The 230,686-nt window shown below is 46.8% G+C and carries 211 protein-coding genes and 2 tRNA genes (2 of these 213 running past the window's edge); 149 read left to right on the top strand and 64 right to left on the bottom strand.

The annotated features are described in order from the left end of the window. The 7 genes from EK374_RS11560 to EK374_RS11530 all read right to left on the bottom strand — a co-directional run. On the bottom strand, window positions 1-574 hold the 5' portion of the coding sequence (locus EK374_RS11560) for a CoA transferase subunit A (protein ID WP_127023547.1). It extends 128 nt beyond the left edge of the window; the window shows 574 of its 702 coding nt (coding positions 1-574); the start codon lies at window positions 572-574; the stop codon falls past the left edge of the window. Window positions 575-604: 30 nt separating this feature from the next. Continuing rightward, complete coding sequence (locus tag EK374_RS11555) at window positions 605-1,543, bottom strand: hydroxymethylglutaryl-CoA lyase (RefSeq protein ID WP_127023544.1); 939 nt, start codon at window positions 1,541-1,543, stop codon at window positions 605-607. 21 nt (window positions 1,544-1,564) lie between these two features. Next, complete coding sequence (locus EK374_RS11550) at window positions 1,565-3,541, bottom strand: acetyl/propionyl/methylcrotonyl-CoA carboxylase subunit alpha (RefSeq protein WP_127023541.1); 1,977 nt, start codon at window positions 3,539-3,541, stop codon at window positions 1,565-1,567. A 14-nt stretch (window positions 3,542-3,555) separates the two neighbouring features. Next, entirely contained in the window at window positions 3,556-4,353 is a 798-nt protein-coding gene (locus EK374_RS11545; protein ID WP_127023538.1) for an enoyl-CoA hydratase/isomerase family protein, read from the bottom strand. Window positions 4,354-4,371: 18 nt separating this feature from the next. Beyond that, window positions 4,372-5,979 (bottom strand): carboxyl transferase domain-containing protein, encoded by a 1,608-nt coding sequence (locus EK374_RS11540; RefSeq protein WP_127023535.1) that lies wholly within the window; start codon window positions 5,977-5,979, stop codon window positions 4,372-4,374. 86 nt (window positions 5,980-6,065) lie between these two features. Continuing rightward, a complete protein-coding gene (locus tag EK374_RS11535) occupies window positions 6,066-7,235 on the bottom strand; it encodes an isovaleryl-CoA dehydrogenase (RefSeq protein WP_127023532.1) in 1,170 nt (389 codons plus the stop codon). A gap of 100 nt (window positions 7,236-7,335) precedes the next feature. After that, window positions 7,336-7,767 (bottom strand): MerR family transcriptional regulator, encoded by a 432-nt coding sequence (locus EK374_RS11530; RefSeq protein WP_325049649.1) that lies wholly within the window; start codon window positions 7,765-7,767, stop codon window positions 7,336-7,338. Window positions 7,768-8,036: 269 nt separating this feature from the next. On the opposite strand from EK374_RS11530, the gene EK374_RS11525 reads away from it, so the two are divergent. From EK374_RS11525 to EK374_RS11475, 11 genes are all read left to right on the top strand, one after another. Next, window positions 8,037-9,221 (top strand): thiolase family protein, encoded by a 1,185-nt coding sequence (locus tag EK374_RS11525; protein WP_127023529.1) that lies wholly within the window; start codon window positions 8,037-8,039, stop codon window positions 9,219-9,221. Window positions 9,222-9,472: 251 nt separating this feature from the next. After that, window positions 9,473-10,969, top strand: a complete 1,497-nt coding sequence (locus tag EK374_RS11520; RefSeq protein ID WP_127023526.1) for a CoA-acylating methylmalonate-semialdehyde dehydrogenase — start codon at window positions 9,473-9,475, stop codon at window positions 10,967-10,969. Window positions 10,970-11,146: 177 nt separating this feature from the next. Further along, complete coding sequence (locus tag EK374_RS11515; RefSeq protein ID WP_127023523.1) at window positions 11,147-12,304, top strand: acyl-CoA dehydrogenase family protein; 1,158 nt, start codon at window positions 11,147-11,149, stop codon at window positions 12,302-12,304. A 124-nt stretch (window positions 12,305-12,428) separates the two neighbouring features. Continuing rightward, window positions 12,429-13,202 carry an enoyl-CoA hydratase gene (locus EK374_RS11510; protein ID WP_127023520.1) on the top strand — a complete coding sequence of 258 codons (774 nt, stop codon included), beginning with the start codon at window positions 12,429-12,431 and terminating at the stop codon, window positions 13,200-13,202. A gap of 10 nt (window positions 13,203-13,212) precedes the next feature. Then, complete coding sequence (locus EK374_RS11505; protein WP_127023517.1) at window positions 13,213-14,364, top strand: enoyl-CoA hydratase/isomerase family protein; 1,152 nt, start codon at window positions 13,213-13,215, stop codon at window positions 14,362-14,364. A gap of 1 nt (window position 14,365) precedes the next feature. Next, on the top strand, window positions 14,366-15,271 hold the full coding sequence (mmsB, locus tag EK374_RS11500) for a 3-hydroxyisobutyrate dehydrogenase (RefSeq protein ID WP_127023514.1): 906 nt from the start codon (window positions 14,366-14,368) through the stop codon (window positions 15,269-15,271). Between the two features lie 38 nt (window positions 15,272-15,309). Beyond that, on the top strand, window positions 15,310-16,071 hold the full coding sequence (locus EK374_RS11495) for an SDR family oxidoreductase (protein ID WP_127023511.1): 762 nt from the start codon (window positions 15,310-15,312) through the stop codon (window positions 16,069-16,071). 61 nt (window positions 16,072-16,132) lie between these two features. Further along, a complete protein-coding gene (locus EK374_RS11490) occupies window positions 16,133-16,534 on the top strand; it encodes a hypothetical protein (RefSeq protein WP_127023509.1) in 402 nt (133 codons plus the stop codon). Continuing rightward, complete coding sequence (locus EK374_RS11485) at window positions 16,531-17,058, top strand: GNAT family N-acetyltransferase (RefSeq protein WP_127023506.1); 528 nt, start codon at window positions 16,531-16,533, stop codon at window positions 17,056-17,058. The genes EK374_RS11490 and EK374_RS11485 overlap by 4 nt, the downstream gene beginning before the upstream one ends. A gap of 24 nt (window positions 17,059-17,082) precedes the next feature. Next, on the top strand, window positions 17,083-17,958 hold the full coding sequence (locus EK374_RS11480) for a sterol desaturase family protein (protein WP_127023503.1): 876 nt from the start codon (window positions 17,083-17,085) through the stop codon (window positions 17,956-17,958). Beyond that, entirely contained in the window at window positions 17,951-18,655 is a 705-nt protein-coding gene (locus EK374_RS11475) for a polysaccharide deacetylase family protein (RefSeq protein WP_127023500.1), read from the top strand. Before EK374_RS11480 ends, EK374_RS11475 begins: the two co-directional genes overlap by 8 nt. A 28-nt stretch (window positions 18,656-18,683) precedes the next feature. Here EK374_RS11475 and EK374_RS11470 read toward each other — a convergent pair whose 3' ends face one another. Further along, window positions 18,684-20,426: a DUF4153 domain-containing protein gene (locus EK374_RS11470; RefSeq protein ID WP_127023498.1), complete on the bottom strand. Its 1,743-nt coding sequence runs from the start codon at window positions 20,424-20,426 to the stop codon at window positions 18,684-18,686. Between the two features lie 136 nt (window positions 20,427-20,562). Here EK374_RS11470 and EK374_RS11465 point away from each other — a divergent pair, with 136 nt between their 5' ends. Continuing rightward, window positions 20,563-20,910 carry a GFA family protein gene (locus tag EK374_RS11465; RefSeq protein ID WP_127023495.1) on the top strand — a complete coding sequence of 116 codons (348 nt, stop codon included), beginning with the start codon at window positions 20,563-20,565 and terminating at the stop codon, window positions 20,908-20,910. Between the two features lie 69 nt (window positions 20,911-20,979). On the opposite strand, the gene EK374_RS11460 is transcribed toward EK374_RS11465, so the two are convergent. Both EK374_RS11460 and EK374_RS11455 read right to left on the bottom strand, forming a co-directional pair. After that, on the bottom strand, window positions 20,980-21,321 hold the full coding sequence (locus tag EK374_RS11460) for a zinc ribbon domain-containing protein YjdM (protein ID WP_127023493.1): 342 nt from the start codon (window positions 21,319-21,321) through the stop codon (window positions 20,980-20,982). Window positions 21,322-21,396: 75 nt separating this feature from the next. Continuing rightward, a complete protein-coding gene (locus EK374_RS11455; protein WP_127023490.1) occupies window positions 21,397-21,870 on the bottom strand; it encodes a LabA-like NYN domain-containing protein in 474 nt (157 codons plus the stop codon). Window positions 21,871-22,006: 136 nt separating this feature from the next. Here EK374_RS11455 and EK374_RS11450 point away from each other — a divergent pair, with 136 nt between their 5' ends. The 4 genes from EK374_RS11450 to EK374_RS11435 all read left to right on the top strand — a co-directional run bounded on the left by EK374_RS11450 (window position 22,007) and on the right by EK374_RS11435 (window position 25,107). Then, entirely contained in the window at window positions 22,007-22,477 is a 471-nt protein-coding gene (locus EK374_RS11450; RefSeq protein ID WP_127023487.1) for a YehS family protein, read from the top strand. A gap of 40 nt (window positions 22,478-22,517) precedes the next feature. Continuing rightward, window positions 22,518-23,312 carry a PhzF family phenazine biosynthesis protein gene (locus EK374_RS11445; protein ID WP_127023484.1) on the top strand — a complete coding sequence of 265 codons (795 nt, stop codon included), beginning with the start codon at window positions 22,518-22,520 and terminating at the stop codon, window positions 23,310-23,312. A gap of 58 nt (window positions 23,313-23,370) precedes the next feature. Further along, window positions 23,371-23,811 carry a GFA family protein gene (locus tag EK374_RS11440; RefSeq protein WP_127023481.1) on the top strand — a complete coding sequence of 147 codons (441 nt, stop codon included), beginning with the start codon at window positions 23,371-23,373 and terminating at the stop codon, window positions 23,809-23,811. A gap of 219 nt (window positions 23,812-24,030) precedes the next feature. Then, window positions 24,031-25,107 carry a phospholipase A gene (locus tag EK374_RS11435; protein WP_127023478.1) on the top strand — a complete coding sequence of 359 codons (1,077 nt, stop codon included), beginning with the start codon at window positions 24,031-24,033 and terminating at the stop codon, window positions 25,105-25,107. Between the two features lie 36 nt (window positions 25,108-25,143). Here the strand turns inward: EK374_RS11435 and EK374_RS11430 are convergent, their stop codons facing one another. The 3 genes from EK374_RS11430 to EK374_RS11420 all read right to left on the bottom strand — a co-directional run bounded on the left by EK374_RS11430 (window position 25,144) and on the right by EK374_RS11420 (window position 27,212). Then, a complete protein-coding gene (locus tag EK374_RS11430; RefSeq protein ID WP_127023475.1) occupies window positions 25,144-26,655 on the bottom strand; it encodes an amidase in 1,512 nt (503 codons plus the stop codon). Window positions 26,656-26,840: 185 nt separating this feature from the next. After that, complete coding sequence (locus EK374_RS21135; protein ID WP_127026519.1) at window positions 26,841-26,936, bottom strand: BON domain-containing protein; 96 nt, start codon at window positions 26,934-26,936, stop codon at window positions 26,841-26,843. A 9-nt stretch (window positions 26,937-26,945) separates the two neighbouring features. Next, complete coding sequence (locus tag EK374_RS11420; RefSeq protein WP_127023473.1) at window positions 26,946-27,212, bottom strand: BON domain-containing protein; 267 nt, start codon at window positions 27,210-27,212, stop codon at window positions 26,946-26,948. Between the two features lie 190 nt (window positions 27,213-27,402). Between EK374_RS11420 and EK374_RS11415 the strand changes: the two genes are divergently transcribed. The 6 genes from EK374_RS11415 to EK374_RS11395 all read left to right on the top strand — a co-directional run bounded on the left by EK374_RS11415 (window position 27,403) and on the right by EK374_RS11395 (window position 30,312). Next, window positions 27,403-27,798 carry a nuclear transport factor 2 family protein gene (locus tag EK374_RS11415; protein ID WP_127023470.1) on the top strand — a complete coding sequence of 132 codons (396 nt, stop codon included), beginning with the start codon at window positions 27,403-27,405 and terminating at the stop codon, window positions 27,796-27,798. Then, window positions 27,799-27,957, top strand: coding sequence for a hypothetical protein (locus EK374_RS20680; protein ID WP_164731863.1), 159 nt, complete (start codon window positions 27,799-27,801; stop codon window positions 27,955-27,957). After that, a complete protein-coding gene (locus EK374_RS11410; protein ID WP_127023467.1) occupies window positions 27,947-28,267 on the top strand; it encodes a GNAT family N-acetyltransferase in 321 nt (106 codons plus the stop codon). The genes EK374_RS20680 and EK374_RS11410 overlap by 11 nt, the downstream gene beginning before the upstream one ends. A 110-nt stretch (window positions 28,268-28,377) precedes the next feature. Then, window positions 28,378-29,271: an EamA family transporter gene (locus EK374_RS11405; RefSeq protein WP_127023464.1), complete on the top strand. Its 894-nt coding sequence runs from the start codon at window positions 28,378-28,380 to the stop codon at window positions 29,269-29,271. Continuing rightward, the gene (locus tag EK374_RS11400) at window positions 29,268-29,864 is read left to right on the top strand and encodes a flavodoxin family protein (RefSeq protein ID WP_127023461.1); all 597 of its coding nucleotides are present in this window, start codon (window positions 29,268-29,270) and stop codon (window positions 29,862-29,864) included. The genes EK374_RS11405 and EK374_RS11400 overlap by 4 nt, the downstream gene beginning before the upstream one ends. Before the next feature lie 73 nt (window positions 29,865-29,937). After that, window positions 29,938-30,312, top strand: coding sequence for a nuclear transport factor 2 family protein (locus tag EK374_RS11395; protein ID WP_127023458.1), 375 nt, complete (start codon window positions 29,938-29,940; stop codon window positions 30,310-30,312). Window positions 30,313-30,343: 31 nt separating this feature from the next. Here EK374_RS11395 and EK374_RS11390 read toward each other — a convergent pair whose 3' ends face one another. Beyond that, the gene (locus tag EK374_RS11390) at window positions 30,344-32,461 is read right to left on the bottom strand and encodes a winged helix-turn-helix domain-containing protein (protein WP_127023455.1); all 2,118 of its coding nucleotides are present in this window, start codon (window positions 32,459-32,461) and stop codon (window positions 30,344-30,346) included. 127 nt (window positions 32,462-32,588) lie between these two features. On the opposite strand from EK374_RS11390, the gene EK374_RS11385 reads away from it, so the two are divergent. The 3 genes from EK374_RS11385 to EK374_RS11375 all read left to right on the top strand — a co-directional run bounded on the left by EK374_RS11385 (window position 32,589) and on the right by EK374_RS11375 (window position 35,766). Continuing rightward, window positions 32,589-33,605 (top strand): alpha/beta fold hydrolase, encoded by a 1,017-nt coding sequence (locus tag EK374_RS11385; protein WP_164731862.1) that lies wholly within the window; start codon window positions 32,589-32,591, stop codon window positions 33,603-33,605. An 82-nt stretch (window positions 33,606-33,687) separates the two neighbouring features. Beyond that, window positions 33,688-34,698 (top strand): serine hydrolase domain-containing protein, encoded by a 1,011-nt coding sequence (locus tag EK374_RS11380; protein ID WP_127023449.1) that lies wholly within the window; start codon window positions 33,688-33,690, stop codon window positions 34,696-34,698. Between the two features lie 9 nt (window positions 34,699-34,707). Next, window positions 34,708-35,766 carry an alpha/beta fold hydrolase gene (locus tag EK374_RS11375; protein WP_127023446.1) on the top strand — a complete coding sequence of 353 codons (1,059 nt, stop codon included), beginning with the start codon at window positions 34,708-34,710 and terminating at the stop codon, window positions 35,764-35,766. Between the two features lie 86 nt (window positions 35,767-35,852). On the opposite strand, the gene rne is transcribed toward EK374_RS11375, so the two are convergent. Further along, a complete protein-coding gene (rne, locus tag EK374_RS11370) occupies window positions 35,853-39,059 on the bottom strand; it encodes a ribonuclease E (RefSeq protein ID WP_127023443.1) in 3,207 nt (1,068 codons plus the stop codon). Window positions 39,060-39,667: 608 nt separating this feature from the next. On the opposite strand from rne, the gene rluC reads away from it, so the two are divergent. Then, the gene (rluC, locus tag EK374_RS11365; protein WP_127023440.1) at window positions 39,668-40,627 is read left to right on the top strand and encodes a 23S rRNA pseudouridine(955/2504/2580) synthase RluC; all 960 of its coding nucleotides are present in this window, start codon (window positions 39,668-39,670) and stop codon (window positions 40,625-40,627) included. 2 nt (window positions 40,628-40,629) lie between these two features. Continuing rightward, on the top strand, window positions 40,630-41,277 hold the full coding sequence (locus tag EK374_RS11360; protein WP_127023437.1) for an HAD family hydrolase: 648 nt from the start codon (window positions 40,630-40,632) through the stop codon (window positions 41,275-41,277). Window positions 41,278-41,395: 118 nt separating this feature from the next. Here the strand turns inward: EK374_RS11360 and EK374_RS11355 are convergent, their stop codons facing one another. After that, entirely contained in the window at window positions 41,396-41,989 is a 594-nt protein-coding gene (locus EK374_RS11355; protein WP_127023434.1) for a Maf family protein, read from the bottom strand. A 265-nt stretch (window positions 41,990-42,254) separates the two neighbouring features. On the opposite strand from EK374_RS11355, the gene yceD reads away from it, so the two are divergent. The 22 genes from yceD (at window position 42,255) to EK374_RS11245 (ending at window position 62,680) form a co-directional block, all read left to right on the top strand. Then, window positions 42,255-42,782, top strand: a complete 528-nt coding sequence (gene yceD, locus EK374_RS11350; RefSeq protein ID WP_127023431.1) for a 23S rRNA accumulation protein YceD — start codon at window positions 42,255-42,257, stop codon at window positions 42,780-42,782. Between the two features lie 19 nt (window positions 42,783-42,801). Beyond that, window positions 42,802-42,969 (top strand): 50S ribosomal protein L32, encoded by a 168-nt coding sequence (rpmF, locus tag EK374_RS11345; RefSeq protein WP_008898943.1) that lies wholly within the window; start codon window positions 42,802-42,804, stop codon window positions 42,967-42,969. A 6-nt stretch (window positions 42,970-42,975) separates the two neighbouring features. Then, window positions 42,976-44,016, top strand: a complete 1,041-nt coding sequence (gene plsX, locus EK374_RS11340) for a phosphate acyltransferase PlsX (protein ID WP_206099187.1) — start codon at window positions 42,976-42,978, stop codon at window positions 44,014-44,016. A gap of 6 nt (window positions 44,017-44,022) precedes the next feature. Further along, window positions 44,023-44,982 (top strand): beta-ketoacyl-ACP synthase III, encoded by a 960-nt coding sequence (locus EK374_RS11335; RefSeq protein ID WP_127023428.1) that lies wholly within the window; start codon window positions 44,023-44,025, stop codon window positions 44,980-44,982. 31 nt (window positions 44,983-45,013) lie between these two features. Then, a complete protein-coding gene (gene fabD, locus EK374_RS11330) occupies window positions 45,014-45,949 on the top strand; it encodes an ACP S-malonyltransferase (RefSeq protein ID WP_127023425.1) in 936 nt (311 codons plus the stop codon). Window positions 45,950-45,963: 14 nt separating this feature from the next. Then, window positions 45,964-46,713, top strand: coding sequence for a 3-oxoacyl-ACP reductase FabG (gene fabG / locus EK374_RS11325; RefSeq protein WP_233280234.1), 750 nt, complete (start codon window positions 45,964-45,966; stop codon window positions 46,711-46,713). Between the two features lie 306 nt (window positions 46,714-47,019). Further along, window positions 47,020-47,256: an acyl carrier protein gene (gene acpP, locus EK374_RS11320; protein ID WP_008898948.1), complete on the top strand. Its 237-nt coding sequence runs from the start codon at window positions 47,020-47,022 to the stop codon at window positions 47,254-47,256. 120 nt (window positions 47,257-47,376) lie between these two features. Next, window positions 47,377-48,615 carry a beta-ketoacyl-ACP synthase II gene (fabF, locus tag EK374_RS11315; RefSeq protein ID WP_127023422.1) on the top strand — a complete coding sequence of 413 codons (1,239 nt, stop codon included), beginning with the start codon at window positions 47,377-47,379 and terminating at the stop codon, window positions 48,613-48,615. A 171-nt stretch (window positions 48,616-48,786) separates the two neighbouring features. Beyond that, on the top strand, window positions 48,787-49,551 hold the full coding sequence (gene pabC, locus EK374_RS11310) for an aminodeoxychorismate lyase (protein WP_127023419.1): 765 nt from the start codon (window positions 48,787-48,789) through the stop codon (window positions 49,549-49,551). Next, entirely contained in the window at window positions 49,548-50,573 is a 1,026-nt protein-coding gene (gene mltG / locus EK374_RS11305; protein WP_127023416.1) for an endolytic transglycosylase MltG, read from the top strand. The genes pabC and mltG overlap by 4 nt, the downstream gene beginning before the upstream one ends. Further along, window positions 50,570-51,229 (top strand): dTMP kinase, encoded by a 660-nt coding sequence (tmk, locus tag EK374_RS11300; RefSeq protein ID WP_127023413.1) that lies wholly within the window; start codon window positions 50,570-50,572, stop codon window positions 51,227-51,229. Before mltG ends, tmk begins: the two co-directional genes overlap by 4 nt. Further along, a complete protein-coding gene (gene holB, locus EK374_RS11295; protein ID WP_127023410.1) occupies window positions 51,222-52,127 on the top strand; it encodes a DNA polymerase III subunit delta' in 906 nt (301 codons plus the stop codon). Before tmk ends, holB begins: the two co-directional genes overlap by 8 nt. Before the next feature lie 12 nt (window positions 52,128-52,139). Then, window positions 52,140-52,466, top strand: a complete 327-nt coding sequence (locus EK374_RS11290) for a PilZ domain-containing protein (protein WP_127023407.1) — start codon at window positions 52,140-52,142, stop codon at window positions 52,464-52,466. A gap of 40 nt (window positions 52,467-52,506) precedes the next feature. After that, entirely contained in the window at window positions 52,507-53,286 is a 780-nt protein-coding gene (locus EK374_RS11285) for a TatD family hydrolase (protein WP_127023404.1), read from the top strand. A 537-nt stretch (window positions 53,287-53,823) separates the two neighbouring features. After that, on the top strand, window positions 53,824-54,549 hold the full coding sequence (locus EK374_RS11280; protein ID WP_127023401.1) for a DUF4386 domain-containing protein: 726 nt from the start codon (window positions 53,824-53,826) through the stop codon (window positions 54,547-54,549). A gap of 208 nt (window positions 54,550-54,757) precedes the next feature. Continuing rightward, window positions 54,758-55,444 carry a GntR family transcriptional regulator gene (locus EK374_RS11275; RefSeq protein ID WP_127023398.1) on the top strand — a complete coding sequence of 229 codons (687 nt, stop codon included), beginning with the start codon at window positions 54,758-54,760 and terminating at the stop codon, window positions 55,442-55,444. Next, complete coding sequence (gene prpB / locus EK374_RS11270; protein ID WP_127023395.1) at window positions 55,437-56,330, top strand: methylisocitrate lyase; 894 nt, start codon at window positions 55,437-55,439, stop codon at window positions 56,328-56,330. Before EK374_RS11275 ends, prpB begins: the two co-directional genes overlap by 8 nt. 81 nt (window positions 56,331-56,411) lie before the next feature. After that, window positions 56,412-57,539 (top strand): bifunctional 2-methylcitrate synthase/citrate synthase, encoded by a 1,128-nt coding sequence (gene prpC, locus EK374_RS11265; RefSeq protein ID WP_127023392.1) that lies wholly within the window; start codon window positions 56,412-56,414, stop codon window positions 57,537-57,539. A 190-nt stretch (window positions 57,540-57,729) separates the two neighbouring features. After that, window positions 57,730-60,318, top strand: a complete 2,589-nt coding sequence (gene acnD, locus EK374_RS11260; protein ID WP_127023389.1) for a Fe/S-dependent 2-methylisocitrate dehydratase AcnD — start codon at window positions 57,730-57,732, stop codon at window positions 60,316-60,318. An 11-nt stretch (window positions 60,319-60,329) separates the two neighbouring features. Then, window positions 60,330-61,523 carry a 2-methylaconitate cis-trans isomerase PrpF gene (gene prpF / locus EK374_RS11255; RefSeq protein ID WP_127023386.1) on the top strand — a complete coding sequence of 398 codons (1,194 nt, stop codon included), beginning with the start codon at window positions 60,330-60,332 and terminating at the stop codon, window positions 61,521-61,523. 137 nt (window positions 61,524-61,660) lie between these two features. Next, complete coding sequence (locus tag EK374_RS11250; protein ID WP_127023383.1) at window positions 61,661-62,065, top strand: hypothetical protein; 405 nt, start codon at window positions 61,661-61,663, stop codon at window positions 62,063-62,065. A 117-nt stretch (window positions 62,066-62,182) separates the two neighbouring features. Continuing rightward, window positions 62,183-62,680 (top strand): GNAT family N-acetyltransferase, encoded by a 498-nt coding sequence (locus EK374_RS11245; RefSeq protein ID WP_127023380.1) that lies wholly within the window; start codon window positions 62,183-62,185, stop codon window positions 62,678-62,680. Here EK374_RS11245 and EK374_RS11240 read toward each other — a convergent pair. The 4 genes from EK374_RS11240 to EK374_RS11225 form a co-directional block, all read right to left on the bottom strand. Further along, on the bottom strand, window positions 62,675-63,238 hold the full coding sequence (locus EK374_RS11240; RefSeq protein ID WP_127023377.1) for a DUF1349 domain-containing protein: 564 nt from the start codon (window positions 63,236-63,238) through the stop codon (window positions 62,675-62,677). The two genes, EK374_RS11245 and EK374_RS11240, sit on opposite strands and share 6 nt — an antisense overlap. 11 nt (window positions 63,239-63,249) lie before the next feature. Next, the gene (locus tag EK374_RS11235) at window positions 63,250-63,528 is read right to left on the bottom strand and encodes a hypothetical protein (RefSeq protein WP_127023374.1); all 279 of its coding nucleotides are present in this window, start codon (window positions 63,526-63,528) and stop codon (window positions 63,250-63,252) included. A 175-nt stretch (window positions 63,529-63,703) separates the two neighbouring features. Continuing rightward, window positions 63,704-64,735, bottom strand: coding sequence for a patatin-like phospholipase family protein (locus EK374_RS11230; RefSeq protein WP_206099186.1), 1,032 nt, complete (start codon window positions 64,733-64,735; stop codon window positions 63,704-63,706). Window positions 64,736-64,893: 158 nt separating this feature from the next. Next, window positions 64,894-66,165 (bottom strand): anti-phage deoxyguanosine triphosphatase, encoded by a 1,272-nt coding sequence (locus EK374_RS11225; protein WP_127023368.1) that lies wholly within the window; start codon window positions 66,163-66,165, stop codon window positions 64,894-64,896. 135 nt (window positions 66,166-66,300) lie between these two features. Between EK374_RS11225 and EK374_RS21055 the strand changes: the two genes are divergently transcribed. The 4 genes from EK374_RS21055 to katG all read left to right on the top strand — a co-directional run bounded on the left by EK374_RS21055 (window position 66,301) and on the right by katG (window position 70,177). Next, a complete protein-coding gene (locus EK374_RS21055) occupies window positions 66,301-66,648 on the top strand; it encodes a YebG family protein (protein WP_127023365.1) in 348 nt (115 codons plus the stop codon). Between the two features lie 358 nt (window positions 66,649-67,006). Continuing rightward, window positions 67,007-67,156, top strand: coding sequence for a hypothetical protein (locus EK374_RS20675; protein ID WP_164731861.1), 150 nt, complete (start codon window positions 67,007-67,009; stop codon window positions 67,154-67,156). A 179-nt stretch (window positions 67,157-67,335) separates the two neighbouring features. Further along, window positions 67,336-67,713, top strand: coding sequence for a hypothetical protein (locus EK374_RS11215; RefSeq protein ID WP_127023362.1), 378 nt, complete (start codon window positions 67,336-67,338; stop codon window positions 67,711-67,713). Window positions 67,714-67,972: 259 nt separating this feature from the next. Next, window positions 67,973-70,177, top strand: a complete 2,205-nt coding sequence (gene katG / locus EK374_RS11210; protein WP_206099185.1) for a catalase/peroxidase HPI — start codon at window positions 67,973-67,975, stop codon at window positions 70,175-70,177. A 533-nt stretch (window positions 70,178-70,710) separates the two neighbouring features. Here the strand turns inward: katG and EK374_RS11205 are convergent. Beyond that, a protein-coding gene (locus EK374_RS11205) for an IS3 family transposase (RefSeq protein ID WP_407691844.1) occupies window positions 70,711-71,822 on the bottom strand; the annotation gives its coding sequence in 2 pieces (ribosomal slippage) (window positions 70,711-71,561 and window positions 71,561-71,822; 1,113 coding nt in all). Window positions 71,823-71,951: 129 nt separating this feature from the next. Here EK374_RS11205 and EK374_RS11200 point away from each other — a divergent pair. Next, window positions 71,952-72,275 carry a hypothetical protein gene (locus EK374_RS11200; protein ID WP_127023359.1) on the top strand — a complete coding sequence of 108 codons (324 nt, stop codon included), beginning with the start codon at window positions 71,952-71,954 and terminating at the stop codon, window positions 72,273-72,275. A gap of 149 nt (window positions 72,276-72,424) precedes the next feature. Here EK374_RS11200 and EK374_RS11195 read toward each other — a convergent pair whose 3' ends face one another. From EK374_RS11195 to EK374_RS11185, 3 genes are read right to left on the bottom strand one after another with little or no spacing between them, the layout of a single operon-like run. Then, entirely contained in the window at window positions 72,425-73,222 is a 798-nt protein-coding gene (locus EK374_RS11195; protein WP_127023356.1) for a gluconate 2-dehydrogenase subunit 3 family protein, read from the bottom strand. Then, window positions 73,222-74,901, bottom strand: coding sequence for a GMC family oxidoreductase (locus EK374_RS11190; RefSeq protein WP_127023353.1), 1,680 nt, complete (start codon window positions 74,899-74,901; stop codon window positions 73,222-73,224). Before EK374_RS11190 ends, EK374_RS11195 begins: the two co-directional genes overlap by 1 nt. Continuing rightward, the gene (locus EK374_RS11185) at window positions 74,901-75,608 is read right to left on the bottom strand and encodes a 3-keto-disaccharide hydrolase (protein WP_206099184.1); all 708 of its coding nucleotides are present in this window, start codon (window positions 75,606-75,608) and stop codon (window positions 74,901-74,903) included. The genes EK374_RS11190 and EK374_RS11185 overlap by 1 nt, the downstream gene beginning before the upstream one ends. A 260-nt stretch (window positions 75,609-75,868) precedes the next feature. Here EK374_RS11185 and EK374_RS11180 point away from each other — a divergent pair, with 260 nt between their 5' ends. Beyond that, window positions 75,869-76,783, top strand: coding sequence for a redoxin family protein (locus EK374_RS11180; RefSeq protein ID WP_127023350.1), 915 nt, complete (start codon window positions 75,869-75,871; stop codon window positions 76,781-76,783). Window positions 76,784-76,838: 55 nt separating this feature from the next. Here EK374_RS11180 and EK374_RS11175 read toward each other — a convergent pair whose 3' ends face one another. Both EK374_RS11175 and EK374_RS11170 read right to left on the bottom strand, forming a co-directional pair. Further along, on the bottom strand, window positions 76,839-77,861 hold the full coding sequence (locus tag EK374_RS11175; RefSeq protein ID WP_127023347.1) for an alpha/beta hydrolase: 1,023 nt from the start codon (window positions 77,859-77,861) through the stop codon (window positions 76,839-76,841). A gap of 180 nt (window positions 77,862-78,041) precedes the next feature. Continuing rightward, a protein-coding gene (locus EK374_RS11170; protein ID WP_127019341.1) for an IS3 family transposase occupies window positions 78,042-79,189 on the bottom strand; the annotation gives its coding sequence in 2 pieces (ribosomal slippage) (window positions 78,042-78,952 and window positions 78,952-79,189; 1,149 coding nt in all). A gap of 52 nt (window positions 79,190-79,241) precedes the next feature. Between EK374_RS11170 and EK374_RS11165 the strand changes: the two genes are divergently transcribed. Further along, window positions 79,242-80,429, top strand: coding sequence for an alpha/beta hydrolase-fold protein (locus EK374_RS11165; protein WP_127023344.1), 1,188 nt, complete (start codon window positions 79,242-79,244; stop codon window positions 80,427-80,429). A 74-nt stretch (window positions 80,430-80,503) separates the two neighbouring features. Here EK374_RS11165 and EK374_RS11160 read toward each other — a convergent pair whose 3' ends face one another. The 4 genes from EK374_RS11160 to sbcB all read right to left on the bottom strand — a co-directional run bounded on the left by EK374_RS11160 (window position 80,504) and on the right by sbcB (window position 83,854). Then, window positions 80,504-80,821, bottom strand: coding sequence for a CcdB family protein (locus EK374_RS11160; RefSeq protein ID WP_127023341.1), 318 nt, complete (start codon window positions 80,819-80,821; stop codon window positions 80,504-80,506). Beyond that, window positions 80,821-81,066: a type II toxin-antitoxin system CcdA family antitoxin gene (locus EK374_RS11155; protein WP_127023337.1), complete on the bottom strand. Its 246-nt coding sequence runs from the start codon at window positions 81,064-81,066 to the stop codon at window positions 80,821-80,823. Before EK374_RS11155 ends, EK374_RS11160 begins: the two co-directional genes overlap by 1 nt. Before the next feature lie 114 nt (window positions 81,067-81,180). Further along, window positions 81,181-82,206, bottom strand: coding sequence for a hypothetical protein (locus EK374_RS11150; RefSeq protein WP_127023334.1), 1,026 nt, complete (start codon window positions 82,204-82,206; stop codon window positions 81,181-81,183). Between the two features lie 211 nt (window positions 82,207-82,417). Further along, window positions 82,418-83,854: an exodeoxyribonuclease I gene (gene sbcB, locus EK374_RS11145; RefSeq protein WP_127023332.1), complete on the bottom strand. Its 1,437-nt coding sequence runs from the start codon at window positions 83,852-83,854 to the stop codon at window positions 82,418-82,420. 500 nt (window positions 83,855-84,354) lie between these two features. Between sbcB and EK374_RS11140 the strand changes: the two genes are divergently transcribed. The 3 genes from EK374_RS11140 to EK374_RS11130 are packed head-to-tail and all read left to right on the top strand — an operon-like array spanning window position 84,355 to window position 86,854. After that, window positions 84,355-84,951 (top strand): nucleoside deaminase, encoded by a 597-nt coding sequence (locus EK374_RS11140; RefSeq protein ID WP_127023329.1) that lies wholly within the window; start codon window positions 84,355-84,357, stop codon window positions 84,949-84,951. A 27-nt stretch (window positions 84,952-84,978) separates the two neighbouring features. Continuing rightward, entirely contained in the window at window positions 84,979-86,349 is a 1,371-nt protein-coding gene (locus tag EK374_RS11135) for an MATE family efflux transporter (RefSeq protein WP_127023326.1), read from the top strand. Window positions 86,350-86,359: 10 nt separating this feature from the next. Further along, window positions 86,360-86,854, top strand: coding sequence for a DUF1543 domain-containing protein (locus EK374_RS11130; RefSeq protein ID WP_127023323.1), 495 nt, complete (start codon window positions 86,360-86,362; stop codon window positions 86,852-86,854). Window positions 86,855-86,884: 30 nt separating this feature from the next. Here the strand turns inward: EK374_RS11130 and EK374_RS11125 are convergent, their stop codons facing one another. Next, window positions 86,885-88,516, bottom strand: coding sequence for a response regulator (locus tag EK374_RS11125; protein WP_127023320.1), 1,632 nt, complete (start codon window positions 88,514-88,516; stop codon window positions 86,885-86,887). Window positions 88,517-88,844: 328 nt separating this feature from the next. On the opposite strand from EK374_RS11125, the gene EK374_RS11120 reads away from it, so the two are divergent. From EK374_RS11120 to EK374_RS11095, 6 genes are all read left to right on the top strand, one after another. Continuing rightward, window positions 88,845-89,783, top strand: a complete 939-nt coding sequence (locus EK374_RS11120; protein WP_127023317.1) for an endonuclease — start codon at window positions 88,845-88,847, stop codon at window positions 89,781-89,783. 98 nt (window positions 89,784-89,881) lie between these two features. Beyond that, the gene (locus tag EK374_RS11115; RefSeq protein ID WP_127023314.1) at window positions 89,882-90,907 is read left to right on the top strand and encodes an isoaspartyl peptidase/L-asparaginase family protein; all 1,026 of its coding nucleotides are present in this window, start codon (window positions 89,882-89,884) and stop codon (window positions 90,905-90,907) included. A gap of 55 nt (window positions 90,908-90,962) precedes the next feature. Then, window positions 90,963-91,382 carry a CBS domain-containing protein gene (locus EK374_RS11110; RefSeq protein ID WP_127023311.1) on the top strand — a complete coding sequence of 140 codons (420 nt, stop codon included), beginning with the start codon at window positions 90,963-90,965 and terminating at the stop codon, window positions 91,380-91,382. A 150-nt stretch (window positions 91,383-91,532) separates the two neighbouring features. Further along, complete coding sequence (gene hrpA / locus EK374_RS11105; protein ID WP_206099183.1) at window positions 91,533-95,465, top strand: ATP-dependent RNA helicase HrpA; 3,933 nt, start codon at window positions 91,533-91,535, stop codon at window positions 95,463-95,465. Window positions 95,466-95,566: 101 nt separating this feature from the next. Beyond that, window positions 95,567-95,953, top strand: coding sequence for a response regulator (locus tag EK374_RS11100; RefSeq protein ID WP_233280232.1), 387 nt, complete (start codon window positions 95,567-95,569; stop codon window positions 95,951-95,953). 67 nt (window positions 95,954-96,020) lie between these two features. After that, entirely contained in the window at window positions 96,021-96,320 is a 300-nt protein-coding gene (locus EK374_RS11095) for a PilZ domain-containing protein (protein WP_127023307.1), read from the top strand. A gap of 21 nt (window positions 96,321-96,341) precedes the next feature. Here EK374_RS11095 and EK374_RS11090 read toward each other — a convergent pair whose 3' ends face one another. The 3 genes from EK374_RS11090 to EK374_RS11080 all read right to left on the bottom strand — a co-directional run bounded on the left by EK374_RS11090 (window position 96,342) and on the right by EK374_RS11080 (window position 99,283). Further along, window positions 96,342-96,920: a lysozyme inhibitor LprI family protein gene (locus EK374_RS11090; RefSeq protein ID WP_127023304.1), complete on the bottom strand. Its 579-nt coding sequence runs from the start codon at window positions 96,918-96,920 to the stop codon at window positions 96,342-96,344. Window positions 96,921-97,474: 554 nt separating this feature from the next. Next, window positions 97,475-98,050 carry a YceI family protein gene (locus EK374_RS11085; protein WP_127023301.1) on the bottom strand — a complete coding sequence of 192 codons (576 nt, stop codon included), beginning with the start codon at window positions 98,048-98,050 and terminating at the stop codon, window positions 97,475-97,477. 42 nt (window positions 98,051-98,092) lie between these two features. Further along, a complete protein-coding gene (locus EK374_RS11080) occupies window positions 98,093-99,283 on the bottom strand; it encodes a class I SAM-dependent rRNA methyltransferase (RefSeq protein ID WP_127023298.1) in 1,191 nt (396 codons plus the stop codon). Between the two features lie 90 nt (window positions 99,284-99,373). Here EK374_RS11080 and EK374_RS11075 point away from each other — a divergent pair, with 90 nt between their 5' ends. Continuing rightward, window positions 99,374-100,381 carry an NAD(P)H-quinone oxidoreductase gene (locus EK374_RS11075; RefSeq protein ID WP_127023295.1) on the top strand — a complete coding sequence of 336 codons (1,008 nt, stop codon included), beginning with the start codon at window positions 99,374-99,376 and terminating at the stop codon, window positions 100,379-100,381. 31 nt (window positions 100,382-100,412) lie between these two features. Here EK374_RS11075 and EK374_RS11070 read toward each other — a convergent pair whose 3' ends face one another. Together EK374_RS11070 and metG are read right to left on the bottom strand one after the other, a co-directional pair. Beyond that, complete coding sequence (locus EK374_RS11070; protein ID WP_127023292.1) at window positions 100,413-101,819, bottom strand: MFS transporter; 1,407 nt, start codon at window positions 101,817-101,819, stop codon at window positions 100,413-100,415. 163 nt (window positions 101,820-101,982) lie between these two features. After that, window positions 101,983-104,046 (bottom strand): methionine--tRNA ligase, encoded by a 2,064-nt coding sequence (gene metG / locus EK374_RS11065; protein WP_127023289.1) that lies wholly within the window; start codon window positions 104,044-104,046, stop codon window positions 101,983-101,985. Window positions 104,047-104,212: 166 nt separating this feature from the next. Between metG and apbC the strand changes: the two genes are divergently transcribed. The 6 genes from apbC (at window position 104,213) to EK374_RS11035 (ending at window position 110,388) form a co-directional block, all read left to right on the top strand. Further along, entirely contained in the window at window positions 104,213-105,301 is a 1,089-nt protein-coding gene (gene apbC / locus EK374_RS11060) for an iron-sulfur cluster carrier protein ApbC (RefSeq protein ID WP_127023286.1), read from the top strand. Window positions 105,302-105,303: 2 nt separating this feature from the next. Next, entirely contained in the window at window positions 105,304-105,894 is a 591-nt protein-coding gene (dcd, locus tag EK374_RS11055; protein ID WP_127023283.1) for a dCTP deaminase, read from the top strand. A 242-nt stretch (window positions 105,895-106,136) separates the two neighbouring features. Next, the gene (locus EK374_RS11050) at window positions 106,137-107,021 is read left to right on the top strand and encodes a DMT family transporter (RefSeq protein ID WP_127023280.1); all 885 of its coding nucleotides are present in this window, start codon (window positions 106,137-106,139) and stop codon (window positions 107,019-107,021) included. Window positions 107,022-107,217: 196 nt separating this feature from the next. Continuing rightward, window positions 107,218-108,735, top strand: coding sequence for a DUF3300 domain-containing protein (locus EK374_RS11045; RefSeq protein WP_127023278.1), 1,518 nt, complete (start codon window positions 107,218-107,220; stop codon window positions 108,733-108,735). Window positions 108,736-108,812: 77 nt separating this feature from the next. After that, window positions 108,813-109,739: a PER family extended-spectrum class A beta-lactamase gene (gene blaPER / locus EK374_RS11040; protein WP_127023275.1), complete on the top strand. Its 927-nt coding sequence runs from the start codon at window positions 108,813-108,815 to the stop codon at window positions 109,737-109,739. 73 nt (window positions 109,740-109,812) lie between these two features. After that, window positions 109,813-110,388: a glutathione S-transferase family protein gene (locus EK374_RS11035; RefSeq protein ID WP_127023272.1), complete on the top strand. Its 576-nt coding sequence runs from the start codon at window positions 109,813-109,815 to the stop codon at window positions 110,386-110,388. 35 nt (window positions 110,389-110,423) lie between these two features. Here the strand turns inward: EK374_RS11035 and EK374_RS11030 are convergent, their stop codons facing one another. After that, window positions 110,424-112,265 (bottom strand): ABC transporter ATP-binding protein, encoded by a 1,842-nt coding sequence (locus EK374_RS11030; RefSeq protein WP_127023269.1) that lies wholly within the window; start codon window positions 112,263-112,265, stop codon window positions 110,424-110,426. Window positions 112,266-112,636: 371 nt separating this feature from the next. Here EK374_RS11030 and EK374_RS11025 point away from each other — a divergent pair, with 371 nt between their 5' ends. Further along, window positions 112,637-113,272: a hypothetical protein gene (locus EK374_RS11025; protein WP_127023266.1), complete on the top strand. Its 636-nt coding sequence runs from the start codon at window positions 112,637-112,639 to the stop codon at window positions 113,270-113,272. A 23-nt stretch (window positions 113,273-113,295) separates the two neighbouring features. On the opposite strand, the gene EK374_RS11020 is transcribed toward EK374_RS11025, so the two are convergent. From EK374_RS11020 to EK374_RS11010, 3 genes are read right to left on the bottom strand one after another with little or no spacing between them, the layout of a single operon-like run. Next, complete coding sequence (locus EK374_RS11020; protein ID WP_127023263.1) at window positions 113,296-113,622, bottom strand: hypothetical protein; 327 nt, start codon at window positions 113,620-113,622, stop codon at window positions 113,296-113,298. Next, a complete protein-coding gene (locus EK374_RS11015; protein ID WP_127023260.1) occupies window positions 113,619-114,110 on the bottom strand; it encodes a hypothetical protein in 492 nt (163 codons plus the stop codon). The genes EK374_RS11020 and EK374_RS11015 overlap by 4 nt, the downstream gene beginning before the upstream one ends. A gap of 5 nt (window positions 114,111-114,115) precedes the next feature. Further along, window positions 114,116-114,442, bottom strand: coding sequence for a hypothetical protein (locus EK374_RS11010; RefSeq protein WP_127023257.1), 327 nt, complete (start codon window positions 114,440-114,442; stop codon window positions 114,116-114,118). A gap of 404 nt (window positions 114,443-114,846) precedes the next feature. Here EK374_RS11010 and EK374_RS11005 point away from each other — a divergent pair, with 404 nt between their 5' ends. The 19 genes from EK374_RS11005 (at window position 114,847) to EK374_RS10920 (ending at window position 140,766) form a co-directional block, all read left to right on the top strand. Further along, on the top strand, window positions 114,847-115,413 hold the full coding sequence (locus EK374_RS11005) for a DUF4255 domain-containing protein (protein ID WP_127023254.1): 567 nt from the start codon (window positions 114,847-114,849) through the stop codon (window positions 115,411-115,413). Continuing rightward, the gene (locus EK374_RS11000) at window positions 115,410-116,243 is read left to right on the top strand and encodes a hypothetical protein (protein WP_127023251.1); all 834 of its coding nucleotides are present in this window, start codon (window positions 115,410-115,412) and stop codon (window positions 116,241-116,243) included. The genes EK374_RS11005 and EK374_RS11000 overlap by 4 nt, the downstream gene beginning before the upstream one ends. A gap of 60 nt (window positions 116,244-116,303) precedes the next feature. Next, on the top strand, window positions 116,304-117,884 hold the full coding sequence (locus tag EK374_RS10995; RefSeq protein ID WP_127023248.1) for a phage tail sheath family protein: 1,581 nt from the start codon (window positions 116,304-116,306) through the stop codon (window positions 117,882-117,884). Between the two features lie 72 nt (window positions 117,885-117,956). After that, on the top strand, window positions 117,957-118,427 hold the full coding sequence (locus EK374_RS10990) for a phage tail protein (RefSeq protein ID WP_127023245.1): 471 nt from the start codon (window positions 117,957-117,959) through the stop codon (window positions 118,425-118,427). Then, a complete protein-coding gene (locus tag EK374_RS10985) occupies window positions 118,420-118,878 on the top strand; it encodes a phage tail protein (protein WP_127023242.1) in 459 nt (152 codons plus the stop codon). The genes EK374_RS10990 and EK374_RS10985 overlap by 8 nt, the downstream gene beginning before the upstream one ends. 46 nt (window positions 118,879-118,924) lie before the next feature. After that, a complete protein-coding gene (locus tag EK374_RS20670) occupies window positions 118,925-119,092 on the top strand; it encodes a DUF5908 family protein (RefSeq protein WP_164731860.1) in 168 nt (55 codons plus the stop codon). An 18-nt stretch (window positions 119,093-119,110) separates the two neighbouring features. Next, the gene (locus EK374_RS10980; RefSeq protein WP_206099182.1) at window positions 119,111-119,788 is read left to right on the top strand and encodes a CIS tube protein; all 678 of its coding nucleotides are present in this window, start codon (window positions 119,111-119,113) and stop codon (window positions 119,786-119,788) included. Further along, window positions 119,781-121,568, top strand: a complete 1,788-nt coding sequence (gene vgrG / locus EK374_RS10975; RefSeq protein WP_127023240.1) for a type VI secretion system tip protein VgrG — start codon at window positions 119,781-119,783, stop codon at window positions 121,566-121,568. Before EK374_RS10980 ends, vgrG begins: the two co-directional genes overlap by 8 nt. Before the next feature lie 18 nt (window positions 121,569-121,586). Continuing rightward, window positions 121,587-121,886, top strand: coding sequence for a PAAR domain-containing protein (locus EK374_RS10970; protein WP_127023237.1), 300 nt, complete (start codon window positions 121,587-121,589; stop codon window positions 121,884-121,886). A gap of 10 nt (window positions 121,887-121,896) precedes the next feature. Then, window positions 121,897-122,316, top strand: a complete 420-nt coding sequence (locus tag EK374_RS10965) for a GPW/gp25 family protein (protein ID WP_127023234.1) — start codon at window positions 121,897-121,899, stop codon at window positions 122,314-122,316. Next, the gene (locus tag EK374_RS10960; RefSeq protein WP_127023231.1) at window positions 122,313-126,548 is read left to right on the top strand and encodes a hypothetical protein; all 4,236 of its coding nucleotides are present in this window, start codon (window positions 122,313-122,315) and stop codon (window positions 126,546-126,548) included. The genes EK374_RS10965 and EK374_RS10960 overlap by 4 nt, the downstream gene beginning before the upstream one ends. Further along, window positions 126,545-129,244 (top strand): hypothetical protein, encoded by a 2,700-nt coding sequence (locus EK374_RS10955; protein ID WP_127023228.1) that lies wholly within the window; start codon window positions 126,545-126,547, stop codon window positions 129,242-129,244. Before EK374_RS10960 ends, EK374_RS10955 begins: the two co-directional genes overlap by 4 nt. Further along, entirely contained in the window at window positions 129,241-133,302 is a 4,062-nt protein-coding gene (locus EK374_RS10950) for a contractile injection system tape measure protein (protein ID WP_127023225.1), read from the top strand. The genes EK374_RS10955 and EK374_RS10950 overlap by 4 nt, the downstream gene beginning before the upstream one ends. Before the next feature lie 72 nt (window positions 133,303-133,374). Beyond that, window positions 133,375-135,189, top strand: coding sequence for a hypothetical protein (locus EK374_RS10945; protein ID WP_127023222.1), 1,815 nt, complete (start codon window positions 133,375-133,377; stop codon window positions 135,187-135,189). Between the two features lie 33 nt (window positions 135,190-135,222). Beyond that, the gene (locus EK374_RS10940) at window positions 135,223-136,089 is read left to right on the top strand and encodes a hypothetical protein (RefSeq protein WP_127023219.1); all 867 of its coding nucleotides are present in this window, start codon (window positions 135,223-135,225) and stop codon (window positions 136,087-136,089) included. A gap of 56 nt (window positions 136,090-136,145) precedes the next feature. After that, a complete protein-coding gene (locus EK374_RS10935; RefSeq protein ID WP_127023216.1) occupies window positions 136,146-136,988 on the top strand; it encodes a hypothetical protein in 843 nt (280 codons plus the stop codon). Between the two features lie 4 nt (window positions 136,989-136,992). Further along, window positions 136,993-138,348, top strand: coding sequence for an ATP-binding protein (locus EK374_RS10930; protein WP_127023213.1), 1,356 nt, complete (start codon window positions 136,993-136,995; stop codon window positions 138,346-138,348). A 9-nt stretch (window positions 138,349-138,357) separates the two neighbouring features. After that, complete coding sequence (locus tag EK374_RS10925) at window positions 138,358-139,149, top strand: hypothetical protein (protein ID WP_127023210.1); 792 nt, start codon at window positions 138,358-138,360, stop codon at window positions 139,147-139,149. Between the two features lie 180 nt (window positions 139,150-139,329). Beyond that, window positions 139,330-140,766, top strand: a complete 1,437-nt coding sequence (locus tag EK374_RS10920) for an eCIS core domain-containing protein (protein ID WP_127023207.1) — start codon at window positions 139,330-139,332, stop codon at window positions 140,764-140,766. Window positions 140,767-141,246: 480 nt separating this feature from the next. Here the strand turns inward: EK374_RS10920 and EK374_RS10915 are convergent, their stop codons facing one another. From EK374_RS10915 to EK374_RS10905, 3 genes are all read right to left on the bottom strand, one after another. After that, window positions 141,247-142,107: a hypothetical protein gene (locus EK374_RS10915; protein ID WP_127023204.1), complete on the bottom strand. Its 861-nt coding sequence runs from the start codon at window positions 142,105-142,107 to the stop codon at window positions 141,247-141,249. Between the two features lie 444 nt (window positions 142,108-142,551). Continuing rightward, window positions 142,552-142,628: transfer RNA gene (locus EK374_RS10910), tRNA-Pro, on the bottom strand. Window positions 142,629-142,719: 91 nt separating this feature from the next. Further along, window positions 142,720-143,655, bottom strand: a complete 936-nt coding sequence (locus tag EK374_RS10905) for a sodium-dependent bicarbonate transport family permease (protein WP_127023201.1) — start codon at window positions 143,653-143,655, stop codon at window positions 142,720-142,722. 96 nt (window positions 143,656-143,751) lie between these two features. Between EK374_RS10905 and EK374_RS10900 the strand changes: the two genes are divergently transcribed. From EK374_RS10900 to EK374_RS10760, 29 genes are all read left to right on the top strand, one after another. Beyond that, on the top strand, window positions 143,752-144,726 hold the full coding sequence (locus tag EK374_RS10900) for a LysR family transcriptional regulator (RefSeq protein WP_127023198.1): 975 nt from the start codon (window positions 143,752-143,754) through the stop codon (window positions 144,724-144,726). Window positions 144,727-144,909: 183 nt separating this feature from the next. After that, window positions 144,910-145,788, top strand: coding sequence for an EamA family transporter (locus tag EK374_RS10895; RefSeq protein ID WP_127023196.1), 879 nt, complete (start codon window positions 144,910-144,912; stop codon window positions 145,786-145,788). Window positions 145,789-145,955: 167 nt separating this feature from the next. Then, window positions 145,956-147,236, top strand: a complete 1,281-nt coding sequence (locus tag EK374_RS10890; RefSeq protein WP_127023193.1) for an endonuclease — start codon at window positions 145,956-145,958, stop codon at window positions 147,234-147,236. Window positions 147,237-147,352: 116 nt separating this feature from the next. Continuing rightward, window positions 147,353-148,405 (top strand): succinylglutamate desuccinylase, encoded by a 1,053-nt coding sequence (gene astE, locus EK374_RS10885; protein ID WP_127023190.1) that lies wholly within the window; start codon window positions 147,353-147,355, stop codon window positions 148,403-148,405. A 413-nt stretch (window positions 148,406-148,818) separates the two neighbouring features. Continuing rightward, window positions 148,819-150,003: a thiamine pyrophosphate-dependent dehydrogenase E1 component subunit alpha gene (locus EK374_RS10880; RefSeq protein ID WP_127023187.1), complete on the top strand. Its 1,185-nt coding sequence runs from the start codon at window positions 148,819-148,821 to the stop codon at window positions 150,001-150,003. Next, a complete protein-coding gene (locus EK374_RS10875; RefSeq protein WP_127023184.1) occupies window positions 150,003-150,980 on the top strand; it encodes an alpha-ketoacid dehydrogenase subunit beta in 978 nt (325 codons plus the stop codon). Before EK374_RS10880 ends, EK374_RS10875 begins: the two co-directional genes overlap by 1 nt. A gap of 10 nt (window positions 150,981-150,990) precedes the next feature. Beyond that, window positions 150,991-152,571: a dihydrolipoyllysine-residue acetyltransferase gene (locus EK374_RS10870; protein WP_127023181.1), complete on the top strand. Its 1,581-nt coding sequence runs from the start codon at window positions 150,991-150,993 to the stop codon at window positions 152,569-152,571. A gap of 234 nt (window positions 152,572-152,805) precedes the next feature. Next, on the top strand, window positions 152,806-154,632 hold the full coding sequence (locus tag EK374_RS10865; protein WP_127023178.1) for a protein kinase domain-containing protein: 1,827 nt from the start codon (window positions 152,806-152,808) through the stop codon (window positions 154,630-154,632). Window positions 154,633-154,646: 14 nt separating this feature from the next. Continuing rightward, entirely contained in the window at window positions 154,647-156,473 is a 1,827-nt protein-coding gene (locus EK374_RS10860; protein WP_127023175.1) for a M1 family metallopeptidase, read from the top strand. Window positions 156,474-156,542: 69 nt separating this feature from the next. Next, window positions 156,543-157,223: an SIMPL domain-containing protein gene (locus EK374_RS10855; protein ID WP_127023172.1), complete on the top strand. Its 681-nt coding sequence runs from the start codon at window positions 156,543-156,545 to the stop codon at window positions 157,221-157,223. Window positions 157,224-157,330: 107 nt separating this feature from the next. Further along, window positions 157,331-157,804 (top strand): GAF domain-containing protein, encoded by a 474-nt coding sequence (locus EK374_RS10850; protein ID WP_127023169.1) that lies wholly within the window; start codon window positions 157,331-157,333, stop codon window positions 157,802-157,804. Continuing rightward, the gene (locus tag EK374_RS10845; RefSeq protein ID WP_127023165.1) at window positions 157,801-158,109 is read left to right on the top strand and encodes a hypothetical protein; all 309 of its coding nucleotides are present in this window, start codon (window positions 157,801-157,803) and stop codon (window positions 158,107-158,109) included. The genes EK374_RS10850 and EK374_RS10845 overlap by 4 nt, the downstream gene beginning before the upstream one ends. A gap of 6 nt (window positions 158,110-158,115) precedes the next feature. Next, window positions 158,116-158,838 carry an RNA chaperone ProQ gene (gene proQ / locus EK374_RS10840; RefSeq protein WP_127023162.1) on the top strand — a complete coding sequence of 241 codons (723 nt, stop codon included), beginning with the start codon at window positions 158,116-158,118 and terminating at the stop codon, window positions 158,836-158,838. Between the two features lie 16 nt (window positions 158,839-158,854). Beyond that, a complete protein-coding gene (prc, locus tag EK374_RS10835) occupies window positions 158,855-160,873 on the top strand; it encodes a carboxy terminal-processing peptidase (protein WP_127023159.1) in 2,019 nt (672 codons plus the stop codon). Between the two features lie 108 nt (window positions 160,874-160,981). Continuing rightward, on the top strand, window positions 160,982-162,475 hold the full coding sequence (nhaC, locus tag EK374_RS10830; protein ID WP_127023156.1) for a Na+/H+ antiporter NhaC: 1,494 nt from the start codon (window positions 160,982-160,984) through the stop codon (window positions 162,473-162,475). A gap of 71 nt (window positions 162,476-162,546) precedes the next feature. Beyond that, window positions 162,547-165,129, top strand: coding sequence for an aminopeptidase N (gene pepN, locus EK374_RS10825; protein ID WP_127023153.1), 2,583 nt, complete (start codon window positions 162,547-162,549; stop codon window positions 165,127-165,129). Further along, window positions 165,129-165,350 (top strand): DUF2835 family protein, encoded by a 222-nt coding sequence (locus EK374_RS10820; protein WP_127023150.1) that lies wholly within the window; start codon window positions 165,129-165,131, stop codon window positions 165,348-165,350. Before pepN ends, EK374_RS10820 begins: the two co-directional genes overlap by 1 nt. Before the next feature lie 303 nt (window positions 165,351-165,653). Continuing rightward, on the top strand, window positions 165,654-167,816 hold the full coding sequence (locus tag EK374_RS10815; protein WP_127023147.1) for a DUF1302 domain-containing protein: 2,163 nt from the start codon (window positions 165,654-165,656) through the stop codon (window positions 167,814-167,816). Between the two features lie 20 nt (window positions 167,817-167,836). After that, window positions 167,837-169,198, top strand: coding sequence for a DUF1329 domain-containing protein (locus EK374_RS10810; protein WP_127023144.1), 1,362 nt, complete (start codon window positions 167,837-167,839; stop codon window positions 169,196-169,198). Window positions 169,199-169,274: 76 nt separating this feature from the next. Further along, window positions 169,275-170,300, top strand: a complete 1,026-nt coding sequence (locus EK374_RS10805) for a WD40/YVTN/BNR-like repeat-containing protein (protein WP_127023141.1) — start codon at window positions 169,275-169,277, stop codon at window positions 170,298-170,300. 1 nt (window position 170,301) lies between these two features. Then, entirely contained in the window at window positions 170,302-172,620 is a 2,319-nt protein-coding gene (locus EK374_RS10800) for an efflux RND transporter permease subunit (protein WP_127023138.1), read from the top strand. A gap of 238 nt (window positions 172,621-172,858) precedes the next feature. Then, window positions 172,859-177,694, top strand: a complete 4,836-nt coding sequence (locus tag EK374_RS10795; protein ID WP_127023136.1) for an NAD-glutamate dehydrogenase — start codon at window positions 172,859-172,861, stop codon at window positions 177,692-177,694. A gap of 101 nt (window positions 177,695-177,795) precedes the next feature. Then, window positions 177,796-178,809, top strand: coding sequence for a quinone-dependent dihydroorotate dehydrogenase (pyrD, locus tag EK374_RS10790; protein ID WP_127023133.1), 1,014 nt, complete (start codon window positions 177,796-177,798; stop codon window positions 178,807-178,809). Between the two features lie 109 nt (window positions 178,810-178,918). After that, complete coding sequence (locus EK374_RS10785; protein WP_127023130.1) at window positions 178,919-179,437, top strand: cell division protein ZapC domain-containing protein; 519 nt, start codon at window positions 178,919-178,921, stop codon at window positions 179,435-179,437. A 117-nt stretch (window positions 179,438-179,554) separates the two neighbouring features. Then, complete coding sequence (locus tag EK374_RS10780) at window positions 179,555-180,733, top strand: 1-acyl-sn-glycerol-3-phosphate acyltransferase (RefSeq protein ID WP_127023127.1); 1,179 nt, start codon at window positions 179,555-179,557, stop codon at window positions 180,731-180,733. Then, window positions 180,711-180,971: a DUF2960 domain-containing protein gene (locus EK374_RS10775; RefSeq protein ID WP_127023124.1), complete on the top strand. Its 261-nt coding sequence runs from the start codon at window positions 180,711-180,713 to the stop codon at window positions 180,969-180,971. Before EK374_RS10780 ends, EK374_RS10775 begins: the two co-directional genes overlap by 23 nt. Window positions 180,972-181,017: 46 nt before the next feature. Next, window positions 181,018-182,181: an acyltransferase family protein gene (locus EK374_RS10770; protein ID WP_127023121.1), complete on the top strand. Its 1,164-nt coding sequence runs from the start codon at window positions 181,018-181,020 to the stop codon at window positions 182,179-182,181. Between the two features lie 211 nt (window positions 182,182-182,392). Continuing rightward, the gene (locus EK374_RS10765) at window positions 182,393-182,638 is read left to right on the top strand and encodes a type II toxin-antitoxin system CcdA family antitoxin (protein WP_127023118.1); all 246 of its coding nucleotides are present in this window, start codon (window positions 182,393-182,395) and stop codon (window positions 182,636-182,638) included. Continuing rightward, window positions 182,638-182,955 (top strand): CcdB family protein, encoded by a 318-nt coding sequence (locus EK374_RS10760; protein WP_127023115.1) that lies wholly within the window; start codon window positions 182,638-182,640, stop codon window positions 182,953-182,955. The genes EK374_RS10765 and EK374_RS10760 overlap by 1 nt, the downstream gene beginning before the upstream one ends. Window positions 182,956-183,000: 45 nt before the next feature. Here the strand turns inward: EK374_RS10760 and EK374_RS10755 are convergent, their stop codons facing one another. Next, a complete protein-coding gene (locus EK374_RS10755; RefSeq protein WP_127023112.1) occupies window positions 183,001-183,429 on the bottom strand; it encodes a DUF192 domain-containing protein in 429 nt (142 codons plus the stop codon). 98 nt (window positions 183,430-183,527) lie between these two features. After that, window positions 183,528-184,649 carry an alanine dehydrogenase gene (gene ald / locus EK374_RS10750; RefSeq protein WP_127023109.1) on the bottom strand — a complete coding sequence of 374 codons (1,122 nt, stop codon included), beginning with the start codon at window positions 184,647-184,649 and terminating at the stop codon, window positions 183,528-183,530. Between the two features lie 135 nt (window positions 184,650-184,784). Between ald and lrp the strand changes: the two genes are divergently transcribed. From lrp to EK374_RS10715, 7 genes are all read left to right on the top strand, one after another. Beyond that, window positions 184,785-185,270: a leucine-responsive transcriptional regulator Lrp gene (lrp, locus tag EK374_RS10745; protein ID WP_046521198.1), complete on the top strand. Its 486-nt coding sequence runs from the start codon at window positions 184,785-184,787 to the stop codon at window positions 185,268-185,270. 251 nt (window positions 185,271-185,521) lie between these two features. Further along, entirely contained in the window at window positions 185,522-188,128 is a 2,607-nt protein-coding gene (locus EK374_RS10740; protein ID WP_233280231.1) for a DNA translocase FtsK, read from the top strand. An 11-nt stretch (window positions 188,129-188,139) separates the two neighbouring features. Further along, window positions 188,140-188,766, top strand: a complete 627-nt coding sequence (lolA, locus tag EK374_RS10735) for an outer membrane lipoprotein chaperone LolA (RefSeq protein ID WP_127023102.1) — start codon at window positions 188,140-188,142, stop codon at window positions 188,764-188,766. After that, window positions 188,763-190,088: a replication-associated recombination protein A gene (locus EK374_RS10730; protein ID WP_127023099.1), complete on the top strand. Its 1,326-nt coding sequence runs from the start codon at window positions 188,763-188,765 to the stop codon at window positions 190,086-190,088. Before lolA ends, EK374_RS10730 begins: the two co-directional genes overlap by 4 nt. Beyond that, a complete protein-coding gene (gene crcB, locus EK374_RS10725; protein WP_127023096.1) occupies window positions 190,088-190,462 on the top strand; it encodes a fluoride efflux transporter CrcB in 375 nt (124 codons plus the stop codon). The genes EK374_RS10730 and crcB overlap by 1 nt, the downstream gene beginning before the upstream one ends. A gap of 5 nt (window positions 190,463-190,467) precedes the next feature. Continuing rightward, window positions 190,468-191,760 (top strand): serine--tRNA ligase, encoded by a 1,293-nt coding sequence (serS, locus tag EK374_RS10720; protein WP_127023093.1) that lies wholly within the window; start codon window positions 190,468-190,470, stop codon window positions 191,758-191,760. A gap of 64 nt (window positions 191,761-191,824) precedes the next feature. Continuing rightward, entirely contained in the window at window positions 191,825-192,022 is a 198-nt protein-coding gene (locus EK374_RS10715) for a hypothetical protein (RefSeq protein WP_127023090.1), read from the top strand. A gap of 31 nt (window positions 192,023-192,053) precedes the next feature. Here the strand turns inward: EK374_RS10715 and EK374_RS10710 are convergent, their stop codons facing one another. From EK374_RS10710 to EK374_RS10690, 5 genes are all read right to left on the bottom strand, one after another. Beyond that, a complete protein-coding gene (locus EK374_RS10710; RefSeq protein WP_127023087.1) occupies window positions 192,054-192,389 on the bottom strand; it encodes a TusE/DsrC/DsvC family sulfur relay protein in 336 nt (111 codons plus the stop codon). Then, entirely contained in the window at window positions 192,389-192,640 is a 252-nt protein-coding gene (locus EK374_RS10705) for a DsrH/TusB family sulfur metabolism protein (RefSeq protein ID WP_127023084.1), read from the bottom strand. Before EK374_RS10705 ends, EK374_RS10710 begins: the two co-directional genes overlap by 1 nt. A gap of 2 nt (window positions 192,641-192,642) precedes the next feature. Then, entirely contained in the window at window positions 192,643-192,996 is a 354-nt protein-coding gene (gene tusC / locus EK374_RS10700) for a sulfurtransferase complex subunit TusC (protein ID WP_127023081.1), read from the bottom strand. Continuing rightward, window positions 192,993-193,358, bottom strand: a complete 366-nt coding sequence (gene tusD, locus EK374_RS10695; protein ID WP_127023078.1) for a sulfurtransferase complex subunit TusD — start codon at window positions 193,356-193,358, stop codon at window positions 192,993-192,995. The genes tusC and tusD overlap by 4 nt, the downstream gene beginning before the upstream one ends. A 119-nt stretch (window positions 193,359-193,477) precedes the next feature. After that, window positions 193,478-194,146, bottom strand: coding sequence for a Bax inhibitor-1/YccA family protein (locus EK374_RS10690; RefSeq protein WP_127023074.1), 669 nt, complete (start codon window positions 194,144-194,146; stop codon window positions 193,478-193,480). Window positions 194,147-194,314: 168 nt separating this feature from the next. Here EK374_RS10690 and EK374_RS10685 point away from each other — a divergent pair. Continuing rightward, a tRNA-Ser gene (locus EK374_RS10685) sits at window positions 194,315-194,405 on the top strand. A gap of 121 nt (window positions 194,406-194,526) precedes the next feature. Here the strand turns inward: EK374_RS10685 and sppA are convergent. Then, on the bottom strand, window positions 194,527-196,410 hold the full coding sequence (gene sppA, locus EK374_RS10680; RefSeq protein WP_127023071.1) for a signal peptide peptidase SppA: 1,884 nt from the start codon (window positions 196,408-196,410) through the stop codon (window positions 194,527-194,529). A 204-nt stretch (window positions 196,411-196,614) separates the two neighbouring features. On the opposite strand from sppA, the gene EK374_RS10675 reads away from it, so the two are divergent. The 5 genes from EK374_RS10675 to EK374_RS10655 all read left to right on the top strand — a co-directional run bounded on the left by EK374_RS10675 (window position 196,615) and on the right by EK374_RS10655 (window position 202,734). Continuing rightward, complete coding sequence (locus EK374_RS10675) at window positions 196,615-198,633, top strand: NADPH-dependent 2,4-dienoyl-CoA reductase (RefSeq protein ID WP_127023068.1); 2,019 nt, start codon at window positions 196,615-196,617, stop codon at window positions 198,631-198,633. A gap of 392 nt (window positions 198,634-199,025) precedes the next feature. Next, a complete protein-coding gene (gene glgC / locus EK374_RS10670) occupies window positions 199,026-200,258 on the top strand; it encodes a glucose-1-phosphate adenylyltransferase (RefSeq protein ID WP_127023065.1) in 1,233 nt (410 codons plus the stop codon). Window positions 200,259-200,313: 55 nt separating this feature from the next. Further along, a complete protein-coding gene (locus tag EK374_RS10665) occupies window positions 200,314-201,717 on the top strand; it encodes a glycogen synthase (protein ID WP_127023062.1) in 1,404 nt (467 codons plus the stop codon). Between the two features lie 122 nt (window positions 201,718-201,839). Further along, entirely contained in the window at window positions 201,840-202,400 is a 561-nt protein-coding gene (locus tag EK374_RS10660; protein WP_127023059.1) for an NAD(P)H nitroreductase, read from the top strand. 28 nt (window positions 202,401-202,428) lie between these two features. Then, window positions 202,429-202,734, top strand: a complete 306-nt coding sequence (locus EK374_RS10655) for a hypothetical protein (RefSeq protein ID WP_127023056.1) — start codon at window positions 202,429-202,431, stop codon at window positions 202,732-202,734. 81 nt (window positions 202,735-202,815) lie between these two features. On the opposite strand, the gene EK374_RS10650 is transcribed toward EK374_RS10655, so the two are convergent. Beyond that, window positions 202,816-203,856 carry an MBL fold metallo-hydrolase gene (locus EK374_RS10650; RefSeq protein WP_127023053.1) on the bottom strand — a complete coding sequence of 347 codons (1,041 nt, stop codon included), beginning with the start codon at window positions 203,854-203,856 and terminating at the stop codon, window positions 202,816-202,818. A 163-nt stretch (window positions 203,857-204,019) separates the two neighbouring features. On the opposite strand from EK374_RS10650, the gene EK374_RS10645 reads away from it, so the two are divergent. Next, entirely contained in the window at window positions 204,020-204,637 is a 618-nt protein-coding gene (locus EK374_RS10645) for a TetR/AcrR family transcriptional regulator (protein ID WP_206099181.1), read from the top strand. A gap of 54 nt (window positions 204,638-204,691) precedes the next feature. On the opposite strand, the gene asnS is transcribed toward EK374_RS10645, so the two are convergent. Beyond that, window positions 204,692-206,092 (bottom strand): asparagine--tRNA ligase, encoded by a 1,401-nt coding sequence (asnS, locus tag EK374_RS10640; RefSeq protein ID WP_127023047.1) that lies wholly within the window; start codon window positions 206,090-206,092, stop codon window positions 204,692-204,694. 101 nt (window positions 206,093-206,193) lie between these two features. On the opposite strand from asnS, the gene EK374_RS10635 reads away from it, so the two are divergent. Beyond that, window positions 206,194-206,568 (top strand): hypothetical protein, encoded by a 375-nt coding sequence (locus EK374_RS10635; protein WP_127023044.1) that lies wholly within the window; start codon window positions 206,194-206,196, stop codon window positions 206,566-206,568. Between the two features lie 4 nt (window positions 206,569-206,572). On the opposite strand, the gene bioA is transcribed toward EK374_RS10635, so the two are convergent. Beyond that, the gene (gene bioA, locus EK374_RS10630) at window positions 206,573-207,880 is read right to left on the bottom strand and encodes an adenosylmethionine--8-amino-7-oxononanoate transaminase (RefSeq protein ID WP_127023042.1); all 1,308 of its coding nucleotides are present in this window, start codon (window positions 207,878-207,880) and stop codon (window positions 206,573-206,575) included. 119 nt (window positions 207,881-207,999) lie between these two features. On the opposite strand from bioA, the gene bioB reads away from it, so the two are divergent. From bioB to htpX, 5 genes are all read left to right on the top strand, one after another. Then, window positions 208,000-209,046, top strand: coding sequence for a biotin synthase BioB (bioB, locus tag EK374_RS10625; protein ID WP_127023040.1), 1,047 nt, complete (start codon window positions 208,000-208,002; stop codon window positions 209,044-209,046). A gap of 8 nt (window positions 209,047-209,054) precedes the next feature. Next, complete coding sequence (locus EK374_RS10620; RefSeq protein ID WP_127023038.1) at window positions 209,055-210,206, top strand: aminotransferase class I/II-fold pyridoxal phosphate-dependent enzyme; 1,152 nt, start codon at window positions 209,055-209,057, stop codon at window positions 210,204-210,206. Beyond that, the gene (locus EK374_RS10615; protein WP_127023035.1) at window positions 210,203-210,985 is read left to right on the top strand and encodes a methyltransferase domain-containing protein; all 783 of its coding nucleotides are present in this window, start codon (window positions 210,203-210,205) and stop codon (window positions 210,983-210,985) included. The genes EK374_RS10620 and EK374_RS10615 overlap by 4 nt, the downstream gene beginning before the upstream one ends. Window positions 210,986-211,000: 15 nt before the next feature. Continuing rightward, entirely contained in the window at window positions 211,001-211,666 is a 666-nt protein-coding gene (gene bioD, locus EK374_RS10610; RefSeq protein WP_127023032.1) for a dethiobiotin synthase, read from the top strand. Window positions 211,667-212,046: 380 nt separating this feature from the next. After that, on the top strand, window positions 212,047-212,913 hold the full coding sequence (htpX, locus tag EK374_RS10605; protein ID WP_127023029.1) for a protease HtpX: 867 nt from the start codon (window positions 212,047-212,049) through the stop codon (window positions 212,911-212,913). A 92-nt stretch (window positions 212,914-213,005) separates the two neighbouring features. Here the strand turns inward: htpX and EK374_RS10600 are convergent, their stop codons facing one another. Next, complete coding sequence (locus EK374_RS10600; RefSeq protein WP_127023026.1) at window positions 213,006-213,944, bottom strand: GGDEF domain-containing protein; 939 nt, start codon at window positions 213,942-213,944, stop codon at window positions 213,006-213,008. Window positions 213,945-214,132: 188 nt separating this feature from the next. Here EK374_RS10600 and EK374_RS10595 point away from each other — a divergent pair, with 188 nt between their 5' ends. Continuing rightward, window positions 214,133-214,366: a TIGR02647 family protein gene (locus tag EK374_RS10595; RefSeq protein WP_127023023.1), complete on the top strand. Its 234-nt coding sequence runs from the start codon at window positions 214,133-214,135 to the stop codon at window positions 214,364-214,366. Window positions 214,367-214,381: 15 nt separating this feature from the next. Here EK374_RS10595 and EK374_RS10590 read toward each other — a convergent pair whose 3' ends face one another. The 3 genes from EK374_RS10590 to EK374_RS10580 are packed head-to-tail and all read right to left on the bottom strand — an operon-like array spanning window position 214,382 to window position 218,105. Beyond that, window positions 214,382-216,271, bottom strand: a complete 1,890-nt coding sequence (locus EK374_RS10590) for a transglutaminase family protein (RefSeq protein ID WP_127023020.1) — start codon at window positions 216,269-216,271, stop codon at window positions 214,382-214,384. After that, a complete protein-coding gene (locus EK374_RS10585; RefSeq protein ID WP_127023017.1) occupies window positions 216,265-217,194 on the bottom strand; it encodes a DUF58 domain-containing protein in 930 nt (309 codons plus the stop codon). The genes EK374_RS10590 and EK374_RS10585 overlap by 7 nt, the downstream gene beginning before the upstream one ends. After that, window positions 217,191-218,105, bottom strand: coding sequence for an AAA family ATPase (locus EK374_RS10580; RefSeq protein WP_127023014.1), 915 nt, complete (start codon window positions 218,103-218,105; stop codon window positions 217,191-217,193). The genes EK374_RS10585 and EK374_RS10580 overlap by 4 nt, the downstream gene beginning before the upstream one ends. Window positions 218,106-218,339: 234 nt before the next feature. On the opposite strand from EK374_RS10580, the gene EK374_RS10575 reads away from it, so the two are divergent. Beyond that, window positions 218,340-219,689, top strand: coding sequence for a class II 3-deoxy-7-phosphoheptulonate synthase (locus EK374_RS10575; protein WP_127023011.1), 1,350 nt, complete (start codon window positions 218,340-218,342; stop codon window positions 219,687-219,689). After that, complete coding sequence (locus EK374_RS10570) at window positions 219,673-220,764, top strand: 2-dehydropantoate 2-reductase (protein ID WP_267898315.1); 1,092 nt, start codon at window positions 219,673-219,675, stop codon at window positions 220,762-220,764. Before EK374_RS10575 ends, EK374_RS10570 begins: the two co-directional genes overlap by 17 nt. Here the strand turns inward: EK374_RS10570 and ppsR are convergent. After that, entirely contained in the window at window positions 220,761-221,570 is an 810-nt protein-coding gene (gene ppsR / locus EK374_RS10565) for a posphoenolpyruvate synthetase regulatory kinase/phosphorylase PpsR (RefSeq protein WP_127023005.1), read from the bottom strand. The two genes, EK374_RS10570 and ppsR, sit on opposite strands and share 4 nt — an antisense overlap. Before the next feature lie 137 nt (window positions 221,571-221,707). Between ppsR and ppsA the strand changes: the two genes are divergently transcribed. Both ppsA and EK374_RS10555 read left to right on the top strand, forming a co-directional pair. Beyond that, window positions 221,708-224,083: a phosphoenolpyruvate synthase gene (gene ppsA, locus EK374_RS10560; RefSeq protein WP_127023003.1), complete on the top strand. Its 2,376-nt coding sequence runs from the start codon at window positions 221,708-221,710 to the stop codon at window positions 224,081-224,083. 170 nt (window positions 224,084-224,253) lie between these two features. Further along, window positions 224,254-225,210 (top strand): ADP-ribosylglycohydrolase family protein, encoded by a 957-nt coding sequence (locus tag EK374_RS10555; protein ID WP_127023000.1) that lies wholly within the window; start codon window positions 224,254-224,256, stop codon window positions 225,208-225,210. Between the two features lie 136 nt (window positions 225,211-225,346). Here EK374_RS10555 and fur read toward each other — a convergent pair whose 3' ends face one another. Then, window positions 225,347-225,787 carry a ferric iron uptake transcriptional regulator gene (fur, locus tag EK374_RS10550; protein WP_127022998.1) on the bottom strand — a complete coding sequence of 147 codons (441 nt, stop codon included), beginning with the start codon at window positions 225,785-225,787 and terminating at the stop codon, window positions 225,347-225,349. Window positions 225,788-225,940: 153 nt separating this feature from the next. Here fur and EK374_RS10545 point away from each other — a divergent pair, with 153 nt between their 5' ends. Next, entirely contained in the window at window positions 225,941-226,417 is a 477-nt protein-coding gene (locus tag EK374_RS10545; RefSeq protein ID WP_127022996.1) for a DUF4442 domain-containing protein, read from the top strand. Window positions 226,418-226,455: 38 nt separating this feature from the next. Here the strand turns inward: EK374_RS10545 and fldA are convergent, their stop codons facing one another. From fldA to EK374_RS10525, 4 genes are all read right to left on the bottom strand, one after another. Continuing rightward, window positions 226,456-226,986, bottom strand: a complete 531-nt coding sequence (fldA, locus tag EK374_RS10540) for a flavodoxin FldA (protein ID WP_127022993.1) — start codon at window positions 226,984-226,986, stop codon at window positions 226,456-226,458. Between the two features lie 12 nt (window positions 226,987-226,998). Continuing rightward, window positions 226,999-227,271, bottom strand: a complete 273-nt coding sequence (gene ybfE, locus EK374_RS10535) for a LexA regulated protein (RefSeq protein ID WP_127022990.1) — start codon at window positions 227,269-227,271, stop codon at window positions 226,999-227,001. 14 nt (window positions 227,272-227,285) lie between these two features. Next, window positions 227,286-227,483, bottom strand: a complete 198-nt coding sequence (locus EK374_RS10530; protein WP_053426051.1) for a DUF2788 domain-containing protein — start codon at window positions 227,481-227,483, stop codon at window positions 227,286-227,288. A gap of 64 nt (window positions 227,484-227,547) precedes the next feature. After that, the gene (locus EK374_RS10525) at window positions 227,548-228,309 is read right to left on the bottom strand and encodes an alpha/beta fold hydrolase (protein WP_127022987.1); all 762 of its coding nucleotides are present in this window, start codon (window positions 228,307-228,309) and stop codon (window positions 227,548-227,550) included. A 245-nt stretch (window positions 228,310-228,554) separates the two neighbouring features. Here EK374_RS10525 and seqA point away from each other — a divergent pair, with 245 nt between their 5' ends. Then, window positions 228,555-229,145 carry a replication initiation negative regulator SeqA gene (gene seqA / locus EK374_RS10520; RefSeq protein WP_127022983.1) on the top strand — a complete coding sequence of 197 codons (591 nt, stop codon included), beginning with the start codon at window positions 228,555-228,557 and terminating at the stop codon, window positions 229,143-229,145. A gap of 9 nt (window positions 229,146-229,154) precedes the next feature. Continuing rightward, window positions 229,155-230,686, top strand: partial view of a phosphoglucomutase (alpha-D-glucose-1,6-bisphosphate-dependent) gene (pgm, locus tag EK374_RS10515; RefSeq protein ID WP_127022980.1) — the 5' portion only. Its footprint extends 115 nt past the window's final position; 1,532 of the gene's 1,647 nt are visible here — the first part of the coding sequence; the start codon lies at window positions 229,155-229,157; its stop codon lies off the right edge, out of view.

The raw sequence follows: 230,686 nt of genomic DNA, 5'->3' as shown, positions 1-230,686 counted from the left end.
CTTCAGCCACAGTAATTTTGCCCGCAGTGGCTGCCATAGGGTTGAAGTTCATTGAGGTATGACGGAACACCAGATTGCCGTAACGGTCGGCCTTCCAGGCACGCACAATGGCAAAATCACCGGTAATGGATTCTTCCAGCACATAGTTGCGGCCATTGATTTCACGGGTTTCTTTGCCATCAGCGACCGGAGTACCATAGCCAGTGGCGGTGAAAAAGGCTGGAATACCAGCACCACCAGCGCGGATTTTTTCCGCCAGGGTACCTTGAGGGGTTAACACCACTTCAAGTTCGCCGGATAACAGCTGCTTTTCAAACAAGGCGTTTTCACCGACATAAGAGGCGACCATTTTCTTGATTTGGCGATCTTCTAACAAAACGCCTAAACCAAAACCGTCGACGCCACAGTTGTTGGATACCACTGTTAAATCCCGGGTGCCCATCTTTTTGATCTGTGCAATCAGACCTTCCGGAATACCACATAAACCAAAACCACCGGCTATCACTGTCATGCCATCGGTCAGGCCTGCCAGCGCTTCTTCGTAGCTGGTCACAACTTTATTAAACCCTGCCATTTCTTATCCTTTATCGATGCTGTGTATAAATTAATTTTGCTGGCATTTGGCTCTGATCGCCAATCCTACTTTAGAACTAGGAGCTTTCCCCAGCTGTTCGCTGATAAACCAGCCAATAGGGGCCAGCCGTTGTAAATCAACGCCTGTGTCTATGCCAAGGCCGTTCAGTAAATACACCACTTCTTCCGTAGCGACATTGCCTGAGGCTCCTGCGGCGTAAGGACAGCCGCCTAAACCTGCGACTGAACTGTCCACTACGGCAATACCACGTTGCAGCGCAGCATAAATGTTCGCTAGGGCCTGACCATAGGTATCGTGAAAATGCACAGCCAGTCGTTCTGCGGGAACCACGGCTAAAACGGCATCCAGCATGGCATTGACTTTGGCTGGCGTACCGACGCCTATGGTGTCACCTAACGAAATTTCGTAGCAGCCCATCTCCAGCAAAGCCTTGGCAACACGGGCCACTTCAGCGGGTTCAACCTCACCCTGATAAGGGCAGCCGACCACACAAGAGACATAACCCCGTACTTTCATGCCATCCAGTTTGGCCTGAGCCATTACTGGAGCAAAACGCTGCAGACTTTCGGCTATGCTGCAGTTGATATTTTTCTGGGTAAAAGCCTCTGATGCAGCACCAAATACCGCCACTTCAGTCGCACCTGCTGCTTTGGCGGCTTCATAGCCTTGCAGATTTGGAGTCAAGGCGGTGTACTCAATACCGACTTTACGGCTGATGTGTGCAAATACAGCCGCGGAATCAGCCATTTGCGGCACCCATTTCGGGGAAACAAAAGCGCCGGTTTCAATAGTAACAAGACCAGTATCGGCCAAACGGTTGACCAGCTCGACTTTGGCCTGCAGCGACACGGCTTTTTCATTTTGCAGTCCATCGCGTGGGCCTACTTCGACGATACGCACTGCTTTAGGTAAACCTGCTGTGTGCTTTGGGTTTAATGTCAGTGACATCTTTCTCTCCACATCGGTCTGTTAGTCAGCTGGGGTAAAGTCCAGTAGCTGAGCGCCATCTTTCACCAGATCACCAGCAGCGTAAAACAGCTGATTGACCATACCATCTTTAGGCGCCTTGATGCTGTATTCCATTTTCATCGCCTCCATCACCAGCAGCGTCTGGCCAGCGCGGACTGACTCACCTTTTTCTACCATCACGGCGACAATAGTACCGTTCATTGGGGCTGTCAGGCTGCCCTCTGCTGCGCTGTCGTCGACTTGCGTCTGGACTTGTGTCTGGTACACAAAATCATAACGCTGATGTTTGATAAAGACAGATACAGTGTCCTGATACTGGCTGACCCGCACTTTGAGCTGATGACCATGTAAATTGGCCAGCAGTTCATCACCTTGCAAGCTGGCGGTGGCAGGAGTGGTCACACCTTGTTGGGTTAAGCTCAGTGTTTTGCCTTCAGAGCTGATGCTGACCAGGCGGGTTTCATCCTGATAAAGCAACGGGAAAGACACAGTTGGCACTTCGTTTAAACGCCAGCCTGAACACAAAGCCCATGGGCTTTGATCGTCTTGTTTTTCTGAACGTTCTTTCAGTAACAGATACAGAGCCGCCAATAAACTGGCTTGTTCGGATTCAGATTGACCTGGAGCAAATAAAGACTCTTTGTGCCGTTCAATAAAATGCGTATCCAGTTCGGCTTTGGCAAAAGCTGGTTGCTCCACTAAACGGGTTAAGAAATTCAGGTTATTTTTCACGCCGGCAATACAGTAGTCGTCCAAAGCTCGCAGCATACGGGCTATGGCGCGGTCACGGTTTTCATCCCAAACAATAAGTTTAGCGATCATAGGATCGTAAAATGGCGAGACTTCGTCGTTTTCTACTACGCCTGTATCCACCCGCACATAACGGCTGCTTTCAGGCTGGCGTAAATAGGTCAGTTTGCCGGTAGCTGGCAGGAAATCATGATCCGGATCTTCAGCATAAACCCGCACCTCAATGGCATGGCCATCAATAGTGATTTGATCCTGAGTTAAAGGCAAAGGCTGGCCACTGGCGACCAACAACTGCCATTTCACCAAGTCCTGGCCTGTGATCATTTCGGTGACAGGGTGTTCTACCTGCAGACGGGTATTCATTTCCATAAAGTAGAAAGAGCCGTCTTCATCAAATAAGAATTCAACAGTACCAGCACCCTGATAGGCGATAGCTTTTGCCGCTTTGACCGCAGCTTCGCCCATGGCTTTACGTTGCTCCGTACTGAAGTTCGGTGCAGGTGCTTCTTCAATGACTTTCTGGTGACGGCGCTGTATCGAGCAATCGCGTTCTGCTAAATACACCGCATTGCCAAAACTGTCGGCAAACACCTGAATTTCGACATGGCGGGGTTTAGTCAGGTAGCGTTCCATCAGCACTTTATCGTTGCCAAAACCATTTAAGGCTTCGCGTTTAGCGCCAGCCAAAGCTTCAGCAAATTCGCCACTGTTCCAGACCACCCGCATACCTTTACCACCACCGCCATAAGCGGCTTTGAGTAGCAGCGGATAGCCCACCAGATCAGCTTGTTGTTGTAAAAAGGTTGGGTCCTGATTGTCGCCATGGTAACCAGGCACTAAAGGCACACCGGCTTGGGTCATAATCTCTTTGGCGGCACTTTTACTGCCCATAGCGGCTATGGCAGGCACTGGTGGGCCAATAAAAACCACTCCAGCTTTGGCACAGGCTTCGGCAAAACCTTCGTTTTCAGATAAAAAACCATAACCAGGGTGCACGGCTTCAGCACCACTTAATTTGGCGATTTCCAGAATTTTATCAGCACGTAGATAGGATTCTTTGCTTGGCGCCGGGCCTAATAAAAAAGCTTCATCAGCCATATGCACATGACGAGCGTTGGCGTCTGCTTCTGAATAGACAGCGACACAACGAATACCCAGTTTATGCGCGGTTTCTATCACGCGGCAGGCGATTTCGCCCCGGTTGGCGATCAAAATTTTGCGAAACATCAGTCTGTTTATCCTTATTCTGACCGGATCCAGGCCGGAGTACGTTTTTGTAAAAAGGCGTTTAAACCTTCCTGCCCTTCATTTGATACCCGAATAGCAGCAATGCGCTCAGAGGTGCTGTTTATCAGTTGCTGATCTATAGGTTGATTGTGAACGGCCGCCATCAGCTCTTTGGCAGAGCGCAAAGCGGCAGGGCTGTTATTCAGTAAGATGCCAACAAAATATTCTGCTGCAGCATCAAGGCCACCAGCGTCCACTAATTGATGCACTAAACCCAAGTTCAGCGCTGTTGCTGCATCAAAACGCTCAGCCGTTAAGAAATAACGGCGGCTGGCACGCTCACCAATAGCACGCATCACATAGGGGCTGATCACAGCCGGTATTAAACCAATTTTTACTTCACTTAAACAAAAGCTGGCACCTTGTTCGGCAAGGGCTATATCGCAGCAGGAGACTAAACCCAAAGCACCACCAAAAGCAGCACCTTGTACCAGTGCAATAGTGGGGGCAGGGAAGCAATCTAATTGGCGCATCAGCTCTGCGAGCTGACCTGCATCTGCTAAGTTTTGCTGGTAGTTTTTCTCAGCCATAGAGCGCATCCAGTTCAGATCGGCACCTGCGCTGAAGTTTTTACCCTTGGATTTAAGCAGCAGCACCCGCACTGCCGGGTTAGCGGCCAGACTTTTCAGCGCGTCAATTAATTCGCCTATCATGCTGTCGTCAAAGGCGTTATGTACTTCAGCACGGTTCAGCACCAGTTCTGCGACACCGGACGAGTTCACACTAGTGGTAATAGTTGTATAGTTTTGCATTGTATTTACTCCAGCCCCTTACATGCGAAACACGCCGAATTTAGATTCAGCGACAGGTGCATTCAGCGCTGCGGTCAGAGCCAGGCCAACCACCATACGGGTTTGTGCCGGGTCTATAATGCCGTCATCCCATAAACGCGCACTGGCGTAGTAGGGGTGACCTTGTTGCTCATACTGGGCGACAATAGGCTGACGAATCGCTTGTTCAGCTTCGGCTGTTAAGCTTTCGCCTTTGCGGGCTAAGGCATCTTTTGTCACAGTGGCCATCACACCAGCGGCCTGTTCGCCACCCATCACTGAAATGCGGGCATTAGGCCACATCCACATCATGGTTGGATCATAAGCGCGGCCACACATGCCGTAGTTACCAGCGCCATATGAGCCGCCGATTAATACGGTAAATTTCGGCACATTGGCACAAGACACCGCCATCACCATTTTGGCGCCGTGTTTAGCAATGCCTTCGGCTTCGTATTTTTTGCCGACCATAAAGCCGGTGATATTTTGCAGGAACAACAGCGGAATTTTACGCTGGGCACAGAGCTCAATAAAGTGAGCGCCTTTTTGCGCCGACTCAGAAAACAGGATGCCGTTATTAGCCACTATGCCGATGGGCTGGCCAAAAATGCGGGCAAAACCGCAGACTAAAGTAGCGCCATAAAATTGTTTAAATTCGTCAAAGTCTGAACCGTCGACAATACGGGCTATCACTTCACGCACATCAAAAGGCTTTTTCAGATCTGTGCCGACTATGCCGTACAGCTCGCTGGCGTCATAAAGCGGGGCTTCGACAGGGCGCACATCACCTTGCACTGGTTTTTGATGATTCAGGCGACTGACGGCATTACGCGCCAGTTGCAGCGCATGTTCATCATTGAGCGCATAGTGATCGGCCACACCGGAGATTTTGCAGTGCACATCAGCACCACCTAACTCTTCTGCAGTGACTTCTTCGCCTGTGGCGGCTTTGACCAATGGTGGACCAGCTAAAAAGATAGTGCCCTGATCTTTGACGATTATGCTTTCATCTGCCATAGCCGGCACATAAGCACCACCTGCGGTACAAAGGCCCATTACTACAGCGATTTGTGGGATCCCCTTGGCAGACATACGGGCCTGGTTAAAAAAGATGCGGCCAAAGTGCAACTTATCGGGGAAGACTTCGTCCTGACGGGGCAGGTTAGCGCCGCCTGAGTCGACCAGATAGATACAGGGCAGGTGACAGTTTTCGGCGATTTCCTGCGCTCGTACGTGTTTTTTCACCGTCAGCGGGTAATAAGTACCGCCTTTGACTGTGGCGTCGTTGGCGACAATCATACACTCAACGCCATTGACCCGGCCTATACCTGCAACCACACCAGCAGCTGGTACATAATCGTCATAACATTCCCAGCCAGCGAATTGACCTACTTCTAAAAAAGGAGAACCCGGGTCCAGTAGTTTTTGAATACGGTCGCGGACAAACAGCTTGCCACGCGAGGTATGACGGGCAATCAGCGCTTCGCCGCCACCTAATTTGATTTGTTGTACTTTTTGCTCTAAATCATCCACCAAGAGCTGCATCGCCTGAGCGTTCTGGATAAATTCATCACTGCGTGGATTAATTTTGCTATTCAGTCTGGCCACATTCACCACCTTTGGCTACAGGGTCTAGGAAAAGCCGGACAGGAGTCCGGCTTACTTTATTGGTTATAAGTCTGCACAGATCGCGATTAGTTCGATTCGTTAAATAACTCGCGGCCAATTAACATTCGGCGAATTTCTGAGGTACCAGCACCGATTTCATACAGCTTGGCATCGCGTAATAAACGCCCTGTCGGGTATTCATTGATATAACCATTGCCGCCTAACAGCTGGATGGCATCCAGCGCCATTTGGGTGGCCAGCTCAGCGCTGTATAAAATCGCGCCTGCTGCATCCTTACGAGTAGTTTCACCACGGTCACAGGCTTTAGCTACTGTGTAGACATAAGCGCGGGCTGCATTCATTTTGGTGTACATATCAGCCACTTTACCCTGCACCAGCTGGAATTCACCGATAGACTGACCAAACTGTTTGCGGTCGTGGATATAAGGCACCACTACGTCCATACAGGCTTGCATAATGCCAAGCGGACCACCGGATAACACTACACGTTCATAGTCCAGACCTGACATCAGCACGCGGGCGCCTGAGCCTACAGTGCCTAATACGTTTTCTTCCGGTACTTCACAGTCTTCAAACACCAGCTCACAAGTATTTGAGCCGCGCATGCCCAGTTTGTCGAGTTTTTGCGCCTGACTAAAACCTTTAAAACCACGTTCGACAATAAAAGCTGTCATGCCTTTGGAGCCGCCATTGATGTCGGTTTTGGCGTAAATCACATAAGTGTGGGCATCCGGACCATTGGTGATCCACATTTTGTTGCCGTTTAAAATGTAACGGTCACCTTGTTTGTCGGCGCGTAACTTCATCGATACTACATCAGAACCAGCATTAGGTTCAGACATAGCCAGAGCGCCAATATGCTCACCAGAACATAACTTCGGCAGGTATTTTAGTTTTTGTGCTTCATTGCCGTTACGGGCTATTTGATTAACACATAAATTGGAATGCGCGCCGTAAGATAAAGCCACAGAGGCAGAAGCGCGGCTGATTTCTTCCATAGCAACAATGTGTTCCAGGTAACCTAAACCTGAACCACCGTATTTCTCATCGACAGTGATGCCTAATAAACCCAGGTCGCCAAATTTGCGCCATAAGTCACTAGGGAACTCGTTGTCATGGTCAATTTGAGCAGCACGAGGCGCAATTTCATCACGGGCAAAGCTGTTGACCTGTTCGCGGATCATGTCGACGGTTTCGCCCAGATCGTAATTTAAAGTTTTGTATGTGCTAATCATGACTCTTGATCCCCGTTGTTCCCTGCGTATTGGTTTGCCTGACCGCAATGCCACTACTATCGGAATTGATTGATTTGATTTCGTTTAAATTTATTTTTATTTAATTCGGTTCTTTAACTTGCTTAGCCTGATCCAGTGTTTCGCGGCAGCGTTTTTCTACTGTCACTAATTCCATCAGTACTACTTTGATGTCATCCATCTGCTGATGCAGTTCAGCTTTTTTCTGTTCTATCAGTTTCAGCATGGTGCTCAGTTGAGTCACGCTGCTTTTATCTGCATCGTACAGCTCGAATAACTGACCTGTTTCCGACAAACTAAAGCCCAGCCTTTTGCCACGCAAAATCAGTTTGAGTCGCACTCTGTCTCTGCGGCTGTAAATACGGGTTTGGCCCTGACGCAGAGGGGTTAATAAGCCCTGATCTTCGTAAAAACGAATGCTGCGGGTGGTGATATCAAACTCTTTTGCCAGCTCGCTGATGCTGTAGGTTTTGTCGTCTTTTTCTGTCATTTGGGCTGTCGCTTGAACGGTCATAAGGGCCTTCCGGTAAAGTGGCGATAACTATAAGTGAAGTTTACGTAAAGGTAAAGCTATGTTCGCGTCAATTAAGGGCTGGCGGCGAATTGCTTCGGTAGGATGTAAAGTTAAAGTGCCAAAGCGGCAGGGCAAAGCGTGCATTTTTCTGAACCTTTTCCACCTTATACAACCATAGTGTTAGTGGGTTGACGTTGGCGTAAACGTAAATTTGGTGTAGTGTGAGGCCCAACTTTTTCATCATGCTTCTGAACGACGGAGAAATGAACATGGCGCAGCACGAAAAAATTGCCATAGTGGCAGCCAAAAGAACGGCGATGGGTGGATTTTTAGGTGGCTTGTCTGACGTGAGCAGCACTGATTTAGGTGCACAAGCTATCAAAGCTGCATTAGAACAAGCCGCTGTGGATGGCTCAGCTGTAAGTGAAGTCATCATGGGCTGCGTATTACCAGCTGGTTTAGGTCAGGCTCCTGCTCGCCAAGCCACCTTAAAAGCAGGTTTACCTTTATCAGCAGGTGCAACCACCATCAATAAAGTTTGTGGTTCAGGTTTAAAATCTGTGATGTTAGCCACTGATTTGTTGCGTGCTGGTTCTGCTGATGTCGTCGTTGCAGGTGGCATGGAGTCTATGTCAAATGCTCCTTATATTCTGCCAAAAGCCCGTGCCGGTATGCGAATGGGCCATGCTGAAGTCAAAGATCATATGATGCTGGATGGTCTGGAAAATGCCTACGATGGTAAAGCCATGGGGTGTTTCGCGCAGAAAACGGCCGACGAGCATGATTTCAGCCGCACTCAGATGGATGAGTACGCCGTGTTGTCGTTAACCCGAGCACAACAGGCTATCAGTTCTGGCGCTTTTGTTGAAGAAATCGCCCCTGTGACCTTCCAGACCCGTAAAGGCGAAGTGACTTTTGCCACAGACGAGCAACCTGGTAATGCCAAAGTCGACAAAATCCCAAGCTTAAAACCAGCTTTTGCTAAAGATGGCACTATCACAGCAGCTAACTCCAGCTCTATTTCTGACGGTGCAGCTGCATTAGTACTGATGCGTGCTGAAGATGCCCAAGCACAGAATAAAACTGTATTGGCTCATGTGGTGGGTCATGCCACGCATTCACAGCAACCAGAGCTTTTCACTGTAGCTCCAGTGGGTGCAGTGACTAAGCTGTTAGCCAAACTGGGCTGGACAACTGCCGATGTTGATTTGTGGGAAATCAACGAAGCTTTTGCCATGGTGACCATGCTGGCGATTAAAGAGCTGAAGTTGGATGTCAACAAAGTCAACGTCAACGGCGGTGCTTGTGCTTTAGGTCATCCTATTGGCGCTTCAGGTGCCCGAATTCTGGTGACTTTAATTCATGCGTTAAAAGCCCGTGGTTTAAAACGTGGTATCGCTACTTTATGTATAGGTGGTGGCGAAGCTGTGGCTTTAGCGGTAGAGCTGCCGTAATAAATAAAAAGAGGCGCGGTAAAAACTGCGCCTTTTGCTTTAAAGAATTTAATAAAAAATATATTCAAATCAACAGGTTTAATTTAACAAAAAATAGCCAAAGTAATTGGTGTTGCAGCAAGGCGGCAAGCGAGCGAGACCCCAGGAGCATAGTTGTCCCTTTTCAATAAGGAATGGGTGACTGGGGCGAGAAGCGCAGTCAACGCCGCTGTGGCGTCAAATACGAAGGCTATAAAGGGGAGAGAAGTATTATGGCCCACCAGGTTCAGTTATTTATCAACGGTGAATTTGTCCCGTCCAAGTCAGAGCGTTTTATTCCGGTGACCGATCCTGCCACTCAGGACGTGATAGCTCAGGTGCCTTGCACTACCGCAGATGAAATGGCTTATGCTATTGCCTCCGCCAAAGAAGCTTTTAAAAGCTGGAAAGAAGTGCCGGTGTCAGAACGTGCCCGTTTAATGATGCGTTTTGCTCACTTATTAAAAGAACACCAGGCTGAAATTGCTGAGATTATTTGCCGTGAATTAGGCAAGACAGTGGAAGATGCCAAAGGTGACGTCTGGCGTGGTATTGAAGTGGTGGAACAAGCGGCGAATATTCCGTCGTTGATGATGGGCGAGACGGTGGAAAACGTAGCACGCAGCATCGACACCTACAGCTATATTCAGCCTTTAGGTGTGTGTGCTGGTATTACGCCTTTTAACTTCCCGGCTATGATCCCGCTGTGGATGTTCCCTATGGCTATTGCCTGCGGTAACACTTTTATTCTGAAGCCGTCTGAACAAGATCCGATGACAGTGAATAAAATCGCTGAGCTTTTTGCTTTAGCTGGTGCACCTGCAGGCGTATTGCAGGTGGTGCATGGCAACAAAGAGCAGGTGGATGTGTTATTACGTCACCCGGACATCAAAGCTATTTCTTTTGTTGGCTCTGTTAATGTCGGCCAGTACATTTACAAAACAGGCACTGACCATTTAAAACGTGTGCAGGCTTTTGCTGGTGCCAAAAACCATATGGTCATCATGCCGGATGCCAATAAACAACAAGTGATCAATGCCTTGGTTGGCGCTTCAGTCGGTGCTGCAGGGCAGCGTTGTATGGCGATTTCTGTGGCTGTTTTTGTCGGTGATTCGCAGCAGTGGATCCCGGAAGTTGCCGCTGCCATCGCTAAAGTGCGCCCAGGTGTGTACACAGACCCTGAAGCTGCCTACGGCCCACAAATCAGCCCTCAGGCGAAGGCCCGTATTTTGTCTTTAATTGAACAAGGCAAAGTCGAAGGCGCCACTTGTTTAGTGGATGGCTCAGATATCAAAGTGGCGGGTTATCCAAATGGCAACTGGGTGGGGCCAACTGTATTTAGTGATGTCACTCCTGATATGACCATCTACAAAGAAGAGATCTTTGGCCCAGTACTGGCTACAGTGAATGCCGCTTCGTTGGATGAAGCCATTGAGCTGGTGAACAACAGCCCATATGGCAACGGTACTTCTATTTTCACCGCCAGTGGCGCTGCAGCGCGTAAATACCAGCATGAAATTGAAGTAGGTCAGGTCGGTATCAACATTCCTATTCCTGTACCTCTGCCATTTTTCTCTTTCACAGGCTGGAAAGGCTCGTTCTATGGCGATCAACATGCTTACGGTAAACAAGCTGTGCGTTTTTACACAGAAACCAAAACCATTACCGCCCGTTGGTTTGACGACTCCATTCCGGTGTCAGGCCCTAATATGTCGATTAACCTGCGTTAATTAAGCAGCAGAAAAACGTTCTGTTTGCTCTGCGTGAGAAGCAGAACGCTTTATGAATAAAAAGCCTTTAGGCAAACAACCAAGCCAGATTAAATGCGTATAAACGCATGAAGACCAAAGTGGCAGAAAGATCACAGTGCACCAGACACTGCTCTGCTAAAACCTCAGGGTGATGTGATGAATTTTAATTTAACAGATGATCAAAAGGCCTTTGTGGAGGTCGCTAAACAATTCGCTGAACAAGAACTGGCGCCTCATGCAGCACAGTGGGACCGCGAACATCATTTTCCAAAAGACGTTATTCAAAAAGCCGGAGAATTAGGTTTTTGTTCGTTATATACGCCTGAAGATCAAGGCGGTATGGGCTTATCCCGTTTAGATTCCAGCATTATTTTTGAACAGCTGTCGATGGGCTGTACGGCCACAACGGCCATGTTAACCATCCATAATATGGCGACCTGGATGATTGCCAGCTGGGGCACAGCAGATGCCAAAGCTCAGTGGTGTCCTGCGTTAGTCACAGGCGAAAAGCTGGCGTCTTATTGTTTAACTGAACCAGGTTCAGGCTCGGACGCTGCCTCGTTGCGCACCAGTGCAAAAAAAGACGGCGATCACTATGTATTAAACGGCTCCAAGATGTTTATCTCTGGTGCTGGCGAAACTGAAGTTTTAGTGGTGATGGCCCGCACTGGCGAAGCTGGTCCCAAAGGCATTTCTGCTTTTATAGTGCCAGCAGACGCACAAGGCGTTATTTACGGCAAAGCCGAAGAGAAAATGGGTTGGAATGCCCAGCCAACCCGTTTAATTACTTTTGATAATGTGCGTATTCCGACTCATTACCTGCTTGGTAACGAAGGGGAAGGTTTTGGCTTTGCCATGAAAGGCTTAGACGGCGGTCGTATTAATATCGCCACTTGCTCTATCGGCACAGCACAACAAGCCTTAAATACAGCCCGTAACTACATGCTGGAGCGTCAGCAGTTTGGCAAGCCTTTAGCTGCGTTTCAGGCGCTGCAGTTTAAACTGGCAGATATGGCCACCGAATTAGTCGCTGCCCGGCAATTAGTGCGTTTAGCAGCGTTTAAACTGGATTCAAACGACCCGGAAAAAACAGCTTACTGTGCTATGGCGAAACGTTTTGCCACAGATGTGGGTTTCCAGGTCTGTGATCAGGCGCTGCAATTACACGGTGGTTATGGTTATATCAAAGAATATCCGCTGGAGCGGCATTTCCGCGATGTTCGGGTGCATCAGATTTTGGAAGGCACCAATGAAATTATGCGACTGATTATTGGTCGTCGTTTACTGGACGAAGCAGCCAACGACATTTTGTAAGTTTATGCCCGTCGTACATGTCGCCGCGCTGCAACTCCAATGATTTAGGGTTGCAGTGCGCTGGACTTTAGGTAAAAAGCTAACCGGATTATCTGATAAAAAAACCGGTAAAAAAGGAGATTTTATGGCACAACTCAAACTCGAAAAACGCGGCCATACCGCTTTAATTACCATGGCAAATCCTCCTGCCAATACCTGGACCAAAGAGACCTTAACTCAACTGCGTGATGCGGTGAAATCTTTGGATCAGGATAAAAATATTTATGCGCTAGTGGTCACGGGAGAAGGCGAAAAATTCTTCTCTGCTGGTGCAGATTTAAATTTGTTTGCCTCGGGTGACAAAGCAGTAGCAGCTGATATGTCGGCCATTTTTGGTGAGGCCTTTGAAACTTTAACCGCCTTTCGTGGCGTTTCTATCGCCGCTATCAATGGCTATGCCATGGGAGGTGGTCTGGAAGTGGCGTTAGCCTGTGACATTCGTATTGCTGAAACTCAGGCGCAAATGGCGTTACCTGAAGCCAAAGTAGGATTATTGCCTTGCGCTGGCGGTACCCAGAATCTGGCGATTCTGGTGGGTGAAGGTTGGGCTAAACGTATGATCCTCTGTGGTGAACGTGTAACGGCAGAGAAAGCCTTACAGATAGGTTTAGTCGAAGAAGTGGTGGGGACTGGTATGGCGCTGGAAGCTGCTTTATTGCTGGCGGATAAAGTTGCAGAGCAAAGCCCGCCAGCCGTAGCCGCCTGTAAACAGCTGATCCAAAAAGGTCGTAGTGCTCCAGTACAAACTGCCTTGCCTTTAGAGCGTGAGCTTTTTGTGAAGTTGTTTGATACCCAGGATCAGGTCGAAGGGGTACAGGCCTTTTTACAAAAACGTAAAGCCAGCTGGGTGAATGGATAAGGTGCAAAACATGACTGAAAACATAAGCCAGCAAGATGTGGTGCTGTTTGAAGAAATCGCCTGTGTTGGCGGCAAAATTATTGGTATAGCGACCTTAAACTCAGAAAAGTCACTGAATGCCCTGAGTTTAGCTATGGTGGAGCTGTTGCTGCCGCAAATGCAGCAATGGAAAAACGACACCAATATAGCCTTGGTGGTGCTGCAGGGCACTGGCGATAAAGCCTTTTGTGCCGGTGGTGATATCCGCGATTTATATCAGGCGATGAAAGCAGCTCCTGATAGCTACCAGCCTTATGTCGAAGAATTTTTTACCAAAGAATACAACCTGGATTATTTGATCCATACCTTCGACAAGCCTGTGCTGGTCTGGGGCAATGGCATAGTGATGGGCGGCGGTTTAGGCCTGATGGCGGGCGCATCACATCGTATAGTCACAGCCAGCAGCCGCATTGCTATGCCTGAGATGGCCATAGGTTTATACCCTGATGTTGGCGGCAGTTGGTTTTTAAACCGGATGCCGGAAGGGTGTGGCTTGTTTTTGGGCCTGACAGGTGCCTCCATTAATTCAGCCGATGCCAAACTCATCGATTTAGCCGATCATTTTTTAACTCATGATAAAAAAGCCGCTGTGCTGGATAAATTAACCCAGGTGAAATGGGGCAATACCATAGCGCTGAATCATCAGAAGCTGACCGACTTATTACTCGGTATGGAAGACATGTGTCGTAGTCAGATGCCACCGAGTCAAATTCGTTTACATCAGGCCTCTATCAGCGCTGTAGGTCGCGCTACCTCGTTGCAACAGGCCGTTGAGCTTATTCTGGCCATGCCAAACGAAGACGCCTGGCTCATCAAAGCTAAAGCCTCGTTGAACTACGGCAGTCCTATTACTGCTCATATTGTCTATCGCTTATTACAACTGGGCCAAAGCAAAATTCTGGCCGACTCCTTCCGGCTGGAGCTGGGTTTAAGCGTGCAGTGCGGCAAATTAGGCGAATTTACCGAAGGAGTGCGGGCGCTGCTGATTGATAAAGACCAAAAGCCAAACTGGCGCTATAAATCTGTGTCTGACGTGCCCGCTGATGTGATTAATCAGCTGTTTCATTCGCCATGGGCTGCTGACTTACATCCATTACAACATTTAGGTTCGCTGGAGCATTAATATGAGCGCTACTATTCAAGCAACGGTTGCATTTATTGGTTTAGGCAATATGGGCGGCCCAATGGCCAGCAATGTATTAAAAGCAGGTTTTAAGGTTCAGGCTTTTGATTTATCCGAAACAGCTTTAGCTCAACTGGCAGCTGAAGGTGCGAAAGCCTGCACTTCTGCAGCTGAAGCTGCGACAGGGGCTGATTTTGTGATTTCCATGCTGCCCGCTGGTAAGCATGTCGCTATGGTGTACACAGGCGAGACAGGCATAGCTTCAGTGCTTGGCAAAGATACGCTGGTGATTGATTGCTCTACTATTGACGCCGCCACAGCCCGCAAAGTAGGTGCTGAACTGGCAGAGCAGGGAATAGCCTTTATCGATGCACCCGTATCAGGTGGCGTAGGCGGTGCGAAAGCTGGCACTCTGACCTTTATCGTCGGTGGTTCAGAGCAAAACTTTAAACGCGCCGAACCTGTATTATCTGTGATGGGTAAAAACCTGTTTCATGCCGGTGATGTTGGTGCAGGTCAGGTTGCGAAAATTTGCAACAATATGCTGTTGTCCATTTTGATGGTGGGGACCAGTGAAGCCCTGCAACTAGGCATAGACAATGGCCTGGATCCGAAAGTATTGTCCGATATTATGCTGAAAAGTTCTGGCCGTAACTGGACTCTAGAACTGTATAATCCATGTCCTGATGTGATGCCAAATGTGCCGTCGAGCAATGGTTATCAGGGCGGTTTTATGGTGGATTTAATGGCCAAAGATTTATCCTTAGCCACTGAAACCGCATTGTCCAGTCAATCCAGTACCCCTATGGGGACCTTAGCCCGTAGCCTCTATGTGGCGCATCAGCGTCAGGGCCACGGCAAAGAAGATTTCTCCGGTATTTTTAAGATGTTTGCCAAAAAGAACTAAGAGTTCTGCGGCAAGCCCTTTTTGCAGGTAATAAGATAATGAATTTAAAAGACAAAATTATAGTAGTGACAGGTGGTGCTCAGGGCCTGGGTTTAGAAATGGCCCGGATGTTGTCTGCTGAAGGTGCTCATTTAGCATTGCTGGATATGAATGCAGAGCAACTGGCATCAGCCAAAGATGAGTTGTCGTCCACTGGTGTGACAGTACGTACTTATGCCTGTAACGTTGCCAATGAAGAAAGTGTCGAAACCACCTTTGCTGCCATAGCCGCAGATTTTGGCGCTATTGATGGTCTGATTAACAACGCTGGTATTTTACGTGACGGTTTATTGCTGAAATTTAAAGACGGTGAGCTGGTCAGCAAAATGTCGCATCAACAGTTTCAGTCTGTGATTGATGTGAATTTAACCGGCGTGTTTTTGTGTGGCCGTGAAGCGGCGGCTCTGATGGTGAAGTCAGGCCGCAAAGGTGTGATTATCAATATGTCGAGCGTGGCCCGTGCAGGCAATATGGGCCAAACCAACTATGCTGCTTCCAAAGCTGGTGTAGTGGCTATGACTGTAACCTGGGCTCGTGAGTTAGGCCGTTATGGTATTCGTGTCGGCGCTATAGCACCAGGTGTGATCCGCACTGCGATGACGGACGCGATGAAACCTGAAGCCCGCGACCGTTTAGTGGCGATGAAGCCGGTTGGGCGTTTAGGCGAAGCCACAGAAATTGCGCACACTGCGAAATACATCTTTGAAAACGACTTTTTTACCGGTCGAGTTGTAGAAATAGACGGCGGTATTAGTATGTAACTTTACAGAGGCGGAGTGATAAACTCTGCCTCTATAACATCTGGTTACAGGATCATCACCGATGAAACTTATTCTCCTGCCTTTGCTGCTTTTGGCCTCTGCTTTTAGCTTTGCACAGCAACTGGATACCCCGAATTATACCGTTGAAATTCAGCAGCTGTGTCCTGAAGGTGAAGTGCAATGCCAACAGGTGCTGTACACAGGCACCTCTAAAGTATCGGGCGCCAATATCGAGTTAAAAGGCACAACTTTGCACAGCCTGTGCGCTGATGGTGTTACACCCTGCCGCTTTTTAGGTTATCAGTTCAAGAATGGCCGTATTCGTTATCTGGTGCATGAATCGGGGTTGTTACAGGTCATCGGCAGCTCTGGCAACATACTACTGGAAGAGCAGGGCGTCTGGGACTATCAGCAACAGGACCCAGAACACAATACTAAAATAGAACCACAGGTTCAGCCATGACTTCCTTGGAAGCCGGTGGCTTGACGCTGCGTTTACTAACGGAGACTGACTGGCCTTTATTTCTGCAATTACACCGTCATGAACAGGTGTTGCAGTACGTCGCAGACCCGTTATCTGATGCACAAATCCGCCAGCGTTTTGATGAGCGGTTAAAACTCTGGCAAGCCGGCGACCAGCACTGGTTGAGTTTGGTGGTCGTGGAGAACTACAGTAATGCAGTCACAGGGGTTTGTGGCTTTCATTGTTTAGAATTGGATGCGGACTCACCTTTAACCGCAGAAGTCGGCTATCTGTTTTTGCCAGAATTTTTTGGCAAAGGTTATGCGACTTTGGCGTTAAAAGCCTGCCTGGATTATGGAACTACACTGGGTATAAAGCAGTGGCAGGCCGTGGTCACCGAAGGCAATGTGGGTTCAGGCCGCGTGCTGGAAAAATGTGGGTTTAGCCTGATTGAACGTCAGCATAATGGGTATCAGATAGGTGATAAGTTTTTTGCAGATTTAATTTACAAAAAAACAGCTTAAAAATGACGGCACAGGAGTAACAGCGTGATCCCAGTTGAATTTATTTTGTTGCTACTGAGCCCGGTTTTTTTCATCTTTATTGCCTTTGAATGGCTCCATAGCGAAAAACGTGGCAAGGCGTTGTACCAATGGCGTGATACAGCAGCTAATTTTGGTTTGGCGGCATTGCATCAGGCTGGCGATTTTATTGCTCTGCTGGTGCTATTGCCACTGATGCTGTGGTTATCGCAGTTCGCCTTGTTTTCAATCGAGTTTTCAGCACTGAATTTGTTTTTACTTTTTATCGCTCAAGACTTTTTGTATTACTGGTTTCACCGCTGCTCTCACAGAGTGCGCTGGTTATGGGCTTCGCATGTGGCGCATCACAGCTCACGTTTAATGAATTTCAGTACGGCTTTTCGCCAGTCCTTAACTTACCCTATTTCTGGCATGTGGTTGTTTTGGTTACCGCTGGTGCTGCTGGGCTTTGAGGTTCAGCTGGTGCTGGCTGTCGTGGCCATCAATTTGGCTTTTCAGTTTTTTGTTCATACTCAATCCGGTAAACATTGGGGTATTTTCGGTTGGGTCCTAAACACACCGTCCTGGCATCGGGTGCATCACGCCTGTAATCCTCAATATATAGACCGAAACTATGCCGGTGTTTTAGTGATCTGGGATAGGCTCTTTGGCACTTTTGTGCCTGAAGAAGAAGCCTGTCGTTATGGTATTACCGACGATTTTCAGTCAAACAACCCTATCACTATTACGTTTTATGAATGGCGCAAAATAGCTTTGTTATGGCCGCAGCTCAAAGGCTGGCGTAATAAACATAAACTGCTGTTTGGTCCACCAGAGGCTTTTGCTGATTTGTGCGTATCGGACAATAAAACACAAGGAAAGGAGCTGGAAGGCTGTGAATAAACTGGTGCTGAGACTATTGTTGGTGGTGGTCGTTGTCTTCTTTGGTTTATGGAAACTGTCTTCCAGTGTCAGCTTTCAGCTGTTTGGTGAGCTGATACACAAAGTGGATACAGAACAAAAGCTGGTTGCTTTAACTTTTGATGATGGCCCAACCCCACATTACACAGCTGATATTTTGCAGCTGTTGGATTTGTATCAGGTCAAAGCTACTTTTTTTGTCACAGGTACAGAAACCCAGCGTTATATAACGCAGGCTAAGCAAATTGTTGCGGCAGGTCATCAGCTTGGCAATCACAGCTGGTCGCATCAGCGCATGATCTTTATGTCGCTGGACGAGATCCAGCGTGAAATTGAAGGTACAGATCAACAAATCCGCGAGGCTGGTTATCAAGGCGAGATTTTGTTCCGGCCGCCTTATGGTAAAAAGCTGGTGCTGTTGCCCTGGTATTTGGCAAACAGCAACAGAACCAACATCATGTGGGATATAGCGCCGGAGACCTTTGGCGAGGACTCCGAAGATCCACAGACTATGGCTGCAGAAGTACTGGAGCAGGTAGAACCCGGCTCCATTGTATTACTGCACTTAATGTACAAAAACCGCGAAGCATCACGCGCGGCTTTACCTCTTATTCTCAAAGGCTTAAAAGACAAAGGGTATCGCATGGTCACCCTGTCAGAACTGTTGGCAGCGCAATAACCTATACTGATTCTGCGCTGGCTTTGTACTATTGGTGCTCAGTCTGAACCTGAAATTTCTGCTCGCCAATTTGCAGTAAAGGCCATTGCGGAGGAACAGCTTTTAACTCCAATGTCTCCAGTTGTGGCTCTGCCTGTGGGTCAGATTTAACGTCGGAAAACAGCGGGTTCACTACAGAACGCTGCCACTTTTCGCCTTTTAAACTAAACAACACCGCATCAATAGAGTTATGGGCATAGGTCAAAAGCACATAGTCCTGTACCCCATCCGTATTTAAGTCAATAGGGCGTAAATGGTACTGGCTGATATAACTTAACTGCCAGCGCTGGTCTTTTTGCCAATCTGACAAGGCTTGTTTTAATGCCGGAGGCAGAATGACATGATCCGGTAACTTCAAAGCCACCAGCAATTGCTGCAGTTGGTCCTTGCTGTTTTGCTCCGTGGTTTCGTTATGCATATCTTTGCGATACAGAGCATCAATACGCAGGGCCAACGCCGGGTTTGTTTCACCATGTTGAGCCTTTAATTGCTGCAAGGCGTCGTAACCTGGTTTGGCGAGATCGTGACGGAAATAGTGAAGATCAAAATCTGCCAAAAGCGTTTTGCCGTCTTCAAGCCGGGCCAGCTGGCTTTGTACTGTAATTTTGCGAAAATCTATTAAAGGGGAGTTCACCAGCAGCATCACGGCCAGCAACACCAATCCCATTCGAACATTGATCCAACTTAAATGCGGTAGCCACAAATCACGTTTCTTCAGAATCCCCCAGAGGTAACCTACAGAAAATAACGCCAGTATTGCCCATAACACCAAGCCCCAGCAGCGACTGACACTCCAGCCATATTGTTCTACCCGCAGCATCAGGCCATAACAGGCGATCAGGCTATACACAGGCAACAAGGCCACAGCTGCATAAATGGCTCTGTGTAACCAGAGTGGGTAAGGGCGGCTATCGGCGTCGGCCTGATACACGGCATTAAGGAAAAACAGCATCAATGCCTGCAGGCATAAAATCAGTAAACTACCATGCCCGGTTTTCCAGAGCGGTTCCAAGCCGGTAAAAGGCAAAGCCAGCATAAAGAGCACAGACACCAGAGCCAGAATGACCAGCAAAAACTTCATCAACGCCTGCTGAATACGGGTAATAGTGTCAATGACCCCAGCCTGATTGCGGAAAATAATAATGCCAAAAGCAAAAGCCAGGCTGAGCGTAGGGTAGTAAAACCATTGTTTTGCAAATAGATCGTCAAAAAAGTCGATTTGGATCACTTTAAACAAGGCCGCCCAAAGCATTAATACTGCCCACACAGCCAGTGTGAAAAGTACCGACAATCCCAGAGTCAGAAAGTTACGCCATGAATGCAGAAACAATACGCTGTAGCTCAGAGCAGAGCCTGTAACCAGTTGCTGGATATACAGCAAAGCTTTAAAGCTGGCGAGTAACATGGAGAAAATAAAAACAAAGAGCACAGGCTGGTAGCTGATTTGTTCCAGTGGAATTGCTTGTAAACCGGCATAAAAGCCCAATGCTGCAGCGACCAGTGCAAAAGCACCTAAGCGCAGGGCAAACTTCAGCTCAAGGCCTTTTTCCAGGGATAACAATAAAGTCACTGGTGCGACTACAACCAGAGTGTAAAAACAAAATAACCACTGAGGCTGGTTGGATGGCCAAAAATCAAAGCTGATTGATTGATGCAAAAGATAAAGTGACAAGCCCTGTACTAAAGCAAGCAGTAGCATAATGGGAGTTGGTAACTGCTGTTGGTTTGACATAGATCTTCCCTGAAATTAAACCAAAGGGCTCGGCAAGCCTGTTGTTATTGAATTAAATTGTGGGTCTGCAAAAAGTTGAAAAATAGATGGAATGGACCATAGTGTACAGAGATTAAAACAAATACAAGGAGTCTTTATGATTTACAACGGCAGTTGTCATTGTGGGGCTGTAGCCTATCAGGTGGAAGCGGAGATCAGTTCCGCCTTAAGCTGTAACTGTTCGATTTGCAACAGAAAAGGCTATTTGTTGAGCTTTGTGCCAGGCAGCAATCTGACTATGCTTAAAACCGATCAGCCACTCACCACTTATACCTTTCATACTCATACCATTAAGCACCAGACTTGTCCTGTCTGCGGTTGTTCACCTTTTGCTTTAGGCACAGATCCGCAAGGCAATGAAGTGGCTGCTATTAATCTGCGTTGTTTGGAGGATATAGATTTAGATGCGCTGGAGATCCACAAGCATGATGGAAAACATAGCTAAACAATGGTAAGGCTTCAAAACTAAAAGTCAGGGGCCGGCTTCGGCCCTTGAGGTGTGAGAGTGTTTAAATCACTGCTTTTTGACAAATTCAGACTTTAACTTCATCGCGCCAAACCCATCAATTTTACAGTCAATATCATGATCGCCTTCGACCAGACGTATGCCTTTGACCTTAGTGCCAATTTTTACTACCAAAGATGAGCCTTTAACTTTTAAGTCTTTAATGACGGTCACTGTGTCGCCGTCCTGCAATACATTGCCGGCTGAATCACGGATCACTTTGTCGCCTTCTGCCGTATCAGTGCCGGCGTTTGCTGACCATTCATGACCACATTCAGGGCATATCAGCAGGTTATTATCTTCGTAAGCATATGCAGAGCTGCATTGTGGACAGGCGGGTAATTGGCTCATGATGTTCCTGATTTATTGCTGTAGGGCTTGAAAAGGCCGGCATTGTAGCCGAAAGGCCTTACTTTTTACAGGGTTTTAGAGCAATAAGTCGGTTTCAATAGGCCGCCACACCGCACAGCTTTGTTGCAAGGATTGAGCTGTTAGACCTGGCACGCTATAAACCACAGTATCGACACCATGTTGCTTGTAAACGGCCTGCAATAGTAAATCAAAATCGCCGTCGCCAGAGAGCAATACCACTGTGTCGACTTCGGCAGCTAAGGTCAATACATCAATAGTAATACCGACATCCCAGTCGCCTTTGGCTGAGCCGTCAGCGCGCTGAATAAAAGGTTTGAGTTTCACTTTAAAGCCTATGTGGCGCAAAGCATCCTGAAACTTAATCTGTTGATCGTCTTTTTTATCAATGGCGTAGGCATAGGCATAGCTAATATCGCCGCGAAGTTGTAGTTGCTGCCAGAACTTACGGTAGTTAAAAGAGCGGCCATAAGCCTGCTTGGTGGTGTAGTAGATGTTTTGTACATCGACAAAAACAGCGATTTTAGTCATAACAAGCAAAGCCAGAAACAAGATTGGCTGGACTATAACATGACATCTGCTTGAAACCTCGAAAGAAAATCAGCCAGCATTGCCTGGTGTCTGTTAAAATGTTCGCAACTTGATAGGAGCGCTTTGCGAATTTTTTATGAACAACAATGATGTATTACGCCGTTTACGTTACGCCTTTGATTTTGGCGATCAACAAATGATGAATTTATTTGCCCATGCTGGTTTGACCGTCAGTCGGGCCCAGGTGAGTGACTGGCTGAAAAAAGATGAAGACGCAGCCTTCCAGGCCTGTGATGACGTCACTTTAGCCAACTTTTTAAATGGCCTGATCATTGAAAAACGTGGTCGTAAAGATGGCGAGCAGCCAGTACCGGAAAGTCGTTTAAACAACAATATTATTTTCCGTAAGTTAAAAATTGCACTGGATTTAAAAGACGATGACATAGTGCAAATGATGACGAATATTGGCTTTCGCATCAGTAAACCTGAATTAAGTGCATTTTTCCGCCGTGCCGACCACCACCATTTCCGCCAGTGTCAGGACCAAATTCTGCGTAACTTTATCAAAGCTGTGCAGATTAAATACCGCGAAAGCTCTGAAGACTAAAAGCAGCTTCACAGCAAAAGCGACGAATAGGATTGAAAGCATGGAAGCAAAGCTGTATTTCTTTAAAGTTTTCACCGAACAAGCAAAAAGCGGTAATCCAGCAGCTTGCGCCCTACTCAGTCAATGGCCTGACACAGCTCTGTTACAGCAGATCGCTTTCGAAGCTGATCAGGTGGTGACGGCTTTTGTTGTGCCTGCTGCAGATAGCCCTTATCAGTACCACATTCGCTGGTTTTCCCGTGCACAAGAAATCAACTTATGTGGTCATGGCACTTTAGCTGCGGCGGCTTTATTGCGTCAGTTAAAAGGTGAGGGCAGTTATAGCTTTTTAAGTCAGTATGGTGAGTTAACAATACAAGCCCAGGCTCAATCGTTACAAATGAGTTTGCCGCAGTGGCATTCTGATGTTGAAACTGCCGTTGAATTACCCGCAGCCTTATTGGCCTGTCAGCCTGTTGATTATTTCCAAACCCGGGATTTAGTTTTGGTGCTTGCTGATGAGCAGGCTGTAACACAGTTTCAGCCTGATGTTGAGCTGATACGCCTATTGCCCCAGCATGCGCTCATTGTGACCGCTTTCAGTGCTCCAGCTACTTATGTATTGCGTTATTTTGCTCCCGCTATTGGTATAGATGAAGACATAGCCACAGGTTCAGCCCAATGTTCACTAGCTCCTTATTGGTTTGAAAAAAGTGGTCTGGCTGAGTTGCATGTGCGGCAATGTTCAGCAATACCAGCCAGCTTTTCGATGCTTATAGATCCTGATCTACTACAACTAAAGACTCAGGCTGTGAATTTGCCGCATCTGACCAGACTCATTGCAACAATTGCTTAACAGCCAATACAAAATCCAGTAGGCTGAGGGTCTGTCTCTAACCATCAGGCCTTGGTGTATGTCAGTTTCATCCAGTCAGTCTTCGCAACAAAATATTCATGGCCAGTGTTTATGTGGCAAAGTAAAAATCAAAGCTGCAGAAGTAACATTGCATGCAGGGGCTTGCCATTGCCACTATTGTCGTAAATGGTCTGGTGGTCCGCTTTTTACTCTGGATGCGGGGACCGTGGTCAAACTCGATGGTAGCTGTTTTGTTTCCAGTTTTAATTCGTCTGATTGGGCTGAGCGGGGCTTTTGCAATAACTGCGGTACACATTTGTTTTACCGGCTGAAACAAACTGGCCAGTATTTTGTGCCTGTAGGTTTATTTGATCAGCTAAAAGATGTGGTGCTCGATCATCAAATTTTTATTGAACAAAAACCAGACTGGTACAGCTTAGCTAACCAGACCACTGAACTGACAGGGAGCGAAGTTTTTGCGCTGTTTGCCGCTGAGTAACAGAAGCGGCAAGGTGGCGAGTGTTTTTAAGTGATTCAACATGATGTTCAGCAGAAGGTCCGGCCTGATCCAGAGCATAAACAGCTAGGTTTAAACAGATAGAACATAAGTAGGTTGTTAAGTCCTTGTTTATATTTAAGTCTTATACTACTGGATTTTAAGGTTTAGCGCATAACATGCCTGAGCGTCCAGGATAACTTTTAGGCTACAGGAGTTGGCGTGAATAGAGGACACAAAAAATCAAAACTGACTGTATTGTTGCTTGGTTCAATGAGCATTGCAGTGTCAGCTCAGGATGTCAGTGTTTGTCAGGGCACTCTGGATAATAAAGCACGTCTGGCTTGTTATGATCGGATCTTCGGTACTACAGCTACAGTGTTGACTGAGACTGCAGCTGCAGGCGAAGCCGATGTTGAAGTAAAACCTCAGACCGCAGCAGAAACTGAAGTGGTGGCGGAGCCTGTGGCTGTAGCGACCGTGATGCAAAAATACTGGGAGTTAACTCCAGAAGAAAAACGTGATCGTTTTGTATTTCGAACTTATCAACCAAACTTCTTTTTACCTGCTCACATCACCTCGAATATTAATAAAGCGCCACAAAGCCCAACCCGGGGCCAGGCAGAAGCCAGCGAAAACTATAAACAGATGGAAAGTAAGCTGCAAATTTCGTTAAGGGCTAAGTTGATAACAGAGTTTCTGTTGCCTGGAGCCGATTTATGGTTTGCTTTTAGCCAGCGATCAATGTGGCAATTATGGAACAAACAGGATTCGGCACCTTTTCGTAATACTGATTATCAGCCAGAGTTGATGTACATAGTGCCAGTGTCTGATGCATGGGGCGATTTACCTGGGGACTGGCAGGTCCGAATGCTGCAGTTTGGTATAGCTCACCAGTCTAATGGTCAGGCGAAGCCCTTGTCGCGCAGCTGGAATAAAGTGTACACGGGTTTAGCTGTCGACAAAGGTGAGTTTGGTCTGAACTGGCGTTACAACCAGCGCATTTCCGAAAACGGTGATGAAGACGATAACCCGGATTTAATCGACTATATTGGCAGTCATGAAATCAGCGCTAACTGGTTACCTGGTGATGCAACAGCGCAGCTCACCTGGCGAAATGATTTTTCGTATTTAAGCCGTGGCTCCTGGCAGTTGGATCTGACCTATCCGGTCGATAGCAGTAAGATGGACGGTTTACGCTGGCACTTGCAGATGTTTTCTGGTTATGGTGAAACCTTACTGGATTACAATTTCAGGCAAAACAGTATAGGCCTGGGTGTGATGCTGTTTAACTTCTGACAGACAACGGACCTCAGCCAGCAAAATAAGCCCGCGTTAGCGGGCTTTGCTTAGAAATTCAGGTGTTTTGCGGGCCTGAAGTTTTTGCTCCAGAAAAGTTGCTGCGCTGATCAGTTTTTGTTCTGACCAGGGTAAGCCAATCAGACTTAACCCAAGAGGTAAGTCAGAGTCAAAGCCGCCAGGTAAACTCAGGTTTGGGTAGCCCGCTACTGCAGCTGCAGTCGAAGTACCAAAGTTAAAGCTATCACCTTTGACATGATCAATGGGCCAGGAAGGACCATAGGTAGGGAGCAGGATCAGATCGGCCTTTGCTTGCTTTAAATACTGATCCAACTGCCGTTCAGCCAAAGCTCTGCTGTGATTTAAGGCTTGCTGATAGGCGTCCTGCTCTTTGACTAAATCCATTGCTGCTGCTTGCTGTAAATAGTCCTGCCCATAAAAAGCCAGCGCTGCTTTGCCTTTGGTTAAATTAAAATCAACCAGCTTTTGTACTGAATTAACCGGCTCTGGCGCTTGATAGTCTTTCAGCCATCGGGCTAAATCTCTGCCAAATTCGTACACCAGTACTTTAAGTTCATCCCGGTACAACTCATTGGGCAGCTGCCAGTTATGAACTGTCTGTACCTGCACCCCTGCAACTAATAAAGCGGCTTCAGTGTTATCCAGCATTCGCTTTATAGCTGGGTAGTCTTTATCAAAAGCCCGAACCAGCACTACTTTTTTCGGCATCCAGGCCTTTGCCTCTAGTGGGCCGGTTTTTTGTTGTGCTTCAGGTGTTTGCAGTATTTCAAGCAATGTGGCGGCATCAGCTACTGTTCTGGCCATAGGACCTGCAATATCCTGTGCATCGGCGATAGGAATAATGCCTTGACCTGGTACTGAGCCTCGTGTTGGTTTTATACCGACCACTGCATTCATAGAGGCAGGGCAGACAATAGAACCGTCGGTTTCAGTACCTACGGCTAACAAGGTTAAATCAGCAGCAACTGCCACGCCTGAACCTGAACTGGAACCGCAAGGGCTGTGGGTTAATACATAAGGATTTTTGGTTTGTCCGCCTAACGCAGACCAGCCACTGGCTGAACCTTCACCGCGGAAATTGGCCCACTCCGATAAGTTCGCTTTGGCCAGAATCACCGCACCTGCTGCCCTTAATTTCGTCACTAATGCTGCATCTTTGCTGGTTTTAAAGTCTTTTAATGCCAGAGCCCCTGCTGTAGTTGGCAGCTTATCTGCAGTGGCGATATTTGCTTTTAATACCACGGGAATACCATGCAATGCCGAGCGAACCTTTCCAGCTTTGCGTTCGGCATCCATCGCAGCAGCTTGCTGCAAGGCATCAGGGTTGATATCCACTATGGCATTTAAATGTGGCCCGGCATCGTCTACCGTGTTGATTTGCTGCAGGTAATACTGAGTTAATTCAACCGAACTCAAGCCTTGTTGTTGCATAAGTTTGTTCGCTTTTGCCACAGTAATTTCTTGTAATGGCATAGCCGCATGGCTCACTGAGCAGAGCATCAGCAGGCTGAGTAAAGAGAAGCGCATCGCTGTTCCTTTGCATGATTATTTTATGAACTAACAATCAGTTAAAGGATATGCAGTTGCAATAGGTCTGAGTTAAAACGACAAATTAGCAGGTTTGAATTTACTTGGTGCAAATAAATCCAGAGCAGGGATCAGAGAATAAAACAGAATATTCCGTCACTCTGTAAAAGTGACGGAGTTGTGGATTATTGTTGCAAGGTTAATTCGTCATGCACAGCCTTCACGCCAACCACTCCTTCAGCAATAAGGATGGCCTGATTAATTTGGCTTTGGCTGTTGATTACCCCTGTTCATCGGACGTCCCCTTTGGTTGAGACAACGTTGATCTGAAAGTCCTTTAATTCTTCATTACGCAATAAAGCGGTTTTTACATCATTGCTGATGTTCGCGTCTGACATGGCGACCGGAACTGCGCTGTCTGCTGCATTTGCAACTGCACTTTTGTCATCTTCCGCCGTCGTAGAGGTAGGGTAGGTTGGAGTTGATTTATCACAGGCGGTCAGTGTAAAAACCGCAAGCAGCATCAAAGATGATGTAAAACCAGTAGATAAGCGCATAACAAAGTCTCCGTTGGGCCGAACTGTGTGGAGGTCGGATAACTTGATACTGACCCTTGGCTGCTGCGGAGTCTGTGCGCTAACGAACCTGAAGTGTCATGCTTTTAGAAAAACTTGCGACTGTGACTTGCGTCTATTCGACGAACTAAGGTAAAACGGCGAATCAGCAAAAAGCATAGAGTCTAGCGTCGTGACATCAGAACAATATAAAGAGCTAACAAAGCAACTGATTGCACTGGAATTGCAGTTACAGCAACCAGAAACCAGGCGAAATAAAGCGCGGTTGAACCTGTTGCTGGCTAATGGTTTTGAAGAGATCGCAGCCTCCGGTGTGCGTTTTGGTAAAGCCCATGTGTTGCAACGATTGCCGGAAGAACAAGCGCCTTGGGTGGAAGCTTTTGATTTTGAAGTGCGTTTATTATCTAAAGATGTGGCTCAGGTGCTCTACAAAGCCAAATTACGTAAAGCGGGAGAGATGCAAACTAAACTGTCGCTGCGCAGCTCTTTATGGCAACTCAATAGCCTCGGCTGGCAAATGGTGTTTCATCAGGGTACACCAGTGCTGCCAGCGAGTGGGCCTGTTTAAATGCCGGGCTACTCTATCCGTGCTTTACAGGCAGATGATGTCGAGGTTGTGCTTCAGTTTGAGTTGGTCCACAAAAGCTTCTTTGAGCAAAGTATTGAAGCGCGACCGGACGAATTTTATCAGCCAGCCGCTGTACAGCAGCATATAGCTGATTTTTAATGCAGAAAAGGAACTGATCGGCAGAGCTAATTTAAAAGACATCGATCAGGTGACAAAAACTGCGTATGTCGGCTATCGCATTGCGGAACACTGGTCTGGTAAAGGTGTTGCCAGTTTCGCTTTATATGAGTTAATGCAACAAGCAAAACAGATGGGATTGATGGTTTTATTGGCCTGTGTGGCGACAGAAAATCTGGCCTCTATGCAGGTGCTGAAAAAAGCTGGTTTTCAAAAAATGGAAACTATACCGCAAGTGACCATAGTTCAGGGCAAAGCTGTTGCTGGTTATCTGATGTGGCTGAAACTCTAATCCATTAAAAAATCATTTAAATTCTTCTTGACCTCAAGTTAGCTTGAGCTTTTACAGTGGCGGCAGATTTTAAGTCTGTGCACTAAGTACTGTAAAAGGAGTGTTTTGTAATGAGTTCAGTTGTATCCCGTTGGTATGATCCCTGGTTAACCGCTTTAGCCCCGCTGATTTGGGGCAGCACCTACTTAGTGACCACAGAATTTTTACCCCCTGATGTACCTTTGTTATCTGCCGCTTTACGTACCTTGCCGGTTGGGCTGTTGATGTTGTTATGGTTACGTCAGTTACCAACAGCGGGCTGGTGGGGAAAGATCTTTTTGTTAGGTTTTTTAAATATTGGCGTGTTTCAGGCGCTGCTCTTTGTTGCCGCTTATCGTTTACCTGGCGGCGTGGCTGCGACAGTAGGGGCAATTCAGCCTTTAGTTGTGGTGATCTTGAGCTGGGCAGTGTTGGGTGGTCGCACTTCGTGGCTCAGCTGGATTGCAGCTTTATCAGGTTTATTGGGGGTCGCTATGTTAGTGCTTGGACCCGCGGCCCAATTGGATAGCATAGGAATAATGGCTGCAGCAGCCGGCGCCTTAGCTATGGCTTGTGGCACTTTATTAACGAAAAAGTGGCAACCTCCTGTCAGTGCGCTGGTGCTCACCAGCTGGCAGCTTAGCGTGGGCGGCTTATTTTTATTACCGCTGGCTTTTAGCGTGGAAACGCTGCCACAAAGTCTTAGTCTGACTCATATTCTGGGTTATCTGTGGCTGGGTTTGATTGGGACCGGCCTGACTTACGTGTTCTGGCTGCGGGGCGTGATGCGAATGTCTGCCAGTGCAGTCACAGGTTTTAGTTTGCTAAGCCCGTTAAGTGCCACAGTGCTTGGTTTAGTGGTGTTGGATCAGCATCTGACCTTGGTGCAAAGTCTGGGCATGGTATTAGTGCTGACAGGAGTCTGGCTTGGCCAACATAAAGCCGCAGTAGCTGTAATGCCAGTAAAAGCGGAGGCCAGCCAATGAAGATTGTCATTGTGTATCACTCAGTTACAGGCACCACAGCACAGTTGGCTGAAGCTATAGCTGCAGGTTGCAGTTCAGGGATGGCTGTTGATGTGCAGCTACTTCGAATTGAAGGGGAAGACATAATACAAGGGCGTTACAGAAATAGTTCCTTGCTTGACGCCATCGATCAGGCTGATGGGGTGATTTTTGGCTCTCCAACCTTTATGGGCTCTGTATCCTCACAATTTAAAGCTTTTGCTGATGCTACGGCGGGCGACCGTTGGGGCAAGCAGCTTTGGGCCGATAAAGTGGCAGCGGGTTTTACTGTAGGCACAGGTTACTGTGGAGATACATTGCATAGCTTGCATTACTTGCAAATTCTGGCAGCGCAGCAGGGTATGCTCTGGACTGGCCTGGATTTGGCTGGTGCTGGTGATGTGAAATCGCCCAACCGGCTTGGAGCTCAGGCAGGTTTAATTGTCAGAGCCGTAGATGGAGCTATAGAACAACCTGACTTGCAGACTGCTTTTTATCTGGGGCAGCGTGTTGTTCGTGTCGTAAGCCGATGCATGTGGCAAGAGCAAAAACCAGAGTCAGGGCAGCAACTCTGAGTTTCCAAAGCAGAGCTGGTATTTTTAGCTGCTTTTGCCGATCATCAGAGTTTTATCACAAGGTAAAACTCTGATGACAAACACAATACAACAGCTGGATCCAGTACAACTGATCCAGCAGCAACTGGATGCTTACAACAGTAAAAATATCGGAGCCTGGCTCTCTTGTTATCATCCGGATGCGGTGCAACTGGATTTTCACGGTACAGTATTAGCCAGAGGCCATGATGAAATGCAGCAGCGTATCAGTTTGCGTTTTTCCGAACCGGACCTGCATGCAAAACTATTAAATCGCATGGTGATGGGGGATTGGGTGATAGACCATGAACTTATACAGCGTAACTTCCCTGAAGGCCGAGGTCATGTGGAGATGTTATGTAGTTATCAGGTGAAACAAGGCCTTATTGTAAAGGCCTTGTTTCAGTTGGGAGAAAAAGTACTGCTTTAAGCAATACTCACTTTTACAACCAGTACTGGTGTTATTTTGTTTTGTCGAGCGCAGGCGCCAGCTTATAAATATCGCCTTTAGGCACACCTGCTTTTACATAAAACAGCTGCTGGTTCTGAATGTCGTAATGATGAACAAAACGCTCCGGCGTGGCCAACAGCAGGCTGTTTTCTTTGTTTTGTAGCTGATACTGACGGATACCCTGATCAGGTTGATAGTAATAAATCTGGCCGTCGGACAAGCTCCAGTTCAGCCAGTTAATTTTGTTGAAATCAGCGATCAGCTGCTGTTCCTCGCCAGAGATTAGATCCAGTACAAATAAGCCATCCTGATGAAACTTGCTGAAATACAGCTGATCCTTCACCAGATAACCGCTGTAGCCACCTTGTTGTGTCAGTTGTTTGCTTGTTGCTGTGGTCAAATCCAGCTGCCACAGTTGCCAGTCGCCGCTTTGTTTACTGCAGTAAATAATGCCGCTGCCATCTGCCATCCAGTTGGCCACTTCCACTTGTTTATCTGGCGCAACTAACACTCTGCTTTGACCTGAAGCGACCATCAGTTGCCATAAAGCGCCGTCTTTGCTAAAAATCAGTGACTCGCCATCCGGTGACCATTGCAGCCGCACAAAAGCAGGAGAACCAGGTAAATCAGCCAGTTGGTACTCGTTTTGACCTGCAGGTTGTAGCCAAATCTGATCTTTGCCACTGCGCTGGCTTAAAAAGGCTAAATCGCCCTTATGATTAACGCGTGGCATGCGGTCGACCTTGCTGCTACCTATACGGATCCTGGCTTTATCGGCTTTTAGGTCATGCTGCCAGATATCAGCGTCCAGTTCATAGTCAGCGTAATAAATCTGTTGATCCACCACTGCAAGCGACTGCACAGTGCGGCCGGTATAAAACAAGAACTCCAGCTGATCTGTGTCAGCGTTATATTGCAGCAGTTCAGCGTCTTTACTTAGCAGTAACTGATCGGCTAACCAGTCGATGTTCGTTGCTTGCAGCGGCAAGGTTTTTTGCGTTAATACGGCAAAGCTGCTGCTATCGAGTATAAATAACTGAGTCTGTTGGTTTTCCAGATAACGCAGTACAGCCAGTTTTTTACCGTCATCAGATTCGGCAAACGCCAGCTCTCCTGTAGGGCTTTCTGCACTGAGCGGGTTGGTGATCTGCTCTTTGGCCATGGTATCCAAACGATACCGGCTTAAGGCATAAGGCTGGATTTTGTTTGCTCTGTCACGCAGGTAAAAGCCTTTGCTGTCGTTTTGCCAGGCGATTTTCACCACTGAATCCGTGTTGCACGACGCTACAGTTTTCTTTTGATCAGGTGCTTCAATTAAAAACCACTCAACAACACAGCCTTGTTGATGCTGTTTGACCCACAACACTTGTAAGCCATCCGGGCTTAAAGCTGCGGTTAACAGGTCTTTGTCTTCGGCTAACAGCTGAGTTTTTCCTGGATCCTGCTGTAATATCAGCTGTTTTTTTCCTGCTTCTGCAGAAAGATACAATAACGTTGAGCCGTCTTTACTCAGACTTAAATCATAGTCAACGCCCTGCGCATGACTGACCGGCACTGGTTCGTTGATATAAGGTGTTGGCAATTTTTCTGGTTCAGGGGCCAGCGTAATAAAAAACCACAGTACAAAAAACAGCAGCGGGGCAGTCCAAAGTACACCCAGTATCAGTTTGGTTTTGAGGCCAGAGCTTTTTACTACAGCTGGGTGTGCTGCAGTGGTGCTTTCAACCTCTATGGCAGGTTTTGCTGTTGAATTCACTGCGTGTTGCACGTTCTCTGCCTTCTCAGACATTTCTGTCATTTGTGGTGTTACAGTCTGGCAAAGCCGATAACCCACTTTAGGCAGGGTTTCAATATAAGTGGTTGCCGGGTCTAACTGAGCAAAAGCTTTGCGTAATAAAGACACAGATTTATTAATGGCACTTTCGCTGACTACCCGACCAGCCCACAGCAGCTCAATCATTTGGTCGCGGCTCAGCTGGCCTTGTTCAGCTGTAATAAAAAGCGATAACAGCTGGTAAGCCTGAGGTTCCAGATACAAGCGCTCTGTCGCAGAGCACAGCTCACGGCTGCCGGAGTCAAAGGTCAGTTGGCCAATCAAAAATTGCTGATGAGTGTGCTGTGCAGGCATAGATCAAAAAGTCCGGAAAGATGCTTTGGCTAAGGGTAAGCTTTTTATCATAAAAATGTCCTTAACACTTGTGTTCTTACTGTCTTTTTCTGATGCAACATCAGAGTTTTATAGATGGAGCACCCTAATGACCCTGTTGAAATGGCTGGTATTTTACCTTGTGATTGGATGGATAAGTACGACAGAAGTAAAAGCTGCAGAAGCCTTACCTGAAGGCGTGAGACTAATAAAAGCTGGCGGCGCAGAGTTTCAGCTGCGCTCAGCAGGGCTGGCGCACAAAGGGCCAGCTGTAGTATTGCTGTCTGGTCCCAATGAGCACTGGCACAGTGACAGTGGCTGGTTTGCGTTACTACAAGCTGTACTGGCCGCAAAATACCGAACTTATGCCATAGACAGATTGGGCCAGGGCCTGAGTTCAGAGGTAAATAATCCGTCCTACAGGCGTTTTGCTGAGGATTTAGCCTTAGTGTTGACTGAGTTGAATGAACCGGAAATCCTGCTGCTCAGTTTTGCCAGTAGTTCTGTGTCTGCTTTGTTATTCGCTCATCAAAATTCCACACAAAAGATCAGGGGGCTGCTGCTGATTGACCCGGATATTCCTCTGCCTGGCTCCATTGCTTTGTACAAAGGTTATCCTGCGGATTGGTATAAGGCGAATCTGGCACAACTGTTGCCAGCGTTAGAAACTGGCGTCTGGACAGAACGCACTGATAAAAAGCTGCAGCAAGAGCGACAACTGGTGCAAAAGCTAGTGCCGGCAGATTATGCCAATCAAATGGACTGGGCTTATTTTGATTTTATGGCACAGCAACGACTTCGCATTGAACGCCAGCAAAACAGGGCGAAAGAAATTGCCGCCTACGCTGACGATTTGGATGCCTATCAGGCTCTGCCTTTTTACACTAAGCGGCCCGTGTCAGTGATCAATTCAGATTTTGAGCAACAACAAATCAACCAGAACCCTGAGCAAAAATCGCAGTTGCTGGCCTGGCAACAGGAGGGGGATGGTTGGAGTAAACAGCAAGCAGATCGTTCTGGTGGTCAGTATGTAGAGCTTAAAGATTCTGACCATCTGGTGCTATTCCAGCAGCCTGCTGCGATCACAAAGGCTGTGGATTGGCTCATGGCGTTCCCTGTAAAATAAATAGTTTCTGACTCTGCTTACAGCGATGAAGGCTCAAGGTAGACTTGGCCTTTTTTATGATCAGTTGTGAGTTCAATTGCTTATGTTCAGGATCTTAGTTATCCCTTTTTTATTTTTCTCCGGTTATACACTAGGTTCAGATGTACCACTTTCTACCTCTGATGCAGAACTTTTAACTACACAGATCCAAGAAAAAATAGAAGGTCGCCCTGCGTTTCAGGGCACAGCCTTGCTTATGCAAGGGACAGAAGTTCTATGGCACTATCAACAAGGCAGTACTTTACAGGGTAAGTCTTTTGATCAACACAGCGCATTTTTTGTTGGCTCCATCAGTAAAACTCTGGCTGCTGTGTTAGTGATGCAGCAGGTGCAGAAGGGGACTCTGGATTTACAGGCACAGGTAAAACGCTATTTACCTGAACTTAAGCAGCCTTGGACCGCGTCAGTACAAGTTGCTGATTTGTTGAACCACAGCTCTGGTCTGGTGGATGTCAATACTCAGCAGAACTATGGTCAGTTCCGTTATAACAATTTAAATTTCCAGTTGCTTGGTCAAATTCTGACTGCTGTCACAAAGCGGCCTTATGCTGAGTTAGCAGCACAAGTGTTGAGTCAATGCCAGATGCACAGCACTGGTTTTGCTGACAAGGCAGAGAGAGCAATTCAAGGCTGGTATGAAGAGCAGGGGCAACTAAAAGCCATGAAAGGTTTTATGCCGGTTGAAGCAGAGCCCAGTGGTGGTTTAATTTCATCAGCCGCTGATGTCGCACTCTTGCCTTTATGTATGCAGCAACATCTGACTAAAACCAGCCTGCGACAAATGACGACAGCGGGGATTTTGCGTCCGCATCGATGGGGTGAAGTCTATTACGGTTATGGGGTGCAAATTTCGCAAACTGCAGCAGGAATAGAATGGAGCCATAGTGGTTATATCCCAGGTTATGTTTCGGCGTTTAATTATTTTCCGCAGCACAAACTGACATTAGTGGTGCTGGAAAATCAGTCGTTGGACCCACAGGATTTAGCCAGAGCAATGTATTACCATGACAAAATAAGATATTCAGTGATCGGCTTGCTGAGCAGGAACAAATAAGGACCATTTATGAAATTGAGGTATTCGTTGCTGACTGCAGCACTCTTCTGCTGCGTCTATACAGCTCAGGTAAAGGCCACAGATAACTTCGCCGTGTCGTATCAACAGCAGATTGCTCCGTTCTGGCAAGGCGTGGTAGCGCAAAAACTAGAGCTAAAGGACGGCTCCAGCCTGCACTATGTAGTGGTTAAGCCTGAACAAGCTGTGCCGGAGCAAATAAAGGCCACTGTCGTAGTGGTGAATGGCCGCACTGAATCTTATTTAAAGTATCAGGAACTCGCTTATGAGCTGACACAGCAGGGTTATCAGGTGCTGATGTTTGATCACAGAGGGCAGGGAGTATCGCCTCGTTTAACAGATAATCCACATAAAGGGCATATCGAAAATTTCCAGCAGTATATTGACGATATGCATCAGTTGATCAGCCAGGTTGTGCAGGCTGAAAAAGTGCAGGCTGATCAGAAGCGGCCTTTGTATCTGCTAGGCCATTCTATGGGCGGCGCTATCAGTACCTTGTATTTACAGCAGCACCCGGATGTATTTCAAAAAGCCGCGTTGTCTGCACCTATGCACGGTATTAATGGCAAGCTGGCCTATGACGAGTGGGATGCCTGTCGTCTTGCATCAACAGTGACACTATTTTCCACAGAAGGTTACGCCGGTTTTGCGGACAAGCCTTATGCCGCAGGTTCATTTGAAGGTAATGAGCTGACCGGTTCGAGAGAGCGTTATCAGTGGATGCAAACTTTATATCAGGACAATCCGCAGCTGCAATTAGGTGGCGCCACCTGGGGCTGGTTGGATCAGGCCTGCGCTGTATTGCCAGACATGCAACAGCAGTCTGGCCAGATCAAAATTCCTGTGCTGGTAATGCAGGCAGAGCTAGACACTATAGTGTCAGCAACTGCACAACAAGAGTTTTGTGCTGCATTAGCACAGAACCCAAATTCAGGCTGTGTGGGTGGTTTACAGGTGATTCAGGGCGCAAAACATGAACTCTTATTTGAGCAGGATGAAATTCGTCAGCAAGTGCTTGAGAAAGTACTGACGCATTTTGCATCAGAGTAACAACACTTAGACAGTGATCGCGTACTTTGACACAGCAAACAAAAAGGCCACCTTGCGGTGGCCTCTCTTTTGGGTTTTAAACCAGCTTATTCAACTGAACCTGGTTTTGTCATAGGAGCAACACTCATCTGACGGGCAGAGGCTGAGCCACCAGGACGTTCTGAGCTGATGACCAGTGGTCGTTCGCTGTTATCCATGCTAGTTGCCTGAGGTGCTGCTTCAACAGTAGCCAGAGCTTCAGCTTTGGCTACTGGCTTAGTCATATCCGCAGTCACCATTTTTGCGTATCTGTTAGCAGCAGCAACCGGAGCTTTCACTTCAGCTACTACTTTTTTCGCAGGCGCTTTACGTGTTTTGGCTTTTGGAGCTTCTTCAGCATCAGGTGCAGTTTCAACCACTGTAGCTGGTTCAGCAGCTACAGGTGCAGCTTCAATCACTGGCGCTGGTTCAGCAGCTACAGGTGCAGCTTCAATCACTGACGCTGGTTCAGCAGCTACAGGTGCAGTTTCAACCACTGGCGCTGGTTCAGCAGCTACAGGTGCAGTTTCAACCACTGACGCTGGCTCAGCAGCTACAGGTGCAGTTTCAACCACTGGCGCTGGCTCAGCAGCTACAGGTGCAGTTTCAACCACTGGCGCTGGTTCAGCAGCAACAGGTGCAGCTTCAACGACCGGAGCTGGTTCAGCAGCAACAGATGCAGTTTCAACGACAGGAGCTGGTTTAGCTTCAACAACAGCCACTTCTTTCGCTTCTTCAGCGATAGGCAGATCCAGTTGCTGTTCAGTGCTTACCGCAGCCTCCTGATCTTCAGGGTAACGGGCAGCTAAAGCTTCTTCAGCTTCCTGGTCCTGTTGTTCTTTTTTACGTTTCTGGCCAGCAGCACGTAAATGACGAGGAGAACGACGGCTGCGGCTACGACCTTCAGCGGCTTCTTTTTCCGCATCAGAGCTTTCTGCACCAGTTGTTTCACCCGCATCTGTAGCCACAGTGTCAGCTTCAACAGCATCGGCCTGAACAGGTGCTTCAGCCGCTGTGACTGGTTCTGCCGCGGCAATTTCCGCTACAACAGTGTCGATGGCTACAGGTGCAACTACAGCGGTCTCAACAACAGGTGTAGCTACCACAGCTGCTTCAACAGCTGTTGTTACTACAACTGCTTCAACGCCTTCTTTTTCGTGACGAACAGACTTGCGCATCTGACGACGTTGACGGCGCTCAACAATCTTAGTGCTGTGCTCTTCGTCGTGATCTACGGCTTTGACCGGAGCTGGACGTTCTGATACAGGTTTCTTCTGTTCCTGACGTTCGTTACGCTCGCCTCGTTCAGCTCGCTCTGAACGTTCTCCACGTTCCTGGCGCTCACCACGTTCCTGACGAGCCTTATCCTGTCTTGGCGCTCGTTGTTCTGCAGTACGCTCAGTAGTGCGTTCAGTTTTCGCTGGACTAGCGTTGTCGTCTTTTGCAACTTTTTCATCCCCTTCCTGACGGCGGCGATTTTTGTTGTTACGACGTCTGTTGTTATCACGGTTATTGTTGCGACGCGGGGCTTCTTCTACCTTTTTCTCTGGTGCAGGTGCAGCAGCGAATAAAGATTTAAACCAACCCACTACAGATTCAACCAGGCCAGGGCCTGCATCTTTTACTTCAGCCACTTCAACTTTACGGGTTGCAGCTGCAGCTGGCGCGGCAGAGGAAGAAGCTTCAGCCATATTAATGGCGGATACTGCTGGTTTTTCTTTTACTGTTTCGCCAATAGGGTGATACACAGCACTGCCGACCGCAGGTGCTTTCACCATGTTGTAGCTGGATTCTTCAATCTCTTCGTCGATACGAATACGCGTCACTTCATAGTTTGGCGTTTCCATATGTTCGTTAGGGATGATGTAAATCCGGATACCGTGACGGCTCTCTATACGACGCACTGAATCACGTTTTTCGTTCATCAGGTAGGTCGCAACTGAGACAGGCACCTGAGCATGAATTTGACTGGTGTTGTCTTTAATAGCTTCTTCTTCGATTAAACGTAAAATCGACAGAGCGGAAGACTCAGTGCTGCGAATAGTGCCGCGGCCATGACAACGTGGACACACATGAGTCGCAGACTCGCCCAGTGAAGGACGTAAACGTTGACGTGACATTTCCAGTAAACCAAAACGTGAAATGCGGCCAATCTGTACGCGGGCACGGTCTTGTTTTACGGCGTCTTTTAAGCGGTTTTCTACTTCACGTTGATGACGCACTGGCGTCATATCGATGAAGTCGATCACAATCAAACCACCTAAGTCACGTAAACGTAACTGACGGGCAATTTCATCGGCTGCTTCTAAGTTGGTATTAAAGGCTGTTTCTTCGATGTCACCGCCTTTAGTTGCTTTTGACGAGTTGATGTCAATGGCTGTTAAGGCTTCAGTGCTGTCGATCACGATAGAGCCACCAGAAGGTAAACGCACTTCACGGCGGAAGGCTGACTCGATTTGAGTTTCAATCTGGAAATGCATAAACAGCGGCACTTCGCCCTGATACATTTTGACGCGGTGGGCAAAATCAGGACGGAATTGCTGAATATAAACTTTGGCTTCTTCGAAAATACGTGGGTTGTCGATCAGTATTTCACCGACATCACGGCGCAGATAATCACGAATAGCGCGGAATACCACGTTGCTTTCCTGATGGATCAGGAATGGAGCAGGGCGGTTTTGTGCTTCATGCGTAATAGCAGACCAGTGCTTTAATAAGGCTTTTAAGTCGTAATCCAGCTCTTCGTGAGACTTACCCACACCAGCGGTACGCACTATTAAACCCATGCCGTCTGGCAGTTGTAATTGATCCAAAGAGTCTTTTAAGTCCTGACGCTCGTCACCTTCGATACGACGGGAAATACCGCCGGCACGTGGATTGTTAGGCATCAGTACTAAATAAGAACCAGCTAAAGAGATAAAAGTGGTTAAGGCTGCACCTTTTTGGCCACGTTCTTCTTTATCAATCTGGATAATAACTTCCTGACCTTCTTTGACTACTTCTTTAATATTTGGGCGACCGTCAAAGGTATAACCGGCAGGGAAATATTCGCGGGAGATTTCTTTCAGAGGTAAAAAGCCATGTCGTTCAGAGCCATAATCAACAAAAGCTGCTTCCAGACTGGGCTCAACCCGGGTGATTCGTCCTTTGTAGATATTTGCTTTTTTCTGTTCGTGTCCTGGGCTTTCGATATCCAGGTCGTATAATTTTTGTCCATCGACAAGTGCTACGCGGATTTCTTCTTCCTGCGTGGCGTTAATTAACATTCTTTTCATTGTTTTGTGACTCTATTGCATAGGCCACAACGCAACGACATCCTGCGTCCGCGTTTCAGATGGTCAAACATATCAATGCTGCAGTCTCTCGACTGGGGATGCTTGAGCTAACTCATTTTATACCTTCACCTTTGCGTTACTTCAGGTTGACTTCTGTGGCTTCATCTGAGGGATCTTAGTCCGTCATAGCGAGCCTGCGTGTCACCTTACTCTAACCTTCAGCAGTTCGGGTATATTTTGCGCCGCCTTGTCAGGGCCGCACTTAAATGTTTTTTGCTGTGATCTGACACAGAGATCGCGCGATACCGCGCTGCGTTGTCGCAATTTTTTTTTGCCTAAGTGACCGGAATCTGTGTTTTGTCTCTGTCAGTAATAAATTACGCAGCATTACTTCAGACAAATAGCGTTATTCTCGCCCGCAGAGTATAAATACGTTGGTTTTCCCAACGAATTCGGTATGATCTGCCTCCCGAACGGTGCCTCACATTTTCTCTTACGTCACTATGAGCGCCCTAATTGCCGTTTTTGGCATAATTAGCCCGATAATTATCCCACTAATTAGCGACCAATAGCAACTTAATTTAAGCTTAGCAGAGTAACTGAAACGCATGACTGAAAATATCAAAACTCCAGTGCAATACATTGATGTAGAAGAAGATTATTCCGGTCAACGTATAGATAACTTCTTAATGGCACGGTTGAAGAGCATACCAAAGAGTGTGATTTATCGGGTTTTGCGTAAAGGTGAAGTACGGGTTAATAAAAAAAGAATAAAACCTGAGTACAAACTGCAAACCGGTGATCAGGTGAGGGTGCCACCTTTGGTGGTGCATGACGAACCTGAAAAAGAGCCAGTGTCTATTGGTCTTGCCATGGTGAAAAACCTCGAAAGCCACATTCTTTTTGAAGACAACGATTTAATAGTGTTAAACAAACCTACAGGCATGGCAGTGCATGGTGGTAGCGGTTTATCTTTTGGTGTGATTGAAGCCTTACGTGCTCTGCGCCCAACAGCCCGTCATCTTGAATTGGTGCATCGTTTAGACCGGGATACTTCAGGTTGTTTATTGATTGCGAAAAAACGCTCAGTGTTGACCAACCTGCACGAACAGTTGCGCTTAAAAACAGTAGAGAAAAAATACTGGGCTTTAGTGGCGGGGCAGTGGGACAGCAAAATCAAAAAAGTCACAGATCCGCTGCGTAAAAATACCTTACAAAGTGGCGAGCGTGTGGTGAAAGTGGATGAAGCACAAGGTAAACCTTCAGAAACCCGCTTTAAAATTTTACAGCGTTATGAAGAAGGCACTTTAGTAGAAGCCTTTCCTGTCACAGGTCGAACTCACCAAATTCGGGTGCATACCGCCTGTAAAGGCCATGCCATTGCCTGTGATGATAAATACGGCGATAACGAATTTACCTCACAAATGCAAAAGCTTGGCTTAAACCGTTTGTATTTGCATGCTAAAACCCTGACTTTTACTCATCCAGGAACTGGCAAACTATTAACCTGCGAAGCGCCTTTAGATAACGCATTAAGCAGTGTGCTTGAAAAACTGAAGAGAAAATAGGCATGAGTTCAGATATTGCATTAGTGGTATTTGACTGGGACGGCACAGTGATGGATTCAGTGGGTCGCATTGTCTCGTCGATGCGCTCGGCTGCAGAGCTGTCTGGTTTAGTGGTGCCCACTGAACATCAGGTGAAACAAATTATCGGTTTGAGCCTGGACCCTGTGTTTGATATTTTATTTCCTGGTATCAATGCCACACAGCGCCAGACGGTGTTTGAACATTATCGCGACCAGTATTTATCGCACGATCATCCGCCAACCCCTTTATTCGCAGGGGCAGAGCAGGTTATGCGAGAACTGAAACAACAAGGTATTTTGTTAGCTGTTGCGACAGGCAAAGCACGTAAAGGCTTAAAGCGGATGTTTGAAGAAACCGGATTAGAGCCGTACTTCACCACCAGTCGCTGCGCCGATGAAGCAGAATCGAAGCCCAGCCCTGATATGCTGAAGCAAATTCTGGCTGAACTAAACTTACCCGCTCAGCGCGCTATTATGGTCGGCGACACTATTCACGATATGGCAATGGCGAAAGCTATAGAGATGCCGCGTATTGGGGTTACTCATGGTGTGCATGGCAGGGAAGAGCTGAGTCGTTATCAGCCTAAGGCGATCATTGATTCGCTGCCGGAGTTGTTAACAGCGCTTTGATTTCTGTTTATATCAAATTGTTGGGGCGGGTCTTGTACCCGCCCCGCGGAGCCAATGGTCGGGCCGGGACAAGCCACGGCCCCTACATCCGGCTATCTATTGATACTACGTGGACTAATCAAGGCTGGGTGAGCAAATCCCTACCTTCGTTTCTTAGCATCTCTAATAAACGAATCAACGGCAGGCCTATTAAGCTGTTTGGGTCATCGCCTTCTAGTTTTTCAAATAAACTGATACCCAAACCTTCGCTTTTAAAACTACCGGCGCAGTTCAGTGGTTGCTCTCTCTTTATATAAGCAAGAATGTCCACGTCCGTCAGTTGACGAAAATGCACTTTAAAAGGCTCAATACAAAGCTGATGTTGTTTGGTTTGGGCGTTGACCAGAGCTAAGCCGGTTAAAAAGGTCACACAATGGCCGCTAAAGCTTTTTAATTGTTTGTAGGCATTTTCAGCGGTATGAGGCTTACCGAGGATTTGGCCGTTAAACACAGCCACCTGGTCTGAACCTATAACTAAACCTTCAGTCAGCTGATTGGCCACAGCTTGTGCTTTTAATACAGCTAAGCGGCTAACCAGTTGTTCCGGTGTTTCATCAGGCAAAGCGGTTTCGTCTACTTCGGGTTTTGCGGTAGAAAAGTTCGGTGTAAGTTTTTCCAATAAAGCCTTACGATACACAGAAGTAGAGGCTAAATACAAAGCTTGAGTTGACATAAATGCACCTCGTTGGGACAATGCGCCGCACTATACCCTTCCTACCTGAAGTTGCAACTTTGTTGACTGCACTTTTTCGCCCTAATCACATAGTTTTTCTATGCTCATAGGGTTTCAAAAGCTTGTCGTCGCGCTGCAACATCAGTCACTTTGGGTAGATTAAGCCATAACGGCCGTCAGAACAGCGGTTTAGGCGGGAAAATTAACAAAAAAGAGGCAGGAATCCTTTGACAGCTTTAGCCTCGATCTATATGATGCGCGCCTTATGCAAAAGGTAAAAATTCCAATTACCCTTGATCCAACCCGAGCTGCGCAGAAACGTGCAACCTTTGATGGTATAGTTCCTCTGGTTAATTTAACCAGATTAACTGACTCGTTAGTAAGTTCTGAGGGTGATGTAGACGTAGTAGTAAATTGCGGAACTGATGAACAGGGTTTGATCTTCATTGAAGCTCAGGCTCGTTGTCAGGTACAAGTGAAATGTGAACGTTGTAACGAACACATGAACCTGGAACTGAACACTAGTTTTGCATACACTCCAATTCGGAGTGACAAAGATTCGGCTCATGACGATATTCCAGAGCGCTACGAAGTGGTCGAAAAAAACGAACACGGCGAAGTTAACTTGAGGCAATTGGTTGAGGACGAATTAATTCTGGCTTTACCCTTGTTTCCGATGCACGACGAAGGATCTTGTGATCCAACCAAAGTGCAGATGAGCTGGGGAGAAATAGAACCAGAACCAGAAAAACCGAACCCATTTGCAATATTGCAAGAATTGAAGAAAAAATAGTTTTTTTAGGAGAAAGGCAATGGCTGTACAGCAAAACAAAAAATCTCGTGCAAGACGTGACATGCGTCGTTCTCATGATGCGTTGACTGGGCCAACGCTGTCTGTAGACGCAACTTCAGGTGAGACGCACCGTCGTCACCACATCACTGAAGATGGTTACTACAAAGGTCGTAAAGTAATTAAGTAAGGTTGGATGCACTCGTTGCAACCACTACGACTTAAGATAGCTTTAGACATGATGGGGGGCGACCATGGCCCCCAATCAACTATTCCTGCAGCTATAGAAGCGCTGTGTGAATTTCCCCATGTAGATCTTGTCCTCTGCGGCGATTCTGAAATCCTTACCAATGAATTAGAACAGGCGGGTTATTTAAACCATCCTCAGCTTTCTATCCAGCATGCTTCCCAATTAGTTCTGATGACCGACAAACCTTCTGTGGCTTTGCGCAACAAGCGCCAGTCGTCGATGCGTATTGCGTTGGATTTAGTCGATCAAAATAAAGTGGCCGCTTGTGTCAGTGCCGGTAATACCGGGGCTTTGATTGCTATGGCGCATTTTGTCTTGAAGATGCTGAACGGTGTTGAACGTCCTGCTTTAATCAGCAGCTTGCCTTCTACGGTCGGCAGTCCGGTCTTTATGCTGGATTTGGGGGCAACGGTCAATTGTGATTCAGACACCTTATTCCAGTTTGCTGTGATGGGCGCTGTGATGGCCGAAGAAGTGGAAGGCATAGCCAAACCCAAAGTGGCTTTGCTCAATATGGGCGAAGAAGAAATCAAAGGTTCGGATCAAATCAAAAGAACCTCCTTACTCTTATCCGAATGTGCGGATATCAATTACATTGGCTATATCGAAGGCAATGACATTTTTTCCGGCAAAGCTGACGTCATAGTATGTGATGGCTTTGTTGGCAATGTGGCGCTGAAAACCTGTGAAGGTGTGGCGAAACTCATCTTAAAACGCTTAGAAACTGCACTGAAAAACTCCATGTCTGCTCAACTTTTCGGCTGGTTAATCAAACCTTTCCTGAAAAGTATGTCTTTAGGTGTGAACCCCGACCAGTATAACGGGGCAAGTCTGATAGGATTGCGCGGAATTGTAGTGAAAAGTCATGGAAATGCGACAAAAGAAGCATTTCTTAGTGCCATCCGTCAGGCCGTGCGCGAGGTTGAACGCCAGGTGCCGGTGAAGATCAAAGACAGGCTGGAACACGTATTAATTGACAAAGCGTAGGGCCCAATGTATTCACGCATTATTGGAACCGGAAGTTACTTTCCGTCTCAGGTCAGAACCAATGCTGATCTCGAAACCATGGTTGAAACCACAGACGAGTGGATCATCGAACGTACTGGTATCAAAGAACGCCGCATTATAGGGGACAACGAAACTGTTGCTACTATGGGGGCTCAGGCTGCATTAAAAGCCATAGAAGCAGCTGGCATAGACAAAAACTCCATCGACATGATTGTCATGGCCACTACCAGCGCTGCCCGGGCTCTGCCAAGCGCAGCCTGCGAAGTGCAGCGTGAATTGGATATTCCTGGCATTCCGGCTTTTGACGTTGCAGCAGCCTGTGCAGGCTTTTGTTATGCCTTAAGTATTGCTGACCAGTATGTAAAAGGTGGTATGGCAAAACGAGTGCTGGTGATAGGGGCTGACTGTTTATCGCGTTTAATGAGCCCTGAAGATCGTAGCATGGTAATTTTATTTGGTGACGCTGCAGGCGCTGTTATTTTAGAAGCCTCTGCCGAGCCAGGTATTTTATCCACCCATATTCATGCCGATGGCAAATACTCCGAATTATTATATGTCGACAACCCTATACGTGGTGATGAAGCTTCAGTGCATAACTCCTGGGGCGCGATGAAAGGCAACGAAGTCTTTAAAGTTGCGGTCACCCGTTTATCTGAAGTGGTCGAGCAAACCCTTGCTGCCAACCAGATGGATAAATCACAAATCGACTGGTTAGTGCCACATCAGGCCAACCTGCGCATTATCTCAGCTGTGGCCCGTAAACTGGATATGTCGATGGATCAGGTTGTCATTAACCTTGATCGTTACGGCAATACCTCAGCAGCGACAGTGCCCACAGCCTTAGACGAAGCGGTGCGTGATGGTCGTATCCAGCGTGGACAAACTATTTTGCTCGAAGCCTTTGGCAGTGGTTTTGCCTGGGCCTCAGCTTTAATTCGTTACTAATTACATTACGACAAGATTTGCAGGAACAATGATGAACAATAAACTTGCATTGGTATTTCCAGGACAGGGTTCACAAAGCGTTGGCATGTTAGCTGAACTGCATGCTGAATTCGCAACAGTGCGTGATACCTTCGCCGAAGCTTCTGCTGCTTTAGGCTATGACTTATGGGCCTTAGTGGCCAATGGTCCTGATACCGCATTAAACGAAACGCACCGCACTCAACCTGCCTTATTAACAGCCTCTGTTGCTGTGTATCGTGTATGGCTGGAGCAGGGCGGCGCGACTCCTGCTTATTTAGCAGGTCATTCTTTAGGTGAATACTCGGCTTTAGTTTGTGCTGGTGTATTGTCCTTGTCTGATGCAGTCAAGCTGGTGGAAAAACGTGGTCAGTATATGCAACTGGCTGTGCCAGCTGGTACTGGTGCTATGTCTGCCATTATTGGCCTGGACGATGCGCTGATTGCCAAAGCTTGCGCTGAAGCTGCACAGGGCGAAGTGGTTTCTCCTGTTAACTTCAACTCGCCTGGTCAGGTGGTGATTGCCGGTAACAAAGCAGCAGTTGAACGTGCCAATGAACTTTGTAAAGCCGCAGGTGCCAAACGTGCGTTGCCTTTACCTGTATCTGTACCTTCGCACTGCGCTTTAATGAAGCCAGCAGCAGACAAACTGGCAGCTGATTTAAACAGTATTTCGTTTCATACAGCTGTCATACCTGTAGTGAACAATGTCGACGTTGTTGCAGCTGCAGATGTTGCCGCAATCAAAGATGCGTTGGTTCGTCAGCTGTATAGTCCGGTGCGTTGGACAGAAAGTATCGAGTTTTTAGCTGCACAAGGCGTGGACACAGTGATTGAGCTGGGTGCAGGCAAGGTATTAAGTGGCTTAATTAAACGTATTAATAAAGAACTGAACACGGCTTCAGTCACAGATGTAGCGTCATTAAAAGACGCTTTAGCTGCAGAATAAAAGGCTTACATAGAATGACAACTCCATTTATTTCTTTAGAAGGTCAAGTGGCTTTGGTCACGGGCGCTAGCCGCGGTATTGGTCGTGCTATTGCTGAACAATTAGCCGCTTTAGGCGCTAAAGTGGTTGGAACTGCAACAACTGAATCAGGTGCTGCAGCTATTTCCGCTTATTTAGGTGACAAAGGTTTAGGCCTGGTGTTAAATGTCGGCGATGCAGAGTCAATTGAGCAGTGTTTAGAGACGATAAAAGCACAGTTTGGTGACATTGACATTTTGGTGAATAACGCTGGTATTACCCGCGATAACCTGTTGATGCGCATGAAAGAAGAAGAATGGTTCGACATCATGCAAACCAATTTGACATCTGTGTACCGTTTAAGTAAAGCTGTGCTGCGTAGCATGATGAAAAAGCGTCACGGCCGGATCATCAGCATAGGTTCAGTGGTAGGTTCTATGGGTAATGCGGGTCAAACTAACTATGCTGCGGCGAAAGCCGGTGTATTAGGTTTTACCAAGTCATTGGCTAAAGAAGTCGCTTCCCGTGGTATCACGGTGAACGCTGTTGCACCAGGTTTTATCGACACCGATATGACCAAAGAATTGTCAGAAGAGCAAAAAGAAGCAATTTTCAGCCAGGTCCCGGCAAATCGCTTGGGCAAGCCGGAAGAAATAGCAGCCGCTGTAGCCTTTTTGGCCTCAGGTCCGGCAGCATATATTACGGGTGAAACCATTCATATCAACGGTGGTATGTATATGGTGTAAGCTTTTGCCAGTGTGGCTGAAGTTGCAGTCAATAAAACTGCTGTTTCAGGAACTAAGGCAAAATGCCAAAGTCATTGGTGGTGCAGCGCGACGACAAGCGATGAGTCCCCATGAACATAGTATTCTATGTGATTGGGGCGACAGAGCGAAGTCAACAAAGCTGCGGCTGCAAAGACGAAGGCAAATGGTTTGACCAGCATGAAAAGCGAAGTGCTTTGCTTGCAACAAACCGGGCTTACGCATAAACTAGCCGCCAAACAAAATTGCACCAATTGTTGCGATTTACATGAGAAAAAGGAAGAAAAGATGAGCAACATCGAAGAACGCGTTAAAAAAATTATCATCGAGCAGTTAGGCGTTAAAGAAGAAGAAGTGAAGCACGAATCTTCTTTCGTTGACGATTTAGGCGCTGACTCTCTGGACACAGTAGAATTAGTTATGGCTCTGGAAGAAGAATTCGACACAGAGATCCCAGACGAAGAAGCTGAAAAAATTACAACGGTACAGTCTGCTATCGACTATATCAAAGCCCACGCTGAGTAAGCGATGAGCTGACAAAACGGGTAGCCTCTGCTACCCGTTTTTGTTTCTGAAGCTGCCTGCTACGTATGAAATGCAGAAGCGGATCAGCAATAAAGAATAAATCAGACTGCGGAGGATTCTGTGGCAAAACGTCGAGTGGTTGTGACGGGCTTAGGTATGCTAACGCCCCTGGGGAACGATGTAACGTCGACCTGGCAGGCTTTATTACAAGGTCAAAGTGGAATAGCGCTGTTTGATCATATTGATCCAGAGGCTTACACCACCAAATTTGCTGGTTTAGTCAAAAATTTTGACGTCGAACAGTTTTTCCCGGCCAAAGAAGCCAAAAAAATGGATTTGTTTATCCAGTACGGTGTGGCTGCCGGTGTGCAGGCCTTTAAAGATTCCGGATTGGAAATTAATGAAGAAAACGCCGAACGTATTGGTGTTGCTGTAGGTTCAGGTATTGGTGGTTTAGGTTTAATCGAAGAAAACCACACCAAATTACTGAACAGCGGCCCACGTCGTTTATCGCCGTTTTTTGTGCCTTCTACCATTATCAACATGATTTCTGGTCATTTATCTATCATGTTAGGTCTGCAAGGTCCAAATATCAGTATCGTTACTGCTTGTACTACAGGTGTGCATAACATTGGTCAGGCCGCCCGTATGATTGCTTACGGTGATGCAGACGCCATGATTGCCGGTGGTGCAGAAAAAGCATCGACGACTTTAGGTATGGGGGGCTTTGGTGCTGCCCGTGCATTATCGACCCGTAACGATGCGCCACAACAGGCCAGTCGTCCCTGGGACAAAGACCGTGACGGTTTTGTATTAGGTGATGGCGCTGGTGTTGTGGTACTGGAAGAGTACGAACATGCTAAAGCCCGTGGCGCAAAAATTTACGCCGAACTGGTAGGTTTTGGTATGAGTGGCGATGCCTATCATATGACGTCACCACCAGAAAATGGTCGTGGTGCTGCGCTTGCGATGAAAAACGCTCTGCGTGATGCCGGTGTCAATGCCGATCAGGTGCAGTACATCAATGCACATGGTACCTCGACGCCTGCAGGTGATATAGCTGAAACTATGGCGATTAAATCTATTTTTGGTGCTAAACCAGAAGGCTTAATGGTCAGTTCCAGCAAGTCGATGATGGGGCACTTATTGGGTGCTGCAGGCTCTGTTGAATCTATCATCACGATTTTGTCGCTGATTGATCAGAAAGTCTCTCCAACCATTAACCTGGATAATCCGGACGAAGGTTGTGATTTAGACTATGTTCCGCACACGGCCCGAGACGCCAAAATGGAATACGCTTTATGTAATTCCTTTGGTTTCGGTGGCACTAACGGTTCTATTCTGTTTAAGAAAATCTAAAACGAGAGGGTCAGAGCTTCAGCTCTGGCCCTTCTATCAATTGTTTAATTCAAATTCCTGCTGTTCTAGCCATTTTTGAGTCTGAGACAAGACTCGGCACCTGCATTTCCAAAATCATTGATTTCAGGCATACTTCGGCCAGATTTTTACAGAAGCTTTGGATGGGCATTGATGCTTTATCTGCAGAGACCCGGCAGCACAGATCGCAGCTTTCAGTATGGTGATGGGCTTTTTACCACAATCAGGGTAAAAGGCGGCAAAGCTATGCTGTGGGATTTGCATCTGCAGCGTTTGGTATCAGGCGCTAAAGCTTTGCAGATCCATTCTTTTGATACGGATGAGCTCACAGCTCAAGTCCAGCAGGCAATTTCAGCACCTGAGCAAGTGATTAAAGTACTCATCAGCCGTGGCCAGGCCGGCCGGGGTTATAGCCCCCAAGGTATTGAATCACCTTGTTGTTATATCAGCACCGCTGCTTTACCTGATTACCGCAACTGGCAGCAGCAGGGCATTTGCCTTGGTGTAGCTGATTTTAAATTGGCGCAGCAGCCTGCTTTGGCTGGTCTCAAGCACAACAACAGGCTGGAGCAAGTGCTGATTAAAGCCGAATTAGCAGAGCGTGATGTAGATGAACTAGTGGTGCTGGACCAAAGTGATGCAGTGATTGAAGTCTCTGCTGCTAATCTGATGTTTTGTAGAAATGGCCAGTGGTATACGCCTGCATTGGATCAAGCTGGTGTGAAGGGTGTGATGCGTCAACATCTGATGGCTAATCTCCTGGTCACCGAAGGCAATTTTGGTCTTGCGGATCTGCAGCAAGCTGATGCGCTACTGATTTGTAATGCCCTGATGGGCGTAGTGCCGGTAAAGCAATTTGCCGGGCAAACTAAAAATATCGAACTGGTGCGTCAGTTTGTTAGCGGAGTTGAGCTTTGATCCGAACTTTATTTGTAGTGCTGTTAGTTTCGCTAGTCAGTTTTTTTGGTTTAACCAATATCTGGCAACAATACAGCCAAAGCCGTTTGCCGCTGACAGAGGCTTATATAGAAATTAAAGCCGGCGACAGCGCGATGAAACTTTGTCGTAACTGGCAGCAACAAAATCTGCTGAGCAACGCCCAGTGCCGTTGGTTATCCGTTTATTTGCGAATACATCCTGAGCTTTCAAAGTTACATCAAGGCGTGTACAGAGTACCTACTGATCAAAAACCAACCCGTTTATTACAAATGCTGCATTTGTTCGCCAGTGGCAAAGTGGCGCAGTTTGCCTTTAGCATCAAAGAAGGTGAAACCTTAAGCCAAAGCTTAAAGCGGTTAGCTGAAGCTGAATATTTACAGCATGATCTGACGGATAAAGCTGCATTAGTCGAACTGGCAAAGTGGCCTGAAGCCTGGGGCAATAAACCAGCCAATGCCGAAGCTTTGTTTTTTGCTGAAACCTATAATTACACAGCCAACAGTACCAGTACTGAATTATTAAAGCGCGCCAACGAGCTTCTGATCCAACGTTTGCAAAATGCCTGGGATAGCCGTCAGGAAAAATTACCCTATAAAACGCCCTATGAATTACTGATCATGGCGTCTATCGTAGAAAAAGAAAGTGGCCACGAGCCGGAAAAACCATTGGTCAGTTCAGTTTTTGTCAATCGCCTAGCGCTTGGTATGAAACTACAAACAGACCCAACTGTGATCTATGGTTTAGGTGATAGTTTTAATGGCGATATCACCAGAGCGGATTTAAAGAATCCGCACCTTTACAATACCTATCAGCATTTTGGTTTACCGCCAGGCCCAATTGCGGCGCCAAGTGGCAGTTCTATCATAGCTGCGGCTCAGCCGGCACACAGCGACTGGCTGTATTTTGTCTCAAAAGGCGACGGCACCCATCAGTTTTCCCGTACTTTGGCAGAGCACAATGCCGCAGTGCAGCAGTATATTTTTGGAAAGAAAAAACAATGACAACTTTAGGTCGTTTTATTGTGGTGGAAGGGCTGGAAGGCGCAGGTAAAACCAGCGCTATCCGTACTATCCAGCAATGGCTGAACGAACATCACATCAAGTTTATCAGCACCCGTGAACCAGGCGGCACTCCTTTAGCCGAACAAATCCGCACCCTCGTCAAGCAGGTGCAGGATGAATTAGTTGCGCCAGAAACCGAGTTATTACTAATGTATGCATCCCGTGTGCAGCTGGTAAAAACTGTGATCCAGCCTGCATTACAGCAAGGCTGCTGGGTGCTGGGTGATCGTCACGATTTATCGTCCCGCGCTTATCAGGGGGGCGGTCGTCAACTGGATGAAAGTCTGATTAACAGCATTCGGCAGGTGGTATTGGGTGATTTAAAGCCGGATTTAACACTGTATTTAGATATAGACCCAGCTATAGGCTTACAACGTGCTCAGGCTCGCGGTGAATTGGATCGCATTGAGCAGGAGCAACTGGCGTTTTTCCAACGCACCCGGGCTAAGTATCTGCAAATCGCGGCCACTGAGGCCAATATAGTCACCATAGATGCCAGTCAGTCTATGGAGCAGGTGCAGCAACAAATACTGAATGCTCTGCAACAGGCTTATCAAAGCGGCTCCTTAAACCCAGGTCTACTCTCTGATGTCTGATTTCCCCTGGCTGGACTCATACCAATACAAACTGACTGAATTGGCAGAAGCAGGGCAGTTGCACCACGCTTTGTTGCTGACTGGCCCTGTTGGTATTGGCAAACTGGCGCTTGCCAAACGCCTGGCCGCATATTTGTTATGTAAAAGCCCACAACAGCTGTTGCCTTGTGGTTTATGTAAAAGTTGTCAGCTGATGGCTTCTGGTCATCACCCGGACTTGTGGCAACTGCCGACAGAAGGCAGCAGCAGTATAGGGGTGGATCCGATACGTGCTTTGGGTCAGTTTATGCAAGGTGCATCGCAGCAAGGTGGCGTTAAGCTGGCGCTTATTCCACAGGCCGAACTGATGACAGAAGCTGCGGCCAATGCGCTATTAAAAACTCTGGAAGAGCCACCACAAAACAGTTTTCTGATTTTACAAAGTGCTCATCCAGCGCAGCTATTGCCTACTATTTTAAGCCGTTGTCAGAGCTGGGCTTTAGCTCCTGTGTACGGTGAACAAATAGAACACTGGTTGCAGGAGCACAGCAGCAGGCCTGTACCTGACTTTTTACTGCAGTACGTCGGCGGTGCACCTTTATTAGCATTGAAATTATTAGAAAACGATGAAGCGGCAGCAATTTCTGTACAATTGGTTATGCTGAAGAAGTTCGTGTCCGCTCAGTTAGATATGTATGAGCTGTTGGCCCATTTACCGGACACTGACCAACTGCCTTCAACCTTATTCTGGTTTGTACGACAGGAGTTGTGGCAGAAAGGCGCTGATATGCAGCTGAAACATCACCAGTTATTGTTGTCTTTGCAGCAATGGGGTCGTGACCGTCAGCTGATTTCAGGGCAAAATGCCGCGCTGAATTTATCAGCCTTATTAGTGCAACTTCGATCGGCCTTGCTGTAACAGGAGCTACCTGTGGAAGAAATCCAACTGGATTTTACTGAACTAAAAGAGCTGTACCGCTGCTATATGCCATTTCTGAAAAATGGCGGTTTGTTTGTGCGTACAGCACGGCCTTACCGTATGGGGCACTCTTTATCTTTGTTGGTCACTTTACCTGACGCATTGGAAGCTGTGCGTGTAACTGGCAAAGTTGCCTGGCTGACCCCCCAAGGCGCACAAAGCTCTACTCCGGCTGGCATTGGCGTGGCTTTTATCGACGATAAATTTCAGCTGCAGGATAAAATTGAAAAACTATTAGGTGGTATGCTCGATTCTACTGAGCCTACCTACAGCCTTTAAAACGAAAAGGCTGTTTTAAATACTATTTTGGAGAACACTTTTGTTTGTTGATTCACATTGCCACCTCGACCGTCTGGAATGGGATAAATTAGCCCTGACCCTGCCTGAAGTTATACAACAAGCTGTGACAGCCAAAGTAGAGCATATGTTGTGTGTATCGGTCAGCCTGAAAGAATTTCCCGCAATGAAACAACTGGTGGCGGCTTATCCACAAGTGTCAGTCTCTTGTGGTGAGCATCCGTTGCATCAGGAAGACCAGATTGATATCGAGTTACTGCGTCGTTATTGCGCGGATCCTGCTGTTGTCGCAGTAGGCGAAACAGGTCTGGATTATTTTTACAGTCCGGACAGCAAAGCTATTCAGCAAGAGGCGTTTGTCGCTCATATAGCGGTCGGCCGTGAGCTGAAAAAACCTTTGATAGTGCATACCCGTGATGCCAGAGCGGACACCTTGAATTTATTGCGCTCTGGTGGCGCTGCTGATTGTGGTGGTGTATTGCACTGCTTTACCGAAGACTGGGATACAGCAAAAGCGGCGTTGGATTTAGGTTTTTATATTTCGTTATCCGGCATTGTGACCTTTCGTAATGCTGATGAGTTGCGAGCTGTAGCGCGGCAAATCCCTGCGGACCGCTTATTAATTGAAACCGACTCGCCCTATTTAGCTCCTGTGCCTTATCGTGGCAAAACCAATCAGCCTGCTTATGTCAGCGCAGTGGCTGCATGTATTGCAGAACAGCGTAATGTCAGCATTGAATTGTTGGCGGAACAAACCTCAGCAAATTTTTACCAGCTATTTCAATCAGTTAAAAGAGATTAGTTGAAGGGAAAAGTAGCCCAGAATCAAGGGAACCATTCTGGGCTTAGGGGAATGGCTCATCTAAATGAGCCGTGCGCTATACGGAACCAAAGAGGACAAACAGGTTAACTTACTGGTTTTGAGTGTAGACAAAGCTGCAGAAATTTCCTGCATCAGTCTTTGCTTTTTAAGTGCTTCAATTGGAAACTGAAGTCAAAACTTATTCTAACCTTATACCGCAGTTATCCCCAAGTTATCCACTCCACCTCAGGCTGTATAAGCTTTTGCTGAAGAATTAAAATCAGAGTCATAAAATCTCCATAGAAGCCAAAGTTTTTACAGGTTATGAATGTTAGAAAAAATTAATCTAATAAAAACTGCAAATCCGCCAGCAGGAACCTATCTGACCAGCTGATTTTATTTGTTTCGTTGCGGAAATAAAGAATCAGAGACTCCCTATGTTTCATTGTGTGGTAGCTATCTTTTTTGACTGAGATCTGCCAGTGTAATTACTTGATTCAATTCACTTAATAACCACTGCCACTAAAAGGTCCAACTATGAATTCAGCGTTTGAACGTGCACCGCAGTTTTATGTGCGTCTGGGGGGAGTGTTTTATCTGGCCATCATTGTGTTGGGCCTTTTTGGTGAATTGATGGTCAGAGGCTCTCTGGTGGTTCCTCTAGATGCAGCAGCCACAGCGCAGAATATTATGGCGTCATCCTCATTGTGGAGGCTGGGCATAGTAGGGGACTTGTCGATGCAACTGCTCGATATCCCTATTATCGTGTTGTTTTATTTATTGTTTAAACGCGTCAACGCGGGGCTGAATCTGGCCGCCACTTTTTTTAACCTGATCCAAACCGCTATGTTGGTGGCCAATAAACTGTTGTTAGTCATTCCATTGTTGTTATTAGGTGGTGGGGCTGCTGCATCTGCGTTTTCTTCGGAGCAATTGGCTGCCTGGTCTTATCTTGCTATTGGGCTGCACAGCTATGGTTTTGGCATAGGGCTGATCTTTTTTGCGCTGGCCTGTTTGCTGCGTGGTTATCTGATTATTAAATCGGGCTTTTTTCCGGCTTTTATCGGAGCAATGTTGGCGCTAGCGGGTCTATGTTATCTGATCAATAGCCTGGCCTTGTTGCTGGCGCCAGCCCTGGCTTCGCTGCTATTCCCCTGGGTTCTGATGCCGGTGTTAGCTGCTGAATTAAGCTTAAGTCTGTGGATGATTATTAAAGGCGTGAATATGCAACAGTGGCAGCAAAGCTCGCAAACCGCGTCTTAAATTAAAATGCCGTGGTTACTGTAAAGCTGAATACAGTAACCAGTGTTTCAAAAGTTAAAACAAAAGCATCTTCAAAACCCGTCCATAAATCCATACAACTTCCTCTAGTACTTTAGTCTTTATGTCGACATAACATCTCATTTTAGCTTGACCAAAGTCTGTATCAGGCGTAAAACGTAATAACATTCTAATTATTGTCGACAATCTAATGCTGGCTACCGAATTTAAAGAAGCTATTACTGCGGCCGACCGGGTGTTGGTGCAAATTCGTACCGCTATAGTGGAAGGCGAAATTCCCGCTGGCACCAAGATCAGTGAGCCTGAACTGGCCCGCCGTTATGATTTAAGCCGTGCACCGCTGCGTGAAGCCTTAGCGCGTTTAGAGCGCTGTCATCTGATAGAGCGCACACCCAATGCTGGTGCCCGTGTGGTCAAGCTGTCGATTGAAGGCTTACGTTCTTTGTATCAGCTGCGCGAAGAGCTGGAAGGCCTGGCTTGTCGTTTAGCGGCTGAGCATATGACAGAGCAGGAAATTGCTGAAGTGCGGGCGCTACTTGATCAGCATTTGTCGACACAACGGGTGCGCGAAGGTGAAAGTTATTACCAGGAGGCTGGTGATGTCGACTTTCATTATCGGGTGATTTTGGGCAGTAAAAATCCTTATCTGATTAATATCTTAAGTGACGAGCTGTATTTTCTGGTGCGGATGTACAGAGTGCAGCTTGGCATGAATGGCCCACGGGTATCACGGGCTTTTGACGAACACAAAGCTATTATCAACGCCATTGCCAATCGTGATGGCGAATTGGCCGACTTATTAATGCGCCGTCATATCGCCGCATCCAAACGTAATATTGAACAACAGTTACTTCAACAGGGGACTTCACATGGCTAATGTAAAAAGCGCTGGCGCTCTGCTCCGTCAGGCAATTAAAGACAATCATCCGTTACAGCTGGTGGGCACTATTAACGCCTACACCGCCATGATGGCTGAACGTGTGGGTCATAAAGCTTTGTATTTATCAGGTGCTGGTGTGGCTAATGCCTCTTTTGGTTTACCGGATTTAGGCATGACTTCGCTCAACGATGTTTGTGAAGATATCCGCCGTATTACTGGTGCGACTGAACTGCCATTGCTGGTGGATGCCGATACAGGCTGGGGTGGTGCTTTTAATATTGCCCGCACTGTGAAAGAAATGACCAAAGCCGGTGCTGCAGGTTTTCATATTGAAGATCAGGTGGCGCAAAAACGTTGTGGCCACAGACCGAACAAAGAAATCGTTTCTTTGGACGAAATGGTCGACCGCGTTAAGGCGTCCGTGGATGCCAGAACAGACGAGAACTTTTTTATTATGGCGCGTACCGATGCGTTGCAACAGCAAGGTTTAGAAGCCGCTATTGAACGCGCTTTAGCCTGCGAAGCAGCCGGTGCCGATGCCATTTTTGCTGAAGCTGTTTATACGCTGGAGCAATATCAGGCCTTTACTAAGGTGCTGAAAGTCCCTGTGCTGGCCAATATCACTGAGTTCGGCCAAACGCCTTTATTTAACAAAGCTGAATTGGCTGGGGTAGGTGTGGGTATGGTGCTCTATCCGTTGAGTGCCTTCCGTGCTATGAACAAAGCTGCACTGAATGTGTATGAGTCTATTCTGGCCAATGGCGATCAGAAAGCTGTAGTCGACAACATGCAAACCCGGGCTGAACTTTACGATTTCCTGAACTATCACAGTTATGAGCAGAAATTGGATGCGTTATTTGCCGTAGGCAAAAGCTCAAAATAAAAAGTTGGGCCAACAAAAAATAATCATAAGCCAAACAGCATTCAATAAATCAACAGAACAAATTAAAAACGGAGAGACAAGATGGCGAACGCAAAAGAATTATCAGGCGCTGGCTTACGTGGCCAAATCGCAGGTAAAACCGCTTTATCCACAGTAGGCAAAACAGGTTCTGGCCTGACCTATCGTGGTTACGACGTCAAAGACTTAGCCGCTCACTGTGAATTTGAAGAAGTAGCGCACCTGATTTTAAAAGGCGAGTTACCTAACGAAGCAGAACTGGCTGCGTACAAACAACGCTTAAAAGCTATGCGTAACCTGCCACAGGCATTAAAAGAAGTGCTGGAACGTATTCCTGCTTCTGCTCATCCTATGGATGTGATGCGCACGGGTTGCTCTATGTTAGGCAACTTAGAAACTGAACAGAGTTTTGCCCAGCAACAGGATGCAACCGACAGGTTACTGGCGATTTTCCCTGGCTTAATTAACTACTGGTATAACTTCAGCCATAAAGGTCAGCGCATTGAAGTGGAAACAGCGGCCGATTCTATTGCCGAGCAGTTCCTCTGGACTTTACATGGTGAAAAACCAACTCAGCTGCACACGGATGTAATGAACTCTTCGCTAATTTTATATGCAGAGCACGAGTTTAATGCTTCTACCTTTACGGCCCGTGTTTGTGCTTCCACATTAAGTGACATGCATTCTTGCATCACAGGCGCTATAGGTTCATTACGTGGCCCTCTGCACGGTGGCGCGAACGAAGCTGCGATGGAACTGATTGAAAAGATGGACAATCCGGATGATGCCGAAACCAAGTTAATGGGCATGCTGGAACGTAAAGAAAAAATCATGGGCTTTGGCCATGCCATTTATGCAGAGTCCGACCCACGTAACGCAGTGATCAAAGAATGGTCAGAAAAGCTGGGTAAAGCCAACGGCAATACTTCCTTGTACGACATTTCTGTACGCTGTGAAAGCGTCATGTGGCGCGAGAAAAAACTGTTCTGTAACGCAGACTTTTTCCATGCCTCGGCTTACAACTACATGGGTATTCCAACCAAGCTGTTTACGCCGATTTTTGTCTGTTCACGTTTAACAGGCTGGGCTGCCCATGTGATGGAGCAACGTGCCGACAACCGTATCATCCGCCCAAGTGCTGAATATACGGGCGTGGAACCACGTACTGTAACGCCATTGGCGCAGCGTTAATCCCCGTCGTAATTGAAGCTGCAGCTTCGTTGACCGCGTGCCTCGCCCCAGTCACATAGAACACTATGCTCCTGGGGTCTCGAGCACTTGTCGCCTCCCTGCAACATCAATTACTTAGGGGATCCGAACAGAAGCCCGCGAAGGGCTTTTGTAGGATCTAAAGTAAACAATTTAACTGAGTGGCCACGCCATGAATTCTAATTACCGTAAAAACTTACCAGGCACTAACCTGGATTATTTTGATGCAGCTGCAGCCTGTAACGACATTGAAGCGGGCTCTTATGCCAAACTGCCTTATACCTCCCGTGTTCATGCTGAAAACTTAGTACGCCGCTGCGATCCGGCGACTTTAACAGACTCATTAAAACAGCTGATTTACCGCAAGCAGGATCTGGATTTTCCATGGTTTCCGGCCCGTGTGGTCTGCCACGATATTTTAGGTCAAACCGCTTTAGTGGATTTAGCAGGTCTGCGTGATGCTATTGCGCTGCAAGGTGGCGATCCGGCCAAAGTAAACCCTGTAGTGCCCACTCAGCTGATTGTTGATCACTCGTTGGCTGTAGAGCATGGTGGTTTTGAAAAAGATGCCTTTGAGAAAAACCGTGCTATCGAAGACAGACGTAACGACGATAGATTCCACTTTATCAACTGGACGAAAAAAGCCTTTAAAAATGTCGATGTGATACCGCCAGGTAACGGCATCATGCACCAGATCAATTTAGAGCGGATGTCACCTGTTATTCACGCTATAGATGGTGTGGCTTTCCCTGATACTTTAGTCGGTACCGACAGCCATACCCCTCATGTGGATGCGCTGGGTGTGATTGCCATTGGGGTAGGTGGTTTAGAAGCAGAAAGCGTGATGTTAGGCCGTGCCTCCTGGATGCGTCTGCCGGATATTATTGGTGTGGAGCTAACGGGTAAAGCACAGCCGGGCATTATGGCCACCGACATAGTGCTGGCCTTGACTGAATTTTTACGCAAAGAAAAAGTGGTCTCTGCTTATCTGGAGTTTTTTGGTGAAGGCGCAAGCAGTCTGAGTTTAGGCGACCGCGCTACTATCTCTAACATGACGCCTGAATATGGCGCTACTGCCGCTATGTTCTCTATCGATCAGCAAACGCTGGATTATTTAACCCTGACAGGCCGCGAGCCAGCGCAAGTCAAGCTGGTGGAAACCTACGCCAAAACTGCAGGCCTGTGGTCTGACAGTTTAAAAACGGCCGAATATGAGCGGGTATTACGATTTGATTTATCCAGTGTAGGCCGCACTATTGCAGGTCCTTCCAATCCTCATGCGCGGGTATCAACCAGCGATTTAGCCGCCAAAGGTATAGCAGGCGTGGTCGAAAATGAACCAGGTTTGATGCCGGATGGCGCTGTGATTATTGCTGCTATCACCAGCTGCACCAACACCAGTAACCCACGTAACGTAATAGCTGCCGGTTTACTGGCGCGTAACGCCAGAGCCAAAGGCTTAAGCCGTAAGCCTTGGGTGAAAACCTCATTAGCCCCTGGCTCTAAAACCGTAGCGCTGTATCTGGAAGAAGCCAATTTAATGGCCGATTTGGAAAGTCTGGGTTTTGGCATTGTGGCTTTTGCCTGTACCACCTGTAATGGCATGAGTGGTGCTTTGGATCCTGTGATCCAACAAGAAGTGATAGAGCGTGATTTATACGCCACAGCTGTGTTGTCAGGTAACCGCAACTTTGATGGCCGTATTCACCCTTATGCCAAGCAGGCGTTTTTAGCCTCTCCGGCCTTAGTGGTGGCTTATGCCATTGCCGGTACTGTGCGTTTTGATATTGAAAAAGACGTGCTGGGGCTGGATCAAAACGGCAACGAAATTCGTTTAAAAGACATTTGGCCAACAGATGCAGAAATTGATGCGGTGGTGGCCAGCAGTGTTAAACCAGAGCAGTTCCGCAAAGTCTATGAGCCTATGTTTGCGCTGTCTGTCGATTACGGCGAAAAAATTAGCCCGCTGTATGACTGGCGCGCGCAAAGTACCTATATCCGTCGTCCGCCGTACTGGGAAGGTGCTTTAGCAGGTGAGCGTACCATGAAGGGCATGCGTGCTCTGGCTGTATTAGGTGACAACATCACCACAGACCACTTATCGCCCTCCAATGCCATTATGATGGACAGTGCTGCAGGCGAATACCTGCACAAAATGGGCTTGCCGGAAGAAGACTTTAACTCCTACGCCACCCACCGTGGTGATCACTTAACAGCGCAGCGTGCCACTTTTGCTAATCCAAAACTCATCAACGAAATGGCTGTAGTGGATGGCAAAATCAAGCAGGGTTCTTTAACCCGGATTGAGCCTGAAGGTCAGGTCACCCGGATGTGGGAAGCCATTGAAACTTATATGGAGCGCAAACAGCCGCTGATTATTGTGGCAGGTGCTGATTATGGTCAGGGTTCATCACGTGACTGGGCGGCCAAAGGCGTGCGTTTAGCGGGCGTTGAAGCCATAGTGGCTGAAGGTTTTGAGCGTATTCACCGTACCAACTTAGTGGGGATGGGGGTATTACCGCTTGAGTTTAAAGCCGGAGTGAACCGCAAAACCCTGCAACTGGACGGGACTGAACTTTACGATGTGCAGGGCGATCGCACACCAAGAGCGACACTGACACTAGTAGTGACCCGTCGTAATGGCGAAGTGCTACAGGTGCCTGTGACCTGTCGTCTGGATACAGCCGAAGAAGTGTCTATTTACGAAGCTGGCGGTGTATTGCAGCGTTTTGCCAAAGACTTCCTTGAAGCCAAAGTCTGAGGAGCTGCAACATGACCTATTTACCTCAGCTAAAAATTCCGGCCACTTATATCCGTGGCGGTACCAGTAAAGGCGTGTTTTTCCGTCTGCAGGATTTGCCAGAAGCGGCTCAAACTCCGGGAGCAGCGCGTGATGCGCTGTTGCTGCGAGTGATTGGCAGCCCGGATCCCTATGGCAAACAAATTGATGGTATGGGGGGGGCTACTTCCAGTACCAGCAAAATCGTGATTTTGTCGAAAAGCCAGCAGCCGGATCATGATGTGGATTACCTGTTTGGTCAGGTATCTATTGATAAAGCTTTTGTCGACTGGAGTGGTAACTGCGGCAATTTATCAGCCGCTGTTGGCTCTTTTGCCATTAGCGCAGGTTTAGTCGATGCCAGCCGTATTCCAGCAAACGGCAAAGCTACAGTGCGGATTTGGCAGGCCAATATTGGCAAAACCATTATTGCTCATGTGCCGATGATCAACGGCGAAGTGCAGGAAAGCGGTGATTTTGAACTGGATGGTGTGACTTTCCCTGCCGCTGAAGTGCAGCTGGAATTTATCGACCCGGCCGCAGACGAAGACGGCGAGGGCGGCGGTTCTATGTTCCCAACCGGCAACTTAGTCGATGAGTTGGACGTGCCAGGTGTCGGTACTTTCAAGGCGACACTGATCAACGCTGGTATTCCGACCATTTTTGTGAACGCCAAAGACATAGGTTATACAGGCACAGAGCTGCAGGATGCCATTAATGGCGATGCCAAAGCATTGGCGATGTTTGAGACTATCCGGGCATATGGTGCTGTGAAAATGGGTTTAATTGCGCATATTGACGATGCCAAAACCCGCCAGCATACGCCTAAGGTAGCTTTTGTCGCGCCTTCGACTGATTACGTCTCCTCAAGCGGTAAGGCCGTGACTAGAGGCGATATCGATCTGGTGGTACGTGCTTTATCTATGGGCAAATTGCATCACGCCATGATGGGTACTGCTGCTGTTGCTATTGGCACTGCAGCTGCGATACCCGGCACTTTAGTCAATTTGGCGGCTGGTGGTGTAAAACGCAAAGCTGTGCGTTTTGGTCATCCGTCCGGCACTTTAAGGGTAGGGGCCGAAGCGGCTTTAGTGGATGGCGAGTGGAAGGTAACCAAAGCTATCATGAGTCGAAGTGCGCGGGTATTAATGGAAGGTTGGGTCAGAATACCTGCCGGCATATTTTAATTGGCTTAAATGAAAAAAATGATAGGCCAGTGCTTGGATGTTAAATTTACAGCTTATAAATAACCTGTCGTGTTGAAATGGAAGGTTATTCTCTGTAGATTGAGTATCGAATTTACGATTTTTTTGGGGAGTCTTTGATGAAGAAATTAGGTTACAGCCTGTTCGCTGCTTTATGTTTAAGTTCTGCGACATTGTCTTCTGCGGTGAAAGCTGACACAGTGGACTACCAGTATCTGACCGTTGCCGGTTATCTGAATTTTTACTTGTTAAATTTAAATGCGTGCGAAGATTACCATCCAGAAATTCGACAGCAGGCCTATGACGCTGAAAAGCAGCTTTATCCATGGCTAGCCAAATTAGAGCAGAAATTAAAAGGCGCAGACGCTGACAATAAAACCTTGTCTGATGTGGTACAAAAACGTCGTGAAGCATTAAACCTGCAAATCAGCGAAGGTGATTTTACTTTGGATCACTGCACAGCTATCGTGAAGCTACTCACTGCAGACGGTTTGGACCAGACGTTGTTAAAAAGTCTGAACTAAAAAACTAAACAAATAACTTTTAGGCTCAGTGTTTTAAAAAAGCCACTTGTCTTAGCCAAAGCAGGTGGTTTTTGTTTTCAATTCAAGCGTTACCGCTGATGTGTGTCGGTGTCTGTTATGTCTGTTTTTACTTTATCCGCTTGTGATGTACCACAATTGATGCAGGTACAACAAAATTGCTACAGCGAAGAACTGGTTGAATCGGCAGCTGTGATGTCAGAACGAGTGTCTGCTTTTACTCAGACCTGCTGGGGTTATTTTGTTGATCAGCAAATGGCAGGTTACTTATTGGCCTATCCCTCTGTGTTAGGCAGTATCACGCCTTTAGCTGCTCCTTTTCCTCAGTATCAAAATACCAACTGCTTGTATCTGCATGATATGGCGATTTCCAGTGATTTTCGCGGACAGGCGTTAGCGCCTGCGTTATTGGCTAATGCCAGCACTGAAGCGAAGAAACTAGGCTTAGAGGCATTGGCTCTGGTGGCAGTGCAGGGGGCTGAAGGCTATTGGGCAAAACAAGGTTTTGTAAAAGTGAGGGAGATCAGTGCAGAGCAACAGGCTATTCTGGATACTTATTTACCGGAAATAGCCTGTTATATGACCTGCTCTTTATAAAGCTGATTCGTTAAATTCGATACGCTGAACAATAATTTCGCAGCCTGGCCCATCCGGGCTGCAGCCATAAATACCGAGACAAATCAGATCTTTATCCCTAATATGGCTGATATCAAGTACTCGCAGTTGCTGCCAGCTTTGTCCTGATAGGGCTGAGACAATAGCGTCCTGCTGAGAAATTTCTATTTTTAATATCCAGCTTTTTGCAGGCTTGATGCTTTGGCTAGCCCAGTCTGATTTTCCAGCCAACGTATTCACTGAGCCCAGTGCAGCTTCTTCAGGTGACAACCACTCAGCAGAAATTTTCAACCAATTATGCGCGTCTTTTCTCAGCATAATACCTGCTTGATCGAACTTGCTATTAGCGTTCACCTGCACTTCAACAAGTAGGGATAATCTGGCGGCTTTGCTTTTCCAGTAGTAAAAATGGCCATTATCCCGATAGAAGTGATAATGGGTATGTTGCCAGAAATCTGTGTTGGCGTCGGTTGTAAATTGCAATGGTGGCTCGTCTGAGTAATGCAGAGGAGGGTTAAACCATTGATAGGTTGTTGTCATTTTATTTCCTTTTAACAACAGACCCGGAGCACCAGTCCGGATCCTAAGGCTTTACTGCTACTTTTCACCTGAGTTAATAATTCCGGTTTTTCGCCATTAAAGTTAATCCACCCATTGTTACCCAGTGTTTCTGCTCTTTGTACAGCGGGTTCCTCATTATGCATCACAGCATGTTCTGGTCCCTGAGCATAAGTGACAACCAAGCCATAAAGCGCGTCGAAGAAACCACCATGTGGCATCAGAACCTGATCGCTTACCCCATCAGCAGGCACATAACCTAAGGTCAGCATGGCGTTGGTGTTGTCAGGTAAAACAAAAAATCAGGTCAAGGCGCCACCTGAAGCCCCAGTCACATAGGCACACTGATCTTTCATGAGGCCCTGAGCGGATCTGATGGCTGCCCAGCTCAATTACTCTTCGGTATACAGTCAAAGCTCAGAGTTTATTCATGGGGGCCTGCCTGAACTAAATTTTTTCCAGCAGATAATTACCGGATTTTAAATCCTCTGCCAGCTCTTTTGATCGTTCCAGCACCAGGGCCCAATACTCCAGACGCTGGGCATCAGTTAGTTTGTCGAAATCCTTGCGGTCCGGAATTTTGCCGTAAGGCAAAGATTTTACCCAGGATTCTGATGGGCACAGCAGGATCATTTTGTCCATTTGAGCTGCTTTAGCGCGGCGCCAGGGTAAAGATTTGTCAAACCAGCCAGGGATCAGGTACGGATAAAAGTGTGGATATAAAATCAAACCTTCCTGCTGGTAAGGCAAGGAAAGATGGTAATCCAACAAACCACCGTCCATATATAAACCCGCTGGTAATCCGGCAGGATCTTTCACCGGATGCATCACCATAGGAATAGAACCTGAAGCCAACAAACTGGCTTTAAAGTTATCTATGGTCAGTGGGTAAGCTTCATGTGGCACATGCTGCAATAAGCCCGGATTACTGTGGTTTTGCATCACCACTCTTTTGTAGAACTTTTGCAGCAAAGCAGGTTTAAGCAAATTCGCGCCGGCAGCCAGCAGCAAACGCCGCAGTTGAGCGCCTTTGCGCTCCGACTTTCTGACTTTCACTTCGCGGGCAGCAATAAAATTCAGTTGCAGTACGGGGTTATTTAACACCTGCAAGATGCAGTCTTCGTCAGGAAATACCTGATCCAAGACGGCGGCTGAGGTTGAGGTAATTTGATCTATGCTGGCCTTGGGTGGAAAACACAATCTGCTGTAAGCTTTGGCAAATCGTTCAGTCGCAGCAGCAGGGTTTTGCTGCGTGACACAGGCAAAACGCCAGGCACCAGCCGAACTACCAACTAAAGATAAAGGCGTGCTTCTGTCTTTAAAAAATTCACCAAACAAATACTGATCTAAACCAAATAAACAAAACCATTTAGGGCCACCACTGGCGCCTAAGACTAAATGGATATCCTGCTGACGTAAGCCGTGTTGTTGCAGATGTTCAAAGGCCGTGGCTCCCGCCAGTACTCTTAGTGTCGACATTATCCCTCACATATCCCCTTCGTACTTGAAGCCGCAGCGTTGTTGACTGCGAGCTCAAGCCCCAGTCACATAGGTTAACTATGCTCCTGGGGTCTCGCGCTCTTGTCGCCTCCCTGCAACTCCAATTACTTTGGGTATAGAACTATATAAAATAAAATTTACAAAGATGCTGCGAATAATTGCTGGTGCATACGCAGCGCATATTCATCCGTCATACCTGACACATAATCACAAATAATGCGCATCTTACTCTGTTCGTTGTCCGCCATAAGCCAGCGGTTTTTGGTGTTGGCGGGCAACAAACGTTCCGCTTCTGAACTAAAAGCCTCAAACAATGAGCGGACAATTTGCTGGCCTTTGTATTCACCCCGTTGCACGTCCGGCGATAAAATGACAGCTTCATAGACAAAGCTTTTTAGCAGTTGCAACAACTGCTGCTGCGGCTCTGGAAGCCTGGCATTGTAACGGATCAATGGATCTTGAGTGTCCGGCAGTGACTGATACAACTCAATACTGGTGATCAGCAAGTTCACTAGAGCACCTATGGCATCTTTGCGAATATGATGTTCGGGTATAAATAATTTCTGGCTGATATGTTTCAAAGCACTGGCAATATCAAGGGGTAACTTTGCCATTTCAGGTTCTGCTAAACGGCGCCAGTGTTCAATGGTCACAGTACCAGTCACTATCGCATCTTCTAAGTCATGCACGCCGTATGCTATGTCATCGGCCAGCTCCATAATCGAAGCGTCCAGTGATTTATGCAGAGATTTTAGAAAGGGCGCTTTATCAAGTTTTTCAGTGCGCTGAAAAGCACTGCGGTCTGCCACTGATAATGGGCTTAAGATCCAGTCGAGTAAATCACGGTCGGCAGCATAAATAGCTTTGCAAGGTTTGACTGTGAGTCCTTGTTCAAACTGGTCCAGCGCAGGTTGTACTATCGGATACTTGAGTAAACCCAATAAAGTCCGGCGGCTTAAGTTCATACCGCCACTGGCTGTGTAGGGTTCCAGTTTGCCAACAATACGCAAGGTTTGGCCGTTACCTTCAAAACCACCGAACTGCTGCATACAGGCGTTCAGGGCTTTTTCGCCACCGTGGCCAAAAGGAGGATGGCCTAAATCATGGGCCAGACACAAAGCTTCCATCAGGCTGTCCTGCGCTAATAATGCCCGCAGCGCCGGGTCTTCTTGTTGGTAGCTTAATTGTGCTACTAAAGCAGTGCCTATTTGTGCAGCTTCTAAAGAGTGTGTAAGGCGGGTGCGGTAGAAGTCATTCTGGCCTATACCCATAATCTGAGTCTTTGCCTGCAAGCGGCGAAAAGCGGCGGAATGCAGAATTCTGGCCCTGTCCCGTTGCCATGGTGTACGGTGATCGTTTGGTCTCTGACTATGTTCGGCAAGACGGCGTTCGGCCCACAGATGCTGCATACAAAATCCTTCTGGTTACTCACTTTATGCTACGGCAAAAGCAGAAAAGAGGCGATGCGTATTTTTTATAAAAACAACTGGACAAATAAACAGTGTGTACTGTATAAATATTCAGTGCCGAAAGCAGGAGGAATTATGGCCGTTATTATTAAATACATTGTTGAGCGCGCTGGAGTAGAAAAAATGACTTTTAGTTCAAAGCCTGAAGCAGACGCCTATGACCGGATGCTGGATATTGCTGATGAACTGTTTTTAATGCTGGGTCAAAGCGAACTGATCCCGGATGAGCAACAACGTGAAGATCTGGCGTTGTATTTAGCTCAGCAAAAAGAGCTGGTGATCCAGACGCTGAATCAGAAAACTAAAAGCAACAAAGCCACGGTAGCTGATAAAGAACAGGCAAAAGACAAGAGGGCAGATACCACTAAAGCGGCTATTGTACTGACAGAAGTGACGGAAGCCTCGGACGATCTGGCTGCTTAATTTACCAGCAGAGATTCAGTGGTGCGGCTAGCTTGTACCTTTGTTTTTTATTAGAACAGCTAATTTAAAAATGAATCCTGAAAGGGCATAACTATAACTAGATTATGCCTTTTTTATTGGGTTCAACCTTGGTTTTTTGCATAATTAGCTGTTTTAACGGCATTTCTATTAAAGAATGATTATTGCAGTGAATAGTGAATATGAAAACAAGCTGAATAAGTCATGACGGAAAACGACATTTTTCATTAGAAAAACTAATGCCCAGGCTATAAATTATCTCGTTAGTGATCTGGTTAAATTTTCAGCATAATAACCACGTTTTCGGATGAACACTTTCTCAGACTTAACGAGGTTGGACATGAACAGTATCAATACCACAGTAGAAAAATCTAACGTGAGCACGACAGAGCGCAGCGTATCTTCTCTGCTGCTGGTGCGTCGAATCAATCAGTTTTTAGCTCAGATTGGCCGCGCTTTAAGTCTGAGTGGAGCTGTTTACACCAAATAATGGTGGCTGTACCCGCGCTAAGCTGTGCTGAGCTTAATGTGGCAAAAAACGTAACCCCTTGAGCGCGCTTAGATTGCTGCTAAGCGCGTTTTTTTTATTCGCTCCAATGTTCACAAAACGGCAGGATAGCCGTTTTGCACAGCTCAAGCTGCCGAAGGCGAACATCATGGACGATGTGAGTGAAAAACATTCCTGATGTTGTTGTATTCGCTGCCATCCATGGCGCTCACCCTGCGGGCCAACGCTTTGCGTTGTTCAACAACATTCCTGATGTTGTTGTATTCGCTGCCATCCATGGCGCTCACCCTGAGGGCCAACGCTTTGCGTTGTTCAACAACATTCCCGATGTTTTTTGTATTCGCTGCCATCCATGGCGCTCACCCTGCGGGCCAACGCTTTGCGTTGTTCAACAACATTCCCGATGTTTTTTGTATTCGCTGCCATCTGTTGCGCTCACCGATCTTTTTTCCCTTTCTGCCGTAATTAGTCTGTCATCTGTCACTCATAAGCTACTTTTATTAAGTCACTGTGCAGTGCTTTCGCATTTCAGCATCTGAAATAGCGATTTAAGGCATTGAATTTTTTCATGAAGTTTTTTTGTTTGGATACTGTAGACTGCTGTTGAGCATCAAAGTCGATGATGACAAAGTGCATGCGACTTCGCTGCTGCCGCTTTATGGCTCAGTATGAGATGTGAATGAAAACAACCTGGTGATGTTTATTGATAACACGCGTGGACGTGCAGGTTCCAATTGCAGAGTTATCGCCTTTTAATGGATTTAATCCATTTATGACAGTAACAATTGGAGAAAAAAGATGGGTAGTAACGCAACAATGACCGGCAAATGCCCGGTAATGCACGGCGCTTTGACTAAGTCAGCCGCTGGTGGTACTTCAAACCGCGATTGGTGGCCTAACCAACTGAATTTAAACATTTTACATCAACATTCTTCTTTATCTGATCCTATGGATCAACCCTTTAATTACGCTGAAGCTTTCCAGAAACTGGATCTGGCCGCGGTGAAGCAGGACTTATATGCGCTAATGACTGATTCACAGGACTGGTGGCCAGCGGATTATGGCCACTATGGCCCATTATTTATTCGTATGGCATGGCACAGTGCTGGTACTTACCGCACCTCTGACGGCCGTGGTGGTGCATCCTCTGGCTCACAACGTTTTGCTCCACTGAACAGCTGGCCCGATAACGGCAATCTGGATAAAGCCCGCCGTTTATTGTGGCCAGTGAAACAGAAATATGGCAACCAGTTGTCCTGGGCCGATTTAATGATATTGGCCGGTAACTGTGCGCTTGAATCTATGGGCTTTAAAACCTTTGGTTTTGCGGGTGGCCGTGAAGATATATGGGCTCCGGAAGAAGATATCTACTGGGGTGTGGAAACAGAGTGGCTGGGCGATAAACGTTACGCTGGCGACCGTCAATTAGAAAACCCATTAGCTGCAGTGCAAATGGGCCTGATTTATGTTAACCCTGAAGGCCCGAATGGTAACCCAGACCCAGTCGCTTCAGCCCGTGATATTCGTGAAACCTTCGCCCGTATGGCAATGGATGATGAAGAAACAGTCGCTTTAGTTGCGGGTGGTCATACTTTTGGTAAATGCCATGGCGCAGGAGATCCAACTTTAGTTGGCGCTGAACCAGAAGCCGCTCCACTGGAAGAAATGGGCTTAGGTTGGAAAAATGCCTTTGGCACTGGGAAAGGTGTTCATACCACCACCAGCGGTATTGAAGGCGCCTGGACTCCAACGCCAACCCAGTGGGATAACAGCTATTTCGACACCTTATTTGGTTATGATTGGAAACTGGTGAAAAGCCCTGCTGGTGCTCATCAGTGGATCCCAACAGACGAATCTGCCGCAACTGCAGTACCTGATGCTCACGACCCGGCTATTCGCCATGCGCCAATGATGACAACTGCTGATTTAGCGCTGAAAATGGACCCGGCTTACGAGGCCATTTCACGACGTTTCCATCAGAACCCAGAAGTGTTCGCTGATGTGTTTGCCCGTGCCTGGTATAAATTAACTCACCGTGACATGGGGCCTTTGGCTCGTTATTTAGGCCCTGAAGTCCCGTCAGAAGAGTTAATTTGGCAAGATCCTGTGCCTGCAGTGAGCCATGAGTTGGTGAACTCTGCAGATATAGCCGTACTGAAAAGCAAGATTCTCTCTTCAGGCTTGTCCATTTCAGAACTGGTGTCAGTCGCCTGGGCTAGCGCTTCAACCTTCCGTGGTTCAGATAAACGGGGTGGTGCTAATGGTGCCCGTATTCGCCTGGCTCCACAAAAAGACTGGGCTGTGAATCAACCGGCGCAGCTGAGTAAAGTGCTGGCTGTATTAGAACAAATTCAGGCCTCTTTTAATAACCAGTCAGAAAGCCGTAAGGTGTCACTGGCGGATATTATTGTGCTGGCAGGAGCTGCAGCTATAGAGCAAGCGGCTAAAAATGCCGGTGTCACCATTGATGTACCTTTTAGCCCGGGCCGCACTGATGCAACACAAGAGCAAACAGATGTTGAGTCTTTTACGGTGATGGAGCCTATAGCTGATGGCTTCCGTAATTATGTGAAAGGCCGTTATTCAGTCAAAGCTGAGGAGTTGTTGCTGGATAAAGCTCAGTTGCTGACGTTAACAGCGCCGCAAATGACAGCTTTGATCGGTGGTCTGCGAGTATTAAATATCAACGCGGATAAAACTTCGCACGGTGTTTTCACTAAACAAGCCGACACATTAAGCACCGACTTTTTTGTCAATCTGTTGGATATGAACACAGCCTGGACTCCGGTGTCAGCAGAGGCAGAACTGTTTGAAGGCAAAGACCGCAAAACTGGTGCTGTGAAATGGACTGCCAGCCGTGTTGATTTAGTTTTTGGCTCCAACTCTCAGCTGCGTGCTTTGGCTGAAGTTTATGCGCAGCATGACAACAAACAAAAATTTGTCCGAGACTTTGTAGCCGCATGGAACAAAGTAATGAACGCTGATCGCTTTGACTTAAAGTAAAAGCAGTATTTTTGAACTGAGTGATACAAAGGCGGCTTTTTTTTATCAGCTGCCTTTTTACTTTTGGATCAGTTGTTTTGAGAAAAAATGATTGAAGCAGAGGGGCTTTGGCGTTAGCGTAAAGCTATTAGTTCAATCACATTCCCAAGAATTTAAGCATGTAAATCATCACCATAAGAAAGGGTGATTTGCCTGAATTCATGGGTCCAGCTTAACCAATCGCTTCGCCTTATCTGCGCCAGTTTTCGTTCTATCATTTGTAGGGCAAGTAGGCATAACTCAGCACAGTCCTGTGTCGAGTTGTGTTTGCCTAGATGTGTCGGTGAAGCTTGCACTCGCTCCTGATAATCCTATAAATATCAGTAAGGTATCAGCTAGGAGTGCCTGTCAGAACTAACACAGCTAAACCATTGGGACAGTTGCAGCTTTGCGGCTCAAGGCTTAATCCATAAAAAGCTGATTTGTTGTCACAGAAGTTATCTTCTATTTGCATGCGTGACCGATAAGCGGATATAACGGTAATCATCCCATTTTTAATGGACGCTTGAAGTAGAAGCCTGTGTTACTAAGTTGTCCTTGTACTTCGGTGGTATGCCACCCAAAGCTTTGTTTGGCCGTTCATTGTTATAAAACCACAGCCATTCTGTCGCATAGTCCTGAACTTCGGCAATACTGCTGAATAAATATTGGTTTAGCCAGTCGTAGCGAACTGTACGGTTATATCGCTCCACATAGGCATTTTGCTGCGGATTGCCTGGCTGAATATACTTCAGGGCCACTCCGTTTGATTCTGCCCAGTTTTTGAGGACAGAACCAATGTATTCAGGGCCGTTGTCGCTACGGATTTCCTTGGGTTTGCCTCGCCACTCAATGACTTGATTGAGCACTCTGACTACCCGTTCTGCCGGTAGCGAGAAGTCGACCTCAATGGCTAAGCCTTCCCGGTTAAAATCATCAATGATATTCAGCAGCCGGAAACTGCGGCCATCCTCGAGCTGGTCATGCATAAAATCCATCGACCAGCATTGGTTCTTCATCTCTGGCACCGCCAGCGGTTCAGGCTTTTCACGGGTGAGCCGTTTCTTGGGTTTTATCCTTAAGTTCAGCTCCAGCTCGCGGTAAATCCGCAGCACACGTTTATGGTTCCAGCCAAAGCGTTTCACATTACGCAGGTAATAGAAACACATGCCAAAGCCCCAACTCCGGTAAGTGGAGGTTAAGCGCAGCAGCCAGTCCGCAATTTCCGCGTTCTCATCCCTCAGACGGGCCTGATAGCGGTAGCAGGTTTCACTGATGCTAAACACCGCACAGGCCAATGTGACAGAAATGGATTTCTCGCGCACCGCCTTTTGCGCCAATTCCCGTCGGCGCGACGGCTTTACCACTTTTTTTCGATGGCCTCTTTGAGGATTTCGGCTTTGAGCCGTTCTTCGGCGTACATCTTTTTCAGCCGGGCATTTTCCGCCTCCAGCTCTTTAAGCCGGGCCATCATGGATGCATCCATGCCGCCAAATTTGGCGCGCCATTTGTAAAAGGTGGCCGAACTCATACCGTGCTCACGGCAGAGTTCGGGAACCGGAGCTCCAGCTTCCGCTTGTTTTAAAATTGCCAGGATTTGGCTGTCACTAAATTTTGATGTTTTCATGCAGAATCTCCTGCGTTTATATTACGAGAAAATTCTACTTTTAGCGTCAGTTAATTTAAGGGATGATTACCACAGGACTTAAAACATTCTGAATTTAATCCGCAGCAAACAGATAAACAATTTTGGGAAATGTATCATCGTTTCTTTGAAATTTACCGCCAGTTGAGTGACAAGAAAAGCAAGGTTGATTTTACACTTGGTTTTATCGCAGAAGTCTCAAAGATACATCAAGTTGGAATTACGAAGAGTATTTATGGAAGATATGCCCTTCGCTTTGGTTTTAAATTTAATAAAAAGACTGTGACCGGATTGATGTTTATAACAAGCACTGAGAAAAATGGCTATGGTTTGACAGAAGCAGATTATGAAAACTTTGGTGACACTATAATAGTATCTGATGCACTAGAAAGTAGCATTCATTATGTTATTCATGGAAAAAAACTTTCCCCCTAATTTAAGACCGTAACATTGATGAGCGCTTTCCAAGCTTTAAGCCGGTAATTACCAAGGCAGCCATCTAAATCAGACCATTCCAATCTAATACCTTTGTGGACGACCCTAAAGGTCGCCCATAAAGGTAATTTGGGTACCAAGTTGCTACATCATGTCTGAATAGGGTAGGCGTATTCAGTCAAACCCAAATCCGCCAATACTTTATCTAAATGAGCATAAGCCTCTTTAGTCGGGCCAGGATAATCACCGCCTATAGGCACATTACCCACATAACCTATGTCTTTTGTGCCTTCAGGCGTACAGAAAAAGGCGGCCAGAACCAGACTGCGGAAACGGCCAAAGGCTGAGGCTATGCGTTTAAACTGAGCCGGAGTTTCGGCTGTGTCAAAGGCGATGTCATCCATTATGGCTTTTTGCTGCACTTTAGTGAGCGCGACAAAAGTTTTACTAAAACGCATCTGCGCTTCGTCGTCTATCCAGGCCAGAGCCGACAAAATAGTAACTCTGTCTTGTTGCTGACGCTCGTAAGGCGCACTGACCCATTCATCGACCACCGCAGGCACATGCACTTCAGAAGCACTGGGCACAGCGCCTTCACGGGGTACCAGAATATCTGCAAGCACGGCCACTAAAGTCAGTTGCGCCTGAGTTAAGGTCAAAGGCCATGGTGATGCGGGTGGCAGAATTAAGTTTGGATCTTTGCCATAACCAGTTGCTGTGATAGGGGATAACTTCAGTTCAGGCCAATGTTCAGAGGTCGTTTTGGCCGCTTCTGCGCCGGTATCCGTCTTGCTGACCGGCGCGCTGTCACAGCCAGTTAATACTGCAGGTAACAGAGTACTGGCGGCTAAGGCCATCATTAGTTTTAACGAATCCCGTCTGGTCATGCCTGATTTGTACTGTATCTGCTGTTGATCCACGGCGTTGTTGATTTGATCCTTAGCCATCAAATCGCTCCTTGTTTTAGCTGGGCTGAAAGCCAGGACGAGTTGCGCATCGCCAGCGTCATAATAGTCAGGGTGCAGTTTTTATGGGGGTTAGAGGCAAAGACGCCGCCGTCCATCACAAAAAGGTTAGGGCAGTCCCAGCTCTGTCCCCACTGATTGGTGACTGAGTCTTTGGGCGATGCGCCCATACGGGTGGTGCCCACTTCATGAATAATTTCGCCGCCTTTTAAGATGGCTTGCTCTGGTGTTGGCAACTCGCCAACATCGGCTCCCATTTCAGCAAAAATAGCTTTGGCGGTTTTTAAGCCATGCGCCACTTGGTTTAATTCATGCTCGGACCATTTCCAGTGAAAACGCGCCACAGGAATACCCCATTTGTCTTTGACTTCCGGATCTATATCCATATAACAATGCTCGTTAGGCACCATTTCACCACGTAAAGCAAAACCTATATAAGCACCGTAGTTTTGTTTCACCTGACGTTTTAAATCGGGGCCATAGCCCTGAACATAGCCAGCTATACCTGAATTTGGCTCACTAAAACGGCCACCAATTTCAAAGTGATAACCACGAGGGAAGTCCAGTTCTTTACGTTCCTGCGCTTTATGGCCCCACCATGGGATAAACAAGTGATTGGCCGTATGGCCATCTTCGTTATAAATAGGCCGGCCTTGTAAAGCAGGAACCAGAGCGCCAATGTTAGCGCCTGTGGAGTCCATCAGGTTTTTACCCACCTGACCACTGGAATTGGCCAGACCCTGCGGAAAACGGGCTGATTTTGAATTGAGCAACAAACGCGCCGATTCACAGGCACTGGCGGCCAGAATCACTACTTTGGCTTTGAGTTGATGCACAGTGGAAGTTTTTTTATCGACATAACTGACACCTGTCACTTTGCCGTTTTCGTCTGTGTCTACAGATTTCACCATTGCGTCTGTGATCACCTGCAAATTACCAGTGGCTTTGGCCATTGGAATAAGCGATGTGGTGGTCTGGAAAGCTGCACCTATAGAACAACCATGGCCACAAGGGGTCGCATAAAAACAGGCGGCTCTGTTATCCAAAGGACGTGTTAATACAGCCCGGTGCATAGGAGCCAGCGGAATACCTAACTTTTTCGCTGCGGCTGCTATTAACAGCTCTGTAATACGTGGCTTTGGCGGAGGCTGCAAAATTCCATCCGAAGAAGGCGGCATATCATCCAGCCCTGTATTGGTGCCACATACGCCCACCAATGCTTCAGTTTTGTCGTACCATGGCGCTATATCTTCATAGTCAAAAGGCCAGTCGGCGCCTAAACCATCCCGGCTTTTGCCTTTAAAATCATGCTCGCTGAAGCGCAATGAATAACGGCCCCAGTGATTGGTGCGGCCACCCAACATCCGCGCGCGCCACCAGAGAAATTCAGAGCCATCTGCCGCTGTATAAGGTTCGTTTGGCACGTTCCAGCCACCGTCTACTGTGGCGTCATAATAACCAAAGTCTTTATCTATAGTGCCTGCACCCATTAAAGGTGCTTCGCCGTTGCGTTTAAACATGGGGGTTTCTGTTTTTGGGTCGTAATCCCGCCCGGCTTCGAGCATCAACACTTTATGCCCGGCTTTGGTCAGCTCATAGGCCGCCATGGAACCACCAGCGCCGGACCCAACCACCAGCACTTCAAAGTCAAAATCTTTCATTAGTTCAGCTCTTTAATTTTGATGTTTTTGAACCAGACCTTATCGCCATGATCCTGTAAACCTATGTGGCCTTCTGTGGCTTCAGCAAAACCAGGCCAACTGGCAAATTTACTTTTAGCAATCAGGTTTTTCCATTCGTCGCTGCCAATAGTCACTTTTGCCGTTTGCACTTCATTTTGCCAAATGGTCAAAGTGGAGTTGTCCAAACGAACTTTAGTGCTGTTCCACTCTCCGGCTTTTTTATGGGAAGCAGCAGGTGAGGCGATCATGTCGTACAAGGAACCAGAGAGGTGAGTGTCGAGCTTGTTGTCCGGGTGGCGCTCGTTATCCAGAATTTGAATTTCCGGCGCGTGGGAGTAAATGTATTTCCCTTTTTCATCAGCAAGAATCAAAATGCCGCTATTGCCTACTTCGGCAATTTTCCAGTCGAGCGTCAGCTCAAAGTTTTTGTAACTTTCTTTGCTGATTAAATCGCCGCCACCGCCTGCAGTCAGAGCTATAGCGTTATCTTCAATTTGCCATTTCTCGTTCACTGTTGGCTGTTTAAAAGTACGCCACTGCGACATGTCTTTGCCGTTAAACAATAACTGCCAGCCGTCTGCTTTTTCCTGTGCTGTCAGTTGATTGTCATTTGCGAAAACTGGTTGGCTGAGCACCGAAAGCAGCGTCATGGCTGCTAAGGCTTTATGTTTTATTGATAAAGTCAATTCGTCCCCCTGTCTGTTGTTCAATGCTCTGACGGCATTATTTGTTGATTTTAAGTAGTGTAATCGGTTTCATTACTGCTCTATAAAAACAACTAAAGCCAGTAGAAAGCAAGATCTGTTTTTAATTTTTGAGTTGCAACAGCCTTAGTCCGCGCTGAATTGAGGTTGGTCTTTACCGCCGTCACAAGATGTCGCAAATCTACAAGGCAAAAGCCACAGCTCCTGTCACACTAAGGTTGGTCTTTTTAAGGAGCTTTGTTATGCCTCAATTGATTCGTTTTCTACTGCCTTTAGTGGCTTGTCTGGTGTTTTCTGTTTGGGCCCAGCCCGACTATAGAACAGTGCAACTACAGCAGTTTAATACCCTGCAGCCTTTTACTTTAGCCAGTCTAGGGCAGAATAAACCCACTTACCTAAAGTTTTGGGCCAGCTGGTGCAAGCCTTGTATGGAACAAATGCCACACTTTGAAAAGCTGTATCAGGACTATGGGGATAAAGTGAATTTTGTCGCTGTGAATATCAATATCAACGAAAAACGGCAGGAGATCAGCAAGGTGCAGCAAGGCTTTCAACTGACTATGCCTATTTATCTGGATCAGCAAGGGCAATTGGCTTTAGCTTTGGGTTTAGCCGGCACCCCTTATTCTGTGCTGTTAAATGCCAAAGGTGAAAAGCTGTACAGTACGCATGAATCAGACTCTGTTTTGGATGGATTTATCAGCCGGTTGGCACAAGGGCAGCAGTTACCTACAGAAACGGCCGGCTCCGATCTGAGTGCCGCAGAGCAACAACAACTTTTAGCTAAGGTTCAAAGCGGCGAACAACTGCTGTTTTTTACTGCCACCTGGTGTGACTGGTATCTGGCTGAATCCCGACCAGAGATGGCGAAACAATGTAAGGATGCGCAAGCAGGTTTAAACCAACTAGCGGCTTTACTGCCGGAGAAAAACTGGGGCGGGGTGGTGAACCATTTATGGACAGACGATAAAGCGCTGGCTGAATTCAATACTTTGTATCAGATGAAAGTTCCATTTCAGATAGACAACTACGGCCTGTTGTTTCAACACTTTAATGTGCGGACTATTCCTGTGTTATTGAAAATAAAAGAGGGCAAAAAAGTGGCTGAGATCAGCGATTTTTCAAACCCGCAGCAGATAGTAAAACAACTGCAGTAAACTTAGTGTTGGCAGAGGGCGGCACAGTATTGCAGTGCCACCTTCTATCCTGTGTTTAGTTGAAAACTGTAGCAAGAAACTTAATCATGTCATCCAAAGTGGGGGTGGCTAAGTCTTTAAAGCAGCCCTTGGTGTAGTCGTTACAACCGCTGTCGAGAAAACCATGGCCTTTGCCTTCATAAATTTTGAATTCCACTTGCTGTCCGGCCGCTTTGAGCGAACTGACATAACTACTTGCCACTTCAGGTGTGGTCAGGCCATCTTCACTGCCCACCAACACAAACTGAGGCGGTAGTTTGTATCCATCTTGCGGCAATAAATACAGAGGCGATACCGCTTTGTAATACTGCTCATGGCTATCAACACTAATGCCTTCACCAAACAAACTTCGAGGACTGGCGTTACCCCATTTCCAGAACGGGTTCTGTGCTGTCTCAAAGCCTCCTTTTGCGCTTTGCACTAAATCAAATGCGGTGTAACTCAGGATCACCGCCTGTACTTTGACGCCATCTGCAGCTGCCACTTGCTCAGCTGTTTTGCCTTTAGGCAGGTAAGAGGGAGTAAATTTCTGGCTTTGCGGGGTAAAACCTTTCGAATCCAAAGAGCGGCCTGCCAGCATCACCATCGAAGCTAAATGACCACCGGCACTGTCGCCCGTGATGGCTATTTTAGCCGGGTCGCCGCCATAGCTTTGAATATGATCTTTCACCCAAAGCACTGCACCCAAAGCATCTTCGACTATCTCGTTCACTGTGGTGCTGTTGTTGTTATCACCAAGCAGGCGGTAGTTCATATTCACCACCACCAAATCGGCGTTCGTCGCCATATACAAGGCCATATCATTCATTATGGATTTGTTATTTACCAGCCAGCCGCCGCCATGAAAAATCACCAGTACAGGCAAAGGCTTAGTCGCCTTTTGCGGACTGTAGATGTCAGTGGTCAGCGAAAAGCCCTTCATTTTTGCCCATTCAATATCCTGATGTAACTTCACTGCATGGACTGCCAGTACCTGCTGGCTAAAGAGTGAAGCGATAACAAAGAGGATATAAAAAACAGCAACTTGCCCCTTGCGCATAAAAACTCCTGATTAGTCTTGCTGGCAATTAGAACTGCCAGTCTTTATTGAGTGAGTTGAGGATTTATAAAAACACGATTTTTATGCTGGCACCATGGCAATTTATTGCTGGATGCTGTTGTACGAAAAAACGTTAAGCGGATAAATAAATTATGAAAGGGTTGAATCGCCACCAATAAACTAGACACTTCCCAGCCGTTCTTGGTAACGGTTTTCATACTCTACCGGTGACAGCAGATTATTGGAACCATGTTTCCGTTTACTGTTGTAAAACATTTCAATGTAATCAAACACATCACTTCTGGCCTCATCACGCGTCGTGTAGACTTTCCGCTTGATCCGCTCTCGCTTTAACAACTGGAAGAAGCTTTCTGCCACTGCATTGTCATGACAGTTTCCGCGTCTGCTCATGCTGCCTTGTAAGCCATGAGTTTTCAGGAATGCCTGCCAGTCATGGCTGGTGTATTGGCTCCCTTGGTCGGAGTGAACCATCACCTGTTTTTTAGGCTGACGTCGCCACACGGCCATCAGCAATGCGTTCAGCACAATATCTTTGCTGATTTGGGAATGCATCGACCAGCCAACAACCTTGCGCGAGAACAAATCCACAACCACAGCCAAATACAGCCACCCCTCATGCGTGCGGATGTACGTGATATCAGTTACCCATACCTCGTCAGGCACTAACGGATTAAACTGCCGCTGCAAGCGGTTCGGCGTAATGATATGGCTGTCCCCCTTACGTGATCTGGGTTTGCGATATCCAACCTGTGCTTTAAGCCCTTCGGATTGCATCAACCGGTATACCCGGTTAATGCCGCAAGACTCGCCGAAATCACGTAAATCAGAATGAATTTTACGGTAGCCATACACACAACCAGACTCCAGCCAAAACTGTTTTATTAATCCTGTCAGCCGCCGGTTTGCTTTATCGCGTTTCGACAGCGATGCCTTACTCCACGCATAGTATCCACTGGGATGCACATCCAACATGTTACAAAGCCAGCGCACCGGCCAGCTGTCGCAGTGTTCTTTAATGAAGGCGTATCTTAGTCGGACAGCTTTGCGAAGTACGCCGCGGCTTTTTTTAGAATGTCGCGCTCTTCGGTGGCTCGCTTCAGCTCTTTTTGCAGTCGCTTAATCTCGGCCTGAGCGTCAGCCAAATCATTATGCTGTTGTTTGTCAGGACCGTACTTTTTAATCCAGGCGTACAGGCTGTGCGTGGTGATATCGAGCCGTTTGGCAACATCCGCAACTGAATGGCCGCGATCAACGACCTGCTTAACTGCTTCGATTCTGAATTCTTCGGGGTAACGTTTACTGCTCATAGGCACCTCTCTTTGAGTTAGTTTATCTAACTGAAAGGTGTCTAGGAAATTAGTGGCGATTCATTTTGTATTTTTTCTGTTTGCGATCTTTGCTGCTTTTCCTGTAACAGCGAGCGAGATCAGTATGGGTAAAAAAGTGGTTTTGCACTCGGATCTTATTGGTGAAGACAGACCCATTTGGATCTATACGCCTGAGCATGAAAATGATGAACAACTTCATGTGATCTACCTGCTGGACGGTGCAGAACATTTTCATACAGTCACAGGTGTGGTGAAATCACTGACCGATTATGCTTTGATGCCAAAAACTATGGTGGTTGGTATTGAAACCATTAATAGACCCAGGGATTACCTGCCAAAAATTGTTGGGGAACCGCAAAATGAGCTTCAAGCCTTTATATCCACTAAGTGGCCAAACTCAGGACAAACCGATAACTTTTTGAAGTTTATTCGCACTGAGCTTATTCCATACATTGATAAACATTATCCAACTTATCCGCATCGCACCCTGATCGGACATTCTAATGCTGGTACTTTGGCGCTTTATAGCCTGTTCAATCAGCCTGGTCTTTTTACTAACTATTTGGCCATGAGTCCAAATGGCTGGTGGAGTCATGCCGAAATTGAATCGAATGTAGCAAAACTAGCGGGCGCAAAGCGGCCTTATGAGCATTTGTTTATCAGTGTTGGCGGTGAGGGCGGGCGTTTTTATACCGGAACTTTGGATCTACTGGCGGAAATGGAACGGAACAAACCGTCGCAGCTAGTGTGGAAATTTCAGCAGTATCCAAACCGTGGCCACATGAGTGGGATCTTGCCAGCTTTGGCAGATGGACTTGAGTATTTGTTTAGCAGTCTAAATTTCACTATCACACCAGAGATAGCGAAGTATGCAGAAGTTACAGCCCTCACTCAGCATTACGCGGATCTTTCCAAAAAAGTTGGATTTATCATGGCTCCGCCGGTGCACAGTTATGTGGAGTTCGCAGAAGCTCAAGCGGCGCAGCAACGCTATGCAGCTGCAGTGACAACCAGTCAAACCTTGGTTCAGGCATACCCAAATCTGCCTTACGCTCATATGGTGTTGGGCCAGCGTCTGTTGGATGCTGGTCAATCTAAAGAGGCTGTAGCGAGTTTTGACAAAGCGCTAATGCTTGGCAAAGCGCAGAAACTGGACGAACAGGTGTTGGATGCTCTGACGGATATGCGTAAAAAGGCCGCTGAGCAACCAAATCAGTAAAATTACATGGAAGAAAAAACTTTGGGGGCGACTTCAGGAGCAGATAAAGATTAACGAGGTTCGAAGACCGTTGTTCATATCCCAGTGATCAGGAAATCAATAGCAGCAATAATATCGTTTCTGAAAGCTTGTAAGTTGGTCACAGGGTTTATCAAAAGTTTGGTTGGGACGCTGGTCATTTGGTGAGTCAGAATTACAAAATCACCAGCGTCTAAATGAATTTTTGGGCATAGATGCGCAGGTGCCTTTTTATCCATAAGATCCAATGGTGTGAGTGGTACAACAAGACGAGTATTCAGCGACTCAAGTAAATCACTTTGAACATCAATAAAGTACGGGTATGTTTCGGCTGTACTTTTGTCTGTGTTTCGGTAGACGGTGAATTGCGACATCAGAACACACGGAACGAATCAGAGAATAGCCCATGCTTTTCTGTCAGTTCGTTACAGGCAGCGATAGCATCAGCATTTTGTTCAAGCCACTCTGCTTTCAATCGTTGACTGACTTCGAGTTCCAGAGCTTTTTCCATAGTCGCTGACAGGTTTATATCCAGCCTTTTCGCTTCAGCTAATAACTCGCTGTTTAAGCTAAGGTTGGTCGCTTTTTTTGGGGCTTGTGCGCTGTATGTTGTTTTCATACGATTACCGATGCGTATTGTTGATGCGCATTGAGTATAGGCCTAACTAAACCACTGAACAAGTAATCGAAGTGCTGAGTTTTGTTGCCTCTCTTAGTTCAGAAGATAAAGGCTCTAAAAAACCTCCTCCACACCATCCTTTTTCTTCTCTGGCACAGGCGGGGTGGTCTTTTGTTTGATTTCTTCAGTTAACTCATTCAGTAACTCGTCGGCCGGGGCGCGGCTGTCTTCGACTTTTTTATTGGCTTTGTTTTTAGCCCATTCTTTGGCTTCTTTTTCTAAGGTGGCTTTGTCTTTCACTGTCGACACTGGTTTTTTCTGATTGGCATCAGCTCTGGCCTTCGCATCTTCGACGTATTTTTTTGCCGCTTTTAATTCGTCTGCCGATTTGCCGGTAAATTGTTTCACCACATCATCCTCCGTCGGCACAGCTTCCTGGGTCATTTCGGTAAAACGTTGTTTAGGTGCGCTTAACAGCTCTGCTTTGCCAGCTTCTACTTTTTGTTTAATTTCTTCCACCGGGTCCATGGCTTTTTGTTTTAAGTTTTCTTCCAGCGCGTTTTGCACTGAACCACCGGATAAACCTGTTTCCATCAGCGCTTGCTGCTCTTCCGATAACCCCAGGCCTTCACTGAGCTTACCTGCGGCTGCAGCCACGGCTTTTTGTTTTAACTTCTCAGGGCTGGTGTACTCCACCAGTTCTTTGGGCCAACTTGGCGCTATTTTTCCTGCAGCACCTTCCACCACCTGATTAAATATTTCAGTTTTTCCGCCGGACACCAACAGAATAGCCATTTGGTTATGCTCTGAGTTCCAGACAAAACCGGCTTTTTCGGCCAGATGAGGCAAAGGGGAGTGTTCGGATACTACAAAAAACAGCGGGCCTTGTTGCTGAATAGCAGTGGCAGTATTTAATAAGGTGACGGCGGTGCGGTAGTTTTCTTCGCCCATTAAGGCCACCATAGGATCGCGGATCAGCGGGTTTTCAAACAGCTTGACTTCAAGCGGGTTAAAACCAACCAGAGGACGAAACAACTCACCCAAAAGTTGTGCCTGTGATGTCATTAATATAGCCGGCGCGAAACAGCCGGTTAATAACAAACTACACAACATCACTTTGATTTTTGACCACAACTTCATCACAGACTCCGCACCCAAAAACAACACTGGTTAATTACTGTGCGCAGGCTAGCAGAAGTCTGATCTGAAACATAGAGAGGGAACTGGCGGCTGAACAAAAATAGTTTATAGAGGTGCTGCTTGTAGGGGCCGCGGCTTGTCCCGGCCCGTCAATGGGAGTGGCGGTATAATTAGACGGGCGGGTGCAAGACCCGCCCCTACGGCTCAGAGCTCATAAGCTCTGAGCGTACTGAAATAACGCCTTGAGGATATTCATTTTCTTTACGTCATCACCTGCTTCATGTGCCAGGTTTTCCAGCGCCAAACCAAATTCATCAAAGGTTAAATTGGGTTTATCCAGGCCATGGGTCAGTTTGTCGCTGCGATATCGTTGCCAGCGTTGTTGCTCCTGATCAGTCAGGCTTTGTGGGTAGTTGCGGGCACGGTATAAAAACAGCAGCTGATTTAGCCTGTCTTCGCTAAACAGCACAGGGTTGGACGCCAGTTGGTCAGCACTCATCAAATGCAGCTGCTCCATCCGCTGTTTGTCTTCGTTGGAGACAAAACCGTTATAGAGCTGATAATCCGGATTAGTCTCTACTGTGTAGTCTGTCGGCAACTGATACAGCTCCATCACCTTAGGTTGAATAGCAGAGCGGTTTTGCCGCAGCCAGTCCAGATGCTTCAGGCAAGCGGCTCTGTCGATGCCCAAATCAGCGGCTCGTTGCTCTGACAAGGTTTTAGCCGGAGACAATACAGGGCACTTATTAATATGAATAAGCTTTAAACCAAGCCGCTGCTGGTCTTCGTCTAAATCAGCGGTTTTGGTATACAAAAGTTGCTGCAATGAAGCTAAATCCAGCTCCAGCAAAGGTTTGGGGTCGGCTTGCAGGTTGTAGCAAATCACGGCGTTTTTATTGGTTGGATGCGGTGCTAAAGGCACTATCCAGCTAACACAACCCTGAATAGCGGGGAAGCGCCCCGACACATGCACCAGCGGTGTTAAATTGACCAAGTCAAACAACTTACTGACTTCAGTTTTTTTGCGTAAATCCAGCAGGTACTGAAACAGCTTAGGTTGTTTTTCTTTCACCAGTTTGGCAATGGCGATAGTGGCATACACATCAGATAAGGCATCGTGTGCGCGTTGGTGTGATAAACCATTGGCTTTGGTTAAATCTTCTAATTTAAAGCTTGGGCTGCCATCGGCTTTTTCCGGCCAGATTATGCCTTCAGGGCGCAGCGCATAACAGGCGCGTACTATGTCGATTAAATCCCATCTGCTGTTGCCTTGTTGCCATTCACGGCCATAAGGCTCGTAGAAGTTACGATACAGGCTGTAACGCGTGACTTCATCATCAAAACGTAAGCTGTTGTACCCAAGCACACAAGTATTGGGCTGGCTGAATCTCTCCAGAATACGACGGCAAAATTCGGTTTCAGCCAAACCTTTTTGGTTACACAGCTGTGGCGTCAGGCCAGTAATTAGAGCAGCCACCGGATGAGGTAAATAATCGTTCGCCAACTGGCAATACCACATATCAGGTTCGCCAATAGGGTTTAAATCTAAATCTGTGCGAATACCACCAAACTGGGCCGGACGGTCTTTTTTTGGATCCGCACCCCAGGTTTCAAAGTCGTAGAAATAGAATGTAGGTGTTTGGTTCAAGTTTTTATTCCTGCGCAATTCATGATTAGGTGCTTTCTGGCGCTTGTATTCTCAGCGTCTGTCACTTTTTACTGCGTATTCTGCATTTGCATTTGCCATCCAATGGCAAAAGAAGAAGCTGTGCGTCTTGCTGTAGTGTACCAGCAAGGCGGCTCTGTCGTCGATGCAGCGAAGACCAACTATAAATGCCGCGACCATTACTCACAGAAGCCAATGTGCCGACAGCTACCATAAAAACTATGGCCCCACACCAGAGCATGGCAGATGGATCGGTAGCAACAGGCGCAGTGTTGGCAGGTAGTGGCCAGCACCAAACTACGTTTGCCAAGTGCGTAACTGTATGAAGTTACTGGTCCTATTGTGGATCGGATTTGTCTGATTCTTATTTTCAGCATGCTATTTCACAAAAATTTAGCATTCTGTGATTTTTTACTTGTAGCCCAACTGATATAAAGGTAAAAAGTCGGCCCAATTTTTTGCTACAAGCGGCAGGAACAATGATGAAAGAGCGTATTGGTTTTATTCACCAGCCAGGCAGTGCAGTCACTGTGGAATTACCTGATTGGGTGGCAGATTTTGTCAATTGGCAAAGAACCTACAGTTCAGATGATGAGAAAATGGCGTTAGCTATTGAACTCTCAAAACAAAACGTTGAACGAGGTACTGGTGGTCCTTTTGGTACTGCTATTTTTGACCGGGCGTCTGGCCAGCTGTTAGGTGTTGGCGTGAACCGTGTAGTGCCTTTAACCAATTCCACCTTACACGGCGAAACCGTTGCTATTATGATGGCCGAAAAAGCCTTAGGCTCTTTTACATTGGCCACCGACAGTGGCCGTGAGCTTTTCACTTCTTGTGAGCCTTGCGCCATGTGCATGGGTGCTGTGTTGTGGAGTGGCGTTAATCGTATGGTTTGTGCAGGTACTGCAGAAGATGCTCGTGCTATAGGTTTTGATGAAGGCCCAGTGTTTGAACAGTCTTATCAATATTTAGCAAAGGCCGGTATGGAAGTGGTGCGCCAGTTCAAACGCAGCGATGCCAAAGCTGTGCTGGAACACTACAAAAATTGTGGTGGCCGGATATACAACGGTCGGGAATAAATTTATAACGCAGGAACAAAACTTCAGGTGAAGGACTTAACTCAAGGCTCTGTATACAGGCAGATCATCAGTCAGGCTGTACCTATGACCATAGGCATGTTGGTACAAACTCTTTATATTCTGGTGGATCTTTATTTTGTTGCAGGCCTTGGGACTGATGCGTTGGCTGCAGTGGTCAGCAGCGCCAATTTAATGTTTTTGGTGATAGCGCTGACCCAGGTGTTGAGTGTGGGTTTAGTTGCATTAATGGCTCCGGCTGTTGGTGCAAAAAATCCTGCAGAAGCCAACCGGCTTTTCCATCAGGGCGTCTGGTTAGGTTTAGCCGGTACAGCAGGGCTGTTTTTATTAGGGCCTTTTCTGGTTGAGCCATATCTGCATTCCGTGTCGTCCTCAGAAGCTGTGATCTTATTAAGTCAGCAGTATCTGAACTGGTTTCTGCCTGGCCTTGCATTGCAGTTTGTCTCTGTTGCTTTGGTGGCTGCCTTACGAGCTACAGGTAATGTACAGTCCACGATGAAAATCCAATTGCTGACAGTGGTTCTTAATATTGTGCTGGCTCCGGTTCTTATCAACGGCTGGCTTACCGGGTACGCCATGGGAGTGGCAGGCGCAGGCTTAGCTAGTACTTTGTCAGTGATCGCCGGTTTAGTTTTGTTGCTTTTTTATGTGATCAAACAAGAGCTGTATCTGCATCTGCGGCAGATGCAAAAGCCTGATTTTAAAGTGTGGCGTCGAGTACTGGCTATCGGCTGTCCAGCTGGTGCTGAGTTTTTAATGATGTTTGCGTTCAGTGCTTTGGTGTATATCCTGATCAAAGACTTTGGCTCAGCAGCTCAGGCTGGTTTTGGTGCCGGTATGCGACTGGTTCAGGCTATTTCTTTACCCGGAGTGGCCATTGCTTTTTCACTGCCGGCAGTTTTTGGCCAGAACCTTGGGGCTGGCCGGTTGGACCGTATAACCGCAAGTTTTAGTGCCGCGTTAAAAATGCAACTTGTGGTGATGGGGTTGTTGTTTTTAGTCTGTCAGCTTAATCCTGCCTGGTTGATTGGTTTTTTCAGTGCAGATGCGGATGTTCGCTCTGCAGGAAGCGATTTTATTCAGATCATTTCATGGAATTTTTTCGCTTCCGGAGTGGTGTTAACCTGCTCAGGCTTGTTTCAGGGGCTGGGTAATACCTTGCCCGGTTTGGCGAGCTCAGTCACAAGGTTACTGCTTTTTGCCTTACCTGCTGTATGGTTGAGCCAAACCACAGCCTTTTCATTGCATAACTTATGGCTGATATCAGTCCTTTCTGTGGTGGTGCAGGCCGTATTCAGCTTTGTGCTGGCCAAACGTCAACTGATTAAAACCGGGCGCTTAGCTGGCTCCCCAGAGCTTAACGAAAGTTTACCTTCTTAAGGAGTTTTTAGTGCTATTTGTCGTTATGCTGGGTGGCAAACATCCTAAAGCAAAAATTGAAGTACATGATGTAGTGTTTGTCACGGGCCACAGTATTGAAGACTGCTACCCAGAGTTACGTCAGCAGTGGTTTGGTACTATGGCAGGCATGCATATCGATTCCTGGATGCAGGTGGATGGGGTAGAGGGCTATCAGGTACGGTTTTCTGAGCAAGCACCTGCAGCAGATGAATTGCGATTATTTTTCATCAACTTAGGTGGTTATACTGCAGGCGCTTTTGGTGAAGATCACCACTACCTGTTGGTGACAGCCCCAGACAAAACACAAGCCAAGCAAAAGGGTAAAACCTACTTGCCTGAACGTTGGGATAAACCACATACCGATGCGGTGCTGGATGTGGATGATTGTATTGCTATTGATCAGATCGGTGGTCGTTATGTCCGCCTGATCCAGGGGCAACATAAAGAAACAGTGCATCAGTCGGATTATATTGTGTTGGCTTAAATGGTGTTCAGAGCGGATTGCTCTGAACCTTTACAGTTGGATCTGAGCTAATTCCGGTTGGGTTTTTCTTAAGGTGAGCACGTATTTTTCAAAACGTTCCTGCTCGTTTTTCCCCAGCTGGTTTTGCCGCAGTACCCGTGCAGCGTTACGGGCGTAATGAATGGTTTCGCCTGTTACACCTGCGCTTTTACTCATGGCTTGCAATAAATTCAGCGCTATCACCGGATTGGTGGGCATATAGTCAAAAGTTTCACAAAACAGCATCACCGCACGGCCAAACTGACCCATGCGATAGGCGTCTGTGGCTTCAGTATTAATTTGTTTGATTTGCTGTTTTAGGCTTTGGTGTTTGTCCTGCTCCAGCTGAAGCATAATACGTTGGGTTTCTGTCAGAAAATCGTCGTCGTACAACTTGGTTTTCAGATGGTCGATACACAGCTGGCTGGAGTACAAATCGCCTAGTTCAAAATAAGCTTTGGCGGCGTCCATACAGCTGTCGATACTCAAGTCATCCAGAGGTAAATCCTGAATTTGTTGTATTACTTCACGGCCTTCTTTGATAGCGCCACGGCAACTGCTGATACGGCTGCGTAAAATCACAGTCTCCCGTTTCAGCACATCGATATTAAAACGTTTATGCAGCGCATCCAGCAGTTTGCCGGCGTTTTGCAGGATCACAGCTTTATCCAGCAAATTAGCGCCTTTGGCTTGATCAATCAAAGCACGGGCATGGTTCAGATAATTGTCGGCTGTATCGTCTATTGAATGACGGGCGGCCTGAACTATTTTTCCGGCAATACGGGCCGCTATGTCGGTATGGCCTAACATGGTGCATAAATTACTTAAGGTTTTTTGTCTGCTGATGTTTTTCGGCGATAAAGTGACTGCTTTATTTAAGGTCTCGAAGGCCAGCTGATAACGGCCGTGACGCACATACAAACGGGATAACCAGTCCAGCGCTTCCACTTTGGTATCGGCAAACTGAGTCAGATCAGCCAGTTCCAGTTCGGTATCTTCCCAAAGCTCCAGGTAAAAACAACTTAATGCATGGCCCAGGCGTGCCCAGCTATAAGTTTTTTGCTGCAGCACTTTTTGGTAAAACACCTCAGCTTTGTCGTACTGGCCTAATTTCAGCAGCAATTCGCCTTTTAAGCGCATGGCTTGCAGTGCGTAATCAGGTTTGGTGCGGATCACCAAATCGCATTCACGCGAGGCGTCTGCATAGTCATGTTCAAATAAGCGGAAAAATACTTTGCGCAGTTCTATGCGGTGCCGGATGGCTCTACAGATACGTTCTTCTAATGCGGGAGCTGTAAAAGGTTTTAGCAGGTAGTCGTCAGGCTGTAACTCAATAACACCATGTACGATTTGGCTTTGTGCTTCGGCACTTATCACTATAAAACAGCAGAGTGGGGCCAACAGCTGTTGCTTTTTCAGTGCTTCAAACAACTGATAACCGTCTTTACAGTCACCGAGATTGAAGTCACATAAGATAAAATCAAAGGGCATTTCTATGCATTTGTGCATAGCTTCGCCTGCGTCTTTGGCCAGGTGAATAGCCTCAAACCCCATTTGCTGTAACATTCCTTTTACGGTGGCCCGGACGGGCGCACAGTCATCAATGACCAAGACTTTTTTGCAACGAAAAAATGACTGGTCCATAGCGGATTAACTCTTATTCTGCGCTTAACTGCTGCTTTATAGCGATGAAACTACATTTTGCGTGCTAAATAGTCAAATTAACTTTGATAAAAAAGCTTTCTATTGTTAACCATTGGTAATGTTATTTTCAGTGTAAGGTTGAAGTAAAAGGCTGATAACTGAGGTTAATTCTGCTTAAACCATTATTTTTTATACATTATGAACTGCGTTTATCTGGTGTTGTGCAAGCATTATTCGCATATTTATCCTTGAATAAATGCCTGATTTGTCGTGCTCAGACTTATGGCATAATAAAACTGATCCGCAGGTAGTTTAAGGTTGTACCGCTTTGTTTAAATTCGTATTTTATGTTGTTTTGTTTGTTTTATCTGCAGTTGCCAATGCTGCACCAGCAAATTTTGACTCTGCAAAAACTATCGCAAGTCGTATTTACGCCCCCGAAAAACAAGAATTTTATTGTGGCTGTGCTATTCGCTGGCAAGCAGGCAAAGGTATTCCTGATTTAAAGGGTTGTGGTTACCAAATTCGCAAAAACGGTCCACGTGCCAACAGAATTGAATGGGAGCATGTGATGCCTGCCCAGCAATTTGGCTCGCCTTTAGCGTGCTGGAAAAAGGGTGGCCGTGAGCAATGCGGTAAAACAGACGTTTTGTTTAAGCAAATGGAGGCCGATTTATTTAACCTCAAACCCGCTATAGGTGAAGTGAATGGCGACAGAGCGCATTACCGGTTTGGTATGTTGCCAGCGCAGGCTCCGCAATATGGCTCTTGTGAAGTGAAAGTTGATTTTAAAAGCCGGTTGGTGGAACCTCGCGCTGAAATTCGCGGTGATATAGCCCGTATTCATTTTTATATGGCAGATAAATATCAACTGCCATTGGCCAAAGCGCAGCAGCAGCTTTTTATGGCCTGGCATCAGCAAGACCCAGTGGATGAGACAGAACGTAAATTGCAACAGCGTATTGCACAGCAAATGGGCCATGCCAATGACTTTGTTACAGGTAAAAAGGTTTGGCAGCTCAACTACAAGGTATCGGGTTTTGGTCTAACTACAGCAAAAGAAAGTAGACAAACTGTAGCTGTATCTTCAGGTCAGGTGCTAGGTAATAAACGCAGTAAGCTCTATCACTTAAGTCATTGTAGTGGTTATCGCCAGGTGTCAGAGCGCAATCAGCAATGGTTTGACACAGAGCTGCAGGCGCTGAATGCTGGTTTTAAGCGGGCAGGAAATTGCAGTGCTGAAGCTTCGATAGGCGCTGAAGATTAAACCCTTATTCTTAACGAATTAGCGCAGCGCAACTTGCGTCTTTGATGGAGTTCGCGGTACAACTTGAAGTAACTAATAAAATAATCAGGGTACTTTGTATGCGCCGCACCATGTCTTTTTTAGCCTTAAGCTGCTTTTCTGCTCTGGCTTTTGCCAAACAACCTATAGCTATCGTCATACACGGTGGTGCCGGTACCATCAATAAAAGCCAGATGACAGAGGCTCAGGAGCAGGCCTATCACGCCACATTAAAACATGCGGTGGATACAGGTTATGCGGTGCTGGAGAAAGGCGGCAGCAGTGTGGATGCGGTCACGGCCGCCGTACTGATTATGGAAGATTCTCCGCTTTTTAACGCTGGTAAAGGCGCTGTCTATACCTACGACGAAGGTCACGAGCTGGATGCGTCCATCATGCGGGGGGATAACCTGATGGCGGGCGCAGCTTCAGGTTTAACTCACGTGAAAAACCCTGTGTTATTAGCCCGTGCTGTGATGGAAAAGTCTGAGCATGTGATGCTCTCGGGTGCTGGTGCTGAGCAATTTGCCAAAGAGCAGGGGCTGGCGCTGGTAGAAAACTCTTATTTTGATACAGAGTTTCGATATGAGGCGTTGAAAAAAGCTAAACAAAGTATGCAAAAAGTGCCTCATCAGGCACAAAACTATCGCTTAATTGCGCCATGGCAACCCGAGTGGAATATGGGCACTGTGGGCGCTGTGGCTATGGATCGCAGTGGTTTATTAACAGCGGCAACCTCGACTGGCGGCATGACGGCAAAACGTTATGGACGTATTGGTGATGCACCTATTATTGGCGCTGGTAACTTTGCTGACAATGCCAGCTGTGCGGTTTCTGCCACTGGTCACGGCGAGTTTTTTATCCGTTACCGTGTTGCTTCTGATATTTGTGCCAGAGTGAAATATAAGGGCATCAGCGCCGACAAAGCGGCTGATCAGGTCATTCAGCAGGAGCTGGCGAAAGTAGGTGGCACTGGTGGGGTGATCCTGATTGATCACAAAGGAAAAGTAAGCTGGAGCTTTAATACCGAAGGCATGTATAGAGCAAAACGATCCGAAGGTGAAGCTGCAGTGACTGAAATTTTTAAAGAGAGTTCAGCCAAGTAGTCAGCTCTGGTCTAAGCTTAAGGTGTTGTGAAAATACGACACTTTTGAGGGGCTTATGGACTTATTAAAAATATCCGATCATATGAATCGTCACCCTGTGACCTTTACCGAAGAGATGTCTGTCGAAGAAGCGGTGAATAAACTGATCCTTGCCGAACAACTTGGCGGACCTGTGATCAACAAAGAGAAAAAGGTGATAGGTTTTGTGTCTGAACAGGATTGTCTGTCCAGAATGTTGTCATGCACTTACCATTTACAGCAATCAGCTTCTGTCAAAGACGTGATGCGCACCGAAGTGTTAACGGTTAAGTCCTACCACGGCATAGTAGACTTAGCCCAAACCATGCTGCAGGCCAAGCCTAAAGTGTATCCTGTGGTGGATGATGATGGTTATTTGCTGGGGGTGATTAGCAGAACAGATGTACTAAGAGCGATAGACTTAGAACTACACTCCCATTACAAAGCGGTAAGCTAATCGATTTTACGCTGAGCGGGCGGGTGCGAGACCCGCCCCTACGGGTATTAATATTAAATGTGCAGTAAAAGCACCGTTTTAAGCGGTGCTTTTACTGGATCTAAAGCCCCTGAACTTGGTAGCATGTCGCCCCTATTTATTGAGGGCCTTGTGTTGACCGACTCTACTGCTAAACCCGCTGTTGCTAGCAATCACCTTAATACGGACGCTGAAATTTCTGTTGCCGCGCTTACCAAAGCCATAGCCAATTCTTTATCCAAAGATCAGCACAGGTTCCGTCAGTCTTTACAGAATATAAAAAGGCAACAGGATGAGAGCAAACAGCATCAGTTGATGCAGCAATTGTCGGCAAAAATTACCGCCTCTATGCAGCTACGGGCTCAACGTTTGGCTGCTGTGCCCACTATTGAATACCCGGCTGAACTACCTGTTGTAGGTAAAAAAGACGACATTAAAGCCGCCATCGCCAAACATCAGGTGGTGATTATTGCCGGTGAAACAGGCTCGGGTAAAACCACTCAAATTCCAAAAATTTGTTTAGAGTTAGGCCGTGGTGTGGCTGGCATGATAGGTCATACCCAACCACGTCGTTTAGCGGCGCGCAGTGTATCTGCCCGTTTAGCTGAAGAACTGAAATGTCCTGTGGGTCAGCAGGTCGGTTATAAAATCCGCTTTGGTGATCACACAGCGCCTACGACCTTAGTCAAACTAATGACAGACGGTGTGCTGCTGGCTGAAATTCAGCAAGACAGGTTTTTAAATCAATACGACACACTGATCATCGACGAAGCGCACGAGCGCAGTTTAAATATCGATTTTCTGCTGGGTTATTTAAAGCAGCTGTTACCACGCCGCCCTGATTTAAAAGTCATTATTACCTCGGCCACTATAGATCCAGAACGTTTTTCCAAACACTTTTTTGATGCGCCTATTATCGAAGTCTCAGGCCGCACTTATCCGGTGGAAACCCGTTACCGGCCTGTGGCGGAAATCGACGATAAAGATGCCGATCAGCTGCAATCTATCTTTGATGCAGTCGAAGAGTTATACCGCGAGCCGCCAGGCGATATTCTGATTTTCTTAAACGGTGAGCGCGAAATTCGTGACACAGCAGATGCGCTGGAAAAGCTGAAACTCCCTCATACCGAGATATTGCCTTTGTATGCCCGTTTAAGTGCGGCCGAGCAAAATCGCATATTCCAGACCGGCGTAGGGCGGCGCATCGTCTTATCGACCAACGTGGCAGAAACCTCCTTAACAGTGCCAGGTATCCGTTATGTGATAGACCCTGGCACAGTGCGTATTTCGCGTTACAGCTATCGCTCCAAAGTGCAACAGCTGCCGATTGAAGCCGTCAGTCAGGCCAGCGCCAATCAGCGTAAAGGCCGTTGTGGTCGTGTCGCCGCTGGTATTTGTATTCGCTTATACAGCGAAGAGGATTTTAATGGCAGACCAGAATTTACCGATCCGGAAATTCTGCGCACCAACTTGGCCTCTGTTATTTTACAAATGCTGGCCTTGGGTTTAGGGGATATTCAGGCGTTTCCGTTTTTAGAAAGGCCAGACAGCCGTTTTATTAACGACGGTATTAAGCTGTTGGAAGAACTCGGGGCAGTGAAGCCTCAGTCCAACAGCCATAGTCTGCAAATGACCGACTTAGGTCGTCAAATCAGCCGCTTACCTGTAGATCCCCGTTTAGCCCGTATGGTGTTTGCGGCCACTAAGCACAGTTGTCTGCAGGATGTGCTGGTGATAGTGTCGGCTTTGTCTATTCAAGACCCACGAGAGCGGCCTTTGGATAAACAGCAAAAAGCCGATGAATTGCATGGCCGTTTTGCCGATCCGGATTCAGATTTCAGTGCCTGGCTTAAACTTTGGGCATATCTACAAGAAAAGCAGGACGAGCTGACCAACAACCAGTTCCGCCGTTTATGTAAACAAGAGCTGTTGAACTACCTGCGGGTGCGTGAATGGCAGGATTTGTATGGTCAACTGAGCCAGATTTGCACTGAACAGCAATGGAGCCTGAATTCGCAGGTCGCCTCATACGAGCAAATCCATAGTGCCTTACTGACAGGATTATTAGGCCAAATTGGTAGCCGCGACAGCGACGCCGACTACATGGGCCCACGCCAAAGTCGCTTTTTTGTCTTCCCGGGCAGCAGTTTATTTAAACGAAAACCTAAATGGGTGATGGCGGCTGAACTGGTGGAAACCTCCAAGCTGTATGCCCGCGCTGTCGCCAAGATAGAGCCTGAATGGATAGAACCAGCGGCGGCGCATTTAGTCAGCCGTAGTTATAGCGAGCCACACTGGGAAAAGAAAAAAGGTGCAGTGGTGGCTTATGAGCAGGTGTCTTTGTATGGCCTAATCATTGTGGGCAAACGCCCTGTGCTGTACAGCAAAATTGATCCGGCCACCTGCCATAAAATTTTTATTCGTAGTGCGTTAGTGGAGCAGGAGCTGGGTTTAAACGAAAGTTTTTTGCAGCACAACCAAAAGCTGATCGAGCAGGTCACAGAGCTGGAAGAAAAAGCCAGAAGGCGCGATATTCTGGTGGACGAAGAAACACTAGCCGATTTTTATGCCGAAAAAATTCCACTCTGGGCCAATAACAGAGTGGATTTTGCCAAGTGGTGGAAAGAGGCCAAAGCCAAAGATGCCAAATTGCTGCATCTGGATCTAGACCAGCTGTACAAGAGGGATGCCTCTGAAGTCACAGCCGATAAATTTCCGGAGTTCTGGCGTCAGGGCAATTTAACTTTACCTTTGGATTATCATTTCTCACCTGGGGCGCCGGACGACGGTGTCAGTCTGGTGGTGCCTTTGTCGTTATTAAATCAGCTGGAAGAGCAGGGTTTCGACTGGTTGATCCCGGGCCTGCGGCATGATTTATTGGTCGCATTGATTAAATGCCTGCCCAAACAATACAGACGCAACTTTGTGCCAGCACCTAATTATGCCGATGCCTTATTGCAAAGTATTAAACCCGAAGACGGCCCATTGCTGGATGTGGTCAGTAACAGATTAAAACGTATGTCAGGCGTGACTATTCCGGATGACGCCTGGGAGCTTTCCGGTATTGACACCCATCTGAAGTTTAACTTTAAGGTGGTGGATGACAAAGGTAACACCTTAAAACAAGGTCGTTCTTTAGCACTATTAAAACAAGAGCTGCAAGGCAAAGTGCAACAGAACCTGAGTCAGGTGGCAGAGCGGGGCATTGAGCAGGACAAGCTGACCCAGTGGTCTTTTGGCCAGTTGCCGCGTGAATACATCAAAATGCAGGCCGGTTATCAAATCAAAGCCTATCCAGCTTTGGTGGATAACAAAGATTCGGTGTCTATTAAGCTGTTGGATAACGCCGAACAAGCGGCACAACAAAGCAAACTGGGTTTGCGTCGGTTGGTGCTGTTAAACGTGCCATCACCAGTCAAATACTTGCAGGAGTCCTTGCCTAATAAGGCCAAGCTTGGTTTGTACTTTAATCCATTTGGTAAAGTGCTTGAGCTGATAGACGACTGTATCGCCGCTGGTGTGGATCAACTGATCTGTGAGCAGCCCTGGCCTGAAACCGAAGCTGACTTTACCGCTGTCAAAGAAAAAATCCGTGCAGAGCTGGGTGAAACCGTGCTTCGTATTGCATTAAAAGTGGAGCAAATTTTAACCCTGGGTCATGAAATTCAGAAAAAGCTCAAAGGTAAAGTTGAGTTTAAACATGTGCAAGGTCAGGGGGAAATCAAGCAACATCTCGACTCTTTGTTGTTTAAAGGTTTTGTCAGCACTCATGGTGCGGCACGTTTGGATGCTATTTTGCGTTATTTACAGGCACTACAAAAACGTCAGGAAAAACTACCTGTCGATCCGAATCGTGATCGTTTGATGTCACACGAATATCAAAAAGCAGAAGATGCTTATCAAAGCTTGTTGGGTAAATTTGCCGGGCGTACTATTCCGGAACCTGTACTGGCCATCCGCTGGATGCTGGAAGAACTTAAGGTGTCCTTGCATGCTCAAACTTTAGGAACACCTTATCCAGTGTCGGTAAAACGCATTTTGCTGGCGGTTAGTGAGTTAAAATAACCTGAGTTTTTCAACGGATTTTTTGGCAAATTATTAAATAGGCCATACACTTAAGTGAAACGCATCGATGCGTTTGAATGGAGATCACAAGGATGCAGACAATGGAACTGAAGCAAAAAAAGGTCATGATAGTGGACGACGAGGATTTTATGTTTCGTTTGCTGGAGTTGGCATTATCACCTTTTTATCAGGTCAGTTATGCCAAAAGCGGGGTTGAGGCCTTGCAATTGGTGCTGCAGCAACAGCCTGATCTGGTAATGATGGATATTTGCATGCCAGGTCTGGATGGTCTGGACACTTGCCGCTTGTTAAAAAACGCCCCTGAAACCGGTCATATCCCCATTCTTATAATGTCCGGACTCGATACTCCACGTGACGAAGTGACAGCGCTGGATGCTGGTGCAGACGCTTTTGTCAGTAAACCTATCAGTGCTCGGCATATTCAGATGCTGGTTGACGATTTACTCTGCAGTCATTCCCACAAATAAGGCTTTACAGCTGCTTGTTGCGGATCTATAAAAGAAGTCAATCCCAATAACTGCAGTAATACAGCTTATGTTAGGCCATAGTGATAAACGTAACTACTACCGTATGATGGTGAATGCTCAGGTGGAGTTGATGATCAACGATCCACAATCCGGAAGGGTCATTAATGCGATATGCCGTGACTTAAGCTCTACTGGCATGTCACTGGAAATTGATGAACCATTGGAGATGGGGGTCATGCTGTACATAAAAATGCAAAGCTCCAACCCCAGTATTCCGCCTTTGTCCGCCCACGCTAGGGTGATGCGCTGCGCCCAGGAACAGGAAGATTGTTACCAGTTGGGTGTGCAAATTGTTGAGCTGAATTAAATAGTCTTAGTGGTACTTTGGCTATTTAGTTTTGCAGCTCATCAGTGGTGCTTCGTACCCCCATTGCACAGTAAAAACGCCAGCTTGCTCGGATAACTTTTCATTTCTGCCGGCGTAACTCAGATCGGCTTGTTGGTACATTAGTGATACCCGATCGCCATAATCAGCTATTAAGGTGGCTGGTGTTGTAGGGTAATAACACAATGAAATTTCATGGGCTGGATTGTTTTCACAGCCAAGCACTAATTTTTTACTGCTAGCCACCAGTTCGTAACGCGCCTGTAACTCAGCAATGCGCTGGGTATAATGCACTGAAGCACATGCTTTTTTGTCATCTTCTTTCCAGCACTCAGCTTTACCTTTCACCCAACCCCGCTGTTCAGCTTTTAACACTGGGGGTCTTTCATTGGCCGCTTTTGCTAAAGCTTGCTGATAGACCTCTGCCAGTTGTTGATCTTGTTTGAGGAGCTCCTGGTCTGAACAAATCAGTTGGTCAACGGTTCCTAATTCTTTGGCCTGGCAATTGATTTGGTTGTCTGCTGCTGCCGCCTGAAGCTGGGTTGTGGCGAGTAGGGTGGTTAGTAGCAGTAGTGATTTCATCTTCCTATCCTTTTGAAATTGCTGTGGTAACAGTGTCAGGGAAAGTGGGGCAAATCAAGTTTGGTTACTAAATAATTCATAAATCTAGATCAGCTTTTGAGTTGGTTTATTTCAACGCTTTCGCCGTAGGCGAGATACTTTCTTTTGCTTCGCCTAAAGAAAGTAGCGCAAAGCAGAAAAGTGCAGGAGCACTTTTCAACAGACGAAGTCTGGCCCAGAGGGTGAATTACATGGATGTAATTCATAAAAGGCGACCCTGGCCGCTGCGACAACGCTTGCGTTGAGCAGCTTTAGCTTGCCCCGAAGGGGACGAACGAAGTGAGTATAAAGCCCGCTCAAAAAAGTGCGTCCAAGGCGATTGTGCAACTCGTTCGTCGCTACCGCTCCTCGCTCAAACACTCCTCGTCTTAAAAGCTTGCCCACCCATTTTTGAACGGCTTGCGGCTAAGGGGGGCAGTTTGTAGTTGGTATGGTTGAATACTTCAGAGAGGCTAAATCACAACAAAAAAGCCACCAAGCGGTGGCTGTTTCACAAATCAAACTAAACCAAAAGCTTACTTCGTTAACACCAGACTAAAAGTCGTTGGTACCATTGGGCTGATGGCTTTCAGGCCTGCCAGTTCACGTAGTTTTTCTACGCCAGCATTTAATTCAAACTTGTTTACGTCCAGCATAATTGGCGCCACAGTGGTCACTACCAATTGGCTGTCTGAGGCTTTGGTCACTTTTACTTTAGCCATCAGGCTTTGGGTTTTAGTGAGTAAGGTCAGATCCAGCGCTTGATCCACAACTACGCTGTCACCTGTGTTTAAGCCTGCTAACACTTTACTGTCGACTTTGCCTTTGGCCGTAATAGTGGCGTATTGTTTGGCCGCTAACACATGTTCCAGAATACGTTCGTTACGAATTGGAATAGCCGTGTCCACTGTCAGGGCTGGGATAGTCACCGCAAACTCGCCTGCTTCAGTTAAGCTGCCTGTTAAGTCTTTAAAGCTGTGAGTTTCAGCAACAACGTCATTTTTTACAGACACAAAGTTCAGGCTGGATTGCTGGCTGTTCACTGACCAGTCAGCGGCTGCGGCAAAACTTAATGTGGCTGCCACTACTAAAGCTAATTTTTTCATCGTCATCGAACACTCCTTTTGTGATGGTCTCAGAACAAAATTCTGAGATTAGAATACCTTACAAACTAAACCTTTCAGATAATGACCTTCAGGGTAGAAGCTGGCAATAGGGTGGTCGCTGGATTGACTGAGTTTTTCGATAAACAAACAATCTTTGTTCGCATCCAGCGCAGCATCCGCGACAATTTTTTGGAACAACATTTCGTCCATTAAGCCTGAACAGCTGAAGGTTAGTAATAAACCACCTGGTTTCACCAGCTGCATAGCCACACGGTTGATGTCTTTGTAACCACGGGCGGCTTGCATCAATTGGGCTTTGCTATCGGCAAATTTTGGCGGATCTAAAATCACCATATCAAACAACTTGCCTTGCTCTTTGTATTCGCGCAGCAGTTTAAACACGTCCTGTTTGACGTTGTTGGCTTTATCCAGTTCCATGTTGTTCAGCACTAAATTGCGTTCAGCGGTTTTTAAGGCTAAATCCGACATATCCACGTTAGTGACATGAGCCGCTCCACCTTTTAAACACGACAATGCAAAAGTGCCGGTGTAGCTAAAGCAGTTCAGCACAGTTTTGCCTTTCGCCAGACGGCCTGCTGCAGCGCGTGAATCGCGTTGGTCCAGATAAAAACCTGTTTTGTGGCCGTTGATCACATCGACCAGAATTTTCATGCCGTTTTCTAAAATCACCACTTCGCCGCTCTCGCGCGGCAAATGTAACCATCCGGTCACTGGTTTTAAGCCTTCTTTTTTACGCACATCCACATCTGAACGCTCGTAAATACTGACGTCAGGGAAGGTTTGCTTTAATGCTTCAACAATCAACTCGCGGTTTGCATCGGCACCAGCGGATAACAGCTGACAAACCAGTACATCGGCGTATAAGTCGATAGTCACGCCAGGTAAACCATCAGATTCAGCTGCTACTACACGTAAACCATTGGTTTGGTTTAGATCGTACATATCCTGACGCACAGACCAAGCGCGCTGAATACGGCGCGTGAAAAAGGCCTGATCAATCTGTTCTTTTTCGTTAAAAGTCCAGGCGCGTACGCGGATTTGCGAGTCGGCTGAATAAGCTCCGCGGCATAACCATTTCCCGTCGTGGGTTAATACATCTACAGTTTCACCCGACTCTGGTTTGCCTTTAACCTGCAATACCGCTTTAGAGAACACCCAAGGGTGGCGGCGTCTTAAGGATTTTTCGCGTTCGGGTTGTAAAATGATACTGTGAGACATACATGAACTCTGTAGATGGGCAAGGGGCGCTATTTTAGTGAAGAGCGCGCAAAAGCTAAAGCAAAACTATAGCAAGTTAAAGGTAAATAGATGCAAAACTATCAGATCCCAGCGCAAATGACCGCTATTGAGGTGATCAATCCAGGCAATCAAAGCCAGTTGCAGCAGGTCACGGTGGCAGTTCCGGGGTTAAAAGCCGGGCAGGTGCTGGTCAAAGTCGCAGCTGCAGGTATCAACAGAGCGGACTTATTGCAGCGTTCGGGTTTGTATCCACCACCGCCGGGAGAATCCGATATTTTAGGTTTGGAGGTTGCGGGCACTGTGGTGGCTGTGGCTGAGGACGTATCTTCGGATTGGCTGGGTGAAGCTGTTTTTGCTTTAGTACCTGGTGGTGGTTATGCCCAGTATGTGGCTTTACCCGCTGAGCATTTAATTAAAAAGCCTGCAGCTTTAGGTATGGCTCAAGCTGCGGCTTGCGCTGAAGTGTTTTTAACTGCTTTTCAGGCCATGCGCGCTGTAGGCAACTTACCAGATCAAGGCGCATTGTTAGTGCATGCAGGGGCCAGCGGGGTAGGCACTGCAGCTATACAGCTGGGAAAAGCCCTGGGCTGTTTTGTTGCTGTGACAGTGGGTTCAGAGGATAAAGCCAAAGCTTGCTTAGCTTTAGGGGCTGACGTTGCTATCAACTACAAAACTCATGATTTTGCCGCTGAATTAAAAGCAGTGAGGCCACAAGGTTTTGATTTAATTATTGATCCTGTGGCGGCGGATTACATTGCCAAAGATATTCAACTGCTGGCACTGGATGGTCAGATCGTAGTGCTTTCCATGCTTGGCGGCCGTATGACGCCAGAACTGGATTTAGGTCTGATGCTGAAAAAGCGCGGTCAATTGCTATGCTCTACGCTTCGAAGCCGCACAGACAGCTACAAAGCGGCCTTAGTCAGCGATTTTAATCAGCAGTTTGGCAGTGCTTTGGCAGCTGGAGACATCAAGCCTGTACTGGCAGAAAGTATCGACTGGTCAGAGGCGGAGCGGGCGCATCAATTGCTCTCTGCGAATGCCGTAGTAGGTAAACTGGTGCTTACCCTGTTTTGAGTTTGGCCATTGCCTAAAAGAACAAACCGGCTTAAACCGGTTTGTTTTCATCTTTGCGTTGATCCTGAACGGGTTCAGGGACGGCTTCAGTTGTATCTATCTGCACTTCTGGCGCAGCTGCAGCGTCCATACTGCTCAGCTCCTGATCTGCTGTTGGCAGTTCAGCATCCGGATGATGGGGGTGAACCATTTGCTCCTGCACCATTTGTTCATCAACCCGTGGGTCTAAGGCTGCGGCTAAAGGCGATGACACCAAATCGCCTGAGGCCATTACATAATCCTGAGACACTTCTTTATCCTGTTGTTTTTGCTGGTAATTGACATGAGTTAACCGTAAAAACAGCAGCAGGGTACAAAGCGCCATAAAACCATACAACATGCTGTTGCCGACCAGTTGCATAAAGCCTGAGGCAATTAAAGGACCGATACAGGCGCCCATACCAAAGGTCAGCAAAATGGTAGCGGATAAAGCCACCCGGTGTTCCTGTTCGACATTTTGATTCGCCAGGGCTGTGGCCAGCGGGTACAAAGTAAAAGCCAGAATGCCAAAAGCAAAAGTGAATATCAGCGCAAAGACGCCGCTTAACGGCAAAATGGCAATGCAAAGCACTACGCCACCTAACAGAACTGTGTTGATACGAATTAGACGACTACGCCGTATCTTGTCAGATAAACGCCCCATAGGCCATTGCGCCAGCAACCCTGCAATCACTGTGGTGGCCATGTAAGCCGCCACTTGTTCTGTACTGGCGCCACTGTGCGCTATATAGGCAGGAGCTAAACCGTAAAAGGAACCCACAATAACGCCCGCCATCGCAATAGTGGTCAGTGACTGTGGTACTTTTTGCCAGAACAGTTTGATTTTAAGTGGAGCTGGTTGCAAAGGCGCCGGGTGAATACGGCGGGTTAAAGCCAAAGGCACAATACAAAGTGCAAAACACATAGCAACAATCAGCAGAGGTTTTAGTGTCAGCTCCGGGTTTAAGCTAATCGCCAACTGGCCCAGCACCAAGCCTAAGTAGGAGACAATCATATAACTGGCAAAGACTGTGCCGCGGTTTTTACTGTCGGCTTGCTCGTTCAGCCAGCTTTCCAGCACCATATACATACACATCATGCCCATACCGACCATCAGACGCAGCACAAGCCAAATGGCTAAATCGTCTATTAAGGCATGACCCAACGCGCTTGCTGTGGTAATGCCGGCGCTGGCAACAAAAGCACGGATATGACCAACTCGGGCTATTAAACGGTGACCAATTTTAGAACCAGCGACTAAACCCAGATAATAAGCCGACATCATGCCGCCTATCCAGATTTGCGCTGCAGAGTCTGCGGCTAGGCGCAAACCTAAATACGTAGTCAGTACCCCAGAGGCGAGTACCATCAATAAGGTGGCAAAATACAACGAAGAAAACGAACGCAGAATGTTAGACATGCTTTTCCTTGTCACAAAAAAGGGTAGTCAACCGGCTACCCTAAGTAATTGGAGTTGCAGCGAGGCGACAAGCGATCGAGACCCCAGGAGCATAGTTCACCTATGTGACTGGGGCGAGGTTGCGTAGTCAACAAAGCTGCAGCTTCAAGAACGACGGGTAGATCTACTTCACTCGCATTCCAGGCGTAGCCCCATCATCTGGCGTCAGCAGGAAAATATCGCTGCCGCCAGGACCTGCGGCCATGACCATACCTTCGGACATGCCAAACCGCATTTTACGAGGTGCTAAGTTGGCAACCATCACAGTCAGACGGCCTATTAACTGCTCCGGCTGGTACGCAGATTTAATGCCGGCGAACACCTGACGTTGCTCGTTGCCTAAATCCAGCTGTAGTTTCACCAGTTTGTCAGCGCCTTCCACATGTTCGGCGTTGATAATGCGGGCAACCCGTAAATCCAGTTTGGCAAAGTCATCAATGCTGATGGTTTCGCCTATTGGTTCAATGGCGATTTCTGCTGAATCGGCAGCAGGGGCTGCTTTTGTTTCCGCAGCGGCTTTAGCCACTGGTGCAGCAGCTGTAGGTTGTAAGTTCTCTTTAGATCCTTCGACCATAGCTTCTACCTTTGTCATTTCTACACGTTGCATCAGTGGCTTAAATACATTGATGCTGTGATTGGTTAAAGCAGTCTGATACGTCGACCAGCTTAATTCGTCGTTTAAAAACAGTTCCACTTCTTTAGCCATGGCCGGCAGCACTGGTTTTAAGTAATGCATTAGTACGCGGAACAGGTTGATGCCCATAGAGCAGACCAAATGCGCTTCGGTTAAGGTCGCTTCATTTTTTGCCAGCACCCAAGGCGCTTTGGCGTCAATGTATTGGTTGGCTTTATCGGCCAGCGCCATAATTTCGCGAATAGCTCGGGCAAATTCACGTTTTTCAAAGCTTTCGGCAATAGTTTCGCCAGCGGCTGTGAACTCTGCTAATAAAGCAGGTTCTGCAATCTCGGCACTTAACTTGCCATCGAATTTTTTGCTGATAAAGCTGGCACAGCGGCTGGCGATATTGACCACTTTGCCAACCAAATCTGCATTCACTTTTTGCGCGAAATCTTCCAGATTTAAGTCTAAGTCTGTGATGTTGCTGGTCAGCTTGGACGCAAAGTAATAACGCAGATACTCCGGGTTTAAATGTTCCAGATAAGTACGGGCTTTGATAAAGGTGCCGCGTGACTTGGACATTTTGGCGCCGTTGACAGTAACAAAACCGTGCGCATAGACAGAGGTCGGTTTACGGTAACCTGCGCCATCTAACATAGCTGGCCAGAACAGACTGTGGAAATAGATAATGTCTTTACCGATAAAGTGGTAAATCTCAGCCTTTGAGTCTTTTTGCCAGAACTGGTCAAAGTTAACGCCGGTTTTATCACAGTAGTTTTTAAAGCTGGCCAGGTAGCCGATAGGGGCGTCTAACCAGACATAAAAAAACTTGCCTGGCGCGCCTGGAATTTCAAAACCAAAATATGGTGCGTCGCGGCTGATATCCCATTGTTGCAGACCTTCGGTAAACCATTCCTGCAGTTTGTTCGCCATTTCGTCCTGCAATGAACCACTGCGGGTCCAGTCTTTTAGCATTTGCTCAAAAGCAGGCAGGTCGAAGAAATAGTGTTCGCTGTCTTTTAACACTGGCGTTGCGCCAGAGACCACAGAACGTGGGTTTTTCAGTTCAGTCGGGCTATAAGTCGCGCCGCAGGAGTCACAGCTGTCGCCGTTTTGATCCAAAGCACCACATTTCGGGCAGTCGCCTTTAACGAAACGGTCCGGCAGGAACATTTGTTTTTCCGGGTCAAACAGCTGGCTGATGGTTTTGCGTTTTATATAACCACCTTGATCCAGCTTGGTGTAAATCTCACTGGCGAACTGCTTGTTCTCTTCACTGTGCGTGCTGTGATAGTTATCAAAACCAATTAAAAATTCAGCAAAATCAGCCTGATGCTCTTTGGCAGTCTGAGCAATCATTTGCTCAGGCGTTAAACCCAGCTGCTGAGCTTTAAGCATAATTGGCGTGCCATGAGCATCGTCCGCACAGACGTAATAACACTGATGACCACGGGCTTTTTGGAAACGGGACCAGATATCAGTCTGAATATATTCCAGCATATGACCTAAGTGAATGGGGCCATTGGCGTAAGGTAAAGCACTGGTGATAAGAATTTTGCGTTGTGTCATCGATAACTCATAGATATATCACTGAAAAAAGTGGCTTAATGATACAATAGCCGGCGTTAAAGCGCACCAGTTCAACAGCAGCAAAGCGCTGAAAAGCTGGCAAAGCTTACAGAAAATACAGTTGGCAGGAATAGAACCCCTTCAGCAACACAGATCGAGTGAGACGATGTGGTTTAAATGGTTTAAAAAAGCAGCAGAGCAGTCAGCTTCGGCACAGATGCCGGAAGCATTAGCCAAAACTTTGGCTGAATTTCAAAGCAACGAATTTCCTATGCCGCTGGATACTTTGATTCAGCAGGCCAGTTTTAATAGCAAATACAATAGCCTGAGCTTAACGCTGAAGTTTCCATGGGCCTCTCTGGCTGATGAGTTATTGCCGGTGCTTCAGCAGGTGCAGCCAGACCTCAGGCTTGAATTAAGCAGCGAAAACACTGCAGAACCTGTCTACCGCAACATCAAACAGGTGATTTTAGTGGCGTCTGGCAAAGGTGGTGTAGGTAAAAGCACCACTGCGGTCAATTTGGCGGTGGCTTTAGGTTTAGAAGGCGCCAAAGTAGGGCTGTTGGATGCCGATATTTATGGTCCTTCCATTCCAACTATGTTGGGGTTAAAAGACGCCAAAGCAGAATCACCGGATGATAAACATTTGTTGCCAAAACAAGCGGCTGGTATTTATCTGCAGTCTATAGGATTTTTAGTCGACCCTACACAAGCATCGGTCTGGCGTGGCCCTATGGCCAGTCAGGCCTTGTTACAGCTTTTAAATGAAACCTTGTGGCCGGATTTAGATTATTTAATTGTCGATATGCCGCCTGGCACAGGCGATATTCAACTGACTATGTCGCAAAAACTTCCGGTGACAGGGGCTTTGATCGTCACAACACCGCAGGATGTGGCGTTGGCTGACGCGCAAAAAGCTATATCTATGTTTCGCAGCGTGAATATTCCTGTGCTTGGACTGGTAGAAAACATGAGTTTTTACCAGTGCAGTCACTGCGGTGAAATCGACGATATTTTTGGTACCAATGGCGGCTTAGAATTAGCTGAACGTTATCAGGTGCCTGTGCTGGGTCAGTTACCCTTACAAAAACAAATACGCCAGTCCTGTGATGCCGGAACGCCTTTAGTGCTGAACCCAGCCGAAAGCGGTACTGGTTTTTACCGGGCTATAGCACGACAACTGAGCTTTGCTTTATATTGGAACTCCCAACATCAGCAAGCAAAGCAACCCGAAATTATTTTTACGGATGATTAACCATGAGATTGTGTGACCGCGACATTGAAGCCTATATCGAAGCAGGCAAGATCCAAATTACGCCACGGCCAACACCAGACATGATCAGCGGTGTCAGTGTGGATATTCGCTTAGGCCATAAATTCCGCACTTTCCGCGCTTACGCAGCACCTTTTATCGATCTGAGTGGCCCACGCGAAGAAGTGGATTTAGCGCTGAATTCAGTGATGAGTGATGAAATTGTATTAACAGATGACGAAGCTTTTTTTCTGCACCCGGGCGAACTGGCTTTGGCTATCACGCTTGAATCTGTCACTTTGCCTGCCGACATTGTAGGCTGGTTAGATGGTCGTTCTTCCTTAGCCCGCCTTGGTTTAATGGTGCATGTGACAGCTCATCGTATCGACCCGGGTTGGTCTGGCAATATAGTGCTGGAGTTTTACAACAGTGGTCGTTTACCGCTGGCGCTTCGGCCTAATATGAAAATTGGCGCACTGAATTTCGAGACCATGACAGGTGAAGCTGCCCGTCCTTACAACAAAAGAGTGGATGCAAAGTATCAACAGCAAACCGGTGCTGTGGCCAGCCGTATTAGTCAGGACGATCCTAAATAAAGAGCTACTGATCCAGAAATGAAAAAGCCCATACAAAATGGTATGGGCTGAAGCAATAAAGCAAAAATGAAGCGGGGTAATTATGCAATATCTCTGCATAGCTTCGCAACCCGGCTTTTTGGGTTTTTTTCATTTTTTTGCGAAAAAACTGAATATCTAGTTAGTAAAACAGAATTTATCCAAAGACTTCCTAGGCCTGGTCATAGCACCACCCTGAGGTTGATTGCGTACAGGAGTATTAAATGCAGGCAGCCAGTTTTATCCGTCTGTTCAGTTTGGCCGCCATCTGGGGGTCTTCATTTTTGTTTATGCGCATTGCAGTCGGAACTTTAGGTCCTGCTGCTTTGATGACGGGCAGGGTGTTATTTGCTGCTTTATTTTTGGGACTGATGGGCTGGTTGCTTAAAAAGCATCAGCTGGATTTAAAAAATAACTGGAAGCACTTTTTTATTCTCGGTTTTTTTAACTCTGCCTTGCCGTTTTTATTGTTTGCCTATGCAGCTCAAACTTTAACAGCTTCGGTGTTATCTGTGCTTAATGCGACAGCTCCTATCTGGGGCGCTTTGATTGGTATTGTGGTGTTCCGGCAAGCTTTAACTTTTCGAATTGCGACGGGTTTAATTCTTGGCATCAGCGGCGTCGCTATACTGGTAGGCTTTGACCCTGTAGTACTGGAACCTGGTGCTTTAGTTGCTGTATTTTGCGCCGCTGGCGCCGCCTTTTGTTATGGCATAGCCACTCACTATACCCGTCTGGCAAAAACTGTAGCCCCTTATACCAATGCGCATGGCAGTATGTGGACATCAGCTTTGATGCTGGCTCCTGTCATGCTGTTATTCCCGATACAGGCAGATATCAGTTTGAATGTGGCTGCAGCTGTATTAGCCCTTGGGGTTATTTGTACAGGCGTAGCTTATTTACTCTTTTTCCGCCTGGTGCAGGACGAAGGCGCGACTCCGGCTTTAACCGTCACTTTTCTTATTCCGGTATTTGGTGTGTTCTGGGGCCATGTGTTTTTAAATGAAGTGTTAGGTTGGCATACTTTTGTGGGGGTTGCCGTGGTGATCACCGGCACTTCGCTGGTCACAGGTTTTAAACCTTCAGCTCTTTTCAGAGTCAAAGCCTAGAAGACAAACAGAGTAAACAAAACCAGCTGCAAGTTAACAGGTTATTCAGAGAATGTTCATGCAGCGGTTGTTATAACTTGATGCAAGCTGGTGGTAAATGCATCAGCCACAGATTTTGGAGTGTTGCGTCGGATCTCGCTACACTTTTACCCATAGATCCGGGTTTTAGCGGCCACAACTGTGGCAGGAGCTTACAATGCGTGCCCTGATGAAATGCTTACCTTTGCTTTCAGCGGCTTTATTTCCAGCCTTGTTAGTTGCCCCTGTGGCAGCACAACAGACCGCCAGTGCCGGTAGCACTGTGCAAAGTTTTAGTCAGGCTGAGCTGGACGCTATGCTTGCTCCTATTGCTCTGTACCCGGATACTGTGTTGTCGCATGTACTGATTGCTTCCACTTATCCATTGGAAATTATTAAAGCCAATCGTTGGGTAGAAGAACATCCAGGTTATAGTGCTGAGCGGGCACTGGATGAAGTGGAAGATTTGGATTGGGATCCAAGTGTAAAAGCTTTAGTCCCTTTCCCGCAACTGCTTGAACGTATGAGTGATGACATCGACTGGACCCAACGTTTGGGCGATGCATTTTTAGGTCAGGAAGCCCAGGTGATGACCAGTATCCAGACCTTGCGTAATAAAGCTTATGCCTCGGGTAATCTGGATAAACAGCAACATATCAAAGTGGTGAGGGAAGAAAAAACCATCATCATTGAATCTGCTTCGCCACAAGTGGTGTATCTGCCATATTATGACCCACAAATTGTGTATGGACCCTGGTGGTGGCGCAGCTATCCGCCAGTGTATTGGCATGTGCCTGTGGGTTATGCGGTGCATCGTGGTTTTTCCTGGGGTGTTGGTATTCAGATTGCACCGGGATTCTATTTCAGCAGCTTTCACTGGCCGCGCCGTCAGATTGTGGTGATCGATCATCATCATCATTGGCGCGACCCCTATTACTATCGCAGCCACCAGATAGTACATCACAAAAATTCGCATCATTGGCGTCACAACCCGCACCACAGACGTGGTGTCAGTTACCACGCCGGTTACCAGCCAACCCGTGAGTTCAGCGGCAATCGTAGCTATCAGAACAGGGATCAGCACCGTGAATGGGCTGCTCAAACACGCGAGAACAAGGGCTATGCTCCGGATCGCAAGTTTAATCATGAGAAAGAACAACGCTTCGCCGACAAAGAGCGTCAGTTTGAACGCAATAAAAAAGGTGATGATCTTATTCGTCGTGCGAAAGAAGAAGGTCCACGAGCTCAGGTTGAACCTGGCAAGTCACGTGAAGTAAGGGATAGGGATCAGGTGTTACGTCAGGAACTGATCAAGAACCGTGAACAACAGAGATTTGAACGGCCGGAGCAACAGCCGAGGCAAGACATAGCGCGCCCTGAACGCTCTTATCAGCCTACGCGCCCTGAGCAAGCTAAATTTGAACGCCCCGTGCAACAGCCAAGGCCAGAACCTAATTACCAGACACCTCGGGTAGAACAACCCAGGGTGGAACGTAGTTACCAGACACCACGGGTAGAACAACCTAGGGTGGAACGTAGTTACCAGACACCACGGGTAGAACAGCCTCGGGTGGAACGTAATTATCAGGCACCTCGTATCGAACAACAGCGAATGGAACGTCCTCGCAGTGAAGCTCCTCGTGTCGAGAGAGCACGGGCTCAGGCTCCGGAAATGCGGAACAGGGAAATCAACTAACAGTATGAAACAAAATACAAAAGGCAGCTGCGGCTGCCTTTTGTACAATCCACTAAAAAAATAACAAGGACAGTCGTATGAATGTCATCACAAAATGTATTTTCACCACTTTTGCTCTGCTGATACTTGGCTTGAGTTCATTTGTAGTATCAGCTCAGTCTCCTTTGTTAAAAGAGCAGATTGAAACCATAGTGACGGGTAAAAAGGCCACTGTAGGTGTAGCAGTGTGGGGGCCTGACGATCTGGAACCTTTGTTGCTGAATCCATTTGAAAAGTTTCCGATGCAAAGTGTATTTAAACTGCATTTGGCCATGTTAGTTCTGCATCAGGTCGATCAGGGGAAACTGAGTTTAAATCAGTCTGTTACTGTTAATCGTGCTGCAGTATTACAAAATACCTGGGCGCCTATAATGAAAGAATATCAAGGCGATGAATTTGCTGTTCCGCTGCAACAACTGCTGCAGTACTCGGTATCCCACAGTGATAACGTAGCCTGCGATTTGTTATTTGAACTGGTGGGCGGGCCGCAAGCTTTGCATGCTTATATTCAGTCTTTAGGCGTTAAGGAAGTTGCCGTGGTAGCAAATGAAGCGCAAATGCATGCGGATGATCAGGTGCAATATCAAAACTGGACGTCGATGAAAGCAGTGGCTCAACTTTTGAAAAAGTTTGAACAAAAAAAGCAGTTATCTGAAACCTCTCAGGCTTTATTGTGGAAATGGATGGTTGAAACCACCACAGGACCACAGCGGTTAAAAGGCTTATTGCCGGTGGGTACTATTGTGGCGCATAAAACCGGCACTTCGGGCATCAGAGCCGGTAAAACCGCTGCGACGAATGATGCGGGAGTCATTATGTTGCCTGATGGGAGGCCATTATTGGTGGCGGTATTTGTCAAGGATTCGGCTGAATCAGAACGAATCAATGAAGCTATTATTGCGCAGGTTGCCCAAGCGGCTTATCAGTTTGAACTGAAAAAAATCTCTGCAGTGAGCCCGGATTGAACAAAAATCAGCACTATCTAAACGACTTATTAAAGGTATAAACTGCAGTCATGATCTAAAAATGGAGTAGGTTATGCAGTTATTAGGTTCGGTCGCTTCGCCTTTTGTGCGTCGTTTACGTTTAGTGCTGGCTGGTCAGCCTTATCAGTTTGTAGCTTTGAATATTTTTGAATCCGAAGGCCGTTCTGTGCTGGTAAAACACAACCCGGCCCGTAAAGTGCCGGTGTTGGTGGATAATGAACAGGTTATTTTTGATTCCGGTGTGATTTACCGTTATCTGACGCAAAAGTTAAAACTACCGCCTTTGAGCTGGGATCAGGAAAACAGCCTGACGACGATCAACGCCTGCACAGATTCGCTGGTTGAACTATTGCTTTGTAAACGTTCAGGTTTCGATGTGACTGAAGATAAGTTGTTTTTTAATCTACAGCATGAGCGTATTCAGGCAACTCTGGAAGCCTTAGAGCAACAGATCAGGGCAGGGCAATTTGGTCAATGGGACTACACGGCTATTAGCCTGTATACATTAATTGACTGGATTTTATTCCGTGATCTGGTTGATTTAAAGCCTTTTCCAGTGTTATTGCAGTTCAGAACTGAGCACTTAAAACAGCCTATGGTGGCTGAAACTGATCCGCGTTTAAGCTAAAGGCAGGGGCAGAGCTGTTAGCTCTGACCCAGTGACTATTCCACACCAATAAAACCACCGGTTTGATGCGCCCATAACTGCGCATAAATACCACCTTTGGCGATCAGTTCCTGATGGCTGCCTTGCTCAACGATACGACCCTGGTCCAGCACTATCAGCCTGTCCATGGCAGCTATAGTAGATAAACGGTGTGCTATCGCTATCACAGTTTTTCCTATCATCAGCTGAGTCAGACTGTGCTGAATGGCCGCCTCCACTTCTGAATCCAGTGCTGAGGTTGCTTCATCCAGAATAAGGATAGGAGCGTTTTTCAATAACACCCGTGCTATAGCAATACGCTGACGTTGACCACCTGATAGTTTTACACCACGTTCGCCGACCTGAGCGTCGTAGCCACTATTGCCTTTAGGGTCGGTCAGTTCCTGAATAAAAGCATCGGCTTCGGCCAAGCGAGCTGCTTCAATCATTTCTGCTTCGGTAGCACCAGGGCGACCATATAGAATGTTTTCACGCACAGTGCGGTGCAGCAAAGAGGTATCCTGCGTCACCATTGCGATATGAGCACGTAAGCTTTCCTGTGATACGGTTTTTATGTCCTGGCCATCTATTAAAATCTGGCCGGAATTAACATCATAAAAACGCAGTAACAAGTTCACCAGCGTCGATTTACCTGCACCAGAGCGACCCACTAATCCTACTTTTTCACCCGGTTTAATCGATAATTCAAGGCCATCAATGACGGGGCCATGTTCGCCTGCGGCTTTACCGTAGTTAAAGTTAAGTTGTTTAAATTCAATCTGTCCCTCTGGTACTTCGATAGGCTTAGCCGTTGCTATGTCAACGATTTGCTGAGGCTGAGACAAAGTGGCAATGCCATCAGCCACAGTACCTATATTTTCAAACAGCGCACTGACTTCCCACATGATCCATTGCGACATACCGTTTAAACGCAACGCCAGACTGACGGCTATGGCAATAGAACCCACAGTGACAGCATTGACCGACCATAACCATATCGCCAGAGTAGCGATAGAGAATACCAACAGATAATTCAGGCCCTGCACACAAATATTCAGCCAGGTGGCTAGACGCATTTGTTTGTATACAGGCACCAGAAACAGCTGCATGCTGTCGCGGGCATAATCAGATTCACGTGCTGTGTGAGAAAACAGTTTAATGGTACTGATATTGGTGTAGCTGTCGACAATACGGCCTGTCATTTCTGAGCGAGCGTCGGCCTGTTCAGTAGCAACCTGTTTTAGGCGCGGCACAAAATAGAACTGTAAGCCGGTGTAGATAACTAACCATGCAAGCATAGGCAGTACCAAGCGCCAGTCAGCATCTGCTATCAGATACACCATAGAACCAAAATAAACCACTACATACACCATTACATCCAGCAGCTTGGTGGCGGTTTCGCGCACAGCCAGAGCCGTTTGCATAACCTTAGTGGCGATACGGCCGGCGAATTCATTCTGATAAAAGCCAAGGCTTTGTTTTAATAAATAACGGTGCGCTAACCAGCGAATCGACATAGGGTAGTTACCCAATATCGTCTGGTGGATCAATGCTGAGTGGAAAAATACTAAAGCGGGTAGCACTACCAGCATCACGACTGCCATGGTGATTAAGGTATCTTGCTCTTCCTGCCAGAAGGTGTCCGGGTTTTTATTCACCAGCCAATCCACCAATTGGCCCATATAACCAAATAATGAGACTTCCAGCGCAGCCAGCAGCGCTGTTGCAATAGACATCAGGATCAGCGGCAGCACCATACCTTTGCTGTAGTGCAAACAAAACGCAAATAAGCCTTGAGGCGGCTGAGTTGGCTCGTCATCAGGGAAAGGTTTGGTTAATCGTTCAAAAAAGCCCAGCATAAAATTCCTCAGAGGCGACGAAAAAGTCGGTTATTGTACGTCAAAGTTTAAAAAACAGATGTAACTATTTGATGAACGACTGTTTTACAGCGGTCACTTTATTCGATGCGCAGTGGTGTCAGATCTGCAGAATTACCCAATTAAGCCGCAGATAGTTGAAAATAAATACAAAAAAATATGAAAAAACCAAAAGAGTTGATATCACGATAACTCAGCAGCTTAGATTTACCAGCAAACCTGAAATAGGTAATTATCGAAAAATCTATAACTTAGCGTTATTTTAGCTGGCTTGCAAAGCCCTTGATGCTTTCTACACTCAACACATAGAGTACCCGATTAAGGGTGTTGTCTCGTCTTACAGGAGTGTTGAAATGGATGCCAAAGAAATACTGCTACATATAAAACAAGCTGAGCTGCAATCAGAGTTAATCCTTGAAGCCGGACAGGAGCTGGACCGGGCCATTAAACAATTGCATGATTGGTCTGAAGACTGGGATTGTCAACGGAGGGCTTGTGAAGATATGTACGACGCCGTACATCTTATTTTGATCCATACCTACCAATTATCCCGGATATTCTGGCCCGCCAAATGCTGCGGAGAGCAGGGGCTGGAACTATGTCACAGGGCTATGGCGCTGCGTGGTGAAATTAACTTACCTGATCTTAATCATGCACTTCGTAATCAAGCCTTGTGGCGACATGCAGATGAGTTGGATCATTCAGTTCGGGATAGTAGTAATAATAAACTGCGTCGTTACAACGCTCATCACTTAACCAGTTTTAATCAGGTGATTACGTGGATGGACAACGAAGCTATGTTTTGCTGGCTTGAGCCTGCCAGTAAAACCTTTGTGTTCCATACCGAGGAGTTTAATCTGGCAGAGTTGTTGGATGCAGTGCGTCAGGTTCAACTGGCGATCCAGCATTACTTAAAAAAGCAGCATCTGCCAAACCTAAGTCTGGCCAGACCTGCGTTTTATCAGTATCAGAAACAATGGGCTAACTAAATGCTGCGGCAGATCAAAGGTCGCTATTTAGTCAGCCTGATAAAGCCATAACTCTCAATATCCAGCACTTTGTTTTGTTTTAAGCTTTCTGCTACTTCTGCCTGGAAGTCTTCTACATACAGATGCAAGTCGTCTTGAAACTGTTCGTCTAGTTGACTGCGCTCTTCAGCTTCGCTGGTTCTTTGCACATCAAAGGCTTGCATACAAAGTTTGTGCGCTCTGAGTTCCATTTGCTGTGAAACCCGCTGTTCTATTTCTTTCACTGTTAAGTGGCGACAAGTTTTTTTATACCAAAAGAGGCCACTTAACATCAGTACAGCCAGCACGATCAGTGATAAAAATTCAATCATAAGACGACTCCTTTTCTTAGAGTTTGTATATCCTGAACAAACCAGAAGATAGCGAATGGCACTACAGAAATATTAATAGAAACAATGGTATATTTGTACATTTCAGATAACAAGTTTGTATCAAAAATCATTCTGTCGGCGTATCGCATAAACTGCAAAGCACATAAGCTTAACAAGCAGACCATGATATAGCGGGTCAGTTTACTAGCTGGAATATCGTGTACTATATGTAATTTGTAAATACACCAAACACACAATACATCAACAGCACTCCAAGTGATGTACCAAAACGATGGCCCTGTATCTTCATAGACAGTTGCGAGATCCATTACAAAGGGTTGTGCTTTATCCATAACCAAATTGCCTATAACCCATACGGTTAAGGCTATTCTTGAGGAAATATCTAGCTTATAGACCATGGATACAATCAACAACAGAAAACAAATCAACCACAATACATGGTCAATTCTGTAAGCAAATTCGCCCATTTTTATTAAACCACACCGTTGTCCTCTTCCTTTTCTTTATCTTTATCCTTGATTGGTGGTTCGTTACCAGAACCATTCCCTAAGGTGGTCATAGGTGGCTCGTTGCCCCAGCCTCCACCTAAAGTTTTGATTGGAGGCTCATTGCCCGACCCATTGCCTAAGGCTTCTGCCTCCAAATCTGCAGCAAATTTAGCCTTTGCTTCAGCAGATAATGTCACTGTATCTGCAGTAGAAGGTGCAGTTGTAGTATTGGTTTTAGTCTGGGCTGCAGGAGCAACAGTCTGTGGTGTTGGTGTAGCTACTGTGCTTGGTGTATTTAAATTGACTTGCATAGCTGTTCCTTATTTTTGTCACTAAATCAGAAAATGAATGTACACGAACTGTCTATAAAAAAGCCAATAAATTTTTTGAAAAATTAGATTTTTCTGAAAAAGGTCATTATTTAATGGAATCAAATGTCAGGCATAAAAAATCCGTCCAGATATTAGATACTATACCGTAACATCTTAGAACTGTTACCTCGTTGATACTTAACTCTGAATCGATACGCCACTACTCTTGAAATCGCGATCACACAGTTGTTTTGCGTCAGTTAAGGGAATAGTCCGGCGATTCGAAAGATACAGTGCGAGGTAACGAAGTTCGTCAGCACCAAATGCTATTCCCCACTACCGCAATAACAGTTCGTCCAGTACTACAGATCTCACACAAGTAGCGGATTTACAGGATAAATAACATGATTGGTGTTTCACTCGAATACATTCGAAAAGTATTGGATCAAAGCCTGATGACGCATTTTGGGATGGAAGCAAGTGTCGTCGTATTAAACAATCTGGTTGATATGAATGGTAATTCACCGCAAAAAAATCAAAACAAACTGGTAGTCACTCTGGTTAATCTGGAATACGAGATCAATAAGCAGTTTTATGGCGGACAACGGCAGGACGCTGCGCAAATAAGTCGCACCAATCCGGCGGTCTGTTTTAATCTTGATATTCTGGTCTCTGCAAACTTCGACGAATATAGCGAAGCACTAAAGTTTCTGACCGCTACTATTGGTTTTTTTCAAGAAAATCTCTCTTTTACACGTGCCAATCATCCGGCTCTTCCTGAAGGGATCTCAGCTCTACAGTTTGAGATAGAAAATTCTCCTTCAGGCAAAACTCATAATTTATGGACAGCTTTGGGGGCGAAGTATTTGCCTTCGATGATTTATAAAATCAGACATGTGAGCGTGCTCTCCGGCCAAATTAAGGGCGCTTTCGCTGCAGTACAAGATACATCAGCTGTGGCACAGCCATGAATAAGCAACTCTTTCAAATACAGCTGTTGCATGGCTATTTTGCGGATGGTTTATATCAATACTGCAAAGTCCTGGTAGATAGCGACACTAAAAAACTGATGGACCGATACAAACTTCTGACCAGAATGCGCGATGGAATATTTAGTGTGTATATGACATGCCAGGATGGTGCGGTGGCTTTTGTCAGTTACCTGAATGACCAGCTGCAGGGCGAGCCGCTGAGGTTTTTATTGGCGGCTAATGAGGAGCAGTTTGTATCTATAACCGATGTACCATTCGATTGGTGTGGTCAGATGGGGTTCAGTTCAAAACTCACAATCCCGGAAAACACACCGAGTGGTACACCACTTCAACTGAAAGCTGAGTTGGGCAACAGGACTGTTAGCCAACAAAACGTGATTGGTGTGATCTGCATTTATCTGGACGATCTGTTGGTGATGGGCTGTAACAGCATTTGCTATGTCATTGAGTTCAAGGCCAGAGCTATGCATTGGGTGTATTACCTGATCAATCGCAGCCAAACGAAATTAAATAACCCGATGATCTGTAATAAAGAACGTTATTTTTTCGATGGTCCTGAGTCTGTAGTTCTGTCGAATGGAGAAAAGGGTCTGAGTTTCAACTCAGGAGACAGGCTTTTTCCTTTGGAGCAGGTCCCCACTAAATTGTTCGATTTAGTGGATCGGTTGCCAGCATCAATGCACACAGAATTTCAGCCTGTTGAACACTGTTTGATCCAAGGTTTACCTACACCAAATGCAGGGCAATTTTCAGTCAGACAGAAAGATACGAAAAAGTATATGTGCAGTGAAATGTATATCTATTTGTAGTGGGCGAGCGATACCAACTTAAACAAGAATTCTCATCTGAAAGAAAGGGCGATAAACAAAATGAGCACTACCTTTGCAACCCCAGGCGTATATATTAATGAGATTAATGGATTTCCTAATTCTGTAGTTCCAGTGGCTACCGCTGTCCCTGCATTTATTGGTTATACACCAACTGCAGAATACCAGGGTAAATCTTATTACAATAAACCTTTTAAGATCAGTTCTTTCGCTGAGTTTCAGGCGATTTTCATGCTGCCGAATCCACCACCACCTGCTGATCCTGCCAGGCAATACAGTCCACAGTATTATCTGGTTGCGCAAAAAACAGTACCTACGGCAGGTGAGTATTTGTCATTGGGCGGACAGTATTATTCGATATTGCCAGACCCGAATACCATTTACTATTTGTACAACAGCATTCGATTGTTTTATCAAAATGGCGGGGGCGACGCCTACATAGTCGCTGTCGGTTCTTATGGCCCGGCCAGCGGAAAACCAATGACAGATCCGGCAGTGAGTGTGGTCAACCCGAATGTACAATTAGCCGATTTGCAGCGTGGTTTGGCTTTGTTAACGAAAGAGCCTGAACCGACTATGTATATATGTCCGGAAGCGACACTGTTGTCGCTAGACGACAATACCACCTTGATGGAAACCATGTTGTTGCAGGCAGAAACCATGCAAACAGCTGTATGTATCTTCGATGTGATTGGTGGCGCAAATCCCGACCCGATTTTATACACCAACGACATCCAGAATTTCCGCAACAGTACAGGCAGTGCAGGTCTTAACTACGGCATTAGTTATTACCCCTTTATTGGCACTACGATTATGCAGTCCACTGATATCGATTTCACCAACTTGTTTGGTGGCGATACAAAGCAGCTTGCAGCCATTCTGAACCCGCCGTCAGCACCAAATCCGGTTGCGGCGCAAATTCTTAGCATGATCCAGACACCTCCTGTCAAGCCTTTGACAAACAGTCAGCTGCAGGCAGCCCTTTTGGTCGCAAGCCCAGTCTATGGGCAGATCATTAATCATGTGCTGACCGAGGCAAATATTCTGCCGCCAAGTGGCGCTATGGCAGGTGTTTACACGGTAAATGATCAAGAGGCCGGCGTCTGGAACTCTCCTGCGAACACCTCAATTGTTGGCGCTGTGTCGTTACCCATACGTTTGAGCGACAGTGATCAGGAAAATCTGAACATTGATGCAGTTTCAGGAAAATCCATCAACGCCATCCGTTTCTTTAACGGCCAGGGCATATTGATTTGGGGCGCCAGAACACTGGATGGCAATAGCCAGGACTGGCGCTATATTTCCGTGCGCAGAACCATGACCTTTCTGGAGCAATCGATCAAGTTGGCCGCTCGGGCTTACGTCTTTTCACCCAATAACGCAAACACCTGGGCAGCACTGCAAAGCATGATCAGTAGTTTTCTGACGGGAGTCTGGCAGGACGGTGGTTTACAAGGTGCTTCTCCGGCTGCCGCTTTTAGTGTCAGTGTCGGCTTGGGTACCACCATGACTGCAGATGATTTGCTTAACGGCTATATGCGGATATCGGTCAAAGTGGCTGTGGTTCATCCTGCTGAATTTATAGTTATTTCGTTTGAGCAACAACAGGCCACATCCGGTTAATTTGGGCTTGGTAGCCTGTGAGTGATTCATTAAGCAGACCGTTTTTATTTTAATTTTAATCGAGGATTTATCATGGCTGATACAGGTGTAAAAGAAGGCTCAACCTGGCCAATGCCCAAATTTCGTTTTGACGTTGACTTCGGTACTGAGTTGACAGGGATCTCGTTCCAGGAAGTCTCAGGGATGGATAAAGAGGTTCAGGTTATTGAATACCGTGCCAGTAACAATCCGTTGTTCTCCACCATAAAAATGCCCGGCATTGTGAAATATGGCAACGTCACGATGAAACGCGGGATTTTTGTTGGTGACAATACCTTCTGGAACTGGATGTCGGAAATCACGATGAACACCATAGCGCGCCGCACTGTCATCATCAGGCTGCTGAATGAGGCGGGTAAGGTGACCATGCAATGGAGTTTAGCCAATGCCTGGCCAACAAAAATCACCAGCACTGACTTGAAGTCTGATGGCAATGAAGTGGCAGTGGACACGATAGAAATTGCCTATGAGTCTTTGACTATTACCAATACAAATAATGCTTGATTTAAAAACAGGTTTTTATTTTGGCTTAGCAATTTCCCGCAGCACTGGCAGCGATGTTGGCTTTCAGGAAGTTTCAGGTTTGAGTGCTGAAATTGGCGTTGAGGAGGTGGTGAGTGGGGGCGAGAATCGTTTTAAGTATCGGTTACCCGGTATCACCACCTACCCAAATCTGGTTTTAAAACGGGGTATCGCATCGGAAGCATCACCGCTTATTAAGTGGTGCCAGCTTACCCTTGATTCAGGTCTTGCGAAGCCAATTATTGTCAAAGATATTTCATTGAATTTGCTGAATGAACATGGCGAGTCCTGCATGAGTTGGGATTTTGTCAGGGCTTACCCGATCAAATGGTCGGTAAGCGATTTGAAGGCGCAGGAAAGCAGCATTCTGATTGAGACCATTGAGTTGGCTTATCAATATTTTACGGTGAACGATAGCCGGAATAAAAAATGATTTGCCGATTCAGAATTTATAAAAATGAATTAGTGGGTGAATAGAAATGCCAGTAGAAATTCGTGAACTCATCATCAAAACCCATATCGCAAGCCATGCGGTGCGGGAAGAAAAAAGCCGTGCTGTGGAACAATCCGCATTGAGTCAGAAAATCGTCCAGGATTGTTTAAAGAAGCTGAAAAAACAATCGCCAAAAACCAGTTTTGATCGTTAAACGGAGCTTGGTTTCTCTATGAGCAATATGAAAATAGTGGCGTATAGCGATGGAACCTTCACGACCAAAGTGGCCAAAGGCGACTACGAAGTCATGCTCAATCCTGAAAAACTGCAATGGAACCGCAGTATTCAATACAACGAAGAAACCAGTATCGATAGCAGTGCTCCTGCGTCCAAATACAGCAAGACGTTAAGTGAAAAGTTGAGTTTCGATCTGGTGATCGACTGCACTGGCGTGGTTGATAGCAAAAGGGTGAATTTACCAAATGAAGTGAGCAAGCTATCGAAAGTGATTTACGACTATAACGGTGACATTCACCGCCCTAATTACGTCATTATTAATTGGGGCAGTGGCCTGGCCTTTAAATGTGTATTAACCAGCTTCAATTTGTCCTACACATTTTTTAAGCCCGATGGTACTCCGCTCAGAGCGAAGATTTCGCTTGAATTCTCGTCGTCTATTGATGCGGCCACTTTGGCGAAAAAAGATGATAAAAAATCCCCTGATATGAGCCATTTGGTCAGCATTGTTGAAGGCGACAATTTGCCGCAAATCTCTAATCAGATTTACCTCTCGCCCAATTACTATCTGCAAATCGCGCAGTTTAATAGCCTGAATAAGTTCAGACGTTTGCATCCCGGAGTGGTATTGACAGTGCCGCCTCTGAAGCCAGGAAATACGACAAATGCCTAATACAAAACCTGGCGGTGTTGTGACATGTAGCATCAAGACGGCTGGCTCCGCCATACCGGATGCCTATCAGGTGTATGCCATACATATTGAGCAGACGATTAACCGTATTGCAACTGCCACTATTTCCTTGTTGGACGGCGACGCCGCCAAAGAATCTTTTGTCATCAGCGCTTCGGCTGTTTTTGTGCCGGGCAACGAGATCAGTATCGAAGTGGGCTACGACAGTAAAAACACACTGCTCTTTAGTGGCATAGTAACGAAACAATCACTGCGTGTAGCCAACACCAGCGGCCCCATACTTGAGATCGAATGCAAAGATAAAGCGGTAAAAATGACTGTCGGGCGCAAAAGCGCTGCCTTTAGCAAAACTAAGGACAGTGATGTGATCAGTACGCTGATCCAGGCTCAGGCAGGGTTAACTGCGTCTGTCACAGCTACTTCAAACCAATTAGCCGAATTGGTGCAATATTATGTGACTGATTGGGACTTCATGTTGGCGCGTGCTGAAGTGAACAGCATGCTGGTCAGCACCATCAATAATAAAGTGACGGTGTTTAATCCTGTCACAGAGACCTCTTCTGTTCTGACTTTGACCTACGGCAACAATCTATTTGAATTTAATGCCGACCTGAACGCCATCACTCAGTTGGCACAGGTCACCGCGAGCGCCTGGGATTACCCCAATCAAAAATTAACCACAGCGCAGGCTGCTAATAATCTGGCAGGCCCTGGGAATTTAAGCAGCAAAACGCTTTCTGAAGTGGTGGGGTTAGCCAACTACGAGCTGCAAACAACGGCCGCAGAGAGCACTGATGAACTCCAAAGTTGGGCCAAAGCACAGATGTTAAAAAGTGAATTGTCCAAAATAACAGGAGATGCGCGCTTTCAGGGTACAGCTGTGGTTGTGCCCGGAAATTATGTGACCCTGGCCGGCATGGGCGCTCGTTTTGATGGCGATCATTTCGTGTCTTCGGTGCGGCATGACATTTCTGATGGTAACTGGGCTACTGAAGTCAATATTGGCTTGTCGCAAGAATGGTTTGTGCAAGAACATGAAGTGGAAGCGCCGTCTGCAGCTGGATTAGTACCCGGCATTGCAGGCTTGTTTAACGCAACTGTTGTCAAAATAAACGCCGATCCGGATAGCGAATATCGGATCCTGGTTGAGGTCGCGTTGTTTAACGACCAAGGGGCAGGCTTATGGGCAAGGCTGGCCAATTTTTATTCAACCCAAGGGCAAGGCGCATTCTTTTTACCTGAAGTTGGCGACGAAGTCATTCTGGGTTTTTTGAACCAGGACCCGCGTTATCCGGTGATCCTCGGTAGTGTTTACAGTCAAAAAAACAAGCCATATTCCGATTTTACTCCAAATGAAAAAAACAGCATGAAAGGCATAGTCACTAAAAGTGAGCTGCGCATCATGTTTGATGACGAAAACAAAATACTGACGCTGACCACGCCGGGGCAAAACACAGTTGTATTGGATGACAAAAATAAGCAGATCGAAGTGAAAGACGAGAATGGCAACTCACTGCTGATGACCTCGTCAGGTATCACCATCAAAAGCGATAAAGACATTAACTTACAGGCAGGGCAAAAGGTCAGTATCAAGGGCAATACCGGCATTGATATTCAAAGCTCTGGTGGCGATGTCAGCACAACAGGGAACAATATTAAGGATACGGCCCAGCTGCAGTATTCGGCAAAAGGCAACATGACAGCTCAGGTTCAGGGGGGCACAGAGCTAACCCTGAAAGCCGCTATGGTCATGATTAATTGAGTGTTAGGGAGAGAACCTATGCCACCTGCAGCCCGCTTAACAGATTTTCATGTGTGCCCTATGGTGACGCCTGGATTGCCACCTATCCCTCATGTCGGAGGTCCAGTCTCTGCGCCTGGTGCACCTACAGTTCTGATTGGTAAATTGCCGGCTGCCAAAGTCGGTGATATGGCGGTTTGCGTTGGCCCACCGGATTCGATAGTGAAAGGATCGTCCACTGTCATGATTAATAATATGCCTGCAGCCAGAATGGGGGATTCTACGGCGCATGGTGGTTCTATTGTGTTGGGTTGTTTTACCGTCATCATTGGAGGCTAAGTGATCAAGCATGAATGAAAGTAGCTTCTTAGGAACAGGCTGGTCGTTTCCACCAGTATTTGATAACGCGAATTACCAACTGCAGCTGAGTTCTGGTGAAAGCAACATCAATCAGTCGATTGACTTGCTGATGAAAACGCCACGAGGCAGCCGCAGTTTGATGCCCAATTACGGCTGCGATTTAATCCGGTACTTGTTTTGCCGTCTCGATGCGACCTTGCAGGAAGAAATTATTCAATCGGTTAAGACAACCTTGTTGAATAGTGAACCGAGGATCAGCGTTGAGGAAGTTGATATTTCGTTGTCTGAGGACGGGAGTGTCGCGACTCTGTCTATTTCGTACAAAATCAAGCAGACGAATACACGCCACAACCATGTATTCCCATTCTCACTGCTTGAAGGCACTCACTTGCCGGTCAACCCGATATGAATGCAGATGCCATTGCGGAAAATCGCTACAGTCAACTTGCCCGGGCGCTGGACCCCGGCAGTATCAAAGTTGACGGGCGAAACAACCGTGATCGGCTGGCTTTTGTTGCCGCATTTTCCCAATTGATTTTGTATTACGATCAAAACAATCAACCTGCTGGTCATTGGCAGTCTTTTTTTGTGAAAGACCCCTGCATTTTGCTTGCTGCGATCAGTAAAACGGATTACAGCTTTTATCATGCAGAATTCATGCTGTTAGAAGGAGGGAAATTAAAATCGCCAACCGGTGACGCTGACTATGTCAACCGGTTGATCCCCTTGCTGCAAACCCTGTTTGCCACCATTAATAAATGGTTTTATTTCATGGGGTTAAATGCAAGCAGCAACACTGACAGCTTGCATCTTTTTCTAAAAAAAATGATAGAAGAAACACTGGCCGGCCAACTCTCGTCAATGCTTGCATTGCAGCAACGCATCTGTGTTGCGACTAAGGGAATGGTTAATGCGCCTGACACTGCATTTTATCGCAGCTTCGGGCCAGTTTGGTTCAACGGCCACAACAGCCAGCATGGTTTGTCTGCAACGGCTGAAACAGAGCCCGTTACAATTGGGTCTCTGGCTAACAATTGCAGCCGCATTTTTCACAGCGTATTTGATGTCTTTGTGCAGGTTATTGAGCACGCGACACAGGCTTTTTATCAACAGGAAAATCAACCCACTCCTTACCCCGATACAGCCTTGTTGATGGCTTTTAGCCGGTTAATGGAAACGCAACAAAAGGTCATTAACCAGTTCAGCACAAAGCATCTCGATTTTTATTATGACCATATTTTGCAGCAATCTTTGCAGAGCGCGCAGGCCGATCAGGTATTTGTCTGCCTGAAGCTGGCGGACAAAGTTCAGCCACTGAACCTGCCTGCCGGCACCTTATTCAAGGCGGGGAGCTATCCGGATCAGAGCGGAATAGTGTTTGCTAATCAGGCCGACACTGAAATCAACCATGCTGTGATTTCATCAGTGCAGACACTTTATTATGATCAAACTCACCCGGACGCCAGGGTTTTGTATCTGAACACCATAGCTAAACCGGCTCAGGTTTCACGCAACTCGTTAGAAGAAATAATCAGTTGGGATGGCTTTGGCAATAATGAAGGGCTGCCGGTGCAACAAGGCTTTGCTTTGGCATCTCCGCTGTTGTTTTTGCAGGGCGGGCTGAGGACTATCAGTGTTACCTTAACCTTTCAAAGCGATGCTTCATTGTCTCCCTGCGCTGCGCTTACTGATTTTATCCAGGCTTTCCCAACTAACCAGTTTTACTTAAGCACAGAAAAAAACTGGTTTGCGCTGAACCAGGGGGATATCAAGATCCTTCCAGCTCCTGATGCAGTAGAGATAAAGATCACGCTGCCACTTGAAGCACCCGCCATAGCTGCCTTTATTAAAAGCCCGGATGGTTTTAGCAGTGCCTGGCCCATGCTCAAAATAATGCTGAGTCCGTCGGTCGACTTAAGCCAGCCTCCCAGTCTGGTGAAGGCCAGTATTCAGGTTCAGGTCGACCAGTTCAGTCATTTCTCATTAGCAAACCATAGTTCGCCTTTAGCAAATAGCGGGTCACAACAATTATTCGGGCCGGTGCCCGAAGTGGGGGATAGTTTTTATGTTGGCAGCAATGAGTGCTTCGCCAAGCCGCTCGACTCGCTTAGGCTGACTATTAACTGGGATAAACTGCCCACCAATTTTTGCGATTATTACGCTCAGTACAATCAGTACTTATTTACCCAGGGAGCTGCGGAAATACTATCGCTGGTTACGGCAGCAGTAACTGCAGCGACCAGCGCGCTCAGTGATGTTAAAGCAGCGGCAAGCCAAGCCAAAGGAACATCAGCTGAAACTCAAGCTGCAGCATCAAAGGATGCCATGATAGCGGCACAGGCCGCAGTGACCGAGGCAAACACAGCAGTAAAGGCAGCAAAGGCGACAGTAGACGCAGCATCTCCGCCTCCAGGTTCAGCAGAGGCAATAGCATCGGCGGCTGCGGCCATAGCTTCAGCGTCCGTTGCTGTGGCATCAGCATCAGTTGCGGCGACAAAAGCAACAGAGGCTGCAGCTGTAACTACTGCAGCCGCAGCAACTGCTAAAGCGCAAAATACAGTATTGGCTTTAGTTGCCGCCACAGAGGCTGTAGCTGTTTTGACTGCCGCATCAGTATTTACGAATACATCATTTACCGGCCAGTGGAGTTTACTGACGTCAAAAAGCTGGCAAGGGTTGACCCCTGAGGCTGGTGACAGTCCATTACCGCCGGTCAAGCCAAAAAATCGTCCCTCTATTTTTGAGCGAATAGTAAACGTGATTGTAGGGTGGATTGCGTTATTAAGCCCGATGCTGCCACCATTCTTCCGTCCTATGTTGCCAGTGGGCAGCCCAACCGGCGAGTCGTCTCAGCTAACTGCAGAGCCACAAGTGGACTCGCCAGCGCCAACACCAATGGCATTCACTCCAGATGTTGTCTGCTTGTTTCAACAGTCATCCACTCCGCCTGATCTTAATCTGCAAAGTAGCAGCTTTACTTTTACATTCAACCCCATGAGTACCGTCATACCGCAGCTAGCGCTATCGCCTTTGCCCGGGGTCAGTGATGCGAGCAATGGTTATCTGCGGTTTGATTTGGAAACACCTGATGATGCTTTTGGTAATAGTCTGTACGCTCAGGTGATTTCATACATCAGTTTTAACAACGCACAGGCGCTGATCAGCAAAGACCCTAAAGCAAAACCTCTACCTATCCCTAACCCGCCTTATAGCCCAAAGCTGTCCGGCTTACTGGGCAGTTATAGCGCCAGTGCGGTGACAGACATTTCTCCTGAGCAGAACATCGATCCGCAAGCCTATCCGCTGGCGCTGTACCACTATGGTTCGTTTAAACCTTATCTCGCTTACGATGCGACGAACACTGATCAAGCTTATGGTTTTTGCAATCTGACGCCGCAAGATGCTGTTTCTCCCGGGTTGCCTCTGTTTGCCGGTGTGGGAGGGCAAGGTTGTTTGTATCTGTCGCTCAGTGGGGTTGTCGCGCCTTGCAACTTGACCTTGTTTGCCGAAATAAGCGCGGATGACAATCAAATTTCAGCTCAGAGTGATTGTATTGGCTATTACTACTGGACAAATAAAGGTTGGCAACCAATTAAGGTGTTGCAAAACGATACCAACAACCTGACTTGTCCGGGCATTATCACCTTTGCTGTTCCGTCATTGACGTCCGCCGATCTTAGGCTGACCGCTGCCGAACAGCAGCTTAGTGTGCTTCAGCAGGTAAACATCGAACAAGCGGAGCTAGACCAGTCTTACCTTGCGTCACCTATCATGCCCAATGCTGATTTCTGGCTGGCGATAGCGACCAAAGGCTATGGCCAGGCCATCAACATCAAATTCAGCTATCTGGATACTCAGGCAGTGAAGTTGACTCGCGTTTCAACAGTAGGTTTACCTGCAGGTGAAATACCGCAAATCGATGCAAACAGCATTAGCGCTACGCAAAACAAATGGCCACAAATTGCCGGCATTACGCAGCCATTTCCTTCATTTGGTGGATTGCCCGCTGAAAACAGAAATAGCTATGGCGGGTACAGCAGTTTTTATCGGCGTGTCAGTGAGCGGCTGAACAATAAAGACAGATGTGTCACCGCCATCGATTTGGTAGATATGGCTCACAGCGCCTGTATGAATTTGTTTTATGCCAAAGCTATCAGTGGAAAGGGCGGTGCTGTCCGCATTGGCTTAGTCAAAGGCTACTCCAATGCACAACAACCTAACGCGTTCAGGCCTGTGGTTGACGCTTTAGACCAGGCCGCAATAGTGCAGCATATCGCATGCCGAACCTCGGCCATGACGAAGCTCAGTGTTTTTAACCTAAAACATCAGATCGTGAGGATTAGCACCACATTACTTATTGATCCACAGGTCAATGCAAATGCAATGGAAAAGGCCATAAATCAGCAATTAAGAGTCTACTTATCGCCCTGGATCCACAGTGATTTACCGCAAAGAAGTCTGACGCAGGACATTAATCAATCTGAATTAATCCGGTTTTTATCTGCTCAGGCTGGTGTGGTCTCAGTGTCAGGTTTAAGCATGATGGTTTGTGTTGAAGGTGATAATGACGATGAGTCGGTATTGGTGTCACACCAGCAGCATGCAATAACACTGGTGACAGTTGCCGGAGGCCAGGCATGACGGGCGATGATTATTATATTGTCGATGAACCGCTTCCCGATGCGCTCAATTTTGCAGTGTTGAAGCGGGACGGAATAAAACAACTGCAGGCCTTGTCCGGAAAGGTGTGGACCAATTATAACGAGAGTGATCCGGGTATCACTATTCTCGATCAACTCTGTTATGCCCTGACTGAATTAGGCTATTGCGCACAATTTCCGATAGCCGATGTGCTGACACAAGCAGACGGAACTATTCATTTTCAGGATCAGTTCTTTGAGCCACAAAATATTCTGACATCGAGCCCTGTTACACCCGATGATTATCGCAAGCTGGTACTGGCTCATGTGCCGCAAGTGCGGGTGATTTATATTGAACCAGAGGCTGTTTCCGTGCCTGCACCAGAGGGCGACAGCCGCCAGAAGCTATATACGGGGCGCTACAAAAGTTATCTGAGTTTAAAGGATAACTCCGGACAAACGGATGTCGAGCAGATCATCAACGCTGTGCATGTCCTGTTGAACCAGCACCGCAATCTTGCTGAGTGGTTCCTGCGTCCTAAAAGTCTGACACCGGTAGATATTCGACTGGCAGGCACTGTGTGGATCACTCCATCTGCGAATGCTGCGAAAGTAGAGAGTCTGATAGCGCAAGTGTTACTTAACTATGCGGCTCCTGCTGCAGTTCAATCCGGCTATAAAGAGCTTTTAGCCCAGGGTCTTAACCCAGAAGATATTTTTAATGGGCCCAAAACCTCTAACGGCTGGATCGCGGGGAAAGATGCGCTTAAAGCGCAATGCCTGAGTGTCAGTCTGTCTGACTTGACCGGTCTGATTGCTGCTATAGATGGCGTGTGGTACGTGGAAAGTCTGAGCTTTAGCGGCTATGCCAACACCAATACCATCGCAATCAAAAAAAACGAACTGCCGAATGTTACGCTCTCTGACACATTCAAATTAGTGCGAAATGGCATACAGCTGAATACGGAGCCAAATCAGTCTGGGCAGCCGTATTTAGCGGCACTGAGCTCCAAGCATCAGGCCGCAAGTGTGGAAGCGAAAATTGATTTATTTCCCGAATTGCCCCAAGGCAACTATCGCAACATTGAAGACTATTACTCAGTACAAAACACCTTCCCGGATGTTTATGGCATAGGCTATAACTCGCTTCAGTCCGAAGCAGGTTCTGATGTCGGGAATTATAGGGTTGCGCAGTCGCGCCAGTTGAAAGGCTATCTGATGGCTTTTGATCAATTACTGGCCAATCAATTTTCTCAGGTTGCGCATATAGGCGATCTGTTTTCGTTCGGGACCCCTTACTGCAAACCAGAGCAGACCGGCTTACCCAATCCGGGCCTTCCCTACAAAAAATTCACCACCACATACCATTGTCAGCCGCTGTATGACATTCCACAAGTTAAGCCATTGTTGCGGGGGCATGACGCATTTCATTATCAGATCGATCCGGGTAAACCAGACGGTCAAGTTGAAAATGAAGCCTGGAAAAAATACAAAAATTTTCAATTTAATGAATACATATACGGTTTGCGCCAACACATGGAAAACGAGTTAGAGGCAACAACCCGGCGGGACGCCATGTTGTCTCATCTGATGGCCCGTCATGGCGATGACGCAATTTTGTATGATGAGATGATCGAGACATGCCAATGGTTTGGTAGCAAGCTCAAGACGCGCATTATCGTAAAGACCATCTGGCTGCAAAATTTTGAATTGTTGTCCTATAACCGCACTCGCGCCTTCAATGTTAGTGCAGTCAAGCTGTTACCAATGCCAGGTGACGCCTCTATTATCAATGAGATTTGTATGCATCAAGCCGCCAGTTCCAATACGGTTGACGCCAAAGGCGGTAGCAATGCAGAAAAACAACAGTGGTGGCACAGGCCAGTTTTTCCAACACTGGATGGAGAAGTGGATCAGGCAAAGGTTTTTTCCGACGCTAGGTTAAAACCCTCTGATTTTGAACATTTTTCGGCCTTTGAGCATAAAGCAGGTATTTTGCTCGGTCTGCCTGGGCGCTGGCGATCTCTTGCCGGAAAATTGTATGCCTTGCTTGATGCCCCTGATTTCCACGACTGGTTAAACAATTGCGAGCCAGGTTATCGCTTAGCAGATTCGGATATTTCGGTTATTCGTGGTCAAGGGCAAGATAAAAAACATCAATTGGTTGAGGGTAATCAATGCTTGATGGATATCGTCTGTTCTTCCGCTGCCACCGCTGAAGATTACCAACAGTACGCGGACCAATTGCTCTGGCTGTCGACCCAGCGAAAAGGCTTTTTGCTGATTGAATCCATACTGCTGGTGGGCAACCCACAACCCCAGGTTGTAGCGCCATATTTTTTAACAGCCAGCCTGATTTTTCCAGATTACGTGACGCTGATCCAGCAGCCAAAATTTCAGAACTTTATCGATACATTGGTGAGTTTGCATTGGCCGGCTTATGTTGAGATGCACTATGTACCAACCCCCTTTGATGCGATGAAGGACATCATTTCAAACTATGTGGACTGGAAAAATAACAGAGATAACTGTAATTCCCTCCTTCATGTTTTGAGCCAAAAGAAAGCCGACGATCCAACTGTATCCGTGACCAGAAAAGCAGCAAAGGAGGCTTTTGATTTGTGTAACGCGTCAAAAGGTGAACTCGCATTAAAGCTTGGCTTATCAGCGGAAAAAGCGGAGGCGGTACAAGCATGACGACCAGCCACCTGATAGCCCAATGCTGCTGGCAAACCGGCTTTGATCAAGAAGCCAAAGTGCAGGAGCTACAGGATTTCATCAGCCTGTGGAGCAATACAGCGCTCACCGAACTGCTGGAGCAATCTTTCAATGAACTTTGTCCCACCACACAAACCTGGCGTATTACCAGCTTGGAGCTGGATTTGGGAGATATGCTGTTCGACGATTTGGCGTACCAGCTACCCAGACGATTAACTGCATGTGTACATAAAGCTTTAGAAAAAATGCTCGCCCATGAGCAGATAGCTGTGGCATTGAATGATGGCGGCACGTTGCGGATTATGGACCATGTTGAATCAATGCAAGACTTTGTGACCTGGTTTTTACAACATGGAACAGCGCCCTGGTGGTTTAGCGGAACTGAAAGTGCGTTGCAAATACTGGATCGACAACTGGAGCATAACCCGCGCGCTACCATAGATATCATCCGATATTTAGGCCGTTCACAGAGAGTGCGGCAACGCCTTGTCTGGCAATTAGGTGAGGCCCGTATTCGCAGCATCATCCGGCTACTGGAACCCTGGCAGGGGGATTTCATTTGTATTTTTGCAGACGATCTTTTCACCCTGCAACAGGAGCGGCACTTGCCAGCAGCCGGAGCCTCTGCATTCAGAGAATCTGTCTGGCTGACTATTCTGAAGCACCTGCTGGTGGACAGAGGCACTTTGTTTAACACCACCAGCTTTGTTCGCGCCAACCTATGGCAAGTTGCCCAGCACTATCAAATCGATTACCAGAGGCTGCTTGATCAAATGTTTCAGGCTGTAGCTGCGCTTGAATCATTGGGAGCCGTCTCCCTGACTTTTTTCAACGCCATTAAAATGATTTACCGTCAGGATCACGGCACTAGTCCGATTGCAGTAGTTCAATCTGCGGAACCACCAGATCTCTGGCTGGCATTACAAAAGATGTTGCACTACGGACTCAGACGACAGGCTGTCGGAGCAGACACAGTACAAGTGGACGAATTGTTTTCAGTACTGGCACGCCAGGACGCTGCACGTATGGCGAAGCTGTTGCTCCTTGAAGGTCACTCAGTTAAAGCCCGCCAAGGCATATTGAAACATTTTTCTTTCACCGAATTGGCCTTGCTGGTGCAAGTCGCAGAGCCACAACAGCATTCCTTTATTCTGGCGCACGTTCAGCAAACACAAGCACAGGTCAGAAAACAGAATTGGAACAAGGAAACGGTTTGGCAAGTCGTACTGGCTTACCTTTTGACGGCGCGCAGCTCGAAATTTAATCGTCGCCAATTAGTTCATAAAACCTTGCTGGAGCTCTGCAAGCTACATGGATTTGAATTGGCCGTATTTTTAGATCTGTTAATTCATAGTGTGCAAACAGAGCATCCAAATTATCAGCATTTTGAACTCTTGGGAATTTTCAAAGAGTTAAGGCGTGAACAAAACAGACGGCATAGTGCTGCCGGCGTCAGAACATCCTATTGGCAGGCGGCTCTGCACTATCTGAAAACGGGAACTGATGGCGGTTATGGCCTGGTGGCCGGAACGCAGGGTCAACTGATACTCGATAGCCTGAGTGGTGCAGAGCAATCACTTGCCATGCTGTTAGGTGCCGCAGAATTACACAGAACCAGCAATGAACTGCTTAGCCTGAGATTGCTCAGGTTGGTGGGGGCCGCCGATCTGTCTCGACTGATAGATCTGCTGGAACCTGACGCGACAGAGTTTTGTGTATCACTGATCGACAGTCTGCTGTTTTGGCAAAAGCGAGCTGAATTGCCTGCCCTGGATGGTGTTGATCTGGCGCATCAGGTCCCGGCCTTGTTAATACAGGCGTTAGTTGGAGTTTCTAAGGGCAGACAAGGCGCTCAGACTGGGTTTGATCTGGCTGTTTTTTGGCATGACTTCGTTGCGCTACTGAAGCAAAAGTGTGGGGTGAATAGTTCTGCACTTTCTCAGCAGATTGCACAATGCCTGGTTCAGGATCTGTGTTGGCCCAACCTGAATGCAGCATCTGCCCGGGGCTTCGCTTTACAGCATGCCTCGGTTCATAGCTCGATTCAGTATTTATCGAACTCATTATTGTCAGTTATACATGCAGGAATAGGGGGAGCAGGCGCGGCAGCTTCTTCCCGGCATTTATTGGCTCAGCTCAAGACTGGCCATGATGTTTTCAGTGTTGTGCCGGACAGGAATTGGAGCCCTGCCGAACTCTTGTCTGCACTACGACATCGCTTAATCCCACAAGGTGCTGGCTCGGTCAGTTCTTTGTCAGAGGGACTTGATGCTGCACCACCGGGGCTTGACGCGGTGCCGCTGGCCGTACTCTGGCGACAACTGGAACAAGAGGACAGGCATAGTATCTCTGACTGGCTGGAGCGCCAGCCTGATAAATATCTTCTGCTGAACATACTCAGCCACAAGAGTGATAGTCAGCCTATTGGCCACTGGCTATCGAAGCAACTTCCTGACGAACTGAAACCAGCGAAAGACACAATTAAACACTGGGCCTTGCTGTGGCAGAACGCAGGCTATTGGCAAGGTGCCAGCGCGGTGTTGGAGAAACATCTGGCCGAAATATTCTGGACTCTGAGCTTTGATGCCAGAGCACATCATCTATCGGCCAGTGAATTGCTTGTCAGAATGATCGCCAGTGCCTGTTTACGGCTCAATGTACCTCTGTCTGACTGCGTTGAAAGTTTCGGGCAACAAAAGCATCTGTTACAGAAAACGCATTGGAATAATGCCTACAGGCTATTGATTGACCGGACATCGAAAAAAGCAGAGCAGGGCCTAAAGTTATCCGTTCAGCCAGATATTCCAACTCCGGCAGATGCAGATAAAGACAAAACCGCGGCTACTGGCTATTTCAGTCAAGACTATCTGGCCGGGTATTTAAATCATCCAGCTTTTATTGACATCGCCCGTTGCATGTTACAGCAGGGGCAACCGCCTTCCTGGCTCAAGATCGCCCGGCCAATAGATTTGAATCGCTTGTTATTTGACGTATGTACAGTGAAACCCAAACTGTTACCAGCTCTGCTGCATGACTTACAGCATCAGCATGGGGTGATGCTTCGACTGCTCAGTATTGTGCCATTTGCCTGGCTTATAGATGCGATGCGTATCGCCGACCCACAGCAACAGACTGCTATTCTGCTGTTGGATAAGTTCCAGCGCTGTCTGCAGAGGCTTGAAATACCCCATTCAACTGCACGGCAGCGTGACGCATTGTTATTTCAGCTGGTTTTGAAACATTGGCTTACTAATGATTGGGCCGCATTAACACCTGATCAATTCGTCAGCAATTTTTTATACCAGTTGATGCGTCAACAGCAGATCGACATTGCTGTACTACAAACCGCTTTTGCCCCACAACTGAAGTTATTAGCAAAACCTTTGCAGCTTGCAACGACAAAAGTGCTGAATAACACCGAAGCGCTCTCTGCTAAAAAATCATCTCATGCCAATACAGTCAATGAGACGAAGAACCTTGAGGCAAGATTGGCGGACGCCATAAAAGCCGCTAAAAATCCAGTTGCCAACAGCTCTCCAATGCGAATAACCAATGCAGGCTTAGTCATTTTGCAGGGTTTTATCACTATGTTGTTTTCCCGACTGGGGCTGGTTGAAAACGAGCAATTCGTCACCCCCCTGGCTCAGCGACGCGCCGTGCATTACTTACAGTTTTTAGCAACAGGGTGCAGTGAAACTGCGGAACAGCACTTGCTGCTGAATAAATTGCTCTGCGGTTTAGCACTGCATGAGCCTGTAGAAATCGGCATCGATATTTCCACCGATGAGGCCGATCTTTGTCACAGCCTGCTGAATTCGGTGATCGGCCATTGGGAGGCTATAGGCAGTAGTTCGGTGGATGGATGCCGGGGTGACTGGTTAGTGAGAGAGGGGTCGTTAACGGATGCAAATGATCATTGGGATTTGGTGGTGGACAGGCGTGCCTATGACGTGCTGTTGGCGCGTGCTCCTTTTTCATATTCCGTGATCAAGTTGCCCTGGATGGAAAAAGCGATTTATGTGACATGGCCAACCTAACGGATGTCCGGCTTTTGGAGCAATGAAACAACGTCATTAATGTTTGAATAATCGGATAAAAATGAGGAACTTATGAATACTTACAATGAAAACCTTCAACAGACAGTGGTCAATACCTTGTCGGCTCTGGCGCTTAATCAGTCCAATTTGGATTCATTAAAAACTGTGGCCGAATACACGCTTTATTATGCGCAAGGAGCGGAAATCACCGCTCGGGACAAATTGGAGGGGACGGAAGATGACGTTACCACCTGGCAAAATATCAATAATCAAAGCCTGATCAACGCGAACCAGGTGTTCAATTTACTCACCTCGACCACAGAGGCAAATACCGATGTTGCAGTGAGCATCACCAATACGGCTACTGCTGCTGCCAATGTGCAGATCGCTTCCAATGCCATTTCGGTACTGGCTTCAGATATAGGCGCTGCATTTAATATTGCAACTGCAGCTCTATACCAAACCGATGTGTACGAAAAAATTCAGAGCGCCAACAGCCTGATCAATGAAGTGGCGAATGAAGCAAAACGGATCTCAAAAAGTGCGATGAACGCCTCTGGCTCTACCGCTGAAATTACCATCAGCGAGGTTTTAGCTCAAACGACAAGTGTGAAATCGAAAATAGATAACTTGTTTACATCGACCCAGGCCGAACTGGATAAATTCACCAAACAGGGCATTGCAGAAAATGCACAAATAACCACAGCCAGCAAAGCAGAGCGGCAGGCCGAGGGAGAACTTGCTGACGCCAGAAGAGAAGTGTCTGCCATTAATACGGCATACGACAACAGCAACAACCAACTCAATCAGTGCCTGAGTATAAGTGTCGTGTCCGGGTCTGAAATAACAGCATCCTTTGCGGCGCTGCCGTTACCAGCTTTTTATTCGCCCCAAGCTGCTGATGTGACCATTCCGGACGCGGATCCTGTCTACTACTTGACGCTAGTGCCGGCGCAAAATCAGACTACCTTTTCGATTGATCAGGTTGAGCAATTATTTTCACAACGACCTGCGGGCGACAATAGCCTTTTTGTGAGTATTACTCCGGATGCAAGCATCGACGTGACAGGTGCGGTGAAAAGATCACCGACCAGCATACAGCTTGGCTCTGATGCGTTTGGCAATCCTGTTCTGGCTGGCTCAAGCTACGTTGCCTTTTTGTATATCGAGCTATCCAAAGCATACAAACAGTACATTAATAACTATTCGGAGTTACTGTCTGCACCAAGCCAGCCATTTACTCCGGCAACCATTTTGCCATTAGCGCAAAAGCTGGAAGTTACTCCAAATAGCGCCCCGGATGCTGCAGGCGTGACCTGGTCGACCGCCAGTTTCACATTTACGCCATTAGGCTCATCTGCTGATACTGGGACAGTGCAACAAAATACGACTACCGCTGCCCCAGGTAAAGGCAAGGCGAAATCTGTTGCCGCGCAGGCTGATACAGCTGCTTCTGTACAGCAGATTGTCTCAGGCGAACAACCTGCTGCGACCTCATCGGCTGCCGAAGCACTGGCAGCTGGCTCGTCCACAGCGATCCTTGCTTATGAATTCCGTTGCATTCTTGTTGAACAAGGCGGAATGCCGGACCTCAATCTATTGCGTTGTCCTGAGAACCTAAACTTGCCTCCCATCTATTTTAATCAGGCCATCGCAGGGCAGGTTTCACCTGCGAATTATATCGCAGTGCCAGCAGCAGTATCAGGCCGCTGTACCTTTAATTTTCCGCCGACTGCAACTGACAACTTCGGCAATGTGATCAAGCCAAACACCAGTTATCAGCTTTACATACTGACGGTTGCCACTGGGGATCCCAGCGATCAGGCTCAGTATACCAACGTAATGGCGAATACACTGCCAGCTATCACTGTTTGCACTCAGGCTTAACAATAAAACACAACGGCTCTATGGAGAGTAAAAATGAATAACATGACAATTAATTCGCTCGCAGTCGGCATTGTTTACAAAGAAAAAGCCCAGCTCGACTGGCTGGCAATGCAAGTGGCAGAAGCCCAGTACGAGGTCGATCAATACCAAGCCATTGTTGATGCTGAGACCGCCAAATCCATTCAGTTTAATGCTTATTTAACCGCAGCTGAGCTCAATAAAGCCGCAGCTTTGACGAACTTCAATCTGGCCATTGACATAGATTCCAGTGTTAACGCCTTGTGCACCAGCACAGGCTTGGCATTGAAACAAACTGGAACAGCGACCAGAGAAATCAAGCGGGTGTCAGGCGAAATGGCAACACTCATCAATAAATTGATTTTTACGGTTGAGCTGATAGACAGGTTTGGCCAACTGGTGAATAAGCAAAAATTAAGTAATCCACTGGTACCTGATACTTTAATCAGCTTTATGGCGAAGGCGACGGCTGACGCCAACAATGCTGTAGCTCTTACACTCGCAGCATTACAAAGCTGTTATGTGGCTGAGGCGACCTCCTTGCGTTCAGAGCAGATCATCACACTTGAAAACGATCAGGTGACAAGGCTTAAAAGCACAATTGAACGGCAGACACTGGTCTCAGGAACGCAGAATGTGGCTGGTTTGGTTGTTGATGGCAACTTTGTCGTTGGCTTTACACCAGATTGCACCGGTGTTTTAGCGTTGGTGCAGCAGGCGTACGACAAAGCGAGCGAAAAATATAACCAGGCTCTGACTAACGTCAATATCGTAAATCAGCAACTGGCTTATGCCCAAAGCGCGTTGGCGACGGCCACCACCAGCCTGAACTCCTACAAAGCAGGTTTGGCGGCTGCAACAGCTGCAGCTTACGCAGCATAACGGTTAAGGCGGGGGGCCGGCTAGTGCTGGCCTGCCTTGCAGCGGGAGGGGTAATCATGTCTAAAAAAGTGTTTTACAGCCATTGCTATCAGCAAACGGCTTGGCTGCCGATGCACCCTTTCACGCGCAGGCTGGCGCTGGGTGATCTGTGCCAGCTGAGGCAGGGCCGCTTTCAGCCTTTGCTTAATATTGGCGATGCTCATTTAGTAGAAAATTTGCTGGTGAGCCGAGAGATCCCGCTGGATCAGAACGACTGGGAATTAAGCAGCGGGGTAAAGCAACTGCTGTGCGAGACCCAGTCTGAACAGGGACGCGATAGTGAAGACTATTATTGGACCAGACAGGTACTCGAATTCTCACATACTGGCGATTTTATCTTTCATGCAAGCAAGCCAAAAGCAAGCCTGCTGCTGAACTGGGCCCAAATCAGAGATGACCTGACCTTAAAGTTAACCCAGCTGCATTATGGCTTCAGGCAGGTATACGTTATTACCGGTGTGGCAACGGCGGAAGACTGGGGGCTGGCTGTGGCGGGACAGGCCGATGCCCGTCTGGAAATGTCGGCAGCACTTTCTGAAAGCAATAGCTTTAGGCTGCTCAGTCACAGTTCGGCCAGAGCAGAACGATGCACGGGCATAGCCTGCTATGAAAAAACCAACGACCAGGCTGCATATTTTTTTAAGGCCAAAAAATTGGTGATGAGTGATGCGATGACTGACCGCTACCTGAGTCTGATTGTCGAAAACAAAGCTGAATTGGGAGGAGGGGAAATAGCCAACTGGCTCCAAACCGATTTGCTTGATCTGGTCAAAGTCAACGAGCTGAATCTGACCACCAGCATTGGTTTTTTTAACTGGGTGGATATGTCGCTTGACGATGTAGCCCTGTTGAGTGATTAGCCTTATGCCGACGCCTGAACAAAATCTACAAGCGCTGTATCGCGAGCTCGACTGGCTGAATGCCGTGATCCAGCAGGTGATTGCCAGCTATCTGAAACACGAGGGGCACCAGGATCACTGGTTGGATATAGCGCCGCCCGAACTGGTGCCCGAGCAGAGTGAATATGCGCGGCAGGCCTCAGATTGGCAGCTCGACACTTTTGAACGCCTGGCCTTAGCGCTGGCTCTGGCACCCCATGTTCGGCCCGAATATCTGGATGTGTTTTTAAGTGTAAACGGCACGACCGAGCGGTGCTTTAGTGAATTTGGCGGATACAGCGATAAAGCCTTCAGCGGTTTTTTACCTACAGGGCAGACGCTGGCATTTCTGCTGAGCGCCAACAACTCGGAGTTGCGGCTGGAGGCCATGCGCATTCTCGCGCCCAGCCATCGCTTTGCTGCAGAAATGGTGATTACACTGGAGCAATCGGACGACAAACTTCCACTGTTATCCGGAGTGTGGAGTTTGTCGCAGCAGTGGCTACAGCTGTTGTTGACCGGAGAAAAAATTCGCCCAGAGTTAAGCCCGGCCTTTCCCGCCAGCCCAATTGTCACCGCACTGACATGGAGTGATTTGGTGCTGGATCATCACGTGATGTCGCAAGTGCAGGAGATACGGGCCTGGATCACCCATGGCCACAGCCTGATGCGCGACTGGGGCCTGGCCCGTAAGGTCAAGCCAGGTTTTCGTGCTGTGTTTTACGGCCCTCCCGGTACGGGAAAAACCCTGACGGCTGCTTTACTGGGCAAATCCACCGGGCGTGAGGTGTATAGGGTGGATTTGTCGATGATCGTATCGAAGTACATAGGCGAAACGGAGAAAAACCTCGGCAAAGTATTTGATGCAGCCAGTTATAAAGACTGGATTCTATTTTTTGATGAGGCTGATGCGCTGTTTGGCAAGCGTACTGCTGCCAGCAGTTCTAACGACCGGCATGCCAACCAGCAAACCGGTTATTTATTGCAACGCATTGAGGACTTTCCTGGCACCGTTATTCTCGCCACCAACCTCAAAGCGAACATGGACGAGGCTTTCACCCGCCGTTTCCAATCCATGATCCACTTTAACATGCCGGGTGCAACGCAGCGCTTACAGCTATGGCAGAAAGCGTTTGAAGGGGTGTGTGAGTTGGCTGAGGATATTGACCTGACGAAGCTCGCGCAAGACCACGAACTGGCGGGCGGGGCTATTATCAACGTGTTGCGTTACTGCGCACTAAACGCGGTCAGCCGGGGTAAAAAACTGGTAGAACGCTACGATCTGATCCAAGGCATTAAACGCGAATTTCGCAAAGACAACCTGACGGTGCAATTTAACTAGGGGCATAACATGGCTGAGTTTAAGGTTGAACACAAAAAACAGCAGGACACGAAAGGTGGCAATGTGCGTCAGCGTAAAGGTGCAACGGTGCTGCAGGACAATCGCACGCCAGTACAAGCTAAATCCTATGTAAAGAACGAAGGGCAAAATTTTACCTGGGGTAAACATACGACGATTGTCGGCAAGAAGATGGAGGCGTTACTTGACCCCGCTGATCCGGTGCGAGGTGAAAGCGCGAATATCAATGCAGATCAGACACCGATGATGGATGCGTTGAGAAAGCACTACGTTATCAATGGCGGTGATTTAGTAAAGGGACATTTATTGAATGACAATCTGGGTGGCAAAGCTTTAAACAATAATCTTTTTCCAATCACGCGGGCAGCTAATAAGCAGCACTTGATGACGACGGAAAATTATGCAAAAACGCAATTGTGGACTCATCAGTCACCTATTTGGTACACAGTGGAAGTGAGCGGCAGCCCAAATGCAAATCAACATACCCATGAGTTCAATGTAAGTCTGGGGTATTGGGACATGAAGAAAAATGTAAAACACGCTGCCGCGATCCAAGGGTCTATTACTTCGAATATGGGTGATCCACGTGATTATGACGGTGCGAATGGCGATGATCTGGAAACTTACTCAGCCGGAACCCTCAAATCGGCGATGTCAAAGGGCCTGGCACTACACCCGCACACAGCTTTAGGAAGCATGAATGCTCAGGAACAAGATGCCAGAAAGAAAGCGGGGTCAATTACCACGAGCGAACATGGTTCGAAAGGCTATAACTCCTATTGAAGAAGAGAACCTGGGTTCGGATTTGCGGGGCCGTGCCATCATACAATATGTATGGTGACAGTGTATTGATCGCGGTAAACATGGATAAGAACACAACTGAAGCTAGACGATCTGATCCACGGCATTAAACGTGAATTTCACAGAAACATCATGACAGTGCAATTTAATTAGGGGCATAACATGGCTGAGTTTAAGGTTGAACACAAAAAACGGCAGTCCTCCGAACATGGCACAGTGAGTCAACGTAAAGGCGAAACTGTGTTACCAGATAATCGTGGCCAGGTGAGCCAGGCTAGGGCTTTAACAGATAATCGCACTGCACAGTTGGCGTCAGACATCACGCCAAAACCCAACAACACCGGTCTGCCGAACCAGCTTAAAGCAGGTATTGAGTCGCTTTCGGGTATGAGCATGGATCATGTAAAAGTACACTATAACTCATCCCAACCCGCTCAACTCAACGCCCATGCCTATGCGCAGGGTAGCAATATTCATGTTGCGCCGGGGCAGGAAAAACATCTGCCGCACGAAGCCTGGCATGTGGTGCAACAGGCGCAGGGGCGGGTAAAGCCGACGATGCAGATGAAAACCGGTGTCTCGGTTAATGATGATGCCGGGTTGGAGAAAGAAGCGGATATGATGGGGGCAAGAGCTATGAGGGATACGTCAGATTCGAATGTGAATAAGCTGCCCTCATCAGGCAAGTACATTCCGTCAATGGAAGGAGCGCCGATACAACGCCTATCATTTAACGGCGCTTTGGCCCGTACAGGCGTTACAGCACCTCCCAATATTAAAGAAACTGTGGGCGCAGGGAGGCTGGTGCTCGCTGGAGGAGTCCCCGGTGGTGTGAATGGCAAAGCTGATTTAGTGGAAGCGCAGAATATCCCTGAAAAAAAGGGTCGAATCCAGGCTTTGGCTGAAGCAGCTCGGGACTTCAGCCTGGTTGGTAATGCAGTGAGAGAGATTCAGGCTTCGGCCGCAGCGCCTACACCGCTGGTTTGGGTTTGGGCAAGAGGTCAAACCCCTGCGGTCCTAGAGCCCTTTATCTACAAAATTGTTGTTCCTTATGGCAAATCCAAGAGCATTGAATTGCAGTATCAGGTTGCACCGGGGCTTTTTGGCTATGTCGTTCGCCAAAAGGATCGCGAAGATAGTCAGGTATCCGAAATAAGCACGGCTGGACCTCAGGAGCCAACTAAGTCGGGCCATTCCGCTACTTTCAACATGGCGCATCACGATACTAAAAATACAGCGTTAAGCAGTTTACTGGAGCAAAACCCCAAGGCGAGTAGAGCTGAGAACGAAGTTAGACTGGATGCTCGGACGAAATTAGCTGGAGAAGGGGCCCGCTGGAACTTAGTTCTGCATAATATGCACAGGATTAGCAATTCATCGAAGATTTGGACAAGGGTTCCAAAAAACAAGATGATCCGATACGTTACATTTGATACTTTGTGGGTTAATTGGGCGGCCGTTTTCTCGAACCAATTTGGCATCGAGGATGCGGAGGTTGCCAAAGCACTCAGAAATAACAGTACCCCATGGAATGGCACAGTACATGAAATTAAGCGGGAACAGTTTACTCCTGGTTCCAGTGATATTGAAGTGAATTAGAACCTAATGTAAAGCATTCTGTGTATCCATTCAACTCGAACCACCTCCTGGACAGGCACTGCAGAAATGTATAACAAATAAGGACAGGCTGATTTTTACGTTGTAAAAATAGGGCCTAGTTTCAAATGGATGTACCTTTTATGGTGATTTTCATAACCAGAGACCGATGTGAGTTCATTAATTTTTAATACAACACCCTATATTCATGTGATATCACGTTGTATTAAAAAAGTTTCCTTGCAGACCAAGACCGCGACACTGGCAAAAACAGTTCTCATCGACGTTAGTGGATTTTGGATAAAATCAGTTTCTTATCAACGATGTTTGCCATTGATATCGCTACCATCAATAGCGCTCATCCTTTGGGCCAGCTAAAGCTGTTCCCATTTTTGTCAGAAAAATGAATGGGGATCAAGTTTTCAATCACAATTCCAGTCGCCTTAAAACTCAAAATCTTGGTGCATAAAACAGACTTTCCACCTATTGGCTTGTCAGTCTGCGGCCTTGGCCTATGTGAGTGATACGGTTTTCTGGCTGCGCTTGCTCTGATAGTGGCGAATCTGATCCGAAATGATCCAGCCCATTTTCGAGCATAAACAGTTTCAATTCCTGGCAGATGGAAAACGCCAGCTCTTCCTGTAGCGATATGTCGTAGCAATTATTGCGATCAAATTGTTTCGACCAACGTATTTGATTATGTTGAAGATCAAGCAGGTGAACGGACGTTCTGACGCGTTGTGAATCGATGCGAACGAATCCTTCAAACAGGTGTTTGGCCGCTGCGTTGGAGGCTTTTTTCGACTCGTTGCTATGACGAACCTTGAAGTCATCTTCTGAGTGTTGGATTAAGGTAATACTGTTAAAGGCCAGAAATAGCTGATGCAGCAGTTCCTCATGTAAGCCCAGAGCAAAACACTGTCCCTTGGTGCATTCTGAAATAGCTCTGATCGGTCTGAAAAGCAGTGTATCTTCGGGGTATGTATTGGCATCTGATGATCGCCTGAAAATAGGCATGTAGCTACCCAGAGGAATGGATATTTCAATCTCGGAAGGTACTGCGGCGTAGTAGTCCTTGAGTTTTTCCCGCAAGCGACCCACCTGGACCCGCACCGCAGGGTCTTCTGTGGTCGAATAGGTTGCCACATTGCGATCAAAAACCTCAATGCCGATAGCGTATTCGCTGGTGTTGCGGCTGTTGCCACAAATTGCGCTCTCAACCAGAAACTGCAACAAACGGCACATGCGCGGTGCATGAACAAATTTATCGCTCGCCAAAACAGCTTTACAGGCTGCCTGAGACTCTGCCGGGGAGATCGGAGTTTGAAAATTTTGTTTCTTCAAGGTTGATCCCTTTCCATGCCCTTGGTGTCTGGTCGTAAATAAGCCACCACGTTTTTGATCCCGTCAGTAATTGATAGTTGGAGTCAGAATATGATTACGGCGCAGATCTAACCTTCAAACTCATCCAGTTTTAACTAAAAGATGAAATCCCTATTTTGGAGACCTAATTAAAGATTACCCCCTGTATTTGTCAACTGAAAATTGAAATTTTTCTACTATTATCGGAACTAAGCTTTGGTACTTTGATGAAGGGGAGCAGCGGCCGTTCCTGACTCTTGCATTTAGATGAAATCGCGGTGTGTTCACAAAGAGAGGGGATTCTATCAAAGTGAGTGACAGGCTACAGCAGGAGCAAAGCTGCTCTGGAAAAGACAATATATTGGGCGCTTAAAATCGGAGAATTTCAGGTATAAAAAAACCTGCTGTAAAAGCAGGTTAATTTAATGGTCGGTACGAGAGGATTCGAACCTCCGACCCCTTCACCCCCAGCGAAGTGCGCTACCAAGCTGCGCTACGTACCGACGTTGGGCCTTATACTACTGCTTTAACTCACAAATGCAATGCCCCTTGGTGTGACTGCTTTTTTTTTGTTCGCTTTAACAGAGCCTTAGCTTATTTTCCAACCGCAAGTTCAACCCAATGCTGATACACAGGGATGGCCAACAGCACATTGACCGGGAAGGTGATGCCTAAGGATGCCAGCATGGCCAGGCCTATATTGGCATCCGGGATACTGGCGCGCACAGCGGCTGGCGCTGCTATATAAGAAGCACTGGCAGCTAAAGTGGTCAGAACCAGTAACGAACCCTGGGGTAAATCCAGTACTAAACCAAAAACCAAACCTAAAGCACCTAAAGCAAATGGGGCTAAGGCTGCAAACAGCATCAGGCGCCAATGCTGTATCGGCAGGGGATTACATACTTTGGCGGTACACAGGCCCATTTCCAGTAAAAACAGCGCCAGCATGGTTTTGAAGCCACCAATAAGGGCAGGAGCAATAGGCTCTAAACCTTCAGGACCATACAGATAACCAATCAATACGCCGCCACCTAATAACAATACACCACGGCTGGTTAAGGCTTCACGCCAGATGTGAGCTTGTTTGCCCTGACCTTTGAGTGCTCCATATAAACCCAGCATGATAACGATGGCCGGTAGCTCCAGCATGACCAGATAAAGCGTAGTTTCAGGCAGTAGAGGCAGACCTGATTTTTCGGCAAGAGCCAATACCACGGCAAAAGTACCTGCACTGACTGAACCATAATGAGCGGCGATACTGACCGAATCCGAGTTGCTTAGTTTAATCAGGTAACGCAAAACCGGATAAGACAGCAGCGGAATAATCAAACCTAACGCAGCAACGGCCAGCAGATCTGTCACCATGCCGCTGTGAGCCTGGCCATGCAGCGCCATACCGCCTTTGAGGCCCAGCACCAGCATCAGCAAAATAGACAAGGTTTCGTAAATAGACTGAGGAACTTTTAAATCTGACTTTAATAAGCCTGCAACAAGGCCAAAGGCAAAAAACGCAATCACAATATCAGGCATGACTCAACTCCGTAGCTGTTATTGGGTGGCGATTGTGCCCGTCTTTGGGTATATTGGATAATTAATTGTTTGCCACTTAACTATTGATGATTATCTATGGATGTACGGCATTTAAGTTTCAGGTTATTGCAGGTCTATGTACAAGTGGTGCGACTGGCATCGGTGTCTGCGGCAGCTCGGCTATTGCATTTAACTCAGCCGACAGTATCTTTGCAGCTAAAAAAGCTGGCGGATGAAGTTGGGCAACCACTGCTGGAATACCGGGAGGGCAAAGTTCACACCACTTATATTGGTGATGCGTTGTTTCAGGCCGCGTCTGATGTGCTGAGTCGTTTTGATGATTTTTCATCTTTATTGGAAGAAGCCAAAGGCGGGCGCAGTGGCACTTTGAGTTTAGGTATTGTTACGACAGCCAAATACGTGATGCCCACCATTCTTGGCGCATTTGATAAAGCCAACCCGAAAATTGAAGTGACATTAAATGTAGGCAACAGGGCACATATTCTGAATCGGTTTGCGCATCAGGATGATGATTTATATTTGTTTAGCCAGCCACCAAGCGGCGAGCTGGTACAGGCCTGTCGTATCATCAAAAACCCGCTGCAATTAATAGCCCCAGCGGATCATTGGGCATCGCGTTATTGTGCTGAAGGCGGTGAACTTGAATTTTCCCAGTTAAAAAACGAGCGTTTTCTGATGCGTGAACCGGGATCTGCGACTCGTATGCAGTTTGAATCATGGTTAAGCAGTCAGGGTGTTGAGCTTTCTAAGACCATGCAAATTGAAAGCAATGAAGCGATACGCTTAAGTGTCGCCAGTGGATTGGGGCTGGCGGTGTTGTCAACCTACACACTGGGACAAAGCTCTGAGCAATTTAAGGTATTGAAGGTGAAGGGGTTTCCACTGAATAGCCATTGGTATCTGGTGGCGCGCAAGGACAAAAGATTAGGCGCGGCTGCAAGGCGTTTAATCCAGTTTATGGCGGCCCATTTAACAGACTGCATTGAAGCTCAGTGGGTGGTTGATGAAGTAGCTCAGTTGCCGCAGCAGTTTTTTCGTGCCGCTGAATAGTAAAAAGCTTGATCTCGTAGTTACAGCTGAGCTGTAAAGCACAAATCCAAACTCAGGTTATAGCGCTTCTGGCAATAAAATATGCGGAAAATTGACAATGATCAGAAGCCGCTACCAATTTCATATTGCACCACAGCTAAAGCCACTGCATGATGCTGTTTACTATTCGGGGTGGATGTCTACATGTCTTTATGGATCCCATTTACGTTGTTTGCCGCTTTTATGCAGGCAATACGTAATGCGCTGCAAAAACAATTAAGCAAAGACGTGTCTGTGATGGGAGTAACGCTGGCCAGATTTATTTATGCCGGCCCCTTTGCTTTATTGTATTTAATCGGCCTGTATCTCTGGCAGGACTACAGTATTCCGCATTTTAGCGCCAGCTTTGTGTTTTATGTGCTGGCGACTTCTTTGATGCAAATTCTTGCTACCGCCCTGATGATCCTGTTGTTCCGGTTGCGTAATTATGCAATAGGGGCTGGGCTTGCCAAAAGCGAGGCAATTCTGACTGCTGTTTTAGGTGTGATGTTTTTTGGTACCCACATTAGTCCTTTTGGTTGGGTGGGGGTGTTTATTGGTGGTATTGCCGTGTTTCTGTTAACCGGTGCCAGAAGCATAGAATCCTTATCAATAAAAACCTTGCTGCTGGGTCTGGGCTGTGGTTTAGCTTTTGCAGTAGCCTCTTTGTGGATCCGGGAAGCCAGCCTGGCGCTACACTTGCCTTTTTTACCTGCGGCTGCCTGGGTACTGTTTTTAGTGATCTCTACCCAAACTCTAATTTTGCTGGCGTATCTGGCTTTGAAAGATAAGGATAATTTAGTGAAATTATGGCAGCGGCCACAACTGACTCTGGCAACCAGTCTTACCAGCTGCTTGGGATCCTTAGGCTGGTTTACGGCTTCCAGTTTGCAGGCGGTTGCTTATGTGAAAACCCTTGGCCAGATCGAAATAGTATTCACATTGCTTATTTCAGTGCTGGTGCTTAAAGAAAAATTAAGACGCCAGAGTTTGCTCGGCTTAGCGCTGATTGTGCTGGCGGCTGCTTTGGTGATCTGGGCTTAATGTCTGGGCTTAATGTAGGCTAAATTAAAAGTAAATATTATGTATATTAGTTAAGTGAATTGTCACAAACCTGGGTTAATCTTGTGCTGCTTTGACACAGATGCAGAGCTACATGGGGGAGCATAAAGCCTACCTCCACAGCATAACAAGAACTCACAGGGTTTATAATGAAACAAATCATACACCTATCGCTGCTTGCTGCAGCGCTCTACAGCAGTACCAGCTTTGCCAATCTACTGATCACTGAAGTGTTGTACGATGCTCCAACTAATGACAACACTGAAGAATTTGTCGAACTTTATAATAACAGCTGTACTGCCATTAATTTGCAGGGCTATAGCCTGCAGGATAATGGCGGCAGCTTTAATTTGTCTGGCACTGTAGCGCCGCGCAGCTACTTTTTGGTGGCAAAAAACAGTGCGGCTATGCAAAGCCTGTATGGCAAAACACCGGAGCTCGCTGGTTTAACACTGGCGTTTGGTAACAGTGGTGATTACGTCAAATTAAGAAATGGCAGCACAGAAGTCGATGCTGTGGGCTGGGAAAATGGCTTATCCGGCTGGTCCATCAATGCTGTGGATAAATCCATTAGCCGCAATAAAACCACTGATAATAATCTGGCCTCAGATTGGGTGGTGTCTGCTAATTATGGTAATCCGGGCACCGGCGTATTCACTACAACCTGCAGTGGCGGTGGCGATACAGGAGGAGGCACTCCACCTGTTGTTAATCAGCCTACTTATTACGCTGCTGCTGTGGGTAAATCAGGCACTGAGCTAAAAGCTGCGTTAAATAACATATTGCGTGGTCATGTGCGTTTAACCTATAGCCAGGTGTGGGACGCGCTTTCCTATTCAGATGAAGATCCAAACAACAGCAATAACGTGATTCTGCTATACGCAGGCCGCTCTGAAGCTAAAACATTCCGCGCCGGCCAGACCAATTCGTTGGATGCCTGGAACCGCGAGCATGTCTGGGCGAAAAGTCATGGTTTCCCCAGTGAAAGCCAATACGCCTATACAGATATTCATCACCTGCGACCTGCTGATGTATCTATTAACTCCAGTCGAGGCAATAAAGACTTTGATCTAGGTGGCACAGCCTTAGCCGAATCGCCGGAAAACAAAACGGACAGTGACAGCTTCGAGCCACGCAACGCTGTCAAAGGCGACGTCGCCCGTATGATGTTTTATATGGATGTGCGCTATGAAGGCGGCGATGAAACTATTACGCCAAACCTGATTTTACGTAATTTTGCACCTACAGGCAGTTCAGCGCCTGAAATGGGCAAACTCTGTGTCCTGTTGCAATGGCATCTACAAGATCCGGTGGACAGTTTCGAGATCCGTCGCAATAACCGCATTTACGAATGGCAACAAAACCGCAATCCCTTTATCGATAACCCACAATGGGCGCAGTCGATTTATGGCGCAAGTTGCGGTCTTTAATAGCGGCTTCTGCCTCAAGCTGCTTTTCGAAAGAAAAGCAGCTTGGACTGTGACAGGGGGCAAGCTAGAATAGGGCAACTTATAAAAGCGTTTAAGCGCTAGCCTACGGAGCATCTATGAAGCCTGAAGAGTTGTTGCAGCAATTGCAGCAGACCCCTGATTTTCTAAAACTCAGCTTAGCCAACCCCGATTTTTTACCTTTCGCCAACTACTCACTTCCAAATGGTACTGAAATTCAAATCTGGGATACCGGAGTGATCTATTGTCAGCCTCAGCGCTTTGGTCAACAGGACATAGTGCTCAGCAGTGGTATACACGGCAATGAAACCGCGCCGGTAGAGCTTTGTTCTGAACTTTTAAATCAGGTATTGACTGGCACACTCTTGCTTACTGAGCGGGTACTGTTTTTATTTGGCAATCCACCTGCTATCAATGCCGGTGTGCGGGAAATCCAGGATAACCTCAATCGCTTATTCTCTGGTCATCACAGCAAAGAGCCAGGCGTATATAGCGCTGAACGCGAGCGGGCTAAAAAGTTAGAAACTTATGTGCTGAAGTTTTTTGAAGAAGCACCGCAAGGTTTACGTGAGCGTAAACTATATGATTTGCACACAGCTATTCGCGGCTCACGTTTTGAAAAGTTTGCTGTGTATCCGTTTTTACATGGTGCGGATTGGAGCAAGCAACAGTTTGAGTTTTTAAAAGCCTGTGGCGCCAATACAGTGTTATTGATGCAAACCCCGGCCAGTACCTTTAGCTATTTTGCCGCCCAAAGCTGTAAGGCGCATGGTTTTACTATAGAGCTTGGTAAAGTCAGGCCTTTTGGTCAGAACGACATGAGCCGTTTTGCAGAAGCGCAGGCGGCGCTCAGGGCTTTAATTTCAGGCGGCGAGCTTCACACCACAGAGTTTAATGAAGCCGATTTTAATCTCTATGAAGTGCGCCGTTCTATTAATAAAACCACGGACGCCTTCAAGTTGCATTTTGCCGATAACATTGAGAATTTCACTACTTTTGATGTCGGTACTCTTCTTGCCAGTGACGAGGGCGTTGAGTACAAAGTGGAAGTGGAAGGTGAAGCTATTATTTTCCCTAACCCTAAAGTGGCTATTGGTCAACGCGCTATGCTGATGGTAAAACCTGTTTGTGTGGCTGGAAAAGTGAGTTAAGCCACTGCCGAATGCTTTAGCAGAGTACAAAAACTCTGACAGCTGGCCACACTTTAGTGCATGGACCAGCTGTTTTTATTTCTGCCTCTGGTTGCAATGCAGTTTACGTAAAGGTAAAGTTGCGGCCGAAAAATACAAGAAAATAGCCATACTGTATAAAACACGTAAAACAAAAATAATGGTCAGGGCAAACGGGGAAACGCAATTTAGTTACCAAGAGTGGTCACCAAGCCACCGTATACCCAAAGTAATAGATGTTGTGGTTAGGCGACAAGCTATAGAGGCACCATGAGCATAGATAAACTATGTGATTGGGGCGAGAAAGCGCAGTCAACAACGCCAAAGCTTCAAGTACCAAGGGGATTGCGCCGATGTTTGTCACAGTCTGACGGATACAACCAAAAGAGACACCTATGACTAACCCCAATAACGCAACCATCTCTACAGTGCACACAGCTGAGTTTACCAGCGGTCACGCGTTACAAATTCCCACGCTGCGTATCTTGCAGGATGACGGCTCATTGTACCCGGGTGCCGAAGCGCCGCAACTTGATAAAGCCACAGCTCTTAAGATGTACGACAGCATGCAGTTTATCCGCATCCTGGACGAACGTATGCTGGCCGCTCAGCGTCAGGGCCGTATCAGTTTTTACATGCAGTGCTTAGGCGAAGAAGCCGCCACTGTCGGCAGTGCTGCTGCTTTGGATGATAAAGACATGATTATGGCGCAGTACCGTGAACAAGGCGCTTTGCGTTATCGTGGTTTTAGTCTGGAACAGTTTATGAATCAGCTGTTCTCCAACGAAAAAGATTTAGGTAAAGGCCGCCAGATGCCCGTGCATTACGGCAGCAAAGATATTTACTACATGACGATCTCATCACCGCTGGGCACCCAAATTCCTCAGGCCAGCGGTTATGCGTATGCGCAAAAGTTACGCGGACTGAAAAACACCACCATTTGTTATTTTGGTGAAGGCGCCGCCTCTGAAGGTGACTTCCACGCCGGTTTGAATATGGCGGCTGTGCACAAAGCGCCAGTGATTTTCTTCTGCCGTAATAACGGTTATGCCATTTCAACCCCTGCCAACGAACAATTTAAAGGCGATGGTATTGCCTGTCGTGGTGTGGGTTATGGCATGAAAGCCATTCGTGTCGACGGTGCTGATATTCTGGCTGTGTACAAAGCCACGCAAATGGCGCGTGACTATGCGCTGGAACATGAAGAGCCAATTCTCATTGAATCTATTGCCTACCGTTTAGGCGCACACTCGTCGTCTGATGACCCAAGTGGTTACCGCTCGAAAGAAGAAGAAGAGCTGTGGCGTAAAAACGATCCGATTTCCCGTTTCCGGTTATGGCTGGTGAAACAAGGCTGGCTGGATGAAGAAGCTGATAAAGCCAAGTCCGATGCGCTGCGTCAGGAAATTCTGGATGCATTAAAAGTGGCAGAAAAAGTGGCCAAACCTGGTATCGAACATCTGATGAGTGATGTGTACGAAACACCAATTCCACTTTTAAACGAACAATTAGAAGAATTAAAAGCACATATCAGAAAGTACCCGGATGCTTATCCGGTGACGGCGGGGAGATTTGAATAATGGCTAAGATGAATATGTTACAGGCGATCAACAACGCCTTAGATTTAGCCATGGCCAAAGATGACGGTGTAGTCTGTTTTGGTGAAGACGTTGGCCACTTTGGTGGTGTATTCCGTGCCACCAGCAAGTTACAGGAAAAATACGGCAAAGCCCGTTGTTTCAACACCCCTTTAACTGAACAAGGCATAGCGGGTTTTGCTAACGGTATGGCAGCTCAGGGCATGAAACCAGTGGCTGAAATTCAGTTTGCTGATTATATCTTCCCGGCCTTTGACCAGATTGTGAATGAAACGGCGAAGTTCCGTTACCGCTCAGGCAATGAGTTTAACGTCGGTGGTTTAGTATTCCGTACTCCATACGGTGGTGGTATAGCCGGTGGTCATTACCACAGCCAGTCGCCTGAAGCATATTTTGCTCATACACCAGGTTTAAAAATTGTGGTGCCACGCGACCCGGCTCAGGCTAAAGGTTTGTTATTAGCTGCGATTAACTGCCCGGATCCGGTGATTTTCTTTGAACCAAAGAAACTGTACCGCGCCTCTGTCGGCGAAGTATCAGAAGAGTATTACGAAATTCCACTGGGCAAAGCAGAAGTGCTGCAACAGGGCAAAGACGTGACTGTATTAGCCTGGGGCGCGCAGATGGAAATTATCCAAAAAGCTGTGGATATGGCACAAGCTGAAGGCATTTCCTGTGAAGTCATTGACCTTCGTAGCATTCAGCCATGGGATGTTGACACTGTGGCCGAATCAGTGATGAAAACCGGCCGTTTAGTTATCAACCATGAAGCACCATTAACAGGTGGTTTTGCCGCTGAAATCGCATCGACTATTCAGAAGAAATGCTTCCTGCATCTGGAAAGCCCGATAGAACGGGTCTGTGGCTTAGATATTCCGTACCCGCTGGCACTGGAAAAAGAATATGTGCCCGATCATCTGAAAACTTACGAAGCGATAAAACGCTCGGTGAACTTCTAAGGACAGCCAGATGAAAAAAGATTTTATTCTGCCGGACATTGGCGAAGGCATAGTCGAGTGTGAAATCGTGGAATGGCTGGTGAAAGAAGGTGATCGTATCACTGAAGACCAGCCGGTTTGTGACGTAATGACCGACAAAGCTTTAGTGCAAATCCCCGCTGTGTACGACGGTGTAGTGACCAAACTTTATTACGCCAAAGGTGATATCGCCAAAGTTCATGCACCTTTGTTTGAAATGGATACAGTCGGCGCTGCGCCTGTTGTTGCGGCTCCATCTGCTCCAGCTCAAGCAACTCCAGTTCAGGCAGCAGCTGCAGCCACGGGTAAACAGCTGGAAGACTTTATCCTGCCTGATATAGGTGAAGGTATTGTTGAATGTGAAATTGTTGAGTGGCTGATTAAAGAAGGCGATGTATTGGCCGAAGATCAACCCGTCTGCGATGTCATGACCGACAAAGCTCTGGTGCAAATACCTGCAAAATACGCTGGTAAAGTGGTGAAGCTACATTACGCCAAAGGTGAAATTGCCAAAGTGCATAGCCCGCTGTTTCAGCAGGAAATTGCTGGTGCTTCGACTTCTGTTGTGGCTGTTGTTGCAACGCCCGTTGCTGCTCCGGTCTGTGCGGCCAAAGCAGCCTCTGTTACTGCAGCATCCACTGCAGCTCCAGCCGGCAATGGCAAAGCCTTAGCCAGCCCAGCAGTGCGTCGTTTAGCCCGTGAACTTAGCATCGACTTATCCTTAGTGCCTGGCTCTGGCGACAAAGGCCGGGTCTATAAAGAAGATGTCAAAGCTTATGCCAATGGCGGAGCTACTTCTGCTGTAGCCAAAGCTGAAGCGACGCCGGTTAAAGCTGCTGCAACCGCAGCTGTTGTTTCCAGCTCTGGTGGCAGTCGTGTGGAGCCTATCAAAGGTATTAAAGCGGCTATGGCGCGCCAGATGCAGGATTCGGTCTCGACTATTCCGCATTTTACCTACTGTGAAGAAATTGATTTAACAGAGCTGATTGCACTTCGCAGCCAACTGAAAGATCAATATGCCAAGCAGGGTATTAAGCTGACATTGATGCCGTTTTTTATGAAAGCCATGTCGCTGGCGATTAAGCAGTTCCCCATTATGAACAGCCAGGTCAATAGCGACTGTTCAGAGCTGACCTATTTTGATGACCACAATATTGGTATAGCAGTGGACTCTAAAGTGGGTTTACTGGTGCCGAATATCAAAGGTTGTCAGAACAAATCCATAGTGCAAATCGCTCAGGAACTGACCAAGCTGACAGACGCAGCCCGTGAAGGCCGTGTCAGCCCGGCAGAACTCAAAGGTGGCACTATCACCATCTCCAACATTGGCGCTATTGGTGGCACTGTGGCGACACCTATTATCAACAAGCCGGAAGTGGCGATAGTAGCGCTGGGTAAAACCCAGTTGTTACCACGCTTTAATGCCAAAGGTGAAGTGGAAGGCCGCTCTTTGATGCAAATCAGCTGGTCTGGTGATCACCGTGTCATAGACGGTGGCACCATAGCCCGTTTCACTAACTTGTGGAAAAGCTATCTGGAACAACCGTCTTCCATGTTGTTATCTATGGTCTAAACCATTGATAAATAGCTGGTCATTGACTTAGTTCTTTGCTACAAAACCCGGATGATCGAAACTCATCCGGGTTTTTCGTTTTAAGGGTATTTGTCTGAAACTAGTGCAGACCCAAGTAATTGGAACTGCAGCGAGGCGACAAGTCATTGAGTCCCCATGAACATAGATCACTATGTGATTGGGGCGAAAGCACGCAGTCAACAATGCTGCGGTTTCAAGTACGCTGGGTAATGCATGGATAAACATCAGCTTCGTAACTTCTATATCCCCGAAGAGCAATCGGTTTACTTGCTCAACGCCAATGACGCTAAAAAGCTTAAAGACTGGGTGGCGCTCTGTATTTCTGAACTGGAGAAACTGGGTTACCGTCAAATCGAGCTGGTCGGCAAGGGCGCTTATGGTTTTGTCTTTGCCGGTCTTGATCAGAAACAGCAGGATGTGGTGTTTAAATTCTCCCGTATTAATCTGCCGCCTCATATTCAGGAACGTTTAGCCGACGAAGGCTATATGTTGTCACAGGCGGCTCATCCGAACGTGCCGCCATTTTTTACTTATCAGCTGGTAAAAAAGCAGGGTATTTTAATGATGGGCCGCGCCAAAGGTGTGGATCTGGAGCAATACAGCCTGAAACAGGGCCGTATGCCGGTGCGGTTATTACTGGATATTGCTACTCAGCTTGCGAGTTTATTGCTGGCACTGCGGCGTCATAAAAAAGACGGCGAAATTGCGCCTATAGTGCATGGTGATATTAAGCCATCCAATATCGTCTACGATGAGAGCACCAATCAAATCAGTCTGGTCGATTGGGGCTCGTCGGTGTTTGCTCAGCTCGACAGTGAAGGTCATTATATTGGCACCAACGTGATGCAACTGATGTCAGCCGATTTGCAAACATCCAACGCCCGTTTAGGTGATGTGTATTTTATTGGCCCGGAGCAGCGAACCGGTGCTTTATCCAGCCCACGTTTTGATGAGCAGGGAGTGGCCAGTACTTTGTATGCCTTAGCGTCGGGCCAATCCTGTCGTTTTGGTCGCAAAGCGATACCTGCACGAAGCCTGGGTTTACCGATGGAATTTGCCACTATGCTCGACAGCATGCTGGCGGATGATTTGCTGTTGCGCCAGCAAGCCGGTGATTATTTCTTAAAAGCTATGCCTCGCTTAAACCATCTGGTGACGCCAGATTTGCCGCTGTTAAGCACTGAATCTGTATTGCCGGTCTGGATCAGCGAGAAAGCACAGGAGCTGGATACTGTGGTCTATTCATCGCGTAAATCCTTTTTGCGGGAGCACAGCGACGAAGAAGGCATTCAGTACATAGACGATGTGCAGCTGGAGCGTTACTACAAAAACTACCTTGAAGGTATGGGCGAAACCGAAAAAGCTTTTGTGGCTGCTGTCAGTCGTTTAGGCCGTTATCCAGTGGTCGGTGGTATAGCTATTCATTGGCAAAGCACAGGGGTTTATATCGACTCCAGCCTTAATTTGTTTGACGAGCGCCTGCAAAAAGCCTTTGCTGTGGCTGTGAACAACGTGGTGCAACTAGCGCGATCCATTGCCAAAGTCGGTATTTTTAAAGCCTGTTTATTTGACGCCCGCCAGACCATCCATATAGCGCGCGACAGCATAGATTTGCCTTTTGTGGTGCCAGTAGGCACAACGCTGAAGTACGAGCTGGGCCAGAGCCAACTAGACGATAGCAGCGCTCAGCACAGTTATTTTGAAGATGGTAAAGATCCAGACGAACAACTGGTGTTGCCGGATAGCATTATGGACGACCTGGCTGCGCTAAATTTAATCCGCCATACCGGCTGTATTATTTTTGAAGTGACGCCTTTGTATATGAAAATACACAACTATTACCGTTTGCTTGAGCCCGCAGCTGAAGCGCAATTTGCCGACTTGTTGCAAAGTATTCTGGCCAAGGTGCCTTTGATCAGTGGCGAAGGGGTCGGTGGTTTTATGAAACTACCGCACAAAGACACCCGGCATTTCAGTCACCAGAGCCAGCAGGAACTTTGTTATTATCCTGCCAATCCTATGAATTATCGTAAGAATTAGTTTCGGAGAAAAAAATGCGTGTTGTTCTATTGTTGCTGTTTATCCTCGCTGCCAAAGTTCAGGCAGGCGATCCTCATAGTTTCAGCAACTTTGCCTTAGTCAGTCACCCACAACTAACGCTGGATTTAACTGCTGATTTTGAAAAGCAGCAACTCTCTGGTTTTGTTGAGCTGCAACTGGACTGGCATCATCCGGATGTGCGAGAGCTTATTCTGGATAGCCGGGATTTGAGTATTGAAAAAGTTGTAGGGCAATCTGCTGAAGGCCGATGGTTGAAACTAACTCATAGCTTTGGGGAGAAATCGCCTGCTCACGGCCAGGCGCTACGCATAGAGTTTCCGGCCCAATTTCCCAAGGTGCGTATTTATTACCACACCAGCCCACAAGCCTCCGGCTTGCAGTGGCTGACCAAAGAGCAAACCAGCGAAAAACAACAGCCTTTTATGTATAGCCAGTCGCAGTCTATTCATGCCCGTAGCTGGATCCCATTGCAGGATACACCTGCAGTGCGGCTGAATTATCAAGCCCGTATTCATACACCCAAAGAGTTACTGGCCGTGATGGGTGCAGATAATAGTGCCAATACTGACAAAGACGGCGATTATTTTTTCCGTATGCCTCAGGCCATTCCTGCTTATCTGATAGCTCTTGCGATAGGGGATTTAGAATTCAAAGCCATGTCGGAACGCACCGGAATCTATGCCGAAAAAGTATGGCTGGATAAAGCAGTCACCGAGTTTTCGGATACAGAGCAGATGATGCAAGTGGCAAGCGCTATGTATGGCGAATACCCTTGGGGCCGCTACGACTTGCTGATTTTACCGGCCAGTTTTCCTTTTGGTGGTATGGAAAACCCGCGTTTGTCTTTTATTACGCCTACTGTGATAGCAGGTGACAAAAGTCTGGTTAGTTTAATAGCGCATGAGCTGGCACATTCCTGGTCCGGTAATTTAGTCACCAATGGCAGCTGGCACGAACTCTGGCTGAATGAAGGTTTTACTAACTATGTAGAAAACCGCATTATGGAGCAGGTATTTGGCCCAGAACGTGCCTTGCTGGAGCGTCAACTGTCGGTACAGGACTTAGAAAACGATCTCGACCAGCTAGAGCCAAAAGACACCTTATTGGTGACCGACTACACAGGCCGTGATCCTGACGACGCTTTTACTCAGGTGCCTTATGTCAAAGGTATGTTATTCCTGCAGTTTTTAGAGCAACGTTTTGGCCGCGCTGTGTTTGATCCGTTCTTAAAGAACTATTTCCAGACCTTTGCGTTTCAAAGTATGGATACCGAAAAATTCCTGCGTTATATGCGTAAAACCCTGCTGAATGACCCAGATATTGTTTCTATGGGAGAAGTACTGGAATGGTTGTATCAACCGGGTCTCGCCAGCACTTTTGTAGCGCCAGAGTCTGATGCTTTTAAACAGGTGGATCAACAACTGGCTTTATGGAAAAAAAGCGGCAAGCTGACGGATTTACAAACAAACAGCTGGAGTATTCACCATTGGTTACATTTTATTGGGCAATTGGCTGCTACTGTCGACACCACCCAGCTACAACAGCTGGACCAAGGCTTTGGTTTAAGCCAGAGTCAAAATGCGGAAGTAGCAACAGCCTGGTTTAAAGTGGCGCTGGCAAAAAACTATACAGAAGCTCAACCTGCGCTGGAGCAGTTTTTAATCAGAGTAGGACGGCGTAAGTTTGTAGTGCCTTTGTATCAGCAACTCAGTCAAAGTCCAAAAACTTTCGACTGGGCTAAAGTGGTGTATCAGAAAGCCCGGGCTGGTTATCACCCTTTAACTCAGTCGGCTGTTGATAAGGTACTGAAGCTTCATTAATTTTTAAGTAGCCGTTCAGCTAGCTAGGTTAATCTGTGCTGGATTGATAGTGTTTAACAGGATTAAAAAATGAAAACAAAATTAGTAGCTTTTCTGGTTTGTAGTCTGAGCTTTGTCGCTTTAGCCGATACGCCAGCGGTAAAAACCGTCACTGTATCCGGCTCTGCCGTGATGCAAGCCAAACCTGATGCGGTGCGTTTGAGCATGCAAATTCAGCAGACCTCAGAGAAAGTAAGTGATGCGAAACAAAAAGTCGATGATCAGGTGGCCGCATTAACGAAAGCTTTGCGTAAACTGGGTATAAAAGAGGAGCAACTGAACAATGCACCTTTGCGTATTCAACCTGATTATCAGCACGACCCTGAGCGCAAATTACCACAACGTTATGTGGTCAGCCGCGATATCACGGTGTCTTTAAATGACTTATCGCTGTACAGCACAGTGCTGCAACAAGCGGCTGATTTAGGCGTGACTCAGATGAATCAGGCTGAATTTTTAGTCAGCGAGTCCGATGAGTTGTATCAAAAAGCGCTGCAACAGGCTTTTACTCATGCCAAAACCAAGGCTGCTTTGTTAGCAAAAGCCAACGGTTTAAAACTTGGTTCTGCGCAAAAAATCAATGAACAGGGTTATGCTCCGGCGCCTGTGATGAAGATGGCCAGAGCCATGGCTGATGGTGCTGAAGTCAGCTTTGGTCAGACCGATATCAGAGCCGAAGTGTCAGTTGAGTTTGAAATGAACAGTCATTGATTGTTTATTAGACAAAAGTGGTTAAATCTTTTTGTGGCAGAGGTTTAAATTTCGCGACAAAACAAGTAATGTAGGGGCCTTCGTTGTAATGGTAGAACCTATATTTCATGCGTGAGCAAAAATCAGAATTTTATCAGCTGCTGCAACAGCAAGCTCAGTCTCTGATCGAAGACGAAACAGACCTGATTGCTAACATGGCAAATCTGAGTGCGTTGCTCTTTAATGAAATGCCTGATCTGAATTGGTCAGGCTTTTATATTTTAAGGGACGACGTTTTAGTGTTAGGACCCTTTCAGGGCAAAGTGGCCTGCGTACGTATTCCGGTCGGTAAGGGCGTTTGTGGCACAGCTGTGGCCAGTGGTGAAATCCAGTTGGTGAAAGATGTCCACGAATTTCCGGGCCATATTGCCTGCGATGCAGCCAGTAACTCAGAAATTGTGTTACCTGTACGCCATAACGGCAAGATTATTGCGGTGCTGGATATTGACAGTCCAAGCCTGGCTCGTTTTGATCTGGATGACCAACAAGGTTTAGCTGGGTTGGTTCAGCTGTTTGAACAGCATCTGGCGCGGACTTTATGAAAGATTTAGTTAATATTCAGGATTATTTATTCCAGGTTGCGGATGTTGGCGACTGGGAAGGTGAAGAAGAGATCGTCGCTGATCGGATCAACGCCATTTATCACGCAGTCTGGCGCCGTTTTCCAGATGATATCTTGTCGGCCGAAATTGACCATTTACTCAATGCAATCTGGAACGAACTACGAGGTAGTTTAGTTCTGTTAGAAGCAGATGAAGATGAACTGGTCGACTGGGCTATCTGTTACGTTAATAACCAAATAGAAGAAGGCATTAAGTTAGACGATGCCGCTGATGAAGAAGAGTAATTTTGCATGACAACCCCAACTGAACAAATCCAAGCTCAACCTGCAGGCAAAGATGTGAAACAAATCCTCGCCGAACTTAGCGAAAAGTTTCCTCTGTGTTTTAGCCAAAGCGGTGAAGCTAAACCTCTGAAAATTGGTATTTTTCAGGACTTAGCACAGCGGTTGTCTGAAGAAGATGGCATCAGCAAAACCCAAATCCGTCATGCTTTACGTCTGTATACCTCCAGCTGGCGTTATTTGTCTGGAGTCAAAGTGGGTGTAGCCCGCGTTGATTTGGACGGTCAGGCCGGTGATTTGATTGACGAACAACAGGCAACTCACGCTGCTGAAACTTTAGAGCAAAGCAAAGCCAAGGCTGCAGAAGTTCGCAAAGCTAAAGCTGCAGCAGAACGCGCTAAACACAAAGAGCAGCAAAAAGACCAGCCTAAGGCTCCGGCCTCAGACAAACCTGCTTACAAAAAATCTCCGTCAAATAAAGCCACTGTCTCAGCAAAAGCGGCCAGACTTCACTCTAAGCCTCAGACCACAGAAAAAGTGGTTACGGAGCAAGCGGTTGAACTTATTGCATTAAATACAGCCACATTAAAAGTTGGCAGTGCTGTGCAGTTAAAAGTAGGGCTGAAACCAGTGCCTGCAACTGTACTTGAAGTAGTTAAAAATGATGTTGTGGTGCAGCTTGCCTCAGGTATGGTGATTAAAACCCAAGGGGATAAGCTGTTCCAGGCTTAACAGAGATGAGTGTTCAATGAAAAAAATTTCCAGCTTAGCGGCATTTTTTCTGGTGATCGGTAGCAGCGTTGCTGCGCCGGTGATTTCTCCTGTACCAAATCTGGCACAGGAACCACAGCATGCAACCGCCAGTAAACGAGTGACCAACTATTTTACCCGCGAGCACTATTTAGGCTTGCGTATTGACGACGAGTTATCGTCAAAAGTTTTTGACCGCTACTTAAAAAGTCTGGATTTTTTCCGTAACGTTTTACTGAAATCAGACGTTGACGGCTTTGAAAAATACCGTAACGAGTTTGATAACGGTTTGGCGAAAGGGCAATTTGATTTCGCTTATCAAATGTTTAATTTGAGCATGACCCGCCGTCTTGAGCGTTATGATTATGCAATCAGCTTGCTGGATAAACCTTTTGATTTCACAGCAAAAGATAGCTATGAGTTTGAGCGTGAAGACGCACCTTGGGCTGCTGATGTAGCCCAGCTAAACGAGCTGTGGCGTCAAAAAGTGAAGTTTGATGCGCTGAATCTGAAGTTAGCTGGTAAAACAGCAGAAGAGACGACCAAGCTGCTGAAAAAACGCTACGAAAATGCCAAGAAGCGTTTGTTACAAACAGAAAGTGAAGATGTTTTCCAGATTGTGATGAACTCCTACGCCCGCAGCATCGAAGCGCACACTTCCTATTTATCACCACGCAACGCTGAGCGTTTCCAACAAGAAATGAACCTGTCGCTGGAAGGTATAGGGGCAGTGCTGCAAAGTGACGATGATTTCACTGTGATTATGAGTCTGGTGCCAGGTGGCCCGGCCGATATGACAAAAAAAATCAAACCAAAAGATAAAATTATTGGTGTTGCTCAGGGCGAAGAAGAATTTGTTGATGTAGTTGGCTGGCGTCTGGATGATGTCGTGGATCTGATCAAAGGTCCGAAAGGCTCGACTGTGCGTCTTCAGGTATTAGTAGGTGGCGATGCGTCCAAAGGGGTGCCTACTCAGATTTCTATTGTCCGCGATAAAATCCGTTTAGAAGACAGAGCGGCAAAAGCCGAAATTCTTGAACCTAAACTGAGTCCGTTGGGTAAAAAGATTGGCGTCATTAATATTCCAAGCTTTTACAATAATCTGACAGAAGATGTGAAGAAAGAAATAGCCAGCTTAAAGCAGCAGAATGTTGACGGTATTATTGTTGACTTACGTGGCAATGGCGGTGGTTCTTTACCTGAGGCTGTCACCTTAACTGGCTTATTTATTGATAAAGGCCCTGTGGTGCAGATCCGTGAAGCGGGTAACCGTATCAGCATCAGCCAGGATCAGGACGGTAGCGTATTCTACAATGGCCCTCTGACTGTGATGGTCGATCGCTACAGCGCATCAGCTTCGGAGATTTTCGCTGCTGCTATGCAGGACTATGGTCGAGCTTTGATTGTCGGCGAACATACCTTTGGTAAAGGGACTGTGCAACAGCACCGCGGTTTAGGCCGGGTTTACGATATGTTTGAAGAGTCTTTAGGTTCAGTGCAGTTTACCATTGCTAAGTTCTATCGCATCGATGGTGGCAGTACTCAGCACAAAGGTGTGATCCCTGATATTTTATTCCCATCGCCAATAGAACCGGGCGAGTGGGGCGAAAGCAAAGAAGAAAACGCCTTGCCGTGGGATAGCATCCCGGCTGCTCAGTACACAGCATCGGATGACATTAAAAAGGCTGTGCCGCTGTTACAGAAAAAGCATCAGGAACGTTTCAGTAAGGAAACTGAGTACAAATACCTGATGGACGATATTGCTCTGTATAACAAAGAAAAAGATGAAAAAACTATTTCATTAAATGAGCAGGAACGCCTGAAGAAAAAAGACGAAAACACTGCCCGCGATTTACAACGTGTCAATGAGCGTTTAACACGATTGAAGTTGCCAACAGTGAAAAACCTGGATGATTTACCAGAAGTGTTGGAGAAGCTGGATCCTCTGCTGGAAGAGACAGCTCAGATCACCGCAGATATGTTAAGTCTGGGGCATTTGGCAAAACGCGCTGACTAGATGAAGCTTAAGGGGTCAGAGTCAATGAACTGCAACAGCGTTCATTGACTCTGGCCCCTTTTTATAACAACAGAATTGGTGCTAACCAATCGTGATGAGAACAGATCCATGGAACAACTACCTGTAACACGCCAAATTAAAGCGCCGAGCTTTTTAGATGCCAGCATCCCTCTGATTGTGCTGGTCGTTTTACTTAGTCTGTCGGTTTATTTATATGGCAGCGATTCGTCTTATGGTGCCAATCAGATCGCTCTTTTTGTTGCGGCTTTTATTGGCGTGGTGATAGGTCTGAAAAATGGCTATAGCTGGGCTGATATAGAACAAGCTATGGTCAAAGGTATTTCTTTGTCATTAGGTGCCTTACTGATCCTTTTTTCTGTAGGTGCCTTAATTGGAACATGGTTACTGGCTGGTACTGTTCCTTCATTGATCTATTTTGGTCTGCAGTTGCTCGATCCCTCCTGGTTCTACGCAGCCAGCTGTTTGTTGTGTGCTGTAGTGGCGATCAGTATAGGTAGCAGCTGGACTACAGCGGCCACTATAGGTGTAGCGCTGATTGGTGTTGCCGCAGGCTTAGGAATGTCACCTGCTGTGACTGCCGGAGCTATAGTTTCAGGCGCTTATTTTGGCGACAAAATGTCACCGGTTAGTGAAACTACCAACCTTGCCCCTGCCGTTGCCGGTTCGAACTTATTTGACCATATCCGGCATATGACCTGGACCACTATTCCAAGTCTGTTAATCGCTCTGATTATTTTTGCCGTAATGGGGTTTAATGCCGATGCTTCAGCGGACGACTCACAAATTCGTGCGATCAGCGAAGCCTTGCAGCAGCATTTTGTCATCAGCCCAATGATGTTAGTGCCGTTGCTGGTATTGATGGCGATGGCTGTAAAAAAAGTGCCGGCTTTTCCTACCGTATTTATTGGTGCTATTTTAGGAGGTGTCTGGGCTGTGTTATTTCAGCCGCAATTGGTTGCAAAAATGGCGGATCCGCAACTCAACGGCGTACTGGCAACTTTGAAAGTGGTATGGTCTACCTTGCACGGCGGTTTTGTGATCGAGACCCAGAATGTCGAATTAGATAAGCTGTTGAACGGTGGCGGCATGGTAAAAATGCTCAACACCTGTTGGCTGATTTTTTCCGCCATGATGTTTGGTGCCGTGTTGGAACACACAGGTTTGTTACGCAAATTTGTTGAGGCTATTTTGCACAAGGCGCACAGTACGGGCTCATTAATTACCAGCACTATAGCTACTTGTATCGCGACCAATATTTTAACCGCTGATCAGTATATGGCGATCGTTATGCCGGGCCGTATGTTTAAAGAAGAGTACGAGCGTCGTGGTTTAGCGCCGGTGAATCTGTCACGCACTTTAGAAGATGGCGGTACTATTACAAGCCCATTGATCCCATGGAATACCTGTGGTGCTTATATGCATGGTGTACTGAACGTGAATCCGCTGGATTACGCCATGTATGCATTTTTTAACCTGATTAATCCGGTCTTGGCTGTTATTTATGCCTATATGGGTATTAAGGTGTTAAAGCTAACACCTCCAGACACGCCAATTACAGCGGCCGTACAAGGTAACAAATAATAATTAAGGCCAGTTTTAACTGGCCTTAATTTTGATGATTAAAAAGCTTGTGTTAAAAGAGAGATTTTTTGATGAGCCAGATAACAAGCCGTCAGGCAAAAAAGTTAAGTGACTATAAAGCTCCGGAATTTACTATTACCGACGTTGAGCTGAGTTTTGAGTTAAACCCTGAAACGACGGTGTTGACTGCTGTATACCAGCTGCAATCTGCCAGTGGCAGAGCAGGTACTTTAGCTCTGGATGGGCAAGAGCTGAAGCTGTTAGCTGTGTCTGTGGATGGTCAGTTATTAAATGCTGATGCTTATCAGGTTACTCCTGAGCAACTTATCTTGTCAGCTATACCAGCCAAAGCACAACTTGAACTTAAAATTGAGCTTAACCCTCAGGCCAATACGGCGCTGGAAGGTTTGTATTTATCCAATGGTGCCTATTGTACTCAGTGCGAAGCTGAAGGCTTCCGTCGTATCAGCTATTACCTTGACAGACCAGACGTCTTAGCCCGTTTTACCACTCATATTATTGCAGATGATAAAGCCTATCCTGCGCTGTTAAGTAATGGCAATCTGGTGCACTCAGAGTTGCTGCCCGACGGTCGTCGCCATGTCACCTGGGTAGACCCTTTTCCAAAACCAAGTTACTTGTTTGCCTTAGTGGCGGGGGATTTTGATTGCCTAAAAGGCAGCTATACCACAGGCTCTGGCCGTGAAGTTGCGCTGGAGTTTTATGTCGATAAAGGCAATAAAAACCGCGCTCAGTTTGCATTGGAATCGTTAAAACGTGCCATGTTGTGGGACGAGCAGACCTTTGGTCTGGAGTACGATCTGGATATTTATATGGTGGTTGCGGTCGACTTTTTTAATATGGGCGCGATGGAGAATAAAGGCTTAAATGTCTTTAACAGCAAATATGTGCTGGCCGATCAGGCCTCTGCCACAGACACTGATTTTTTTAATATTGAATCTATTATTGGCCACGAGTATTTCCATAACTGGACGGGCAACAGAGTCACTTGCCGTGACTGGTTTCAGCTGAGTTTAAAAGAAGGCTTAACAGTATTTCGGGATCAGCAATTCAGTGCTGACATGGGGTCTGCAACCTTAAACCGTATTGATGCTGTGAAAACCATTCGTACCGCTCAGTTTGCTGAAGATGCCGGCCCGATGGCGCATCCAATTCGTCCAGAGCAAGTGCTGGAAATGAATAATTTTTACACCGTCACAGTCTATGACAAAGGCGCTGAAGTCATCCGTATGCTGCATACCTTATTGGGGCAAGACGGTTTCAGAAAAGGTATGGATCTATACTTTAAGCGCCATGACGGTCAGGCTGTGACCTGTGATGACTTTGTTAATGCAATGCAGGATGCCAATGGTCGGGATTTAAGCCTGTTCAGACGCTGGTATCAACAATCCGGTACGCCAGAATTAAAAGCCTACAGTCAGTTTGATGCGAAAAAACGCGAATTTAAACTGCTGATGCAACAGCAGACACCAGCTACCGCCGATCAGGCCGAAAAGCAGCCTCTGCTGCTGCCTGTGCGCCTTGAATTGCTGGCCGAAGGGGTAAGCCAGTCTTACTTACTCGAAATGACTGAAGCTCAGCAGGAATTTTGTTTTGCTGTAAGTCAAAAACCAGTGCCTGTGCTTTTGGCTGACTTTTCTGCTCCGGTAAAATTGCAGTATCAGTACAGTATGGACGAGCTGTTGCAAATAGCCCGTGATGCCAAAGATGGGGTAGCGCGCTGGGATGCAATACAGCAATTGTGGCAAATTCAGGTCAAAGCTGCCATTGATGCAAAAAATTCTGCGGCGGACTATCAGTTACCGTCTGCTTTACTTGAATTTTATCGGCAGTTATTAGTCCAGCCTCTGGATGATTTAGCCTTTACTGCTGAATTATTGACAGTGCCAGCTTATGATATGGTTGCTGAACAATTTGATGAAATACCGGTACAGGAGCTGGTGCTGGCATTACAAAGCTTTACGCAACAACTGGCGAACAAATTGGCAGAGCAGTGGCAAAACTGTTATCTGTCTTTGCAGACAGAAGTCTATCAATACCAGGAGCAACAGGTTGCCAAGCGCGCTTTACGATCCGTCTGTTTACACTACCTGGCCTTCATGACAGACAAAGACGATTTGTTACGTCAGCAGTACGAGCAAAGCGACAATATGACTGATCAGTTAGCCGTGCTAAGGGCTTGTCGTAACGCCGGACATTTGCTGTTTTCAGAATTGATGAGCGCTTTTGAGCAGCGTTGGAACTCGGATGTGTTGGTATTGGATAAATGGTTTAACTTATCAGCCTCTTATCCGCAGCCATCAGTATTTGCGACGTTGGAGCAACTGACTAAACATCCACAGTTCAGTTGGCAGAATCCAAATCGGGTTCGGGCTGTTTTTGGTGCTTTTTATCAGCAAAACCCAGCTATGTTCCACTCCGAAGATGGCCGGGGTTATCAGGTGTTGGCCGATGTGGTGCTGAAAATGGATGCCATTAATCCTCAGGTTGCATCCCGTTTAGTCACGCCTTTATTGTCGTGGAAACGTTACCAAAGCGCTCGCCAGCAGCAGTTAAAATCTGTGTTACAGACTATGCTGAGTAAAGAGCTGAGTAACGATTTGTATGAGAAAGTGAGCAAGAGTTTAAGCTGATGCGACAGTATAAATTCCGACTGATGCTGGACGTGGATCAGTGTCTTGCCTTTTATCAGGGCATGTATACCGATGTGGTGGTTCAGGCTGAAAATGGTCAGACAGTGCAACTGCCGCTGCGGCATTTTCGGCCTTATATCAGCCATGCCGGTGTGAACGCACGCTTTGTATTAACCTTAACCGATCAGGGTAAGTTCAGCAGTTTAGAAAAAATAAATTAGAGCTATTACTTAAAACGACAACTTAAAACAAAGCAGGCAAAATTCTCCACTTTAGCTATTATTTTCATTCAGTTAGATGATCTTCATTCAACTGGTCAAACCGGATTGATTGGAAGTAAGGCGCTTTAGTCAGGTGAAAGGAAAAAAACTGAATAGAAATCAACAGATTTGACTGATCGCAAGCCTTGCGCCACGATCAAAATGATGTAATGATTTCTTCGATACAAGCTGACCTCCGAGCAGTTGGTTGGCTCAAAATAAAAAATAACAAGATACCTGCAGGGACAGGGGGGGAGATAACGAATGAATACTAAGCCAGGTGCCTTCGTCAGAAGTACTTTAGCTCTGGGGGTCGCTTCTGCACTATTGGCCTTGTCGGCCACTAGCGTTCAGGCAGCGACTTTCGATTTTGATGATGTAGAGGTTGTATTTGACTCTACGTTCTCTTACGGTGCCAGCTGGCGCGCTGAAGACCGTAACTGGGATACCATCAGTAAGGTAAACCATCCACGTTTTGACTGGACAGGTTATTCGACTTTTGCCAATCCGCCTTTGTACACCAGTCAGCAAATTTGGTCACAACCAGGTGCATATTCCAGCAATGGTGATGCAGGTAACCTGAATTATGACCGCGGAGATATGTTCTCTGAAGTGTTCCGTGGTACTCACGAGTTATCTATTGCTAAAGATGATATCGGCTTTTTCGGCCGTTTCACCTATTTCTATGATTCAGCGTTAATGGATAACGATGGAGCTTATGTTAACCCTCTGTCGGGTAACAGAGTGGACCCTTGTGCCGATGATGATGCAAGAGATTTGGCGTGTCGTGATTTACGTTTATTGGATGCTTATGTATACGGCAACTTCGCATTAAACGATGGTGCGAATCCTCTGTCTATTCGTATAGGTAATCAGGTGTTGAGCTGGGGTGAAAGCACCTTCATTCCCCACGGTATCAATATTACACCAGTAGATGTTGGTGTATTGCGTAGCCCAGGGGCTGACCTAAAAGAGGCCTTTATTCCTGTAGGCATGGCGTGGGCGTCTTTAGGTTTAACTGAAAACCTTACCGCAGAAGTGTTCTATCAATACGATTGGAGTAATAGCTACCTCCCTGTACCTGGTAGTTATTTTTCTACCAACGATTTCGCCGGTAAAGGAGGGGCAGCGCAAAATATTCAACTAGGTTTTGCGGGTAACCCAGATATTGATTTATCAACTTTGTTAGCTGGCCTGAATTCTATCAGCACTAGCGCAGCCGGTCTGTTTGGCGTCTTACAGAGCCCGAATGCAACACCTCAGCAAAAAGCGGCAGCCCAATCTCAGTTGACTTTATTGTCTTCAGCGTATTTGTCGTATCCAACTAAAGTGACTTTGCGTCCAGCAGATGGTAACGGTTTTGTTGACGGCGAAATCAAGCCTAAAGACGCCGGACAGTACGGTGTTAAATTAGAGTTGTTTTCACCTGAGCTGAACGATACAGAATTCGCTCTGTATCACATGAACTATCATAGCCGCACTCCACTTATCTCTGGTATGGCATCTGATTTCCGAGCCGGCGCCATAGTTTCAGACTTAGCTTATTTAGCGGCAAACGCTGGGTCTATCACACAAGAAAATGTGTCAGGCTTAAGAGCGTTTTCTAAAGGCTTCCTGGAATATCCTGAAGATATCAAGTTATACGGATTTAGTTTTAACACCACTTTATCAGGCACTTCGATAGCGGGTGAGTTAGCTTATCGCCAGGATGAGCCATTACAAATCGACGATGTTGAAATTCTTTACGCCGGTATGCCTGAACAGCTCGCAAACGCGAAATTAAGCTCAGGCTTACCTTTAGAAGGTATAAGCCAAATTGGTCGTAGTTATGGTGAAAAAGTAGGACCAGGCCAAATTGCACAAGGCTATATTTTATCCGATACCACACAGGCTCAATTAACAGTTACTCACTTGTTTGGCCCTATGTGGATAGCGGACAACTTCACGATGTTAGCGGAAGTGGGCGGTATCAAAATTAATGATATGCCTGATCCTTCTGTATTGCGCTTAAATGGTCCGGGTACGGACCGCAGCGGCGGCCCTTTGTTGGGCACCATTAATGGTGGTCCATTGGTGAACAAGGACGGTGTGCATATAGCTTTATCTAATGGTGCCGAAACCAATCCTTTCCCAACTGCATCAGCTTGGGGTTACCGTTTATTAGCTAAAGCAGATTTCAACGACGTGTTTGCTGGTGTCAATATGTCGCACCGTGTTGTGTTTTCACACGACGTGAACGGAATTACGCCAGATCCACTGTTTATGTTCTCCAAAGATAAAAAGTCTGTGGGTTACACCGTTGCTTTTGATTATCTGAACCGCTGGTCTTCTGAGTTTTCTTACAATGCCTTCTGGGGCGGTGTAGGCACAACCAATAATACAGCGGATCGTGATTTTGTATCTTTTAACATTAAATACTCTATTTAAGGGACGAGGCGAGAACCATTATGAAAAAACTCACCCTGATTGCATCCACTATTGCGCTAGTTGTTAGCTGTGGTGCTATTGCGAAATTAACTCCGGATCAGGTCGCCCGTTTGGGTGCTGATTTGACGCCGCTAGGTGCGGAAAAAGCTGGTAATGCCGATGGCAGCATCCCGGCCTGGGAAGGCGGTATCAAATCAGCTCCTGCTGGGTATAAACCAGGTGACCATCACCCGGATCCATTTGCTGGTGATAAAGTACTGTTCACTATTGATAAATCCAATCTGGCGCAATACAAAAATATGTTAAGCCCAGGTCAGATCAAGCTGTTTGAAGCTTATCCTGACAGCTATAAAATGAATGTGTACCAAACGCGTCGTACAGCGTCTTACCCACAGTATGTCTATGATGCAACAAAGAAAATTGCAGCAAATGCCGAACTGGTTGAAGGTGGTAACGGTATTGTTAGCGCGGCTATAGGTATCCCGTTTCCTATTCCTTCCAACGGTTTGGAAGCCATCTGGAACCATACTTTACGTTTCCGCGGTGTAGCTGCCAGTCGTAACGGTGGTCAGGTTGCACCTACGGCATCTGGTGACTTTGTCACTATCGGCTTTGATGAACAAATCATGTTCAAATATTCGGCGCCTGATGCAACTGTAGAAGCGTTACAAAAAGAAAATATCCTTTTCCGCTTCAAACAAGCTGTTACTACTCCAGCTCGTCTGGCTGGTACAGCGCTGTTAGTGCATGAAACTATGGATCAGGTGAAAACACCTCGTCAGGCCTGGACTTACAACACAGGTCAACGCCGTGTTCGTCGTGCACCTAACGTAGCTTACGATGCACCAGGTACAGCTTCTGATGGTCTGCGCACAACAGATGACTTCGATATGTTTAACGGCTCACCAAACCGCTATGACTGGAAATTAGTGGGCAAACAAGAGCTGTTTATTCCTTACAACAGCTACAAACTGCACAGTAAAGACGTGAAGTATGCGGATCTGATCAAACCAGGTCATATTAATCCAGACTATGTGCGCTGGGAAAAACACCGTGTTTGGGTGGTGGAAGCGAACCTGAAAAGCGGCACCAGCCATGTGTATGGAAAACGTGTGTTCTTTATCGATGAAGACAGCTGGCAAATTCATGTCGCAGATCTGTATGACAACAGGGGCGAGTTGTACCGCGTTGCTGTAGCTCATGGTCTGAATTACTACGAAGTACCAACTCATTGGAGTACGCTGGAAGTTTTCCACGATCTGAACACTCGTCGCTATATCGCTATTGGTTTAGACAACGAAGACAAGATGTATGACTTCTCTGTGCCGTTAACAGATAACGACTTTACTCCAGCGGCTTTACGCCGTGAAGGTACCCGTTAAGCTGTAAACATGTAATAAACGGTTGGCTTGATGCCAACCGTTTTTGTTTCTAAATTGAAGCTGAGTGAAAACTCTAATGATGGTTAAACTTTTATCCTCTGTCGCAGCTATGCTGCTGACAACCCAAATTCACGCTGAGTCTGCAGTTGCGCCAACGCCGTCTTATATGATGCCTCTGGCAGAAAAAGCAGTTCTGACCGATTTAATCCGTGTCAACGATCAGCTGTATGTCGCAGTAGGCGATCGTGGTCATTTGCTGGTCAGTAAAAACAGTACCAGTTGGACACAAATTCAGACCCCAGTGCAAAGTTTGTTTACCTCAGTATATTTCTCTGATGACAAACACGGTTGGGCTGTAGGGCATGACGCCACTATTATTGCCACACAAGACGGTGGCCAAAGCTGGCAGTTACAGCAATTTAAACCAGAAACAGATAAACCGCTGTTTGATATTTTATTTGCTGACGCTACTAACGGTATAGCCTTGGGTGCGTACGGTATGTTTTACCGCACCACAGACGGAGGTAAAACCTGGCAGGATGAATTTCATCTTGAACTGGTGGGTGGCGAGGATCAGGAGTACTTAAAAGAGCTGCAGGAAACAGACCCTGATGCTTATCTGGAAGAACGGGCTTCGGTGTTACCGCATTTTAACCGTATCTATCAGCACAGTAATGTGCTGTATCTGATTGGCGAGGCAGGCTTTTTTGCCACTAGTGCAGATTTTGGTAAAAGCTGGACCCGTCATACAGAATTTTACAACGGTTCGTTGTTTGGCCTGACCATGACTGCTCAAAACAGCCTGATCGCTGCGGGCTTGCGTGGCCATGTGTTCCGAAGCACAGATTTGGGCCAAAGCTGGCAGGAAGTGAAACTGAACCATACTGCCACGCTGAACAGCGTGCTAACGGACGAAGCTGGCCGTGTCTATCTGACAGGAAATGCCGGCACTTTGTTAGTCAGCCAGGATGATGGCGTCAGTTTTACGTCAATGCCCACACCAGATAGTAAAGCCATTTTGAATGCCGTCGCAGTCAGGGATCAGCTGGTATTAGTGACCGAAGCTGGAATTCGAACCTTAGCAATCAAGAAGCCGGAATAACATGAGTCTGAACCGAATTGTAACCAGCTGTGAGACGGCGTTGTTCCGTCATAGACCCGCTGTGATTGTACTTTTTGTACTCGCTACTTTATTTTTATTATTTAAAGCCAGCCAAATTAAACTGGATGCAGCTTTTACTAAAAATATCCCACTGCAGCATGAATACATGCAAACCTATATGCAACATGCCAAAGATTTTGGTGGCGCCAATAATATTTTAGTGTCGGTTTGTGATGCCAAAGGCGATATTTTTAACCCGGATTTTTTTGCTTCCTTTAAAAAAATTCATGATCAGATTTATTACCTGCCAGGGGTAGACCGCAGTCTGGTTAAATCTTTGTATAGTCCAAGCACTCGTTTTGTTGAAGTGGTGGAAGATGGTTTTGCCGGCGGCCCTGTTATTCCTGCTGAGTTTTCACCTACGCCAGAAGGTTTGGCTGTGGTCAAATCCAACGTCGAAAAAGCAGGTATTGTCGGTCGTATGGTGGCTGACGATTTCAGTTGCGCCATGGTGACAGCGCAATTGCTGGAAGTAGACCCTGATACTCAGCAGAAGCTCGATACCATTAAATTTGCTTCAGAGCTTGAGCAACAGGTTCGGGGCCAGTATCAAAACGAAAACCTGAGTGTGCATATCATAGGCTTTGCCAAGATGGTGGGTGATGTAGCAGACGGTGCTAAAGGTGTATTGGCCTTTTTTGCAGTGGCTATAGTGATCACGGCTATTATGGTGTATTTGTTCAGCGGCTCAATGATGCTGACCTTGTTGCCTATTGCCTGTTCGTTAATCGCTGTCATTTGGCAAATGGGGATGTTGACTGTATTGGGTTTTGGTATTGACCCTATGTCCATTCTGGTGCCTTTTCTGGTGTTTGCGATAGGCGTTAGTCATGGTGTGCAGATGATCAATGCCACAGGTAAAAACGTGGCTTTAGGTATGGATGCAAAAACCGCAGCTCAGGCCAGCTTCCGTAAATTGTTGATCCCAGGTGGCATAGCGTTGCTGTCTGACACTGTCGGTTTTTTAACTCTGTTGATTATTGAAATTGGCGTTATACGTGAACTAGCCATTACCGCTAGTTTAGGTGTGGGTATCATCATTTTAACCAATCTGATCCTGTTGCCTGTTTTGATGTCCTATGTGAAATTCAGCGACAAGTACAAGCAAAAGGTCCAGACGCCACATCCGCGTATTGAAAAGTTCTGGTACAGCTTATCTGCTTTTGCTACGCCTAAGTATGCGGTGGTGATTTTACTCGCTACAGCCGCTTTATTTGCTTTGGGCTGGCAGCAAAGCGCTTATCTGAAAATTGGTGATTTGCACCCTGGTGCTCCGGCTTTGCATGAAGATTCGGTGTATAACCAGGATACCTTCCTGATCACGGACCGTTATGCCATTTCCGTCGATTACATCAATGTGATGGTGGAAACTCCGGCCAACGGCTGTACTTTCCACGATGTGATGAACAGAGTGGATCAATTCCAGTGGCAAATGGAAAATGTACCAGGCGTGCAGTCTGCTGTGTCTTTAGCTTCAGTGTCCAAAACCATCAATGCGGCTTACAACGAAGGTAATGTGAAGTGGAAAATACTGCCGCGTACCACTGAAAGCTTAGTACAAGCGTCCAGTCGGGTAGAAACCAGCACAGGTTTACTGAACAGCGACTGCTCAGTGATGCCAGTGATCCTGTTTTTAAACGACCATAAAGCCGAGACCATCGAAACTGTGGTGGCAGCAGCGAAAAAAGCTGGTGCCGAACTCAGCACAGATGAGGTGAAGTTTAAGTTAGCTTCTGGTCCAGTGGGTGTGATGGCGGCCACGAATGAAGCAGTAGACGCAGCTCAAACGCCCATGATGTGGTATGTCTATGGTGCAGTAATTGTATTGTGTTTAATTAGCTTCCGTTCTGTTAAAGCCACAGTGGCCGTTATAGTACCTCTTTATGTGGTGTCTATTCTGGCGACTGCGCTAATGACTAAACTGGAAATTGGTTTAACTGTATCTACTTTACCTGTGATAGCGCTGGGTGTAGGTATAGGTGTCGACTACGGTATTTATATTCTGTCGAATATGACGCAATTGCTGCGTGATGGCACACCGCTGCGTCAGGCTTATTTCACAGCGTTAAAAGAGACGGGCAGTGCGGTGCTCTTTACCGGTATCACTTTGGCCATTGGCGTCAGCACCTGGGTATTCTCTGCGCTGAAATTCCAGGTGGATATGGGCATACTGCTGACCTTTATGTTTTTAGTGAATATGCTAGGTGCAATACTGGTGTTACCAGCACTGGCGGCCTTTTTCTGGCGAAAAAACAACTAGTCATTACTTATGTAAAAAACTGCATGTTTAGACAAGAAAATGGCCGTAAGGCCATTTTCTATTTACAGTGGATGAATAACTTGTCAAATCAGCGATATTTATTCTGGTACAACCAGTTGCAAAGACATAAATAAAGCTCGAAAAGCCCGTCAATACTCAATAAACTTCGCACCTGACACGCTCTGTATGTAAGTAAACCCAGTCTTCGTAGTCTGAGGTTTCAAAAAAGGATACAAAAATGGCACTGATAGACGGTCAACCTTCTGTACTACTACAAAATGTAAGTAAACTAATTCGTTCTAAAGTCAAAGATCAGGTCGAACTGGTCGAAAAATTTGCCCACACTCTGTATGGCAATATGTCTCACGAAGATTTGTTTGGTCGTAACGACAGCGATTTATACGGTGCTGCGTTAAGTTTATGGCAAAGCTTCAATAATCATACCGATGCCAAGGCGTTAATCCGCGTGTTTAACCCTGAGATCGCTAAACATGGTTGGGAGTCCAAACACACTATTGTTGAAATCGTAGTGAAAGACAGCCCTTTTTTAGTGGACTCAGTGCGGATGGCTTTAACACGTCAATCCATTACTACTCACTTGTTATTGCATTACCCTTTGCAGACGCTCCGTAACGATAAAAACGACATCACGGACTTTTTCAAACTGGGCACTGTGGAGCAAGCCAGCACTGAACAAACTGTGTTCCATATTGAAATAGATCGCATGACAGACAAAGCTGCAGTTGAAGCTTTAACCTCTGAACTGCAATCTGTGATGGAAGATGTGTCTTTAGCAGTGCAGGACTGGAAGCCTATCCGCGAAAAATTATTGCAAGTGATAGCGGATTTACCAAAACAAGCAGCAGTGAATGCAACTGAGCTTGAACAAACCACTGAATTCTTAAACTGGATGGCCAAAGACAACTTCACTTTGTTGGGCTATCGTGAATACCGCATCAAAGCGGTGGAAGGCGATCATAAAATTGAAAGCGTCAACGACAGCGCCTTAGGTTTAATGCGGCGTTCTGTCTCGCGTGATTTAATGCTGTCTGATTTGCCACAACAGGCACGTAAACAAGCCTTAAACGCGTCCTTGCTGATCCTGACGAAAACCAATAATAAATCCCGTGTGCATCGTCCAGCCTATATCGACTATGTGGGTATTAAGCGGTTTGACGACAAAGGCCATGTAGTAGGAGAAGATCGCTTTATTGGCTTGTACTCTTCATCCTTATACAACAACAGCGCTGCTGATATTCCATTGCTGAAAAACAAGCTGGCCAAAGTGATGGCGAAGTCTGGTTTTGCCAATGGCACCCACGCTTACAAAGCCTTGTTGAATATTCTGGAAACTTATCCACGCGACGAGTTAATCCAAGCCACCACAGAAGAACTGTTGGATGTGTCGACCGGCGTACTGCAAATGCAGGAACGGGATATGACACGTCTGTTTGTGCGTAAAGACGCCTTTGGTCGTTTCGTCTCCGCTATGGTGTATGTACCACGTGAGCGTTATAACACTCAACTGCGTAAAGTGACCCAACAAATTCTGGCGCAGTCTCTGGGCAGCACTGAAGCTGTGGAATTTACCACCTACTTCTCTGAATCCGTGTTGGCGCGTACCCATTATTTCGTTCGGATCAACGATAACAATATCGAGTTTAATGTGAAAGAAATTGAACGCAATTTAGTTGAAGCGGCCCGTACCTGGGAAGACAAGCTGGAAGCTGCACTGGTTGGCCATTATGGTGAAGCCCGTGGTCGTGAACTGGCCCGTAAGTATTTAACCGCTTTCCCGTCGTCTTACAAAGACGAAATGTTGCCAAACGATGCGCTGGTCGACATTGAAAAAATCGAGTCGTTAAACGATGAACACCGTCTGGACATGTTGTTTTATCGTCCACAAGAAGAGCGTAACGACAGTAAAGCCGTGCGGCTGAACCTGTTCCACAAAGATCACCCAATTCACTTGTCTGATGTATTGCCGATACTGGAAAACTTTGGTTTACGTGTGATAGGCGAAACCCCTTATGCGGTGCGTTGCCCGGACGGTTCGGTCAGCTGGATATTAAACTTCGCGATGGAAGTCAACGGCGCTATGCCAACTGACTTTGAACAAGCTCAGCTGTCTTTCCAGGATTCGTTTGCCAAAGTATGGAAAGGCGAACTGGAAGATGACGGCTTTAACCGACTGATCTTAGGCGCAGGTCTAACAGGCCGTGAAGCCTCGTTGTTACGTGCTTATGCTAAATACAAACGTCAGATTGGCGGTACCTTCAGCCAGTCTTACGTCGAAAACGCTTTTGCCCGTTATCCAAAACTGGCGCATTTGTTAGTGCAACTGTTTAACACCAAGTTTGATCCACAAAACACTGGTGATACAGCAGCTATTGAAGCCATTGAGAAGCAGTTAAACGAGCAACTGGATAGCGTAGTCAACCTGGATGATGACCGTATTATCCGTCGTTTTGTGGCTATGATGTCAGCTACTTTACGTACTAACTACTTCCAGCCAAACCCGCAGGGCCAGCAGAAGAGCTATATCTCCTTTAAGGTGAAATCCTCTTTAGTGCCTGATATGCCTTTACCAGTACCTGCTTTTGAGATTTTTGTCTACTCACCACGTGTGGAAGGTGTGCATTTACGCGGCGGTAAAGTGGCCCGTGGTGGTCTGCGTTGGTCCGACCGTCGTGAAGACTTCCGTACTGAAGTCTTAGGTCTGGTCAAAGCTCAGCAAGTAAAAAACACCGTGATAGTACCAGTAGGTGCCAAAGGTGGTTTTGTTTGTAAAAAGTTACCAGAAACCGGTGGCCGTGAAGCCTTCTTAAACGAAGGTAAAGAATGTTACCGCACCTTTATCCGTGGTCTGTTGGATATTACCGATAACATAGTGCAGGGACAGATTGTTCCGCCAAAATCTGTGGTGCGTTTAGACGAAGATGACCCGTATTTAGTAGTCGCAGCTGATAAAGGCACAGCGACATTCTCTGATATAGCCAACGCTATTTCTGCTGAATACAATCACTGGTTAGGTGATGCCTTTGCATCAGGTGGTTCAAACGGTTACGACCACAAAGGTATGGGTATTACAGCCCGTGGTGGTTGGGAGTCGGTGAAACGTCACTTCCGCGAAGTAGGCATCGACTGCCAGACCACAGATTTCACTTGTGTCGGTATAGGTGATATGGCCGGTGACGTCTTTGGTAACGGCATGCTGTTATCCAAACATATCCGTCTGCAAGTGGCATTTAACCATATGCACATTTTTGTTGACCCAAATCCTGATGCAGCAAAAACTTTTGTTGAACGTGAGCGTATGTTTAACTTACCCACCTCGACCTGGGATGACTTTGATAAGTCACTGATCTCTGAAGGTGGTGGTTTGTTTATGCGCAGCGCCAAGTCCATCAAGCTGACACCACAAATTCAGCAGATGTTAGGCACGACAGCCGTCAGCCTGACACCAAACGAATTTATTCGCGCCGCATTGATGATGGACGTGGATCTGATTTGGAACGGTGGTATCGGTACTTACGTTAAAGCGACGGACGAAACTCATGCTGAAGTCGGTGACCGTGGTTCTGAGGCGGTTCGCGTTAACGGTAAAGAAGTGAAAGCCAAAGTGATAGGCGAGGGTGGTAACTTAGGTACTACTCAACGTGGCCGTATTGAATACGCGAACAACGGTGGCCGCATTAACACGGACTTTATCGATAACGTCGGCGGCGTAGACTGTTCAGATAACGAAGTAAACATCAAAATCCTGTTAAACGCTCTGGTAGCCAGTGGTGATATGACGCTGAAGCAACGCAACGAGCTGTTAGCGGCGATGACCACTGATGTGGCCGATATCGTGATTAACGACTGTTACCGTCAAACCCAGAGTATTTCTGTGTCTTCAGTGCTGGGCGCTGAGCAGATGAAAGAATACACGCGCTTTATCCATTCTCTGGAGAAAGACGGCAAGTTAAACCGTGAACTGGAGTTTTTACCTTCAGACGACGCTTTGGCTGAACGCACTGCCAAAGGTCAGGGTTTAACCCGTCCTGAGCTGGCCATTCTGACCGCTTACGGCAAAATGGTCATGAAAGAGTGGCTGGTGCTGCCGGAAATTTATGAAAACAGTTACTTCAAACGTCATCTGTTTACTGCATTCCCGAAAGTGCTGCAGCAAAGTTTTGCCAAAGAGATGGAAACTCACCCGTTAAAAGCTGAGATCATCGCCACCAAACTGGCTAACCTGATTGTCAACGACATGGGTGCTAACTTTGCTCAGCGTATGATGGAAGAAACAGGTTCTTCTATTGCTGAAGTTGCAGTGTGCTACACCATAGCGCGTGACTTGTTTGACGTGGAAGCGGTATGGAACAAGCTTGAAGAATTGGACAACGTGATCCCTGCAGCACTGCAGATCAAATTATTCCACCAGTTGCGCCGTACTATGCGCCGTACGACCCGTTGGTTCTTACGTCACCGTAACAAGGCGCTGGATATTCAGCAGACTATTGATTTCTTCAAACCAGCTTTTGTTGAAATCAGCAATAACCTGCAAAAATTACTGGCACCGGCCGAAGCTGAACAATTGGCAGCTAACGAGCAAGCCTTTATTGAACAAGCGGTACCTGCTGACGTAGCCCGTTATTTAGCTCAGCTAAGCACCTGTTTCTCTGTGATGGATATTGCCCAGGTGGCAGATGCAGAGAAAAATGGCCTGCTGCTGACTGCAGAAATTTACTTCAAACTGGGCGATCGTTTAGATCTGCACTGGTTCCTGGAGCAAATTACCCAGCAACCAGTAGCTAACCATTGGCAGGCTCTGGCTCGAGCTTCGTACCGCGAAGAGCTGGACTGGCAACAACGTGCGCTGTCTGCTGTAGTCGTTCGTGGTTGTGGTGGTGCTTGTGATGCAGAAGCTGTGATCGGCAGCTGGATCACAGAACATGAACCAGTACTGGCGCGCTGGCGTCAAATGCTGGCCGAGTTCAAAACCACCAAGAGCCACGAATTTGCCAAGTTCTCGGTGGCTTTGCGTGAACTGATGTTACTCAGCCATCACTGTGACCCTGTGAAATAATTCAGCTTCCAGCTAGAATACACCGGCTCTTTTTAGAGCCGGTGCTTTTTAAAGCACACTAAGATTTTACCTATCCCCTTTACTGACAAAAGCAGGTTGTTATGTTCTATTCACTGGCGCGTTCTTTAATGTTTTGTACAGATGCTGAGTTTTCACATCACCTGGCCCTTGGCAGCTTAAAGCATTTAAAAAATACCCCGGCATCCTTGCTGTGGCGTCAGGATTTACCAAAGAAACCTGTGACAGTAGCTGGTATTCATTTTGATAATCCTGTGGGTTTAGCTGCGGGTTTGGATAAGAATGCCGATTGCATCGACGCTTTTGGCCAGATGGGTTTTGGTTTTATTGAAGTAGGCACTGTGACACCACGTCCTCAGGCGGGGAACGACAAACCACGTTTGTTCCGTTTACCTGAAGCGAACGCCATTATTAACCGCATGGGATTTAATAACAAAGGTGTGGATTATCTGGTTGAGAATGTAAAAAAGTCGAGCTACAAAGGTGTGCTCGGCATTAATATCGGCAAAAACAAAGACACACCAAACGAGCAGGGCAAAGACGACTATATCGAATGTATGCGCAAGGTCTATGCTCACGCCAGCTACATTACAGTGAATATTTCTTCACCTAATACACCGGGTTTGCGGGATCTGCAATTTGGTGATGCGTTATTTGATTTGCTGCAGGCGGTGAAAAACGAGCAGCTGGATCTTCAAGCTCAACAAGATAAGTACGTGCCGGTTTTTGTAAAAATTGCGCCTGATATGGATGAAGTCGCTGTACAGCAAGTGGCTGAGACTTTGCTTCGCAGCAAAATGGATGGTGTGATTGCTACCAACACCACACTAGATAAAAGTGCGGTGCAACACCTGAAATATGGCAATGAAATAGGTGGATTAAGTGGTTTGCCTGTGCAGCAAAAGAGCACACAAATTATCCGTCAGTTCCGCACAGCTTTAGGCCCACAAATGCCAATTATTGGGGTAGGTGGCATAGATTCAGCCAAAGCAGCACAGGAAAAAATGGACGCTGGTGCTAACCTGGTGCAGGTGTATTCTAACTTCATTTATAAAGGCCCAAGCTTGATCAAAGAGATCGTCGAGAGCCTGAAATAACTCATATGCTGATCAATTTTGGATCCCTGATACTTAGTCCAAAATAATCTTTAACAGGACTTAAAAACAGGTGTAGAAAGGCAACATCTTGAATACATAAGGATTAAGTATGTTGTCTTTCTGCCCTGACTGGTGCTGGCAGTATTGTGAAACGCAAGACCGTTTGGTGTTGCAGTTATCAAAAAGCCAGCATATTCAAACGGCCTTCAGTGCCAAAGAGCTAACCGTTAAACCAGAACAACAAAGCTTATGTATGGAGCAAGCCCAGCTGTTAATGGATTTTGCCGAAGCATTGGAAGGTATGTTACCGGATAGCGACTTACTGGCAGTTGCAGCTCAGGCTGTTGCGGCTTTAAGTTTTGTCAAAGCTCCTGTACAAAAAAGCCATTTGTTTAACTTCTCCAGTATCGAATGCCGCACCGACTTAATGAGTATCGCCAAACTTGAAGGTGTAAGTCGCGCTAAAGTGGTGCTGGTGGCCAAAGCTGACCCTATGGTGGATTGCTTGCTGCTGGAGCCTATGGAGCTATTAAATGGTAAGCAATTATCGGCTGGTCAGTTGGTGCGGGTGCAACAAAACCGCCTGATGCCGGTGCAATTTGCTCCGCTTTATGCCCTGACTGCCTGATTTAAAGAAAAGCGCTCAATAATTCAACAACCGTCAAGTGATCGGTCCAGATTAGTCTGGTGATCCGTCTTGCAACAGGTAGAATAGGGAACATTTTCAACCTGGGGTTTAAAAGCTGTGCCAAATCAAACGGATCCTTTCAAGGATATTCGCCCTTATTTTGACCATGAAGTACCAGAAGCGATTAGTCGTTTATTGGACGACGCCGATTTTTTGCATGCTATTTTAAATTACCGTCTGGCCAGTTGGCCTAAAACTGTCCGTTATCTGTTTACTCCTGTATTACGTTGGTTATTGGCGCGTAAAGCCAAAGGCTTGCGCACTGTGTCTGACGTGCAGCATATGGTGGCTGACTTTTTACAACAAAGCCTGCAGAAAAGCTCGGCAGGTGTCAGCGTCAGTGGCCTTGAGCATCTGGACCCAAAGCAGTCCTATTTGTTTATCTCGAACCATAGAGATATTGCTATGGATCCGGCGCTGCTGAACTGGTGCTTACATCAAAAGGGCATGGATACAGTACGTATTGCCATTGGCGATAACTTACTGAAAATGCCATGCGCAACTGAGCTGATGAAACTGAATAAAAGCTTTATTGTGAAGCGTTCTATCAAAGCACCACGCGAAATGCTCAAGGCGTTGAGCCATTTGTCGGCTTATATCAAAGACTCGCTGGAAACCGGCCATTCCATCTGGATAGCGCAAAAAGAAGGCCGTGCTAAAGATGGTTTGGATCAAACCGACGAAGCCATTTTAAAAATGTTTTTTATTGAAGGTAAAAAACGTGGTCTGGATTTTGCGACTTATATGCAGTCGTTAAATATTGTGCCTGTGTGTTTATCTTATGAATTTGACCCGCTGGATCAGGCCAAAGCAAACGAGCTGCATCAACTGGCCAGCACAGGCGAATACAAAAAGTCAGAGATGGAAGATATTCAAAGCATAGTGCAGGGCATAGTGGGCCAAAAAGGTCGGGTGCATGTGCATTTTGGCGAAGCTATTCAGGGGTGTTGTCAGGATCCTGCAGCCTTAGCTGCTGAAATAGACCGTCAAATCTGGGCTGGTTACCGTTTGTATCCGGTGAATTATCTAGCGGCAACAATGGATGTTGAGCTGAACCCCGGCGAAGAAAGCCTGTGGTATCAAACTAAAATGGTATCTTTGCCTGAAGAACTACGTCCTTATGTACAGCAAATGTATGCCGCACCGGCACTGAAACAACAGCAGACTTTAGCCCAGCAAGAACAGCTGGCTGCGCAACATAAGGAGCTGGAAGATGGCACGGCATATCAGTTATAAATACAAAGGTGAGTGGAAAAAGATCCCATTCAGTTACGACAAATACGCCGATAGCTTCGAAGCTGTAGCCGCAGCCGAAGGCATAGATTTAACTGCGTTTCGCAAGATGGAGCAGCAAGTGGCTATGACCGCTAAAGGCACTGGTGCACTCAAAGACTATCGCAAAAACGCCTTTGTAAAAATGGGCTTTAGTGAAATTCTGCTGCTGCGGGACGATCAGGAACCTTTTAATCTCTGAGTATTCGCCTTTTCACATATCATCCACTGAAAGGATAAGCAGTAACATGGATAGTTCTGTTTCTGATAAAGCTCGGCTGGATGGCTTGGACACGTTGCGTGCCATCGCTATTATCATAGTGTTGATTTATCACTACAAGGTCGTTGTCAGCCCTGAAAATCTGTTTGGCTTTATCAGTTCAGTGGGCTGGACAGGGGTTGATCTGTTTTTTGTATTGAGTGGCTATTTGATTGGTAACCAGGTCCTGTCGGCCTTTTCTAAAGGGCAGGACTTTTCACTCAAGCTGTTTTACATTCGCCGTTTTCTGCGCACTCTGCCGAATTATTATTTCGTGCTCGCGCTTTATTTCATTTTTCCAGTGGCTCTCGGCGGCACTGCGACTGCGCCGCTCTGGTCATTTTTAACTTTTAGCCAAAATTTTGGATTAGGTCCGGGAGAAACTTTTACTCACTCCTGGTCGCTGTGTATTGAAGAACAGTTTTATTTAATCTTTCCCGTTATTGCATTACTCATCGCGTACAGCCGACGTTCTATTGGCCTTGCCTGGACAACTATTGTTGGCGCTATGATGCTGGCTATGTTTCTGCGTGGATTTAATTGGTATGCACATGGCGAAGAGAACATTTCCGCTCGATCCTTTATGGAACATATTTATTACTCGAGCTTTACCCGCTTTGATGAATTACTGCCTGGTGTGGCCATTGCTTTATTGAAAAACTTTCATCCTACTGTTTATGCAGCATTATTACGCAGAGGTAATCTGCTCTTGCTCGCCGGGCTGGCCAGTGTGGGATTGATGTTTTATGTATTTCAGAACTATGAGTACATCAGAGGCTTCGGCCGCACATTTCAGGTGGTGACCTTTGGTTATTCATTTCTGGCAATCAGCTTTGCTATTCTTGTACTCGCAGCGCTGAGCCCTGATTGTTGGCTGAATCGCATACGAATTCCCGGTGCCACATACATTGCATTGTGGTCCTATGCGATTTATTTGATCCACAAACCCTTATTTCAAGTTCTGAAAGCGCCACTGACAGACTATGGCATTGATATTCATGGTGGTTTGGGGGTAACCATTATTATGGCTGTGAGTATTTTTTGTGGCTGGGCATTGTACTTTTTAGTAGAAACCCCCTTTATGAAACTGCGGGAACGGTTTTATCCGTCCACTACCCGAAGCATTTCCTTTACTCATCAGCAGAGGGCTTAATCCTCTCAAGCAGATTTTTTCCTGTTATAGCTCTGCCTGATGTAGATATGCTACCTCGTGATGAAAGTAGCAATCGACATAGACCAGAAGATGGGCGTTTCGTTAAATGATTTGTCAATTCAGCGAAATCTGCATCTGCCAAAACACTTGCCTGCGTATATTAATGCGCATATGCTATTTTTATAGTATAGATACTAGTGTGGAAGCTTGTATGACCGATCTTTATGATGTAACGGCACCCAAAAAAGCCGCGAATCTTTCAATCAATAGTGATCTTTTGCTTAAAACACGGGCATTGAACATCAATCTCTCCGCTACCCTGGAGCGAGCACTGAAAGAGGAACTGGCTAAATACGAGGCCACTCAGTGGGTTGAAGAAAACCGTGCAGCTATTAAAAGCTATAACGAATTTGTTGAACAGCATGGCTGTTTTGGTGACGAATTCAGGAGTTTTTGATGGCTCAGTTTGATGTGTACGCTAATCCAAGTAGTCACAGCAAAGCCCATTATCCCTATCTGGTTGATATTCAAAGTGCTGTGCTTACTGACCTTGTTACTCGTATCGTTATTCCTTTAGGCAGGACATCAGCTTTTGGTGGCGAATCAATGAAGGGGCTTACACCACATATAAGTTTCGAGGGAGAACAGTTCCTGCTTCTTACGCCACAGATTGCATCGATACCAGTGAAACACCTGAAGAATCCCGTCGGCACTTTAGCGCATTTCAGAGAGCGGATAGTAGCGGCTTTGGATCTTGCGATTACGGGTATTTAACTGGTCTTTTAACTGCAATTTCAATGCAGCAGAGATGGGCTATTTTTACTCACACTTCTTACCACAGCGAATAATCTTAGTGCCAGCCGCTAACCCCTGAGCTTTAAACCAACCTTGAGGCATTTCCAAAGCACCTATGGCAGGGCCTTGAGATTTTTTACCTTTTTCATCATAAGGGTACAAGAACTGCACAGGTTCTATAGTCCAGTCTGCTCTGATATAAGCGATATCCAGCGGCACTTTGGTATTACGCATCCAGAACGACAATATCCGTTCTTCATCGTAAATAAATAACATGCCATTTTCTACTTTATCGCGGTACATCAGACCACGGGCGCGTTGCTCTGAGGTTAAGGCCAGTTCTACTTCTAATTCAAGATGGCCGACTTTGATCCATTCTTTTTCAAACTGGATTTCTTCTACAGCGGCCACAGAAAAACTTAAAGCAAAAACAGCGGATAACAGGTAGTTCATGGTAATAAACCTTTGAGAATCATGCAGAAAGACTAACGGAAATTGAAGCAAATAAAAAGGGCGGCTAATGCCGCCCTGATCAAGGGGTATTGTATAAATTAAACTGCAGCTAATACTTGCTTAGGTTCAACAAATGGCAGGTTTAACGCGTCTGCTACGTGTTTGTTCACCACATGACCATTGATCACGTTTAAGCCGTTTAACAGGTGCGCGTCGTCCAGCAGTGCCTGTTTGTAGCCTTTGTTGGCTAAACGGATGATAAACGGCAGGGTAGCGTTGTTCAGAGCAAAAGTAGAAGTCAGTGGCACTGCGCCTGGCATGTTGGCCACACAGTAATGCACTACGTCATCCACAATATAAGTTGGTTCAGCGTGAGTTGTAGCTTTAGAAGTCTCGACACAACCGCCCTGATCGATCGCTACGTCAACAATGGCTGAACCTGGCTTCATACGCTTGATATGATCGGCTGTAACCAGCTTAGGAGCAGCAGCACCTGGAATTAACACGCCACCAATGACTAAGTCAGCAGACAACACATGTTTTTCCAGTGCATCAACAGTGCTGTATACAGTTTTCACTGCGCCGTTGAACTGAGCATCGATACGACGTAATACGTCTACGCTGCGATCCAGAACTACTACGTCAGCGCCCATACCCACAGCCATCTGAGCTGCGTTGGTACCAACCATACCACCACCGATAATCACAACTTTGGCAGGTTCAACACCTGGTACGCCACCTAATAACATACCGCGACCGGCACATGATTTCTCTAAAGCACGGGCACCAGCCTGGATAGACATACGGCCAGCCACTTCAGACATAGGGGCTAATAAAGGCAAGCCACCACGGTTGTCTGTCACTGTTTCGTAGGCGATACAAATAGCTTTTGATTTGATCAAGTCTTCAGTCTGTGGCAGATCCGGTGCTAAGTGCAGGTAAGTGAACAGGATTTGACCTTCACGCAGCATAGCGCGCTCAACAGCCTGAGGCTCTTTTACTTTTACAATCATTTCTGCTTTAGCGAAAACTTCAGCAGCAGTAGTTAATACTGTTGCACCAGCAGCCTGATAGGCATCGTCACCAAAACCAATGCCGCTACCTGCATTGTGTTCAACAAAAACAGTGTGGCCAAGAGCAGTCAGCTCACGCACGCTGGCAGGGGTCATACCGACGCGGTATTCGTGGTTTTTAATCTCTTTAGGTACGCCAATAATCATGATATTCCGCCTGTGTAGGGTTGAGTAAAATTTTTGCCTAGTATAGTTACTGATTTGTAGTTTTACCTGTTGTTTTTTGGATGATTCGCAGTTATAAATCCCGCTATAAACTCAAAAGTGAAATTTTTATCTGCTATGTACGAAACCAGTAAAAGTGTAAAAAAACTAGACCGGATAGACCGAAAAATTCTGACTGAATTACAACACGACGGTCGTATTGCTAATGTCGAATTGGCAAAAAGGGTAGGGCTCAGCGCAACGCCTTGTCTTGAGCGGGTGAGAAAACTGGAGGCTGAAGGCTATATATTAGGCTACACAGCTCAGGTGGACCCGAATAAAGTAGGTTCCGCGTTACTGGTTTTTGTGGAAATTACCTTAAGTAAAACCTCGCCGGAAGATTTTGATGAATTCAGTAAAGCCGTGCAGAAGCTGCATGAAATACAGGAATGTCATTTAGTATCTGGCAGTTTCGACTTTTTATTAAAAACCCGGGTGGCCAATATGGCGGCTTATCGTGAGCTGTTAGGTGAAACCTTATTACGTTTACCCAGTGTACGCGAGAGCCGTACTTATGTTGTGATGGAAGAAGTGAAACAAACCACTTTTGTAGCGGTCAATTAATGGCAATGCTATTTGTGATGCCAAAGCAATGTGTTGTACAGCTATCATTCAGGCTAAATAGCTTATATAGCTTTAGTCGCCGAAGTTATGCTCAGTAGGGCTGTAGCTTCAGGTTATACGGCTATAAAGGGGTGCATCAGAGTTGTCTCTCTGGTATCTTAAGTAGGTAGAATTCTTAGAATAAATGGGATCTTGTTGTGTTGAGTGAAGCCAGAAGGTTACGAGCCAAATTATTGTTTTCTTTAAACGGAATGCAGCGCATATCTGAAGTGGGGTTGATCCTCAGCTTTGGTTTTGCAGCCTTTATGTTATTGGCTTTAATGTCATTCGACCCGGCTGATCCAAGCTGGTCTCAGGCAGGTTATCAAACTGCGGTTCATAACTATGCAGGGCCAAAAGGCGCCTGGATTGCCGATATTCTGTTATTTACTTTTGGCTGGATTGCTTATTTAGTGCCGCCATTGGTGGCTTTTGCCGGCTATTTGTTAACCCGCCGCGCTAAAGCATTAATGGAGATGGATTACCTTATTTTGGGGTTGCGACTGATAGGTTTGGTGTTAACTTTTCTATGTGCCAGTGCGATCAGCAGTATTAACTTTAACGACATTTTCTATTTTTCTTCCGGTGGTGTAGTGGGCGATGTGGTGTCCTCTATGCTGATGCCAAACTTTAATTTTATCGGTACCATTTTATTGCTGCTTTGTGGTTTATCTACAGGCCTAACGCTGGCGACAGGTATTTCCTGGGTCACAGTAGCGGATGAGCTGGGGGCTTTAACTATGCGAGCCTTGATTGGCTTGTATCAGGCTCCAACCCGTTTAGGCCATTACCTGGCACAACGTTCAGCAACGAAAGCCGCATCGCCTTTGTCTTTCCAGACCGAGTCCACTGTGACTGCTCAGCGCCGTGAACCGGAAATGGACGCCGATCTGGCGCCTAAACAAATAGTCGACCTTTCTTTTACCGAAGCTGCGGTTGCGCCAGAAGTGATTCGTTTAAGTACGGTACGCGATGAAGCGGTGCAAGCTGCGTTTATTGCGCCTGAAGAAGAACAAATCCCTTTACCTGACATTGAGGAAGTGCAAAGCCAGCCAAGCCGTGCCTATTTCCCTGGCGAGCGGGTTGAACCTTTGCCTTTTGCGCCTTTGGACGAAAAAACAGAAGCTGTGGCTTTTGTCAGCGTTGATACTCTGGCAGACGATGATTTAAGTTTTTCTGCGGTGGATGATGCCTACTACCCTGAGCAGTTACAGCATCTGGAACAAAGTTTTGCCGAAGTGGAACGCCAGACTGTTGTCGCTCCTGTGGTGATTGCCGAAGAGGAAGAAGACGATACACCTGTTGCAGCCTCGTTCAGCCCGGATGATTTGCCTTCCTTAGCTTTATTGGACAGACCAGACAAAGCAACAAACCCGATAGACCCAGCTGACTTAGAGCGCGTTTCTCGTTTGGTCGAAACCAAGCTGCTTGATTTTGGTGTGGAAGCTAAAGTAGTTGCGGTGTTGCCGGGTCCTGTCGTCACCCGCTTTGAGCTTGATTTAGCCCCAGGTGTCAAAGTCAGTAAAATTACTGGCTTATCCAAAGATTTAGCTCGCTCATTGTCTGCCATTAGCGTGCGGGTGGTAGAGGTTATTCCTGGTAAATCTTATATTGGTCTGGAGCTGCCAAACCAATTCCGCGAAATAGTGCGCTTATCTGAAGTCATAGGCGACGAAGTGTTTTTGCAGTCCAAATCGCCATTAACTATGGTGTTGGGAAAAGACATTGCCGGTAAATCAGTAGTTGCAGACTTAGGCCGGATGCCACACTTGCTGGTCGCTGGTACTACGGGCTCTGGAAAGTCAGTCGGCGTGAACGTGATGATTTGTAGTTTGTTGTATAAATCTACGCCTGAAGATGTACGTTTTTTAATGATTGACCCGAAGATGCTGGAATTATCGGTCTATGAAGGCATTCCGCATTTGCTGACCGAAGTAGTCACAGACATGAAAGAGGCGGCCAATGGCCTGCGCTGGTGTGTTGGTGAAATGGAACGGCGTTATAAGCTAATGTCGGCCCTTGGTGTGCGTAACTTAAAAGGTTATAACCAAAAAATTCAGGATGCCATAGCAGCTGGTACGCCAATTCGTGACCCGATCTGGAAGCCAAGCGATAATATGATGACGATGCCACCAGAGCTGGAAAAGTTGCCTTCTATCGTTGTCGTGATCGACGAATTCGCCGACATGATGATGATTGTCGGTAAAAAAGTAGAAGAGCTGATTGCCCGTATTGCGCAAAAAGCCCGTGCTGCTGGTATCCACCTGATTTTAGCGACTCAACGTCCGTCAGTGGATGTGATTACCGGTTTGATTAAAGCCAATATTCCAACCCGTATGGCGTTTCAGGTATCGTCGAAAATTGACTCCAGAACCATTTTGGACCAGCAGGGCGCTGAAAGTTTGTTAGGTCAGGGCGATATGTTGTATCTGCCGCCAGGCTCAGGTGTACCCACTCGTGTGCATGGTGCTTTTGTCGACGACCATGAAGTACATGCGGTGGTGTCGGACTGGAAACGCCGTGGCAAACCGAATTACATTTCAGAAATTTTAAATGGTGAGCCGTCGGAAGATAGCTTACTACCGGGCGAAAGTATGGAAAATGACGAAGGCGAGTCGGATCCACTTTTTGATCAGGCCGTGGCCTTTGTTACTGAAAGCCGTAAAGCTTCGGTGTCAGGTGTACAAAGACGCTTCCGTATTGGCTATAATCGCGCCGCCCGTTTAGTGGAACAGATGGAAATGAGCGGTATTGTCAGTGGTGCAGGCCACAACGGTAACCGTGAAGTATTAGCGCCTCCTCCTCCTAAAGTATTTTAACTAAGGTCTATATGAACAAAAACCTTGCGAAAAAAGCTGTTGCTCTGATGTTGTCTCTGATGCTGCCTAGCTTTATGGCTGTCGCAGATCAAGCTAATGATTTACAGAAAAAATTAGCACGTTTAACCAGCTTTCAGGCCAGTTTTGATCAAACTGTCGTTGATGCCAGCAATAAGCTGATCCAGCAGGGCGAAGGTATGTTGTCGCTAAAACAGCCATCTTTATTCCGTTTTGAAACCCAGACGCCAGAGCCAAACCTGTTTATTGGTGATGGTAAAACCTTGTGGTTTTATGCTGAATTGTTGGATCAGGTCAGTATTTATGACGCGAAAGAACAAGTACAGAAAACTCCTTTTGTGCTGCTGACGTCGCATGACCCTAAATTATGGGCTCAGTACAACGTGACTGGTGCTGATGATCAGTTTGATATCACACCGAAAGACCCAAGCAATGCGGTGAAAAAGCTCAGTCTGAAATTTGCTGGTTTAGCCTTATCAAAAATGATCGTCACTGACAGCAATGGTCAGAACAGCACTTTTGATTTTAATCTGGTGCAATACAACACACCGCTGGCCTCAGAGCTGTTTCAGTTTGCCATTCCTGCGACAGCTGAAGTCGATGATCAACGCGTCAAGTGAATAACCTCGGCTTTGAATTTCACGACGATATCAGGCCTCTGGCAGCGCTGCTGAGGCCAACAAAGCTATCGGACTATGTTGGACAGCAGCAAGTGCTGGGTTCAGGCACACCGCTACGTAAAGCGATAGAAGCAGGGCGTATCTCCTCTTTAATTTTATGGGGCCCTCCAGGCACAGGCAAAACTACCTTGGCAGAGTTGATCGCCATTTATGCCAAAGCCGCTATTGCCCGTTTATCTGCTGTGACTGCTGGCGTTAAAGAAATACGCGAAGAAATTCAGGCTGCCAAACAACGTTTAGCGCAAAATCAACGCACCTTGTTATTTGTCGATGAAGTGCACCGTTTTAACAAAGCCCAGCAAGATGCGTTTTTACCCCATATTGAAGACGGCACCATAATTTTTATTGGGGCTACTACTGAAAACCCTGCTTTTGCACTCAATAACGCTATGTTATCCCGCGCCCGTGTCTGCATTTTAAAAAAGCTGACGGCAGAGGATCTGGCTTTAGTCATAGAACGAGCTGTGGCGCATTACCACCAACAGGGACAAGTGGTACAGATAAACCCTGAGGCGCAATCCTTATTGCTGCAACTGGCGGATGGCGATGCCAGACGTTTATTAAACCTGTTTGAGCAAGCCGTAGAAACAGCGCAACAGGGCGCTGCAGTGACTGAACTAACCGCTGACTTATTTCGGCAGTTAGTACCCAGGCAATTGCCGGGTTTTGATCAGCAGGGCGATATTTTTTACGACTTAATTTCTGCTTTTCATAAATCGGTGCGTGGCTCCAACCCAGATGCTGCTTTGTATTGGTATTGCCGCATTTTAGAAGGCGGTGGCGACCCTTTGTATGTAGCGCGCAGGCTACTGGCTATTGCCAGTGAAGATATAGGCAATGCCGACCCACGTGCTTTAACTATAGGCTTGGATGCGTGGGATACCTTTGCCCGTGTGGGCCCTGCTGAAGGGGAGCGCGCTATAGCTCAGGCTGCCGTCTATATGGCCCTGGCACCAAAATCCAATGCGGTGTACAGCGCCTTTAATCAGATGCGCCAGTATGTGCAGCAACACCCATCTTATGAGGTGCCGGATCATTTGCGTAATGCACCAACTGCGCTTGCCAAACAACAAGGTTTTGGCAAGGCCTATCGCTATGCACATAACGAACCTGGTGCTTATGCCGCTGGTGAGGCGTATTTACCAACTGAAATGGCAGGAATGAAGTTTTATCAGCCGTCAGATCGCGGCTTAGAGAAACAACTGCAGGACAAAATGGCTTATTTAGCTATGCTGGACCTGCAAGCCAAAGGACAGTACTAATGCATGCATATCTGGCTGTAGCTATTGGTGGTGCTTTAGGAGCCTGCTGCCGTTTCGGTTTAGGCGAATTTATCCTGCATCTTTGTGGTAAATCATTCCCTTTTGCCACTTTGCTGGTTAATATTCTCGGGTCTTTTGTATTAGGTCTGCTTTATGGCCTGTTTTTAGCCGAACATCTGACGGTCAACCCGTGGAAGACTCTGATCGGCGTAGGTTTTTTAGGTGCCTTTACTACCTTTTCGACTTTTTCACTCGACACTGTTTTACTGCTGCAACAAGGCGATTTGGTGAAAGCCGGCCTGAATGTTGTACTGAACGTGCTGATTTGTTTAACACTCGCCTGGCTGGGTTTAAAGCTGGGCTCAATGAAGTAGTCACTATGTTAGATGCAAAATTTTTAAGAGCCGAATTAGCTCAAACTGCCCAACGTTTGGCAGACCGTGGTTTTCAGCTGGATGTGGATACTCTGCAGCAGCTTGAAGAGCAGCGTCGTGAGTTGCAAATGGCAACTCAGGATCTACAGAATTCACGTAATACCAAATCCAAAGCTATAGGTCAGGCCAAAGCCCGTGGTGAAGACATCGCCCCATTGCTGGCTGAAGTGGATGGGTTAGGTGCAGAGCTTGAAGAAGCCAAACAAAAGCTAGACGCTGTATTAGCTCAGTGGGACGCTATTGTCAGTGCTATTCCAAACTTACCTCATGAATCTGTGCCAACTGGTAAAGACGAGACTGGCAATGTAATGGTGCGGCAGTGGGGCGAGCCTAAGTCGTTTGACTTTGAAGTGAAAGATCATGTGGCTTTAGGCGAAGCACTGGACAAAGGTCTGGATTTTGAAAACGCGGTAAAAATTGCCGGTTCACGTTTTGTAGTGATGCGTGGTCAAATGGCCCGTCTGCACCGTGCTTTAGCCCAATTTATGCTGGACTTGCACACAGAGCAGCATGGCTACACCGAATTGTACGTGCCTTATCTGGTGAATGCTGCTTCGTTGTATGGTACTGGCCAGTTGCCAAAGTTTGGTGCGGATTTATTCCATACCAAACCTGCGACAGAAGAAGGCGTGGGTATGTCGCTGATCCCAACGGCTGAAGTGCCTGTTACGAATCTGGCTCGCGACTGCATTTTTGAATTGGCCGAATTGCCACAAAAATATGCGGCTCACACGCCATGCTTCCGCAGCGAAGCTGGCTCTTACGGCCGCGATACCCGTGGACTAATTCGTCAGCACCAGTTTGATAAAGTTGAAATGGTACAGTTGGTACATCCTGATCAGTCATTTGCTGCGCTGGAAGAGTTAACAGGCCATGCAGAGAAAGTACTGCAGTTATTAGGTTTACCGTACCGCACTATGTTGCTATGTACAGGGGATATGGGCTTTGGTTCAACTAAAACCTATGATTTGGAAGTTTGGTTACCGGCACAAAATACCTACCGTGAAATTTCTTCTTGTTCAAATATGGGGGATTTCCAGGCCCGTCGTATGCAGGCACGCTTCCGTCCGGGCGAAGGTAAAAAGCCTGAACTGTTGCATACTTTAAACGGTTCAGGTTTGGCCGTAGGTCGCACGCTGGTTGCTATTCTGGAGAATTACCAACAAGCTGATGGTTCTATTCAGATCCCGTCAGTGTTGCAGCCTTATATGGGTGGCAAAACGGAGATCCGTTGTTAATTTATACCCTATGTTATTTCGGTAAGGAGCAGCTTTTCTGCTCCTTTCATAAGTGGTAAATCTGATGTCATTAATAAAAGAACAACAACAAAATTCAAAGAAGACTCCTATACCTCGTCATGTGGTTGTCCGTAAAATAAGACCGAATCCTGTGAAGACGATGTTGCGCTGGACTTATTGGTTGGTGTTAATAGGTGTGATTGCGGTCGTGGTGATTACCAGTTTTGATGCAGGAATTGACATGTACAAAGGGCTGAATTAACAGCCTTTTGTTTTTTTAAACAGTAGCAGTTTTACAGGCACTTCGCAGGTTTGGGCAAACCGGCAATACGGGTTGCCTGTTTAGCTGGCCCTTCAGGAAATAACAAAAACAAATATTTGCTATTGCCTTTATCCGCACCGAGTTTTTCCCCCATGCTTTTCACCAGTAAACGTATCGCAGGAGAGGTTTGGTATTCCTGATAAAAAGCACGGACGAAATTCACCACTTCCCAATGGGCATCCGTCATAGTGATCTGCTCTAAGCGGGCAAACTCGTCTGCCAGTTCCGGCGTCCACAAAGTTAAATCGGCCAGGTAACCATGTTTATCCAGTGGGTAGCTTTGGTTTTTTAGAATCAGTTCATTCATCAGAGTTGTTGCTTCGCTTGTAGCACTAAATCCAGCCACTGGCTGTCATTGAGTACGGTAAAAGGTTCGGAGATAGTCATGCCACGGGCAGCGGCATCTGCTGCCAAACAATACACAGGACAAGGCAGGCTGTTTAGCTGACCAGTTGTCATTAAATACACCGCCTCTTGCCTTATTAAAACTTTATCTTCTGCACTGACAAGACTCAATATCTCAGGGAGCTGGTTGTGGCTTAGTGTGAAAAGTCTCATATTCAAGCCTTAATCACATGGTGTTGCGTGTCAAGCAATTGGCCGAGTTCAGCACTATCGAGTGGCTGCACGTCCAGCACAAGCTCATTGGCTAGCAATTGACGTTGCCTTAAGGATTCAGCGCAGATATATAGATTTTCGATATCATAAAGTTCAAACAGTTTAAAACTACGTCTGAAGTCTTTTACCATCAGTTCTGCGCTGTCATCGGCTTTTACCAGTTGATACACAGCATCGTCACTAAAAATGACGCTGACCTGATGATCGACTGCTGCTAAAGCAAAGATTAAATCCAGGCTTTCGCGTGCTGCTATGCCATCGAAAGGCAAGTTGGTCACTAACACGGCTATCTTCATGAAAATTGCACCAGTTTATCTACCTTGGTCAAACGCATGGCAAATTCGGCTAATCCAGCAGCTATATAGCCATCAACCGGCTTTACCTCATTAGAGCAAACACCACGTTTCTCTGCTGCAGTGATACAAAATAGCAGAGGGATCTGATGCGCCTGACAAAATTGCTGTAATGTGGCGGAAAGATTAGGTTCATCTGAAGGTAAATCAATCAGTGCTGAAGCTGCGGATACCGCTTCCCGGTATAAAAATACCGAATCTACAGCATGGCCAGCCTCTACCACCTGCCGCATAAACCGCAAGGCGCTGGTAAAACTCTGGCCTTGTAACACAGGGCCTTCAATCAGAATGGCAAAACTGGTCATCTGTTTACCTTTCGCTTCATTATTCTAAATAACCCTTTACCCTAGTATGTATAGCCTATAAAAAAGCCCCGCATTTGGCGGGGCATTTTACTGCAACATCAGCTTATCTCAAGCCTTAATTAATCATCGCTGCCCATGATACCCAGTAACTGCAATAACGAAGTGAACAGGTTGAAGATGTTTAGGTATAAGCCGACTGTAGCGCGGATATAGTTAGTTTCGCCGCCGTTAACAATACGGCTGGTATCAAACAGTATTAAACCAGACATAATCATCACTACAGCAGCGTTAATCGCCAGATGCAGGGCAGGGATCTGGAAGAAAATATTTGCCAGACCTGCGACTATCACGACAATCAGACCGACAAACAGGAAGTTACCCATAAAGCTGAAATCTTTACGCGAACTTAAGGCGTAAGCAGACAGTGAAAAGAACACCACTGCAGTTAAGCCCAGCGCTTGCATAATCAGCTCAGGACCATTGGCTGTGGCAGCAAAGCGGTTCAGCATAGGGCCGATAGAAGCACCTAAACAGCCTGTTAACGCGAATACCCAAAAAATGCCACTGGCGCTGTCCGCTTTTTTCTGTACGACAAAAATTAAACCAAAAGCGACCAGTGTTAATACCAGGGCCATGCCAAAGCCAAAATTCATCGCCATGGCAATACCAGCTGTTACAGCGCTGAAGGCTAAGGTCATCGCCAATAGGAAATAGGTATTGCGTAGAACTTTGTTGACTTCAACACTGTGGCCTATCTGGCCAGTGTGTGTGTGTTGGTTGTAGGACATTGCTGTTCTCTCCATTGAATAGTTACTTTTCTGACTTTATCTTACTTGGGAAGTTCCCAAAGTGCCAGCAGTTATCTTTGTAAAACAATTCAATCATTTACCTTGTTTTATTAAAGTTTAAAAAAATGCTTTTCTTTCGCTGCCGATCTGATTATTATACGCGGCGCCGGAGGGGTGGCAGAGTGGTTTAATGCACCGGTCTTGAAAACCGGCGAAGGTTAATAGCCTTCCGAGAGTTCGAATCTCTCCCCCTCCGCCATTATTCTCAGAACCCGTATCGGCGAAAGCTTATACGGGTTTATTTTTTTGTCAGATCTGCGCTATTAAACACATACCTATAAAAAAAGCCGCACAAGGCGGCTCTTTCTTCACTTCAACACTTAGTTGACCGCAGTACAACTCATACAAACTGAGTAAATACCTTTTGGATCGTTAAACTGTTCCAGTACTTTAAAGTCCTGATTGATTTGCGTCACGATGTTTTTTAGTAGTGGGCTAAACACCGACTCTTTCGCATCAGGTAACAGCGCCTGTACTGTGCTAGAGGCGAACATATCACGCAGCAGCTGTTCAGTAGGAGTTAATTCCTGCTCCATCACTTTAATATCGTATTGCTTTAAGCCGGCTTTTTCAGCTGCAGCAGCAATAGCGTCATCAAAAGTGCCCAGCTTATCAACTAAACCAAACTCCAGTGCTTTAGTGCCAGTCCATACGCGGCCCTGAGCTACTTTATTTACAGCTTCTTTGCTCATGCCACGGTTTTCAGACACCATGCCAATGAAATCGTCATAGCCTTTATTGATCATCAGTTGGAAAATACCTGACATTTCTGGTGTTAAGCCTTTAAACAATGGTAAACCTGAACTTAAACCAGCCAGCTCTGAAGTGCCTACGCCGTCAATGTTCAGACCTAAGACCGGCATTGCATTTTCCAGCGTGTGGAACAAACCGAAGATGCCAATGGAGCCCGTGATCGTAGTAGGAGAGGCCCAGATTTCATTAGCCGGTGCCGCAATCCAGTAACCACCAGAGGCTGCAACTGCACCCATTGAGGCAATCACAGGTTTACCAGCAGCTTTTAACAGCTTGATTTCCTGACCTATCACTTCCGATGCAAATGCACTGCCGCCACCGCTATCGATACGCAGTACCACAGCTTTCACTTTTTCATCAAAACGGGCACGACGTAATAAAGCGGCTGTGGTGTCACCACCTATAGTGCCCGCTTTGGCTGAGCCATCGATAATAGTGCCACGAGCTACAACAACAGCAACTTTTTCGGTCAGTGGATTATCGTAGTGAACCGGAGGCAAGACCTGGGCCTGATAATCTTTAAACTGAATTTGATTAAAGCTGTGTTTTTCGCTTTCGCCAACCAGTGCAATTAAGTCCTGACGGAACTCTTCACGGGTTTTGATGCTGTCAACTAGCTTTGCATCCAGCGCATACTGCGTCATATCACCGTTAACGGCCTGCAGTTTCTGATACAAACCACTGATAGTTTCATCAAAGTTATCAACTGCAAAGCCACGACGTTCAGCCACTTGCTGTTTGTAGCTGGCCCATAATTCGTCCAACCATGCTTTGTTGGCTTCTTTGGCTTCGTCTGACATGGTATCGCGGGTAAAAGGCTCCACTGCAGATTTATAGGTGCCCACTTTAAACACATGAGTGGTGACCTTTAATTTCTCTAATGCAGATTTGTAGTACATAGGGTAGCTACCAAAACCTTCCAGCAACACTGTACCCATAGGATTTAAGTTAATGCTGTCGGCGTAAGAGGCCAGGAAATATTGGTTTTGGCTGTAGTAGTCGCCTGTTGCCAGTACTTTTTTGCCAGCGGCTTTAAAGTCTTGTAATGCGTTACCTACCATAGTCAGCTTATCTATGGAACCTGAACCAAAAGAGGATAAATCCAGCACTATAGCTTTAATACGCTCATCAGTTTTTGCTGCCTGAATGGTCTTTAACAAATCAGTCAGTAAAATCTCTGGTTCATCCTCTTGCGAACCCATGCTTTCATTAAGCACTTGATCCAAAGGGTCGACATAACGTTTTTCTTCAACCAGATCACCGGATAAGTTCAGGATCAAGGCTGCGCTTTCCGGTATTTTTACTTTATCGTCGCTGCTGAAAATGGAAATCAGAATGAAGATAAACAAAACGGCAAAAATCAGATTAAAAGTGATATGACGAACCAGACTGATAGCCCGCCAAATGCCACCAAAAAAGCGTCTTAAGATCCCAGGTTTTTTCTCAGACATATGATGTACCTATAGTTTCGGCAAAGTAGTAAAGGGCTATGCTAACGAATTTAAAGGGAAAGCTCAGGGTGGAATTTGTAAGTAAATGTTTATTTACCTCTGTAATGCAAAGCTTCAGCGTCAATTACTTTGGGTAGTTCTTGCGATAAAGCAGCAAAACGGCTACATTCTTGCTATTCAACAGGTACGACCAGAGAGATTGTTGTGGCATATCCGCATTTATTAGCCCCACTGGATTTGGGCTTCACTCAATTAAAAAACCGCGTCATTATGGGCTCTATGCATACTGGCCTGGAAGAAGAAAAACAAGGCTTTGATAAACTGGCCGCTTTTTATGCCGAACGGGCAAAAGGTGGGGTTGGTTTAATTATCACCGGTGGCATTAGTCCGAATTTTCGCGGCAATCTGGTGCCTTTTGGCAGCCAGCTTACTTGGTGGTGGCAGGCTGGCAAGCATAAAAAAGTGACTGAAGCTGTACATCAGCATGGCGGCAAAATTTGTATTCAGCTGCTGCATGCGGGTCGTTATGGTTATCATCCATTTAGTGTGGCGCCAAGCGCTGTGCAGTCGCCTATCACTCCCTTTAAACCTAAAGCTTTATCTGACAGCCAAATTCGCAGCACCATTGCTGACTTCGCTCATTCTGCCAAGCTGGCAAAAAAAGCTGGCTATGACGGCGTTGAAATTATGGGCTCTGAAGGTTATTTGCTCAATCAGTTCCTTTGTTCCCGTACGAATCAGCGTACTGATCAATGGGGCGGTAGTTTTGAAAACCGTTGCCGTTTTGTGCTGGAGATCTTAAAAGCAGTGCGCGAGGCCTGTGGTAAAGACTTTATTATTATTTACCGTTTGTCCATGCTCGACTTAGTCGAAGACGGCAATAGTTTCGATGAAGTCATTGCTTTGGCAGCATCTGCAGCTGCAGCAGGCGCCACTATGCTCAATACGGGGATTGGCTGGCATGAAGCGCGAATTCCAACCATTGGTACTATGGTGCCCCGTGCTGCTTTTAGCTGGGTCACAGAGCAAGTGCGCAAACACGCCAGTATTCCTGTGATTGCCACCAACAGAATTAACGACCCGGAAGTTGCTGAACATATTCTTCAGTCAGGCCAGGCTGATATGGTGTGTATGGCGCGTCCATTTCTGGCGGATGCTGAGTTCGTCAATAAAGCAGCAGCAGGCCAGGCGCATTTAATTAATACCTGTATCGCCTGTAATCAGGCTTGTCTGGATCATGTATTCCAGAAAAAACGTGCCAGTTGTTTGGTCAACCCTCGAGCCTGTTATGAAACAGAGCTGAATTTTGAAACCGCGGCGGCGAAGAAAAAAATCGCCGTTGTAGGAGCAGGTCCTGCTGGTTTAGCTTTTAGTGTTTATGCTGCGTCCCGCGGTCATGATGTCACTTTGTTTGACCGTGGTAGTGAAATTGGTGGGCAATTTAATTACGCCAAACAAATACCTGGCAAAGAAGAGTTTCACCAGACGCTGCGTTATTTTGGCGAAATGCTTAAAGTGAACAAGGTGAATGTGCAGTTGAATTCAGAGCAAACGGCAGAAAGTTTGGTCGCTGGTGGTTATGACCATGTGGTGTTATCCAGTGGTATCAAAGCCCGTCAGTTAGACATTCCGGGTTTTGATCATCCGAAAGTCCTGAGTTATCTCGATGTACTGAAACATCATAAGGCTGTGGGTCAGAATGTGGCTGTGATAGGAGCGGGTGGTATTGGTTTTGATGTGTCTGAATATTTAACAGAGCCACATTCATTAACTCTGCAGCCTGAAGCCTGGTTAAAAGACTGGGGCATAGATAAAGACTATCAAAGCCGCGGGGCTTTGCTTGCTGACGCGCCCATCGAACCTTCAGCACGAAAAGTATTTTTGCTGCAGCGTAAAACCAGCAAGGTTGGTGCTGGTTTAGGTAAAACCACAGGCTGGATCCATCGCAGTTCATTAAAGAAAAAGGGCGTAGAGATGTTGTCTGGCGTCAGCTACAACAAAGTAGATGATGCAGGGCTGTGGATCAGTATCGATGGCAAGGAGCGGTGTCTGGCTGTTGATAACGTCATTATCTGCGCCGGGCAGGAGCCCGAGCGCAGTCTGCACCAGCAGTTACTGGCTGCAGGTCAGCAAGTGCACCTGATTGGTGGTGCTGATGTAGCTGCTGAGCTGGATGCAAAACGCGCCATTCGTCAGGGCGCAGAGTTAGCTGCTCGTCTGTAACCATCCTTACCAGAATAAGCCTCTACCTGAAGTCATTTGGATTGAGGCTTGTTCTGGCTCTGTTATTTCCAGTTCTGATCCGGTCGCTGAAATATATTTTTCTAACTTTCACTTGCTAAGCTTACCCAATTCCCGCTATTACTCAGGGCGTGATTGCATTCGTATGCATCAAAGTTCTGTTCTACTTTGGTGCGAGCTATGAGCTCTGCACCAAAATGGAACTTTGTCATACCTGCGTCATCTGTTGTTCCTAAATTAAAACTTCACAGAAGCGTTGATTCGATTGGAGTAACAAAAATTCTTCAGGGTTATGTTGGTTGTGGTATCAGCTTTGCTTTCACAACAGAGTAAAAAAAATTCAAATCGTTGGTTTTAATAACAGGGAGATCTATATGTCTGGTGTACTTACCATGATTTTAGCAGGGGGCGAAGGGACCAGGCTGGCACCTTTGACTGGAGTCAGAGCCAAACCGGCTGTGCCCTTTGGTGGCAATTACAGAATTATCGATTTTGTACTGAATAACTTTGTGAATTCGGATTTGTTGCAGATTTTTGTGATCACCCAGTTTAAATCGCATTCATTAATGAAGCATTTAAGCCGCGCCTGGCGAGTGACAGGCTTAACCAACAGATTTATTGATCCCATCCCGGCACAGATGCAAACAGGTAAACACTGGTATCTTGGCACGGCAGATGCGGTCTATCAGAATATCCATCTGATCCATGGCCTTGACCCTGAAGAAGTCTGTGTTTTCGGTGGTGACCATATTTACAAAATGGATGTGCGGCAAATGCTGAACTTCCATCGCCAGAACCACGCACTCTTGACTGTTGCGGCTATTCCTGTGCATGTGTCTCAGGCTCATGAGTTTGGTGTTATTGAGGTCGACAGCTCGGGCAAAATGGTCGGTTTTGAAGAAAAACCTAAATCGAACCCAAAAACTATTCCGGGCCGGCCCGATTATGTGCTGGCGTCTATGGGTAATTATATTTTTGATGCTAAAACCTTAGTTGAGGTGCTGAACGAAGATGCAGCGCAAATAGACTCGAAACACGATTTTGGCCATAACATTATTCCGAAAATGTATCCGCAAGGCAGTGTTTATGTATATGACTTCTCAACAAACGTGATCCGTGGTGAGCAGGAAGATTCCAAAGGCTACTGGCGTGATGTAGGAACTTTGGATTCATATTATGAAGCTAATATGGATTTAATTTCTGTGCAGCCGCCTTTGGATTTATACAATAAATACTGGCCACTGCGCAGTTATACGCCTCCTATGCCTCCGGCTAAATTTGTGCATGATGAAGCCAACAGAACGGGCCAGGCAATAAGTTCCATGGTGGCGTCAGGCTGTATTGTCAGTGGTGCTATCGTGTATCAGTCTATTTTGGGTTATAACACCGTAGTGCACAGCCATGCTTATATTGAAAAAAGTGTCTTGATGGGCAATAACGATATAGGCCGGGGTTGTCGTATTCGCCGTGCTATCATCGATAAAGATGTGAAAATAGCACCGAACACCATTATTGGTGAGGATCCGGTGCTCGACCGTCAGCGTTTCCATGTATCGGCTGATGGTGTTGTGGTGATCCCAAAAGGGGCAATGGTGGGATTTGACTGATACTACGGCCGGAAAGGCCGCAGATCGGAATGCGGCCTTTAGTGGGAAATGAACAATGCGTGTTTTGTTTTTATGCAGTGAATTTGAAGGTGTGATTAAAACCGGCGGTTTGGCAGACGCCAGTCGCGGTTTAGCGATACAGATGCAAAAACTGGGGCATCAAGTCAGAGTGTTGCTGCCTCGTTACGGCAGTCTCTATACAGTCCCTGTTGAAGAGAATTGGCAATCTGTCTATTTTGCGCTGGGTGGACATGCCCAGGGTTGTGCTGTACGTACAGTGTTAAATTCGGAAGTGCCACTTGCACTGATTGAGCACCATGATTATTTTGGCCGGCCACGGCCTTATGATGATGGACACCAGGCGTACCCGGATAATGCATTACGCTTTGCTTTTTTCTGCAAAGCCGCTTTGCAGTATTGTGTTGATACAGGCTGGGTGCCTGATCTGATCCATGGCCATGACTGGCAGACCGGCATTGCAGCCTATTATCTAAAGCAGTTTTATCAGCAGGCTTTACCCGGCACTAAAATGCTGTTCACCATTCACAATGGTGCTTATCAGCAAGCGTTGTCCGCAGCAGACAGGCTTCTGACAGAAGTTTATCCTTCGAGCTCCATGGCTGGGTCCAGTATGCTGGCTCTGGGGCTGGCGTATGCGGATAAGGTGAATACGGTCAGTGAAGGCTACGCCACTGAGTTGTTATCTGAACCGGCAGCCAATGGTTTAGCGGCCTTGTATCAGACGCGAGGTGAAGATTTCTCCGGCATTTTGAACGGCTGTGACTATGAGCAATGGGATCCAGCCACTGATATTTACCTCACAACGAAATACAGCCGAACTAAACTCAAAGGCAAGTTGGCTTGCAAAACAGAACTGAAGCAACGTTATGGCCTTGAACAAAACACAACCCCTCTTTTTGTGCTGGTCAGCCGGGTCACAGAACAAAAAGGCTTCGCCTATTTGTTGCCAGCGTTAGAGCAATGGCTTGCAGAGGCTGACGCACAGGTGCTGATGATGGGGACGGGTGATCAGGCTTATGTTGGCCGACTGCGTTCGTTAAACGACAAATTTCCCGGTCGTTTTGTTTTTGTGGAAGGTTTTGATGAGGCTTTATCACACCAATTGGAAGCAGCAGGTGACTTTTTCCTGATGCCATCTTTGTTTGAGCCTTGTGGCTTAAATCAGATTTACAGTCTACGTTATGGCACTGTGCCTCTGGTGCGTTTAACGGGCGGCTTAAAAGATACGGTACGCGATTTAGCTGAAACTGAGCCCACAGGCATAGGTTTTGTTGAACCCACGGTGCAGGCATTGCTGGAGGCCTTAGACAGAGCTTTGGTTTTGTATCAGCATCCTGTCAGGTACAAAGAAGTCCAACAACGGGGCATGCAACAACGTTTTGGTTGGGCAGAATCAGCACTGCAGTATCAGGCTTTGTATCAACAACTACAGCCTTAATTGATGGCAACAGCGGTGTTTCGCCCAGAGCTTGAACAAACAGCGGCTGTGGGTGCGAAAGCTGTTGTATGACTAAAATAAAGTTTGGTAGCCTTAAGCGAGCTAAATCAAAGGGTTTATTTATGGATGCTGTTACATTACTGACGACCCGTTATTCCTCTGCACGTTTAACTGAACCTGCCCCAAGCGGCGAAGCTTTGGCTATTATCAAACAAGCGGCTTTGCAGGTACCTGATCACGGTCATTTACGGCCATGGCGTTTTGTTGTGGTCAATGGCCGTAAGTCACTGGAAAAGTTAGGCGATATTTTTGCCGAAGCAGCGCTGGAAGAAGATCCATCCGTTGCCAATGAATTGATTGAACGCGCACGCCAGTTACCTTTACGTGCTCCTATGGTGATTGTCTGTATCGCTAAATGTGTCAATCATCCGAAAGTGCCTTTGTCTGAGCAGATTCAGTCTGCTGCCTGTGCTGTAATGGCGATGCAACAAGCTGCTTTTGCTTTGGGTTTTGGCGGCATTTGGCGCACCGGTGCTTACACTCAGTATGAATTTGTAAAACAGGCCTTTGAGCTTGGCGAAGACGATGAAATCGTTGGTTTCCTGTATTTGGGCACTTGTGCTCAGGAATTGCCAGCGAAGACACCTTTGGCTGTCGAAGAGTTTTTCAGCGACTATCAATAAACCAGGTTCAAGGGACTGCAGACAGGGTATGGATCAGCAAAGCGTATTTATCAACGAAGTCAGACAGCAGTTTGATCGATTGTTTCAGGCTAAAAAAGCCGGTCAGAATGTGGTGGCACTAAAACACCGGGCAGAAGGTTTTCTTTATGCCGGAGAGTTACTGGGACTGGTGGATAAACCTCTGCTACAACAATTGATGGAACAAAGTTATCTGGACGTTTTTGGTGTGACTTTGTCAAAGGCGTCTTCTTACCAGACTGAACGTAAGCAGGCGTTAGAAAACGAGTTTTATCAGTATTTTGAAGAGCCGGCCTTTCACAGAATACGCAACTGACAATCTGATATTTTCGACTGTGGTGTAAAAATCACGATGAAAAGCAACACGGGGAAAAAGCCTCTGTGTTGCTTTTTTGTTTTATTCCAGACGCAGTACTTCTTCGGTAAGAGAGGTTTCAGTCATCATACTTTTCCACCAGCGCTTTTGCGTTGTCAGCGGATCTGGATGAGTCAATGACAGGGGCTGACCAAAGATAGGTGTCAACAAAGATACCTGATAGGCTTTGGCTGCAGTTTCTAATCGTTCCAATGGTTCATGCCAATTATGCATGGCCAAATCAAAACTACTGTTGTGGATCGGGATCATGTGTTGACCTTGCAGATCCAGATGCGCACGCAAGGACTGCTCAGGCTGCATATGAATATCAGCCCATAATTCGTTATAAGCTCCGGTTTCAATCAAGGTGATATCAAAAGGCCCCAGCCGTTGCCCTATGGTTTTAAAGCCAGAAAAATAGCCACTGTCACCGCTGAAAAACAGCTTCAGCTGGTCGGTTATTATCGCCCAGGATGCCCATAAGGTTTTGTTTTTATCGCTCAGGCCACGGCCAGAAAAATGCTGAGCTGGAGTGGCTGTCAAGGTGACTCCATGCAAGCTGGTGTCTTGCCACCAGTCCAGCGCGATTATTTTCTGTTTTGGGATCCCCCAGCGAATCAGATGCTGGTCCACTCCAAGTGGCACAATAAAACGTTCAGTTCTGTCATTTAACGCCAGCACACTGTGTTTATCCAGATGATCATAATGATCATGCGACAAAATAATACCGGCCAGAGCAGGGACTTCAGACAATTGCAAGGGCAGCTGATGAAATCGTTTTGGGCCAGCCCATTTCACGGGTGACGCGCGTTCAGAGAATACCGGATCGGTCAGCCAGTAGTGGCCATTTAATTGCATCAACACAGTGGAATGACTGATTTTATAAAGCACAGCTTCTGCTGTGGCTACTGCTGGCAGTTGCACCTGCTGCACTGGCAATTGAAAAGCCGGGCTACGCTCCTTATTGGTATTCGTGAGGTACTGCCATAAAATTTGCGGCAATCTGGCAAAGCCAGCTTCATTCGCACCGGAATTATTGGTATATCTCTGGTCTTTATTGGTTGCAGATACATAGGAAGTCATAATAGCTCCGGTTATAAGTAACAAAACAACAGCAACACTGTGGCGACGAAAGCTCATCAGTTGGCCCTTTAAAAGTAAACTACACTGTGCAGTTTACTTAATTGGCTTTAAAAGTAAACTGCTGAGTGTAATAATGCGTAAAATTTTTTCGGGAACCTTAAGCGTGAAAACAGAAGTTATACCCAAGCTGACTCGTTCCGAGCAAAAAAAGCAGGATGTGCTGCGTGCAGCCATTCAGGAATTTCGTATGTTTGGTTTTGCCGGTGCCAGTATGGACAGGATTGCAGAGTTGGCCGGGGCCTCCAAACGTACTGTGTACAACCACTTTGTCAGTAAAGAGCAGTTGTTCGATCTGGCGACCACTGAGTTATGGCGCAGCAGTAAATCGGCTGCCAGTGTTGCTTTTGATCCATCGCAATCAGCAGAGCAGCAATTATTGACCATTTGTCGTCAATGTCTGGCTGTGTATGAGCAAGAGGATTTTATTGAGCTGGCTCGGGTGGTTATGGCTGAATATATCCGCAGCTCTGAAAAAGCTCAGGCGGCTATGCAGAGGATGGCAAAGCAGGAAGGGGGGCTTGAACTTTGGTTGGCTCAGGCACAGCAGCATGGCGTTCTGACAATACCAGACATTCAGCTTGCGGCAACTCAATTTTGGGGCATGTTTAAAGCTTTTGTGTTTTGGCCAAGAGTTTTTAATCTGAGTACTGAAACTAAGGTCGATGAAGCTGTGGTCTTAAGTTCTATCCGGATGTTTATTAGTTTTTACAGCAGTAAATAGCATCTGTGCTTACTAAAAAGGCCTCGGAAGAGGCCTTTTAGCAAAAGTTACGGATCAGAAGTCTGCATTGCCCGGTGTACGAGGGAAGGCAATCACATCACGTACGTTGCCCACACCTGTGACATAAGACACCAGACGCTCAAAACCTAAACCAAAACCGGCATGAGGTACTGTGCCGTAACGGCGCAGGTCACGGTACCAGCTGTAGTCTTCTTTATTCAGACCCATCTGATCCATACGGGCATCCAGTTGCTCTAAACGCTCTTCACGCTGACTACCACCGATGATTTCACCAATACCTGGCGCCAGAATATCCATAGCGGCCACAGTTTTACCGTCTTCATTCATCCGCATGTAGAAGGCTTTGATGTCTTTTGGATAGTTTTGCAGTATCACAGGAGCACCTACATGCACTTCAGCTAAGTAGCGTTCGTGCTCAGACTGTAAATCCACACCCCATTCCACAGGGTAATCAAATTTCTTACCGCAGTTTTTCAGAATTTCAACAGCTTCTGTGTAATCCATACGGACAAAAGTGGAATCGATCATGTTTTGCAGACGGCTGACTGCATTTTCATCGACACGTTCAGCGAAAAACGCCATATCGTCGGCACGTTCTGCCAATACGGCTTTAAACACAAACTTCAGCATGTCTTCAGCCAGCTGCGCTACGTCTTTTAACTCAGCGTAAGCTACTTCTGGTTCAATCATCCAGAACTCAGCTAAGTGACGGGTAGTGTTTGAGTTTTCAGCACGGAACGTTGGGCCAAAGGTATAGACCTTAGACAAAGCACAGGCATAAGTTTCAACGTTCAACTGGCCTGATACCGTCAGAAAAGTTTCTTTACCGAAAAAATCCTGTTTGTAATCAATAGCACCTTTGTCGTCACGTGGCAGGTTTTCCAGATCCAGTGTACTGACACGGAACATTTCACCAGCGCCTTCGGCGTCTGCACCCGTAATGATAGGGGTGCTGATCCAATAGAAACCACGTTCATGGAAGAAACGGTGAATAGCCTGAGCTAAACAGTGACGCACTCGGGTGATAGCACCAACCATGTTAGTACGGGCACGTAAATGCGCTTGCTCACGCAAGTATTCCATGCTGTGGCGTTTTGGTGCCATAGGGTAGGTGTCTGGGTTTTCAACCCAGCCAACGACTTCAACAGAAGACGCCTGGATTTCAAAAGCCTGGCCCTGGCCTTCTGATTTGGCAATAGTGCCAGTCACAATGACAGAGCACGCTGTCGTCAGACGTTTAATTTCGTTTTCGTAATTATTCAGATCAGCCGGAGCAACGGCCTGAACTGCATCAAAGCAGCTGCCGTCGTGCACGGCTAAAAATGAAATCCCGGCTTTGGAATCACGCTTAGTGCGGATCCACCCTTTTACTGTGACTGTATCGCCAACCTGATACTGGCCAGACAGCACATCTTTGATTACTGCATGCGTCATGCAACCTGCTCCAACTTACTTAAGAAACTGTAAAAACCCAAAAGCAGACATCATACTGAGGCAAAGACTGAACACAAGTAAAAATTGTGAGGAATTCTAAAATGAACGCTTCAGAGCCCGATCTTAAGCCAAAAGAGCGCCGTAAAGGCGCAGATTGGCTGATGTTGCTGTTGGCCATGCTGAATTTGGCCGCCTGGTTTTTACTGATCATGGGTCTGGCACTGGCGCATTTGGCTAAACCTGAGTTTAACAGTGGGTTGGTGAAGTACTGGGGCATTCCAATTGAACAGGAATGGGATAAAGAGCTGGTGGTGAAATTGGAAGTATTAGTACGCTGGTGTCTGGTCTTTACTGCAGCTACTTTAGTACTGCATCAGTTTCGCAACAGACGCAGCGACGATGGCTGGCGCTTAAACTTGTTTTTTCTGCTGTTTTTAAGCGCCGTGGTGTTATTTATATTTTCAACTATTGATTGACGGCTCAGGCTCCGGGTAATGCCTGGATATCCTTCTGCTGCGCCTGATGGCTCAAAAGGCAAAGTGCAGAGGTCAATTTAGAAAGCTGTGTTTTACTAATAATATAAGGCGGCATTAAATACAGCAGTTTGCCAAAAGGCCGGATCCAGACTCCCAGTTCAACAAAAGCTTTTTGCATGGCTGCGACATCGATATTCTGTTTCATCTCCACCACCCCAATAGCACCCAGTACCCGCACATCGGCTACATAAGGTGAATTTCGGCAGGGTTCAAGCTCCAGTTTTAATTGCTGCTCTATAGCTGCAACTTGTGCTGGCCAATAGTTCTTTTGTACCAATTGCAGGCTTTTCAAAGCGACAGCACAGGCCAGAGGATTCGCCATATAAGTAGGGCCGTGCATTAACGCAGGCACAACGCCCTGAGCTATACCATCCGCGACTTTATCGTTACACAGGGTCGCTGCGAGCGTCAGATACCCGCCAGTCAAAGCTTTACCCAAACAGATAATATCGGGGCTGATGCCAGCATGCTGGCAAGCAAACAATTTTCCGGTCCGACCAAATCCTGTAGCTATTTCATCGGCAATCAACAGCACCTGATACTGATCACAGAGCTTACGCGCCAGTTTTAAATAATCCGGATGATAAAAACGCATCCCGCCGGCGCCTTGCAATATGGGTTCCAGAATAAAAGCCGCCAAGTGCTGATGATGCTGCTCAAATAATGCCGTCAAAGCCAGCTCATCTGCTGCTAAAAATTCACCGTCAAACTGGCTTTGTGGAGCGGGGGCAAATAGCTGCGGGATGATTTGATCTTTAAACATCGAATGCATACCATCCACAGGATCGCATACCGACATAGCGGCGAAGGTATCACCGTGATAGCCTTTTTGAATGGTCAGTAACCGGCTTTTTTCCGGACGATTTAAACCTAACCAGTATTGCAGCGCCATTTTGATTGCTACTTCGACAGAAATAGAGCCACTGTCAGCAAAAAACACTTTGCTTAAACCCTCTGGCACCATCTGCAGCAATAACACCGCCAAGTCCACCGCAGGCTGGTGGGTAATACCGCCAAACATCACATGGCTCATTTTCTGGCTTTGCGCCACCAGAGCTTGGTTTAATTCCGGATGATTGTAGCCATGGATAGCAGCCCACCAGGACGAAGTGCCATCGACCAAGGTTCTGCCATCTTCCAGCATTAGTTCACAACCTTGGGCGCTGACCACAGGGTACACAGGCAAAGGTTTACTTAACGAGGTGTATGGATGCCAGATATGCTGACGGTCAAACTCAAGATTGATGATCATAAATTAGCCTGTAGTAAACTTTGTGAACTGGTTGGCGTTGACATGGCGCTAAGGGCCGATAGACTAACGGAAAATTTAAAAGACCACAATTTGTCTGTGGCTTGTCTTCGGGGAATTTTATGTCTGCAGTTTTACCACTTCGTCACAACTGGACTCTGGCTGAAGTAAACGCCTTATTCGCTTTACCTTTTAATGACTTAGTCTTTCAGGCCCAGACGGTGCACCGTCAGTTTTTTAAACCCAATGAAGTGCAGATCAGTACTTTATTGTCGATTAAAACCGGCGCTTGTGCTGAAGACTGTAAATATTGCCCGCAAAGCGGCCATTACAATACAGGCCTTGAGCGTGAACGTTTGCTGGAAGTGGAAAAAGTACTCACTCAAGCCAAAGCTGCCAAAGACAAAGGCGCCAGCCGTTTTTGCATGGGCGCGGCCTGGAGCAATCCAAAACAACGCGATATGCCTTTTCTGATGGAAATGGTCAAAGGTGTCAAAGAAATGGGCTTAGAAACCTGTATGACGCTGGGGAAGCTCGATGCAGGTCAGGCGCAGGAGTTAAAACAGGCTGGTTTAGATTACTACAACCATAACCTGGATACCTCGCCTGAATTTTATGGTGAAATTATTACCACCCGTACTTATCAGGACAGATTAGATACGCTGCAGCATGTGCGTGATGCCGGTATGAAAGTCTGTTGTGGTGGCATAGTGGGCATGGGCGAGTCGGCAAACGACAGATCCGCACTTTTAATGCAGCTGGCGAATTTGCCAGAGCACCCACAAAGTGTGCCTATTAATATGCTGGTGAAAGTGCAGGGCACACCTATGGAAAACGTCGATGACTTAGATGGCTTTGAGTTTATCCGCACCATAGCGGTGGCGCGTATCATGATGCCGCAAAGCCATGTGCGTTTATCTGCTGGCCGTTCTCGCATGAATGAGCAAATGCAGGCGCTGTGTTTCCTATCTGGTGCGAACTCAATCTTTTACGGCGATAAATTACTGACTACAGAAAACCCGGAAGCTGATGCCGATATGTTGTTATTCGCTAAGCTCGGTATCAATCCAGAGCAGCGCCACGATGTATCAGACGAAGCCCATGAAGCGGCTTTAGCCGATGCCATTAAAGAGCAAAATACCCCTTCATTGTTCCATAGCGCGGTTTAAGTTTAGTGATGGACAGGTTACAGCGCTTTGCGCAGCAGATCGCCGATCGCAAAGCAGCTGGCTTGTATCGACAGCATCCGGCTATTGATTCCTATCAGGGCCGTTTGCTGCAAAATAAGCAGGGCGCGTATCTAAATTTTTCCGGTAATGACTATCTGGGTTTAGCTACTGAGCCAAAGCTTATAAATGCTTTGGCAGAAGGGGCTGAACGATTTGGCGTCGGCAGCTCAGGTTCACCTTTGGTGACCGGGTTTCATTATGCGCACCGCGCTTTGTCTGATGCACTTTGTGACTGGCTGGGTGTGGACGATGTATTGCTGTTTTCCTCGGGTTTTGCCGCCAATCAGGTGATGCTGCAGCATTTAGCCGATAAAACTGACCATCTGCTGTTGGATAAACTCTGTCATGCCTCTTTGATTGATGCTGCACTCACTAGCGATGCCTCTTACAAAAGATTTCCACATCAGGATTTAGCTGCGCTTGAGATGTTATTACAACGTTCCCCCTCAGCTTTAGTGGTGACTGAAGGCGTATTTAGTATGGATGGTGATAGTCCGGATCTCAGCGCTGTATCTGCGCTTTGCACAATAAATAAAGCGGATTTGCTGCTGGACGATGCTCATGCTTTGGGTGTGCTTGGCAAAGAGGGCAAAGGTAGCTGGGATGCGCAGGGGCTTCAACCCAATGATATGCTCTGCCTGATGGCGAACTTTGGTAAAGCCTTAGCAGGTCAGGGCGCGTTTTTGGCAGGTTCAGCCACAGTCATTGATTATTTACGCCAATTTGCACGGCATTATATTTACAGCACAGCGTTATCGCCTGCTTTGTGCTGGGCGATGAAAACTTCTGTGGAGTTAAGCCGCAGCCAAGAGTGGCGCAGAGATAAACTGAATGACAACATTCAGCTATTTAAAACTCTGGCCGCTGGCGCTGGTTTGACTTTATTGCCATCGAGCACTGCCATACAACCGCTGATTATTGGCGATTCAGACAAAGCCATGTTAATTAGTGCTTCCCTGAAAAAACAAGGTATTTGGCTCAGCGCAATACGGCCACCGACAGTGCCACAGGGCAGCGCAAGGTTACGTATTACTTTATCTGCTATGCATCAGAGTGACGATATTCACTTTTTAGTACAAAAGCTGGAGCAATTGATATGAATGCTTTGGCATTGACGGACGACATTGCCCGCCATTTTGGCCGTGCGCGTGAGAGTTATGAACAGGCGGCACGGCTGCAACGCCTGGTTGCGGCTAAAGCCCTGAGTTTATTAACACCAACGGCTGGATTGTTACTGGATTTAGGTTCTGGCCCAGGTTGGTTTCATCCCAAGCTAAAACAGCACTGCGCTGATTTAATAGCACTGGATTTAAGTTTTGACATGCTGCAAAAAACTTGCGCAGCACAACAGGCCACTTTGATGTTTCAGGCGGATGCTCAGTCTTTACCTGTCGCGAGTGAAAGCATAGACAGAGTATTTTCCAGCCTGATGCTTCAGTGGTGCGAGCAGCCTCAACTAGTACTGCAGGAAATCCTCCGTGTGTTAAAGCCTGGTGGTTCAGCCGTGATCAGTACCTTGCTCGATGGCACCTTGCAGGAATTTAAACAGGCCTGGTCGTTGGTCGACGGTCATCAGCATATCAATCAGTTTTTACCTTTGGATTTTTATCAGCAGTTACAACAGCAGTATCCAGAGCTTGGCATGCAACTGCAGACTGAACTGGTGCAATTGGAGTATCCGGATGTGCTGGCTTTGGCGCGGGAACTGAAAGATTTAGGTGCCAATACAGTGACCCAAGGCCGCAATAAAGCCTTAACCGGCAAACAAAGCTGGCAAAAAGTGCAGCAGGCTTATCCATCCCGTTGCATTGATGGTCAAATCAGCGCCAGTTATCAGGTGTTGTACCTGACCCTGACCAAGCAACACATTGAGTCATAACAGAAGAATAAACTCATGCAGACGATTTTTATCACAGGCACAGATACAGATGCAGGAAAAACTTATGTTGCGGTGGCTTTGCTACAAGGCCTAAAAGCTCTGGGTTATCGTACTGTGGCGCAAAAGCCGGTCGCAGCCGGAGTCGATGATACAGGTTTTAATACCGATGCTTTGCAACTGCAGCAGCATGTGACAGAGCCGCTTAGCTATGATCTGGTCAATCCCTATTGCCTGAACGATGCAGTAGCGCCGCATTTGGCGGCTGAAAAGGCCGGGCTTTGTATAGAGCCTGCCGTTCTGAGCAATGAGTTACAAAAACTCCAAAATGCGGATGCTGATATAGCTTTAGTGGAAGGTGCTGGTGGTTGGTTATTACCCTTGGATGACAAATCAACTATGGCAGATTGGGTGATAGATCAGCAATTGCCAGTGCTATTGGTGGTCGGGATGAAACTTGGCTGCTTAAACCATGCCTTATTGACGGAGCGCGAAATTGAACGCTCTGGCCTGAAACTGCTGGGCTGGGTGGCTAATTGTATTGATCCGGATATGGCGTATCAGCAAGAAAATATTCGCTATTTGCAACAAAAGTTAGCAGCACCTTGCCTTGGTGTTTTGCCTTATCAGTCTGAACCACAGATCAATACCTCTCTTGCTTCAGCTTTAGTCAAACAGATGTGACACATCGCACCGAAAGCGCCATTCATCTTTATTTACAATTGCTTGTCGCACTTTGATTGAAAAACGGCTTCTAAGCCATATAGTAAGTGAGCGTGTTAACGTTTCGAGATTGAATTTTGTTCGCTCTGGCGCCGCTTTGATCGCGAAACGAGGAGCGAAGTTTAGTGGTTCTAAATAAGTGACGAGTGACAATGAGCAAGGCGCCGCCAGACGAACCCGAAGGGTAGCGCCTGGCCGGCCTTTCTGCTGCGTTAGAACCTGCTTATGTAGAGTAACTACACTGCGCAGTTTCTGCCTTGCATAAAAACCGGCCAGACTGCTGCAAAAGCAACCCTGAAACGTCAACACGCTCACGCAGTAGCTTAATAAACGAGGTATCTATGAAGCGAATTATACTGTTCCTTGCCACAAACCTGGCGGTGATGTTGGTGTTAAGTATTGTACTTAGCATCGTCTTTAAAGTGCTGGGCATTGATAGCCGTAGCATAGGCGGCTTGTTGGTGTTTGCAGCAGTATTTGGTTTTGGTGGTTCTTTCATTTCACTTTTTATGTCGAAATGGATGGCCAAACGCTCGACCGGTGCTGTAGTGATCACTCAGCCACGTAACGCCACTGAACAATGGTTGTTTGATACAGTGCGTCGTCAGGCTCAGCAGGCCGGTATTGGTATGCCTGAAGTCGCTATTTACGATTCTCCTGAAATGAATGCTTTTGCTACAGGTGCAAGCCGCAACAATGCATTAGTGGCGGTCAGCACAGGTTTGATGCGCAATATGCGTGAAGAGGAAGTGGAAGCCGTATTAGCGCATGAAGTATCTCACGTAGCCAATGGCGATATGGTAACGCTGACGCTTATTCAAGGTGTGGTGAATACCTTTGTTATTTTCTTTGCCCGTTTAATAGCTGGTGCTATCAGCGGTAACCGCAATGAAGAAGGCGGTGGTGGCAATGGTTTCGCCTATATGATGACAGTGTTTGTGTTGGAAATGGCCTTTGGCGTACTGGCTAGCATTATAGTCATGTGGTTCTCCCGTAAACGTGAATTCAGTGCTGATGCGGGTGCTGCGAAATTGGTCGGTGCCAATAAAATGATTGCTGCGCTGGAGCGTCTGCGTAACAACCACGAAAGTCAGTTGGAAGGTTCAATGATGGCCTTTGGTATTGCCAGTAAGCCAGCGACTTCTGAGCTGTTTTTAAGTCACCCTCCGCTGGAAAAACGTATTGCTGCTTTGCGTGGTGGGTTTTAAGTACAATCACTAAAGCGAGACAAAAAATTAAAAAGGAACCTTAGTTATATAAGGTTCCTTTTTGTTTTAGAGAAAGGTTGATGCAACAACTGTTAACACATCACCACCTGATTTCTGCCTGCCGCTTTGGCCTGATACAAAGCTTCATCTGCGGCCTGAATTAAGTTAAAGGCTGTAGTGCCTTGCTCAGGATAACAAGCGACACCAGCAGACAAAGTAATGTTTACCGCCTGATGTTTAGCAAATACCTGAGCTTGCTCCACATGCACCCGCCAGTTTTCTGCCAAGTGTCTTGCTTGTGTCGCATTGGTATTCGGTAAGATCACCAAAAATTCTTCACCGCCATAGCGGAATAAAATATCTGTTCTGCGGCTTTGCCGAAGCAGATGCTTGGCTACCATTTCTATCACCTTATCGCCCGTCTGATGACCAAACTGATCATTGAGCTGTTTGAAGTGATCCAGATCCAGCATAACAACAGCCAAAGGTTTTTGATTTCGTCTGGCTAACGCCAGTTCACGTTCCATAAATTCATTCAAAAACCGACGGTTGTATAAATTGGTTAGTGGGTCACGGATAGATTGCTCGCGGATCCGGTTTTTCAGCTGTTCAATATCAGTCAGACGTTGCTGCAGCTCTTTATTTTGCTTCTTCAGCGCGAGCAAAGCGTTTTCCTGTTCACTGATATCCTGCATCATTAGCAAACAAAGGTGAGGCTCTGAGTCTTTAACGGCGCTTTGTAACTTGAAGTGCCTGCAGCTGCCATCTTCTGCCAGCAGACACCAGACAGGTGCAGCAGAATGCTGATCCAATTGCTGTAACAGCCAGGTGAAGTCAGCAGGTAATTGACTGAATAGGGCCGGACCATGGCTGTGATGGAGTCCAAACAAGATCTCAAAGGCTGTATTACAACGCAGTACTGCAGGCTGATGTGTGGCACGGATTTGCAGCAAAGCAACAGGATCGGACAAGGACTGGAACAAGTCCGTCCAGCCCGCTGTTGTAGTTGATTGTGAGTATCCTTTAACCACGATCTGTAAAGCTCTCCATAATTTGCCTGACTATAGGAAATATATGCTTAAAAATACAGCAGAGCTGGTGAAATATCTGCAGTTTTTACTAATGCTGTACTGAAAATAGAGTTGCAAGGCACTTTTTCTGGAAAATTTGTCAAATAAGGTCTAGTTTCAAGCGAAACAATGACAAAGGAAAAGACGAGATGCCTGTAAATTCACAACTGAATGACGAAATTCGTATTTTGACTTTATTTAACCTGGATACATCGCTGGAGGGAATTAAAGCACATAAATCAGCCGATCCTGATGCAAAAGAAGCGATTGAGCGTTTGTATAAAAAGGGTTTACTCACGCAGGCGGATGGGGGATATCTGACCGATCTTGGCCGTAATTGCGCTGAACATTTACAGAACGCCTTACGTATATTGAGTTCTTAAACTCTGGGATTGTTGTCAGAGTTTATTTTTAGATAACTGATAGAGCAGTTTGCGACATTGCTGCAACTGCTCCTGCTGCTCTGCAAATTCAAAACGTTGATAAGCGAGCAGCAGCTGATCCAGTGTCGCACGCTGTTGCGGATGCGCCAGCATCAAATCGCTTAAATATGATTCCATGGTTTGATTATCAGTTTTTAGACCGTAAGGCTTTAGCACCTTGAACATCAAACGTCGCAGCGCATGATTTTGATTTTCTGCCTTATGCTGCACCAGCAGATATAGAACCAAGGCCAGAAGTAAGGATGCAAGCAGAGTTGCGCCAATCCATAGCCAGGGCAGGGATTGTAAGTGTTGCCAAATAAACCTCTGTTCGTTTTGATCAAAGCTCAATACCCAGACAGACCAATAATAATCCAGCCACTCCAGTTGCTGCAGCCATTCCCCCAGCATGCCTTGTTGAAAAAACTGGTCTAAAAATTGTCGCTCTGATAAAGATAGTGCATCAGCCAAACCCTGAGTTAAGCGCAGCGGAGCCACTATGGCTGTTGCATCAAAACGTCGCCAACGACCTTGGTCCAGATATTCCACCCAGGCATGGGCATCCTTTTGCAGCACCTGTAAATAGTTACCAGGTACCTGCCAACTGCCTCCCTGATACCCACCGACCACTCGCGCAGGAATTCCTGCAGCGCGAAACAGATAAGCGGCAGCAGAGGCATAGTGACCACAAAAGCCGATTTGGTGTTCAAACAAGAACTGGTCAATCTGAGCCTCTTTATTTAGTACTGGCGGGCGCAGGCTATAGCTGAACTGATTATTCTGAAAATGCTGGTACAGTGCCTGGGCATAATCGGATGCAGTCCTATGCTGTTGTTTTAGTTGCAGTGCAAGCGCGCTCGCTTGAGGGTTGCTGTGAGGTAACCGCAGATTACGAGTTGCTTCTTCGTTGTTTTGTTGTGCGACGGCTTCACCATCTGAGCTTAGGCCATAAGAAAAACGCCGGCTGATTTGCTGATAACTTTCAATCAAACCAGCCGCTCCAGGCCTGATCTGACCTTGGATCTGATGCACCTGACCTAAACTAAATAAACTACGTTGAAAATGAGGTTCAACCACCAACTGGTAGTGATAGCGGGCCTGTTGTGCTGATAAGGGTGCTGAGGCAGGCAAAACATCAGGTAGCCAATGCTGTCCGTTAAAGCGCTCAAAAACTTTGGCTCGCCAGTACAATTCCTGCTGAGGTGGTTTCTCACTGTTAAATTCGACTCTGAATGCCAGGCTGTCGTTTTGTACCAGCCGCTCCAGCCCTCCCAAAGACAATTCATCGGCTAAACCTGTTTGTGCCTGATGCTGGCGATCAGTTTGCCATAATGGCGGTAGCCGCGGAAAAAGCACAAAAAGCGCGATACACAGAGGCATCACCCATAACAGCAGGCGAAATTCAGACCAGTGCAACTGCCGACGTTGTACAGGAGCAAACAGCAGGTAATGCAGATACAAATTACTAAAAAACAACAAAAACACAGCGCCAGCAAACCAAAGGCTTTGATTAAGCATAAAGCCGGTGCTGATCAGAAAATACTGTACCCACACCAGCTTTTTGGCATGACGCAGCTCTGATGCTATCGAGAATAGCCGCAGTGCAGCGGAGAAAAACAGCAATTGCAGCATAGAGTCCTGCATATCCTGCTGCCATAACTGAGAAAGCAGCAACAAACATAACAGTACAGCAAGTGCATTCACTGTCATCATCCGGACTGGCTTGTGTGCCCGTACGCTGGTGTATTTAAACAGCAGGATGCAAAGTAACACCAGACTTGACCACCAGCTTAAGCCATCCTGTAACAGCGCCAGTAACAACAGTTGTAGTAAGAGGGCGATGTACACAAAACCTGGGTTCAGCATAGAGCCAGCGCCTGTAAGCAGCGGTGCAAATGCGCTTGGCCATGGCTAGCGGTAATTTCAGTGCCTGGCGTGCTCAGGCTGTAACTTTGGCCTTGCTGTTCAAACTGCAGCAGTAGGGCACAAAATTCTGATAATTGCCGCTCTAACGCCAACCCTGTCGCATCAACCATCAGGTGTCTGGGGTGCTGAGCTGTCGTTGAAGGAGAATACTGCCGGATCACGGGTTGCCATGGATTTTTAGCCAAGCGTTTCCAGTCGATAGCCGATGCCGGAGCTCCCGCATAATAAGGGGCCAATTGGTCCGGATGATCAGGGGGTTGTAAGGTTGCTGTCGATACAGAAGAGGGCAGTTCAGCTGGTTCTGGGTAAACCCAATAGGGCTGCTGCAACTGAATATGTGTCCAGCAGCGGATAAGGCCAAAGGGGTAAGAAGAACCTACTGTAAAACGCTGCAGCTGATAATAGCCTCGGCGGTGCGGATAAAGATCTAGCTGTAGCTCTTTTGGTAAAGTTTCAAAAAAAAGTGGTGTAAAATTTTGACCTGAAACAGCGCACATTTTTTTATGCTGATAGTTATCCAATTGCAAGGTGAGTTGGACAGCGGATCCGGCGTAGCCAATTGGAACAGAACCTGCGCTGATCTTCAGTTGATACAGATTAAAAAAGGCGGCGAGAATACAAAAGCAAAACAAGGATAACAGCAAGTAGGCACAGAGTAGGATCAGGTTGTTTTGATAGTTAGTGCCAAATAGATACAGCAAAACGATAAGCAGAACAAACCAGCCTCCATAAGCGGTAGGAAATACAAACAGCAGGTGTTGCCTCAGTCGCACTTCTGCAGATGCAGGCTGGCGTTTATCCAGCCAGCGGTAAAATCTTTGCCTGAGTCTGGAGTTTAGTTGTTGCCTGAATGTCAGTGTCATAGCGGGCAAGGTACCTGACGTAATAACTGCAGGCTCAGGCTTCTATTGTCTCCGGAGTTGCCTGGATTGAGTCGGTGCTCTGCCACAGACGGAAACACCTGTTGTACATCCTCTGCTGTGGCAAAATGACGGCCTGATAACAAAGCAAAAGCTTTGCTGGCTCGAAGCAAGGCTTTTGCTGCACGTGGTGAAAGCGGCAAGCAATCCTGCTGCTGACGGCTTTGTGTAACCAATGCCAGCAGGTAATCCAGCAGGGCATCACTGACTTTCACCTGTACAACCTGCTGCTGCAGTGTGATCAGCTGCAACTCATCTAAACAAGGGGTCAGTCCTTCTAGTCTGGATTGCCCCTGATCCTGCTGCAAAATAAATTTTTCGGTCTGCAGATCAGGAAAGCCCAACGCAAGACGCATCAGGAAACGGTCAAGCTGAGACTCCGGCAAGGCATTGGTGCCGGCATGAAACAGCGGGTTTTGTGTAGCGATGACAAAAAAAGGTTTAGGCAGTGCATAAGACAAGCCGTCGATAGAGACCTGTTTTTCTTCCATGGCCTCAAGTAAGGCGCTTTGAGTACGGGGGCTGGCTCTGTTGATTTCATCGGCTAATAAAATCTGACTGAAAATGGCCCCAGGTCTGAATTGAAATTCCTGGGTGTCTTTTAAAAACACCGACTGCCCCAGCAAATCAGCAGGCAACATATCGTTAGTAAACTGCACTCTTTTGTAATGAACACCAAGGCTGAGCGCCAGCGCATGGGCTAGGGTGGTTTTGCCTAAGCCAGGCAAATCTTCAATCAGTAAATGGCCTTCAGACAATAAACAACACAAGGCCAGTCGCACGGCGTGTGGTTTGCCTAAAATCACTTGATTCAGCTTTTGTTCTAACTGCTGTAAAGCCTGAATTTCCGCCATAAAAGCTCCGGTTAAAATGCCGTTTTCAGCCTGGAAACCCTGCTAAAAAAGGCTTGATATTTTCAGATGTTTAGACATCTGGGTGTTTTTATCGATAAATTTCGTACTATTTATTGATTTCGGCGCAATATACTCATTTAAGCATTGAATTTAGCCGCCAATAAATTTACTTTGTCTGCGGATAAATAACCTAGTGACCTTAACTATCAATTCAAACCTATAGGACTACTTAAAGTGACGACCTGGACGCCTCAAAGTTGGCGAGCTTTTCCAATCCAACAACAACCTCATTACGATGATCAGGCTTTACTCAGCACTGTTGAGCAGCAATTGCACAAATATCCGCCTTTGGTGTTTGCGCAAGAGACTCGTGATCTCTTTAGTCAGCTTGGACAAGTGGCTGAAGGCAAAGCATTTTTACTGCAAGGCGGAGATTGTGCGGAGAGCTTTAGTGACTTTAATGCACCAAAAATTCGTGACACTTTTAAAGTATTGCTGCAAATGGCTGTGGTACTCACCTTTGCCGGCGGTTGTCCTGTAGTCAAAGTAGCACGTATGGCTGGCCAATACGCCAAGCCTCGCTCCAGCGATTTAGAAACCATAGCTGGTGTATCTCACCCTAGCTACCGTGGTGACATAGTCAACAGCTTTGAATTCACAGCAGAAGCCCGTAAGCCAGACCCAAACCGTTTGATGACGGCTTACCATCATTCAGCAGCCACGTTAAATTTGTTACGTGCTTTTGCACAAGGTGGATTAGCGGACCTGCATCAGGTTAGCCGCTGGAATCTGGGCTTTGTTGACGCCAATCCATTAAAAGGCCGCTACCAGGATGTGGCTCAGCGTATTCAGGAAGCACTGCGTTTTATGGAAATTTGCGGTATTACGGCTGAGAACTCGCCGTCAATTCGCGAAACATCTTTATATACCTCGCATGAAGCGCTGTTGCTGAACTACGAAGAAGCCTTAACCCGCCGTGATTCGTTAACAGGTGAATGGTATGACTGTTCAGCCCATATGGTCTGGATAGGCGAGCGTACCCGACAGTTGGATCATGCTCATCTTGAGTTTTTCCGTGGCATCAAAAACCCAGTGGGTGTGAAAGTGGGCCCGGGTATGGATGAAGTGGATTTATTGCGCCTTATCGACGCGTTGAATCCGGAGAATATTCCTGGGCGCCTGACGTTAATCACCCGAATGGGCGCTGATAAATTAGCTGAAAAGTTACCTGCTTTAGTCCGTCGGGTAGAGCGCGAAGGCCGTAAAGTGGTCTGGAGTTCAGACCCTATGCATGGCAACACAGTCAAAGCCAGCAATGACTACAAAACCCGTGACTTTGAAGCGATTTTGCGTGAAATCCGCTATTTCTTTGCGGTGCATCAGGCAGAGGGCACTCATGCCGGTGGTATCCACCTGGAAATGACAGGCGATAACGTCACTGAATGTACAGGTGGCGCTTATGGTTTGTCTGAAAACGATTTAAGCAAGCGTTACACCACTCAGTGTGACCCTCGGTTAAATTCAGATCAGGTGCTGGAACTGGCCTTCCTGATCGCAGATACCCTTCGTGCGGTTCGCAAATAAAAATCCAGCAGCTGAACTCTTGCCTGATCATTCAGCCAGGAGTTCAGCACCTCTGTGTATTGCCATAGTTGGAGCCGGTGCTATCGGCTGTTATTTGGGCACTATGCTCTGCCAGTCCCCAGACTTTGACGTAATGTTTATCGGGCGCGAGAGAATGGCGCTTGAGTCAGCAGCTTATGGTTTAACAGCACAGGACTTGGATGGTGCTTGTTATCAGGTGACATCACCCGTTGTTTACACTGAATTTGAAGCTCTGCGCAGTGCACAGCTGGTGCTGGTGACAGTGAAAGCTTTGGATCTGGAACTCGTACTCACCCAGATTTCCCATCATTTGTCGCCAGACTCTCTTGTGGTTGCTATGCAAAATGGCGTGGCTATAGCCCCCTTATACCAGCAGTTTTTAACCCAGACAGTACTCAGAGCCATAGTACCTTTTAATGTAGTAAAAATAAGCCCCGGGTTTTATGCCCGAACCACTGGCGCAGAGATGATCTGGCAACAGACTGAAGATGTGCGAATTCTGGCAGTGCTGAAGCAGTTGCAACGCCAGGGGATTCAATCAAAACAGCTGGTCAATATCAAAGCGGCTGAGTTTGGTAAATTGTTGCTGAATCTGAATAATGCCATTAATGCATTGTCAGATATCCCGCTACAACAGCAACTGTTGCAACGGTCTTATCGTGTATTACTGGCAGCTGCTATGCTGGAACTGCTGGATCTATGTCAACGCCTGCAGATAGAAACCTATTCCTACACCTCTGTTCCAAACCGCTTCATTCCATTCTTACTGAAAATGCCTGATTGGTTATTCAAACGACTGGCTAAAAAAATGCTGGCGATATCACCAGATGCACGTTCGTCGATGTGGGATGATATTCAGGCTGAAAAAGCGACCGAAATCGCCTTTTTAAATGGCGCTGTCGTGACTTTGGCCGAACAACTTGAGCTGGATGCTCCGGTGAACAGAATATTAGTTCAGCTAGTGAAACGCAAAGAGCAGGGCGAACCTATCCGGCTTTGTCCCTTGCATGCAGAACAACTACTGCAAGAGACTCGTGGTACTCAACGCCGTTAGTACTTTTGTCGTTTTAAGCCGGTTTGGGACAAAATTTTCGCTGATATTTCTTCTATTGATAAATGAGTTGAGTTTAAAAACGGAATTTTTTCCTTTTGATACAAGGCTTCTACTTCATCTAATTCCAGTTTGCATTGGCGCAATGACGCATATTTGCTGCCGGGCCGGCGCTGTTCACGGATTTTACTTAGACGCTCTGGTGTAATAGTCAGACCAAAGAGTTTGTTTTTTTGCTTTTTCAGCTCATCCGGCAGTCGCAACGTATCCATATCTTCCTGTACAAAGGGGTAGTTGGCCGCTTTGATGCCGTACTGTAAGGCCAGATACAAACTGGTAGGCGTTTTTCCGGAACGACTGACGCCCACCAGAATAATGTCGGCTTTGGCATACTCCTTTAAATTCATACCATCATCGTTGGCCAATGCATAGTTCACTGCATCAATACGGAAATCATAGGTTTTTTCATGAATGCTGTGAGTGCGGTGAGTTTTGGGCATCGCTGCTATGCCTAATTCTTTTTGCATAGGCTCAATAAAGGCATTTAAAAAGTCATAACAGACGCCATCACTGCTGTTTATGATATTTCGCAACTCTTCATCGACAAAAGTTTGGAAAATTAACGGCCGGATACCGGTAGTTTTATAACGATCGTTTATCCGTTGTTTAACTTGTAATGCGATCTGTGCGGTTTCAACAAAAGGAATAGTGATATGGTCAAACTCTGCCGGAAACAGTGACAGCAAAGCATGTCCGAACACTTCGGAGGTAATACCTGTGCCATCAGAGATATAAAAGGCTGTTCTCAAAATTTTCTCCTTTTGTCGTTATAAAATTACATTGGAAATTAAGGTTTTATTTCGTCTAACTAGCAGTGTAGAATTGCTTCGCTTTGTGGTTATCCATGTAAGCTTACATAACCTGCAACAAAAATTGGAGACTTATTGTGCAAGAATTCGTTGTTTGGTACCAGGACCTGGGCATGCACGACGTTCCTCGCGTCGGTGGGAAAAATGCTTCATTGGGTGAAATGATCAGCAACCTGGCAAATGCAGGGGTGCAAGTCCCTGGTGGTTTTGCCACAACTGCTTATGCCTTTAATCAATTTCTTGAACAGAGTGGTCTTAACGAGCGTATTTATCAACTGCTGGATGGCTTAAACGTTGATGATGTAACTGCTCTGGCTAAAGCTGGTGCTCAAATTCGCCAATGGGTGATTGATACTCCTTTTCAGCCTGAATTTGAACAAGCTATCCAAACCTCTTATCAACAATTGCAACAAGGCTGTGCTGAAGATGTCTCCTTTGCCGTGCGTTCATCTGCCACAGCAGAAGATATGCCAGACGCTTCTTTTGCAGGCCAACAGGAAACCTTTTTAAACGTTCGTGGTTATGCGCATGTGATTGAAGCCATTAAACATGTTTTTGCGTCACTATTTAACGACCGTGCTATTTCCTACCGTGTGCATCAGGGCTACGACCATCGTGGTGTAGCTTTGTCTGCTGGTGTACAGCGTATGGTGCGGTCAGACTTATCCGCATCGGGCGTGATGTTTAGTATTGACACTGAATCCGGTTTTGAAGATGTAGTTTTTGTTACCTCGTCTTACGGTTTAGGTGAAATGGTGGTGCAGGGCGCGGTAAACCCTGACGAGTTTTATGTACATAAGCCGACGGTGATGGCCGGTCGTCCTGCGGTGGTGCGGCGTAATTTGGGCAGCAAACTGTTACAGATGGTGTACTCAAAAGATCTGAGCCACGGTAAACAGGTCGTTATTGAAGACGTACCCGTCGCGAATCGCCAACAGTTTTCTTTAACAGACGCTGAAGTGCAGGAGCTGGCAAAACAGGCCATTATCATCGAAAAACACTATGGCCGCGCTATGGATATCGAATGGGCCAAAGATGGTCAGGACGGTAAGTTATATATAGTTCAGGCTCGTCCTGAAACAGTGCGTAGCCGCGAAGACAGTAATGAAATGGAGCGCTTCCAGCTGCAAGGCACAGCGCCAATCGTGGCTGAAGGTCGCGCCATTGGCCATAAAATTGGTTCAGGCAAAGCGAAAGTGCTGGCCAGCATAGCGGATATGGACCAAATCCAACCGGGTGATGTGTTAGTCACCGACATGACAGACCCAGACTGGGAACCTATCATGAAACGCGCTTCTGCTATTGTCACCAACCGTGGAGGCCGTACTTGCCACGCAGCGATTATCGCGCGTGAATTGGGTATTCCGGCAGTGGTGGGTTGTGGTGATGCCACTAAAAAAATTAAAAATGGTCAGGATGTGACAGTGTCCTGTGCAGAAGGCGACACAGGTTTTGTCTACGAAGGTATTTTAGGTTTTGACGTGATGACCTCTCGTGTTGACCAGATGCCTGCGCTTAAGATGAAAATCATGATGAACGTGGGTAACCCTGAACGTGCATTTTCTTTTGCTAAGTTACCCCACGCTGGTATTGGTTTGGCTCGTCTGGAATTTATCATCAACCGTATGATTGGTGTGCATCCAAAGGCCTTGCTGAACTTTGATGCTCAAACCGACGAGCTTAAAGCGACCATCAGTCAGATGATGGCCGGTTACAGTTCGCCAGTTGAGTTCTATGTTGGTAAGCTGGTGGAAGGTATTTCAACGCTGGCAGCAGCCTTCTCGCCAGAGCGGGTGATAGTGAGGATGTCCGACTTCAAGTCGAATGAATACGCTAATCTGGTGGGTGGTCGTCAGTATGAACCACACGAAGAAAACCCTATGATTGGTTTCCGTGGTGCATCACGTTATATCTCTGAAGATTTCCGTGAATGTTTTGCTATGGAATGTGAAGCCTTAAAGCGGGTTCGTAATGAGATGGGCTTTACTAATGTTGAAGTGATGATCCCATTCGTCCGTACATTGGAAGAAGCGAAAGCTGTGATTGAACTGCTGGAAGCACATGGTCTGAAACGCGGTGATAATGGCTTAAAAGTTATTATGATGTGCGAGCTGCCATCGAACTGCTTATTGGCAGAGGAGTTCCTAGAGTACTTTGATGGTTTCTCCATAGGCTCAAACGACTTAACCCAGCTGACTTTAGGTCTGGATCGCGACAGTGGCTTAATTGCTCATCTGTTTGATGAACGTAACCCGGCAATTAAAAAGCTGTTGTCTATGGCGATTCAAACCGCGAAAGCCAAAGGCAAATACGTGGGTATTTGTGGTCAGGGCCCTTCAGATCACGAAGATTTCGCGGCATGGCTGATGGATCAAGGCATCGATTCAGTGTCATTAAACCCTGATACAGTATTGGAAACCTGGCTCTATCTGGCAGAAAAATACGGTCAGTAAGTTAAACTGATGGAACCAAAAGCCAGCTTTAATGCTGGCTTTTTTATTTTTGAATATGAGCTATTTAATTGATTTTAAAGCGAAGTACTTGGCTTCTTGGCTGCAATACCTTATAAATTAGCTAAGTATAAAAATTAGCCGCTTAAGGCTTACTCACAACGGAGGTCAGCATGAGCGATCCGGTGCTCAAATCCAAAGCCCTTGGTTTGATGTATGGCTTATTGGCAGGAGAGGTTTTAGGCTCCGCCGTTGAAGGTCTTGAGCAAAATGAACGTGAAGAGCGGCTAGGCCTTGATCTGAGTGAAATTTTATTGCAAAACCCCTGGCAGACCTTGTCAGGTCAACCGACCGACAGCGGTGAGCTTGCTGTGTTGCTCTGTCGATTGTTAGCGCATTATGGTGAGTACCAGGAAGACGGGGCCTGGCAAGCTTATGAATACTGGCTCAGAACTGAACCCTTTTCTGTACCAGATGAATTAAAGCGCGCTTTGTTGAGTGAACCGGACGAAGAGTCTTGTGCTACTACTGCTTTAGCTCGCGTAGGTGCTGTGGCTTTGATGGTGCCTTATCAGTCTTTACCCCAGTTAGCGGCCTGGGCTATGGCTGATACCGCGTTAACTCATCCCAATATGTTGTGCCAGCAAGTCAGTGGTTTGTATGTGATGGCACTTGGTCATGTGCTGGAAAACGATTGTAGTGCTGATGAGTTATACCAATTGATCAAAGACTGGGCGTCACAGCTGAAAGTGGACAAACGCATTATACGTACTATTGATCAGGCGCTGTTTATGCCTCCGACTGATGCCGAAATGTGTGATACAACTGTTTTGGTGTGTTTTCAAAACGCTATCTGGCAGCTGTTGTATGCCCAGGATTATCTGGATGGCATGCTGGATACTCTGAAAAGAGGCGGAGATACCGCCAACAATGCGGCAGTAGCCGGCGCTTTACTCGGCGCTTGTTATGGTGTGGCTGAAGTGCCTGAATTGCTTCGAAATGCCATTACTCATTGCAGGCCGCTCAAAGGCCAGTTTGGTGTGCGCCAACCAAGGCCTGAGTGCTGCTGGGCCAATGAAGTGGAGTATTTAACAGAACAGATTTTAACAGGCACAAAAAAACCGGCATAGCAGCCGGTTTATGTACAGGACGTACGGTATGCCGAAAATGCAGGAGCGTATTTTAGGCGATGTACAGGACGTACGGTATGCCGAAAATGCAGGAACATATTTTCGGCGATGTAGCACGTTCAACCAAGTCAGTGACTTATTTGCTGTTACGGGTTTCTTCGCAGGACTTTTTATCCACGCACTCACCATACAGATACAAGCTGTGGTGAGTTAATTTAATGCCATTTTTCTCAGAAATTTCCAGTTGCTTACGTTCGATATCATCATCTTCAAACTCAATGACTTTACCGCAGTTTAAGCACACCAGATGATCGTGGTGATCCATACGGCTTAATTCAAACACCGATTTGCCACCTTCAAAATGGTGGCGGGACACTATACCTGCATCATCAAATTGGTTTAATACACGGTATACAGTCGCCAGACCAATATCTTCGCCTAATTCGAGCAAAATCTTATACACGTCTTCAGCGCTGATATGCTGATGATTAGGATCTTGCAAAATATCGAGGATTTTCACTCGTGGCAGGGTAACTTTGAGGCCTGCTTTACGTAATTCGGTATTATGATCTGACATGGACTGTTCTACTCTTTCTTGAATTTCAAATGATTATAAGGCCATTACCGACAGAAGCAACCTATAAATCTGCCCGTTGATAGCAGCAAAGCGCAGACAAAGCTCAAACAAGACGTTAGAATCTTGCTCAACAGGTCTTACCAGAGGTTTCTTATGCGTTGGGCGTTTAATCCGGCCGTGATGCGGCATTTATTAAATTTGTGGCCACCATTTTTTTTCACAGGCATTAAGGTGGTGGAGTTGTCGCTGGACTATAGATGGTGCAAGGTAGAGCTGAAAAACCGGCCCTGGACGCGCAATATCAATAGCAGCCAGTTTGGGGGTTCTATGTTTGCGATGACTGATCCTATTTATCCTTTAATGTTGATGGGGGCTTTGGGCAAAGAATATATGGTGTGGGATAAGCAGGCCGATATTAACTACATCACACCAGGCCGCGGTAAGTTAACTGCTGAATTTTTGCTGACGGATAGCGAACTTGAGCACATCAAACATCAAACCGAAGCAGGGGATAAGTTTTTCCCTGATTTTGTCGTGCATGTTAAAGACAGTAAAGGTGAGTTGGTGTGCGAGGTTAAACGTAAAGTATATATTCGGAAAAAGCCTAAATATCGCGTTCCATCTCAATAAAACAAAAAGGTCAGAGTTGAAACTCTGACCCTTAGAGATTACAGATTCTCGAGCTCTTTTAAGCTCAGTTCATCATAAATCTGCTTACACCATTGTTTGACACGTTGTTCCGTCAGTTCTGGCTGACGGTCTTCGTCTATGCCTAAACCGACAAAATGATCGTTGTCTGCCAGTGCTTTGGAAGCGACAAAGTTGTAGCCTTTGGTTGGCCAGTGACCAACAATGATGGCGCCTTTAGGTTCGATAATATCGCGTAGGGTGCCCATAGCATCCAGAAAATATTCGGCGTAATCTTCCTGATCACCACAGCCAAAAATCGCTACTAACTTGTTGTTAAAGTCGATATTTTCCAGCTCTGGGAAGAAGTCGTCCCAATCACATTGGGCTTCACCGTAATACCAGGTTGGAATGCCTAACAGCAACAAATCATAACCGGCAATTTGTTCTTTTGTGCTTTTGGCAATATCCATCACATCAAACAAATGCTTGCCCAGCTCTTTTTGAATCATTTTTGCGATATGTTCAGTGTTACCTGTATCGCTACCAAAAAATATACCTACAGTTGCCATAACTTTCGCCTTCTACCTGGTCAACGCTTGTTCTAAAACCCATTCTATATAGGCGCTACGTGTCATATTCTGTTGCTCTGCAGACAAACTCAGCTGTTCATACAACTGTTCAGACACTTTGCACTCTATACGCTTTAAACCTTTACTTCGATCGCGTTTGATTTGATTGCGCTTGTTCAGCTTGAGCTGTTCTTCCCGTGGCAAAGGGTTGGTCCTTGGCCGGCCGGGACGTTTTTCATGCGCAAACAAATCTATTGTTGTGCGATCTGTGGCTATTTTAGCCATGTCGCGCACCTCATTTATTCGACAAAAAACTCAAAAATCACTTTAGCTAAAAAAGCTGCTGGTGATAAAAACAGCACTAACCACACAAAAATTTTGCCAAAACGAGGGGCGTTACTTTTTTTCAGTACATCCCAAATGGCCATCACAATAAACAGATACAGGGCACCTACACCCAGAAAAAGACCCAGAGTCTCAAACTGCTCAATATTCATAATGACTCATCAGCCCTTAAAAATTGCGCGCACTATAGCACAATTTTATTGGGAATTAATTGCGTTAACTCAATAAAAAGTCTGTGACAATTTTTGCAAAAGCTACAGGTTTTTCGGCGTGCAACCAATGTCCTGTGCCCATAATGACTTTTGCTTTACTCTGTGGAAACAATTGCTGGATCAGGCTTTGATGCTCTGGCAACAGATAATCCGATTCTGCGCCTTTAATAAAAAGCGTTGGGCCTGTGTAGGGGCCTTTGCTTGGTGGAGCCTCTAACAACTGCTGATAATTAGCGATCAGAGCTTTAATATTAAAGCGCCAGCGGAATCGTTCATCTTCTTTATATAAGCTTTTGAGCAAAAACTGCCGTACTCCGGTTTCGGCTATAGACAAAGCTAACTGCTGATCTGCTTGTTGCCTGCTTTGTAAATTGCTCAGATCGATACTGTCCAGCGCGGACAATATTTCAAGGTGGCGTGGCCTGTTTTGCACTGGCGATATATCGGCCAAAATCAATTTATTCACACGCTGAGGATAGCGTAATGCAAATTCCATCGAAATTTTGCCCCCCATCGAATGCCCTAATAATGCCACCTTATCCAAACCTAAATGATCGAGAGTATCTTTGATATCCTCTGCCATCAACGCATAGGACATGGTATCTTGCCAATCAGAGCGACCATGATTACGCATGTCCAGATTGACCACTTGCCAATGTCCTGCCAAAGCACGGGCAATCACGCCGAGGTTCTCGTAACTACCAAAAAGGCCGTGGATCAATACAATAGCTTGACCTTGGCCTGTGATCTCGGTATGTAATATCATTATTTTTTCCGATTTAACGACCTTATTTATGACATTGTTGCATGGTAGCAAAACTGCTGGCTGGCGTCAGCGACTACCTCTTTGTATAGCCAAAGTAATTGGTGTTGCAGGGAGGCGACAAGTGATTGAGAGCCCAGGAGCATAGTTCACCTATGTGACTGGGGGAAAGCGCGCAGTCAACAAAGCTGCAGCTTCAAGTACGAAGGGTATATAATGGCTTCACTTTTAAAATGCGGACTAACTTCATGAAAACCATCGAAATAGATGACGATCTTTATCAATTTATCGCCAGTCAGACTCAACAGATTGGTGAAAGCGCCTCTGATATTCTGCGCCGTTTACTGATTGTTAGCCTGACAGAAGCGCAAGCTCCGGTTGTACCAGTTGCACAAAAAACGACTGAAGTACAGGTAAAAGAGGAGACTAAGCCAGAAGTAAAACCGGCTGCACAGGCGGTAGTCGAAAAAGCAGTTGCTTCAGCTGTTCCTGTAGGTAAATCGAGTTCTGTTTTTGATTTTATTAGCCCACAGGATCTGTCTGCTGAACAAAGTGTTGTTGGCCGGTTTTTGTTTATTTTATCGGCATTATCCCGCGCCCACCGTGGTGATTTTGCTCAGGTACTGGAAATTAAAGGCCGTAACAGATTATATTTTGGTCAGTCCGAGGCTTCATTATTAGAGGCGGGCAGCAGTACCAATCCAAAACCTATTCCAAATACGGATTTTTGGGTGATCACAAATTCGAACACCACACGCAAAAAAATGATGCTGACCGAAGTGGCCACTAAACTTGGCTACGACGCAGCAGAGGTAGAACGGATCCGCGATTTGTTATAAGGAGAGTTTATGTCGTTACATCCGCTGGCTGGGCAAACAGCACCAGCTGCCGTGTTACCTAATATAGCGCAATTGATGGCCGCTTATTACAGTCTGACCCCTGATGTGGCCATCGCCAGTCAGCAGGTTAGTTTTGGTACTTCGGGCCACAGGGGAGGCGCTCTACTCAAGTCTTTCAACGAGCAGCATATTTTAGCCATAGTGCAGGCCGTTGCTGAGTATCGCAAACAACAGGGCTTTAGCGGACCGTTATTTCTGGGCAAAGACACGCATGGCTTATCAGAGGCTGCATTTGTCACTGCATTACAGGTGCTGATTGCCAATGGCGTAACAACCCATATTCAGCAAGACGGCGGTTTTACGCCTACACCTGTGATTTCCCATGCAATTTTGGCTTATAACAAAGGCCGTACCAGCGATTTGGCTGATGGTTTAATCATTACACCTTCGCATAATCCGCCGGAAGATGGTGGCATTAAATACAATCCACCTCATGGCGGTCCTGCGGACACTGACGCCACAGATTGGATCCAAAAGCGTGCCAATGATTTGCTGGCTACTCAGTTAAATGGTGTGAAGCAGATCGGTTATGAAGCAGCGCTGCAGTCGCCTTTGTGTGTCAAAATGGATTATGTCCAGCCTTATGTGGATGATCTGGCTAACGTGATCGATATGGCTGCTATTGCCAAAGCTGGTGTGAAAATAGGTGTCGACCCTCTAGGTGGTTCAGGCATAGCGTTTTGGCCTGTGATTGCCAAAACCTATGGTTTGAATATTAGAGTAGTCAATGAACGGGTTGACCCGGCTTTTAGCTTTATGCCTTTGGATAAAGATGGAAAAATCCGCATGGATTGCTCCTCCGCTTATGCGATGGCAAATTTAATCCAACTCAAAGATCAGTTTGATGTAGCTATTGGCAACGATCCGGATTTTGACCGTCATGGCATAGTGACCCGCAGTGGCGGCCTGATGAATCCAAATCATTATCTGGCTGTGGCGATCAACTATTTATTAAGCAATCGACCTTTATGGTCAACCAGCCTGGCTATAGGCAAAACGCTGGTGTCTTCTGCTCTGATCGACAGAGTCACCGAAGGCCGTGGTCGTAAAGTCTATGAAGTACCAGTAGGCTTTAAATGGTTTGTCGATGGCTTGTATAACGGCACTGTATCTTTTGGTGGTGAAGAAAGTGCGGGGGCTAGTTTCCTGCGCTTTGATGGCACAGTGTGGTCAACAGATAAAGACGGTTTTATTCTGGGATTATTGGCGGCAGAAATGCTGGCAAAAACCGGAGTCGATCCTTATCAGCAGTACCAGGCACTGACCAAAGAGTTTGGTTCGCCTTTGTATCGTCGTCTGGATGCAGCAGCTTCTGCTGAGCAAAAAGCAGCACTGAAAAATCTGGATGTCAGCAGTGTAAAACAGACAGAACTGGCAGGCGATACCATATTTGCAGTGCTTACAAAAGCATCAGGTAATGGTGCCAGTATTGGTGGTGTGAAGGTCGTTACGAAAAATGGCTGGTTCGCCGCACGGCCCTC

Origin of the sequence: Rheinheimera mangrovi, assembly GCF_003990335.1 — a bacterium.
Lineage (GTDB): Bacteria > Pseudomonadota > Gammaproteobacteria > Enterobacterales > Alteromonadaceae > Pararheinheimera > Pararheinheimera mangrovi.
This window is presented reverse-complemented; position numbering and strand designations above follow the sequence as displayed.

Bases quoted from the DNA above. Each gene is read 5' to 3' on its own strand.
- EK374_RS11075 (WP_127023295.1), top strand. From the start codon at position 99,374: ATGCAAAACTATCAGATCCCAGCGCAAATGACCGCTATTGAGGTGATC.
- EK374_RS10815 (WP_127023147.1), top strand. From the start codon at position 165,654: ATGAATACTAAGCCAGGTGCCTTCGTCAGAAGTACTTTAGCTCTGGGG.
- tusD (WP_127023078.1), bottom strand. From the start codon at position 193,358: ATGACCAGTTTTGCCATTCTGATTGAAGGCCCTGTGTTACAAGGCCAG.
- EK374_RS11490 (WP_127023509.1), top strand. From the start codon at position 16,133: ATGAAACTTATTCTCCTGCCTTTGCTGCTTTTGGCCTCTGCTTTTAGC.
- EK374_RS11000 (WP_127023251.1), top strand. From the start codon at position 115,410: ATGAATAAGCAACTCTTTCAAATACAGCTGTTGCATGGCTATTTTGCG.
- fabG (WP_233280234.1), top strand. From the start codon at position 45,964: ATGACAACTCCATTTATTTCTTTAGAAGGTCAAGTGGCTTTGGTCACG.
- prc (WP_127023159.1), top strand. From the start codon at position 158,855: ATGAAAAAAATTTCCAGCTTAGCGGCATTTTTTCTGGTGATCGGTAGC.
- EK374_RS10690 (WP_127023074.1), bottom strand. From the start codon at position 194,146: ATGTCCTACAACCAACACACACACACTGGCCAGATAGGCCACAGTGTT.
- EK374_RS10805 (WP_127023141.1), top strand. From the start codon at position 169,275: ATGATGGTTAAACTTTTATCCTCTGTCGCAGCTATGCTGCTGACAACC.
- htpX (WP_127023029.1), top strand. From the start codon at position 212,047: ATGAAGCGAATTATACTGTTCCTTGCCACAAACCTGGCGGTGATGTTG.
- EK374_RS10925 (WP_127023210.1), top strand. From the start codon at position 138,358: ATGGCTGAGTTTAAGGTTGAACACAAAAAACAGCAGGACACGAAAGGT.
- EK374_RS11240 (WP_127023377.1), bottom strand. From the start codon at position 63,238: ATGACAACAACCTATCAATGGTTTAACCCTCCTCTGCATTACTCAGAC.
- EK374_RS11355 (WP_127023434.1), bottom strand. From the start codon at position 41,989: ATGTCAACTCAAGCTTTGTATTTAGCCTCTACTTCTGTGTATCGTAAG.
- vgrG (WP_127023240.1), top strand. From the start codon at position 119,781: ATGCCTAATACAAAACCTGGCGGTGTTGTGACATGTAGCATCAAGACG.
- EK374_RS10960 (WP_127023231.1), top strand. From the start codon at position 122,313: ATGAATGCAGATGCCATTGCGGAAAATCGCTACAGTCAACTTGCCCGG.
- glgC (WP_127023065.1), top strand. From the start codon at position 199,026: ATGTCTGGTGTACTTACCATGATTTTAGCAGGGGGCGAAGGGACCAGG.
- EK374_RS11385 (WP_164731862.1), top strand. From the start codon at position 32,589: ATGACCCTGTTGAAATGGCTGGTATTTTACCTTGTGATTGGATGGATA.
- EK374_RS10995 (WP_127023248.1), top strand. From the start codon at position 116,304: ATGAGCACTACCTTTGCAACCCCAGGCGTATATATTAATGAGATTAAT.
- EK374_RS10935 (WP_127023216.1), top strand. From the start codon at position 136,146: ATGTCTAAAAAAGTGTTTTACAGCCATTGCTATCAGCAAACGGCTTGG.
- EK374_RS20680 (WP_164731863.1), top strand. From the start codon at position 27,799: ATGCCGGGCTACTCTATCCGTGCTTTACAGGCAGATGATGTCGAGGTT.
- EK374_RS11110 (WP_127023311.1), top strand. From the start codon at position 90,963: ATGGACTTATTAAAAATATCCGATCATATGAATCGTCACCCTGTGACC.
- EK374_RS11360 (WP_127023437.1), top strand. From the start codon at position 40,630: ATGAGTTCAGATATTGCATTAGTGGTATTTGACTGGGACGGCACAGTG.
- EK374_RS10615 (WP_127023035.1), top strand. From the start codon at position 210,203: ATGAATGCTTTGGCATTGACGGACGACATTGCCCGCCATTTTGGCCGT.
- EK374_RS10940 (WP_127023219.1), top strand. From the start codon at position 135,223: ATGAATAACATGACAATTAATTCGCTCGCAGTCGGCATTGTTTACAAA.
- EK374_RS10760 (WP_127023115.1), top strand. From the start codon at position 182,638: ATGGCTCAGTTTGATGTGTACGCTAATCCAAGTAGTCACAGCAAAGCC.
- EK374_RS11095 (WP_127023307.1), top strand. From the start codon at position 96,021: ATGTTAGGCCATAGTGATAAACGTAACTACTACCGTATGATGGTGAAT.
- EK374_RS10880 (WP_127023187.1), top strand. From the start codon at position 148,819: ATGACTAACCCCAATAACGCAACCATCTCTACAGTGCACACAGCTGAG.
- EK374_RS11180 (WP_127023350.1), top strand. From the start codon at position 75,869: ATGCCTCAATTGATTCGTTTTCTACTGCCTTTAGTGGCTTGTCTGGTG.
- EK374_RS10715 (WP_127023090.1), top strand. From the start codon at position 191,825: ATGTCATTAATAAAAGAACAACAACAAAATTCAAAGAAGACTCCTATA.
- EK374_RS10755 (WP_127023112.1), bottom strand. From the start codon at position 183,429: ATGAACTACCTGTTATCCGCTGTTTTTGCTTTAAGTTTTTCTGTGGCC.
- EK374_RS11525 (WP_127023529.1), top strand. From the start codon at position 8,037: ATGGCGCAGCACGAAAAAATTGCCATAGTGGCAGCCAAAAGAACGGCG.
- EK374_RS11050 (WP_127023280.1), top strand. From the start codon at position 106,137: ATGCAGGCAGCCAGTTTTATCCGTCTGTTCAGTTTGGCCGCCATCTGG.
- EK374_RS11555 (WP_127023544.1), bottom strand. From the start codon at position 1,543: ATGTCACTGACATTAAACCCAAAGCACACAGCAGGTTTACCTAAAGCA.
- ybfE (WP_127022990.1), bottom strand. From the start codon at position 227,271: ATGGCTAAAATAGCCACAGATCGCACAACAATAGATTTGTTTGCGCAT.
- EK374_RS11155 (WP_127023337.1), bottom strand. From the start codon at position 81,066: ATGAAAACAACATACAGCGCACAAGCCCCAAAAAAAGCGACCAACCTT.
- EK374_RS11090 (WP_127023304.1), bottom strand. From the start codon at position 96,920: ATGAAATCACTACTGCTACTAACCACCCTACTCGCCACAACCCAGCTT.
- EK374_RS11115 (WP_127023314.1), top strand. From the start codon at position 89,882: ATGCGCCGCACCATGTCTTTTTTAGCCTTAAGCTGCTTTTCTGCTCTG.
- EK374_RS11430 (WP_127023475.1), bottom strand. From the start codon at position 26,655: ATGCGCTTCTCTTTACTCAGCCTGCTGATGCTCTGCTCAGTGAGCCAT.
- EK374_RS10650 (WP_127023053.1), bottom strand. From the start codon at position 203,856: ATGACTTCCTATGTATCTGCAACCAATAAAGACCAGAGATATACCAAT.
- EK374_RS10530 (WP_053426051.1), bottom strand. From the start codon at position 227,483: ATGAATATTGAGCAGTTTGAGACTCTGGGTCTTTTTCTGGGTGTAGGT.
- EK374_RS10920 (WP_127023207.1), top strand. From the start codon at position 139,330: ATGGCTGAGTTTAAGGTTGAACACAAAAAACGGCAGTCCTCCGAACAT.
- EK374_RS11380 (WP_127023449.1), top strand. From the start codon at position 33,688: ATGTTCAGGATCTTAGTTATCCCTTTTTTATTTTTCTCCGGTTATACA.
- EK374_RS10965 (WP_127023234.1), top strand. From the start codon at position 121,897: ATGAATGAAAGTAGCTTCTTAGGAACAGGCTGGTCGTTTCCACCAGTA.
- acpP (WP_008898948.1), top strand. From the start codon at position 47,020: ATGAGCAACATCGAAGAACGCGTTAAAAAAATTATCATCGAGCAGTTA.
- plsX (WP_206099187.1), top strand. From the start codon at position 42,976: ATGCACTCGTTGCAACCACTACGACTTAAGATAGCTTTAGACATGATG.
- EK374_RS10990 (WP_127023245.1), top strand. From the start codon at position 117,957: ATGGCTGATACAGGTGTAAAAGAAGGCTCAACCTGGCCAATGCCCAAA.
- EK374_RS11235 (WP_127023374.1), bottom strand. From the start codon at position 63,528: ATGCTGACCTTAGGTTATGTGCCTGCTGATGGGGTAAGCGATCAGGTT.
- EK374_RS10955 (WP_127023228.1), top strand. From the start codon at position 126,545: ATGACGGGCGATGATTATTATATTGTCGATGAACCGCTTCCCGATGCG.
- EK374_RS10710 (WP_127023087.1), bottom strand. From the start codon at position 192,389: ATGAATGAACTGATTCTAAAAAACCAAAGCTACCCACTGGATAAACAT.
- tusC (WP_127023081.1), bottom strand. From the start codon at position 192,996: ATGAAGATAGCCGTGTTAGTGACCAACTTGCCTTTCGATGGCATAGCA.
- EK374_RS11245 (WP_127023380.1), top strand. From the start codon at position 62,183: ATGTCTGTTTTTACTTTATCCGCTTGTGATGTACCACAATTGATGCAG.
- EK374_RS11250 (WP_127023383.1), top strand. From the start codon at position 61,661: ATGAAGAAATTAGGTTACAGCCTGTTCGCTGCTTTATGTTTAAGTTCT.
- EK374_RS11025 (WP_127023266.1), top strand. From the start codon at position 112,637: ATGGATGCCAAAGAAATACTGCTACATATAAAACAAGCTGAGCTGCAA.
- EK374_RS11535 (WP_127023532.1), bottom strand. From the start codon at position 7,235: ATGATTAGCACATACAAAACTTTAAATTACGATCTGGGCGAAACCGTC.
- EK374_RS11465 (WP_127023495.1), top strand. From the start codon at position 20,563: ATGATTTACAACGGCAGTTGTCATTGTGGGGCTGTAGCCTATCAGGTG.
- EK374_RS10765 (WP_127023118.1), top strand. From the start codon at position 182,393: ATGACCGATCTTTATGATGTAACGGCACCCAAAAAAGCCGCGAATCTT.
- EK374_RS10890 (WP_127023193.1), top strand. From the start codon at position 145,956: ATGAAACAAATCATACACCTATCGCTGCTTGCTGCAGCGCTCTACAGC.
- EK374_RS10855 (WP_127023172.1), top strand. From the start codon at position 156,543: ATGAAAACAAAATTAGTAGCTTTTCTGGTTTGTAGTCTGAGCTTTGTC.
- EK374_RS10945 (WP_127023222.1), top strand. From the start codon at position 133,375: ATGAATACTTACAATGAAAACCTTCAACAGACAGTGGTCAATACCTTG.
- EK374_RS10980 (WP_206099182.1), top strand. From the start codon at position 119,111: ATGAGCAATATGAAAATAGTGGCGTATAGCGATGGAACCTTCACGACC.
- EK374_RS10865 (WP_127023178.1), top strand. From the start codon at position 152,806: ATGGATAAACATCAGCTTCGTAACTTCTATATCCCCGAAGAGCAATCG.
- EK374_RS10870 (WP_127023181.1), top strand. From the start codon at position 150,991: ATGAAAAAAGATTTTATTCTGCCGGACATTGGCGAAGGCATAGTCGAG.
- proQ (WP_127023162.1), top strand. From the start codon at position 158,116: ATGACAACCCCAACTGAACAAATCCAAGCTCAACCTGCAGGCAAAGAT.
- EK374_RS10970 (WP_127023237.1), top strand. From the start codon at position 121,587: ATGCCACCTGCAGCCCGCTTAACAGATTTTCATGTGTGCCCTATGGTG.
- EK374_RS11275 (WP_127023398.1), top strand. From the start codon at position 54,758: ATGCTGGCTACCGAATTTAAAGAAGCTATTACTGCGGCCGACCGGGTG.
- EK374_RS11485 (WP_127023506.1), top strand. From the start codon at position 16,531: ATGACTTCCTTGGAAGCCGGTGGCTTGACGCTGCGTTTACTAACGGAG.
- EK374_RS10900 (WP_127023198.1), top strand. From the start codon at position 143,752: ATGGATGTACGGCATTTAAGTTTCAGGTTATTGCAGGTCTATGTACAA.
- crcB (WP_127023096.1), top strand. From the start codon at position 190,088: ATGCATGCATATCTGGCTGTAGCTATTGGTGGTGCTTTAGGAGCCTGC.
- EK374_RS10985 (WP_127023242.1), top strand. From the start codon at position 118,420: ATGCTTGATTTAAAAACAGGTTTTTATTTTGGCTTAGCAATTTCCCGC.
- EK374_RS10820 (WP_127023150.1), top strand. From the start codon at position 165,129: ATGCGACAGTATAAATTCCGACTGATGCTGGACGTGGATCAGTGTCTT.
- seqA (WP_127022983.1), top strand. From the start codon at position 228,555: ATGAAAACCATCGAAATAGATGACGATCTTTATCAATTTATCGCCAGT.
- EK374_RS20675 (WP_164731861.1), top strand. From the start codon at position 67,007: ATGAACAGTATCAATACCACAGTAGAAAAATCTAACGTGAGCACGACA.
- EK374_RS10590 (WP_127023020.1), bottom strand. From the start codon at position 216,271: ATGCTGAACCCAGGTTTTGTGTACATCGCCCTCTTACTACAACTGTTG.
- EK374_RS11445 (WP_127023484.1), top strand. From the start codon at position 22,518: ATGGAAGCAAAGCTGTATTTCTTTAAAGTTTTCACCGAACAAGCAAAA.
- EK374_RS11080 (WP_127023298.1), bottom strand. From the start codon at position 99,283: ATGTCTCACAGTATCATTTTACAACCCGAACGCGAAAAATCCTTAAGA.
- bioB (WP_127023040.1), top strand. From the start codon at position 208,000: ATGTCTGCAGTTTTACCACTTCGTCACAACTGGACTCTGGCTGAAGTA.
- EK374_RS11160 (WP_127023341.1), bottom strand. From the start codon at position 80,821: ATGTCGCAATTCACCGTCTACCGAAACACAGACAAAAGTACAGCCGAA.
- EK374_RS11455 (WP_127023490.1), bottom strand. From the start codon at position 21,870: ATGACTAAAATCGCTGTTTTTGTCGATGTACAAAACATCTACTACACC.
- pyrD (WP_127023133.1), top strand. From the start codon at position 177,796: ATGTTCTATTCACTGGCGCGTTCTTTAATGTTTTGTACAGATGCTGAG.
- EK374_RS11030 (WP_127023269.1), bottom strand. From the start codon at position 112,265: ATGCTGGGCTTTTTTGAACGATTAACCAAACCTTTCCCTGATGACGAG.
- holB (WP_127023410.1), top strand. From the start codon at position 51,222: ATGTCTGATTTCCCCTGGCTGGACTCATACCAATACAAACTGACTGAA.
- EK374_RS10800 (WP_127023138.1), top strand. From the start codon at position 170,302: ATGAGTCTGAACCGAATTGTAACCAGCTGTGAGACGGCGTTGTTCCGT.
- EK374_RS11440 (WP_127023481.1), top strand. From the start codon at position 23,371: ATGTCAGTTTCATCCAGTCAGTCTTCGCAACAAAATATTCATGGCCAG.
- EK374_RS11125 (WP_127023320.1), bottom strand. From the start codon at position 88,516: ATGGACCAGTCATTTTTTCGTTGCAAAAAAGTCTTGGTCATTGATGAC.
- metG (WP_127023289.1), bottom strand. From the start codon at position 104,046: ATGACACAACGCAAAATTCTTATCACCAGTGCTTTACCTTACGCCAAT.
- EK374_RS11035 (WP_127023272.1), top strand. From the start codon at position 109,813: ATGCAGTTATTAGGTTCGGTCGCTTCGCCTTTTGTGCGTCGTTTACGT.
- EK374_RS11550 (WP_127023541.1), bottom strand. From the start codon at position 3,541: ATGTTTCGCAAAATTTTGATCGCCAACCGGGGCGAAATCGCCTGCCGC.
- EK374_RS10635 (WP_127023044.1), top strand. From the start codon at position 206,194: ATGAACGCTTCAGAGCCCGATCTTAAGCCAAAAGAGCGCCGTAAAGGC.
- EK374_RS11225 (WP_127023368.1), bottom strand. From the start codon at position 66,165: ATGCAGCATCTGTGGGCCGAACGCCGTCTTGCCGAACATAGTCAGAGA.
- bioD (WP_127023032.1), top strand. From the start codon at position 211,001: ATGCAGACGATTTTTATCACAGGCACAGATACAGATGCAGGAAAAACT.
- tmk (WP_127023413.1), top strand. From the start codon at position 50,570: ATGACAACTTTAGGTCGTTTTATTGTGGTGGAAGGGCTGGAAGGCGCA.
- EK374_RS11545 (WP_127023538.1), bottom strand. From the start codon at position 4,353: ATGCAAAACTATACAACTATTACCACTAGTGTGAACTCGTCCGGTGTC.
- prpB (WP_127023395.1), top strand. From the start codon at position 55,437: ATGGCTAATGTAAAAAGCGCTGGCGCTCTGCTCCGTCAGGCAATTAAA.
- EK374_RS11020 (WP_127023263.1), bottom strand. From the start codon at position 113,622: ATGATTGAATTTTTATCACTGATCGTGCTGGCTGTACTGATGTTAAGT.
- EK374_RS11375 (WP_127023446.1), top strand. From the start codon at position 34,708: ATGAAATTGAGGTATTCGTTGCTGACTGCAGCACTCTTCTGCTGCGTC.
- EK374_RS11505 (WP_127023517.1), top strand. From the start codon at position 13,213: ATGACTGAAAACATAAGCCAGCAAGATGTGGTGCTGTTTGAAGAAATC.
- pepN (WP_127023153.1), top strand. From the start codon at position 162,547: ATGAGCCAGATAACAAGCCGTCAGGCAAAAAAGTTAAGTGACTATAAA.
- EK374_RS11150 (WP_127023334.1), bottom strand. From the start codon at position 82,206: ATGAAGTTGTGGTCAAAAATCAAAGTGATGTTGTGTAGTTTGTTATTA.
- nhaC (WP_127023156.1), top strand. From the start codon at position 160,982: ATGGAACAACTACCTGTAACACGCCAAATTAAAGCGCCGAGCTTTTTA.
- EK374_RS10930 (WP_127023213.1), top strand. From the start codon at position 136,993: ATGCCGACGCCTGAACAAAATCTACAAGCGCTGTATCGCGAGCTCGAC.
- rluC (WP_127023440.1), top strand. From the start codon at position 39,668: ATGACTGAAAATATCAAAACTCCAGTGCAATACATTGATGTAGAAGAA.
- EK374_RS10580 (WP_127023014.1), bottom strand. From the start codon at position 218,105: ATGGCGGAAATTCAGGCTTTACAGCAGTTAGAACAAAAGCTGAATCAA.
- EK374_RS11140 (WP_127023329.1), top strand. From the start codon at position 84,355: ATGAAAGAGCGTATTGGTTTTATTCACCAGCCAGGCAGTGCAGTCACT.
- EK374_RS10905 (WP_127023201.1), bottom strand. From the start codon at position 143,655: ATGCCTGATATTGTGATTGCGTTTTTTGCCTTTGGCCTTGTTGCAGGC.
- prpF (WP_127023386.1), top strand. From the start codon at position 60,330: ATGACCTATTTACCTCAGCTAAAAATTCCGGCCACTTATATCCGTGGC.
- pabC (WP_127023419.1), top strand. From the start codon at position 48,787: ATGCTTTATCTGCAGAGACCCGGCAGCACAGATCGCAGCTTTCAGTAT.
- EK374_RS10705 (WP_127023084.1), bottom strand. From the start codon at position 192,640: ATGAGACTTTTCACACTAAGCCACAACCAGCTCCCTGAGATATTGAGT.
- EK374_RS11450 (WP_127023487.1), top strand. From the start codon at position 22,007: ATGAACAACAATGATGTATTACGCCGTTTACGTTACGCCTTTGATTTT.
- EK374_RS11175 (WP_127023347.1), bottom strand. From the start codon at position 77,861: ATGCGCAAGGGGCAAGTTGCTGTTTTTTATATCCTCTTTGTTATCGCT.
- EK374_RS10770 (WP_127023121.1), top strand. From the start codon at position 181,018: ATGGATAGTTCTGTTTCTGATAAAGCTCGGCTGGATGGCTTGGACACG.
- EK374_RS11015 (WP_127023260.1), bottom strand. From the start codon at position 114,110: ATGGGCGAATTTGCTTACAGAATTGACCATGTATTGTGGTTGATTTGT.
- EK374_RS11195 (WP_127023356.1), bottom strand. From the start codon at position 73,222: ATGGCTAAGGATCAAATCAACAACGCCGTGGATCAACAGCAGATACAG.
- EK374_RS10850 (WP_127023169.1), top strand. From the start codon at position 157,331: ATGCGTGAGCAAAAATCAGAATTTTATCAGCTGCTGCAACAGCAAGCT.
- EK374_RS11010 (WP_127023257.1), bottom strand. From the start codon at position 114,442: ATGCAAGTCAATTTAAATACACCAAGCACAGTAGCTACACCAACACCA.
- EK374_RS10740 (WP_233280231.1), top strand. From the start codon at position 185,522: ATGCAGCGCATATCTGAAGTGGGGTTGATCCTCAGCTTTGGTTTTGCA.
- EK374_RS11405 (WP_127023464.1), top strand. From the start codon at position 28,378: ATGAGTTCAGTTGTATCCCGTTGGTATGATCCCTGGTTAACCGCTTTA.
- EK374_RS10785 (WP_127023130.1), top strand. From the start codon at position 178,919: ATGTTGTCTTTCTGCCCTGACTGGTGCTGGCAGTATTGTGAAACGCAA.
- astE (WP_127023190.1), top strand. From the start codon at position 147,353: ATGAAGCCTGAAGAGTTGTTGCAGCAATTGCAGCAGACCCCTGATTTT.
- EK374_RS10775 (WP_127023124.1), top strand. From the start codon at position 180,711: ATGGCACGGCATATCAGTTATAAATACAAAGGTGAGTGGAAAAAGATC.
- fabD (WP_127023425.1), top strand. From the start codon at position 45,014: ATGAACAATAAACTTGCATTGGTATTTCCAGGACAGGGTTCACAAAGC.
- EK374_RS10810 (WP_127023144.1), top strand. From the start codon at position 167,837: ATGAAAAAACTCACCCTGATTGCATCCACTATTGCGCTAGTTGTTAGC.
- bioA (WP_127023042.1), bottom strand. From the start codon at position 207,880: ATGATCATCAATCTTGAGTTTGACCGTCAGCATATCTGGCATCCATAC.
- prpC (WP_127023392.1), top strand. From the start codon at position 56,412: ATGGCGAACGCAAAAGAATTATCAGGCGCTGGCTTACGTGGCCAAATC.
- EK374_RS11515 (WP_127023523.1), top strand. From the start codon at position 11,147: ATGAATTTTAATTTAACAGATGATCAAAAGGCCTTTGTGGAGGTCGCT.
- acnD (WP_127023389.1), top strand. From the start codon at position 57,730: ATGAATTCTAATTACCGTAAAAACTTACCAGGCACTAACCTGGATTAT.
- EK374_RS11530 (WP_325049649.1), bottom strand. From the start codon at position 7,767: ATGACCGTTCAAGCGACAGCCCAAATGACAGAAAAAGACGACAAAACC.
- EK374_RS10585 (WP_127023017.1), bottom strand. From the start codon at position 217,194: ATGACACTGACATTCAGGCAACAACTAAACTCCAGACTCAGGCAAAGA.
- EK374_RS10655 (WP_127023056.1), top strand. From the start codon at position 202,429: ATGGATCAGCAAAGCGTATTTATCAACGAAGTCAGACAGCAGTTTGAT.
- EK374_RS11495 (WP_127023511.1), top strand. From the start codon at position 15,310: ATGAATTTAAAAGACAAAATTATAGTAGTGACAGGTGGTGCTCAGGGC.
- rpmF (WP_008898943.1), top strand. From the start codon at position 42,802: ATGGCTGTACAGCAAAACAAAAAATCTCGTGCAAGACGTGACATGCGT.
- fur (WP_127022998.1), bottom strand. From the start codon at position 225,787: ATGTCAGATCATAATACCGAATTACGTAAAGCAGGCCTCAAAGTTACC.
- EK374_RS11395 (WP_127023458.1), top strand. From the start codon at position 29,938: ATGACAAACACAATACAACAGCTGGATCCAGTACAACTGATCCAGCAG.
- EK374_RS11085 (WP_127023301.1), bottom strand. From the start codon at position 98,050: ATGACGATGAAAAAATTAGCTTTAGTAGTGGCAGCCACATTAAGTTTT.
- EK374_RS11335 (WP_127023428.1), top strand. From the start codon at position 44,023: ATGTATTCACGCATTATTGGAACCGGAAGTTACTTTCCGTCTCAGGTC.
- EK374_RS10875 (WP_127023184.1), top strand. From the start codon at position 150,003: ATGGCTAAGATGAATATGTTACAGGCGATCAACAACGCCTTAGATTTA.
- EK374_RS10665 (WP_127023062.1), top strand. From the start codon at position 200,314: ATGCGTGTTTTGTTTTTATGCAGTGAATTTGAAGGTGTGATTAAAACC.
- mmsB (WP_127023514.1), top strand. From the start codon at position 14,366: ATGAGCGCTACTATTCAAGCAACGGTTGCATTTATTGGTTTAGGCAAT.
- EK374_RS11390 (WP_127023455.1), bottom strand. From the start codon at position 32,461: ATGCCTGCACAGCACACTCATCAGCAATTTTTGATTGGCCAACTGACC.
- EK374_RS11420 (WP_127023473.1), bottom strand. From the start codon at position 27,212: ATGCGCTTATCTACTGGTTTTACATCATCTTTGATGCTGCTTGCGGTT.
- EK374_RS10660 (WP_127023059.1), top strand. From the start codon at position 201,840: ATGGATGCTGTTACATTACTGACGACCCGTTATTCCTCTGCACGTTTA.
- yceD (WP_127023431.1), top strand. From the start codon at position 42,255: ATGCAAAAGGTAAAAATTCCAATTACCCTTGATCCAACCCGAGCTGCG.
- apbC (WP_127023286.1), top strand. From the start codon at position 104,213: ATGTGGTTTAAATGGTTTAAAAAAGCAGCAGAGCAGTCAGCTTCGGCA.
- rne (WP_127023443.1), bottom strand. From the start codon at position 39,059: ATGAAAAGAATGTTAATTAACGCCACGCAGGAAGAAGAAATCCGCGTA.
- asnS (WP_127023047.1), bottom strand. From the start codon at position 206,092: ATGACGCATGCAGTAATCAAAGATGTGCTGTCTGGCCAGTATCAGGTT.
- EK374_RS10525 (WP_127022987.1), bottom strand. From the start codon at position 228,309: ATGATATTACATACCGAGATCACAGGCCAAGGTCAAGCTATTGTATTG.
- lolA (WP_127023102.1), top strand. From the start codon at position 188,140: ATGAACAAAAACCTTGCGAAAAAAGCTGTTGCTCTGATGTTGTCTCTG.
- katG (WP_206099185.1), top strand. From the start codon at position 67,973: ATGGGTAGTAACGCAACAATGACCGGCAAATGCCCGGTAATGCACGGC.
- serS (WP_127023093.1), top strand. From the start codon at position 190,468: ATGTTAGATGCAAAATTTTTAAGAGCCGAATTAGCTCAAACTGCCCAA.
- EK374_RS10555 (WP_127023000.1), top strand. From the start codon at position 224,254: ATGAGCGATCCGGTGCTCAAATCCAAAGCCCTTGGTTTGATGTATGGC.
- EK374_RS20670 (WP_164731860.1), top strand. From the start codon at position 118,925: ATGCCAGTAGAAATTCGTGAACTCATCATCAAAACCCATATCGCAAGC.
- EK374_RS10845 (WP_127023165.1), top strand. From the start codon at position 157,801: ATGAAAGATTTAGTTAATATTCAGGATTATTTATTCCAGGTTGCGGAT.
- EK374_RS11190 (WP_127023353.1), bottom strand. From the start codon at position 74,901: ATGAAAGATTTTGACTTTGAAGTGCTGGTGGTTGGGTCCGGCGCTGGT.
- EK374_RS11520 (WP_127023526.1), top strand. From the start codon at position 9,473: ATGGCCCACCAGGTTCAGTTATTTATCAACGGTGAATTTGTCCCGTCC.
- EK374_RS11070 (WP_127023292.1), bottom strand. From the start codon at position 101,819: ATGTCTAACATTCTGCGTTCGTTTTCTTCGTTGTATTTTGCCACCTTA.
- EK374_RS10895 (WP_127023196.1), top strand. From the start codon at position 144,910: ATGTCTTTATGGATCCCATTTACGTTGTTTGCCGCTTTTATGCAGGCA.
- EK374_RS10795 (WP_127023136.1), top strand. From the start codon at position 172,859: ATGGCACTGATAGACGGTCAACCTTCTGTACTACTACAAAATGTAAGT.
- EK374_RS11230 (WP_206099186.1), bottom strand. From the start codon at position 64,735: ATGTCGACACTAAGAGTACTGGCGGGAGCCACGGCCTTTGAACATCTG.
- EK374_RS11400 (WP_127023461.1), top strand. From the start codon at position 29,268: ATGAAGATTGTCATTGTGTATCACTCAGTTACAGGCACCACAGCACAG.
- EK374_RS10620 (WP_127023038.1), top strand. From the start codon at position 209,055: ATGGACAGGTTACAGCGCTTTGCGCAGCAGATCGCCGATCGCAAAGCA.
- blaPER (WP_127023275.1), top strand. From the start codon at position 108,813: ATGAATGTCATCACAAAATGTATTTTCACCACTTTTGCTCTGCTGATA.
- EK374_RS11510 (WP_127023520.1), top strand. From the start codon at position 12,429: ATGGCACAACTCAAACTCGAAAAACGCGGCCATACCGCTTTAATTACC.
- EK374_RS11045 (WP_127023278.1), top strand. From the start codon at position 107,218: ATGCGTGCCCTGATGAAATGCTTACCTTTGCTTTCAGCGGCTTTATTT.
- fldA (WP_127022993.1), bottom strand. From the start codon at position 226,986: ATGGCAACTGTAGGTATATTTTTTGGTAGCGATACAGGTAACACTGAA.
- sppA (WP_127023071.1), bottom strand. From the start codon at position 196,410: ATGTCTGAGAAAAAACCTGGGATCTTAAGACGCTTTTTTGGTGGCATT.
- EK374_RS11005 (WP_127023254.1), top strand. From the start codon at position 114,847: ATGATTGGTGTTTCACTCGAATACATTCGAAAAGTATTGGATCAAAGC.
- EK374_RS10950 (WP_127023225.1), top strand. From the start codon at position 129,241: ATGACGACCAGCCACCTGATAGCCCAATGCTGCTGGCAAACCGGCTTT.
- EK374_RS21055 (WP_127023365.1), top strand. From the start codon at position 66,301: ATGGCCGTTATTATTAAATACATTGTTGAGCGCGCTGGAGTAGAAAAA.
- EK374_RS11460 (WP_127023493.1), bottom strand. From the start codon at position 21,321: ATGAGCCAATTACCCGCCTGTCCACAATGCAGCTCTGCATATGCTTAC.
- EK374_RS10545 (WP_127022996.1), top strand. From the start codon at position 225,941: ATGCGTTGGGCGTTTAATCCGGCCGTGATGCGGCATTTATTAAATTTG.
- EK374_RS10595 (WP_127023023.1), top strand. From the start codon at position 214,133: ATGCCTGTAAATTCACAACTGAATGACGAAATTCGTATTTTGACTTTA.
- EK374_RS11470 (WP_127023498.1), bottom strand. From the start codon at position 20,426: ATGTCAAACCAACAGCAGTTACCAACTCCCATTATGCTACTGCTTGCT.
- EK374_RS10860 (WP_127023175.1), top strand. From the start codon at position 154,647: ATGCGTGTTGTTCTATTGTTGCTGTTTATCCTCGCTGCCAAAGTTCAG.
- lrp (WP_046521198.1), top strand. From the start codon at position 184,785: ATGTACGAAACCAGTAAAAGTGTAAAAAAACTAGACCGGATAGACCGA.
- EK374_RS11200 (WP_127023359.1), top strand. From the start codon at position 71,952: ATGTATCATCGTTTCTTTGAAATTTACCGCCAGTTGAGTGACAAGAAA.
- dcd (WP_127023283.1), top strand. From the start codon at position 105,304: ATGAGATTGTGTGACCGCGACATTGAAGCCTATATCGAAGCAGGCAAG.
- ald (WP_127023109.1), bottom strand. From the start codon at position 184,649: ATGATTATTGGCGTACCTAAAGAGATTAAAAACCACGAATACCGCGTC.
- EK374_RS11100 (WP_233280232.1), top strand. From the start codon at position 95,567: ATGGAACTGAAGCAAAAAAAGGTCATGATAGTGGACGACGAGGATTTT.
- EK374_RS11280 (WP_127023401.1), top strand. From the start codon at position 53,824: ATGAATTCAGCGTTTGAACGTGCACCGCAGTTTTATGTGCGTCTGGGG.